The 226,053-nt window shown below is 71.2% G+C and carries 215 protein-coding genes, 1 tRNA gene and 1 pseudogene (1 of these 217 only partly in view); 123 read left to right on the top strand and 94 right to left on the bottom strand.

All coding sequences use genetic code 11. The features are described from left to right. Positions 1-829, bottom strand: partial view of a protein kinase domain-containing protein gene (locus WFK95_RS21035; protein ID WP_336671844.1) — the 5' portion only. 3,209 nt of this gene lie to the left of the window's left edge; 829 of the gene's 4,038 nt are visible here — the first part of the coding sequence; the start codon lies at positions 827-829; its stop codon lies off the left edge, out of view. A gap of 231 nt (positions 830-1,060) precedes the next feature. Here WFK95_RS21035 and WFK95_RS21030 point away from each other — a divergent pair, with 231 nt between their 5' ends. Together WFK95_RS21030 and WFK95_RS21025 are read left to right on the top strand one after the other, a co-directional pair. After that, positions 1,061-4,888 carry a GTPase gene (locus WFK95_RS21030; protein WP_336671843.1) on the top strand — a complete coding sequence of 1,276 codons (3,828 nt, stop codon included), beginning with the start codon at positions 1,061-1,063 and terminating at the stop codon, positions 4,886-4,888. Between the two features lie 4 nt (positions 4,889-4,892). After that, the gene (locus WFK95_RS21025; protein ID WP_336671842.1) at positions 4,893-6,476 is read left to right on the top strand and encodes a GTPase domain-containing protein; all 1,584 of its coding nucleotides are present in this window, start codon (positions 4,893-4,895) and stop codon (positions 6,474-6,476) included. A 7-nt stretch (positions 6,477-6,483) separates the two neighbouring features. Here WFK95_RS21025 and WFK95_RS21020 read toward each other — a convergent pair whose 3' ends face one another. After that, positions 6,484-7,404, bottom strand: a complete 921-nt coding sequence (locus WFK95_RS21020; RefSeq protein ID WP_336671841.1) for an intradiol ring-cleavage dioxygenase — start codon at positions 7,402-7,404, stop codon at positions 6,484-6,486. A 151-nt stretch (positions 7,405-7,555) separates the two neighbouring features. Between WFK95_RS21020 and WFK95_RS21015 the strand changes: the two genes are divergently transcribed. From WFK95_RS21015 to WFK95_RS20980, 8 genes are all read left to right on the top strand, one after another. Then, the gene (locus tag WFK95_RS21015; RefSeq protein ID WP_336671840.1) at positions 7,556-8,245 is read left to right on the top strand and encodes a hypothetical protein; all 690 of its coding nucleotides are present in this window, start codon (positions 7,556-7,558) and stop codon (positions 8,243-8,245) included. Between the two features lie 63 nt (positions 8,246-8,308). After that, a complete protein-coding gene (locus tag WFK95_RS21010) occupies positions 8,309-9,964 on the top strand; it encodes a long-chain fatty acid--CoA ligase (protein WP_336671839.1) in 1,656 nt (551 codons plus the stop codon). A 59-nt stretch (positions 9,965-10,023) separates the two neighbouring features. Next, positions 10,024-11,232, top strand: a complete 1,209-nt coding sequence (locus WFK95_RS21005; RefSeq protein WP_336671838.1) for a MucR family transcriptional regulator — start codon at positions 10,024-10,026, stop codon at positions 11,230-11,232. Between the two features lie 61 nt (positions 11,233-11,293). Beyond that, positions 11,294-13,297, top strand: coding sequence for an excinuclease ABC subunit UvrC (uvrC, locus tag WFK95_RS21000; RefSeq protein ID WP_336671837.1), 2,004 nt, complete (start codon positions 11,294-11,296; stop codon positions 13,295-13,297). Beyond that, positions 13,294-14,361: an SLC13 family permease gene (locus WFK95_RS20995; protein ID WP_336671836.1), complete on the top strand. Its 1,068-nt coding sequence runs from the start codon at positions 13,294-13,296 to the stop codon at positions 14,359-14,361. The genes uvrC and WFK95_RS20995 overlap by 4 nt, the downstream gene beginning before the upstream one ends. Positions 14,362-14,473: 112 nt before the next feature. Next, a complete protein-coding gene (locus WFK95_RS20990; RefSeq protein WP_336671852.1) occupies positions 14,474-15,514 on the top strand; it encodes an iron ABC transporter substrate-binding protein in 1,041 nt (346 codons plus the stop codon). After that, positions 15,511-17,040 carry an ABC transporter permease gene (locus tag WFK95_RS20985; RefSeq protein ID WP_443081582.1) on the top strand — a complete coding sequence of 510 codons (1,530 nt, stop codon included), beginning with the start codon at positions 15,511-15,513 and terminating at the stop codon, positions 17,038-17,040. Before WFK95_RS20990 ends, WFK95_RS20985 begins: the two co-directional genes overlap by 4 nt. Beyond that, positions 17,037-18,098: an ABC transporter ATP-binding protein gene (locus tag WFK95_RS20980; protein ID WP_336671834.1), complete on the top strand. Its 1,062-nt coding sequence runs from the start codon at positions 17,037-17,039 to the stop codon at positions 18,096-18,098. Before WFK95_RS20985 ends, WFK95_RS20980 begins: the two co-directional genes overlap by 4 nt. Here WFK95_RS20980 and WFK95_RS20975 read toward each other — a convergent pair. The 3 genes from WFK95_RS20975 to WFK95_RS20965 form a co-directional block, all read right to left on the bottom strand. Continuing rightward, complete coding sequence (locus WFK95_RS20975) at positions 18,089-18,667, bottom strand: DUF6928 family protein (RefSeq protein ID WP_336671833.1); 579 nt, start codon at positions 18,665-18,667, stop codon at positions 18,089-18,091. The two genes, WFK95_RS20980 and WFK95_RS20975, sit on opposite strands and share 10 nt — an antisense overlap. A 72-nt stretch (positions 18,668-18,739) precedes the next feature. Continuing rightward, complete coding sequence (gene ggt / locus WFK95_RS20970) at positions 18,740-20,713, bottom strand: gamma-glutamyltransferase (protein ID WP_336671832.1); 1,974 nt, start codon at positions 20,711-20,713, stop codon at positions 18,740-18,742. 74 nt (positions 20,714-20,787) lie between these two features. Next, positions 20,788-21,261, bottom strand: a complete 474-nt coding sequence (locus WFK95_RS20965; protein WP_224646661.1) for a M15 family metallopeptidase — start codon at positions 21,259-21,261, stop codon at positions 20,788-20,790. 184 nt (positions 21,262-21,445) lie between these two features. On the opposite strand from WFK95_RS20965, the gene rapZ reads away from it, so the two are divergent. The 9 genes from rapZ to WFK95_RS20920 all read left to right on the top strand — a co-directional run bounded on the left by rapZ (position 21,446) and on the right by WFK95_RS20920 (position 31,156). Beyond that, complete coding sequence (rapZ, locus tag WFK95_RS20960) at positions 21,446-22,303, top strand: RNase adapter RapZ (RefSeq protein WP_164711730.1); 858 nt, start codon at positions 21,446-21,448, stop codon at positions 22,301-22,303. Next, the gene (locus tag WFK95_RS20955; RefSeq protein ID WP_224646660.1) at positions 22,300-23,262 is read left to right on the top strand and encodes a gluconeogenesis factor YvcK family protein; all 963 of its coding nucleotides are present in this window, start codon (positions 22,300-22,302) and stop codon (positions 23,260-23,262) included. The genes rapZ and WFK95_RS20955 overlap by 4 nt, the downstream gene beginning before the upstream one ends. Positions 23,263-23,326: 64 nt before the next feature. After that, complete coding sequence (gene whiA, locus WFK95_RS20950; protein ID WP_224646723.1) at positions 23,327-24,304, top strand: DNA-binding protein WhiA; 978 nt, start codon at positions 23,327-23,329, stop codon at positions 24,302-24,304. 82 nt (positions 24,305-24,386) lie between these two features. Then, complete coding sequence (gene gap / locus WFK95_RS20945) at positions 24,387-25,403, top strand: type I glyceraldehyde-3-phosphate dehydrogenase (protein ID WP_336671831.1); 1,017 nt, start codon at positions 24,387-24,389, stop codon at positions 25,401-25,403. Further along, a complete protein-coding gene (locus WFK95_RS20940; protein WP_336671830.1) occupies positions 25,403-26,641 on the top strand; it encodes a phosphoglycerate kinase in 1,239 nt (412 codons plus the stop codon). Before gap ends, WFK95_RS20940 begins: the two co-directional genes overlap by 1 nt. Beyond that, positions 26,638-27,420, top strand: coding sequence for a triose-phosphate isomerase (gene tpiA, locus WFK95_RS20935; protein WP_336671829.1), 783 nt, complete (start codon positions 26,638-26,640; stop codon positions 27,418-27,420). Before WFK95_RS20940 ends, tpiA begins: the two co-directional genes overlap by 4 nt. Positions 27,421-27,509: 89 nt before the next feature. Next, positions 27,510-27,746, top strand: coding sequence for a preprotein translocase subunit SecG (secG, locus tag WFK95_RS20930; RefSeq protein WP_068520767.1), 237 nt, complete (start codon positions 27,510-27,512; stop codon positions 27,744-27,746). Positions 27,747-27,888: 142 nt separating this feature from the next. After that, a complete protein-coding gene (ppc, locus tag WFK95_RS20925) occupies positions 27,889-30,642 on the top strand; it encodes a phosphoenolpyruvate carboxylase (RefSeq protein ID WP_336671828.1) in 2,754 nt (917 codons plus the stop codon). Positions 30,643-30,712: 70 nt separating this feature from the next. After that, positions 30,713-31,156 (top strand): limonene-1,2-epoxide hydrolase family protein, encoded by a 444-nt coding sequence (locus tag WFK95_RS20920; RefSeq protein ID WP_336671827.1) that lies wholly within the window; start codon positions 30,713-30,715, stop codon positions 31,154-31,156. 1 nt (position 31,157) lies between these two features. Here the strand turns inward: WFK95_RS20920 and WFK95_RS20915 are convergent, their stop codons facing one another. Together WFK95_RS20915 and WFK95_RS20910 are read right to left on the bottom strand one after the other, a co-directional pair. Next, a complete protein-coding gene (locus WFK95_RS20915) occupies positions 31,158-32,837 on the bottom strand; it encodes a serine/threonine-protein kinase (protein ID WP_336671826.1) in 1,680 nt (559 codons plus the stop codon). Between the two features lie 142 nt (positions 32,838-32,979). Next, on the bottom strand, positions 32,980-34,128 hold the full coding sequence (locus tag WFK95_RS20910; protein WP_224646653.1) for an acyl-CoA dehydrogenase family protein: 1,149 nt from the start codon (positions 34,126-34,128) through the stop codon (positions 32,980-32,982). Between the two features lie 249 nt (positions 34,129-34,377). On the opposite strand from WFK95_RS20910, the gene WFK95_RS20905 reads away from it, so the two are divergent. From WFK95_RS20905 to WFK95_RS20885, 5 genes are all read left to right on the top strand, one after another. Next, entirely contained in the window at positions 34,378-35,268 is an 891-nt protein-coding gene (locus WFK95_RS20905; protein WP_336671825.1) for a sensor domain-containing diguanylate cyclase, read from the top strand. Positions 35,269-35,378: 110 nt separating this feature from the next. Then, positions 35,379-35,714 (top strand): YbaB/EbfC family nucleoid-associated protein, encoded by a 336-nt coding sequence (locus WFK95_RS20900; RefSeq protein WP_336671824.1) that lies wholly within the window; start codon positions 35,379-35,381, stop codon positions 35,712-35,714. Further along, a complete protein-coding gene (locus WFK95_RS20895; protein WP_336671823.1) occupies positions 35,711-36,019 on the top strand; it encodes a hypothetical protein in 309 nt (102 codons plus the stop codon). Before WFK95_RS20900 ends, WFK95_RS20895 begins: the two co-directional genes overlap by 4 nt. Beyond that, entirely contained in the window at positions 36,016-36,957 is a 942-nt protein-coding gene (locus WFK95_RS20890; RefSeq protein ID WP_224648705.1) for a WXG100-like domain-containing protein, read from the top strand. Before WFK95_RS20895 ends, WFK95_RS20890 begins: the two co-directional genes overlap by 4 nt. Positions 36,958-36,980: 23 nt before the next feature. Further along, complete coding sequence (locus WFK95_RS20885) at positions 36,981-37,673, top strand: VOC family protein (protein ID WP_224648703.1); 693 nt, start codon at positions 36,981-36,983, stop codon at positions 37,671-37,673. On the opposite strand, the gene pgl is transcribed toward WFK95_RS20885, so the two are convergent. From pgl to tkt, 5 genes are all read right to left on the bottom strand, one after another. Continuing rightward, positions 37,670-38,428: a 6-phosphogluconolactonase gene (gene pgl / locus WFK95_RS20880; protein ID WP_224648701.1), complete on the bottom strand. Its 759-nt coding sequence runs from the start codon at positions 38,426-38,428 to the stop codon at positions 37,670-37,672. The genes WFK95_RS20885 and pgl overlap by 4 nt on opposite strands. Beyond that, positions 38,428-39,342 carry a glucose-6-phosphate dehydrogenase assembly protein OpcA gene (opcA, locus tag WFK95_RS20875; RefSeq protein WP_224648698.1) on the bottom strand — a complete coding sequence of 305 codons (915 nt, stop codon included), beginning with the start codon at positions 39,340-39,342 and terminating at the stop codon, positions 38,428-38,430. The genes pgl and opcA overlap by 1 nt, the downstream gene beginning before the upstream one ends. Next, positions 39,339-40,859: a glucose-6-phosphate dehydrogenase gene (gene zwf, locus WFK95_RS20870; protein WP_224648685.1), complete on the bottom strand. Its 1,521-nt coding sequence runs from the start codon at positions 40,857-40,859 to the stop codon at positions 39,339-39,341. Before zwf ends, opcA begins: the two co-directional genes overlap by 4 nt. Positions 40,860-40,924: 65 nt before the next feature. Further along, positions 40,925-42,031, bottom strand: a complete 1,107-nt coding sequence (tal, locus tag WFK95_RS20865; protein WP_224648683.1) for a transaldolase — start codon at positions 42,029-42,031, stop codon at positions 40,925-40,927. A 7-nt stretch (positions 42,032-42,038) separates the two neighbouring features. After that, positions 42,039-44,138, bottom strand: coding sequence for a transketolase (gene tkt / locus WFK95_RS20860; protein WP_224648681.1), 2,100 nt, complete (start codon positions 44,136-44,138; stop codon positions 42,039-42,041). A 307-nt stretch (positions 44,139-44,445) separates the two neighbouring features. Between tkt and WFK95_RS20855 the strand changes: the two genes are divergently transcribed. Together WFK95_RS20855 and WFK95_RS20850 are read left to right on the top strand one after the other, a co-directional pair. Further along, positions 44,446-45,426, top strand: a complete 981-nt coding sequence (locus tag WFK95_RS20855) for a heme o synthase (RefSeq protein WP_224648679.1) — start codon at positions 44,446-44,448, stop codon at positions 45,424-45,426. Continuing rightward, positions 45,426-46,055, top strand: coding sequence for a maleylpyruvate isomerase family mycothiol-dependent enzyme (locus WFK95_RS20850; protein ID WP_224648677.1), 630 nt, complete (start codon positions 45,426-45,428; stop codon positions 46,053-46,055). Before WFK95_RS20855 ends, WFK95_RS20850 begins: the two co-directional genes overlap by 1 nt. 12 nt (positions 46,056-46,067) lie before the next feature. Here the strand turns inward: WFK95_RS20850 and WFK95_RS20845 are convergent, their stop codons facing one another. Next, entirely contained in the window at positions 46,068-46,646 is a 579-nt protein-coding gene (locus tag WFK95_RS20845) for a TetR/AcrR family transcriptional regulator (RefSeq protein ID WP_224648675.1), read from the bottom strand. A gap of 103 nt (positions 46,647-46,749) precedes the next feature. On the opposite strand from WFK95_RS20845, the gene WFK95_RS20840 reads away from it, so the two are divergent. Further along, positions 46,750-48,054, top strand: coding sequence for an NADH:flavin oxidoreductase/NADH oxidase family protein (locus WFK95_RS20840; protein WP_224648673.1), 1,305 nt, complete (start codon positions 46,750-46,752; stop codon positions 48,052-48,054). Here the strand turns inward: WFK95_RS20840 and WFK95_RS20835 are convergent. Further along, entirely contained in the window at positions 48,043-49,008 is a 966-nt protein-coding gene (locus tag WFK95_RS20835; RefSeq protein ID WP_224648671.1) for a quinone oxidoreductase family protein, read from the bottom strand. The genes WFK95_RS20840 and WFK95_RS20835 overlap by 12 nt on opposite strands. Before the next feature lie 88 nt (positions 49,009-49,096). Here WFK95_RS20835 and WFK95_RS20830 point away from each other — a divergent pair, with 88 nt between their 5' ends. After that, positions 49,097-49,666 carry a dihydrofolate reductase family protein gene (locus WFK95_RS20830; protein WP_336671822.1) on the top strand — a complete coding sequence of 190 codons (570 nt, stop codon included), beginning with the start codon at positions 49,097-49,099 and terminating at the stop codon, positions 49,664-49,666. Positions 49,667-49,693: 27 nt separating this feature from the next. On the opposite strand, the gene WFK95_RS20825 is transcribed toward WFK95_RS20830, so the two are convergent. From WFK95_RS20825 to WFK95_RS20795, 7 genes are read right to left on the bottom strand one after another with little or no spacing between them, the layout of a single operon-like run. After that, positions 49,694-49,987: a hypothetical protein gene (locus WFK95_RS20825; protein WP_336671821.1), complete on the bottom strand. Its 294-nt coding sequence runs from the start codon at positions 49,985-49,987 to the stop codon at positions 49,694-49,696. Beyond that, positions 49,984-50,964, bottom strand: a complete 981-nt coding sequence (locus tag WFK95_RS20820; RefSeq protein WP_336671820.1) for a COX15/CtaA family protein — start codon at positions 50,962-50,964, stop codon at positions 49,984-49,986. The genes WFK95_RS20825 and WFK95_RS20820 overlap by 4 nt, the downstream gene beginning before the upstream one ends. A 39-nt stretch (positions 50,965-51,003) precedes the next feature. Next, on the bottom strand, positions 51,004-51,789 hold the full coding sequence (locus tag WFK95_RS20815) for an ABC transporter permease (RefSeq protein ID WP_336671819.1): 786 nt from the start codon (positions 51,787-51,789) through the stop codon (positions 51,004-51,006). 1 nt (position 51,790) lies between these two features. Next, positions 51,791-52,723, bottom strand: a complete 933-nt coding sequence (locus tag WFK95_RS20810; protein ID WP_336671818.1) for an ABC transporter ATP-binding protein — start codon at positions 52,721-52,723, stop codon at positions 51,791-51,793. Between the two features lie 6 nt (positions 52,724-52,729). Further along, on the bottom strand, positions 52,730-54,526 hold the full coding sequence (gene mptB / locus WFK95_RS20805; RefSeq protein ID WP_374201339.1) for a polyprenol phosphomannose-dependent alpha 1,6 mannosyltransferase MptB: 1,797 nt from the start codon (positions 54,524-54,526) through the stop codon (positions 52,730-52,732). Between the two features lie 49 nt (positions 54,527-54,575). Beyond that, complete coding sequence (locus WFK95_RS20800) at positions 54,576-55,808, bottom strand: amidohydrolase (protein WP_336671817.1); 1,233 nt, start codon at positions 55,806-55,808, stop codon at positions 54,576-54,578. A gap of 28 nt (positions 55,809-55,836) precedes the next feature. Then, complete coding sequence (locus WFK95_RS20795) at positions 55,837-57,180, bottom strand: DUF3100 domain-containing protein (protein WP_336671816.1); 1,344 nt, start codon at positions 57,178-57,180, stop codon at positions 55,837-55,839. Positions 57,181-57,280: 100 nt separating this feature from the next. Here WFK95_RS20795 and WFK95_RS20790 point away from each other — a divergent pair, with 100 nt between their 5' ends. From WFK95_RS20790 to WFK95_RS20750, 9 genes are read left to right on the top strand one after another with little or no spacing between them, the layout of a single operon-like run. Next, the gene (locus tag WFK95_RS20790) at positions 57,281-58,330 is read left to right on the top strand and encodes an Lrp/AsnC family transcriptional regulator (protein ID WP_336671815.1); all 1,050 of its coding nucleotides are present in this window, start codon (positions 57,281-57,283) and stop codon (positions 58,328-58,330) included. A gap of 52 nt (positions 58,331-58,382) precedes the next feature. Continuing rightward, entirely contained in the window at positions 58,383-59,087 is a 705-nt protein-coding gene (locus WFK95_RS20785) for a helix-turn-helix transcriptional regulator (RefSeq protein ID WP_336671814.1), read from the top strand. Continuing rightward, complete coding sequence (sufB, locus tag WFK95_RS20780) at positions 59,084-60,514, top strand: Fe-S cluster assembly protein SufB (protein ID WP_336671813.1); 1,431 nt, start codon at positions 59,084-59,086, stop codon at positions 60,512-60,514. The genes WFK95_RS20785 and sufB overlap by 4 nt, the downstream gene beginning before the upstream one ends. Continuing rightward, positions 60,514-61,689, top strand: coding sequence for a Fe-S cluster assembly protein SufD (sufD, locus tag WFK95_RS20775; protein ID WP_336671812.1), 1,176 nt, complete (start codon positions 60,514-60,516; stop codon positions 61,687-61,689). Before sufB ends, sufD begins: the two co-directional genes overlap by 1 nt. 18 nt (positions 61,690-61,707) lie before the next feature. After that, the gene (gene sufC / locus WFK95_RS20770; RefSeq protein WP_336671811.1) at positions 61,708-62,478 is read left to right on the top strand and encodes a Fe-S cluster assembly ATPase SufC; all 771 of its coding nucleotides are present in this window, start codon (positions 61,708-61,710) and stop codon (positions 62,476-62,478) included. After that, on the top strand, positions 62,475-63,746 hold the full coding sequence (locus WFK95_RS20765; RefSeq protein WP_336671810.1) for a cysteine desulfurase: 1,272 nt from the start codon (positions 62,475-62,477) through the stop codon (positions 63,744-63,746). The genes sufC and WFK95_RS20765 overlap by 4 nt, the downstream gene beginning before the upstream one ends. Beyond that, positions 63,746-64,204 carry a Fe-S cluster assembly sulfur transfer protein SufU gene (gene sufU, locus WFK95_RS20760; RefSeq protein WP_224648622.1) on the top strand — a complete coding sequence of 153 codons (459 nt, stop codon included), beginning with the start codon at positions 63,746-63,748 and terminating at the stop codon, positions 64,202-64,204. Before WFK95_RS20765 ends, sufU begins: the two co-directional genes overlap by 1 nt. Further along, the gene (locus tag WFK95_RS20755) at positions 64,201-64,587 is read left to right on the top strand and encodes a metal-sulfur cluster assembly factor (RefSeq protein ID WP_224648620.1); all 387 of its coding nucleotides are present in this window, start codon (positions 64,201-64,203) and stop codon (positions 64,585-64,587) included. Before sufU ends, WFK95_RS20755 begins: the two co-directional genes overlap by 4 nt. A 12-nt stretch (positions 64,588-64,599) precedes the next feature. Continuing rightward, positions 64,600-65,190 (top strand): hypothetical protein, encoded by a 591-nt coding sequence (locus tag WFK95_RS20750; RefSeq protein ID WP_336671809.1) that lies wholly within the window; start codon positions 64,600-64,602, stop codon positions 65,188-65,190. Positions 65,191-65,197: 7 nt separating this feature from the next. Here the strand turns inward: WFK95_RS20750 and WFK95_RS20745 are convergent, their stop codons facing one another. The 7 genes from WFK95_RS20745 to WFK95_RS20715 form a co-directional block, all read right to left on the bottom strand. After that, a complete protein-coding gene (locus tag WFK95_RS20745; RefSeq protein WP_336671808.1) occupies positions 65,198-67,879 on the bottom strand; it encodes a fumarate reductase/succinate dehydrogenase flavoprotein subunit in 2,682 nt (893 codons plus the stop codon). A gap of 17 nt (positions 67,880-67,896) precedes the next feature. Next, a complete protein-coding gene (locus tag WFK95_RS20740; RefSeq protein WP_224648604.1) occupies positions 67,897-68,649 on the bottom strand; it encodes an ABC transporter ATP-binding protein in 753 nt (250 codons plus the stop codon). Next, a complete protein-coding gene (locus tag WFK95_RS20735; RefSeq protein ID WP_224648602.1) occupies positions 68,646-69,485 on the bottom strand; it encodes an ABC transporter permease in 840 nt (279 codons plus the stop codon). Before WFK95_RS20735 ends, WFK95_RS20740 begins: the two co-directional genes overlap by 4 nt. Beyond that, positions 69,482-70,822 carry an ABC transporter substrate-binding protein gene (locus tag WFK95_RS20730; protein ID WP_336671807.1) on the bottom strand — a complete coding sequence of 447 codons (1,341 nt, stop codon included), beginning with the start codon at positions 70,820-70,822 and terminating at the stop codon, positions 69,482-69,484. Before WFK95_RS20730 ends, WFK95_RS20735 begins: the two co-directional genes overlap by 4 nt. Before the next feature lie 26 nt (positions 70,823-70,848). Next, complete coding sequence (locus tag WFK95_RS20725; protein ID WP_068520690.1) at positions 70,849-71,076, bottom strand: 4Fe-4S dicluster domain-containing protein; 228 nt, start codon at positions 71,074-71,076, stop codon at positions 70,849-70,851. Positions 71,077-71,102: 26 nt separating this feature from the next. Next, on the bottom strand, positions 71,103-71,828 hold the full coding sequence (locus tag WFK95_RS20720) for a GntR family transcriptional regulator (protein WP_224648598.1): 726 nt from the start codon (positions 71,826-71,828) through the stop codon (positions 71,103-71,105). A 233-nt stretch (positions 71,829-72,061) separates the two neighbouring features. Further along, positions 72,062-72,946: a bifunctional helix-turn-helix transcriptional regulator/GNAT family N-acetyltransferase gene (locus WFK95_RS20715; protein WP_336671806.1), complete on the bottom strand. Its 885-nt coding sequence runs from the start codon at positions 72,944-72,946 to the stop codon at positions 72,062-72,064. 69 nt (positions 72,947-73,015) lie between these two features. On the opposite strand from WFK95_RS20715, the gene WFK95_RS20710 reads away from it, so the two are divergent. Then, positions 73,016-73,981: an aldo/keto reductase gene (locus tag WFK95_RS20710; protein WP_336671805.1), complete on the top strand. Its 966-nt coding sequence runs from the start codon at positions 73,016-73,018 to the stop codon at positions 73,979-73,981. A gap of 35 nt (positions 73,982-74,016) precedes the next feature. Next, the gene (locus tag WFK95_RS20705; protein WP_336671804.1) at positions 74,017-75,546 is read left to right on the top strand and encodes an AMP-binding protein; all 1,530 of its coding nucleotides are present in this window, start codon (positions 74,017-74,019) and stop codon (positions 75,544-75,546) included. A 1-nt stretch (position 75,547) separates the two neighbouring features. Here WFK95_RS20705 and WFK95_RS20700 read toward each other — a convergent pair whose 3' ends face one another. Beyond that, positions 75,548-75,997, bottom strand: a complete 450-nt coding sequence (locus WFK95_RS20700; protein WP_336671803.1) for a MarR family winged helix-turn-helix transcriptional regulator — start codon at positions 75,995-75,997, stop codon at positions 75,548-75,550. Between the two features lie 128 nt (positions 75,998-76,125). Here WFK95_RS20700 and WFK95_RS20695 point away from each other — a divergent pair, with 128 nt between their 5' ends. Then, on the top strand, positions 76,126-77,349 hold the full coding sequence (locus WFK95_RS20695; protein WP_336671851.1) for an acyl-CoA dehydrogenase family protein: 1,224 nt from the start codon (positions 76,126-76,128) through the stop codon (positions 77,347-77,349). 113 nt (positions 77,350-77,462) lie between these two features. After that, the gene (locus tag WFK95_RS20690) at positions 77,463-77,594 is read left to right on the top strand and encodes a hypothetical protein (RefSeq protein WP_255304290.1); all 132 of its coding nucleotides are present in this window, start codon (positions 77,463-77,465) and stop codon (positions 77,592-77,594) included. Between the two features lie 93 nt (positions 77,595-77,687). Here the strand turns inward: WFK95_RS20690 and WFK95_RS20685 are convergent, their stop codons facing one another. Further along, positions 77,688-78,251 (bottom strand): LysM peptidoglycan-binding domain-containing protein, encoded by a 564-nt coding sequence (locus WFK95_RS20685; protein ID WP_259144576.1) that lies wholly within the window; start codon positions 78,249-78,251, stop codon positions 77,688-77,690. 130 nt (positions 78,252-78,381) lie between these two features. Here WFK95_RS20685 and trxA point away from each other — a divergent pair, with 130 nt between their 5' ends. Continuing rightward, a complete protein-coding gene (gene trxA, locus WFK95_RS20680) occupies positions 78,382-78,750 on the top strand; it encodes a thioredoxin (RefSeq protein ID WP_224648586.1) in 369 nt (122 codons plus the stop codon). Here the strand turns inward: trxA and WFK95_RS20675 are convergent. Genes WFK95_RS20675 through WFK95_RS20665 form a run of 3 tightly spaced genes read right to left on the bottom strand, consistent with a single transcriptional unit; the run spans position 78,719 to position 81,518 of the window. Then, complete coding sequence (locus tag WFK95_RS20675; protein ID WP_336671802.1) at positions 78,719-79,798, bottom strand: lycopene cyclase family protein; 1,080 nt, start codon at positions 79,796-79,798, stop codon at positions 78,719-78,721. The two genes, trxA and WFK95_RS20675, sit on opposite strands and share 32 nt — an antisense overlap. After that, the gene (locus WFK95_RS20670; protein WP_336671801.1) at positions 79,795-80,424 is read right to left on the bottom strand and encodes a response regulator transcription factor; all 630 of its coding nucleotides are present in this window, start codon (positions 80,422-80,424) and stop codon (positions 79,795-79,797) included. Before WFK95_RS20670 ends, WFK95_RS20675 begins: the two co-directional genes overlap by 4 nt. Beyond that, entirely contained in the window at positions 80,421-81,518 is a 1,098-nt protein-coding gene (locus WFK95_RS20665) for a sensor histidine kinase (protein ID WP_224648569.1), read from the bottom strand. Before WFK95_RS20665 ends, WFK95_RS20670 begins: the two co-directional genes overlap by 4 nt. A gap of 108 nt (positions 81,519-81,626) precedes the next feature. Here WFK95_RS20665 and WFK95_RS20660 point away from each other — a divergent pair, with 108 nt between their 5' ends. Genes WFK95_RS20660 through WFK95_RS20635 form a run of 6 tightly spaced genes read left to right on the top strand, consistent with a single transcriptional unit; the run spans position 81,627 to position 87,829 of the window. Continuing rightward, positions 81,627-83,150, top strand: a complete 1,524-nt coding sequence (locus WFK95_RS20660; protein WP_336671800.1) for an ArnT family glycosyltransferase — start codon at positions 81,627-81,629, stop codon at positions 83,148-83,150. Positions 83,151-83,183: 33 nt separating this feature from the next. Continuing rightward, positions 83,184-84,209 (top strand): prolipoprotein diacylglyceryl transferase, encoded by a 1,026-nt coding sequence (gene lgt, locus WFK95_RS20655; RefSeq protein WP_224648564.1) that lies wholly within the window; start codon positions 83,184-83,186, stop codon positions 84,207-84,209. Positions 84,210-84,219: 10 nt separating this feature from the next. Continuing rightward, positions 84,220-85,641, top strand: coding sequence for a pyruvate kinase (gene pyk, locus WFK95_RS20650; protein ID WP_336671799.1), 1,422 nt, complete (start codon positions 84,220-84,222; stop codon positions 85,639-85,641). A 14-nt stretch (positions 85,642-85,655) separates the two neighbouring features. Beyond that, positions 85,656-86,546 carry an acyl-CoA thioesterase gene (locus tag WFK95_RS20645; protein WP_224650950.1) on the top strand — a complete coding sequence of 297 codons (891 nt, stop codon included), beginning with the start codon at positions 85,656-85,658 and terminating at the stop codon, positions 86,544-86,546. After that, positions 86,543-87,094: a hypothetical protein gene (locus WFK95_RS20640; RefSeq protein ID WP_336671798.1), complete on the top strand. Its 552-nt coding sequence runs from the start codon at positions 86,543-86,545 to the stop codon at positions 87,092-87,094. The genes WFK95_RS20645 and WFK95_RS20640 overlap by 4 nt, the downstream gene beginning before the upstream one ends. Positions 87,095-87,100: 6 nt before the next feature. Next, positions 87,101-87,829, top strand: a complete 729-nt coding sequence (locus WFK95_RS20635) for a rhomboid family intramembrane serine protease (protein ID WP_336671797.1) — start codon at positions 87,101-87,103, stop codon at positions 87,827-87,829. 65 nt (positions 87,830-87,894) lie between these two features. Here the strand turns inward: WFK95_RS20635 and WFK95_RS20630 are convergent, their stop codons facing one another. Further along, complete coding sequence (locus WFK95_RS20630) at positions 87,895-88,866, bottom strand: cytochrome c oxidase assembly protein (protein ID WP_336671796.1); 972 nt, start codon at positions 88,864-88,866, stop codon at positions 87,895-87,897. Between the two features lie 136 nt (positions 88,867-89,002). On the opposite strand from WFK95_RS20630, the gene WFK95_RS20625 reads away from it, so the two are divergent. Then, on the top strand, positions 89,003-89,311 hold the full coding sequence (locus tag WFK95_RS20625; RefSeq protein WP_068533852.1) for a helix-turn-helix domain-containing protein: 309 nt from the start codon (positions 89,003-89,005) through the stop codon (positions 89,309-89,311). Between the two features lie 7 nt (positions 89,312-89,318). On the opposite strand, the gene WFK95_RS20620 is transcribed toward WFK95_RS20625, so the two are convergent. After that, entirely contained in the window at positions 89,319-89,942 is a 624-nt protein-coding gene (locus tag WFK95_RS20620) for an ANTAR domain-containing response regulator (RefSeq protein ID WP_336671795.1), read from the bottom strand. 59 nt (positions 89,943-90,001) lie between these two features. Here WFK95_RS20620 and WFK95_RS20615 point away from each other — a divergent pair, with 59 nt between their 5' ends. The 3 genes from WFK95_RS20615 (at position 90,002) to WFK95_RS20605 (ending at position 92,195) form a co-directional block, all read left to right on the top strand. Beyond that, positions 90,002-91,117, top strand: coding sequence for an alpha/beta hydrolase (locus tag WFK95_RS20615; protein ID WP_336671794.1), 1,116 nt, complete (start codon positions 90,002-90,004; stop codon positions 91,115-91,117). Positions 91,118-91,154: 37 nt separating this feature from the next. Beyond that, positions 91,155-91,231 (top strand) — tRNA-Leu (locus WFK95_RS20610). A gap of 148 nt (positions 91,232-91,379) precedes the next feature. After that, complete coding sequence (locus tag WFK95_RS20605) at positions 91,380-92,195, top strand: hypothetical protein (protein ID WP_336671793.1); 816 nt, start codon at positions 91,380-91,382, stop codon at positions 92,193-92,195. A 194-nt stretch (positions 92,196-92,389) separates the two neighbouring features. On the opposite strand, the gene WFK95_RS20600 is transcribed toward WFK95_RS20605, so the two are convergent. The 11 genes and pseudogenes from WFK95_RS20600 to WFK95_RS20550 form a co-directional block, all read right to left on the bottom strand. After that, complete coding sequence (locus WFK95_RS20600) at positions 92,390-93,130, bottom strand: hypothetical protein (RefSeq protein WP_336671792.1); 741 nt, start codon at positions 93,128-93,130, stop codon at positions 92,390-92,392. 90 nt (positions 93,131-93,220) lie between these two features. Continuing rightward, the gene (locus WFK95_RS20595; protein WP_336671791.1) at positions 93,221-93,763 is read right to left on the bottom strand and encodes a hypothetical protein; all 543 of its coding nucleotides are present in this window, start codon (positions 93,761-93,763) and stop codon (positions 93,221-93,223) included. A 473-nt stretch (positions 93,764-94,236) separates the two neighbouring features. Next, complete coding sequence (locus WFK95_RS20590; protein WP_336671790.1) at positions 94,237-95,766, bottom strand: MFS transporter; 1,530 nt, start codon at positions 95,764-95,766, stop codon at positions 94,237-94,239. A 32-nt stretch (positions 95,767-95,798) separates the two neighbouring features. Then, positions 95,799-96,828: pseudogene (locus WFK95_RS20585) on the bottom strand (amidohydrolase family protein). Positions 96,829-96,874: 46 nt separating this feature from the next. Beyond that, complete coding sequence (locus WFK95_RS20580) at positions 96,875-97,843, bottom strand: hypothetical protein (protein WP_336671789.1); 969 nt, start codon at positions 97,841-97,843, stop codon at positions 96,875-96,877. A gap of 14 nt (positions 97,844-97,857) precedes the next feature. Continuing rightward, positions 97,858-98,616 carry a 1-acyl-sn-glycerol-3-phosphate acyltransferase gene (locus tag WFK95_RS20575; RefSeq protein ID WP_336671788.1) on the bottom strand — a complete coding sequence of 253 codons (759 nt, stop codon included), beginning with the start codon at positions 98,614-98,616 and terminating at the stop codon, positions 97,858-97,860. Continuing rightward, positions 98,613-99,716: an amidohydrolase family protein gene (locus WFK95_RS20570; protein ID WP_336671787.1), complete on the bottom strand. Its 1,104-nt coding sequence runs from the start codon at positions 99,714-99,716 to the stop codon at positions 98,613-98,615. Before WFK95_RS20570 ends, WFK95_RS20575 begins: the two co-directional genes overlap by 4 nt. Further along, positions 99,713-100,546: a 2-keto-4-pentenoate hydratase gene (locus WFK95_RS20565; protein WP_336671786.1), complete on the bottom strand. Its 834-nt coding sequence runs from the start codon at positions 100,544-100,546 to the stop codon at positions 99,713-99,715. The genes WFK95_RS20570 and WFK95_RS20565 overlap by 4 nt, the downstream gene beginning before the upstream one ends. Further along, positions 100,543-102,243: a bifunctional 3-(3-hydroxy-phenyl)propionate/3-hydroxycinnamic acid hydroxylase MhpA gene (mhpA, locus tag WFK95_RS20560; RefSeq protein WP_336671785.1), complete on the bottom strand. Its 1,701-nt coding sequence runs from the start codon at positions 102,241-102,243 to the stop codon at positions 100,543-100,545. Before mhpA ends, WFK95_RS20565 begins: the two co-directional genes overlap by 4 nt. After that, a complete protein-coding gene (locus tag WFK95_RS20555; protein WP_336671784.1) occupies positions 102,240-103,241 on the bottom strand; it encodes a VOC family protein in 1,002 nt (333 codons plus the stop codon). Before WFK95_RS20555 ends, mhpA begins: the two co-directional genes overlap by 4 nt. Further along, complete coding sequence (locus tag WFK95_RS20550) at positions 103,238-104,104, bottom strand: alpha/beta fold hydrolase (protein WP_336671783.1); 867 nt, start codon at positions 104,102-104,104, stop codon at positions 103,238-103,240. The genes WFK95_RS20555 and WFK95_RS20550 overlap by 4 nt, the downstream gene beginning before the upstream one ends. 114 nt (positions 104,105-104,218) lie before the next feature. Here WFK95_RS20550 and WFK95_RS20545 point away from each other — a divergent pair, with 114 nt between their 5' ends. Further along, positions 104,219-104,866, top strand: a complete 648-nt coding sequence (locus WFK95_RS20545) for a TetR/AcrR family transcriptional regulator (RefSeq protein ID WP_336671782.1) — start codon at positions 104,219-104,221, stop codon at positions 104,864-104,866. Here the strand turns inward: WFK95_RS20545 and WFK95_RS20540 are convergent, their stop codons facing one another. The 4 genes from WFK95_RS20540 to WFK95_RS20525 all read right to left on the bottom strand — a co-directional run bounded on the left by WFK95_RS20540 (position 104,867) and on the right by WFK95_RS20525 (position 110,345). Next, entirely contained in the window at positions 104,867-106,765 is a 1,899-nt protein-coding gene (locus WFK95_RS20540; RefSeq protein WP_336671781.1) for a DNA/RNA non-specific endonuclease, read from the bottom strand. A 152-nt stretch (positions 106,766-106,917) separates the two neighbouring features. Then, complete coding sequence (locus WFK95_RS20535; protein WP_336671780.1) at positions 106,918-108,225, bottom strand: KasA/KasB family beta-ketoacyl-ACP synthase; 1,308 nt, start codon at positions 108,223-108,225, stop codon at positions 106,918-106,920. A 41-nt stretch (positions 108,226-108,266) separates the two neighbouring features. Next, positions 108,267-109,418, bottom strand: a complete 1,152-nt coding sequence (locus WFK95_RS20530) for a hypothetical protein (protein ID WP_336671779.1) — start codon at positions 109,416-109,418, stop codon at positions 108,267-108,269. 3 nt (positions 109,419-109,421) lie between these two features. Then, positions 109,422-110,345, bottom strand: coding sequence for a metal-dependent hydrolase (locus tag WFK95_RS20525; protein WP_336671778.1), 924 nt, complete (start codon positions 110,343-110,345; stop codon positions 109,422-109,424). Between the two features lie 65 nt (positions 110,346-110,410). Between WFK95_RS20525 and WFK95_RS20520 the strand changes: the two genes are divergently transcribed. The 10 genes from WFK95_RS20520 to eutC all read left to right on the top strand — a co-directional run bounded on the left by WFK95_RS20520 (position 110,411) and on the right by eutC (position 121,278). After that, positions 110,411-111,025: a TetR/AcrR family transcriptional regulator gene (locus WFK95_RS20520; protein ID WP_336671777.1), complete on the top strand. Its 615-nt coding sequence runs from the start codon at positions 110,411-110,413 to the stop codon at positions 111,023-111,025. Positions 111,026-111,142: 117 nt separating this feature from the next. Continuing rightward, positions 111,143-112,366: a branched-chain amino acid ABC transporter substrate-binding protein gene (locus WFK95_RS20515; protein ID WP_336671776.1), complete on the top strand. Its 1,224-nt coding sequence runs from the start codon at positions 111,143-111,145 to the stop codon at positions 112,364-112,366. Positions 112,367-112,370: 4 nt separating this feature from the next. Beyond that, positions 112,371-113,402 (top strand): branched-chain amino acid ABC transporter permease, encoded by a 1,032-nt coding sequence (locus tag WFK95_RS20510; RefSeq protein WP_336671775.1) that lies wholly within the window; start codon positions 112,371-112,373, stop codon positions 113,400-113,402. After that, a complete protein-coding gene (locus tag WFK95_RS20505; RefSeq protein WP_336671774.1) occupies positions 113,399-114,580 on the top strand; it encodes a branched-chain amino acid ABC transporter permease in 1,182 nt (393 codons plus the stop codon). Before WFK95_RS20510 ends, WFK95_RS20505 begins: the two co-directional genes overlap by 4 nt. Beyond that, positions 114,577-115,428: an ABC transporter ATP-binding protein gene (locus WFK95_RS20500; RefSeq protein WP_336671773.1), complete on the top strand. Its 852-nt coding sequence runs from the start codon at positions 114,577-114,579 to the stop codon at positions 115,426-115,428. The genes WFK95_RS20505 and WFK95_RS20500 overlap by 4 nt, the downstream gene beginning before the upstream one ends. Continuing rightward, positions 115,415-116,164, top strand: a complete 750-nt coding sequence (locus tag WFK95_RS20495; protein ID WP_336671772.1) for an ABC transporter ATP-binding protein — start codon at positions 115,415-115,417, stop codon at positions 116,162-116,164. Before WFK95_RS20500 ends, WFK95_RS20495 begins: the two co-directional genes overlap by 14 nt. Positions 116,165-116,308: 144 nt before the next feature. After that, positions 116,309-117,754: an ethanolamine permease gene (gene eat, locus WFK95_RS20490; protein ID WP_336671771.1), complete on the top strand. Its 1,446-nt coding sequence runs from the start codon at positions 116,309-116,311 to the stop codon at positions 117,752-117,754. Then, positions 117,751-119,013, top strand: coding sequence for a haloacid dehalogenase-like hydrolase (locus WFK95_RS20485; RefSeq protein WP_336671770.1), 1,263 nt, complete (start codon positions 117,751-117,753; stop codon positions 119,011-119,013). Before eat ends, WFK95_RS20485 begins: the two co-directional genes overlap by 4 nt. A 25-nt stretch (positions 119,014-119,038) precedes the next feature. After that, positions 119,039-120,454 (top strand): ethanolamine ammonia-lyase subunit EutB, encoded by a 1,416-nt coding sequence (locus tag WFK95_RS20480; RefSeq protein ID WP_336671769.1) that lies wholly within the window; start codon positions 119,039-119,041, stop codon positions 120,452-120,454. Further along, positions 120,451-121,278, top strand: a complete 828-nt coding sequence (gene eutC, locus WFK95_RS20475; RefSeq protein WP_336671768.1) for an ethanolamine ammonia-lyase subunit EutC — start codon at positions 120,451-120,453, stop codon at positions 121,276-121,278. Before WFK95_RS20480 ends, eutC begins: the two co-directional genes overlap by 4 nt. Here the strand turns inward: eutC and WFK95_RS20470 are convergent. Next, positions 121,269-122,738 (bottom strand): aldehyde dehydrogenase, encoded by a 1,470-nt coding sequence (locus WFK95_RS20470; protein WP_336671767.1) that lies wholly within the window; start codon positions 122,736-122,738, stop codon positions 121,269-121,271. The two genes, eutC and WFK95_RS20470, sit on opposite strands and share 10 nt — an antisense overlap. A 93-nt stretch (positions 122,739-122,831) precedes the next feature. After that, a complete protein-coding gene (locus tag WFK95_RS20465) occupies positions 122,832-124,490 on the bottom strand; it encodes a sigma-54-dependent Fis family transcriptional regulator (RefSeq protein ID WP_336671766.1) in 1,659 nt (552 codons plus the stop codon). 37 nt (positions 124,491-124,527) lie between these two features. On the opposite strand from WFK95_RS20465, the gene WFK95_RS20460 reads away from it, so the two are divergent. Further along, a complete protein-coding gene (locus WFK95_RS20460) occupies positions 124,528-124,791 on the top strand; it encodes an Rv1893 family protein (protein WP_336671765.1) in 264 nt (87 codons plus the stop codon). On the opposite strand, the gene WFK95_RS20455 is transcribed toward WFK95_RS20460, so the two are convergent. Then, positions 124,792-125,556 (bottom strand): helix-turn-helix transcriptional regulator, encoded by a 765-nt coding sequence (locus WFK95_RS20455; protein ID WP_336671764.1) that lies wholly within the window; start codon positions 125,554-125,556, stop codon positions 124,792-124,794. 74 nt (positions 125,557-125,630) lie between these two features. On the opposite strand from WFK95_RS20455, the gene WFK95_RS20450 reads away from it, so the two are divergent. After that, entirely contained in the window at positions 125,631-126,128 is a 498-nt protein-coding gene (locus tag WFK95_RS20450) for a VOC family protein (RefSeq protein WP_336671763.1), read from the top strand. Between the two features lie 2 nt (positions 126,129-126,130). On the opposite strand, the gene WFK95_RS20445 is transcribed toward WFK95_RS20450, so the two are convergent. Then, positions 126,131-126,631: an LppP/LprE family lipoprotein gene (locus tag WFK95_RS20445; RefSeq protein WP_336671762.1), complete on the bottom strand. Its 501-nt coding sequence runs from the start codon at positions 126,629-126,631 to the stop codon at positions 126,131-126,133. Between the two features lie 112 nt (positions 126,632-126,743). Between WFK95_RS20445 and WFK95_RS20440 the strand changes: the two genes are divergently transcribed. Next, on the top strand, positions 126,744-127,739 hold the full coding sequence (locus WFK95_RS20440) for a glutathione S-transferase family protein (RefSeq protein WP_336671761.1): 996 nt from the start codon (positions 126,744-126,746) through the stop codon (positions 127,737-127,739). Here the strand turns inward: WFK95_RS20440 and WFK95_RS20435 are convergent. Continuing rightward, on the bottom strand, positions 127,719-128,804 hold the full coding sequence (locus WFK95_RS20435) for an alkene reductase (RefSeq protein WP_336671760.1): 1,086 nt from the start codon (positions 128,802-128,804) through the stop codon (positions 127,719-127,721). The two genes, WFK95_RS20440 and WFK95_RS20435, sit on opposite strands and share 21 nt — an antisense overlap. A 41-nt stretch (positions 128,805-128,845) precedes the next feature. On the opposite strand from WFK95_RS20435, the gene WFK95_RS20430 reads away from it, so the two are divergent. Continuing rightward, complete coding sequence (locus WFK95_RS20430; protein ID WP_336671759.1) at positions 128,846-129,235, top strand: MerR family transcriptional regulator; 390 nt, start codon at positions 128,846-128,848, stop codon at positions 129,233-129,235. Here WFK95_RS20430 and WFK95_RS20425 read toward each other — a convergent pair. Then, positions 129,201-129,998 (bottom strand): alpha/beta fold hydrolase, encoded by a 798-nt coding sequence (locus WFK95_RS20425; RefSeq protein ID WP_224650888.1) that lies wholly within the window; start codon positions 129,996-129,998, stop codon positions 129,201-129,203. The genes WFK95_RS20430 and WFK95_RS20425 overlap by 35 nt on opposite strands. Beyond that, entirely contained in the window at positions 129,995-130,819 is an 825-nt protein-coding gene (locus tag WFK95_RS20420) for an aminoglycoside phosphotransferase family protein (protein WP_336671758.1), read from the bottom strand. The genes WFK95_RS20425 and WFK95_RS20420 overlap by 4 nt, the downstream gene beginning before the upstream one ends. Before the next feature lie 34 nt (positions 130,820-130,853). On the opposite strand from WFK95_RS20420, the gene WFK95_RS20415 reads away from it, so the two are divergent. Further along, positions 130,854-131,339 carry a nitroreductase/quinone reductase family protein gene (locus tag WFK95_RS20415; RefSeq protein ID WP_336671757.1) on the top strand — a complete coding sequence of 162 codons (486 nt, stop codon included), beginning with the start codon at positions 130,854-130,856 and terminating at the stop codon, positions 131,337-131,339. Positions 131,340-131,397: 58 nt separating this feature from the next. Here the strand turns inward: WFK95_RS20415 and WFK95_RS20410 are convergent, their stop codons facing one another. Then, positions 131,398-131,997 carry a hypothetical protein gene (locus tag WFK95_RS20410; protein WP_224650885.1) on the bottom strand — a complete coding sequence of 200 codons (600 nt, stop codon included), beginning with the start codon at positions 131,995-131,997 and terminating at the stop codon, positions 131,398-131,400. Further along, positions 131,994-133,508 carry an MFS transporter gene (locus WFK95_RS20405; RefSeq protein WP_224650883.1) on the bottom strand — a complete coding sequence of 505 codons (1,515 nt, stop codon included), beginning with the start codon at positions 133,506-133,508 and terminating at the stop codon, positions 131,994-131,996. The genes WFK95_RS20410 and WFK95_RS20405 overlap by 4 nt, the downstream gene beginning before the upstream one ends. A 106-nt stretch (positions 133,509-133,614) precedes the next feature. On the opposite strand from WFK95_RS20405, the gene WFK95_RS20400 reads away from it, so the two are divergent. Then, positions 133,615-134,277 carry a TetR/AcrR family transcriptional regulator gene (locus WFK95_RS20400; RefSeq protein ID WP_224650881.1) on the top strand — a complete coding sequence of 221 codons (663 nt, stop codon included), beginning with the start codon at positions 133,615-133,617 and terminating at the stop codon, positions 134,275-134,277. 63 nt (positions 134,278-134,340) lie between these two features. Continuing rightward, complete coding sequence (locus WFK95_RS20395; protein WP_224650869.1) at positions 134,341-136,131, top strand: phosphocholine-specific phospholipase C; 1,791 nt, start codon at positions 134,341-134,343, stop codon at positions 136,129-136,131. On the opposite strand, the gene WFK95_RS20390 is transcribed toward WFK95_RS20395, so the two are convergent. The 3 genes from WFK95_RS20390 to WFK95_RS20380 form a co-directional block, all read right to left on the bottom strand. Continuing rightward, positions 136,106-137,116, bottom strand: coding sequence for a MerR family transcriptional regulator (locus tag WFK95_RS20390; protein ID WP_336671756.1), 1,011 nt, complete (start codon positions 137,114-137,116; stop codon positions 136,106-136,108). The two genes, WFK95_RS20395 and WFK95_RS20390, sit on opposite strands and share 26 nt — an antisense overlap. Next, positions 137,113-137,745 (bottom strand): HEAT repeat domain-containing protein, encoded by a 633-nt coding sequence (locus tag WFK95_RS20385; protein WP_336671755.1) that lies wholly within the window; start codon positions 137,743-137,745, stop codon positions 137,113-137,115. The genes WFK95_RS20390 and WFK95_RS20385 overlap by 4 nt, the downstream gene beginning before the upstream one ends. Before the next feature lie 81 nt (positions 137,746-137,826). After that, positions 137,827-138,012, bottom strand: a complete 186-nt coding sequence (locus WFK95_RS20380; protein WP_224650862.1) for a YegP family protein — start codon at positions 138,010-138,012, stop codon at positions 137,827-137,829. Between the two features lie 193 nt (positions 138,013-138,205). On the opposite strand from WFK95_RS20380, the gene WFK95_RS20375 reads away from it, so the two are divergent. The 4 genes from WFK95_RS20375 (at position 138,206) to polA (ending at position 143,848) form a co-directional block, all read left to right on the top strand. Further along, complete coding sequence (locus WFK95_RS20375; protein ID WP_336671754.1) at positions 138,206-139,381, top strand: SPFH domain-containing protein; 1,176 nt, start codon at positions 138,206-138,208, stop codon at positions 139,379-139,381. A 2-nt stretch (positions 139,382-139,383) separates the two neighbouring features. Further along, positions 139,384-140,643, top strand: coding sequence for a hypothetical protein (locus WFK95_RS20370; RefSeq protein WP_336671753.1), 1,260 nt, complete (start codon positions 139,384-139,386; stop codon positions 140,641-140,643). A gap of 26 nt (positions 140,644-140,669) precedes the next feature. After that, positions 140,670-141,104, top strand: coding sequence for a hypothetical protein (locus tag WFK95_RS20365; protein WP_336671752.1), 435 nt, complete (start codon positions 140,670-140,672; stop codon positions 141,102-141,104). Between the two features lie 68 nt (positions 141,105-141,172). Continuing rightward, positions 141,173-143,848, top strand: a complete 2,676-nt coding sequence (gene polA, locus WFK95_RS20360) for a DNA polymerase I (RefSeq protein ID WP_336671850.1) — start codon at positions 141,173-141,175, stop codon at positions 143,846-143,848. A 59-nt stretch (positions 143,849-143,907) separates the two neighbouring features. On the opposite strand, the gene WFK95_RS20355 is transcribed toward polA, so the two are convergent. After that, a complete protein-coding gene (locus tag WFK95_RS20355; protein WP_336671751.1) occupies positions 143,908-144,543 on the bottom strand; it encodes an isochorismatase family protein in 636 nt (211 codons plus the stop codon). 116 nt (positions 144,544-144,659) lie between these two features. On the opposite strand from WFK95_RS20355, the gene WFK95_RS20350 reads away from it, so the two are divergent. The 4 genes from WFK95_RS20350 (at position 144,660) to WFK95_RS20335 (ending at position 148,207) form a co-directional block, all read left to right on the top strand. Continuing rightward, entirely contained in the window at positions 144,660-145,625 is a 966-nt protein-coding gene (locus WFK95_RS20350; RefSeq protein WP_224651799.1) for a GlxA family transcriptional regulator, read from the top strand. A 230-nt stretch (positions 145,626-145,855) separates the two neighbouring features. Continuing rightward, positions 145,856-147,133, top strand: a complete 1,278-nt coding sequence (locus WFK95_RS20345; protein ID WP_336671750.1) for a reverse transcriptase family protein — start codon at positions 145,856-145,858, stop codon at positions 147,131-147,133. Positions 147,134-147,161: 28 nt separating this feature from the next. After that, a complete protein-coding gene (locus WFK95_RS20340) occupies positions 147,162-147,770 on the top strand; it encodes an HAD family hydrolase (RefSeq protein ID WP_336671749.1) in 609 nt (202 codons plus the stop codon). A gap of 92 nt (positions 147,771-147,862) precedes the next feature. Continuing rightward, entirely contained in the window at positions 147,863-148,207 is a 345-nt protein-coding gene (locus WFK95_RS20335; protein ID WP_336671748.1) for a helix-turn-helix domain-containing protein, read from the top strand. 11 nt (positions 148,208-148,218) lie between these two features. Here WFK95_RS20335 and WFK95_RS20330 read toward each other — a convergent pair whose 3' ends face one another. The 3 genes from WFK95_RS20330 to WFK95_RS20320 all read right to left on the bottom strand — a co-directional run bounded on the left by WFK95_RS20330 (position 148,219) and on the right by WFK95_RS20320 (position 150,031). Next, entirely contained in the window at positions 148,219-148,617 is a 399-nt protein-coding gene (locus WFK95_RS20330) for a hemophore-related protein (protein ID WP_336671747.1), read from the bottom strand. Between the two features lie 41 nt (positions 148,618-148,658). Further along, a complete protein-coding gene (locus tag WFK95_RS20325) occupies positions 148,659-149,012 on the bottom strand; it encodes a hemophore-related protein (RefSeq protein WP_224651789.1) in 354 nt (117 codons plus the stop codon). A 233-nt stretch (positions 149,013-149,245) separates the two neighbouring features. Continuing rightward, the gene (locus WFK95_RS20320; protein WP_336671849.1) at positions 149,246-150,031 is read right to left on the bottom strand and encodes a class I SAM-dependent methyltransferase; all 786 of its coding nucleotides are present in this window, start codon (positions 150,029-150,031) and stop codon (positions 149,246-149,248) included. Between the two features lie 165 nt (positions 150,032-150,196). Here WFK95_RS20320 and rpsA point away from each other — a divergent pair, with 165 nt between their 5' ends. Beyond that, entirely contained in the window at positions 150,197-151,681 is a 1,485-nt protein-coding gene (rpsA, locus tag WFK95_RS20315; protein WP_259144692.1) for a 30S ribosomal protein S1, read from the top strand. Positions 151,682-151,754: 73 nt separating this feature from the next. On the opposite strand, the gene WFK95_RS20310 is transcribed toward rpsA, so the two are convergent. From WFK95_RS20310 to WFK95_RS20290, 5 genes are read right to left on the bottom strand one after another with little or no spacing between them, the layout of a single operon-like run. Further along, on the bottom strand, positions 151,755-152,861 hold the full coding sequence (locus WFK95_RS20310) for an ABC transporter ATP-binding protein (protein WP_336671746.1): 1,107 nt from the start codon (positions 152,859-152,861) through the stop codon (positions 151,755-151,757). 41 nt (positions 152,862-152,902) lie between these two features. Beyond that, a complete protein-coding gene (locus WFK95_RS20305; RefSeq protein WP_336671745.1) occupies positions 152,903-153,742 on the bottom strand; it encodes a carbohydrate ABC transporter permease in 840 nt (279 codons plus the stop codon). Beyond that, positions 153,742-154,677: a carbohydrate ABC transporter permease gene (locus WFK95_RS20300; protein WP_336671744.1), complete on the bottom strand. Its 936-nt coding sequence runs from the start codon at positions 154,675-154,677 to the stop codon at positions 153,742-153,744. Before WFK95_RS20300 ends, WFK95_RS20305 begins: the two co-directional genes overlap by 1 nt. Then, positions 154,674-156,059, bottom strand: coding sequence for an ABC transporter substrate-binding protein (locus WFK95_RS20295; protein WP_336671743.1), 1,386 nt, complete (start codon positions 156,057-156,059; stop codon positions 154,674-154,676). Before WFK95_RS20295 ends, WFK95_RS20300 begins: the two co-directional genes overlap by 4 nt. Further along, positions 156,056-157,039: a sugar-binding transcriptional regulator gene (locus WFK95_RS20290; RefSeq protein ID WP_336671742.1), complete on the bottom strand. Its 984-nt coding sequence runs from the start codon at positions 157,037-157,039 to the stop codon at positions 156,056-156,058. Before WFK95_RS20290 ends, WFK95_RS20295 begins: the two co-directional genes overlap by 4 nt. 99 nt (positions 157,040-157,138) lie before the next feature. On the opposite strand from WFK95_RS20290, the gene WFK95_RS20285 reads away from it, so the two are divergent. Together WFK95_RS20285 and WFK95_RS20280 are read left to right on the top strand one after the other, a co-directional pair. Then, complete coding sequence (locus tag WFK95_RS20285; RefSeq protein ID WP_336671741.1) at positions 157,139-158,176, top strand: NAD(P)-dependent alcohol dehydrogenase; 1,038 nt, start codon at positions 157,139-157,141, stop codon at positions 158,174-158,176. Continuing rightward, a complete protein-coding gene (locus tag WFK95_RS20280; RefSeq protein ID WP_336671740.1) occupies positions 158,176-159,660 on the top strand; it encodes a mannitol dehydrogenase family protein in 1,485 nt (494 codons plus the stop codon). The genes WFK95_RS20285 and WFK95_RS20280 overlap by 1 nt, the downstream gene beginning before the upstream one ends. An 11-nt stretch (positions 159,661-159,671) precedes the next feature. Here the strand turns inward: WFK95_RS20280 and WFK95_RS20275 are convergent, their stop codons facing one another. Further along, positions 159,672-161,087 (bottom strand): FGGY family carbohydrate kinase, encoded by a 1,416-nt coding sequence (locus WFK95_RS20275; protein ID WP_336671739.1) that lies wholly within the window; start codon positions 161,085-161,087, stop codon positions 159,672-159,674. A gap of 93 nt (positions 161,088-161,180) precedes the next feature. Between WFK95_RS20275 and WFK95_RS20270 the strand changes: the two genes are divergently transcribed. Continuing rightward, positions 161,181-162,443 carry a hypothetical protein gene (locus WFK95_RS20270; protein ID WP_336671738.1) on the top strand — a complete coding sequence of 421 codons (1,263 nt, stop codon included), beginning with the start codon at positions 161,181-161,183 and terminating at the stop codon, positions 162,441-162,443. A 10-nt stretch (positions 162,444-162,453) separates the two neighbouring features. Beyond that, complete coding sequence (gene coaE / locus WFK95_RS20265; RefSeq protein WP_336671737.1) at positions 162,454-163,335, top strand: dephospho-CoA kinase; 882 nt, start codon at positions 162,454-162,456, stop codon at positions 163,333-163,335. Here coaE and WFK95_RS20260 read toward each other — a convergent pair. Both WFK95_RS20260 and WFK95_RS20255 read right to left on the bottom strand, forming a co-directional pair. Next, positions 163,320-163,871 (bottom strand): SWIM zinc finger family protein, encoded by a 552-nt coding sequence (locus WFK95_RS20260; protein WP_336671736.1) that lies wholly within the window; start codon positions 163,869-163,871, stop codon positions 163,320-163,322. The genes coaE and WFK95_RS20260 overlap by 16 nt on opposite strands. A 1-nt stretch (position 163,872) precedes the next feature. Next, complete coding sequence (locus tag WFK95_RS20255) at positions 163,873-165,438, bottom strand: DEAD/DEAH box helicase (RefSeq protein WP_336671735.1); 1,566 nt, start codon at positions 165,436-165,438, stop codon at positions 163,873-163,875. A gap of 215 nt (positions 165,439-165,653) precedes the next feature. Here WFK95_RS20255 and WFK95_RS20250 point away from each other — a divergent pair, with 215 nt between their 5' ends. Next, complete coding sequence (locus tag WFK95_RS20250) at positions 165,654-166,412, top strand: TetR/AcrR family transcriptional regulator (RefSeq protein WP_336671734.1); 759 nt, start codon at positions 165,654-165,656, stop codon at positions 166,410-166,412. A gap of 3 nt (positions 166,413-166,415) precedes the next feature. Here the strand turns inward: WFK95_RS20250 and WFK95_RS20245 are convergent, their stop codons facing one another. Then, positions 166,416-166,874, bottom strand: coding sequence for a DUF402 domain-containing protein (locus WFK95_RS20245; protein WP_224647509.1), 459 nt, complete (start codon positions 166,872-166,874; stop codon positions 166,416-166,418). A gap of 449 nt (positions 166,875-167,323) precedes the next feature. Between WFK95_RS20245 and WFK95_RS20240 the strand changes: the two genes are divergently transcribed. The 3 genes from WFK95_RS20240 to WFK95_RS20230 all read left to right on the top strand — a co-directional run bounded on the left by WFK95_RS20240 (position 167,324) and on the right by WFK95_RS20230 (position 171,179). Further along, complete coding sequence (locus WFK95_RS20240; RefSeq protein WP_336671733.1) at positions 167,324-168,355, top strand: TRM11 family SAM-dependent methyltransferase; 1,032 nt, start codon at positions 167,324-167,326, stop codon at positions 168,353-168,355. 54 nt (positions 168,356-168,409) lie between these two features. Beyond that, a complete protein-coding gene (gene uvrB / locus WFK95_RS20235; RefSeq protein WP_336671732.1) occupies positions 168,410-170,572 on the top strand; it encodes an excinuclease ABC subunit UvrB in 2,163 nt (720 codons plus the stop codon). A gap of 163 nt (positions 170,573-170,735) precedes the next feature. Further along, the gene (locus WFK95_RS20230) at positions 170,736-171,179 is read left to right on the top strand and encodes a universal stress protein (RefSeq protein WP_224647414.1); all 444 of its coding nucleotides are present in this window, start codon (positions 170,736-170,738) and stop codon (positions 171,177-171,179) included. A gap of 12 nt (positions 171,180-171,191) precedes the next feature. On the opposite strand, the gene WFK95_RS20225 is transcribed toward WFK95_RS20230, so the two are convergent. Together WFK95_RS20225 and WFK95_RS20220 are read right to left on the bottom strand one after the other, a co-directional pair. Continuing rightward, positions 171,192-173,432, bottom strand: coding sequence for a HelD family protein (locus WFK95_RS20225; RefSeq protein WP_336671848.1), 2,241 nt, complete (start codon positions 173,430-173,432; stop codon positions 171,192-171,194). Between the two features lie 163 nt (positions 173,433-173,595). Next, a complete protein-coding gene (locus WFK95_RS20220; RefSeq protein ID WP_336671731.1) occupies positions 173,596-174,756 on the bottom strand; it encodes an FAD-dependent monooxygenase in 1,161 nt (386 codons plus the stop codon). A gap of 198 nt (positions 174,757-174,954) precedes the next feature. On the opposite strand from WFK95_RS20220, the gene WFK95_RS20215 reads away from it, so the two are divergent. Continuing rightward, entirely contained in the window at positions 174,955-177,867 is a 2,913-nt protein-coding gene (locus tag WFK95_RS20215) for a hypothetical protein (RefSeq protein WP_336671730.1), read from the top strand. Between the two features lie 18 nt (positions 177,868-177,885). After that, positions 177,886-178,971, top strand: coding sequence for a hypothetical protein (locus WFK95_RS20210; RefSeq protein WP_336671729.1), 1,086 nt, complete (start codon positions 177,886-177,888; stop codon positions 178,969-178,971). Here the strand turns inward: WFK95_RS20210 and WFK95_RS20205 are convergent. Further along, entirely contained in the window at positions 178,938-179,528 is a 591-nt protein-coding gene (locus WFK95_RS20205; RefSeq protein ID WP_336671728.1) for a CGNR zinc finger domain-containing protein, read from the bottom strand. The two genes, WFK95_RS20210 and WFK95_RS20205, sit on opposite strands and share 34 nt — an antisense overlap. Before the next feature lie 101 nt (positions 179,529-179,629). Between WFK95_RS20205 and WFK95_RS20200 the strand changes: the two genes are divergently transcribed. Continuing rightward, positions 179,630-180,811, top strand: a complete 1,182-nt coding sequence (locus WFK95_RS20200; protein ID WP_336671727.1) for an epoxide hydrolase family protein — start codon at positions 179,630-179,632, stop codon at positions 180,809-180,811. Positions 180,812-180,862: 51 nt separating this feature from the next. Next, positions 180,863-181,906, top strand: a complete 1,044-nt coding sequence (locus tag WFK95_RS20195) for a DNA polymerase IV (RefSeq protein WP_336671726.1) — start codon at positions 180,863-180,865, stop codon at positions 181,904-181,906. Between the two features lie 4 nt (positions 181,907-181,910). On the opposite strand, the gene WFK95_RS20190 is transcribed toward WFK95_RS20195, so the two are convergent. Next, positions 181,911-182,567 carry an MBL fold metallo-hydrolase gene (locus WFK95_RS20190; protein ID WP_336671725.1) on the bottom strand — a complete coding sequence of 219 codons (657 nt, stop codon included), beginning with the start codon at positions 182,565-182,567 and terminating at the stop codon, positions 181,911-181,913. A 51-nt stretch (positions 182,568-182,618) separates the two neighbouring features. Between WFK95_RS20190 and uvrA the strand changes: the two genes are divergently transcribed. Both uvrA and nrdH read left to right on the top strand, forming a co-directional pair. After that, on the top strand, positions 182,619-185,477 hold the full coding sequence (gene uvrA, locus WFK95_RS20185) for an excinuclease ABC subunit UvrA (protein ID WP_336671724.1): 2,859 nt from the start codon (positions 182,619-182,621) through the stop codon (positions 185,475-185,477). 126 nt (positions 185,478-185,603) lie between these two features. Beyond that, the gene (nrdH, locus tag WFK95_RS20180; protein ID WP_224647435.1) at positions 185,604-185,855 is read left to right on the top strand and encodes a glutaredoxin-like protein NrdH; all 252 of its coding nucleotides are present in this window, start codon (positions 185,604-185,606) and stop codon (positions 185,853-185,855) included. A gap of 163 nt (positions 185,856-186,018) precedes the next feature. Here nrdH and WFK95_RS20175 read toward each other — a convergent pair whose 3' ends face one another. Together WFK95_RS20175 and WFK95_RS20170 are read right to left on the bottom strand one after the other, a co-directional pair. After that, positions 186,019-186,312, bottom strand: a complete 294-nt coding sequence (locus WFK95_RS20175) for a hypothetical protein (protein ID WP_336671723.1) — start codon at positions 186,310-186,312, stop codon at positions 186,019-186,021. A gap of 134 nt (positions 186,313-186,446) precedes the next feature. After that, positions 186,447-186,833 carry a recombinase RecA gene (locus WFK95_RS20170; RefSeq protein ID WP_224647440.1) on the bottom strand — a complete coding sequence of 129 codons (387 nt, stop codon included), beginning with the start codon at positions 186,831-186,833 and terminating at the stop codon, positions 186,447-186,449. A gap of 279 nt (positions 186,834-187,112) precedes the next feature. Here WFK95_RS20170 and infC point away from each other — a divergent pair, with 279 nt between their 5' ends. The 5 genes from infC to WFK95_RS20145 are packed head-to-tail and all read left to right on the top strand — an operon-like array spanning position 187,113 to position 190,617. Further along, positions 187,113-187,751, top strand: coding sequence for a translation initiation factor IF-3 (infC, locus tag WFK95_RS20165; RefSeq protein WP_146437343.1), 639 nt, complete (start codon positions 187,113-187,115; stop codon positions 187,749-187,751). Between the two features lie 45 nt (positions 187,752-187,796). Then, positions 187,797-187,991 (top strand): 50S ribosomal protein L35, encoded by a 195-nt coding sequence (gene rpmI, locus WFK95_RS20160; protein WP_224647442.1) that lies wholly within the window; start codon positions 187,797-187,799, stop codon positions 187,989-187,991. Between the two features lie 49 nt (positions 187,992-188,040). Continuing rightward, positions 188,041-188,421 (top strand): 50S ribosomal protein L20, encoded by a 381-nt coding sequence (rplT, locus tag WFK95_RS20155; RefSeq protein WP_224647444.1) that lies wholly within the window; start codon positions 188,041-188,043, stop codon positions 188,419-188,421. 1 nt (position 188,422) lies between these two features. Further along, complete coding sequence (locus tag WFK95_RS20150) at positions 188,423-189,220, top strand: TrmH family RNA methyltransferase (RefSeq protein WP_224647446.1); 798 nt, start codon at positions 188,423-188,425, stop codon at positions 189,218-189,220. Positions 189,221-189,276: 56 nt separating this feature from the next. After that, complete coding sequence (locus WFK95_RS20145; protein WP_336671722.1) at positions 189,277-190,617, top strand: acyltransferase family protein; 1,341 nt, start codon at positions 189,277-189,279, stop codon at positions 190,615-190,617. On the opposite strand, the gene WFK95_RS20140 is transcribed toward WFK95_RS20145, so the two are convergent. After that, positions 190,548-192,035 carry a nucleobase:cation symporter-2 family protein gene (locus tag WFK95_RS20140; RefSeq protein WP_224647450.1) on the bottom strand — a complete coding sequence of 496 codons (1,488 nt, stop codon included), beginning with the start codon at positions 192,033-192,035 and terminating at the stop codon, positions 190,548-190,550. The two genes, WFK95_RS20145 and WFK95_RS20140, sit on opposite strands and share 70 nt — an antisense overlap. A gap of 61 nt (positions 192,036-192,096) precedes the next feature. Continuing rightward, positions 192,097-192,699, bottom strand: coding sequence for a nucleoside deaminase (locus WFK95_RS20135; protein ID WP_224647453.1), 603 nt, complete (start codon positions 192,697-192,699; stop codon positions 192,097-192,099). Positions 192,700-192,799: 100 nt separating this feature from the next. Between WFK95_RS20135 and WFK95_RS20130 the strand changes: the two genes are divergently transcribed. Further along, positions 192,800-193,054, top strand: coding sequence for a hypothetical protein (locus tag WFK95_RS20130; RefSeq protein ID WP_224647455.1), 255 nt, complete (start codon positions 192,800-192,802; stop codon positions 193,052-193,054). A gap of 19 nt (positions 193,055-193,073) precedes the next feature. Continuing rightward, positions 193,074-193,478, top strand: coding sequence for an MmcQ/YjbR family DNA-binding protein (locus WFK95_RS20125; RefSeq protein ID WP_224647458.1), 405 nt, complete (start codon positions 193,074-193,076; stop codon positions 193,476-193,478). Here the strand turns inward: WFK95_RS20125 and WFK95_RS20120 are convergent. Further along, positions 193,447-193,851 (bottom strand): DUF5360 family protein, encoded by a 405-nt coding sequence (locus tag WFK95_RS20120; RefSeq protein WP_308011451.1) that lies wholly within the window; start codon positions 193,849-193,851, stop codon positions 193,447-193,449. The genes WFK95_RS20125 and WFK95_RS20120 overlap by 32 nt on opposite strands. A gap of 11 nt (positions 193,852-193,862) precedes the next feature. Then, positions 193,863-194,195 carry a DMT family transporter gene (locus WFK95_RS20115; protein ID WP_224647461.1) on the bottom strand — a complete coding sequence of 111 codons (333 nt, stop codon included), beginning with the start codon at positions 194,193-194,195 and terminating at the stop codon, positions 193,863-193,865. Positions 194,196-194,265: 70 nt separating this feature from the next. Between WFK95_RS20115 and WFK95_RS20110 the strand changes: the two genes are divergently transcribed. The 3 genes from WFK95_RS20110 to pheT all read left to right on the top strand — a co-directional run bounded on the left by WFK95_RS20110 (position 194,266) and on the right by pheT (position 198,541). Next, positions 194,266-194,895: a TetR/AcrR family transcriptional regulator gene (locus tag WFK95_RS20110; RefSeq protein ID WP_224647462.1), complete on the top strand. Its 630-nt coding sequence runs from the start codon at positions 194,266-194,268 to the stop codon at positions 194,893-194,895. A 75-nt stretch (positions 194,896-194,970) separates the two neighbouring features. Continuing rightward, positions 194,971-196,026, top strand: a complete 1,056-nt coding sequence (pheS, locus tag WFK95_RS20105) for a phenylalanine--tRNA ligase subunit alpha (protein WP_336671721.1) — start codon at positions 194,971-194,973, stop codon at positions 196,024-196,026. A gap of 46 nt (positions 196,027-196,072) precedes the next feature. Further along, positions 196,073-198,541 carry a phenylalanine--tRNA ligase subunit beta gene (gene pheT / locus WFK95_RS20100; RefSeq protein ID WP_336671720.1) on the top strand — a complete coding sequence of 823 codons (2,469 nt, stop codon included), beginning with the start codon at positions 196,073-196,075 and terminating at the stop codon, positions 198,539-198,541. On the opposite strand, the gene WFK95_RS20095 is transcribed toward pheT, so the two are convergent. Then, complete coding sequence (locus WFK95_RS20095) at positions 198,512-199,918, bottom strand: DHA2 family efflux MFS transporter permease subunit (RefSeq protein ID WP_336671719.1); 1,407 nt, start codon at positions 199,916-199,918, stop codon at positions 198,512-198,514. The two genes, pheT and WFK95_RS20095, sit on opposite strands and share 30 nt — an antisense overlap. Continuing rightward, on the bottom strand, positions 199,915-200,529 hold the full coding sequence (locus WFK95_RS20090; protein ID WP_336671718.1) for an NADPH-dependent FMN reductase: 615 nt from the start codon (positions 200,527-200,529) through the stop codon (positions 199,915-199,917). The genes WFK95_RS20095 and WFK95_RS20090 overlap by 4 nt, the downstream gene beginning before the upstream one ends. A 66-nt stretch (positions 200,530-200,595) precedes the next feature. On the opposite strand from WFK95_RS20090, the gene WFK95_RS20085 reads away from it, so the two are divergent. Beyond that, positions 200,596-201,201: a TetR/AcrR family transcriptional regulator gene (locus WFK95_RS20085; RefSeq protein ID WP_336671717.1), complete on the top strand. Its 606-nt coding sequence runs from the start codon at positions 200,596-200,598 to the stop codon at positions 201,199-201,201. Between the two features lie 81 nt (positions 201,202-201,282). On the opposite strand, the gene WFK95_RS20080 is transcribed toward WFK95_RS20085, so the two are convergent. Continuing rightward, on the bottom strand, positions 201,283-203,115 hold the full coding sequence (locus tag WFK95_RS20080) for a flavin-containing monooxygenase (RefSeq protein ID WP_336671716.1): 1,833 nt from the start codon (positions 203,113-203,115) through the stop codon (positions 201,283-201,285). Positions 203,116-203,254: 139 nt separating this feature from the next. Here WFK95_RS20080 and WFK95_RS20075 point away from each other — a divergent pair, with 139 nt between their 5' ends. The 4 genes from WFK95_RS20075 to WFK95_RS20060 all read left to right on the top strand — a co-directional run bounded on the left by WFK95_RS20075 (position 203,255) and on the right by WFK95_RS20060 (position 207,226). Further along, positions 203,255-204,457, top strand: a complete 1,203-nt coding sequence (locus tag WFK95_RS20075) for a helix-turn-helix domain-containing protein (protein WP_336671715.1) — start codon at positions 203,255-203,257, stop codon at positions 204,455-204,457. A gap of 94 nt (positions 204,458-204,551) precedes the next feature. Further along, on the top strand, positions 204,552-205,322 hold the full coding sequence (locus WFK95_RS20070) for an acetoin reductase (RefSeq protein WP_336671714.1): 771 nt from the start codon (positions 204,552-204,554) through the stop codon (positions 205,320-205,322). Between the two features lie 38 nt (positions 205,323-205,360). Beyond that, positions 205,361-206,539 (top strand): GAF domain-containing protein, encoded by a 1,179-nt coding sequence (locus WFK95_RS20065; protein WP_336671847.1) that lies wholly within the window; start codon positions 205,361-205,363, stop codon positions 206,537-206,539. Between the two features lie 27 nt (positions 206,540-206,566). Then, complete coding sequence (locus tag WFK95_RS20060; RefSeq protein WP_224647473.1) at positions 206,567-207,226, top strand: PIG-L deacetylase family protein; 660 nt, start codon at positions 206,567-206,569, stop codon at positions 207,224-207,226. Here the strand turns inward: WFK95_RS20060 and WFK95_RS20055 are convergent. Continuing rightward, the gene (locus tag WFK95_RS20055) at positions 207,223-207,999 is read right to left on the bottom strand and encodes an enoyl-CoA hydratase/isomerase family protein (protein WP_224647475.1); all 777 of its coding nucleotides are present in this window, start codon (positions 207,997-207,999) and stop codon (positions 207,223-207,225) included. The two genes, WFK95_RS20060 and WFK95_RS20055, sit on opposite strands and share 4 nt — an antisense overlap. A gap of 87 nt (positions 208,000-208,086) precedes the next feature. On the opposite strand from WFK95_RS20055, the gene WFK95_RS20050 reads away from it, so the two are divergent. Continuing rightward, entirely contained in the window at positions 208,087-208,875 is a 789-nt protein-coding gene (locus WFK95_RS20050) for an enoyl-CoA hydratase/isomerase family protein (RefSeq protein WP_224647476.1), read from the top strand. Between the two features lie 14 nt (positions 208,876-208,889). Here the strand turns inward: WFK95_RS20050 and WFK95_RS20045 are convergent, their stop codons facing one another. After that, the gene (locus tag WFK95_RS20045; protein ID WP_224647478.1) at positions 208,890-209,114 is read right to left on the bottom strand and encodes a hypothetical protein; all 225 of its coding nucleotides are present in this window, start codon (positions 209,112-209,114) and stop codon (positions 208,890-208,892) included. A 153-nt stretch (positions 209,115-209,267) separates the two neighbouring features. Here WFK95_RS20045 and argC point away from each other — a divergent pair, with 153 nt between their 5' ends. Genes argC through argH form a run of 8 tightly spaced genes read left to right on the top strand, consistent with a single transcriptional unit; the run spans position 209,268 to position 217,953 of the window. Then, a complete protein-coding gene (gene argC / locus WFK95_RS20040) occupies positions 209,268-210,302 on the top strand; it encodes an N-acetyl-gamma-glutamyl-phosphate reductase (RefSeq protein WP_224647480.1) in 1,035 nt (344 codons plus the stop codon). Then, a complete protein-coding gene (gene argJ / locus WFK95_RS20035) occupies positions 210,299-211,525 on the top strand; it encodes a bifunctional glutamate N-acetyltransferase/amino-acid acetyltransferase ArgJ (protein ID WP_224647482.1) in 1,227 nt (408 codons plus the stop codon). The genes argC and argJ overlap by 4 nt, the downstream gene beginning before the upstream one ends. Beyond that, a complete protein-coding gene (gene argB / locus WFK95_RS20030; protein ID WP_224647484.1) occupies positions 211,522-212,427 on the top strand; it encodes an acetylglutamate kinase in 906 nt (301 codons plus the stop codon). Before argJ ends, argB begins: the two co-directional genes overlap by 4 nt. 5 nt (positions 212,428-212,432) lie before the next feature. Then, complete coding sequence (locus WFK95_RS20025) at positions 212,433-213,614, top strand: acetylornithine transaminase (RefSeq protein ID WP_224647486.1); 1,182 nt, start codon at positions 212,433-212,435, stop codon at positions 213,612-213,614. Then, the gene (argF, locus tag WFK95_RS20020) at positions 213,611-214,549 is read left to right on the top strand and encodes an ornithine carbamoyltransferase (RefSeq protein WP_224647488.1); all 939 of its coding nucleotides are present in this window, start codon (positions 213,611-213,613) and stop codon (positions 214,547-214,549) included. Before WFK95_RS20025 ends, argF begins: the two co-directional genes overlap by 4 nt. Positions 214,550-214,562: 13 nt before the next feature. Continuing rightward, positions 214,563-215,048, top strand: a complete 486-nt coding sequence (locus WFK95_RS20015; RefSeq protein WP_068569991.1) for an arginine repressor — start codon at positions 214,563-214,565, stop codon at positions 215,046-215,048. Between the two features lie 35 nt (positions 215,049-215,083). Beyond that, on the top strand, positions 215,084-216,505 hold the full coding sequence (gene argG, locus WFK95_RS20010) for an argininosuccinate synthase (protein WP_224647490.1): 1,422 nt from the start codon (positions 215,084-215,086) through the stop codon (positions 216,503-216,505). Positions 216,506-216,513: 8 nt separating this feature from the next. Next, positions 216,514-217,953 carry an argininosuccinate lyase gene (gene argH, locus WFK95_RS20005; protein WP_224647492.1) on the top strand — a complete coding sequence of 480 codons (1,440 nt, stop codon included), beginning with the start codon at positions 216,514-216,516 and terminating at the stop codon, positions 217,951-217,953. A 58-nt stretch (positions 217,954-218,011) separates the two neighbouring features. Here the strand turns inward: argH and WFK95_RS20000 are convergent, their stop codons facing one another. From WFK95_RS20000 to WFK95_RS19985, 4 genes are all read right to left on the bottom strand, one after another. Then, a complete protein-coding gene (locus WFK95_RS20000) occupies positions 218,012-218,620 on the bottom strand; it encodes a TetR/AcrR family transcriptional regulator (protein ID WP_224647494.1) in 609 nt (202 codons plus the stop codon). Continuing rightward, positions 218,617-219,375 carry an ABC transporter permease gene (locus WFK95_RS19995; protein ID WP_224647496.1) on the bottom strand — a complete coding sequence of 253 codons (759 nt, stop codon included), beginning with the start codon at positions 219,373-219,375 and terminating at the stop codon, positions 218,617-218,619. Before WFK95_RS19995 ends, WFK95_RS20000 begins: the two co-directional genes overlap by 4 nt. Then, positions 219,372-220,103 carry an ABC transporter ATP-binding protein gene (locus WFK95_RS19990; RefSeq protein WP_224647498.1) on the bottom strand — a complete coding sequence of 244 codons (732 nt, stop codon included), beginning with the start codon at positions 220,101-220,103 and terminating at the stop codon, positions 219,372-219,374. Before WFK95_RS19990 ends, WFK95_RS19995 begins: the two co-directional genes overlap by 4 nt. An 83-nt stretch (positions 220,104-220,186) precedes the next feature. Then, a complete protein-coding gene (locus WFK95_RS19985) occupies positions 220,187-220,975 on the bottom strand; it encodes an SDR family NAD(P)-dependent oxidoreductase (protein WP_224647499.1) in 789 nt (262 codons plus the stop codon). A 244-nt stretch (positions 220,976-221,219) separates the two neighbouring features. Here WFK95_RS19985 and WFK95_RS19980 point away from each other — a divergent pair, with 244 nt between their 5' ends. Genes WFK95_RS19980 through tyrS form a run of 6 tightly spaced genes read left to right on the top strand, consistent with a single transcriptional unit; the run spans position 221,220 to position 225,352 of the window. Next, entirely contained in the window at positions 221,220-221,582 is a 363-nt protein-coding gene (locus tag WFK95_RS19980; protein ID WP_336671846.1) for a DsrE family protein, read from the top strand. Positions 221,583-221,635: 53 nt separating this feature from the next. Beyond that, positions 221,636-222,127, top strand: a complete 492-nt coding sequence (locus WFK95_RS19975) for a DUF4334 domain-containing protein (RefSeq protein WP_224647501.1) — start codon at positions 221,636-221,638, stop codon at positions 222,125-222,127. Further along, the gene (locus WFK95_RS19970; protein ID WP_224647502.1) at positions 222,124-223,197 is read left to right on the top strand and encodes an NAD(P)-dependent alcohol dehydrogenase; all 1,074 of its coding nucleotides are present in this window, start codon (positions 222,124-222,126) and stop codon (positions 223,195-223,197) included. Before WFK95_RS19975 ends, WFK95_RS19970 begins: the two co-directional genes overlap by 4 nt. Before the next feature lie 9 nt (positions 223,198-223,206). Then, the gene (locus WFK95_RS19965; protein WP_102102028.1) at positions 223,207-223,413 is read left to right on the top strand and encodes a Trm112 family protein; all 207 of its coding nucleotides are present in this window, start codon (positions 223,207-223,209) and stop codon (positions 223,411-223,413) included. A 10-nt stretch (positions 223,414-223,423) separates the two neighbouring features. Then, positions 223,424-224,005, top strand: a complete 582-nt coding sequence (locus tag WFK95_RS19960; RefSeq protein WP_224647504.1) for a DNA-3-methyladenine glycosylase — start codon at positions 223,424-223,426, stop codon at positions 224,003-224,005. Positions 224,006-224,056: 51 nt separating this feature from the next. Continuing rightward, a complete protein-coding gene (gene tyrS, locus WFK95_RS19955) occupies positions 224,057-225,352 on the top strand; it encodes a tyrosine--tRNA ligase (RefSeq protein ID WP_443081581.1) in 1,296 nt (431 codons plus the stop codon). Positions 225,353-226,053: the final 701 nt, after the last annotated feature.

Below are 226,053 nucleotides of genomic sequence, written 5' to 3'. Positions count from 1 at the left end.
GGCCCTCGAGCAGCGTGAACTCGCGGTTCATCGCGCGGAAGCGGGCGAGCCGCGCCTGCGTCGGCGTGCCGGGAGGCATGCTGATGATGCGCGCGCGGGCCTTCGAGTTCGTGGTCTGGTGCTGCGCCTCCCACTCCTGCCAGTCGTCGCCCGCGGCGAGCGGCTGGCCGGTGATGGTCCACGAGCCCGCGTGCCTCTCCGCGCGGCGGTGGCCGGTGATAGCGCGCATCGCCAAGCCGACGATCACGCTGATGTCCTCGTGGATCGGCTGGCGATCGCGTGGAGGCTCGAGGACGCGGGTGGAGATCCCGGGAAGCCCGGTCACGGATTCGAGGCCGTCGATGCCGAACAGGCTCGAGCGGGCCAGGTCGCTGAGGTCGGTCGTGAAGTCGTCGCCGTGGAGGAAGACGCACTCCTGGATCCAGGGGAGTGCGCGGTCGACCTTGTTCGGGTCGAGGCCGTGCTCGATCGCGACCTTGCGGGCCTCGTCCTTGATGCGCGAGGAGAGTCGCTGCGCCTTGCGGCGGGTGAGGATGAGCGGCGAACGCTCCGTCTTGGTGCGGCCGCTATTGAACCGTCGCGTCCACGTCTGCTCCGTGCCGGTGAGGTGGCCGGCGTAGGACTTCATCTCGATGAGGTGCAGACGTCCGCGGCCCAGGATCGCGGCGTCGATCTCGTGCCACTGGCCCTGGCCGTCCATGAACTCGAAGTTCGTCCAGGCGCGGTACGGGGAGGTGTTCGGGAAGATCTCGCGGAGCAACCGCAGGCCGGCGGTCTCGTGGGCGTAGTTCGACGGCGTGACCTCGATCCAGCGATCCTCGCCACCCACCGTTGGAACCTCCCGACACCCCACCCGCGCGGGCGCGCGGGATCTCCCCGGCGACGATATCAATCAGAGCTGCGTCTCTCTTCGGCAACGGGCATTACGCTGCAAAACGGTCGGAAACATGTCGGAGATGCGCCTTACGATGTCGCGCATGGCTGAAGAAATGTGGTCAGGTCGTGCTCAGGAGCGCTCAGTCCCGTCTGCGAAGCATTCGAAGCGGTGGGCCTTCGTAGCATGGTGAATTCACCTTTGGAAAGTGCGATCGACGATGCGGTCCAACAGGCAGAGACCGAGCGCGACGAACTGCGCGGCGTTGTCGCTGACATCCGGTCCGCGATCGAATCGGTGCGTACGCCCGGGATGGCCGAGAGCAGCGAGCTTCGCCGGATTCTCACGGAATTCGCCCTGGTATCCGCCGGACTCATCGGTGATGCCGAGCAGGGCGAAACGTTCAACATCGCGTTCTTCGGCCGCACCGGGGCAGGGAAAAGCACATTGCTATCCATCCTGGGGCACCTGGATGGCGCGCGTGTGTCAGACGGACACAGTGACTTCACCACCGAGGTCACCCCTGTCGCATGGAACAAGTGCCAGCTCTGGGACACTCCGGGGATCAATGGCTGGGGGCGGCCAGATAGCGGCGAGGGGACTGAGGTCTCGTCGAAGGACTCCGCTCAGGAGCGTCGCTCGATTCTTGAGAGCAGAGCGCGGCGGGCCGTCGAGAAGGCGGACCTGGTTCTCCTCTGCTTCGACAGCCAGAGCCAGCAGGCGTCGGAGTTCGGCAAGATCGCGGCGTGGGTCCAGGAGTTCGGCAAGCCCGTGATAGCGGTCTTGAACGTGCGGAATCCACGCTGGCGCCACTCGCGGAGGCTCGCCGCGGTGGCAGCGCGGAAGACGCTGTCGCGCGCTGTAGCCGAGCACGCCGGCAATATCCGTACCGAGCTCGACCGGATAGGGCTCACTGGCACGCCGATCGTTGCCTACCACGCTCAGCGGGCCCTTTTTGCGCGAGCGTCCGAGCCCTACTCGGGGCCGGCGGCGGATAGCCTCGCCGTGGAACGGGATCAGTTCGGCACTGACTACCTGCTCGCGAGTTCGAACTTTCCGACGCTCGAACAACTCATCGTGAGCACGATCGCTCACGGTGCTGCGGATCTGCGGAGGGCATCGATGCGAGACGGGCTGCGGGGGGCCGCAGACCGAGCCTCGGCCGACCTCGCGGCCATGGTCGGTGATGTGGAGGATCGCATCGCGCTGGCCGATGTCACGGCGATGAAGCTGATCGAGGTCCTGGGCTACCCGGACGAGGAGAACCGGTCGGATCTACTCGGTGACAGTGCGCCGATCCTCGCGGACGCTGAGGAGGCACGTGGTGGTCCGTATCTCGGAACAGCGAGCGGGTCCATCGACCGATACTTCGAGAGGCTCGTGGAGAAGCACTTAGCAGCGCCACGGCAATTGGTGTTGAACGAGGTCGAGACCCTGGTGGGCGCAAACCTCGAGAACGGGGACGACACCGCAGCCGAGGACATCCGAGACGTGTACGAACGCCACCGCGAGGACCTCACTGTGGCGGTCGCCGAGATGTGGGCTGCCGCAGGTGCGTTTCTCAACCGCAGGGTGAGCATCGTGCTCGCGCAGGGCGATCAGGATGTGGCGCTCGGTGGTGAGGCGGGTGCCCGACGCGACGGTGGGTTGAAGGGCGTTTTCGGACGTGTTCTGAGGGTCGTCGGTATCGGTGCCTCTGCGGCAGGCGGGGTGCTCGTGCTGCCCGCGGTGACCAATTTCTGGAATCCTGCTGGGTGGGTGAGCGGTACGGCGGTCATCGGGTTGAGCGCTGTGAGCGCGGCAGCGGGAGCTCTCGGGGACAAGCTCAGCGCAGATGGACAGAAGGACGGTGCCCGGCACCGATCGCGTGCACTCCAGGGCGTGCGAGATGCGGTGAACGAGTCCTTCGACACGGTGGAGGCGGATCTTCGTCGCGCGTTTCGCGAGCAGAAGTGGCGTGCTGCAGCGCCACACGTCATCGAGGCGTTGGAACACGTGGTGAACCTGAACCGGTACGCGCAGTCCGTCCCGGCGGCGAACATCGGGATAGCTCAGAGCCGTGACCGGATCCGTCGCTCGCCTGAGCCGCGGGAGGTCATCGATGGTGCGGTCGCCGAGGTCATGGCGAGCCGGAGGCGAGATTCCGCCCGTGCCCTTACCTCGGCAGATGTCTGGCTGGGTGAGGATTGGATCGATGCCACAGACGCGGCATCGGTCGAGACCCGCGCGGAGGTGCTCGATCACCTCGCTGCAGTGCGCGCCGACGAGCGGATGCGGTTGGACCGCTTCATCACCAGAGCCTGGACCCCTGTGGACCAAGAACGCCTGGACAAGTGGCTTTCACGGATCGGCGGCGTGGTGGACGACGAGACCAACGGCCGGATCGAGAGCATCTTCGCCGCGTTCGACGGCGTCCCGTCGGTCGTGGTGGTGGGTGACTACAGCGCGGGCAAGAGCAGTCTGGTCAAACGACTTCTGGCAGAGGTAGGCGCCACTGAGCCGCGAGAGCTCCGGATCTCCGGCGCTGTCGCGACGGACACCGTTCAGGTCTGCGACGCGGGGCATTTTCGCATCATCGATTGTCCCGGGTTCCAGAGTGGGCGGGCGCATCACGATTCCATCGCACTCGCGGCGACGGTCAGCGCTGCGCTCGTGATCGTCGTTGTGCACGTCAACCTGATGATCGGCGACACTGGGCTGCTCGAGTCGATCGTGACAGGGACCGACCTCACCGTGGGTAAGGGACGGAGGGTGCTGTTCCTGGTGAACCGGGCCGACGAACTGGGAGCGGACCCGACTATCGTGCCCGAGGACTTCGCGCGCCTCAAGGAGCTCAAGGCCGCCGAACTGCGGGGAGCGCTCGCGTCCTTGTCCCTCGATATCGACGACCTGCAGGTTCACCTGGTGGCAGGCGATCCGTTCGGCCAGTACGCGGATCGGGCCACCGTCGTACCGTCCGAGTTCGACGAGAATCGGTCGTGGGACGGCATCGACCCCCTCAAGAGTGCGCTGCTCGGATTCAGCCGTGGTGCAGCATGTTCCGGCGCTACGCGGGGAATCATCGACGAGGCATGCGAGATCCTGGCGCGTCGCGGGCGGGTGGTCGACGATCGATCCCGGCAGCTCGAGCACGAGTCCGGCGTGACAGAGGACCTGATGCGTGCTCTCACTGCAGCTGAGAACGAGGCGCGAACCCTGGAGGATTCGGTGCGAGAGCGGATCGCCAAAGTCGTGCGCCGCCGGGCGGATAGCACGATCGACGAGATACGGAAGATCGCGCCGGGCGACGGCAGCGGCTTGAGGGACGCCGTTGAGGGGTGGCTCGACGAGTCCTTCTCGCGCGATCTTGAGCGCCTGTTCGAAGTCATCGCTACGGAGAGCCAGCATCTGGTGGAGGAACACTCGTCGGCGATCCGGCGTGAACTGGAGTTCACGCGCGTCGAGTTCGCAGGCATGCGGCCGGGAGGAGCAGCCGACGACTTCATCGGTGCGCCGGGTGGCCAGGGCAGCGGGGCCGCGGCTGCGGGATCCAGCGCATTCAGGCTATCCGCCGGACTTGCCAAGGCGCTGGGGAACAGGGATGCCGTCTACGCCATCGGCAAGGCGGTCGGCGTGAAGTTCCGGCCGTGGGGCGCGGTGAACGCGGGCAAGGCAGTCGGCAAGTTCGCGCCGATTCTGAGCCTCGTGGCAGTGGGGCTCGACTCATACAAGCTTCACGCTGACTCCGTCGCAGCGGACAAGATGCGCGAGGCGAAGGTCGAAGCAGAGGAACGGCTGCGTGCGAGATCAGCAGAGTTGGTGGAATCGGTGATGCGTGGCGACGACGAACACCCCGGTCCTGGCGCAGTTCTCTCGGACTTCGCAACGACCGTGCGCGACCTGCGCGAGGAGATTCGCGTCACGCACGCTGAGTCTTTCGCAGAGTGGGAGGCGTTGCACGCGGAGCGCCTTCGCATCTCCGAGCTCCTATCGGACGCGGCGGACCTGACCCTCATCGAGAATGTGAAGGACTGACACGATGAATATCGAACATGCGAAACGGTGGTACGAGGAAGCGGCCGAGGACGGCTCTGCCGTTGAGGAATGGGTGGCGTTCATCGGCGATCCGCGGCCCGTCGTCACGGTCCTCGGTTCGTACGACGTGGGTAAGAGCAGCCTCATCCGCCGCCTTCTGGTCGACGCGGGCGTGGACGTGCCAGACTGGCTCACCATCAGCGCCCGGCACGAGACCTTCGATGTCAACGAGGCGGGAGTGCACGGCATCAGGCTGCGGGACACGCCTGGACTTGCCGTGGGAGCAGGTGACGCACGGGGCCTGTCGAACTCCGCGCACGCGCTGGCCTCGTCCATGGCCACTGATGTGCTGGTGGTCGTCCTGACGCCGCAGCTGGCCACAGGTGAGCTCGACGTGCTGCGGACGATTCTGGCCCGAGGGTGGGATCCGGGAACTCTCTGGTTCGTCATCTCGCGTTTCGACGAGGCCGGTGTGGATCCGGAGACGGATCCTGCCGGCTACAGCGACCTTGCGGGCAGAAAACGGGCCGAGCTGCGAGCCGCGTTCGCCCTTGCAGAGGACGTGCCCGTCTTCGTAGTCGCTGCGGACGGATTCCAGTACGCCGCCAGCGAGCACGACCCGGACCCGGCCGTTTGGGAGTCCAACCGAGCATGGGACGGCATGGGAGACCTTGCGGCCGCGCTCGACGGGATCGTGCCCGACAGCGTGAGCCTGCGGGGATCCGCCGAGGACAGGTACTGGCGCACGATCGTTCGCGACGTGTGCGACGACATCGAAACGCAACTCCCGGAAATGGAGGCGGCGTCGGCGCAAGCACACCTCGTCGAACAGGCCACCCAGGCCTGGCGCGATGAGCTCGAGCACCTCGATGCAGCGGCGATGGCCAGCCTGCGTGGCATCCTGGCAGCATCCGCGCGTGACGGATACGCTGCGAACCAGGACTCCTGGAACAATGTGAGGAAGGATCTTTCGCGTTCGCTGAACTCGTGGATTACGCAGGAAACAGGTGAGCTCGACCGCCTCGCGAACGACGTCAATCGCAGCGCGCGGACCGAACGTCAGAGCCCGAACTGGCAGAAGCTCGATGAACTCGTTTCGGCGGCAATCGATTACGAGGTCGACGATGCTGAGGCGCCCGAGGTGCACGAGAAGTTGAGGCGGTATGCGCCGTACGTCGTGCAAGCTGTCGTCGTCGGCGTTCCCTTGATCTCACACTTCCGCTCCACCGGGCTCGACGGAATCGGTGACCTGGAAAAGTTCATCGCGGCGCAAGCGGGTCGTGTCGGGAAGGTGAACGCCGGGGCGGACTTCGTCATCGATCGGGTGGCCCCACTGGTCGAGGAAGCATTGATCAACCACGCTCAGGCCCGGGCCGAGGCGGCTGCGTGGCGCGGGCACGTCGATACCTTCGTCGAGCAGGTCCACGAGATTGCTCTCCAGCAATGGGAGGCGCGCGTCTCCGAGACTGCAGAACTGATCGAAGTCGCGGGCGGTGGACAGGCCCAGCTCGCCGACGGCCTCCGTGCTGCCCTGGAAGATGCACGCGAGAGGTGCGCGGCAGGGAGGGCGCTTCTCCGCCCAGAGTGAGGGTGTCCTACGGCGGGCGATCACCAGCCGCCTGCCTGGGCATGTTCGCGACCTTCGGAGCGGTCCGGGTATCCACGCCTACCGGGAGTGAGACGCGATAGCCGGACGTCACATCGCCGGCGACGGTCGCCAACTGGTGCTCGGCACCGTCCTCGCGGAAGACGCTGTCGGAGGCCAGTGACACGCGGCTCATCGTTCGCACGGAGGATTCGTACCCGGACGTGGCGTAGACGGCGTCGCAGACCTCCTCGGGGAACGCGAGCTGCGAGGTCGCGATCGCTCTCTCCGCGTCGGTGATGTCGGCCCGGTCGCGGTAGACCTCGAAGTGGACGTGCGGCCACCGCCCCTCGTAGCAGGCGGGGAAGACGCTGGTGAAGCGCACGACCCCGGCCGCGTCGGCGATCTGGACGCCGCGCAGGTAGTTCTGGTCCGTGGCGCCCGCGGTGTACAGCGAATAGCGGCCCTCCCGGTCGCAGTGCCACACGTACACGGCGGCGCCGGCGAAGGGCGCACCGTCGCGCGCGAGGTCGCGCACCGTCAGCTCGAGGGTGGTCGGTACGCCTTCCGCGGTGCCGGACATCGCGCCGAAGCTCGGCCGGATGTCGCTGCGCACCACGCCGTCGATCTCCAGCACGTCGGGCCCGTTCGACCCGTCGCCGGGGTACGGGCCCGCCGTCTCCTCGGGGATCTCGGCGAGGTTGGACGGCGTCGCCGTGGTCCCCGTCGTGGACGAGGACGCCGCCATGGAGGTCGACGGTCCGCTCTGCGCGTCGGTCCCGCACGCCGCCAGCCCGATCCCGGCGGCACCGATCCCGAGCGCGGCGAGCATCCGCCGTCGGCTCATCAACGTGCCGAGGTCGAAACCGAGCCCCTGGTCGACGACCTCCTCGTGCGGGCGGGGTAGGGGGCGTCCCTCGTAGGTGCGCATGACGGTCCTTCCGGCGGAGTCGGCCTCCGCGACGAAATGAACGGTATCGGCCGATTCACGCTCGCGCCGTGGAGTTCGCTGTGAGGTCGCTGGGAGCACGGGAAGTGTCAGTGGCCCGCGATACCGTTCGGGCATCGTCGAAGGGGGCACGATGTCGGACCTGCAGCCACTGCTCACCGCGCAGATCGTCCCGCCCGAGCGGGCGGCGGACTTCCTGCGCGCCATGGACATCGAGATCGAGGACCTGTACGCCGCGGTGGCGGCGGGGGAGCGCGCCGCGGGCGCGCTGGACCACTTCGCCCCGCCCATGGCGCCGGGCTTCGTGCGCTGGGTCGAGCTCGTCGCGGAGCTGCGCCGGCGGCTCGCGTCGACGGGACGGTGGTTCCCGGACAACAGGCGGGGCCAGCCGGCCAGTCGCCACATCGCCAGCCGCCGCAAGCTCACGGTGATGAGCGGCGACGCGGCCACGGGCAGCGCGGGATCCGTGCACGGACCGCACGTGGTCCGGCGGAAGGGCACGGCCACCGCGGACTCCTTCCGGCCCGACGAGGTGCTGTTCCCGCTCTCGGTCCTGCGCCCGGCGACGCGGTCCGACGGTGCGCTCGCCGGCACCTGGGTGCTCCTCTACTGCGACGACGGCGCGACGGTCCGCCTGGAGGTCTCCCAGCCGTCGGGCTTCGACGAGGACTCGGGGCAGTTCACCGGCTGGACGGTGCGGGTCCTCCTCGACGACTGGCGGCCGGGCGACCGGCGGCCGGGGGAGCGGCGGAGCCCGGAACCGGGACTCGAGTCGGGCCTCGGCGCCGCGACGGACCTGCAGTTGTTCCGATCGGTCGCCTGAGGCGTCCCGGTGAGCTGGCCGAAACCGGGCCGCGCACCGTCGGACATGCGGTACGCATGCCCTATGACCGAGCGGATCCTGCCCCTGATCTCCACCATGCAAGACGAGCACCTGTCGCTGGCGACGCTGCTCCGCCACGCCACCACGTGGTACGCGGACGCCGCCGAGGTTGCCACGTGGACGCCCGAGAAGACCACCCGGATGAGCTTCGGCGAGATGGGGCGCGAGGCCGCCCGGCTCGCGAACGCGCTCAAGGCCCTCGGCGTGGTCCCGGGCGACCGCGTCGGCACCTTCCAGTGGAACAACAACGAGCACATGACGGCCTACGTCGCGATCCCCGCGATGGGCAGCGTGCTGCACACCATCAACATCCGGCTGTTCCCGGACCAGATCACCTACATCGCGAACCACGCCGCCGACCGCGTGATCATCGCGGACGGCAGCCTGATCCCGCAGCTCAACGCCGCGATCGGCGGGATGACCACGATCGAGCACGTCATCGTGGTGGACGGCGACAAGAGCCTGGTCGAGGCGCCGTCGGGCGTGCAGCTGCACGACTACCGCGACCTGCTCGACGCCCAGGCCGACGAGTACGACTGGCCCGAGATCGACGAGCGCGCCGCGGCCGCCGCCTGCTACACCTCCGGGACCACCGGCGACCCCAAGGGCGTCATGTACAGCCACCGCAGCATCTGGCTGCACTCCACCGCCGTGTGCGCGAGCTACGGCCTCGGCATGGGCCCCGACGACACCGTGCTGCCGATCGTGCCGATGTTCCACGCCATGAGCTGGGGCACGCCGTTCGGGGCGCTCATGTCGGGCGCCTCCCTGATCCTGCCGGACCGCTACCTGCAGCCCGAGCCGATGGCCCGCCTCCTCGCGGAGGAGAAGCCGACCATCTCCGCCGCGGTCCCGGCGGTGTGGATCGGCATCGTCAACCACCTGGACGCGCACCCCCAGGACATCAGCCACCTGCGGCACATCGCCTGCGGCGGCTCCGCGGTCCCGCTGAGCCTCGCCAAGGCGCTCGACCGCCACGGCGTGCAAGTGGTCCAGGCCTGGGGGATGACGGAGACCTCGCCGCTCGCGAGCATCGCGTGGCCGCCGCGCGGCGTGACCGGCGAGGAGGCCTGGGCCTACCGGAACACGCAGGGCCGGTTCTTCCCGGGCGTCCAGGGCCGCCTCGTCGACGACCTCGGCGAGGTCGTCCCGGCGGGTGGGGAGCAGGGCGAGGTACAGGTCCGCGGCCCCTGGGTCACCGGCAGCTACTACAGCCCGGAGGGCTCCGAAGCCGTCGGCGCCGACAAGTTCGAGGGCGGCTGGCTGCGCACCGGCGACATCGGCAAGCTGACCGCCGACGGCTACGTGACCCTCGTCGACCGCTCGAAGGACGTGATCAAGTCCGGTGGCGAGTGGATCAGCTCGGTCGAGCTCGAGAACGAGGTGATGGCGCACCCCGCGGTGCTCGAGGCGGTGGCGATCGGCGTGCCCGATCCCAAGTGGGACGAGCGGCCGCTGGTGGCGGTCGTCCTCCAGCCGGGCGCCGATGTCACCATCGCTGAGCTGCAGGATCACCTGGGCGGGAAGTTCGCGAAATGGCAGATCCCCGACAACTGGGCTTTCATCGCAGAGGTCCCGAAGACCTCCGTCGGCAAGTTCGACAAGAAGGTCCTGCGCGCGCAGCACGCCGTGGGAGACCTCTCCGTCGTCCACGAATAGGGAACCGGACGGGCGTGTCAGAACACCTGGGGTTGACACAATGATGCATTCTGAAAGGCATGCCCGAGCAGTCTCACGATCCGCGCTGGGTCGCCGCTGCTAATTGGGCGGCGGCCGGCGGCTTCGGCGTGGGCGCGATCGCCCAGCGTGAAGGGGTCACCCGGATCGACGCTCTGCTGGCCATCGCCGACGAGTGGACGAGGTTCCCCCACCTGTTCACCCGCCCGCCCGCCGCGGTGCCGCCGGTCGGCGTCGCGCAGTGTCCCGAATGCGGGATCTGGTTCTCGGACGTCGAGGCGCACCGGGTGGTGCACCGGCGGGGCCGGCAGCGCCCCAAGACGCCGCGGCCCCGGCGCGCCAACCGGCAGCGGACCGTCGAACCGGCACGGCAGAGCGGTCGACCCGTGCGCCCACGTGCCTCTCCGAGCGCCCTGGAAGGCTCTCTGGAGGCCCCGTCGCCCGGCCGGGGTGTCCCGTTGACCGAACTGCCTCCGGACGCGCCCTGGGGCAGCTGGGCCGAGGCCGCCAACTGGGCCGCCGCGAACGGGCTCGGGCCGAGTCGGCTCGCGGACCGCGTGGGCACCGACGCCGCGTCGGTGACGGTCGCGATCATCGACGCGTGGAGCCACGACCCCACGGCGTTCACCGTGCCGGCGGCCGTCAACGCCCCCGGCGGCGCGCTGAAACAGTGCCCGGCGTGCGGACTGTGGTTCGCGAGCGTCGACAACCACGTCGCGGCGCACGGCCGGATCAGCGGGCGGCGGCGCGGCTCGACCCGCACGCCGGCGCGGTGGGGCGCCCGGACCGAGCACGACGGGCACGCCGCCCCGCGCACCGCCTTCGAGCACGCGATGGAGCGCGAGGGACTGCTCGACCACTACCTCGAGCTGCGCCGATGCGTTCTCGAGCACCTGAGCCCGCCGCAGTTCCGCACGCGTATCGACGCCACGGACCAGCGGGTCGCCGAGCTGCTGGAACGGATGGCCGCGCACGACGACTACGTCGACGCCCTCGGCGACCTGCTGCGTTCCCGCGAGAGCCTGCTGGAGGACGACGGCGACCGGGTGCAGTGCCACCTGTGCGGATTGTGGGTGGCGATGCTCGTGCCGCATCTCGGGGTGCACGGCATCGACGCGGAGGCCTATCGCCGTCGGTTCGGCCTGGCCGCCGACGACGTGCTCGCCTCGCGCAGCATGGTCCCGCAGCGTCCCCGCGCGCCCCGTCGTGCCGCGGGGAGCGTCACCGCGGCGCCCGCGGCGACCGCCTGATACCGGGTCTCCCGCCCCGCCCGCACCGGGACTTGTCGGCCGTCCGTCCTAATCTGGACGGGTGGCCGACCCGCAGAGTTACCGTCCCGCACCGGGCACCATCCCCACGCAGCCCGGCGTGTACAAGTTCCGGGACAAGCACGGCCGCGTCATCTACGTCGGCAAGGCGAAGTCCCTGCGCAGCCGCCTCAACTCCTACTTCGCCGACGTCTTCGGCCTGCACCCGCGGACCTACCAGATGGTCACCACCGCCGCGTCCGTCGAGTGGACCGTGGTGGGCACCGAGGTCGAGGCGCTGCAGCTCGAATACAACTGGATCAAGGAGTTCGACCCGCAGTTCAACGTCCGCTACCGGGACGACAAGACGTACCCGATGCTGGCGGTCACGCTCAACGAGGAGTACCCGCGGCTGTACGTCTACCGCGGCCCGCGACGCAAGGGCGTGCGCTACTTCGGCCCCTACAGCCACGCCTGGGCCATCCGCGAGACGCTCGACCTGCTGCTGCGGGTCTTTCCCGCTCGGACCTGCTCGGCGGGGGTCTTCAAGCGGCACAACCAGATGGGCCGCCCGTGCCTGCTGGGCTACATCGACAAGTGCTCCGCGCCGTGCGTCGGGCGGGTCACCGCCGCGGAGCACCGGCAGATCGTCGAGGACTTCTGCGACTTCCTCGCCGGCAAGACCGACAACCTCGTCAAGCAGCTCGAGAACGACATGCTGGCCGCCAGCGAGGACCTGGACTTCGAGCGCGCCGCGCGGCTGCGCGACGACGTGGCGGCCCTGCGCAAGGCCGTCGAGAAGCAGGCCGTGGTGCTCGGCGACGGCACCGACGCCGATGTCATCGCCTTCTCCGCCGACGAGCTCGAGGCCGCCGTCCAGATCTTCCACGTCCGCGGCGGCCGCGTCCGCGGCCAGCGCGGCTGGGTCGTCGAGAAGCCGGGCGACGCGGAGCAGAACGAGCACGCCGAGCTGCTGGAGCAGTTCGTCACCCAGTTCTACGGCGAGGAGGTCGAGCGCGCCGAGCAGTCGGGCGACGGCGCGGTCAATCCCGTGCCGCGCGAGGTCCTCGTGCCGGTGCTGCCGGACGATGCGGACGAGCTGCAGGACTGGCTGTCGGGGCTCCGCGGCGCTCGGGTGTCCTTGCGCATCCCTCAGCGCGGCGACAAGCGCACCCTCATGGAGACGGTGGAGCGCAACGCCGTCGAGGCGCTGCACCAGCACAAGCTCAAGCGCTCGGGCGACCTCACGGCCCGCTCGGCGGCGCTGCAGGGCCTGCAGGACGCGCTGGACCTCGACGAGGCGCCGCTGCGCATCGAGTGCGTCGACATCAGCCACATCCAGGGCTCCGACGTGGTGGCCTCGCTGGTGGTCTTCGAGGACGGCCTGGCGAAGAAGTCCGACTACCGGCACTACGGGATCAAGGAGGCCGCGGGCGGCGGCCACAGCGACGACGTCGCGTCCATCGCCGAGGTCACCCGTCGCCGCTTCCTGCGCCACCGCGCGGACGCCCGGCAGACCGAGGACGCCGGCGGCGCGGAGGCAGGGCGGCAGGGCGACGACAACGGCGGAGACCTCGCCCCGGAGGCCGCGCTCGACCCGCAGACGGGGCGCCCGCGCCGGTTCGCGTACCCGCCCAACCTCTTCGTGGTCGACGGTGGCGCGCCGCAGGCAGCCGCCGCGCAGGAGGTGCTGGACGAGCTGGGCGTGACCGACGTGGCGGTGGTGGGCCTCGCGAAGCGGCTCGAGGAGGTGTGGGTCCCCGGCGACGAGGACCCGGTGATCCTTCCCCGCAGCTCGGATGCGCTGTTCCTGCTGCAGCGGGTGCGCGACGAGGCGCACCGGTTCGCCATCTCCTTCCACCGCAGCAAGCGGTCCAAGCGGATGACCGCGAGCGCGCTCGACGCGATCCCCGGCCTCGGCGACACCCGCAAGACCGCGCTGCTGCAGCACTTCGGTTCGGTGACCAAGCTCCGCGAGGCCAGCCTCGAGGAGATCGTGGAGGTGCCCGGAATCGGGATGACCACCGCCCGCACCGTGCTCGACGGCCTGCGCACCGACGGCGCGTGAACGCGGCCGAAGTGGCGGCGCAGGTCGCGCCGGTTCTCGTCTTCCTTCTCGCGATCACCGTGGTCGCCGAGATCGCGCAGCTGGCAGGGGTGTTCGACGCCCTCGGCGTGCTCGCGGCGCGCCTCGGCCGGGGCCGGGTGCCGCTCATGTGGCTGTGCACGGTTGCGGCCGCCTGCGCGGCGACGATCGTGCTGAGCCTCGACACCACCGCGGTGCTGCTGACACCCGTCGTGCTGGCCGCGGCGTCGCGACTCGGGCTGGCGCCCCTGCCCTTCGCGATGACCACGGTCTGGCTCGCGAACACGGCGTCGTTGCTGCTGCCGGTCTCGAACCTCACCAACCTGCTCGCCGTCTACCACCTCGAGGGCGGCGTGCGGGCGTACGTCGCGCTGTCCTGGCGGCCCGCGCTGGCGGCGATCGCGGTCACCGTCGTCGTGCTGTGGCTGCTGCACCGCCGGGACCTGCGCGGCCGGTACGAGATCCCCGACTTCGAGGCGCCCGCCGATCGGGTCCTGTTCGGCGTCGCCGCGGCCGTCTGCCTCGCCCTGGGGCCGGCCTTCGCGCTCGGTGTCCCGCCCGCCGCGGCGTCGACGGTGGCCGCGCTCGTCCTGGCCGGGGCGGTGGCCGTTCGCGCGCCGGAGCGGCTCCGCGAGATCGTGGTGCCGTGGCGGATGGTGCTGATCCTGGCGGCCGTCTTCGCCGGGGTGCAGGTGCTCCTCGCGGTGGGCCTCGAGGGTGTTCTGCGCGACGTCGCGGGGGCGGGCACGGCACCGTCGGACCTGCTGCGGGTGGCGGGCGTCGGGGCCCTGGCCGCGAACGGAGTGAACAACCTGCCCGCGTACCTGGCCCTCGAGCCCGTCGCCGACGGCGATCCCGTACGCCTCATGGCGCTGCTCATCGGCGTGGGGGTGGCGCCGATCGTGACGCTGTGGGCCTCGCTGGCGACGCTGCTCTGGCGGGAGAGGTGCGCCCGCGCGGGAGTGCGGATCTCAGCCCGCCGGTTCGCGTTCCACGGCCTGCTGCTCGCCGTGCCCGCGACGGTCGTCGCGGTCCTGGTTCTCTGACGCGTCAGGTATGTCCGGTTGCTCCCCATGTCGACGGGCTTAGTGTAGCGTCGCCTTACTCTCGCCCGTCGTGAGTGATTTCGTTGCTCAAGAAAAGGATTCGACGATGTCGTTGCGCAAGCGCTCCACTCTGGCCGCCGCCCTGGTGGCGGTGGCCTCCCTCACGATCACGGCCTGCGGGTCGAGCGGCGACGGTGCGGCACCGTCGAGCTCGGGCCCGGCGGGCGGCGAGCTGACGCTCTACAACGCCCAGCACGACACCCTCGCCAAGGAGTGGGTGGAGAAGTTCACCGCGGAGACCGGCATCAAGGTCACGATCCGCCAGGGCAAGGATTCCGAACTGGCGCAACAGATCATCGCCGAGGGCGAGCGCTCGCCCGCCGACGTCTTCCTCACCGAGAACTCGCCCGCGATGACCCAGGTCGAGAACAAGGGCCTGTTCGCCGACGTCGACCCGGCGACGCTCGCGCAGGTGAACAACGGCCTCAAGCCGTCCACGGGGAAGTGGACGGGGATCGCGGCCCGCTCGACGGTGCTCGTCTACGACAAGCGCAAGGTGACGCCCGAGCAGCTCCCGAAGTCGATGGCCGACCTCGCGACGCCGGAGTGGAAGGGCCGCTGGAGCGCGTCGCCGTCCGGCGCGGACTTCCAGGCGATCGTCTCGGCCTACCTGCAGCTCAAGGGCGAGCAGGCCGCGAAGGACTGGCTGAAGGCGATGAAGGAGAACGCCAAGGAGTACAAGGGCAACGGCGCCGCGATGAAGGCCGTCAACGCCGGCGAGGTCGACACCGCCCTCATCTACCACTACTACTTCTACGGCGACCAGGCGAAGACCGGCGAGAACTCCGGCAACGTGGGTACCCACTACTTCAAGAACCAGGACCCGGGTGCCTTCGTCTCGATCTCCGGCGGCGGCGTGCTGAAGTCGTCGAAGAAGCAGGCGCAGGCCCAGCAGCTGCTCAAGTTCATCACCTCCAAGGCGGGCCAGGAGGTGCTCGAGAAGGGCACGTCCTTCGAGTACCCGGTGGCCTCCGGCGTCCCGGCCAACGCGAAGCTCGTCCCGATGGCGGACCTGCAGGCGCCGACCGTCGACCCGGCCACCCTCAACGGCCCGCAGGTCGTGACCCTGATGACCGAGGCGGGCCTGCTCTGAGGCTGCTCACCCTCGCGGCCGCCGCCATCGCGGCGGTCGCGGCGGTGCCGCTGGGCTTCGTCGTCTACACGACGATCGACACCGGTTGGGCGGAATCCGTCCGGCTCGTCTTCCGGCCCCGCGTCGCTGAGCTCCTCATCAACACCGTCCTGCTCACGGTGATCGCGGTGCCGCTCAGCGTGATCCTCGGCGTCGGCGGCGCCTGGCTGGTCGAGCGGACCACGCTCTGGGGCCGCCGGGCGTGGTCGCTGCTGCTCGCCGCGCCGCTCGCGATCCCCGCGTTCGTCGGCAGCTACGGCTGGGTCTCGGCGATCCCGTCGCTCGGCGGATTGTGGTCGGGCGTGCTGATCGCGGTGCTGTTCTACTACCCGCTCGTCTACATCCCGGTCGCGGCGGCGCTGAGCCGGCTCGACCCTGCGCTCGAGGAGTCCGCCGCCGCGCTCGGCCTCGGGCGGTGGGCGGTGTTCGTCCGGGTCGTCCTCCCGCAGTTGCGGCTCGCGACCCTGGGCGGCGCGGTGCTCGTGGCGCTGCACCTGCTCGCCGAGTACGGCGCCTTCGCCATGATCCGGTTCGACACCTTCACCACCGCGATCATGGTCCAGTACCAGTCGACCTTCAACGGGGCCGCGGGGTCGATGCTCGCCGGGGTGCTGGCGCTGCTGTGCCTGCTCCTGCTCGTCGCCGAGGTCGCCGCCCGCGGCCGCGCCAGGTACGCCCGGGTGGGGTCGGGCGCGGTCGCGACGCCGGAGCGGATCCCGTTGGGCGGCTACCAGGCCGGCGCACAGGTCGCGCTCCTGGCGCTCGTCGGGGCCGCCCTCGGGCTCCCGCTGTGGTTCGTCGTCCGCTGGACCGTGCGCGGGGCCGCGCAGACGGTGCCGGCCGACCTCCTCGAGGCGCTCGGCACGTCGCTCGGCTACGGCGCGGCGACCGCCGTCCTCACCGTCGCCGCCGCCTTCCCACTCGCGTACCTCGCCGTGCGCCGGCCGAACCGCATCACCCGGACGCTCGAGGCCTCGACCTACGTCAGCAGCGCGATGCCCGGCATCGTCATCGGCCTGGCGCTGGTCACCGTCTCGATCCGGGCGGTACCGGACCTGTACCAGAGCGCGACGGTGCTGATCCTCGCCTACGTGCTGCTCTTCCTGCCGCGCGCCGCCGTGGGCCTGCGGGCGGGCCTGGCCCAGGCGCCGGTCTCGCTGGAGGAGGCGGCCCGCGCCCTCGGCGCGCCGCCCCCGATCGCCTTCGCGCGCATCACCCTCCGCCTCACCGCGCCCGCGTCGGCGGCGGGCGCGGCCCTCGTCTTCCTCGCCGTCACCAACGAGCTGACGGCGACGCTGATCCTGGCGCCCAACGGAACCCGCACCCTTGCGACCGAGTTCTGGGCGCGCAGCAGCGAGATCGACTATCCCGGCGCCGCGCCCTACGCCATGGCGATGGTGCTCCTGTCACTGCCCACCACCTACCTGCTGTTCCGCCAGTCCCGACGGGCCGCCGGACGCACCACCCGGACGAGAGGAGCCGCATGAGCGCCGAACTCGCCCTGCGCGGTCTCACCAAGCGCTACGGCGCCGACACCGTGCTGCGGGACGTCGATCTGACGGTGGCCGCGGGCTCGATCACCGCCGTCGTCGGGCCCTCCGGTTCCGGGAAGACGACGCTGCTCCGGCTCGTCGCGGGCTTCGCTCGGCCCGACGCCGGCAGCGTCCGGCTCGGCGACCGCGAGCTCGCCTCGGACGCCGCGTGGGTCGCCGCGCACCGGCGGGGCGTCGGCTACGTCGCGCAGGACGGCGCGCTGTTCCCGCACCTCTCCGTCGCGCGCAACATCGCCTTCGGGATGGGGGCCTCGCTGCCCGTACGCCGCCGCGCCGCGGCCGGACGGGTCGCGGAGTTGCTGGAGACGGTCTCGCTGGATCCCGCACTGGCCCGGCGCTATCCGCACGAGCTGTCCGGCGGTCAGCAGCAGCGCGTGGCGCTGGCGCGGGCACTGGCCGGGGCGCCGCGGATCATGCTCCTGGACGAATCCTTCTCCGCCCTCGACGCGGGACTCCGGGTCGCGACCCGCGCCGCCGTCGCCGACGTACTCGGCGCGGCCGGCATCACGACGGTGCTGGTCACCCACGACCAGTCCGAGGCGCTGTCCTTCGCCGACCAGGTCGCGGTGCTCCGCGGCGGTGCCCTGGAACAGGTCGGTCCGCCGGCGCGGGTCTACGCGCGACCCGCCTCCGAGTCCGTCGCGCGGTTCCTCGGCGACGTCGTCGTGCTCGACGGCGCGCTCGACGGTGCCGCCGCCGAGACGGTGCTAGGACGGATCCCCGTCGCCGGGACCGACGGTGCCGCCCCGCGCGGGTCGGTGCCACTGCTGTTGCGCCCCGAGCAGATCCGGATCGCGGGGGAGGGCGTGCCCGCCACCGTCATCCGGGTCGAGTTCTTCGGTCCGGACGCCACCGTGGGCCTGCAGCTCGCCGACGGGACCGGCATCGAGATCCGGCACCCCAGCACAGAGCTGCCCGCGCCCGGCGCGGACGTGCGGCTGCAGGTGGTGGGGGAGGCCGTGATCTTCGAATCGCCCGCGGCTCAGCGGTAGACGAGGAGGGCGACCGACCTCGGATCGAAGGAGTCGGACCATCGCGGCCCCTCGTAGGAGAAGCCGAGACGATCGAAGAGGGCACGCTCGGTGATCGACCCGTAGGTGTCCTCCTCGGCATCGAACCCGTGCTCGAAGGGCAGCGGCGTCCCCTCGTCGATGAAGAGCTCGCGGTCGGCGCCGCCGAACACGCGGACCGTCTCGTCGTTGCGCCAGAACGCGAAGACGCCCATGGATACGACCGAGTGCAGCACGAACGCATCCACGTCGTGGTCCTTCAGGATCGGGTAGCCCCAGTCGGGGACCGCCTCCATGGTCCATTCGACGGAAACGTCGTCGTACGCGGCGATGATCAGGTCGCCGTACACGCCGACCGCGATCTCACCGTCCCGCGAGTAGACGTCGTTGACGAGGTCGCCCGTGCGGTGCGACCGCCGCCGTCGTCCCCACGAGCGCTTTCCGAGGATCGCCGTCGCCAGCGCGTCCGATGCCGCGACGTCGAGCGGCGGCAGATCCCGCAGGCGCGCTGCGGCATCGCCGCGCGACGCCACGATGAAATTGCACTTCATGCCCATGGCGTAGACGTTACGAACGCGACCTTGCCCGCGGCTTGGCGCGGACCAGGACGGGTGCGCCGTGGATCAGCTGCCGCCGAGCACGACCCCCTCGCGGCGCGGATCGACGCCGCCCGCGTAGACGTCGCCCTGCTTGACGATCGCGGAGAGCCCCGACACCTGTGGCGCGAGGTTGAGCTGGTGGCCGAGCGCCTGGAGCTGCTCGACGACCTTGCGCCCCTCGTCGGTGTTGAGCGTCGGGTGCGCGCTATCCACGTTCGTCTTCGCCGTGTTCGCCGCGCCGAAGTTCGCGACGCCGACGGCCTGCTGCGGGTTCAACTTCCAGTCGGTGAGGCCGATGATCGTCTTGATCACGTACTGGATGATGACCGCGCCGCCGGGGGAGCCCAGCGCGCCGATCGCGTCGCCGCGCGCACCGTCCGCGCCGCGGCCGAACAGGATCGTCGGCGACATCGAGCTGCGCGGGCGCTTGTTCGGCTGCACCCGGTTCGCCACCGGCAGGCCCGCGGAATCGGCGGGCTCCGCGGAGAAGTCGGTGAGTTGGTTGTTCAGCAGGAAGCCGTCGACCATGTGGTACGAGCCGAAAGCCGACTCGATCGTGGTGGTCATCGACGCGACGTTGCCGGCCTTGTCGAGCACCGTGATGTGGCTGGTGCCGTGCTCGGGCGTCGTCGTGACGCCGGGTGTGGCGGTGGCGAACTCGCCGGGCTTCGCGGTGCCCATGGACTTGTTCCGGTCGATGAGCTTGGCGCGGCCCTCGAGATAGGCGGGATCCACCAGAGCGGCGGGGGAGCCGCCGGGCAGCGGGATGAAGTCGGGATCGGCGATGTACTTGTCGCGGTCCGCGTAGGCGAGGCGCTCGGCCTCGGAGATCAGGTGGATGGCCTCCGCGGTGGGGATGCCGCCGTCGGGTCCGGGGTCGCCGCCGTGCACCGCGTCGGGCCCGAGCTTCGACAGGTCGAAGGAGTTGAGGATGCCGAGCGCCTGCGCCACGGTGATCCCGCCCGACGAGGGTGCGGGCATGCCGCACAGCTCGCGGTCGCGATAGGGCGTGCACACCGCCTCGCGGGTCTTCACGGCGTACTGCTCGAGGTCCTGCACCGTCATCGTCCCGGCCGTGCGGCCGCCGGTGGTGTCGCGCACGGAGGCGACGATCGCCTCGGCGATCGGCCCGGTGTAGAAGGCCTTGGCGCCCTCGGAGGCGATGGCGCCCAGGGTCTTCGCGTACGCCGGGTTGGTGAGCTTGACGCCGGCCTTCTTCGGCGCACCGTCGAGCTCGAGGAAGTACGCCCGGAGGTCCGCGTCGTTGGCGAAGTTCTTCGCCTCGTCGGCGATCGCGCCGGCGAGGCGCGGGCTGATCTCGAAGCCGTCGTCGGCGATCCTCACCGCCGGGTCGAAGAGCTCGCGCCACGTCTTGCTGCCGTGCTCGCCGTGGACGGCCTCCAGCAGCCGCAGCGCGCCGGGGACGCCGACGGCGCGGCCGGACGAGCGGGCGTCGGGCTGGGGCGCCGTCCGGTCCTCGGGGGAGACCCACCGGAGGTAGTTCTCGTCGGCGCTCGCGGGCGCCGTCTCGCGACCGTCGTACGCCTGCACCTTCTTCGACTTCGCGTCGTAGTACAGCAGGAAGGCGCCGCCGGCGATGCCGGAGGACTGCGGCTCGACGAGGCCGAGCACCGTCTGCGCCGCCACGAGCGCGTCGGCCGCGCTGCCGCCCTGTTCGAGCACCTCGCACGCCGCCTTCGTGGCGATCGGGTTCGCGGTGGCCACGCCGTAGTCCTTGGTGTGCGTGACGGGCAGACCGGAGCGGTACCCGGACGCGCCCTCCGGATTGGTGCTGATGTCGCGCGGCCCGGTCGGCGACGCCGTGGCCGAGGGCCGGTACATCGTGCCCGTCGGGCTGGTGGCGTCGCATCCGCCCGCCGCGATCGTCACGGACGACGGTGCGCCGGAGGGGCCACCGTCCGATCCGGACGTCCCGCACGCGGTGAGCGTGAGGGGAATGACGAATGCGGCCGCAGCCGCCGACCTGAGACGGAGCATGACGTCCTCCACGAGAATCGGGTCATCGAAACCTAACACCGGCCCGTGAGCCGCGCGAAGGGTTCGGCGAGACGTCAGCGGTAGGAGGCGTCGGGCACCGTCGGCGGGCAGGCTCCGCCCGGGGAGGCGACGAGTTCGAAGTGCCACCACTCGTTGTCGAAGGTGCGGCACAGGCCCCACCGGTTCCCGTTCGCCTGCAGCCACGCGGCGCCCTGCCACGGGCCGACGTCGACCGCCTCGCCGCCGACGTGCGTGGACTCGGCGGGCGGGAGCACCCAGCGGCGCGCGGCCGCGGGCGAGCCGTAGCGGGCGAGGCCGTCCTCCCACAGCCACTGCTGCTGGTCCCACGAGCGCTTGCCCGACGTGATGCTGAGCACCACTCCGTTCGCGGCGGCGGCGCGGTACGCCGCCGAGTAGGCCTCCGCGAGGGCCGGATCGAGGCCCGCGGTGCCGGGCACCGTGTCCGCCGACGCCGCGGGAGCCACCAGCACGGACGCCGCGACGGCGAGGGCCGCGGCGGTCACGGAGGCGGTACGGGAGACGGACACGACGATGACTCTAGGCGGTCGGCGATCCCGGCGAACGGGCCGCCGAGACCACCGCGGGAAACGGCCGCGATGGCTAGGCTGACGGAGTACCGACGACCGAGGAGGAGGGTCCGTGCGCCCGACCGGGAATCCGGACGACCGAGCCGAGGAGCGGACCGTCGGCGAACACCGCAGCGACGGCCCCATGGACGTGCTCCTGGTGACCGGCCTGTCCGGCGCCGGCCGCGGCACCGCGGCCAAGGTGCTGGAGGACCTGGGCTGGTACGTCGCCGACAACCTCCCGCCCGCGCTGATCAGCAACATGGTGGACATCTCTCTGGCCGACGAGTCGCGGATCCATCGGCTGTGCATCGTGACCGACGTGCGCAGCCGCACCTTCACGGGGGACTTCGCGAACATCCGGCGGGAGTTGGCGGAGAAGGACATCGAGCCCCGCGTGCTGTTCCTGGACGCCTCCGACGAGACCCTCATCCGCCGGTTCGAGCAGGTGCGCCGCAAGCACCCGCTGCAGGGCAGCGGCACGCTCGCCGAGGGCATCGCCGCGGAGCGCCGCATCCTGCAGCCCATCCGGTCGACCGCGGACCTCGTGCTCGACACCTCAACCCTCTCCGTGGCCCGGCTGCGCGAGACGATCGAGAACTCCTTCCGCACGCTGCGCTCCGGCACCATCACCGTCACCGTCGAGTCCTTCGGCTTCAAGAACGGCATCCTGCTGGACGCCGACATGGTGCTCGACGTGCGCTTCCTCCCGAATCCGTTCTGGGTGCCGGAGCTGCGCCCGCTCAACGGGCTCACCGAGGAGGTCTCGGGGTACGTGCTGGGGCAGCCCGGCGCGTCCGACTTCCTCGACACGTACGCGCAGCTGCTCGACCCGCTGCTCGCCGGGTACCGGCGCGAGGGCAAGACCTACCTCACGGTGGGCATCGGCTGCACCGGCGGCAAGCACCGCAGCGTCGCGATGACCGAGGAGCTGGTGCGCCGGCTCGCGGGCCGGCCGGGCATCGAAGTCCGTGCCGCGCACCGGGATCTGGGGCTCGAATGACGGCGCTCAAACTGGCCTCCCTCGGCGGCGGCCACGGACTGTTCGCGACGCTGCGCGCGGGCCGCGCCCTGGGCGCGGAGATCACCGCCATCGTGACCGTCGCCGACGACGGGGGATCCTCGGGCCGGCTGCGGAGCGAGCTCGGCATCATCCCGCCCGGCGACCTGCGCATGGCGCTGGCGGCGCTCATGCCCGACGACGACCGCGGTGAGTTCTGGGCCGGGATCCTGCAGCACCGCTTCGGCGGGGGCGGCGCGATGGCCGGGCACCCCGTCGGGAACCTGCTGCTGGCCGGGCTCTGCGAGGTCCTGGGCGACCCCGTCGACGCCCTCGATGCGATCGCTGACCGGTTCGGCGTTCAGGGTCGGGTGCTGCCGATGGTGCCGGGGCCCTTGCGGATCGAGGCCGACGTGACCGGGCTCGAGGACGACCCGCGCCTGTCGCGCGTGATCCGCGGGCAGGTCGCCGTGGCCGTGACGCCGGGGCAGGTGCGCCGCGTCCGGTTGCTGCCCCCGCACCCCGAGGCGTGCGCCGACGCGGTCGAGGCCATCCTCGCCGCCGACGTCGTGACGCTCGGCCCCGGCTCGTGGTTCAGCTCCGTCATCCCGCACGTCCTCGTGCCCGAGCAGGTGGACGCGCTGCGGCGCACGTCGGCCCGTCGGGTGCTGATCCTGAACCTGGCTCCCGAGCCCGAGGAGACCGGGGGCTACTCGCCCGAGCGACACCTGCACGTGCTCGCGGCCCACGCCGACGGGTTGCGGTTCGACGACGTCCTCGTCGACGCCCGGACGGTACCCCCGGGCACCGAGCGCGAGCACCTCATCCGCGCCACCGCGCTGCTGGGTGCGACGCCCCACTTCGTGGACGTCGGCGTCCCCGGGACGCACCAGCACGACCCCGAGGCACTGGCAGCCGCGATCGCGAAAGTGGCCTACAGTGAACTCTCGGACCGCGAATAGTCAACCTTTCCCGTTTCCCCATCCGATGTAGTCGACGTTTCCCTAGGAGGGTCCAGCTGTGGCGCTGACATCCCAGGTCAAGGACGAGCTGAGCAGGCTGTCCATCACCCAGGTGAGTGCGCGCCGCGCCGAGGTCGCCTCGTTGCTGCGGTTCGCGGGCGGCCTCCACATCCAGGGCGGCCGCGTGATCGTCGAGGCGGAGGTCGACACGGGGATCACGGCCCGGCGGCTCCGCAAGGAGATCCTCGACCTGTACGGCTACAACTCGGACGTGCACGTGCTCAGCGCGGGCGGTCTGCGCAAGGCGGCGCGCTACATCGTCCGGGTGGTCAAGGACGGGGAGGCGCTCGCGCGGCAGACGGGGCTGCTCGACATGCGCGGCCGGCCCGTCGTCGGGCTGCCCTCGCAGATCGTCGGCGGCTCGGTGCACGACGCCGAGGCCGCGTGGCGCGGCGCCTTCCTGGCGCACGGCTCGCTGACCGAGCCCGGCCGCTCCAGCGCGCTCGAGGTCTCCTGCCCGGGCCCCGAGGTGGCGCTCGCGCTCGTCGGCTGTGCGCGCCGGCTCGGCGTGACCGCCAAGGCCCGCGAGGTGCGCGGCGCCGACCGCGTCGTCGTCCGCGACGGCGAGGCCATCGGCGCGCTGCTCACCCGCATGGGTGCCAACGACACCCGCCTCGTCTGGGAGGAGCGCCGCATGCGGCGCGAGGTCCGGGCGACGGCGAACCGGCTCGCCAACTTCGACGACGCCAACCTCCGCCGCTCCGCCCGGGCCGCCGTCGCGGCCGCCGCGCGCGTCGAGCGGGCGCTCGAGATCCTGGGCGCCGACGTGCCCGACCACCTGGCGCAGGCGGGCTCGCTGCGCGTGCAGCACCGTCAGGCCTCCCTCGAGGAACTGGGGCAGCTCGCCGACCCGCCCATGACCAAGGACGCCGTGGCGGGACGGATCCGCCGCCTGCTGTCCATGGCGGACAAGCGCGCCGCCACCGACGGGGTGCCGGACACCGAGTCCGCCGTCACCGCGGACATGCTCGACGAGGGCTGAGCGTCTCGGTAACGCCGAGCGCGCGGGGTGTTCCGGGGCTACCGTTGACGGGCAGGTATTCCTGACCCGAAGGAGCACTACAGTGACGGTTCGCGTAGGTGTCAACGGATTCGGTCGGATCGGCCGCAACTTCTTCCGGGCGGTCGCCGCCCAGAAGGCCCTGGGGACGACGGACGTGGAGATCGTGGCGGTCAACGACCTGACCGACAACGCGATGCTGGCGCATCTCCTCAAGTTCGACTCGATCCTCGGCCGCCTCGACGCGGACGTGGTCGCCGACGGCGACACGATCCGCGTGGGCGATCAGGTGATCAAGGCGCTCGAGGTCCGCGAGGGACCGTCGGCGCTGCCCTGGGGCGACCTCGGCGTGGACGTCGTCATCGAGTCGACGGGCATCTTCACCGCCCGTGACAAGGCGCAGGGCCACCTCGATTCCGGCGCCAAGAAGGTGATCGTCTCGGCCCCCGCCGCCGGCGCCGACCTCACCGTCGTGATGGGCGTCAACGACGACAAGTACGACGGCAGTCAGCACGTCATCTCCAACGCGTCGTGCACCACGAACTGCCTCGGTCCGCTGGCGAAGGTGGTCAACGACGAGTTCGGCATCGTCAAGGGCCTGATGACCACGGTCCACGCCTACACGCAGGACCAGAACCTGCAGGACGGCCCGCACAAGGACCCGCGCCGCGCCCGTGCCGCGGCGATCAACGTGGTGCCCACGTCGACCGGCGCGGCCAAGGCCATCGGGCTCGTGCTGCCCGAGCTGGAGGGCAAGCTCGACGGCTATGCGCTGCGGGTGCCGATCCCCACGGGCTCGGTCACCGACCTCACCGTGCAGCTCGCGAAGAAGGCGACCGTGGAGGAGATCAACGCCGCGATGAAGGCGGCGGCCGAAGGGAAGCTCAAGGGCATTCTCAAGTACTACGACGCCCCGATCGTCTCCTCCGACATCGTCACCGACCCGCACAGCTCGCTCTTCGACGCGGGTCTCACCAAGGTGATCGACGATCAGGCTAAGGTCGTGTCCTGGTATGACAACGAATGGGGCTACAGCAACCGCCTCGTCGACGTGACTGATCTGGTAGGTAAATCGCTCTGATGACCGTTTCCACTCTTTCCGACCTGCTGTCCGAGGGCGTCGAGGGACGCACCGTGCTGGTCCGCAGCGACCTCAACGTGCCGCTCGACGATGCCGGCGCCATCACCGATGCGGGCCGCATCATCGCCTCGGTGCCCACGCTGAAGGCGCTCGCCGCTGCCGGCGCCAAGGTGATCGTGACCGCGCACCTCGGCCGCCCGAAGGGCGCACCCGACCCGAAGTTCTCCCTCGCGCCCGTCGCGGCGGAGCTGGCGGAGCGCCTGGGCCGCAACGTCCAGCTCGCGGGCGACGTCGTGGGCCAGGACGCGCTCGCGCGCGCCGAGGGCCTCACCGACGGTGACGTCCTCCTGCTGGAGAACGTGCGCTTCGATCCGCGCGAGACCAGCAAGGACGACGCCGAGCGCGAGGCGCTCGCCCGCGACCTCGCCGAGCTCGTCGACGTCTCCTCGCACGCCGGTGAGGGCGCCTTCGTCTCCGACGGCTTCGGCGTCGTGCACCGCAAGCAGGCCTCCGTCTTCGACGTCGCGAAGCTGCTCCCGGCCTACGCCGGCGGCCTCGTCGACGCCGAGGTCAAGGTGCTGGCGCAGCTGACCGAGAACCCGTCGCGGCCCTACGCCGTGGTGCTCGGCGGCTCCAAGGTCTCCGACAAGCTGGGTGTGATCCGCGCGCTGGCCCCCAAGGTCGACACCCTGGTGATCGGCGGCGGCATGGCCTTCACCTTCCTCGCCGCGCAGGGCTACTCCGTGGGCACCTCGCTGCTGCAGGAGGACCAGATCGACACCTGCAAGCAGCTGCTCGAGGAGTTCGGCGACGTGCTGCACTTGCCGATCGACGTCGTGGTCGCCGACGCCTTCGCCGCCGACGCCGCGTCGAAGACCGTCGCCGCCGACGCCATCGAGGACGGCTGGATGGGCCTCGACATCGGCCCCGAGTCCGCGCAGCGCTTCGGCGCCGTGCTCACCCAGGCCAAGACGGTGTTCTGGAACGGCCCCATGGGCGTCTTCGAGTTCCCGGCCTTCGCGGCCGGCACGAAGGCCGTCGCCGAGTCGGTCATCAAGGCCACCGGCAACGGCGCCTTCACCGTGGTGGGCGGCGGCGACTCCGCCGCGGCCGTGCGCACGCTGGGCCTCGACGAGGACGGCTTCAGCCACATCTCCACCGGTGGCGGCGCCTCGCTGGAGTACCTCGAGGGCAAGGAGCTCCCGGGGCTGAAGGTGCTCGAAAGGGGTGACGCATGAGCCGTAAGCCGCTCATCGCCGGCAACTGGAAGATGAACCTCAACCACCTCGAGGCGATCGCGGTGGTGCAGAAGCTGGCCTTCGCGCTGCCCGACAAGTACTTCGCGCACGTCGACGTGACGGTCATCCCGCCGTTCACCGACCTGCGCTCGGTGCAGACGGCCGTCGACGGTGACGACCTGAAGATCACCTACGGCGCGCAGGACCTCTCGCCGCACGACTCCGGCGCCTACACCGGCGACATCTCCGGCGCCTTCCTCGCCAAGCTCGGCTGCACCTACGTGGTGGTCGGGCACAGCGAGCGCCGCACCATCCACGGCGAGACGAACGAGATCGTGCTCGCCAAGACCAAGGCGGCGCTCCGGCACGGCCTCACCCCGATCGTCTGCATCGGGGAGGGGCTCGACATCCGTGAGCAGGGCACCCAGGTCGCGTACAACGTCGAGCAGCTCAAGGGCTCGCTCGCCGGGCTGACCGCCGAGGAGCTGTCCAAGACGGTCATCGCGTACGAGCCCGTCTGGGCGATCGGCACCGGCAAGGTGGCGACCCCGCAGGACGCGCAGGAGGTGTGCGCCGCGGTGCGGGCCACCATCGCCGAGCTCGGCGGCGCCGAGGTGGCCGCGGGGATCCGCGTGCTCTACGGCGGCTCGGTGTCCAGCAAGAACGTCGGGGAGCTCGTCGCGCAGCCCGACGTGGACGGCGGCCTCGTGGGCGGCGCCTCGCTCAAGCCCGACGAGTTCGCCGCGCTCAGCGCCATCGCCGCGGGCGGGCCGCTCTGATCCGGAGCCGGCCGCTGTAGGCCGACGCGCCCGCCACGCCCTGAACGACCGACGTCGACCGGAAGGTACACTGGATCCTCGTGGAAACATTGCAGCTGGTGCTGAAGATCGCCATCCTCGTGCTGAGCCTGCTGCTGGTGGTGCTCGTCCTGCTCCACCGCGGTAAGGGCGGCGGCCTGTCGTCGCTGTTCGGCGGCGGTGTGCAGTCGTCGCTCTCGGGCTCGTCGGTGGTGGAGAAGAACCTCGACCGGGTGACGATCTTCGTCGGCATCATCTGGACGGTGTGCATCGTCGGCGTGACGCTGAGCATCAAGCTGACGTCCTAGACGTCGCCCCGAAGACTTCGGCGAGGCGCCTCGAACCCGCAGGGTTCGGGGCGCCTTCGTCGTCGACGGGGTGCCGAAGGGCAGGGCGCCCATATGAGCGCTGACCTCGAAATCTGAGCAGGCGGTAGGAATACTGCCCAGCATGACCAGTGAGCCAGCGCGCGCCGCCACCGAACCCCTCCGTGACGACATCCGGCTGCTGGGCGGGATTCTCGGCGACACCGTCCGCGAGCAGGCCGGGCCACAGATCTTCGACCTCGTCGAACGCGCCCGGCAGGAGTCCTTCGCCGTGCGCCGCTCCGAGCTGGACCGCGGGCAGCTCGCCGCGCTGTTCGCCGACGTCCCCACCGGCGAGGCGATCCCGGTCATCCGCGCCTTCTCGCACTTCGCGCTGCTCGCCAACCTCGCCGAGGACCTCCACCGCGAGCGCCGGCGCGCGATCCACGTCCGGGCGGGCGAGCCGCCGCAGGCCTCGTCGCTGGCCCACACATACGGCTTGCTCGAGGCGGCGGAGCTCGACGGTGCGGACGTCGCCGCGGCGCTCCGGCACGCGCTCGTCGTGCCCGTGATCACCGCCCACCCGACCGAGACCCGGCGGCGCACCGTCTTCGACACCCAGCACCGGATCACCGAGCTCATGCGCTACCGCGACCGGACCCAGCTGGATGCACGTGAGGAGGAGCAGACCCAGGTCGCGCTCCGGCGCCAGATCCTCACCCTGTGGGACACCGCGCTGGTGCGGCTCGAGCGGCTGCGCATCCAGGACGAGATCGAGAACGGCCTGCGCTACTTCGATTCCGCCTTCCTGCAGGTGATGCCCGCGATCAACCGCGAGGCCCGGATCCGGCTGCGCGAGCTGTACCCCGGGACCGCCCTGCTGTCCGAGCCCATCGTGCGCCCCGGATCGTGGATCGGCGGCGACCGCGACGGCAACCCGTACGTCACCGACGAGGTGGTCACGATGGCCTCGCGGCGGGCCGCGGCCACCGCCATCGGGCACTACCTGCGCGAGCTGCTGCAGCTGGAGCAGGAGCTCGCGCTCAGCTCCCGGCTGACCACCGTCGCCGACGCGCTGCTGGACCTCGCCGCCTGGGACGACTCTCCCCGCCGCGCCGATGAGCCCTATCGCCGCGCGCTGCACGGCATCCGCGGCCGCCTCACCGCCACCGCGGACCACCTGCTCGACGAGCAGCTGGACGCGCGCACCGACATCGGGGCCGAGCCCTACGGCGGACCGTCGGAGCTGCTCGCGGACCTGGGCGTCGTGGACGCCTCCCTGCGGGCCGGCGGCGACGGCCTCATCGCGGACGACCGCCTGCAGTCGCTGCGGGAGGCCGTGAACACCTTCGGCTTCCACCTCTCCGGCCTCGACATGCGGCAGAACTCCGACGTGCACGAGGAGACCGTCGCGGAGCTCTTCGCGTGGGCCGGCGTGCACCCCGACTATGCCGCGCTCGACGAGGAGGAGCGGGTGCGCCTGCTCACCGCCGAGCTCCGCCTGCGTCGGCCGCTCGTGGGACCGGGGGCGGAGTTCTCCGACCAGACGGCGAAGGAGCTCGGGGTGCTCCGCGCCGCAGCGCGCGCCGTGGAATCGCTGGGCGCCAAGGCGATCCCGAACTACATCATCTCGATGTGCACGTCGGTCTCCGACCTGCTCGAGGCCGCGGTGCTGCTCAAGGAGGTGGGGCTGCTGCGGCCCGACACCGACGGCGGCGCCGAGTGCCCGGTCAACATCGTCCCGCTCTTCGAGACGATCGAGGACCTCCAGCAGGGCGCCGCGACGATGCGCGCCGCGTTCGCCGTGCCGGCCTACCGCTCGCTGGTCGACGGCAAGGGCGGGCTGCAGGAGATCATGCTGGGCTACAGCGATTCCAACAAGGACGGCGGCTACCTCGCGGCCAACTGGGCGCTCTACCGCGCCGAGCTGGACCTCGTCGCGATGGCGCGCGAGGCCGGGATCACGCTGCGGCTCTTCCACGGGCGCGGCGGCACCGTCGGCCGCGGCGGCGGTCCGAGTTACGACGCGATCCTCGCGCAGCCGCCAGGCGCGGTCCGCGGCTCGCTGCGGCTGACCGAGCAGGGCGAGATCATCGCCGCGAAGTACGCCGAACCCGCACTGGCCGTGCGGAACCTGGAGTCGCTCGTCGCGGCGACGCTGGAGTCGTCGCTGCTCGACGTGGAGGGCCTCGGCGACGACGCCGACGAGGCCTACGCGGTGCTCGACGAGCTCGCCGCCCTCGCGCGCGACGCCTACGGCGACCTCGTGCACCGGACCGAGGGCTTCGTCGAGTACTTCACCACCGCCACGCCGGTGGAGGAGATCGGCTCGCTGAACATCGGTTCGCGGCCCAGCTCGCGCAAGCAGACGTCGAAGATCTCCGACCTGCGCGCCATCCCGTGGGTCATGGCGTGGTCGCTGTCGCGGGTCATGCTGCCCGGCTTCTACGGCACGGGAACGGCGTTCGAGACGTGGATCGGGGGAGACCCGGACCGCCTCGAGCGGCTGCGCGCGCTGTACCGGCGCTGGCCCTTCTTCCGGTCGGTGCTCTCCAACATGGCGCAGGTCCTCGCCAAGTCCGACCTCGGCCTCGCCGCCCGCTACGCCGACCTCGTGCCCGACGCCGACCTGCGTGAGCGCGTCTTCGGCAAGATCGCCGACGAGCACCGCCGCACCATCGAGACGTACTTCGCGATCACCGAGACCGACGACCTGCTCGCCGACAACCACGCCCTCAAGCGTTCGGTGTTCAACCGCTTCCCGTACCTCGAGCCGCTCAACCACCTGCAGGTGGAGCTGTTGCGCCGGTACCGCTCCGGCGACGAGGACCCGCTGGTGCAGCGCGGCATCCTGCTGACCATGAACGGCCTCGCCACGGCGCTGCGCAACTCCGGCTAGCTCCTCCGCCCCCGGATTCTCCGCCCCAGGGCGGAGGACGGGACGACCCGGCGCCGGTACTGTCGGCCGCATGACTGACGTAGTGGTGCAGGACGAACAGGCGACGGTGCTGACCTTCCTCGCCGATATGCAGGACGGCCGGGCGGAGGAGGCGGTCGCCGCCTTCGACGAGGACGTGGTCTACACGAACGTGGGCCTCGCGACCCTGCGCGGTCGCAACCGTGCCGGCCGGGTGATCCGGCTCCTCGCGCAGCCCGCCCTCGGCTTCGGCGTCGAGGTCACGTCCATCGCGTCCGACGGTGCCGTCGTCCTCACCGAGCGCATCGACGAGCTGCGGGTGGGCCCGCTGCGCGTGCGGTTCTGGGTGTGCGGTCGGTTCGACGTGCACGACGGCCGGATCGTGCTGTGGCGGGACTACTTCGACAACCTGGACATCGCCAAGGGCGTCGTGCGCGGCGTGCTCGCTCTGGCGGTCCCCGCCGTGCAGCGGAAGATGACGCCCCTGCAGCGCTGACCTACTTGTTGTACCGGGTGCTGATCTCGGGCCGGATCATGTCGGAGACGAACTTCGCGGCGCAGTGTTTCCCGTCGTAGCTCTGCTGCAGGCACCACGCCAACGCGGGCTCGTAGGTGTCCCAGCTGGCTCCGGCGTACACCGGCACCCAGGAGTCGTCGCGGTCGAAGACCGGCCAGCCGCCGCTCTGCAGGAGACGGACGCTCCCGTGGCGCTGGTCGAAGTACGCGACCTCGCCGAGGATGTCCGCCTCGAACCAGGTCTTGCCGTCGTCGAACGCGCCGGGGTACTTCGAGGCGAGTTGCGCCACCCAGCGGTTGTTGAGCGTCGCCAGCACCACGGGCCGGTCCGCCGCGGCGCGGGTCTGCAGGGCGGCCAGTGGGTTCGGTGCGGCGGTGGTCGTCGTGGTGGGCGGCGCGTCGGTGGTGGTCGGCGCGGCCGCCGTCGCGGTGACGGTCGCCGTGGCGGTGGCTCCGCCGGTCTGTGCGACCGGTGAGCTCTGGCGGTCCGACAGTGCGACGTAGCCCAGTACGGCGGTGGCGCCCACCAGCACGGCGGCGACCACCGCGAGGACCGGCACCGCGCGGCTCTTCGCGGGCGGCGGTGCTTGCTGGTAGGCCGGTGCCATCGGGTACGACGGCGCGACCGGGTACGAGGGAGCGGCCGGATACGACGGAGCCTGCGGATAGGACACCGCGCGTGGGTACGACGCGGGCGGCGACGGCTGGGAGACTACGGTGAGGTCGGAATCCGCGGGTGGATACGGCTGCGAGATCACGGTGGGGTCGGACGGCTCCGCGAGCGGCCGGATCAGCGTGCGGTCGTAGGCGGGGGAGGGCAACGGCACGTCCACGCTGTGGCCGGCGAGGGCCTCGCGCGCGGCGGTCGCCAGCTCGCCGCAGCCGGCGAACCGGTCGGCGGGGTCCTTCGCCATGCCCCGCGCGATCACGGTGTCCATCGCCGCCGGGACCGGAGCCTCCTCGCTCACCCGGGGAATCGGGGCGGTGACGTGCTGCTTGAGCATGGATCCCAGGCTCGCGCCGCGGTAGGGAGCGTGCCCCGTGAGCGCCTCGAACAGGACGCACGCCAGCGAGTACACGTCGCTCGCGACGGTGGCCGAGTCACCGTCGAACCGCTCGGGTGCCGCGTAGGCCTGCGAGCCGACGAACAGCCCCGCCGAGGTCATCCGGGACTGCGTATCGGCCACCGCGAGTCCGAAGTCGAGCAGGTACGGGAAGCCCGACTCGGTGAGCTCGATGTTGGCGGGCTTGACGTCCCGGTGCACGAGGCCCTTGGCGTGCGCCGCATCGAGCGCGCCGGCCACCTGCTCGACGAGGGCGACGGCGCGCTCCGGGGGCAGCGGACCGTCGCGCAGGGCCTCCGCGAGGTTGCGCCCCTCGACCAGGCGCATGTCGATGAACAGCACCCCGTCGATCTCGCCGAAGTCGTGGATCGGGATGACGTGTGGGTCCGCGAGTCGCGCCACCGTCTGCGATTCGCGGGAGAACCGCTCGCGGAACTGTGGGTCCTCGGCCGCCGACGCGTGCAGCAGCTTCAGCGCGACGTCCCGGTCGCGCTGCGCGTCGTGCGCGAGGTACACCTCGCCCATCCCGCCCCGGCCGAGCAGGCGCCCGATCTCGTACGGCCCCAGCGTGCTCCCGCTGCGCGTGCCCTCGCTCATGGACGTCCCCTCCCGCTGGGTGCTGCGCTGATCGTAGCGGGATCGACCGACAGGAACGGCCGTGATGAGTCAGACTCCGGAGACGGGAACGCCCGGGTGCCATCCGAACGGATGACACCCGGGCGCCGGGGATCTCGTGCGCTCAGAGCGTGCGCGCGATGATCTCCTTCATGATCTCGTTGGTGCCGGCGTAGATCATCTGGACGCGGTTGTCGACCCAGAAGCGCGCCGCGGGGTACTCGGCCATGTAGCCGTAGCCGCCGAACAGCTGCAGGCACTCGGACGCGACCTCCTGGGCGCGGTCCGAGGTCCACCACTTCGCCATGGCGACGGTGGGGATGTCGAGCTCGCCCTTGACGTGCTTCTCGATGCAGTCGTCCACGAAGACCCGCGCGATGGTGGTCTCGGTGAGCGCCTCGGCGAGCTTGAACTTGGTGTTCTGGAAACCGAAGATGGGGCGGCCGAAGGCCTCCCGCTCCTTGGTGTAGCGGAGGGTCTCCTCGAAGATGACCTCCATGCCCGCGACGCAGGCCTGGCCGATGATGAGGCGCTCCTGCGGCAGCTGCTGCATGAGCTGGTAGAAGCCCTGCCCCTCCTGGGTGCCGAGGAGGTTCTCGACGGGCACGTGCACGTCGTCGAAGAAGAGCTCGGAGGTGTCCTGGCCCTTCTGGCCGATCTTGTTGAGGATGTTGCCCTTGCGGAAACCCTCGCGGTCGGCCTCGACCAGGATGAGGGAGATGCCGGCGGCGCCCTCGTCCGGGTTGGTCTTGCAGACCAGGACCACGATGTCGGCCTGCTGGCCGTTCGTGATGAAGGTCTTGCTGCCGTTGATCACGTACTCGCCGCCGGTCTTGATGGCGCGGGTCTTCACGTTCTGCAGGTCCGAGCCGGTGCCCGGCTCGGTCATCGCGATGGCGCCGACGGCCTCGCCGGAGGCCATCTTCGGCAGCCAGGCCTGCTTCTGCTCCTCGGTGCCGTACGCGAGGATGTAGTGCGCGACGATGCCGTTGTGCAGCGAGACGCCCCAGCTGGTGTCGAAGGCCTGCGCCTGCGCGGCGATGAGCACCGACTCGTGGCGGAAGTCGCCGCCACCGCCGCCGTACTCCTCGGGGATCGACAGGCACAGCAGGCCCAGCTCGCCGGCCTTGTTCCACAGGTCGCGGTCGACGTGGTGCTGCTCGGCGAACTTCTCGATGTTGGGGGTGAGTTCCTTCGCCAGGAACTTGTCCGCGAGGTCGCGGAGGGCGTCGAGCTCTTCGTTCATCCAGCTCGAGCGGCGGCGTGCGGCCATGGGGTGACCACCTTTCTGCGGAGGGTTGCCGCACCACTTAATCAGAACCGGATCGACGAAAACAAGCACGGGTGCAGGATTCGGGGAATAGGTGCAGGTCGGACCGGGGGATTCGCCCGGACGCGGCGTGTTCGGATGTGCCGATGTCGCCTCCCCGCGGTCGTAACGTTCGTCAGCGCGAGCGCGATGATGCAGCGAGCGGATTCCGGTCGTGCGGGTTCGTGCCGAACGACCGAAGGAGTACGTGTCGTGCGCCCTGATCCCCTACTGACCGATGCCCTGTATCAGCAGGTCTTCCTCCGGGCCGGCCTCCCGATGGCGCTGCACAGCTCGGACCGTCGCTTCCTGCACGCGAACGACGCGATGGTCGACCTGCTCGGCTACTCGCTCGAAGAGCTCCAGGTGATGACGGTGATGGACGTCGTCCATCCCGAGGAGCGCGACACCAGCGCGCGGTTCGCGGCGCAGTGGCTCGCCGGGATCGGCAGGGAATCCCGGCTGTTCGGACGGATCGTCCGCAAGGACGGCGGGGTCGTCAGCGCCCGGATCCGCAAGTACGTCCTCGACCCGGGCGGCCCCGACGGTGCCCTGGTCGCGCTCGCAGTGATCGACCGGATCGACGAGGAGCACACGTCGGAGTACGCCTCGCGCCACGACGACCTGACGGGCCTGCTGAACAGGCGCGGCTTCCGGGAGGCCCTGGCCGTCTCCTACCCGGAGAACCTCCCGTCCGTGCTGGCGATGCTCGACGTGGACCACCTCAAGTCCGTCAACGACCGCTTCGGTCACGCCGCGGGTGACGAGGTGATCGTCGCGGTCGCGAGGACCCTGGCGCTCGCGCTGCCGGACGACGGCGTGCTGTGCCGCTGGTCCGGCGACGAGTTCGTCGCCTTCGTACCGCGGCCCACCGCGGACGACTTCGCTCCCGCGCGCCTCCGCGCGCTCGCCTACCGGGCCCGCGTGCCCGTGTCGGGCGGATTCGTCGTGCCGGAGGTGTCCGTGGGGATCACGCGGTTCGACCCCGGAACCGACCGGCTCGATGACGCCCTGCGGCGCGCGGACGCCGAGATGTACCGCGCCAAGCAGGGCGCGAGGGCGGCCGGCGATGCGTGCGCGGAAGGTCTGCCCACGGCGCCGTGAGTAGCGGGAGATATCGCCTGTGAACTGCGGAAACAGAAAGTTGGAACCGTTCGTCGCGTTGGTGCGTCTAATTGATGCGGAGGAAAAACCAACGAGATCGGGGGAACGAGTTGGACACGACACCGCAGGTCTGGTCGGACGTCGCTCACGCGGAGAAGACGGTCGAGCAGGCGCACGAGGTCCGTGAGCGATTGGCCCGAGTTTCGGGCATGGGGACGGCCGCACGGGGGGATGTGCGGGTCACCGTCGGGATGGGGGGACGACTCACGGGGGTGGTGATCGCGGGACGCGCGATGGGGTACTCGGGGGAGGCTCTGAGCGCGGAGATCATGACGGCGGCCTCCCTGGCCGAGAAGGCAGCGGCCAGGGAGGTCCACTCGATCGCCACCGAGTTCTATCCGGGGCTCGACTTCTGGGATCAGTACATGGGGGAGGTGGACCGGTGACGGACTGTGTGGTCACGCCGGCCACCGCTGTCGCTCATGAGCAGGCGCTCACGACGATCGCGACGACCGTGAGTACGGCCGGGACGACGTCGTCGTCGAACCGTGTGGGCGACGGTGACTACGGCGCCCTCTTCGGGTGGCTGGCCACCCGGGTGAACTCCGCTCTCGACGACCTCACGGAATCGGTCTCCACGCATAGCGGCGAACTCGAGACGCACCGTACCGAGTTCCGGCGGAACATCACGGTGAACCAGGAGACGGATCAGGGCGGCGCCACCGCGTTGACGGAAACCGGGCGAAGATGAGCGGCGACGGCGTGATCGGCACCGTCGGCGACGCCGTCGCCGGTGTACCGCTCGCCGAAGCCGTGGTCGACGCCGCGGAGGCCGTGGTCGAGGATCAGAGCGCGATGGGGCTGCTCGCCGCGGTCGTGAGCATCGGCTCCGAAGTGAGCAGCGCGGTGCAGGATCCGATCGGCACCTTCTTCGCCTCCGGCGTGGGCTGGGTCATCGAGGCGATCCCGGCGCTGAAGTCCTCTCTGGACGCCGTGTCCGGAAATCCGGACAAGATCGAGGACCTGAGCGAAATCTGGACCGAGAAGGTCGCCACTCCTCTCGCGGCTGTGGCCGACGCCGTGCGGACGGCCTCGTCCGCCACGTCGTCCGGGTGGTCGGGCGTCGATGCTGATGCGTATCGCACGGCCACGACCGCTCTCGCCGAGCACAGCGAAGCCCTCGGCACCGCGGCGAGATCCACCGCGACCGGCTTGAGCATCGCGGGAGCCCTCGTCGTCGAGGTTCGCAACTTCATCCGCGACGAGCTCGCATCCCTCGCCGTGTGGGCCGCGGCGAGCTACGCGGCCGCCACGGCGACATCGATTCCCACGGGCGGTGCCTCCGTGGTCGCGGCAACGAACACGATCCTGCTGCGCGGAGCAGCGTTGGCCCAGCGCTTCGCCGGAGTGCTTCGGAAGCTCACCACCAAGCTCGAGGGGCTCGCGGACAAGTTCGCCGCCCTCGGCACGGCCGCGCGGGCGCTGCGCCGCACGAGCACCGGCATCGACAACGTTGCCGCGGCGACGACGCGCGCCGTCGACGACGGTGTAGTCGTCCAGACAGCGTTCCTTCTCGCGGGAAACAGCCCGATCTCCTCGGTCGGTGAGGTCGCCGTGTCGGCGGGCACCAGCGGGATCAAGGCCATGGGTGACGGGTGGACCACCTGGACCGGCACGCAGCCCGCGTGAATCCCATGCGGCAGGATGACGGGGTGACTTCCGCAGCTGCACGTGACCTGGTCATCCTCGACGTCCCGGCCGAGGCGCGGGCAGCCCACGCGCGGCTCCTCGGCGCCGATCCGGCCGAGATCCACACCGCGGGCGCCATCGACGTCGCTGTCGGCGCACCGTCGTGGGCGGGCGCCTCGGGGCTCCTCGTCGCGGCGGACGACGCCGCCATGGCCGCGAAGCTCGCCGAACGACGAGGACTGCCCCTGACGGATGTCGGCACCGGATTCGCCGGACCCGCAGACGGACTCGCCCTCGGTTACGCCGGCCCGACGGTGCCCGGCGCCGCGCCCGGCGCGGAGATCACCGGCGTCGACCACGTCGTGCTCACCTCGCCGAACCGCGACCGCATCATCGCCACCCTGTGCGGCCGGCTCGACTTCGACCTGCGCCTGGACCGGGTGCAGTCGTGGGGCGTGCACCAGCTGTTCCTCCGCCGCGGCGACCTGCTCGTCGAGGTGGTCCTGCAGGAGGGAGAGGGCGTCGACCCCGCCGGCCCGGACGCGCTGTGGGGACTCGCCTGGCGCACCGTCGACGCTGATGCGACGCACGCCCGCCTGACCGAGCAGGGGGTCACCGTGAGCGACGTGCGGCGCGGCGCGAAGCCGGGTACACGAGTCGCGACGGTCAAGGACCCCGCACTGGGCGTGCCGACGATCGTGCTGGAGCAGTCCTAGCCGAGCCGGGACGCGGCGGCACCGTCGAGGTACCAGACGGTCTCCTCGGAGCCGTGTGCGCCGGCGCAGGGCCAGTCCTCGGGCGACGCCCCGCCGACCCCGGCGGCCACGGCCTCGGCTTTCTCGGCGCCCGAGACGAGCAGCCACACGCGGCGCGCGGCGGCGACCGCCGGCAGCGTCAGCGTGAGGCGCCGCGGCGGCGGCTTGGGGGAGTCGCGCACCGACACCACGACGGCGTCCGTCTCGCGGACCGCGTCGGTGTCGGGGAAGAGCGAGTTGATGTGGCCCTCGCCGCCCATGCCGAGCAGGTGCACGTCGAAGCGGGGCACGGTGCCCTCACCCGCCGTGACGGCGTTGCCGCGGGCGGCGGCGTTGTCGGCCAGGCGCTTCGCGTAGACGCGGGCGGCGAGCTCGCCGTCGCCGCTGAACTCGTCCGATGCAGGGAAGCGGTAGACGTTCGCGTCGGGGATCGGCACGTGCGCGAGGAGCGTGTCCTCGGCCTGCAGCACGTTGCGGTCGGGGTCGTCGCCCGCGACGAAGCGCTCGTCGCCGAAGAAGACGTCGATCCGCGACCAGTCGATCACCCGCTCCCGCAGCGCCGCCGACAGCGCGTTGCCGTTGGTGCCGCCGGTCAGCACGATCGAGGCGAAGCCCCGCTCGGCCTGCGCCTGCTCGATCACCGCAACCAGGTCGTCGGCGGCGGCCGCGACGAGAGCGTCGGCATCGTCGAACGTGCGGACGGTGGGCTCGGTCATCAGGGCATCTCCGATCGATCCACGTCGGACACGCCGCCCAACGCCGTGTAGTAGATGTCGTCGTCGTCGAGGCGGCGCAGTTCCTCCGCGAGGCAGTCCGCCACGTCGCGTCGGCGGATCGCGACGCGTCCGTCGGGCTGGCCCGGCCGTACGAGGACGGCGGTGGAGTTCTGGTCGAACTCCAGGCGCAGCGGCCCGCTCGCGCGGTCGAGCTGCACTTCGAAGCTGCCGGCCCGGCGCCGCACGGGCACGCCGAGCTGCGCCCGCAGCCAGCCCGCGAGCAGGTCGATGCCGGGGCTGTTCGACGGTCCCGTCACCACCGCGGACGTGATCGGCTCGAACGGCGGCTGGTCCAACGCCGATGCCAGGAGCGCACGCCACGGGGTGATCCGCGACCACGCGAGGTCCGAATCGCCCGGCGCGAAGCCGTCGCGGCGCCGCGCGAGCACGGCGACGGAATCGTCGGACGCGGTGGCATCGGTGATGCGGCGGGTCGCGAGCGCGCCCACCTTGTCGGCGGAGGGCACCGCGGGCGCGGCGCCGGGCCACCAGGCGACGACGGGCGTGTCCGGGAGTAGGAAGGGCACGATGACCGAGGCGCCGTGGTCGGCCAGCTCGCCGAACAGGCGCAGCACCACGACCTCCGACGCGCCGGCGTCGCCGCCGACGCGGATCTGCGCGTCGAGCCGGGTCCGCTCCGCGCGCGGACCGCGGGCCACGACGATCACGCGGCACGGATGCTCGCGCGATGCGGCGTTGGTGGCCTCGATGGCGCTCTCGGTGGGCTCGCCCTCCTCGGCGGAGATGATGAGCGTGAGCACGCGGCCCAGGGTGACCGCGCCGCCCGATTCGCGCAGGCGCACGAGCTTCTTCGAGACGTCCTGGGTGGAGGTGTCCGGCAGATCGAGAATCATGGGCGCCGCCACGTCCTTCCGGTCCGGTCGAGCATCGCGTCGGCCGACGCCGGGCCCCACGTCCCGGACTCGTACTCCTCGGGCCGGCCGCCCTCGGCCCACAGCGCGAGCACCGGGTCGAGGATCTTCCACGACAGCTCGACCTCGGCGTTCACCGGGAACAGCGAGGGCTCGCCGAGCAGCACGTCGAGGATCAGCCGCTCGTAGGCCTCGGGGGAGCTCACCGTGAAGGCCTCGCCGTAGCTGAAGTCCATGTTGACGTCGCGGACCTCCATGGAACTGCCCGGCACCTTGGAACCGAACCGGAGGGTCACGCCCTCGTCGGGCTGCACGCGGATGACGAGCGCGTTCTGGCCCAGCTCCTCGGTCATGGTGTCGTCGAAGGGCAGGTGCGGCGCGCGCTTGAACATCAGCGCGATCTCCGTGACGCGGCGCCCCAGTCGCTTGCCGGTGCGCAGGTAGAAGGGCACGCCCGCCCACCGCCGGGAGGCGATCTCGACGGTGATCGCGGCGTAGGTCTCCGTGGTGGAGGTCTCGCTGAAGCCCTCCTCCTGGAGCAGGCCCACGACCTTCTCGCTGCCCTGCCAGCCCGGGCCGTACTGGCCGCGCGCGGAGGTCTCCGCGAGCGGCTCCACGGGGGAGGTGGCCGAGAGCACCTTGATCTTCTCGGCCTGCAGCTCCGCCGGGTGGAAGCTGGTGGGCTCCTCCATCGCGATGAGCGCCATCAGCTGCAGGAGGTGGTTCTGGATCACGTCGCGGGCGGCGCCGATGCCGTCGTAGTAGCCGGCGCGGCCGCCGAGGCCGATGTCCTCGGCCATGGTGATCTGGACGCTGTCCACGTAGTGGCTGTTCCATGTCGGCTCGAACAGCTGGTTCGCGAAGCGCAGAGCCAGGATGTTCTGCACCGTCTCCTTTCCGAGGTAGTGATCGATCCGGAAGACCGACTGTTCGGCGAAGACGTCGTTGACCACGGCGTTGAGCTTCTGCGCGGACTCGAGGTCGTGCCCGAAGGGCTTCTCGATCACCACGCGCCGCCAGCCCTCGGACTGGTCCGCCAGGCCCGAGCGCTTGAGCTGCTCGCACACCGTGGGGAAGGCGTCCGGGGGGATGGAGAGGTAGAAGGCGGTGTTGCCGCCCGTGCCCCGTTCGGCGTCCAGGTCGGCCAGCGCCGCCGAGAGTCGGTCGAACGAGTCGTCGTCGTCGAAGGCGCCCTGGACGAACCGGATGCCCTCGGCCAGGCGCTCCCAGACGTCGTCGCGGAACTCGGTGCGCGAGTGGGCCTTCGCTGCCTCCCGGACCGTCGCCGCGAAGTCCTCGTCGGTCCACGGGCGGCGGCCGAAGCCCACCAGCGAGAAGCCGGGCGGGAGCAGCCCGCGGTTCGCGAGGTCGTATACGGCGGGCATCAGCTTGCGCCGCGACAGGTCGCCGGTGACGCCGAAGATCACCAGGGACGAGGGCCCCGCGATCCTCGGCAGGCGACGGTCCTTCGGGTCCCTCAGGGGATTGCCGGGCATCATCGGGCCCCACCCGTCCGGTTTCGATCCGAGGTCGCGGCAGCGCGCTTGGTCCAGGTCACCGGGTGTTAGGCCCCGGTCTTGAGCTGCTCGGCGGTCGCGTCGAGCAGCTGCTGCCAGGCCTGCTCGAACTTCTCCACGCCCTCGGTCTCGAGGAGCTCGAAGACGGCCGACAGGTCGACGCCCGCGCCCTGCAGGTCGGAGAAGACCTGCGCCGACTCCTCCGCGCGGCCGATGATCGTGCCGTCGGTGACCGTGCCGTGGTCGGCGAAGGCCGCCATCGTGGCGCCGGGCATGGTGTTGACGGTGTTCGGGGCGATCAGCTCCGCGACGTACAGGGTGTCCTTGTACGCCGGGTTCTTCACGCCCGTCGACGCCCACAGCGGGCGCTGCACGTTCGCGCCCTCGATCGCGGCGAACCGGGCCGCGCCGAAGATCTCCTCGTACGCGGCGTAGGCCAGGCGCGCGTTGGCGAGGCCGGCCTTGCCGCGCAGCGCGAGCGCCGCGTCGGTGCCGATCGCGTCGAGCCGCTTGTCGATCTCGGTGTCCACGCGGGAGACGAAGAACGAGGCGACCGAGTAGATGTCGGCCACGTTCCGGCCGGCCGCGGCCGCCGCCTCGATGCCGTCGAGGTAGGCGTCCATGACCTGGCGGTGGCGCTCCACCGAGAAGATCAGCGTCACGTTCACCGAGATGCCCTCGGCGATCACGCGGGCGATCGCGGGCAGGCCGGCGAGCGTCGCGGGGATCTTGATGAGCACGTTCGGCCGGTCGACGATCTTGTGCAGCTCGATCGCCTGGGCGACGGTGCCCTCGGTGTCGTGCGCGAGGCGCGGGTCGACCTCGATCGAGACCCGGCCGTCGACGCCGCCGGTCTTCTCGAAGACGGGGGCGAGCACGTCGCACGCCGCGCGCACGTCGTCGGTGGTGACGGTGCGGATCGTCTCGTCCACCCCGGCGCCGCGGGCGGCGAGCTCGGCGACCTGCGCCGCGTACTCGGTGCCCTTGGACAGCGCCGCCTGGAAGATCGCCGGGTTCGTGGTGACGCCGGTGACGGAGTCCGTCTCCGGGAGCTCCGCGAGCTTGCCGGACTGGATCAGGCCGCGCGAGAGGTCGTCGAGCCAGACGGAGACGCCGGCCTCGTACAGGGCGGCGAGATTCGGGTTCTGAGCCATGGTGTGGTTATCCCTTCAGGTTGGCGAGGGACTGCTCGGCCTTCTGGGCCACGTTCTCGCCGGTGAATCCGTACTTAGCGAACAGGACCTTGTCGGAGGCGGACTCGCCGAAGTGCTCGAGCGAGACGACCTCGCCGAAGCCGCCGACGATGCGCCACCAGGACTGGGCGATGCCGGCCTCGACGGCGACGCGCGCCTTGACCGACGGCGGCAGGACGCTGTCCTGGTACGCCTGGTCCTGGGCGTGGAACCACTCGACCGACGGCATGGAGACGACGCGCGCCTTGATGCCCTTCGCCGCGAGCAGGTCGGCGGCCTGCAGGGCCAGCTGCACCTCGGACCCGGTCCCGATGATGATCACGTCGGGGGCGGCACCGTCGGCCTCCTTGAGGACGTAACCGCCCCGCGCGACGCCCTCGGCGGACGTGCCGGGCAGGATCGGCACGCCCTGGCGGGTGAGGATCAGGCCCGTGGGGCCGTTGCCGCCGGTGCGCTCGAGGGTGGCCTTCCACGCCGCGACGGTCTCGTTCGCGTCGGCGGGGCGGACCACGTTCAGGCCCGGGATGGCGCGCAGCGCGGCGAGGTGCTCGACCGGCTGGTGCGTGGGGCCGTCCTCGCCGAGGCCGACCGAGTCGTGCGTCCACACGTAGATCGGATCGATGTCCATGAGGGCCGCGAGGCGGACGGCGGGGCGCATGTAGTCCGCGAACTGCAGGAAGGTGCCGGCGTAGGGACGGGTCTTCCCGTGCAGCACGATGCCGTTGAGGATCGAGCCCATCGCGTGCTCGCGGATGCCGAAGTGCAGCGTGCGGCCGTAGGGCTGCGCGTTCCAGTCCTCGGTCGAGATCGACGGGGGACCGAAGGAGTCGGCGCCCTTGATCGTGGTGTTGTTCGAGCCCGCGAGGTCGGCGGAGCCGCCCCACAGCTCGGGCAGGGTCTGGCCGGCGGCCGCGAGGAAGGCGCCGGACGCGGCGCGGGTCGCGATGGCCTTGTCGTCGACCGACCAGGTCGGCAGCTCGGCGTCCCAGCCCGCGGGCAGGGTTCCGGCCTCGAGCCGGTCGAGCAGCGCCTTGCGCTCCGGGTTGGCGGCGGCCCAGGCGTCGAAGCGCACGTTCCACGCCTCGTGCTCGGCCTGGCCGCGCTTGATCAGCTCGCGCGAGTGCGCGATGACCTCGGGGGCCACGTCGAAGCTCTTCGCCGGGTCGAAGCCCAGGATCTCCTTGACCGCGGCCACCTCGTCGCCGCCGAGCGCCGAGCCGTGCACGCCGCCCGTGTTCATCTTGTTCGGGGCGGGGAAGCCGATGACGGTGCGCACGATGATGATCGACGGCTTGTCGGTGACGGCCTTGGCGGCCGCGGTGGCCTCCTCGATCGCCGTGACGTTCTCGCCGCCCTCGACGTACTGCACGTGCCAGCCGTAGGCCTCGTACCGCTTCGCCACGTCCTCGGAGAGCGCGATGTCGGTGTTGTGCTCGATGGAGATCTTGTTGTCGTCGTAGAAGAGGACGAGGTTGCCCAGTTGCTGGGTGCCGGCGAGCGAGGACGCCTCGGAGGTGACGCCCTCCTCGATGTCGCCGTCGGAGGCGATGACGTAGATGAAGTGGTCGAACGGGCTCTGCCCCGGCGCGGCCTCCGGGTCGAACAGCCCGCGCTCGTAGCGCGAGGCCATCGCCATGCCCACCGCGGACGCGAGGCCCTGGCCCAGCGGGCCGGTGGTGATCTCGACGCCCTTGGTGTGCCGGTACTCGGGGTGGCCGGGGGTCAGCGAGCCCTCGGTGCGCAGCGCCTCGAGGTCGCCCAGCTCCAGGCCGAAGCCGCCCAGGTACAGCTGGGTGTAGAGCGTGAGGCTCGAGTGGCCGCAGGACAGCACGAACCGGTCGCGGCCGATCCAGTGGGTGTCCGACGGGTCGTGGACCATGAGCTTCTGGAACAACGTGTAGGCCAGGGGAGCGAGGCTCATCGCGGTGCCGGGGTGGCCGTTGCCGACCTTCTGCACCGCGTCGGCCGCCAGCACCCGGGCGGTATCCACCGCGCGCGTGTCGAGATCGGTCCAGTCGGCGGGGTGATGCGGAGTGGTGAGGGTGTGGATCTCGGCGGTGCTGGTCACGGCTGGCGGACTCTCCTGGTCGTGGGGGCGTGCGTGCTCAAGTGTGAACCCTACTCGGCGGCGACGCACGGTCTGCGGAAACTACCGGGTAGGGCGACGGGTGGCCACCGCCACGGTTCGCGGCGGCGATCCCGATTCGGCGCCGGGGAGTCGGAGGACTACCATGGCTCGTAGTAGATGGGGTCGGCGCCGGTCGCGGGCCCGCGGCGGGGCAGCTGCCCCACCGCCCGCGGTCGGTCAGCCCCGGCCGCGGAAGAAACGTCACGTCCGGTCGCGTCCGGACACGGCAGAAGAGAGTGCGGCACAGATGGTTTTCAAGGGCGGGCACGGGACGAACACCCCAGACGCTCGCTCGGCGGCCGCGCCGGTCCCCGCGTCCTTCGCCGGCCGCGTCGGGCAGACGGTGCTCGCGTACATCGCGCTGACCAAGCCGAAGGTGATCGAGCTGCTGCTCGTCGCCACCATCCCCGTGATGCTGCTGGCCGACCGCGGCCACGTGAACCTTCCGCTCATCCTGTCGACGCTGTTCGGCGGCTGGCTCGGCGCCGCGTCGGCGAACACGCTCAACATGGTCGCGGACGCCGACATCGATCAGAAGATGAAGCGCACCGAGCGGCGCCCGCTCGCGCGGCACGCGGTGCCCGTCCGGCACGCGCTGATCTTCGGCCTCGTCCTGGCCGCGGCCTCGTTCGTGTGGCTGTGGCAGATGGCGAACCTGCTGTCCGCGGTGCTGGTGCTGGTCACGATCGCGTTCTACCTGTTCGTGTACACGATGCTGCTCAAGCGGCGCACCTCCCAGAACGTGGTCTGGGGCGGGGCCGCGGGCTGCATGCCCACGCTCGTCGGCTGGGCTGCCGCGACCGGCACCATCGAGTGGCCGGCGATCGTTCTGTTCCTGGTGATCTTCTTCTGGACGCCGCCCCACACCTGGGCGCTCGCGATGCGCTACAAGGAGGACTACAAGGCCGCCGGCGTCCCGATGCTGCCCGTCGTCGCGCCGGAGACCGTCGTCGCGCGGCAGATGGTCTGGTACACGTGGGCCACCGTCATCACGACGCTGGTGCTGATCCCCGCCGCCGGCCTGGTCTACGCGATCGCCGCGGCGCTGTGCGGGGCCTGGTTCCTCTACGCGGTCCACAAGCTGTACTCGCAGACCAAGGCGGGCCAGGAGATCAAGCCGCTCAAGGTCTTCCTGCAGTCCAACAACTACCTCGCGGTGCTGTTCTGCGCGCTCTCGGTGGACTCGATCCTCAACTACAGCACCGTCTGGCAGCTGCTCGGTCACTGATGGCCGCCTCCGACCGCGACCTCTGGACGCTGATCTTCGCCGAACGCGCCGCGCTGGCCGAGGATCTCGGCGCCCTGACGGACGAGCGGTGGGGCACCCCGTCGCTCTGCGCGGGTCTGACGGTCCGCGAGGTCCTGGCCCACCTCACCGCCGGGGCGTCCGACAATCCCGTCGTCTGGTTCGCGGGCGTCCTGCGCAACCGCTTCGACTTCGACGCCAACGTCGCGCAGCGGCTCGCCAAACGGCTGGGCGACGCCCCCGCGGACACGCTGCGGCAGTTCCGCGGCGTGTGCACCAGCCGGACGAAGGCGCCGATCCCCGTCGCCGCGATGCTCGGGGAGATCGTGGTGCACGGCGAGGACATCCGTCGCCCGCTCGGCATCGTGCGCGAATACCCGGCGGGCGTGCTCGAGCGCGTCGCGGCGTTCTACGCCGGCTCGGACCTGATGCTGCCGTCGGCGACCCGGGCCCGCGGCCTGCGGCTGCGCGCGACCGACGGCGCCTTCGCCGTCGGTGACGGCCCGGAGGTCGCCGGGCCCACCGTCGCGCTGGTCATGGCGCTCACCGGGCGCGACGACTACCTCGCCGAGCTGAGCGGCCCGGGCCTGGCGGAGTTCGCCTCCCGCTGAGCCGCCCGGCGATCAGGCCTGCGCGATCCCGAGGGCGGCGGTCACCGTCGCGCGGACGCGCCGGTGCACCTCCTCCGGCGACGAGGCGTCGAGTTTGCCGTCCAGGTGCAGGAACGCCAGCCCGTGTACGAGGGCCCAGACCGCCGTCGCGGTGTCCTCGGAATCCGACGCGGCGCCCTGCAGGGTCTGCCCGATCAGCCCCGTCAGGTACGCCTTGATCAGGTCCACCGCCTCGACGCGGTCCGGGTCCGTGCCGCAGGGCTCGGCGAACATCGCGCGGAAGAGGCCGGTGCGCTGCAGCGCGAAGTCGACGTAGGCGATCGCGATGTCGGCCAGGTCGTCCGGGCCCGACGGTGCCGGCGACGCGGCGGTCAGGGCGGCCGCGAGCTCGCGGTATCCGACGGCCGCGACGGCCGAGATCAGGGCGCCGCGGTCGGGGAAGTGGCGGTAGGGCGCGGCGGTCGAGACCCCCGCCCGGCGGGCGACGGCGCGCAGCGACAGGTCGGTGGCGCCGCCCTCCTCGTCGAGGATCTCGACGGCGGCGCCGACGAGCGCGCCGGGCAGGTCGCCGTGGTGGTAGGTGGTGCTCATGCTGATCAATCTACCCCAGTGTTGACACCGCTTACATGTGGATCTAGTGTAAGCACCGCTCACACGATGTGAGCGATGCTTACACCGTCGCGAAAGGCGCCCGATGTCCGACCTGTTCTCCCCGCTCACGCTCCGCTCCGGCGCCGTCCTGCCCAACCGCATCGCGAAGGCCGCGATGGAGGAGGGCCTCGCGGGCGCGGAGCAGGCGCCCGACGGGCGCACCGTCGAGCTGTACCGCCGCTGGGGCGCCGGCGGCACCGGCCTGCTCATCACCGGCAACGTCATGGTCCACGCCGAGGCGCTCACCGGGCCCGGCGCGATCGTCCTCGACGCGCGCTCGCCGCTCGCGCCGTTCCGGGCCTGGGCCGCGGCCGCCACGGAGAACGGGGCGAGCATCTGGATGCAGATCAGCCACCCGGGCCGGCAGATCCAGAAGGACATGCCCGGCGTCGTCTGGGGGCCGTCCGCGAAGTCCGTCGACCTCGGCAGCGCCCTCTCGAGCCGGTTCGCCACGCCGACCGCGATGACCGAGGCGCAGATCCGCGCCACCGTCGCCCGCTTCGCCACGACCGCCCGTCGCGCGGAAGAGGCCGGATTCGACGGGGTCGAGGTGCACGCCGCGCACGGCTACCTGCTCTCCCAGTTCCTCTCGCCGCTGGTCAACACCCGCACCGATGAGTGGGGTGGCTCGCTCGAGAACCGCGCCCGCCTCCTGCTCGACGTCGTCCGGGCGATCCGGGCCGAGGTCTCGCCGGGCTTCGCCGTCGCCGTGAAGCTCAACTCCGCCGACTTCCAGCGCGGCGGCTTCGACGCCACCGACGCGCAGGCTGTGATCGCCATGCTCGCGCCGCTCGGCGTCGACCTCGTGGAGATCTCGGGCGGCAGCTACGAGAGCCCCGCCATGACCGGCCGCGCGACCGGCCCCGCGGCCGACGGCCGCCCCGGCGACGCCCGCAGCGTCGCGCGCGAGGCCTACTTCCTCGAGCTCGCCGCCGACCTCGCGGTCACCAGCGAGATCCCGCTCATGCTCACCGGGGGCATCACGCGTCGCGAGACCGCCGAGGCCGTCCTCGCGGAGAACGTCGCCGTCGTGGGCATCGGGACCGCGCTGTCCGTGACCCCGGACCTGCCCGCCCGGTGGCGCGCGGGCGACGGCACCGTCGGCGCCCTGCGGCCCGTGACGTGGAAGAACAAGCCCCTCGCGTCCATGGCCTCGATGGCGCAGGTCCGCCACCAGCTGCGGCGCATGGCCGCCGGGAAGGACCCGCGCCCCGGCGTCCTGCCCGCGCTCGCGCTGGTCCGCGACCTCGCCGTCGTGCGACGGGCCCTCGGGCGGTACCGCCGCTGGCTCGCCGCGCGTCCGGCCGACGGTGCCGCGCTCACCGCTGCCGCGCTGTCAGGGGAGTAGCGCCACCGAGCCCGTGGTCCGGCGCGCCTGCAGGTCCGTGTGGGCGCGTCCGGCCTCCGCCAGCGGGTACGTCGCGCCGACGGTGAACCGCAGCGAGCCGTCGCGCAGGCCGTCGAGCACCGCGCCGCTGCGCCGGGCGAAGTCCTCCGGCGTCGCGACGTGGTGCGCCAGGGTGGGGCGCTGCACGAACAGCGAACCCAGCGGGTTGAGGCGCTGCAGGTCGAAGGGCGGCACGGGGCCCGACGCGGCGCCGAACAGCACGACGATGCCTTTGTGTCGCGTGGCGAGAAGCGAGGCCTCGAAGGTGTCCTTGCCCACGCCGTCGTACACCGCGGCGACGCCCGCGCCGTCCGTCAGCTCGCGCACCCGGGCGGCGACGTCCTCGTCGTAGCGCAGCACCTGCCAGGCGCCCGCCTCGCGCGAGAGGCGCTCCTTCTCGTCGGTCGACACCGTCGTGATCACGCGGGCGCCCAGCGCCGTCGCCATCTGGGTCACGAGCAGGCCGGTGCCGCCCGCGCCGGCGTGCACCAGCACGGTGTCGCCCGCCTGCACGGGGTGCGAGTCGTGGGCCAGGTAGTGGGCCGTCATGCCCTGCAGCAGGACCGACGCCGCGACCTCGGGCGCCACCCCGTCGGGCACCGCGACGGTGCGCTCCGCCGGCACCGTCACGAGCTCCGCGTAGGAGCCGGGCCCGTCGCACCACGCGACCACGTCGCCCACCGCGCGGTTCGTGACGCCCTCGCCGAGTGCGACGACGGTGCCGGAGCCCTCGCTGCCCGGGACGTACGGCAGCGCGGTGGGGTACATGCCCTCGCGGAAGTAGGTGTCGATGAAGTTGACGCCGATGGCGCTCGTGCGGACCAGCACCTGGCCCGGTCCGGGCACCGGGTCCGGAACCTCGCCGTAGGTCAGGACTTCCGGGCCGCCGTGTTCTGTCACCGTGATCGCGCGCATGACTCATCTCTACCGCACGCTGTGTGGCAGGGTCGACGGGGCTGCAGAATCCGGCCCGCGCTCATCCCGTCGATCGAGGAGTCCTCGCTTGCGTTCACTCGTGTACTACGTCGCCGTCTCGCTCGACGGCAGGATCGCCGGCCCCGAGGGCCAGTACGACTTCTACCCCGTCGACGAGGAGTACTCGCGGCAGATGAACGAGGAGTGGGGCGACGGGCTGCCGACGGGGCTGCACGAGGCGCTGGGCATCACGCCGCCGCTCACCAAGTGGGACACCGTGGTGATGGGGCGCGCGACGTACGCGCTGGGCACCGACATGGGCGTGAACGACCCGTACTCGCACCTGCGCACGATCGTCTACTCGCGGTCGCTGGCCGCCGCGGACTTCCCGGAGGTCGAGGTGGTCGCCGAGGACCCCGTCGCGCACATGCGGGCGCTCAAGCAGGAGGACGGCGGCGACATCTGGCTGTGCGGCGGCGGAAAGCTGGCCGCGACGCTCGCGTCCGAGGTCGACAGGCTGGCGCTGAAGATCTACCCGGTGACCGCGGGCGACGGCATCCCGTTGTTCGCGGGCGGCTTCGCGCCGCAGCAGTGGAAGCTCGTCTCGCACCGCGCGTTCGACATCGGCGTGATCCTGGCGCAGTACGAGCGCGCCTGAGCCCGGCCTGCGCCGAGCGGGCGGGTATTAGCGGGACGAAGCCCGGTAGCCGGCCATCCGCTCGTGGTGGCCGGGCTCCGTGGTGGCCTTGGAGACCAGCTCGCGGTCCCACTCGGAGGTGTCGAGGCCGGCCTTCTCGGCCGCGTCCTTCGCCTGCGCCGGGTTCGCGACGATTTGGTCGCCCATGATCCCGTCGCCGCCGACGAGCGTGATGCGCACGCCCTCCTCGCCCATGTTCTGCAGCACGGCGGTCGCCCCGTCGTGCTGGGCGGCGAAGCGCTTCAGGCGGGAGACGACGTTGCCGGGGGCCTGCTCAGTCATGCTGCCAGCTTATCGGGCGTGCCGTCGGAGGCGCGCAGCACCCGCGCCCGCATCAGCCGGTAGAGGATCGCGGTCTCGGTGATCACCGACATCGCGCCCGCCACGTGCAGCACCACCAGCAGCGCGGGGACGCCGGTGAAGTACTGGACCACGCCGATGAGCGACTGCGCCGCGACCACCGCGAAGACGATCTTCAGGCGTCGCCGGACGGCCTCGCTCGACGGCCCGCGCACGACGAGCACGGCCGCCCAGATCAGGATCGCGATGTACGCCGCCACCAGCAGGCCGTGCGTCAGCGACAGTGCGGGGATCGACACGTCGAGCCGGTCGATGGCCTTCGGATTGGTGCGGTCGCCCGCGTGCGGGCCGGCTGCCGTGACCACGACGCCCGCCGCGAGCACGAAGGACATGACCACCGCGGAGACGGCGACCAGCCGCCGGGCGCCGGCGGGCGCCGCCTCGATCTCGACGCCGTCATCGGGTTCGCCGACCTTGGCGTACAGGGTCGCGGCGATCCACACCATCGCGCAGGAGACCAGCATGTGCGCGCCCACGACCCACCAGCGCAGCCCGGTGAGCACGGTGACGCCGCCGAGGATGCCCTGGGCGAAGGTCGAGAAGGGCAGGATCCACGCGTAGACCAGGATCTCGCGGCGGCGCCGGGCGCGCGTCACGGCCAGGACGATCGCGATCGACGTGGTGACCACGATCCACACCGCGATCTGCCGGTTGCCGAACTCGATGGCCTGGTGCCACCACGGGACCTCGTCCTGCGGAATCGGCAGCAGGGAATCGTCGAAGCACTTGGGCCAGGTGGGGCAGCCCAGCCCGGAGCCGGTCACGCGCACCACCGATCCGGTGACGGCGATCAGCGCCTGGGCGAGCAGAGCGGCGAGCGCGATCCGCTGCTGTGCCTTCACGCTGGGGAGCGGCAGGCGGTCGACGAGGCGCAGGAAGAGCTGGTACACGCCGATCATCGTACGTGGGTGCCGCGCGGCTACTACGACCTGTAGTGGTTAACCGGTGAAGCGGAACAGGCGGACGGCCAGAGCGGAGCCGACGACGCCCCACGCGGAGAGCACCGCCAGGCCGAACCAGTCGACGGCGCCGAGCGTCGCCGCCCGGGTCAGCGCCTCGGTCAGCGCGCCCGACGGGGACAGTCGGGCGAGGAGCAGTACGGCGTCCGGGACGTGCTCGCGCACGACGACGAGCGAGGCGATCGCGCCCATGACGAACCAGAGCAGGTTCGCCAGCGCGAGCACGACCTCGGCCTTGAGCGTGCCGCCCAGCAGCAGGCCCAGCGAGGCGAAGGCGAAGACGCCCAGCGCGAGGATCGGCACCCACAGCAGCAGCCCGACGGGCTCCGGGCGCCAGCCCAGCGCGAGGCCGATCCCGCCGAGGATCACGGCCTGCAGGATCACCACGATCACCACGGCGAGCGTCTTGCCGCCGATGACGCCCCACCGCGGCAGCGGCGTCGCGCCGAGCCGCTTGAGCGCGCCGTAGCGCCGGTCGAAGCCCACGGCGATGGCCTGGCCGGTGAACGCGGTCGACATCACCGCCACGGCCATCACGGCCGGGACGAGGGAGTCGATGCGGGTGGCGTCACCGCCGATGGGCAGCACGGCGAAGCCGACGAGCAGCGCGATCGGGATGAACATGGTGAGCAGCAGCTGCTCGCCGTTGCGCAGCAGGAGCGTGAGCTCCATGCGCGTCTGCGCGGCGAGCATCGCCGTGGGGCGCGCCGCCTCGGGGTTCGGCAGGAAGGTGCCGGGGGCGAATCGGGGCTCGGTTCGGGTCACGTCATCCCCTCAGGTCGCGGCCGGTGAGATCGAGGAAGACGTCCTGCAGGGTCCGCGTGCCCACCCGCAGGTCCGTCAGCAGGGCGCCCTGCGCCGCGAAGTGCGCCGCCGCGTCGGCGATCACCGCGGGGGTCACCTCGGCGCCGCGCACGACGTAGACGGAGCCGTGCGCGTCGGTGCTGTCCACCGTCGCGGTGAAGCCCGTGCCCAGCCGGGCGGCCAGGGCCGCGGGGTCCAGGCCCGACGGTGCCGTCACCCGCAGCTCGTGCTCGGCACCGTGGCGCGTGAGCTCCTCGGGCGTACCGTCGGCCACCGCGCGGCCGCGGTCCATGATGACGACCCGGTCGGCGAGGGCCTCCGCCTCGTCGAGCAGGTGCGTCGTGAGCAGGACGGTGACGCCGTCGCGGCGCAGCGCGGAGACGAGGTCCCACACGAGCAGCCGCGCCTGCGCGTCGAGGCCGGCGGTGGGCTCGTCGAGGAAGACCAGCTCGGGGCGTCCGACGAGCGCGCACGCGAGGGACAGCCGCTGCTGCTGGCCGCCGGAGAGCCGGCGGTAGCTGACGTTCACCACGTCGGTCAGGCCGAGCGTGGAGAGCAGCCAGTCGGGATCGAGGGGATTGGAGGCATAGGCGGCCACGAGCCGCAGCATCTCGCCGGTCTTCGCGCCGGGGTAGGCGCCGCCGCCCTGCAGCATGACGCCGATCCGGGGCTTGAGGCGCGCGGCGTCGGCCACCGGGTCGAGGCCGAGGACCTCGATGCTGCCGGAATCGGGGGAGCCGAAGCCCTCGCACATCTCGACGGTGGTGGTCTTGCCGGCGCCGTTGGGCCCGAGCAGGGCGAGGACGCTGCCGCGCTCCACGGTGAGGTCGAGTCCGTCGACGGCGACGACGTCGCCGAATCGCTTGGTGACGGAGGTCGCGGACAGTGCGGGCACGGGAAGTCAGACTACCCGGCTGCGCCGGCGGCGCCGTTCGCGGTGGCGGGGCAGCTCGAACGCCAGGTAGACGGCCAGCGCGACGATGACGACCGTCGACATGCCCGCCTTGGCGATCACGTAAGGCTCGATCTCGCCGCCGTTCGGCATGAGCATCACCGAGATCACGCTGGAGACGATCACGGCGGCCAGGCGGAAGCCGGGCGCGGTGGCCCACGCCGCGAGCGGCACGATCGCCCACAGCAGGTACCAGGGCTGCACGACGGGGAACAGCAGCACCAGCGCCGCCATCGAGATGCCGAGCGAGCCGACGGGGTGGATCCGGCCCGATAGCGTCGCGATGAGCATGCGCAGCACGATCACGGCGGCAAGCGCGGCGGCGATCGGCCGGGTGATGGCGAGGATGGCCGTGGTGTGGTCGCCGAGGCCCAGGAGCACCCCGACCTGCCCGGTCCCGAGGCCGAGCACCGTCGGGATGGAGAGCCAGGAGCGGACCTTGTTGGCCGTGCCGAGGGTGCCGGCGTCGAGCCAGCCGTAGCCGAGGCCCGTCGCCTGGCAGACCACGACCACCACGACGACCAGCACGACCACCAGGAAGCCCGCGGACGTCGCGAGCGCGACCAGGGTGCGGCCGGCGTTCGGTCTCCACTCCGCGAGGGCGGTGCGCCAGTCGCGCAGGCGGCCGCCGATGTTGGGGAAGCTGCCGCCGAGGCGTCGCGCGAGGGCCATGCCGATGAAGCCGAGCGCGAGCACGGACGTGATCTTGATCAGCCCGGACAGGGCGATCATCGCCGCGCCCGCCGTGAGCAGGCCGCCCGCTCGGGTGGGGCTGAAGCCGTTCAGGAACGGGAGTCCGGAGTCGATCGCGCGCAGCGCCCACTCCATGCCGACGAGCATCATGCCGAGCATGAGCGCCTCGTTGTGGATGCCCGCGATGAGATGGAAGATGACCAGCGGATTCGCGGCGCCGAGCCACAGCGCGGCCACCTCGTTCACGCCGCAGCGGCGCGCCAGCCGGGGGAGCGCCCACACGATCATCGCCACGCCGGCCAGGGCCAGCACGCGGTGCAGCACCACCCCGGCGACCACGTTCTCGCCGGTCAGCCACGTGATGCCGCGACCGAGGTAGAGGAACAGCGGCCCGTACGGGGCCGGGGTGTCGCGCCAGATGTTCGGCACCGAGCGGGTGAAGACGTGGTCGATGCCCAGCGCCGCGGCGGGGCCGATCTTGTACGGGTCCAGCCCGCGCGCGGTGATCTCCGACTGCGCCAGATAGGAGTAGACGTCCTTGCTGAACATCGGGGGCGCGAACAGGAACGGCAGTACCCACAGCGCGAGGATCCGGTCGAAGCCGCGGCGGGTGAGCCGGCGCGGCGGCGCGGGCTCGGCGTGCGCGTTCGGGTTGAGGTAGCCGATCGTGTACCTGCGCAGCAGCACCCACGCGATCATCAGCATCGCGGTGCCGACCATCGTCACCGTCAGCGCCGTCGACTGCATGCGGAACATGAGACCGATGAGCCGACGCCCGGCGATGGGGTTCTGCACCACCGGGAACGCGCCCACGCCCAGCGCGCCGAAGGCGATGAGCACGGCGCCGACGCCGCCGAAGGTCGCGATCGTGCGGACCGTCCGCTTCTCCTGGGCGTTGAGGTCCGGGTACTGCTGCTCGTCGGTGTGCAGGCGGTTCACCGTGCCGCCGGGGCCGCTCGCCGCGATGCCCGACGGTGCCCCACCGGGCTTGGTCAGGCCGAGGTAGTCCGCGAACGTGCGCACGGGAGCCGGGAGAGAGGGGGTAGCGCGCACGTCCGCAAGAGTAGACGGTGCCCGGGCCCGCGCGGCCCGGTGCGCCGCGTCAGTCGATGTTCTGGTCGATCGTCGTCGCGCCGGCGGGCCGCGCGGAGAAGCGCCGGAGCAGGTCGGCGCGCACCTCCGGGTCGCGCGCGACGTCGACGAGGGTGCTGGCCAGGATCGTGGCCCCGTCGAGCACCGCGGCGTCGGCCTGCGGGGTGCGCGCCGCCGCGGCGAACTCGATGGTGTGCGGCGGCCCGCCCGCGTCGACGATGGAGATCACGGGGTGGATGCTGGGCACGACGCGGCTGACGTTGCCCATGTCGGTCGAGCCCCCGCCCCCGCCCGCGGGATGTCGCGCGACGTCCCGCCCGGAGCGCGTCAGGTTCGCGTCCCAGGCGGCGGCCAGCGCCGCGTCGGGGGTGATCGACAGGTACCGCGGCTCGGCGCGGTGCTGCTCCCAGGTGCACCCGGTGGCGATCGCGGCGCCCTCGAAACAGGCCAGCATCCGCTGCTTGATCGCGAGCATTTGCGCCAGGTCCGCGGACCGGACCTCGGCGGAGAGCCGCGCCTCGGCGGGCACGATGTTGGTGACCCGGCCGGCGGCGTTGCCCACCACGGACAGCCGCATGCCGTCGGGGACGTGCTGGCGGAGCAGGCCGATCGCCACCTGGGCCAGCGCGGCCGCCGACTCGGCGTTGATCGCCTGGTCGGGAGCCGCCGCGGCGTGCGCGGACCGGCCGTGGAAGACGGCGTCGAAGCGGTCGACGCACTGCATGGTGACGTCGGCGGCGGAGACCTCCGCGGCGGCGTCGCCGTTGATGGGGTGCACCATCGCGGAGAGCACGGCCGATTCGAAGGCGCCGGCCCGGAGCAGCTCGACCTTGCCGCCGCCGTGCTCCTCGGCGGGTGTGCCGAGCACCGTGAGGGTGAGGCCGAGCTCGTCGACGAGCGGCGCGAGGGCGAGCGCGGCGCCCGTGGTGATCGCGGCGATCACGTTGTGACCGCAGGCGTGACCGAGGCCGGGGAGGGCGTCGTACTCGGCGCAGAGGACGGCGTGCAGCTCCCCGGTACCGACGGTCGCGGTGAAGGACGTGTCCAGGCCGTACGCGCCCCGCTCGACGGCGAAGCCGCGGGAGGCGAAGAGATCGGCGAGGACCTCGGCGGCGTGCTCCTCGTCGAAGGCGAGCTCGGGGTGCTCGTGCAGGTCGTGCGACAGGTCGACGAGGGTGGCGGCGTCGACGGCGACGGCGGCCGCGACGGCGGCGTGCGGGTCGGTTCCGGCGGTGACGGTCATGGGTTCTCCTTCGGGATGCGGTCGGAGGTCAGTGCCACAGGCCGAGGGCGAACTCGGCGATGACGGTGGCGAGGAGGAACGAGGCGATGATGGCGACGATGCCGACGGGGACGATCCGCCAGCCGATGCGGCGCAGGGCGGGCAGGTTCTGCGCCATGGCCAGGCCGCCGAAGGTGAGGACGACGCAGCACAGGGAGAGGAAGTTGATCGACGCCCCGGCTTTGACGACCGACGCCTGCACAGGGGACCAGGGGCTCGACAGCGCGGTCCCGATGACGCTGGCCCAGATGATCATCGGTACCCGGTCCCGCGCGGCCCGGCCGAGGCCGATCGCCACCAGGGTCACCACGGCGACCAGGGCGTAGCCGAGGAGGATCTGCGGGTCGAACCGCTTCGCGGCGATCGTGGCGGTGACGACGCCGAGCGCCAGGACGATCGGCATCGCGACCTTGAGCGGGACGTTCACGGCGACGTCGGTGCTCTCGGCCTGGATGGGAGCGCCGGCCTCGCGGGCCGCGACGACCTCGGCGGTCACCTTCGCGGCGTGCTCGGGGCGCTTGCGGGTCAGCAGGCGGTACACCTTGTCGGCGAGCGGCAGCGCGATCCACACGCCGACGTACGTGCCCAGGATCATGGTGATCATGTTCGACGTGGTGGCGAGCGCCTTGACCTGATCGGCCATCTCCGGATGCGCGGAGGTGATCGCGGCGAGCCCGGCCGCCATCATCGAGGTCGAGCCCACGCCGACGCCCATGGCGAGGGCCTGCGGATCGAAGATGTTCAGCGAGGTCACCGTGGACGCCGCGAGCGCGACGACGATGGCGCCGAACATGGTGCCGAAGACGTACATCGACATCACGCCCCGGTACTCCTCGGAGTCCGTGCCGTACTTGCCGCCGACGATCGCGAAGCTCGCCTCGCGGTCGATCGCGAAGGTGGCGCCGACCGTCGCCCGGCCCATGCGCAGCAGGACCGCGATCGGCAGTGCCAGGGCGATCGTGCCGAAGAGGTGGCCGACCTCCTGCAGCAGCAGGGCCGGCCCCGCCTTGGCGAGCGTCGGCAGGTTCGGCCCGATGGTGAAGCCCAGCAGGGTGACCAGCATGGCGACCGCGGTGGCCATCAGCCGGTCGGCCACCTTCCACATCCGCGGGGTGAACGGGACGAGCCGCTGCGCGGAGACGATCGCGCCCGCGATCAGGCCCCACACCATCGGGTAGACGGTCATCTTCGCGAATCCGAGGCTGATGGTCCACGGTCCGATGAACTGGAAGACCGCGGTGATGATCAGGGCCGCGAGTGCGGGGAGCCACAGGTCGCGCGCGGTGAACCCGGTGCGATGGTCGGAGCGGGCCGTGGTGATCGGCTGTGCCATGGGTGAGGTCTTTCCGGGCGATGGGCTGGGGTGCGAAGAATGATCCGGCTTTCGGATGGTTTTCCCCGCACCCGTGCAGGAAAACGGTGAGAATCCAGCCATGAATGCAGTTTTCTCCGCGCGAGGTCCGATTCCGGGCGCCGGAGTGATCCAGGACACGGTCCCGGAACGCGACGCGCTGAGCTCGGACGACCTCCGGCTGATCCACGCGCTGCAGGTCGTCCCGCGCGCTCCCTGGTCGCGGATCGGCGCGGTCCTGGGCTGCGATCCGGTGACCGTGGCGCGCCGGTGGGCGCGCCTGCGGGACGGCGGATACGCGTGGGTCACGGCCTATCGGTTCTCGCGGCGCACCGTCCTCGCGCTGGTCGAGCTCTCGTGCGAACCCGGCCGCACCCTCGAGGTGGCCGCCGAGCTGGCGGCGGACGCCGAGGCGATCACGATCGACGTCACCGCCGGGGGCCGCGACCTGGTGATCACCGTCGCGGTCGAGGGCGACGACCGCCTCGGCGAGTACCTGCTCGACCGGCTCGGCGCCGTGCGCGGGGTGGTGAGCTCGCGGACCCACGTGTGCACGACGATCGCCTCCGACGCCAGGTCGTGGCGGCTGCGCACCCTCGCCGAGGGGGAGCTCGCCGCTCTCGAGGCGATACCGCGGTCGCCGGGCCGGCAGCGGGCCGGGCTGTCGGGGGAGGAGTTCGACGGTGTGCTGTCGGCCCTCGCCGCCGACGGGAGGATCCGCGCCGCGGATCTCGCCGAGCGCGCGGGCATCGGCGTGGACCGGGCGCGGGCCGCCCTGAACACGGTCCTGGCGGCCGACGGCGTCGTGGTCCGCACCGAGGTGGCGCGCCGGTACTCGGAGCGGCCGGTCTACGCCTGGTTCTTCCTGCGCGCTCCGGCGCGGTCGACCGACCGCGTGCTCCGCCGCCTCGCGACGCTGCGCGACGTGCGGTTGCTCGCCACGTCGATCGGGACGTGCAACATCGTGCTCGCCATGTGGCTGCCGGGGCTCGACGACGTGGCGCGGGTCGAGGCGGTGATCGAACAGTCGGACGCCGAGGTCGCGATCGTCGACCGATCGCTGGTGCTGCGGACCACCAAGCACCTCGGGAGGCGGCTCGCGAGCGACGGCCGGTCGGTCGGCGGGGGCTGAGCTTAGCCTGACCTTGCTGGAAGTGCTGGGCGAATTAGGAAACAATCGTGTTGTGAAATACGAGCAGCACGAGGCGCACGCCTCGTTGGCCCAGCGTGACGGGGACACCCGTGACGCCGTGGTCGGGCTGCTCATGAACCGGGGCCAGGCCACCGCGCTCGATATCGGCGAGGCCCTGGGGATCACGACCACCGCCGTGCGCCGCCATCTCGACAATCTGCTCGAGGCCGGCGACGTGACGGTCGCGCCACCGTCGGGCCTGGGCGGCCGGGGGCGGGGACGTCCCGCGAAGGAGTTCCTGCTCACGCCCTCCGGGCGACGGCGCCTCGGCCAGGGTTACGACGCCCTGGCGGTCGACGCCCTCCGCGCTCTGCGCGAGGTCGGCGGCGAGGAGGCGGTGCGCGCCTTCGCCCGGCGCCGGGCGGAGCAGGCCATCGGCACCATCAGCCCGGCCGAGTCCACGGACCCGGTCGACGGTGCCCGTAGGATCGCGGCGTCCCTCTCGGACGCCGGATTCTCCGCCGATGCCCGAGAAGTGGGCAACGGCGTCCAGATCTGCCAACACCACTGCCCGGTGTCGGAGGTCGCATCCGAGTTCCCCGAACTGTGCGAGGCCGAAATTTCGGCGATCGAACAGGCGTTGGGAACTCATGTACAGCGTTTGGCCACCATCGCCAATGGTGACCGCGCCTGCACCACCCACGTGCCCCTCGAGCGCGTGGTACCGCGAGCAACACCCGCTAAGGAGCTTCGATGACGACGGTCGAGAACGGCCCGCTGTCCCAGGAGGAGACGATCGCCTCCCTGGGCACGTACGGCTACGGATGGCACGACTCCGACGCCGCCGGCGCGTCGGCCCAGCGCGGACTCTCCGAGGCCGTGGTCACGGACATCTCCGCGAAGAAGAACGAATCCGAGTGGATGCTGCAGCAGCGCCTCAAGGCCCTCAGCATCTTCGACAAGAAGCCGATGCCCACGTGGGGCAGTGATCTCGACGGCATCGACTTCGACAACATCAAGTACTTCGTGCGCTCCTCCGAGAAGCAGGCCGAGAGCTGGGAGGACCTGCCGGAGGACATCAAGAACACGTACGACCGGCTCGGCATCCCCGAGGCCGAGAAGCAGCGCCTCGTGGCCGGCGTCGCCGCGCAGTACGAGTCCGAGGTCGTCTACCACTCGATCCGTGCCGACCTGGAGGAGAAGGGTGTCATCTTCATGGACACCGACACCGGTCTGCGCGAGCACCCGGAGCTCTTCGAGGAGTACTTCGGCTCGGTGATCCCCGCGGGCGACAACAAGTTCTCCGCGCTGAACACCGCCGTGTGGTCGGGCGGCTCGTTCATCTACGTGCCCAAGGGCGTCCACGTGGACATCCCGCTGCAGGCCTACTTCCGGATCAACACCGAGAACATGGGCCAGTTCGAGCGCACCCTGATCATCGTCGACGAGGACGCCTACGTGCACTACGTCGAGGGCTGCACCGCGCCGATCTACAAGTCGGACTCGCTGCACTCCGCGGTCGTCGAGATCATCGTCAAGAAGGGCGGCCGCTGCCGCTACACGACCATCCAGAACTGGTCGAACAACGTCTACAACCTGGTCACCAAGCGCGCCAAGGCCGAGGCCGGCGCCACCATGGAGTGGATCGACGGCAACATCGGTTCCAAGGTCACCATGAAGTACCCGGCCGTCTGGATGATGGGCGAGTACGCCAAGGGCGAGGTGCTCTCCGTGGCCTTCGCCGGCGAGGGCCAGCACCAGGACACCGGCTCGAAGATGGTGCACTTCGCGCCGAACACGTCGAGCAACATCGTGAGCAAGTCGGTCGCCCGCGGCGGCGGCCGGGCCAGCTACCGCGGCCTGATCCAGATCAACAAGGGCGCCCACGGCAGCCGATCCACGGTCAAGTGCGACGCGCTGCTCGTCGACTCGATCTCGCGGTCCGACACGTACCCCTACGTGGACATCCGCGAGGACGACGTCACGATGGGGCACGAGGCCACCGTCTCGAAGGTCTCCGACGACCAGCTGTTCTACCTGATGAGCCGCGGTCTCACTGAGGACGAGGCCATGGCCATGGTGGTGCGCGGCTTCGTCGAGCCCATCGCCAAGGAGCTGCCGATGGAGTACGCCCTCGAGCTGAACCGCCTGATCGAACTGCAGATGGAAGGGTCCGTGGGCTAGTGAGCAACATTCTCAACGAGGCCGTCGAGGCCCGCCCCGTCACCAACAAGGGTGCGCTGTTCACGTCCTTCGACGTCGCCGCCTTCGAGATCCCCAGCCATCGGGACGAGGCGTGGCGGTTCACGCCGCTGCGTCGCCTGAAGGGCCTCCACGACGGCTCCGCGCAGGCCGACGGTGCCGTCGCGGTCACCGTGGACGCGACGCCCGAGGGCGTCTCCTTCGAGACCGTGGCGAAGACCGACGAGCGGATCGGTCAGGGCGGCGTGCCGTTCGACCGCGTCGCGGCGCAGGCGTTCACCTCGATCACCGAGGCGCACGTGCTGACCGTCGCCAAGGAGGCCGAGGTCGCCGAGCCGATCTTCGTCCGCATCGTGGGCCCCGGCGAGGGCGGGACCGCCTTCGCCCACGTCCAGGTGCGCCTGGAGCGGCAGTCCCGCGCCGTGGTCGTGCTCGACCACACCGGTTCGGGCACGGTCGCCGAGAACGTCGAGGTCATCCTCGGCGACGGTGCGTCCCTCCAGATCATCGACGCGCAGGACTTCGCGGACGACGCGGTGTGGGTCACGCAGCACCACGTCTGCGTCGGCCGCGACGCGCACGTGCGCCATTTCGCCGTCCAGCTGGGCGGCGACCTGGTCCGCATGACCCCGCGGGTCCAGTTCGACGCCCCCGGCGGCAACGCCGAGCTGTTCGGCCTGTACTTCGCCGACGACGGCCAGCATCTCGAGCAGCGGCTGCTGGTCGACCACTCGGTGCCGAACTGCAAGTCGAACGTGGTCTACAAGGGCGCGCTGCAGGGCGACCCGTCCTCGAAGCTGCCCGACGCGCACACGGTGTGGGTGGGCGACGTCCTGATCCGCGCCGAGGCCGAGGGCACCGACACCTTCGAGCTCAACCGCAACCTGATCCTGACCGACGGTGCGCGCGCCGATTCGGTGCCGAACCTCGAGATCGAGACCGGCGAGATCGAGGGCGCGGGCCACGCCAGCGCCACCGGCCGCTTCGACGACGAGCAGCTGTTCTACCTGCGCTCGCGCGGCATCCCCGAGGACGAGGCGCGCCGCCTGGTGGTGCGCGGCTTCTTCCAGGAGCTGATCGACCGGATCTCCGTCCCCGAGCTGCGCGAGCGGCTCTCCGCAGCCATCGAGAACGAACTCGCCACCGCCGGCGTCTAAGACTGATAGGGAATCATTTTGTCCACTCTGGAAATCCGTGACCTGCACGTCAACGTCGTGCAGGCGGACGAGAACGCCGAGCCGATCCAGATCCTCAAGGGCGTCGATCTGACGATCAACTCCGGTGAGACCCACGCGATCATGGGCCCGAACGGCTCCGGCAAGTCCACGCTGAGCTACGCCATCGCCGGCCACCCCAAGTACGAGGTGACCCAGGGCTCGATCACCCTCGACGGCGAGGACGTGCTGTCCATGACCGTCGACGAGCGCGCCCGCGCCGGCCTGTTCCTGGCGATGCAGTACCCCGTCGAGGTGCCCGGCGTCTCCATGTCGAACTTCCTCCGCTCGGCCGCCACCGCGGTCCGCGGCGAGGCCCCCAAGCTGCGGCACTGGGTCAAGGAGGTCAAGGAGGCGATGGGCGAGCTGTCCATCGACGCGCAGTTCGGCGAGCGCTCGGTCAACGAGGGCTTCTCGGGCGGCGAGAAGAAGCGCCACGAGATCCTGCAGCTGGGCCTGCTCAAGCCGAAGTTCGCCATCCTCGACGAGACCGACTCCGGTCTCGACGTCGACGCCCTGCGCGTCGTCTCCGAGGGCGTGAACCGCTACGCCGAGCGCGAGCACGGCGGCGTCCTGCTCATCACGCACTACACCCGCATCCTGCGGTACATCCACCCCGAGTTCGTGCACGTCTTCGTGAACGGCCGGATCGTGGAGTCGGGCGGCTCCGAGCTGGCCGACGAGCTGGAGGAGAACGGCTACGTGAAGTTCACCGAGGCCGTCGGAGCATGACCGCCTCGGTGAAGTCCGCCCTGGACATCGACGCGATCCGCGCCGACTTCCCGATCCTGTCCCGCACGGTCCGTGACGACAAGCCGCTGGTCTACCTGGATTCCGGCGCGACCTCGCAGCGCCCGCGCCCGGTGCTCGACGCCGAGTGGGAGTTCCTCACCACGCACAACGCCGCCGTGCACCGCGGCGCGCACCAGCTGGCGGAGGAGGCCACCGACGCCTACGAGGACGCGCGCGCCGCGATCGCGGAGTTCGTGCGGGTCTCGCCGGACGAGCTGGTGTTCACCAAGAACGCGACCGAGTCGCTGAACCTGGTGGCGTACACGCTCGGCGACGACCGCTCGGCCGCCGTCCTCGGCGGGCACCGCCTGCGCGAGGGCGACACCGTCGTCGTCACCGAGCTGGAGCACCACGCGAACCTCGTGCCCTGGCAGGAGCTGTGCCGCCGCACCGGCGCCACGCTCAAGTGGTACGGCGTCACCGCCGAGGGCCGCATCGACCTGGACTCGCTGGAGCTCGACGACTCGGTGAAGATCGTCGCGTTCACGCACGCCTCCAACGTGACCGGCGCGATCGCGCCGGTGCCGGAACTGGTGGCGCGCGCCCGCGCCGTCGGCGCCCTCGTGGTGCTCGACGCGTGCCAGTCGGTGCCGCACAGCCCCGTCGACTTCGCGGACCTCGACGTGGACTTCGCGGCCTTCTCGGGCCACAAGATGTACGGCCCGTCCGGCGTCGGCGTGCTCTACGGCAAGCGCGAGCTGCTCGCGCAGCTGCCGCCCTTCATCACCGGCGGCTCGATGATCGAGACCGTCACCATGGAGGGCTCGACCTACGCCGCGCCGCCGCAGCGCTTCGAGGCGGGCGTGCCGATGACCTCGCAGGTCGTGGGCCTCGGTGCCGCCGTGAAGTACCTCGGAGGCCTCGGCATGGCCGACGTCGCCGCGCACGAGCACGCGCTCGTGGGCGCCGCGCTCGACCGACTCGACGCCATCGAGGGGCTGCGGATCGTCGGCCCGACCGAGAACCGGGACCGGGGGAGCGCCGTCTCCTTCGTGGTCGACGGCATCCACGCGCACGATCTCGGGCAGGTGCTCGACGACGAGGGCGTCGCCATCCGCGTCGGCCACCACTGCGCGTGGCCGCTGCACCGCCGGTTCGGCGAGGCCGCCACGGCCCGCGCCTCCTTCGGCGTCTACAACACGCCCGCCGAGGTGGACGTGCTCGCGGACGCGATCGTCAAGGCTCAGAAGTTCTTCGGGGTGATCTGATGCGCATGGAGCAGATGTACCAGGACGTGATCCTGGACCACTACAAGCACCCGCACGGCCGCGGGCTGCGCGAGCCCTTCGAGGCCGAGGTCCACCACGTCAACCCCACCTGCGGCGACGAGGTGACCCTGCGGGTGCACCTGTCCGACGACCACGAGACCGTCGTCGACGTCTCCTACGACGGCCAGGGCTGCTCGATCTCGCAGGCCTCCACCTCGGTCCTCACCGACCAGGTGATCGGCGAGCCCGTCGGCGACGCTCTGAAGATGCTGCAGTCCTACACGGAGATGCTGCAGTCCCGGGGCCAGGTCGAGGGCGACGAGGACCTCATCGGTGACGGCATCGCCTTCGCCGGCGTCGCGAAGTACCCCGCGCGCGTCAAGTGCGCACTGCTCGGCTGGATGGCGTTCAAGGACGCGCTGTCCCAGATCATCGACTCGGAGGAGAAGACGGCATGAGCGAGAACACTGCTGAGGCCGCCGGCACCGCGGCCGACCCGGCGCAGGCCGGCGACAACCCGCTGAACCTGCCCACCCTGTTCGACGTCGAGGAGGCCATGCGTGACGTGGTCGACCCCGAGCTGGGCATCAACGTGGTCGACCTGGGCCTCGTCTACGACCTGCGGGTCGACGACGACGCCGCGGTCACCATCGACATGACCCTGACCTCGGCGGCGTGCCCGCTGACCGACGTCATCGAGGACCAGACCCGCGCCGCGCTGGTCTCGTCCGGCCTCGCCACCGACGCCAAGATCAACTGGGTCTGGATGCCGCCGTGGGGCCCGGACAAGATCACCGACGACGGCCGCGAGCAGCTGCGCGCCCTGGGCTTCACCGTCTAGAGACCGCCGGCGATGCCGCTGCGCAACAGGATCGACCCGTGGGGCCGGATCGTCGCCGATCCGGCCCGCGGTGCTTTCCTGGGCAACCGCGGGATCCTGCACGACGAGACCGGCACCGTCGTCCGTGAGCACGCGAACGCCATGTGGATCGCGTGCCGGCTCGACTTCAACGGCCGCTACCGCTCGCCGCGGGAACCCGAGCCCCGCAAGTACACACAGCTCTTCCTCTTCGACGAGGCCACCGCCTACGCCGCCGGCCACCGCCCGTGCGGCGAGTGCCGCAACGCCGACTACCGCGAGTTCAAGCGGCTCTGGGCCCTCGCGAACCCCGACGTCGAGAACACGCCGAAGGCGATGGACCGGGCGCTGCGCGCCGAGCGCCGGGCCGGGAACGAGCCCGTCAGCGCGACGCCGCCCGACGGTGCCGTGGTCACCGACGGCACGCACGCATACCTCCGGTGGCACGACGCCTGGCTGCGCTGGAGCTTCGAGGGCTACACCCCGGCCGCACCGCCGGGGGAGTTGCGCCTGCTCACCCCGCCGTCGATCGTTCGCATGCTGGAGATCGGCCTGCCGGTGACCGCGCACCCCTCTGCGGGCTGAGCGCGCGTCACACTGCCGCGAGTGCCAGCCGCGCGTGCGCGCGGACGTCGGCGTCGGAGTCCTCCAGCGCGGCGGTGAGTGCGGCGGCGACCGCCGGCACCTCCGGCCACGTTCGGAGCGTCACGACGGCCGCCTTGCGCACGTCCAGGTGCGGGTCGCCGAGGGCGGACTCGAGTGCGGCGACGGCACCGTCGGGCCCCAGCGCGACGGCGCCCCGCGCCGCCCCCTGCCGCACCTGCCACGCCCGATCGGCGAGGCCGGCACCGAGCAGGTCGAGGTCAGTGGCATCGCCGAGCACGCCCAGGGCCTCGAAAGCCGCGGCTCGGACCAGCGGGTCGTGGTCACCGGCGAGGCCGCGCACCGCATCGACACCGCCGCGGCCCACGGTCGCCAGGCCCGCGGCCACGGCGATCCGCACCTCCCGGTTGGCGTCGTCGGTCGCGGGCGCCAGCGCGGCCCAATCGTCGTGGGAGACCAGCCCGCTCACGCCCACCACGCGTACGCGATGGTCGCCGTCGCCGAGCAGGGCGGCGAACTGCTCCACCGTCCCGGCCTTGAGCGAGCGCAGGAGGTTGCCGACGGCCGCCCGCACCACGGCGTCCGCCGAGCCGAGGAACTCGGCGAGCCCGTCCGCGGACGGCAGCACCTCCACCAGCTCGATCAGACCCGCGGCGGCCGCGCGCCGGACCGCGGCGTCCGCGTCGCCGAGCGCAGCGACGAGGGGAGCGAGGAAGCCGTCGGGCGCGCCCTCGACGATGAAGGACACCGCGCTGCGCCGCACCGTCGTGTCCGGATCGGACAGGAACGGAGAGAGTTCCGCGACGGAGGGGCCGTCCAGCACGAGCAGCTCGCGCAGCCGTGGCGATACCGCGGGCACCGATGCCGGCCGTTCGGCCGCAGCGGGGATCGCGCCGATCGGCGCCACCGCCAGCGGCCCCAGCACCTCGACGGTGGCCGACGACCCCGGGATGTGGTCGAACTCGTCGACGGCCACCAGGTACGGCGCCACGGGCCGGGTCAGGAACTCCATCTCGCCGTCGGCGCCCAACCTCAGGTTCAGGTGCCGGCCCCACCGCTCGTCGTCGCGCTCCGGCAGATCCGGGCGGTCGTGGTAGAGCCCCCACCGGGATTCGGTGCGCGCCAGCGACGCCTTCGCCGCCATCTCCGCGCAGTCGCGGATGAACGAGACCTCCACGCAGCGCATCAGCTCGTGCGGCGTCCGCGCCCCGAGGCCGTCCACCTCGCCGCGCATCCGCTCGAAGGTCTCGATCGCGATGGTCAGCTTCGGTGCGGTCTTCGGCGGCGCGATGTAGTCGTTGACGAAGCGGCGCAGCTTGTACTCGACCTGGGGCTGCGGCGGACCGTCGGGCCTGCGCGCCGGGCCGTAGATCAGCTCGTGCGCGGCGGCGACCTGCGACTCCAGGCCGTCCGCCACGGGTGTCGTCGTGCGCGCGTGCCGCACCGCGTCAGCCCCGGCAAGCTCGCCGAAGACGAAGGCGCCGATCATGTAGTTGTGCGGCACGCACGCCAGGTCGCCCGCCGCGTACAGGCCGGGCACGGTGGTGCGGGCGTTCTCGTCGACCCACACCCCGGATGCGGAATGCCCACCGCACAGCCCGATCTCGGAGACGTGCATCTCGATGTCGTGCGTGCGGTAGTCGTGGCCGCGGTTCGCGTGGAAGGTGCCACGCGTCGGTCGCTCGGTGGTGTGCAGGATCGACTCCAGCTCGCCGAGCGTCTCCTCCGGCAGATGCGAGACCTTGAGGTAGATCGGCCCACGGGCGGAATCGATCTCGGTCTTCACCTCGGCGATCATCTGGCCGGACCAGTAATCCGAATCCACGAAGCGCTCGCCCCGGGCGTTCACCTGGTAGCCGCCGAACGGGTTCGCCACGTAGGCGCACGCGGGCCCGTTGTAGTCCTTGATCAGCGGATTGATCTGGAAGCACTCGATGCCGCTGAGCTCGGCGCCCGCGTGATAGGCCATCGCGTAACCGTCGCCGGCGTTCGCCGGGTTCTCGTAGGTGCCGTAGAGATACCCCGACGCGGGCAGGCCCAGCCGGCCGCACGGCCCCGTCGCCAGCACGACCGCGCCGGCACGGATCTCGACGAATTCGCCCGTCCGCGTGTTGAAGGCGACCGCGCCCACGGCCCGCCGATCGGACCCGCTGCCGGTGGTCAGCACCCGCACCGGCATCACGCGGTTCTCGATCCGGATGCGCTCGCGCATCTTCTTCTGCCGCAGCACCCGGTACAGCGCCTTCTTCACGTCCTTGCCCTCGGGCATCGGCAGCACGTACGAGCCGGACCGGTGCACGCGACGCACGGCGTACTCGCCGTACTCGTCCTTCTCGAACTTCACGCCGTACCGCTCGAGGCGCTGGATCATCGCGAAACCACGGGTCGCCGTCTGGTAGACGGTGCTCTGGTTGACGATGCCGTCGTTGGCGCGGGTGATCTCGGCGACGTAGTCCTCGGGCGCGGCCTTGCCGGGGATGACGGCGTTGTTCACGCCGTCCATGCCCATCGCCAGCGCGCCGGAGTGCCGCACGTGCGACTTGTCGAGCAGCAGCACGTCGGCGCCGGCCTCGGCCGCGGTGAGCGCCGCCATCGTGCCGGCGGTCCCGCCGCCGATCACGAGCACGTCGCAGTCCAGGCGGGTGCGGTCGGCGATCTCGGGGATGTCCATGGAACTCCTGATGCTGGTCAGCGGTCGGTGAGGGCGTCGACGACGCCCGCGCGCAGGGCGGAGGCCGACGGTGCGCGGCGCACGTCGAAGGACGCGCGGACGGGTTCGCCGCGGCGGCCGAGGACGACGATGCGGTCGCCGAGCAGGATCGCCTCGTCCACGTCGTGGGTGACGAAGACTACGGTGGCGGGGTGGGCGTCGAGCGTGCGCAGCAGCAGCCGCTGCATGTCGCCGCGGGTCTGCGCGTCGAGCGCGCCGAAGGGCTCGTCCATGAGTACGGCGCGGGGCGCACCCGCGAGGCCGCGGGCGAGCTGGACCCGCTGCCGCATGCCGCCGGACAGCTCGCGGGGCAGGTGCTTCGCGTAGGCGGTCAGCCCGACCTCGGCGAGCCACCGCCGGGCCTCGTCGGCGCGACGGTGCCGGGCCACGCCCCGCAGCGCGAGCGCGAGCCGCACGTTGTTCTCGACAGTGCGCCAGGGCAGGAGGGCGTCCTCCTGGAAGACCATGGCGCGGTCGCGATCCGGGCCGGTCACGGGGGCACCGTCGGCGAGGACGACACCGGCGTCGGTGCGGAGCAGCCCGGCGAGCGCGCGCAGCACGGTCGACTTGCCGCAGCCCGACGGGCCCGTCAGAACCAGGCGTTCGCCGGGCTCGACGGTGAGGTCGAGCGCGCGCACGGCGGTCGCGCCGCGGTAGCCGAGGTCGACGGTGTCGAGTTTGAGTCGCAGCCCGTCGCGCTGCGCGGGCGGGCTGACCGCCGGGGCGCTCATCGGTCGCCCCGCGGCAGCCAGCGGGTGACCCGGCGGCCGGCCAGCTCGATGACGGCGGAGGTGAGGAAGCCGAGCACGCCGATCGTCAGCATGCCGACGAAGACCGCGGGGTAGTCGACGAGCGTGTACGACTGCCACGTGCGGTAGCCGACTCCGAGGCGCCCGGAGATCATCTCGGCGGAGACGAGGCAGATCCACGCGACGCCGACGCCCACCGACAGCCCGGAGAAGACGCCGGGCAGCGATCCGGGGAGCACGACGCGCCACAGCACGGCGAGGTCGCCGCCGCCCTGGGTGCGCACGGAGTCCTCCCACACGGTCGGGAGGGCGCGGACGGCGTGCCGCACGCTCACCGCGATGGGGAAGAACGCGGCCGTCGCGGTGATCGCGACCATGCCCGCCTCGGACGACGGGAGCAGCAGGATCATCACCGGGACCAGCGCGATCGCGGGGATGGGCCGGACGAGCTCGATGAGAGTGCCGAAGGTCAGCTCGGCGGCGCGGGAACGGCCGAGCGCGACGCCCGCGGCGATCCCGAGCGCCGCGGCGACCGCGAAGCCGGTGCCGATCCGGATCAGGGACTGCGCGAGGTCCAGCCAGTACTCGCCGGTGCGGACCGACTGCGCGAACCGCTCGGCGACGGCGCTCGCCGACGGGAGCGTGTCGAACCGGATCCAGCCGAGCGCGACGTGCTGCGTGGTGAGCAGCTGCCAGACGCCGATCGCCGCGGCGACGACGGCCACCCGCACCGGCCACGCCGGGAGCACGGCGCGGCGGGCGGGAGCGGCGGCCGGTCGCCGGAGCGCCGCGGCGGGGAGCGAGTCGAGGGCGGTCACCGTCGGGCCTCCTCGAGGAGGGCGCGGTACTCGACGGGGACTGCGCCGGGGTGCTCCGCGCGGTAGCGGTCACGGGCGTCGGGGCCGGCGAAGGGCACGAGCGTCGCGCCGTCGCGCAGCCACAGTGATTGGTCGGCGTACCAGCGGGTTCCGGTCAGCGCGTCGGAGACGTACGCGGCGCGGACCTTCCGGTCGGTCGTGGCGAGCGAGCGGATCAGCGCCGTCGCGTCGGGGACCGTCTCGGTGGCGTCGGCGCCGTCGAACCAGATCTCCGCGGTGGGCTTCGGCGCGGGAGTGCCCGCGTCGTACTGGAATCCGCCGCGCGCCACCTGCGCGTCGGCCAGGGGCTTCGGGTCGACGAACCGGTCGACGTCGAGCGGTGTGCCGAACTGGCCGATCGACTGCAGGTACCCGATGTCGCCCTTGAGCGCTCCGATGAGTGGGGCGGCGAGCGTCGGGTTGGGGTCGGTGCCGCCCGGGCCGTTGTACTGGTAGACGACCTCGGCCGGGAGGCCGCTGGCCTGCGCGACGTCCTGCGCGGCCTGCAGGGGGTGCTCCCGCTGGAAGTCGGTGGCATCGAGCTGCGCCTCGAGGAAGGCGCGCACCACGTCCGGGTGCGACGCCGCGTACTTCTTGTTGGCGACGACCCCGTGCAGCGTGGGCGTGTTCAGCTCGCCGCCGTCGTAGAGGAGGCGGGCCCTACCCTGGCGAACGAGGAGTCCGGGCCAGGCGACGAACTGCGCCAGCGCCTGGACCTGGCCGGATTCGAGCGCGCTCGCCCCGACCTGCGGCTGCTGGTTCACGACGGTGACGTCGCCGGCGGCGATGCCCGCGCGGCTCAGTGCGGCGACGAGGGTGCCGTGCCCGGCGGAGCCGACCGACGCGGAGACCTGCTTGCCCCGCAGGTCCGCGAGCGAGCGCAGCGGCGAGCCGGGGGAGACCACCACCGAGTTGAGGGCGCCCCGCGCGCTCGACCCGGTCACCGAGAGCATCGCGGTCTCGGTGTCGGGGCTCGACTGCGCGCGGGATCCGTTGATCAGCAGCGGGTAGTCGCCCATGGAGCCGATCTGGATCTTGCCGGCGAGCATGCCGCTCGTGATCGGGGCGCCGGTGTCGAAGTCCTGCCAGTCGACGCGGAACTTCCCGATCCCGGCGAGGCGCTTCTCGAGGAAGCCCTTGGCGCGCAGCAGGGTCCCCGCGGTCACGGTGTTGATGGTCTTGGACTGATAGCCCACCACGAGGGTCTGGGTGGACTCGTCGGCCGCGGGCTCGAGGGAGCAGGACGCGAGGGCGGCGGTGGCGGCGACGACGGCGATCGCGCGCAGGGTGGATGTCATGGCTGGGTTCTCCGGGCTGGGACGGGCTATCGCAGGAGGTAGGGCATGTTGACGGTGACGGCGCCGGTCGGGCAGCGCGCGGCGCAGGGCCCGCAGTACCAGCACTCGTCGACGTACATGTGGGCGCGGTTGGTGCTCGGGTCGAGGGCGAGCGAGTCGAGGGGGCAGGCCTCGATGCAGATGTTGCAGCCCTCGATGCAGAGGGAGGCGTCGATGGTGACGGGGACGTCGACGCGCTGTTCGACCTGTGCCATGGGTGTGTTCCTCCGTGTCGGTGCGGTCAGTCGCGGTGCAGGGTGCCGCGCAGGGTGATCCGGTCGGATCGGATGCGGATGTACTCGAGGTCGACGGGGCGTCCGCCCTCGAGGTGGGTGAGGCGCTCGTAGAGCAGGAGCGGCGAGCCGGTGGCGATCTCGAGGTTCGCGGCGGTGTGCGGATCGGCCGCCGCGGCGGTCAGGCAGTAGTCGCTGGTGCCCAGGCGACGGCCCGTGACCGCTTCGATCAGGGGGAAGACGTCCTCGTTCTCCAGGTCCTGTTCCAGCAGCAGGTCGCCGATGTCGGCGACGAGGTACGTCAGGTCGAGGCTCACGGGCTCGTCGTTGAGGAACCGCAGCCGCTCGAGGTACACCGCCTCGTCGCCCGCGGGGATCCCCAGCTTCTCCGCCACGATCGGCGGCGGGACCAGCCGCGTCGCCGCGCGCACCCGGTTGCGGATCTCGCCGTGCAGCGAAAGGGTCTCGCGGAGCCCCCGCAGGCTGTCGAGCCCGTGGTCGACGGTGCGGGCGATCACCTCGGTGCCCACCCGGGGGCCCCGCCGGATCCAGCCCTCGGAGCGCAGGATCGCCAGGGCCTCGCGCACGGTGCCCCGGGAGACGGAGAACTGGTCGCCGAGGTCGTCCTCGCCGGGCAGGGTCCCGCGGTAGGTGCCGTCGTGGATCGCCTGGCGCAGGACGTCGGCGACGATGCGCGCGGAATCGGCGCGGATCGGTCGTTCGGTCGCTGGCATGCGGCAACGATAGGAACAGGTCGGACCGTGCCGGCCGTCCTCAGGTGTGTGCCCCGGCGAAGGACCGGCGCGGGCGCCGCATTCCGCCGGTCGGGTCCCGCGCGCGGACCTCCTCACCTGCTGTTTCGTCCTCGCGGGTGGCTAATGCGCGACCCGCGCGGGAGCCTCGCGGATTTGAATCTCGCTGATCGACTGGTTTCGTGCCCGGCCCGTCGCGGGTCCGCGAGCGCGGGTCACAGGTCCTTGGCGAACCAGTGGTGCGCGTACGGGTTGTCGTTGTACCGCTCGACCTCGCGGTACCCGAGCTTTCGGTACAGCGCGATCGCCTCGGTGAGGTTGCCGTTGGTGTCCAGCCGCACGGTCCGCACGCCGGCCTCGCGGGCCCGGTCCTCCAGGTCGTCCATGATCCGCCGGCCGAGTCCGAGGCCGCGCACCGACGGCGCCGCCCACACGCGCTTGACCTCGGCGAAGCCGCCGTCCTGGAAGGCGAGGGCCCCGCAGCCGACGGTCTCCTCGCGCAGCGTCGCCACCAGCAGCAGACCCGCGGGCGGCGTGATCGCCGCGTCCCGGACCGCGCCGCCCAGGCCGGGGTCGAAGCCGTCCTGCAGCCGCTCGCCGAGTTCCGTGTAGTACGCACGCGCCGCGAAGCGCGCCGCCGCCGACATCGCGTCCGCCTCGTCGACCCGCACGAGCGAGGCGACCAGCAGCCGCTCCACCTCGGCCATTGCCGCGCCGAGCCGCCCCCGCTGGCCGGCCGAGAGCGGATCGAGTAGCGCGTGCGCTGCGTCCTCGGATCGGGACTCGAGCTCGGCGTACTCCGCCGCGCCCGCGGGGGTGACCCGCGCGGTCCGGACGCGGCCGTCACCGTCGTCCTGCCCGACGGTGACCAGCCCGTCCGCCTCGAGCGCGCGCAGGAGGCGGCTGAGGTACCCCGAGTCGAGGTCGAGGCGGGTGCGCAGGTCACGGATGTCGACGCCGCCGTCGGAACGGCCGATCTCCCAGAGCAGCCGTGCTTGCCCCAGCGGGCGGTCCCGCGCGAGGTACTGGTCCTGCAGCACGCCGAGCCGCTGCGTGACCGCCCGGTTGAACCGCCGTACCTGTGCCACGTCCTCCGTCATATCTCTGACTTTAGTCAGAGATATGACGGAGGGGCAACGGTCCGGTCGGAACTGCGTACCGTGGTCGGCGTGCGCTATCGACCCCTCGGAACCAGCGGCCTCATCGTCTCGACGCTCGGCGTGGGCTGCAACGCCTTCGGCCGCCGCATCGACCAGCGCGCCACCGACGAGGTGGTGAGCGCGGCCATCGACGCCGGCATCACCCTGTTCGACACCGCCGACAGCTACGGCTCCGGCGCCAGCGAGGAACTGCTCGGGCGGGCCCTCGGATCGCGCCGCGACCAGGTGGTGGTCGCGACCAAGTTCGGCATGGACACCCAGGGCCTCTACGGCGAGGACCACGGGGTCCGCGCGAGCCGCAACTACATCCACAAGGCGGTCGAGGGCAGCCTGAGGCGCCTCGGCACCGACTACATCGACCTCTACCAGCTGCACACGCCCGACCGGGTCACGCCGCTCGAGGAGACCCTCGAGACGCTCTCCGGCCTGGTGGCGTCCGGCAAGGTCCGCTACATCGGCTGCTCGAACTTCACGGCCTGGGAGGTCGTGGGCGCCGACTGGCTGGCCGAGACCCTGGGTACGCCCCACTTCATCACCGCCCAGAACGAGTACTCGCTCTACAACCGCAGCGCCGAGACCGAGCTCGTGCCCGCGCTCGACAGCCTGGGCATGAGCCTGCTGCCCTACTTCCCCCTGGCCTACGGCCTGCTCACCGGCAAGTACAAGCGCGACCAGGCCGCTCCCACGGGGACGCGCCTCGCCGCGGAGACGCACCGGCTCGAGGGCGCCGACTTCGACATCATCGAGGGCCTCCAGGCGTTCGCGGACGACCGCGGCGTCTCGCTGCTCGACGTCGCGATCGGCGGCCTCGCGGCGCAGCCCGCCGTCGGATCCGTGATCTCCGGAGTCAGCCGCGCCGAGCAGATCGCCGCGAACGTCGCGGCATCCGAGTGGGAACCGACGATCGAGGATCTCGCCGCGATCGACGAGATCGTCGCCGCCCGCCCCACCGGCTACACCACCTTCGCGTTCTGACCCCTCGCCGTCGGGCCCGCACGTAGCCTGACGGCATGTTCGTCAATCTGGGTGTACGCGACTTCCTGAACCGGGCCGAGATCGTCTATCCCGACCGCGTCGGCATGGTCGACGAGCCGGACCAGCCGGCTCCGTCGTGGGGCGAGAAGACCTACGCCGAGATGGCGGCCCTGGCCCGCGGGCAGGCCGCGCGCCTCGACGAGCTGGGTATCCCCGTGGGCGGCCGCGTCGCGATCGTCTCCCAGAACGCCGCGCGGCTGCTGACCTCGTTCTTCGGCGTCTCCGGGTGGGGCCGGATCCTCGTCCCGGTGAACTTCCGGCTCGCGCCCGCGGAGGTCGAGTACATCGTGGAGGACTCGGGCGCCGACGTGCTGCTGCTCGACCCCGAGGTCGAGCACCTCGCCGAGACCGTGACCGCGAAGCACGTCTTCGTCCTCGGCCGGGACGACGAGCGGATCTTCGGCCCGGCGGGCGCATCGTCGGAGCCGAAGCCGTGGGCGGGCGACGAGACCGCCACCGCCACCATCAATTACACCTCCGGCACCACCGCCCGGCCCAAGGGCGTGCAGCTCACGCACCGCAACCTGTGGCTCAACGCCACGGTCTTCGGGCTGCACGTCGCCCTCACGGACAACGACGTGCTGCTGCACACCCTGCCGATGTTCCACGCCAACGGCTGGGGCATGCCCTTCGCCGCCACGGGGGTCGGGATCAAGCACGTCGTCCTCCGCAAGGTCGACGGTGCCGAGATCCTCCGCCGGGTCCGCGACCAGGGCGTGACGATCATGTGCGCCGCGCCCGCCGTGGTGACCGCGGCGCTGGACGCCGCCGCCGAGTGGGACGGCCCCATCCCGGGCGCTGGCACCGTCCGCGTGATCTGCGCGGGCGCGCCGCCGCCCACGCGCGTGATCCACCGGGTGCGCTTCGAGCTGGGCTGGGAGTTCATCCAGATCTACGGCCTCACGGAGACGTCGCCGCTGATCACGGTGAACCGCGAGCGCGCCGAGTGGGCGGGCGACGACCCGATGGAGGTCGCCCGCCGGCTCGGTCGCGCCGGCGCACCCGCCCTCGGCGTGGAGCTGCGGATCGACGAGGACGGCGAGATCCTCACCCGGACCAATCACGCGCTCACGGCGTACTGGAACAAGCCTGTCGAGACCGCTGCGGCGCTCGAGGGCGACTGGTTCCACACCGGCGATCGGGGGACCTTCGAGGGCGGCTACCTCACCATCGCCGACCGGAAGAAGGACGTGATCATCTCCGGTGGCGAGAACGTCACGTCGATCGAGGTCGAGGACGCGCTGGCCCTGCACCCCGCGGTGCGCGAGGTCGCGGTGATCGGCATCCCCGACGAGAAGTGGGGCGAACTGGTCACGGCGATCGTCGTGGCCGACGGGGTGACCGCGGAGGAACTCATCGCGCACACCCGCGAGCACCTCGCCGGCTACAAGTGTCCCAAGCGGATCGACTTCGTCGAGTCCCTCCCGCGGACCGCCACCGGCAAGATCCAGAAGTTCGTGCTCCGCGCCCCGTTCTGGGACGCGTTGGAGCGCAAGGTGAACTGACTCAGGCGTGCCAGGCGGTCGCGCCGACGTTGTCGATCATCCGCTGCAGGGTGCGGATCGTGGTGATGAACTCCTCGTCGGTGACGCCCGCGCGGATCGCGGCGAGGGTGGCGTGGACATCGGGCCAGGTCTCCGCGCGCCGCCGCTCGCCGGCCGGGCTGACGGTGAGCGCGCCGTCCGCCTCGTCGAGCAGCCCCGTCGCGACCAGGCACGCCACGTCGGGGCGCAGCGCGTCGCCGGTGTCGACGAAGCCGCGGTGGAACTCGACCACCTCGTCGAGGGGCACCCCGTCGGGGCGGACCGCGATGTAGTTGAGGGCCCACCACTGCGGCTGCGTCAGCCCGTGGCCCTCCAACGTCGCGCGGATACGGGTCACCACCGCGCGGCTCGCCGTGCCGGCCCAGTACCCGATCGGCTGCGTGAGGATGCGGGCGTCCGTGTAGCTCTCCATGCCCCGACGGTATTTCCTCGACGATGGTTGAGGTCAAGGCCTTCCCGGGGGTTCGCGCACCGTCGGGCGGCGCGAGGTGCGAGGATGGACCCCAACATGTAGAACACGTTCTATTGATGGAGGTTGCGGTGTTCGAGTGGTCCGACGAAGACCTGATGGTGCGGGACGCCCTGCGGGCGTTCATCGACAAGGAGGTGCGCCCGCACGTCGACGAGCTGGAGACCGGCGCGCTGCCGCCGTACGACATCACCCGCAAAATGCTCCAGACCTTCGGCATCGACCAGGTCAACCGCGAGAACCTCGAGGCCGAGCTGGCCGCCGAGGAGGCGGGGGAGAAGTCCAAGGCCGGCGGCTCCAGCACGCTCAGCTCGTCGATGTTCCTCATCCTCAACGTCGAGATGGCGGGCGTCAGCCTCGGCCTCATCGGCTCGATGGGCGTCTCCATGGGGCTGACGGTGTCCACCATCAAGTCCCGCGGCACGCTCGCGCAGAAGAAGCGCTGGCTGCCCGAGTTGGTCACCATGGAGAAGGTCGGCGCGTGGGCGATCACCGAGCCCGACAGCGGCTCCGATGCCCTCGGCGGCATGAAGACGACGGTGCGCCGCGACGGCTCCGGCGGGTACATCCTCAAGGGGCAGAAGACCTTCATCACCAACGGCCCGCACGCCGACACCATCGTCGTCTTCGCCAAGCTCGACGAGGGCGACGGCACGCCGATCCGCGACCGCAAGGTGCTCACGTTCGTGCTGGACACGGGCATGGAGGGGCTCACGCAGGGCAAGGCGTTCAAGAAGATGGGCATGATGAGCTCGCCCACCGGCGAGCTGTTCTTCGACGACGTGCGCCTCGGCCCCGACCGGCTGCTCGGCGAGACGGAGGAGACGCCGGGCGGCGGCGGGGCGTCCGCGAAGGCGGGCTTCACCGCCGAGCGCATCGGCATCGCGGCGCTGAGCCTGGGTATCATCAACGAGGCGCAGCGCCTGTCGATCGACTACGCGCGCTCGCGCACCCTGTGGGGCCAGGAGATCGGGAAGTTCCAGCTCATCCAGCTCAAGCTGGCGGAGATGGAGATCGCGCGGATCAACGTGCAGAACATGCTGTTCACCGCCATCGAGGCCTCGCGCGCCGGCAAGCCGCCGACGCTGGCGCAGGCCTCGGCCATGAAGCTGTACAGCTCGCGCGCCGCGACCGAGGTGGCGATGGAGGCCGTGCAGCTCTTCGGCGGCAACGGCTACATGGCGGAGTACCGGGTGGAGCAGCTCGCGCGCGACGCGAAGTCGCTGATGATCTACGCCGGCAGCAACGAGATCCAGGTGACGCACGTGGCGAAGGGGCTGTTGCGCGGCGAATGACGGTTAGCGTGACCGATACGCGGTCTTAACGCGACAAGCGTTGCCCCGCTCGGTGGTTCGGTTCGATACTCGATGGATCCCGCTTCACCGATCCGCCGAGAAGGAACCGCACCATGTACGCATTCGCCCGTCGTCTGCACGCCCGCTGGACGATGACGCCGCAGGAGCGCCACAACCTCCGGCTGGCGAGCACGCCGCTCGCCGTCGTCTCGGCGTCCCTCGGCTGCCATCCCCGGCACCGCTGACCTCGCCGTCGCCGACCCTGTACGACGAAACCGGCCTGCCCTCGCCGAGCGAGTGCAGGCCGGTTTCGTGATGCAGAGCGTGATCTTCGGCGATCAGGGGATGGTGATGACCTGGCCCACGTTGATCAGGTCCGGGTTCGCGATGCCGTTGAGCTGCGCGATCTCGGTGTAGCGGTTGCCGTCGCCCAGGTACTGCTCGGCGATGGCCCACAGGGTGTCGCCGGAGGCGACGGTGTGGGTGCGCGGCGCGGGAGCGGCCGGCGCCTCGGCGGCGACGGGCTCGGGCTCCGGGGCGGCCTGACGAGCCGGGGCGGGCTGGTCGGTGGCGGTGTTGGAGGCCCACTTGTCGGCGTCGCCGGCGTAGACCACGAGGTTGCGGTCGTCCTGCAGGACGATGCGGTCGGCGCCGGTGCCCTCGGTGTTGGTCGACCAGACGCCCTCGCCGGCGCCGTTGTACAGCACGAAGTTGCCGTCGGTCTGGAAGTTGGCCCGCTCGACGCCCTTGCCGTCGGTCGCGCTGGCCCACACCACGGTGCCGGCGCCCTCGGTGAGCACGAGGTTGCCATCGCTCTGCAGGGTCAGCGTGTAGCCGCCGTTGAGGGAGTCCAGGGTCTCCCCGAGGCCGAGCTGGTTTCCTGCGCGAAGCACGTCGGTCATGTGTATCCCCTTAGTAGATGTACTCGGTGTACATGCGGCGCGCGGGTGCGCGCCCGAGTAGACAATAGCGATCCCATCCGACATTTTGGCGAATGGGAATCATGGAGTCGGCAAAATCGTTGGAGGGGGTATGGCGACAGTTGAATTGACCGCAGACAAGTTCGATCAGACCGTGACCGGCAACGATATCGTGCTGGTCGACTTCTGGGCCTCCTGGTGCGGGCCCTGCCGCGCGTTCGCGCCGACCTTTGAGAAGGCATCGGAGACCCATCCCGATGTGGTTTTCGCGAAGGTGGACACCGAGGCCGAGCAGAGCCTGGCGGCTGCCGCGAACATCCGGTCGATCCCCACCCTCATGGTCTTCAAGAAGGGCAACCTCGTCTACAACGAGGCCGGCGCCCTGCCGCCCGCCGCGCTCGAGGACCTCATCGGCCAGGCCAAGGCGCTCGACATCGAGCAGGCCGAGGTCAACGCCGCAGGCGAGAAGCCCGCGGAGTAACCACAGGAGCAACCCCCCGCGCCAAGCGCCGGCGCAGCCCCCACGGCGCCGCCGCGAACGCCGCAGCCATCGCTGCGGCGTTCGTCGTCGCCGGGGAGCGCGGCGAGAGGAACGCCCGCACCCGCCGGTCCGGGAGCCCGAAGAAGACCTCGAAGAAGTCGCGCTGCTCCGCCGGGGACATCCCCAGCAGCGCGCGCAGCGCGGCCGCCCGCAGGCGGTGCGCGGCCACCGCGTCCGTGGTCACCGGATTCCGGCCGGTGCTCAGCGCCGAGACGGCGTCATCGGCGAACGCCAGCGACCCCGCCACCGAGTACCCCGTTGCGGGGTGCAGCGTCGTCCCGCGCACGCCCGCCCCGCACCAGCCGCGCCCGCGCCGCGGCCCGGCGTGCAGCAGCGGGAAGTCCACCCGCTCGTGCAGCTCGCCCGCGGTGACGCCGCGCTCCGCCAGCCGCGCCCGCAGCCGTTCCTCCAACTCGTCGACGGTGACCGCCGGCGCGCCCGCGAGGCAGGTCTCCTCCAGCAGCACCGCATCGGTCGACACCCGGACCGCGTAGAGGAACGACGCAGGTGCGTCGTTGGGCACGCCGGGCGCCGGACGCCAGTCCATCCACAGCTCCTCGTGCGCGCCCGCCGGGACCAATACTCCCGCCGCGGTCTGCCGGGGCACGTCCGCGGAGGTCGACGGTGCCGGCCCCCGCGCGTCGATCACGAACGCCGCGCCGTGCCCGTCGCGGCCCGCGCGCTCGGCGAGGACGTCCACCCCGTCCAGCGGCAGCGCGCCCTGCAGCGCGTCCACGTCGAGCATCGCGTACTCGCGCCGCAGGTCGTGCCGGGTCCGCGCGATCACCTGCGGCGACGACACCGCCGCGACCACGTCGGCGGGGAGCCACGCCGGCAGCTCGTCGGCCCACAGCCCGAAGGTGCGCCGCCAGCGCGCGTCCGGCGCGGGATCGAAGGCTCGCACTCGGAGGCCCGCCGCCGCGGCGCGGTGCGCGACCGCGCGCCCCGCCGGCCCGAGGCCCAGCACCACCAGGTCGGGCGCGCTCACAGCGCCGCCCCGAGCAGCGCGAGCTGCGTGCGGTTCGCGCAGTCCAGGCGCGTCATCAGCGCGGAGACGTAGCCCTTCACCGTGGACTCGGCGAGGAACAGGCGCGCCGCGATCTCCGCGTTCGACGCGCCCGTCGCCAGCTCGCGCAGCACGTCGCGGTCCCGCTCGCCGAGCGCGTCGATGCGCGGGTCGCGGCGCGGCCGGTCGCCGGCGAGGCCCACGAGGCGCGCCAGGGCGTCGGGGGAGAGCAGCGAGCCGCCCGCCGCCGCGGTGCGCACCGCCGACGCCAGCAGCGCTGGCTCGGCGGTCTTCACCACGAAGCCCGCCGCGCCCGCGGCCAGACCGTCGACCAGCACCGCGTCGGTGTCGAGGGTGGTGATGAGCACGACCGCGACCGGCGGATCGAGGTCCCGCAGCGCCCGGGTCGCGATGATCCCGTCGACGCCGGGCATCCGCACGTCGAGCAGCGCGACCTGCGGCGCGTGGGCGATGCCCGCCTCGACCGCGGCGGCCCCGTCGGCCGCGGTCGCGACCACGTCGAGGTCCGGCTCCGCCGACAGCGTCGAGCGCAGGTACTCCCGTACGAGCGGGTCGTCGTCGGCCACCAGGACGCGCACCGTCGTCATCGGGCGGCCGCCGGGAAATCGGCCTGCAGGGTCCAGCCGCCGTCGGGCGAGGGGCCGTGCCGGAGTGTGCCGCCGACGAGCGCGGTGCGGGCCGCGAGGCCCCGCAGTCCCGTTCCGCTCCCGGTCGCGGCGAGCGCGGGATCGGGGGCGGCCGACGGATTGTGCACGCGGACACCGCGGTCCGTGACCTCGACGTCGACCGGGGCGCCGGCCGCGTGCTTGCGCGCGTTCGCCAGGCCCTCCTCGAGGACGCGGGCCAGGCAGTCGGCGCTCGCGCGGGGGAGCGGCGCGGCGACGTTCCCGCTCAGGTCGACGCGCTGGCCCGTGTCCCGGGCCCGGTCCACCGCGTCCGTGATGGTGCCGTCGAGATCGGCCGGGGCGACGAGCCCGCCGACCGCCAGCGGGGCGGGCGGGGCGTCGGCGGTCTGCAGCCCGACCACCACCCGGCGCAGGTCGGCGAGCGCGGCCTGCGCGTCCTCCTCGATCCCCGGCTGCCCCGTCGCGCGCGCCGCGAGCACGATCCGGGTCAGCCGCGCCGTCGCGAGGTCGTGCAGCTGGGCCGCCAGCGCGAGCCGCTCGTCGGCGCGGGCCTGCCGCGCGGCGAGGGCCCGCCGCTCCCGCTGGGCGTCGCGCAGCCGCAGCCCCAGCCCGAAGGTCGTGCCGCCGAACACCGGGGCCAGCGAGCCGAGCGCGCCCCACACGGAGTGCGAGGACGCCGCCACCGCGGCCGCGAAGACCACGAACGGGGCGAAGGCGATCACCGCCTCGCGGCGGCTCCGGGCCGTCTGCGCCGCCGCCGAGGAGACGAGCGAGGCCGCCACCGCGACCCAGATCGCTGCGCCGGACGCCGTCGCCTCGGCCCAGGGCCCGAGCACCAGGTAGCAGCAGGCGGCTGCGACGACGGGCGCCGCGAGCACGGGGCGCAGTAGCCCGACCGCCGCGGACGCCGCGAGCATCGCCGCCGCGCCCAGCCACAGGCCGGCGCCCCGCAGCGCGGGGAACAGCGCCATCACCAGCGCGACGGTGCCCGCCGCCGACACCACGAGCAGCGCCGCGTGGGCGGTTCGCGTGCGGACGTCGGGTGCGAGGGGCATGCAGCCATCGTAGGGAGGGGCCCGACGGGGCCGGTACCTCCTTTCGTCGGTCGACGGGCCGCCGAACGGCGCTACCGGCGTCGCGCCCGATCGGCGACGGTCGAAGGCATGACATCGCAGGTCATCACCACCGACACCGCTCCGACCGCCGGATCGCGCGGCGCGCTCCCGCCGATCGCGCGGCTGCCGCTCGCCCTCGTGGGCGCCGTCGTGCTCGCCGTCATGCTGCTCGGCAGCCGCAACTACGGCTACTTCTTCGACGAGGCCTACTTCGTCGTCGCCGGGCGCGACCATCCCGCCGCCGGGTACTTCGACCAGCCGCCGCTCGTGCCCCTCCTCGCCGCCGGCCTCGATCACCTCGCGCACGGGAACCTCGTCGTGCTGCGCCTGCCCGCGACGCTCGCGGTCGTGGCGATCACCCTGCTCGCCGGGCTCCTCGCCCGCGAGCTCGGCGGCCGCGCGGGCGCGCAGGCCTTCGCCGCGGCGGCGGTCGCGATGTCGCTGGTCAGCTCCGTCGGACACTGGCTCGCGACCTACTCGCTCGACCCGCTGTGGTGGACGCTCCTCCTGTACCTGCTGGTCCGCTGGGTGCGCACCCGCGACGACCGCCTCCTGCTCCTCGCGGGCGCCGTCACGGCGCTCTCCCTGCTCACCAAGTTCCTCGTGCCCGCGCTGTGGATCGCGGTGGCGCTCGCCGCCCTCGCCTGCGGGCCCCGTCGGCTGCTCACCCGGCCCGCGCTCTGGGCGGGCGGCGCCCTCGCGGTGGTCGCGATCGCCCCGACGCTGTGGTGGCAGGCCGGGCACGATTGGGCGTACACCCGGATGGGGGCCGTCGTGCGGGCGGAGTGGCCGGGCGGCGCCGGGTTCGCGCTCGTCGGTTTGTTCGGCGCGGGCCTGCTCATCGGGCTGCCGCTGCTGCTCGCCGGCGTCGTCGCGCTGCTGCGCTCGCGCGACCTGCGCCCGTACCGCTTCCTCGGCGTCGCCCTGGTGTTGGTCGTGGTCGCGATCGTGCTGACGCACGGCCGTTCGTACTACCTGGCCTCGGTGTACGCGCTGCCGATGGCCGCGGGCGCCGTCGTCGCCGAGCGATGGCTGGCACGGCGTGGGCGCCGGGCCGGCGGCGTGCTCCGCGCCATCGCGGTCCTCGCGCTCCTCGGCTCCACCGCCAGCTGGATCGCGGCGTCGCCGGTGTGGTCGCCGGCAGTCGCGGAGCGGATCGGCACGCCCCCGCTGCGAGCGCCCGCGACGATGCTCGTCGAGGGGGACACGATGCTCCGCGGCCTGTCCGACACCGTCGTCGCCGCGTACCGGACGCTGCCGCCCGCGGAGCGCGACGGCACCGTCATCGTGGCCGAGAGCTACCCCTTCGCCGCGGCCGTCGACTTCTTCGGCCGCGACGAGGGTCTTCCCCGCGCGTACAGCGGGCACCGGGCGTATTACTACTTCGGCAGCCCGCCCGAGGACGCCCGCGCGGTGCTCTGGATCGGCGACCCGTCGCCCGTGCTCGACGGGGCCTTCGCGCACCGTCGGGCCGTGCCGGCCCCCGGCGAGACGGGGGATCCGGTGGTGCAGCTCTACACCGGACGGACCGTCGCCTGGCCCGAGCTGTGGGAGCGGCTGCGCTCGCAGTGACGGCCCGCGCGGGCGGTCAGTAGGGTGACGGGCGTGATCCTCGCGAGCATCCCGAGTCCTCCGCAGGGCGTCTGGCACCTCGGGCCCGTCCCGATCCGCGCCTACGCGCTGTGCATCATCATCGGCATCGTCGTCGCCTGCTGGTGGGGCGACCGCCGCTGGGTGGCCCGCGGCGGCAAGCCCGGCCAGGTCCTCGACGTGGCGGTCTGGGCCGTCCCGTTCGGCCTCATCGGCGGCCGGCTCTACCACGTGCTGACCGACTTCAGCACCTACTTCGGCCCGAACGGCCGCGGCCTCGGCGCCGTCTTCCGCATCTGGGACGGCGGCCTCGGCATCTGGGGCGCGGTCGCCCTCGGCGGCGTCGGCGCCGCCATCGGCTGCCGGCAGATGGGCATCAAGCTCGGCCCGTTCGCAGACGCGATCGCACCCGCGATCATCGTGGCCCAGGCCATCGGCCGGCTCGGCAACTGGTTCAACCAGGAGCTCTACGGCGGCCCCACCACGCTGCCCTGGGGCCTGGAGATCTACGAGCGCGCCAACGACGTGGGCCAGCGCGGCCCCGACGTGCTCGACGGGCACAGCACCGGCGTCGTCCTCGCGGTCGTGCAGCCCACGTTCCTCTACGAGCTCATCTGGAACCTGCTGGTCGCGGCCTTCCTCGTGATCGTCGACCGCCGCTTCCGCATCGGCCACGGCCGCCTCTTCGCGCTGTACGTCGCGGGCTACTGCCTCGGCCGGTTCTTCATCGAGCTGATGCGCGACGACCACGCCACCCTGATCTTCGGCGTCCGGATCAATGTCTTCACCGCGGCGCTCGTCTTCGCCGGCGCCATCGCCTACTTCCTCCTCGCCCCGAAGGGGCGCGAGGAGTCGGTGTTCGTCGACGACCCGGCGACGGCACCGTCGGAAACCGGCCCCGAGCAGGACGGACCGGCGAAGGACGACGCGCCCGTCGCCCTCGGAAAGGCCGACGAGGAGGCCGAGGCGGAGGCTGATGTTCGCCAGATGGATACCGGCGGGTTAGCGGGAGACTCCACAGAGCGGAATAAGGAGGACTAACGTGGACGCCGTGACTCGTCGAACCAAGATCGTCTGCACCCTGGGCCCCGCTGTCGGAACCGATGAGAAGGTTCTTGCTCTCGTCGAGGAGGGCATGGACGTTGCGCGCCTGAATTTCAGCCATGGTGAGCACGCCGATCACGGCGTGAACTACAACCGAGTTCGTGCGGCTTCGGATAAGACCGGTCGTGCGGTCGGGATCCTCGCGGATCTGCAGGGCCCGAAGATCCGGCTGGGCCGGTTCGCCGGTGACGGCCGGACCGTGTGGGAGACGGGTGAGACGGTGCGGATCACCGTCGAGGATGTGGTCGGCACGCATGATCGGGTCTCCACCACCTACAAGGAGCTGGCGCAGGACGCCCGCCCGGGCGATCGGCTGTTGGTCGATGACGGCAAGGTCGGCCTGAAGGTCACCTCGGTCGACGGCAACGATGTGGTGTGTGAGGTCACCGAGGGCGGCCCGGTGTCGAACAACAAGGGTGTCTCGCTGCCGGGCATGAATGTCTCGGTTCCTGCGCTCAGTGAGAAGGACATTGAGGATCTGGAGTTCGCGCTCGAGCTGGGGGTGGATTTCATCGCCTTGTCGTTCGTGCGGGCTCCCGCGGACATCGAGCGGGTGCACGCGGTGATGGACCGCGTCGGCCGCCGGATTCCGGTGATCGCGAAGCTGGAGAAGCCGGAGGCCATCGAGAACCTCGAGGCCGTGATCCTGGCGTTCGATGCGGTGATGGTCGCCCGCGGCGATCTGGGTGTGGAGTTGCCGCTGGAGGAGGTGCCGCTGGTGCAGAAGCGGGCCATCCAGATCGCCCGGGAGAACGCCAAGCCGGTCATCGTCGCCACCCAGATGCTGGAGTCGATGATCGAGAACAGCCGTCCGACCCGCGCGGAGGCCTCCGACGTCGCGAACGCCGTCCTCGACGGTGCGGATGCCGTGATGCTCTCCGGCGAGGTGTCGGTGGGCAAGTACCCGATCGAGACCGTCCGGACCATGGCCAAGATCGTGCAGGCCGTGGAGGACGGCGGACCGTCCGTGCCGCCGCTGAACCACGTGCCCCGCACCAAGCGCGGCATCATCTCCTACGCCGCGCGCGACATCGGGGAGCGGCTCAACGCCAAGGCCCTCGTCGCGTTCACCCAGTCGGGTGACACCGTGCGCCGCCTGGCCCGCCTGCACACCCGCCTGCCGCTGCTGGCGTTCACGCCGCTGCCGGAGGTCCGCAGCCAGCTCGCCCTGTCCTGGGGCACGGAGACCTTCCTGGTCGACGGCGCCGACAGCACCGACGCCATGATCAAGCAGGTCGACCACTCCCTCGAGGGAATCGGCCGCTACTCCAAGGGCGATCAGGTCGTCATCGTCGCCGGCGCGCCTCCCGGGACCATCGGCTCGACCAACCTGATCCAGGTGCACCGGATCGGCGAGGACGACCACTGACATACGCTCGTCGTATGACGGAGACACTCACCGATTTCGACGAGTTCCTCGGCACCCTGGATCTCGCGGAGGCGGGGGAGGACCGGTATCTCGGTCGTCACCCCGCCAAGACCGCGTCCCGCACGTTCGGCGGGCAGATCCTCTCGCAGGCGATCGTGGCCTCGGGCAACACCGTTCCGGGGGCTCGGGATTCGCTGTTCCTGCACGCCGCGCACACGCACTTCATCAACGGCGGTGAGACGAACGCCGACCTGGAGTTCGTGGTGCGGCGCCTGCGGGACACCCGCAACGTCGCGAACCGGCTGGTCTCGGTGGAGCAGGGCGGCACCGTCCTCGCGCTGATGCAGCTCGCCTACCAGACCGACGGCCGGAACCCGCTGGTGCACGGCGATCCCGCGCCCGCGGTGCCGGGCCCCGACGGCCTGCCGAACATCCAGGACACGCTCCAGGGCTACGAGGACGTCGTCACGATGTTCGTCGACGCCCCGCAGCCGATGGACATGCGCTTCACCAACGATCCGGCCTGGATCGCCAAGGGCAAGGGCCTGATCCAGGAGGACAACAACGTCTGGATCCGGACCGCCGGCCCGCTGCCCGACGATCAGGTCATCCACGACGCGGCGCTGGCCTACGCCTCGGACACCACGATCCTCGACTCGATCATCACCCGGCACGGGCTGTCGTGGGGATTCGACCGGATCATGGCGGTCACGCTCAACCAGTCGCTGTGGTTCCACCGTCGCGTCCGGTTCGACCAGTACAACCTGTACTCGTCGCATTCGACGGTGGCCGACGGCGGCCGCGGTATGTCCAACGGGCAATTCTTCGATTCGAAGGGCATTCTGGTAGCAAGCACGACCCAGGAGGGTGTGCTCAAGTACTTCCCGTCGAAGGGGGCGAAGTGACCAGCCAGGACACGCAGCAGCGTCCGATCCCGAACGTGCCGCAGGGCACGCCCGGCCGTGATTGGCGTGCGGAGCTGCCCCAGGCGCTCCCACAGGGCCCGCAGCAGCCGTGGCGCCGCCACGGCCCCGGTTCGCGCACCTGGGTCGGCGTCCTCACCGCGATCGTGCTCGTGGTCATGGCGGGGGCCGGTATCTTCGCCGTCTCCTTCGGCTTCGCGACCACCGCCTTCGAGCGGCAGGGCGTCGTGGTGCTGACGCCGTCCGAATACATGGCGACGACCACCACGTGCTCCGGCGCCCGCGACGCGGAGGGGGTGAAGGAGGGGGCTCGGATCGTCTTCAAGAGCGGGTCCGACAGCTTCGACACCGATCTCGGCGAGGGTGTGCTGCGCTCCGGCCGGTGCGTCTTCCCGTTCACGCTCTCGTCGGTGCACGCGGACCCGGACGTGAATTACGCGGTGACCGTCGGCGGCGCCCAGGCCACTCCGGTCGCTGGTAGCGAGCTCGCCTCCACGTCGGGCACCCTCATGGTCTCGCTCGCGGGCTAGCCGCCGGTGACCGCACTCGGAACGACGGTCCGCCGCGACTGGCAGCCCGTCGTGACCTACTCGCTGATCGCGGTCAACGTGATCGTCTTCGCATTCAGCGCGAAGCAGACCGGCAGCATCGAGAACAACATGGCCTCGTACGAGGTCGCGCGGTTCGCCCTGTCCGAGCCAGCCACCGCGAACGGCTGGTGGTGGACGGCCGTGACCTCGGGGTTCCTGCACTTCGGGCCGATCCACCTGTTGGTCAACATGTTCACGCTGTACGTCTTCGGGCGGGGCGTCGAGCAGCAACTCGGGCGGGCGCGGTTCGGCGCGATCTACGGGATCGCGCTGCTCGGCGGCAGCGCGGCGGTGCTGTGGTTCGGGCTGGAGAACACGATCACCGTGGGCGCCTCCGGCGCGATCTTCGGCCTCATCGGGGCGGAACTGGTGCTCTTCCTCCGGCTGAAGCTGAACCCGACCTCGCTGCTGATGATCATCGGCGTGAACGTCGTCGCGTCGTTCACGATCTCGGGCATCTCCTGGCTCGGCCACCTCGGCGGCTTCGTCATCGGGGCTCTCGTGGCCGCGGGCTTCGTCTACGCGCCCGAGCTGCTTCCCCGGGACAAGCGCACCCGGCAGCAGGTCGAGGGCCTCGGCTGGGCGTGCGCCGGCGTCATCGCCGCGGTCGTCGTCGCGGCGATCGCTGTCCGCTTCGGCACCTTCCCGGGTGCGGACGTGTACACGCTGCGCTGAGGCCGAGCCGATCCGACGGGGCCGCGGTCCTGCTGGCGGGGCGGTGCGCCCTTGCGGGCGGGGCGTCAGCGGCCCCGGTTCATCTCCCGCAGGCGCGCGTTGTAGGCGGCCAGGGCGGCCTCGTCGTCGTCGACGTCCACGTCCTCGCCGCCCTCGCCCATGAGCTGCCCGCGACGCGCGGAATCGAGCCAGGAGCCCATGCCGCCGCCGCGCTTGCCGGTGGCCTCCGCGGTGATCCACTGGAAGGCCACCACGAGCAGCAGGATCATCATGAGGCCGTCGCCGCCGAACCACATGATGGCGCCGGCCGCCGACTGGTCCTCGAGGCCCGTGGGGCCCCAGCCCAGGCGCGACGCCGAGTAGCCGGGCGCCAGCTCGGTGGTGGTCATCATGAGCGTGACGCCGACCAGGGTGTCGGGGCCCATGGCCAGCAGGAAGGACGCGAAGCGCAGCGGGTGCGAGAGTTTGGTGGGCCCGCACAGCTCGTTGCCGATGAGCGGCAGCATGAAGATCCAGCCGATCACGAAGTAGCCGGCGTACTCGAGCTGCTTGAGCCACGGATTGTCGAGCGCGAGGTCCTGGAAGCCCGTGAGGTGCGTGCTGATCAGCGCGAACGCGTACAGCGGCAGGCCGACGATCGGGCTGGTGACCAGCCGGACCACCCGGTTGCCGAGGAACGCGCGCACCCGACGGTCGCCGGCCTCGCCCGTCGCCGTCGCGAGCAGGCGGATCGGCTCCGCGAGCACGAGGAACATCGGCACGACCGTGATCAGCACGAGGTGCACCACCATGTGCGCCCAGAACAGGTGCTTGGCCAGCTCGGCCATCACGCTGTTGACCGCGAGCACCAGGAGCGCCATCGCGACGAACCACGACAGGATGCGGGAGATCGGCCAGGCGACTCCGGCGCGCCGCGCCCGGACGGTGCCGTACACGTAGAGAATGGAAGCGACGACCATGAGGCTCGTCACCACGGGGGTGAAGACCCACGTGTGGAGCACGTCCGGCGACTGCGTCGCCACTGCTGAGGGATACATCGATGCCCGTTGTACCACCCCTGGCAAACTAATCCAACCGGCGTGTAACAAAGCGCGGCGGAGGATCGATGAAGGGACGAACGTCCCTGTCAGATTGCCTGGGTACCCGCCCCGGGCTCGAACGCACGGAGTAGAGATGCCGAAGGTCCCCGAGCCCACGCCTCAAGAGGTCCGCGACTTCCTCAGCCCCATTTCGCACTGGTCCCACCTCAAGGCCAACGCGGAGGAGCAGTACCGCAAGACGATCCTCGCCGCCTACGCCGCGCGGATCCCGATCGTGCACATCGCCCGCTACACGGGCACGTCGCCGCAGGCCGTCAAGAAGGTCATCGACCGCCAGAACGACAAGGCCACGGGCGACGCGCCCGCGTTCCAGAACATGCCGCGCACCGGGTACTACCGGGGCCAGCAGCTGCCGCCGTCGCGGTCCGTCCGCGCGGTCTAGCCGACTGTCAGGGCGCTCCCGCCGCGTCGGTAGGGGTGGTGGGGGTGCCCAGCGTGTCGATCACCAGGTGCGCGACGGTGCGCATGTCGGTGCGGCGGTCCATCGCGGTCCGCTGAATCCAGCGGAACGCCTCCGGCTCCGAGACGCCGTGCGCCTGCATCAGGATGCTCTTCGCCCGGTCCACCAGCTTGCGGGTCTCGAGCTGGCCGGAGAGCGTCGTCACTTCCTTCTCGAGCGCCTTGAGCTCGGCGAACCGGCTGATGGCGATCTCGATCGCGGGCACCAGGTCGGCCTTCGTGAAGGGCTTGACCAGGTACGCCATCGCGCCCGCCTCGCGGGCCTTCTCGACGAACTCGCGCTGGCCGAAGGCGGTCAGCATCACGACGGGGGCGATCCGCTCGCGGGCGATGTCCTGCGCGGCCTCCAGGCCGTTGAGGACCGGCATCTTGACGTCCATGATCACCAGGTCGGGCTGGAGCTCGCGGGCCATCTCCAAGGCGACCTGGCCGTTCTCTGCCTCGCCGACCACGTCGTAGCCCTCTTCCCGAAGCATCTCGGAGAGGTCCATGCGAATGATCGCCTCGTCCTCGGCGACGAGCACGCGGTGCGGGGTGGGCTCGGTGTCCTTCATCAGGGGGTACGTTACCGGGCGGCGGAAATCGGGCCCGCCGCGCGCGGTACCGTGGGCCCATGAACGTATTGAGCCTGACTCAATTGCGCGAGCGCGCCGGCAACCTCTGGGCGTTGACTCTGGGGGAGGGCATCCGCCCCGTCGAGCGCACCCCGCACGTCGTCGTCGCCGACGGTGACCACCGCACCCTCCGCCGGTTCGCCTCGGATTCCGAGCGTGACCTGGCCGCCGTGCCCGGCGCCGCACCGGTGCTGCTGGTGCCGCCGATCGCTGCGCCCGCGACCTGCTACGACCTCTCGCCCGAGACCTCCGTCGTCGCGCACCTCGCGTCGACGGGGCGCGTTCCCTATGTCATCGACTTCGGCGAGATGGGCTACGGCGACCGCGGTCTCGGCTTCGAGGACTTCGCCCTCGACATCATCCCGCAGGCCATCGCGCGCGCCCTGGAGGACTTCTGGGGCGGGGACGTGCCCGACGGTGCCGGCGTCGACCTGTACGGCTGGAGCCTGGGCGGCACGCTGTCCTTCCTCGCCGCCGGCGCGTCGACGGAGTCCATCCGCTCGATCGTCTCGATCGCGACGCCGCTGAAGTACGCCGCGCAGCCGCCGTACCCGCTGGTGACCTCGCTGATGAAGCCGGTCGACGGTTTCGGCCCCGGTGCGCTGATCGCGCTCATGGGCGGCATCCCCGCGCCGATCGTGCAGGTGGCCTACCGCGCCACGTCGTGGGACCGGGAGCTGAAGAAGCCGAAGTTCGTGCTGGAGAACCTCGGCGAGCCCGAGAAGCTCGCGCGCATGGAGGTCATCGACCGTTTCCAGCGCACCTTCCCCGGCTACCCCGGCAAGCTCGCGACGCAGCTGTGGGAGCGGCTGATCTTCCGCGGCGAGCTGGCCGCCGGTGAGGTCCAGCTGGGGGAGCGGACGATCGATCTGCACTCCATCGACGTGCCGATCCAGCTCGTCGGCTCGCACCGGGACGCCCTGTGCGCGTGGGAGACCGCGCGCCACGGCGTGGACCTGTTCACCGGCTCGCCGCGCGTCGAGTTCGAGACCGTCGAGTCCAGCCACCTCGGCCTCGTCGCCGGCCCCGATGCCGTCCGCGAGACCTGGCCCGTGATCGACGCCTTCCTCGCGTCCGTGGACGCCGAGTCCGAGGCCGCCGACCCCGCCCGGTAAGCTAGCTCGGCTGGCCGTCTCCGACGGTCCGCCGGACGCCCCCGTAGCCCAATTGGCAGAGGCAACGGATTCAAAACCCGTCCAGTGTGAGTTCGAGTCTCACCGGGGGCACCACATCACCGCATGTAGGCGGCTTTCCAGGTACGTTTTGTAGCCCGTCGGTCAGGCGCGTGCTACCCCCGTGCTACCCAACCGGCGCGGCGTGGGGTTGTACCTCCCAGAACGTCCGAAAACGATCGGGTGCTCGTGAGACGATTCGAGGATGAGTCAAGCTCCTGGCAGTCCGTCCGAAGAAGTGCTCCTCGCAGCGATTGAAAGGGAGCTAGCTAAGTCTCAGCAAATAGATCAGCGAATCCGCGCGGGAGATTTTGGTGTGGAGGCCGGGAGTGACCTGGAGGGCGACGCTTCCAAACTTGCAGGACTCTACGATCCGAGCGAGACGGTCCGTCGGTCGATTGCAACGGCGGTGTCGCACTGCAAGGCGATCTATGAAGCACTTCTGATTGACGGTCATGGTTGGCTGAATAGCTACTACCCGCTCGTAAGAGCAGTCCTGGAGAACGCGGCGCTCGCGCATTGGCTGGTAGTGCCTGATTCGCAAGAAGAGCGTTGTTATCGTCAGATTCTTGTCGGATGGACCGACCTCGAAGAGGATCGAAAGTCCTGGACACCTGGTTGCGATCCCCAGTCGCAAACATACATTGCAGCGATGAAGGAGCGGGACGACAAGAAGGCGAACGCTGAATCGCTCGCCGTGGCTATCGGTAAGCCACTACCTCCAAATCCGCAGTTGCACTATGTGGATCCGGTAAAGTCATTGCCGATCAGCGCGAACTTTAATCCGCCAGAGACGATTTGGAGAGTTTGCTCGGGAATGGCGCATGGGAAGACTTGGGCATTCCAGCTGTTGTCTGGGACGCAGGGCAGATTCGACCGGCCGGATGGAGGATACCGGGCCACGTTCAATCTCGACTTACACGCGCTACTGGTGTGCGTTGGCGTTGCGGTCTATGCGCTCGAGCAAGCTGTCAAGTTGTTTGATCACCGTCGGTCTGCGCCCGAGTCAACGGCCGAATAGCTGGATGAATGGTGCGAGTTCCTGGGTGTCTTCGGCGCTCCGCGCGATGGTCGCGATGGGAGCTGGGGCGGGGAGACTGTTGAGCGCGGCGCTGTCCTGGCTGGGAATCTAGTCGCAGCAGGTGTCAAGGGTGAGTGTGTATTGGGAGTGACTCATCCATTGCGAGACCAACGTATCGAGCGGAATCCTGAAAACTACGTGGGCGCACTGTGTTCACTGCCCGGAGTGATTTTCCCTGAATCAGGAACTGGGTACCGGGCTGGCCATGGAATGATCGGAAGATCGTCTACCGGCCACCCGAAGTAGCTCGCAGACGACAGAACCTCGTGCGCGATCTGACGCATGAGCGCCAGGTGCACATTCCGGGCGTACTGCGGGACACCGTTCTCAAACGGCGCTGCACCCAATCGCTCGAACTCGCCAACGATCGACAGGCCTTCACCGTGCCGAATGAGCGACTGGTAAAAGGAAGCGAGCACAGCATCGACGTGGGCGCCGCCGTCTTGGTCAGTCATCGCGCGCACGACAGCGCGGCGTGTGTAAGCGGAGTTCTCGTACGAGAACAGGGGCTCTTTCTCCCACCAGTCTGCGATCGCCCGCCCTGTGTAGCGGTTGGTCTGGCAAAGTGCACTCACTCGGACAGGGTCCGGCCCATTGAGATCTAGGTGGACAACGAAGAAATCCATCCACCAATCAGAGCCATGTCGCGTGTGCTCGGTGCCGAGCATTAGGTCGGTCGGATTCTTCATGTCGAGATGGGTGAGCAGTGACGTCGCGTGCTGGCTGTCGTGGAATATTACCCGCAGGGACGTCGCGATCCGGAGCGCTTCATCTTCATGTCCTTGGTCGAAGAGCCAGCAGGATCGTTTCAGAAATTCAAGATGGCTGGTCAACAGGCGCCGGAAACGATCTTGGGGGGCTTCGGTCGTGGTCATCTTGCTCCAAATTGTTTGAGCTGCTTTCTGGCGACCAGCTTCGAATTCGTCTGGTGGACACACCGCTATGAGGGTGATGATCCACGTTCACTACGAGATGGCGCGCTCGACGATCTCCGTCGCTACCGAAGCCAAGAGGAGGCCAACGAAGGCGAACTCCAGCCGGAGCGCTCTGTCCGCCTGAAGGGCACGCTTTTCGTTCGCGGCGCGTAGCGCGACAATCGATTCCTTCTTTCGCCGGGCAACCGTCAGCAAGGGGTCGTGATCAGTCGTCCATTTCTCCCCGATCATCTGGTCGAGCGTCGCGAGACCCGTGAGCGAGTACTTGCTGCTCTGTGCCTGCACAACGATGCTGAACCTCAGCGATGCGACCATGGCGATCCCTGCAACCGCGATGACACACCAGGTACCGAACCAGAGGTTGTTCGGGGTTCCTCTCGTCGCCCATGTCGCAATCGCAACGAGCGCGGTCGTCAGCGCCAGATTGGTCTTGACGATTGAGTCGCCACGCTGCCGGAGCGACTGAAGTCGATCAAGTTCAAGTGTGAGCAGTTCGGCGATGTGGTCGGCAAACACCTGACCGCGGTGTGGGTCGATAGCCGAAGGGGGCTGCTGGCTAGCGTCGTTGCTCATGTCGGGTGAACGTCACGATATCGATGTTCATGTCGTTGTGAACCACGTCGTTACTACCCCAGTCGACCATATGTACTTGGTCGCTCTGAGCGGTCATCTCCGTGGTGACAGGGGTGTCCTGGGTATCACCGTTGCTGTTCATCGGCCGCCGCCGAACTTGCCGCGCTGTCCGCGGGTCGCGCTGCGTGGTGCGCCACTCCCGTGGAGAACGTCGTTCGTTCCCCAGTCGGCACGGAGCGTGACTTCCGCTCGGTCGTCGTCCGATGTGTGCGAGTCGTCGCCCGCCTGATGTTCGTCGGGGTTCCCCATCGTGCACCTCCACCAGCATCATAGCGCGAAATGACATCGATGGGATTCGCCCGTTCAGGTGGTGGGATTGAACCGATAGCGCGCAGGCGCACCACATTGCCGCAGATCATTCGCGTGCGGATCCTGGTACTACCCCCTAGAGAGCCCTGGGCGGGCCGAGGCTGTCAGTGTGTGTCCTGAGCGCTGGACTTGCGGGGTGCGCGCAGGAGTGCGCCGATCGCGGTGAGGACGATGGGGATCACCACGGCGATGAGGGCGGCGCTGAGGCCGTCCATGAACGCGGTGCGCACAGTGTGCGTCAGCTCCGCACCGGACGGCCCCATCCGCGTAGCGACCTCGAGGCCCGCGGCAGCGGAGTCGCGAACGGCCTTGGCCGCTTCGGCCGGGAGCTGGGACAGGTCCGGCAGTGACGCCGTGTAGCGGCTGGTGAAAACGGCGCCCATCAGCGCGATCCCGATAGCGGAGCCGACCTCCCGCGTCGTGTCGTTGACGGCCGAGGCGACGCCCTGTTGGTCGGCGGAGAGGGACCCGACGATGGCGGAGGTGCCGGTCGAGCTGGTGATGCCGATGCCGATTCCCGCGACGATGAGCCCGAGAAGGAAGGGCGGGTAGCCGGAGTCGGCGTTCAGTGCGGCCACCCAGCCCAAGCCTGCCGCTAGGAGGAGCAGGCCCAGGCACATCGTGACGTTCAGGCCGAGCCGGCGGACGATCGCCGGTGTGGAAACGGAGACGGGGAGCACCGCGAGGGCGACGGGAACGAGGGCGATGGCGCTGTGCAGGGGGCTGTATCCGAGGATGAGCTGGAGGTACTGCAGGCCGACGAAGAAGAACCCGAACACCGCCATGAATTGGACGATGACGCTGATCGACCCGGCGCGGAATCCGGGCAGACCGAACAGTCGCGGGTCGAGGAGAGGTTCGTCGGTACGCATCCCGTAGGCGGCGTACGCGGCCAGGGATACAGCGCAGACGACGAAGCTCGCGATGACCACGGGTTCGGTCCAGCCTCGGTCGCTTCCCTCGATGATCGCGAACACCAGTGTCCCGATCCCCACGACGGTCAGCGCGGTGCCGAGGACGTCGACGCGGGGTGGGTGCTGGTCGCGGGTGTTCGGGCTCCACAGCGCTGCCGCTGCCAGCGCGAGGCAGGCGACGATGGCACTGGTGTAGAAGATGGACCGCCAACTCCAGACCTCGAGGAGCGCGCCGGCGGCGATCAGGCCGATGATGGCGCCGGCGGCGGCGAATCCGGACCAGATGGCGACCCCTCGCGCGCGGCGGTCGACCGGGAAGGTCGCTGTGATGGTCGACAGTGTCCCCGGCATGATCATCGCGGCGCCGAGCCCCATGACCACGCGGGAGGCGATCAGGCTCGTCGTGCTGTCGGAAAGTGCGGCCGCGACCGACCCGGCGGCGAAAACCGCCGTGCCGGTGATGAGGACGGTCCGCCGCCCGATGCGGTCTCCGAGCGCGCCCAACGGCAGCACGAAGGCGGCGAGCGCGACGGTGTAACCGTCTGCGATCCAGGTGAGGGCGCTGTTGGACGCACCGAGCGCCACCGCCAGGTCGGGAAGCGCGAGGTTGACCGCCGACACGGAGGCCACGACGAGCACGAGGGCCAGGCACATCGCGGACAGGACGCGGCGTTGTGCGCCCGGTGTGCTCGGGTCTGTGGGTTCGGGTTGGTCGGTCATGGTGTGCTCCTGTCGGTTCGGGCGGGCCGGGGTCAGGTGGTGGCGATCAGGCGGGTGACGGCCCGCATCGCGGACCGTGTGACGGCGCCGCGAACGCGGTCGGGCAGGGCCGGAGGCGCGATCGGGGCCGGGGTGCCGAGCCGGGGGAACAGGGCGAGGGCGTTCTCGCGCTCGATCCGGCGCGCGAGGTCGGCGTCGTTCGCGGTGTAGTTGTCGAGCCCGGCGGCGAAGTACTGCACTGCCGCTTCCGGGGCGAACGGCCAATCGCTGCCGAACAGGACGTGCCCTGGGTCGGCGAAGGCGAGCAGGCTGGGCAGCGCGGCGGGGCTGGCGGAGAGGGCGGTGTCGAAGTAGAAGCTCGAGAAGTCGTCGAGGACGTCGAGGGGACTGCGGCCGGACTCCGGCGATGGCGACGGCCATGCGGTGGGAGGCGTACGGGACGAATCCGCCTGCATGGCTGAGGATGAAGCGGATGTTCGGGTAGCGGCGTCGAATGCCGTTGCTGACGAGCAGGTACGCGGCGCGGGTGGTGTCGAGGAGGAAGTCGGCTGCGAACGGCGGGATGCCGGTGACGGCGGGGGCGGGCAGGTCGGCGGGGTGGATGAACACCGTCGCGGATCGCTCGTCGAGGGCGCTGAACAGCTGCTCCTGGCCCGCTTCGCCCAGGTACGTGCCGCGTGCGTTGGCGAGGAGGACGACACCGTCGGCGTGGAGGTCGTCGAGGGCGCGGCGGGCCTCGGCGGTCGCTGCTCCGATGTCGGGCGTCGGCAGCGTCGCGAAGAAGCCGAACCGGTCCGGATGCGCGGCGACGATGGATGCGGTCTCGTCGTTGAGATCTCGGGCGAGGCTCGATGCCTCGGCGGGGTCGTCGAGGAAGGTGGTGCCCGGGGTCGAGACGGACAGGATCGCGGTGGCGACGCCGGCGCGGTCCATCACCCCGAGCGAGCCTTCCGGGGACCAGGCGGGAAGTTCGCGTCCGCCCGCTTCCCCGATGCCGTGGGCGGCGAGGCGGTCGCGGTAGGAGGTGGGGATCAGGTGGTGATGAACATCGATGCGGTGCATGGCGTCTCCGTAGGTGGGCGAGGTGTGGGGGTGCAGAGCCGGGCCGTCAGGTGTGGAACGGTTCGGTACCGAGCACCAGGCGCAGCCCCGGGATGCCGGAGTGCTGCTGGGCGTAGCGCAGCTCTCGGCTGAGGTCGCTGAGGGTGTTCCGTGGTGGCACCGACAGGCTGAGCGTGGACAGGGTGCCCAGCGCACGGCCCTGCGAGTCGACGTAGCCGGAGCCGCTGTCACCGGGGACGCCGGGCCGTACCGCGGTGACGGTGTGGGCCCAGCCGTCGCTGTCCGGGTCGGCGACCGCATCCGCCGTGCCGATGTGCGGCGACAGTGCGTTCCTGCCGCCCCGCAGCGAGGAATCGCCGAAACCGTAGGCGCGATCACCGGCGTTGAGCTGGTCGACGCTGAGGTCCACGGGACCGCCCCAATGCGGGAGCGACGGGTTGACGGATCCCGCCAGGCTCTTGGGGATCCGGATCAGTGCGAAATCGTTGTGGGCGCACGTACGGGGGTCCTTCTCGCCCGCGGCCTGCATGGCCGCCCAGCTGTCGTAGGCGAGAGTTCCGGTTGCCACAGTGGTGCCTTCGGTGCGGCGCGAGCCACCGGTCCGTAGGTCGACGGGGGTGCCGAGCGGGACGTTCTTCGCGGTGCAGCCGTTCGGGAGCTTCTCGGTACCGACGTAACCGCAGTGCGCGGCTTGCCCGAGGTACACCTCGCCCCGGGCGTCGGTGAAGACGAAGTTGGTCGTGCATTGGCCGTCGTCGGTGTACGCCTGCAGGCCGGGGTGGAGCTGCGCCTGGTCGGCGGAGGCCCACGGCACGCCGGCGTCGGTGGCCGCGACCGTGTGCGGTGCTGCTGTGCGGGGGAGCGTCGCAGCCGAGGACGCGAGACCGTCGGTCGCGCCCGTGCCGCATCCGCCCGTAGCAGCGAGTGCGGCAGCCGCCGCGAGGGCGGTCAGGGCCTGGACTGCGGGGATCCGGCGGGGCGGTCGGCTCGAGCTGTGGAGTTCGGTGCGCTGCATGGGGTCTGCTCCTCTCACCCGATGATCGGGCGCCGGTGGCGGGTCTGGCGGTCGAGCTCGGTCTGCATCGCGGTGCGAACCCGGTCGGCGTAGTCCTCGTCGGGTTCTGCAGGGAAGGGGTGCATGGCGGGCAGGAAGGTGGTGCGGAGTTTGGTGGGCAGTGGTACGTACGGGAGCAGGCCGACGGTGCCGATGTTGATCCCCCAGGGGATGGAGACGGTGACCGGCAGGCGGTGTAGGCGGAATCGCTCGCGCGCACCGGTCGCCTCGGCGAGGGCGGCACCGTCGTCGAGGACGATGACGGATTCCCCGCCACCGCTGGTGACCACGGGCACGATCGGGACGCCGACCTCCCGTGCGAGGCGGGCGAAGCCCGCCCGGCCCGCGAACATCACCGTGTTGCGGTCCTTCCAGGACTTGAAGGCGTCGATGTCGCCGCCGGGGAAGACGAGGACGTGCTTGCCGTCGGCCAGGGCCTCGTCGGCGGTTGCGCGGCCGGCGGGCCGGGCGCCGAAGGGTTCGAGGAGCTTTCCGACGCCGAGTTGCCAGGCCACCTGGTGCGTCAGCGCGATCACCGGGCGGTCGTCGCCGCTGGCGCGGTGGGCGATGCCGAACGCGACGACGTTGAGGTCGAAGACCCCGCCGAAGCCGTGATTGGCCACGAACAGCACCGCCTCGTCGGGGATCGGTGCCGCGACGGTGGTCTCGTGCCGGTTGTACAACGCGACGGCCGTCTCGAGGGCACGCGCGATCCGGTCGCTCCAGTCCGTCATCTCCCGATCGCGTTCTTCAGTCGTGGAAGTTGCTTGAGGGGATTGTGCCGCTCGATCTCCAGACGTTGCTCGGTGGTGAAGGTCTCGCTGAGCCCCGGCGCGGGGTCGCGGTCGCCGTGCTGGTCGAGGACGAGTGCCGAGAAGGGCCAGTCGCTGCCGAAAACGACGTGGTCGCGACTGGTTGCGGCGAGGACGCTGTTCATCGCGGTGGGGGCCGCGCTCAGCGCGGTGTCGTAGTACATGCCGGCGACCTGGGACTGGACGTCGAGCAGAGAGATCTTCGGTAGTGGTAGCCGACCGAGGCCGGTCTGCGAGGCGACGCCGATGCGGTGGGTCAGGAACGGGAGGGTGCCGCCGGCGTGGGAGAGCTGGAACCGGATGTTCGGGTAGCGCTTGGTGACACCGGTCGTCATCATCATCATTGCGGCACGCGTGGTGTCGAAGGTGAACTCGGCGAGGAAATCCGGCAGCGGCAGGTGCGGTTTCGCGTCGTCGGGGATCGCGGCGGGGTGGACGAAGACGTAGGCCGAGCGTCGGTTGAGTTCCATCATCAGCGGTTCGAAACGCGGGTCACCGAGGTAGACGCCGTCGTATGCGCTGAGCAGGGTGACACCGTCGAGGTGCAGCACGTCGAGCGCATAGGCGAGCTCCGCGATCGACGCGATAATGTTGGGCATCGGTAGGACGGCGAAGCTGCCGAACCGCTTGGGGTGGCGCTTGATCAGGTCCGCGGCGTAGGTGTTGCAGTACCGCGCCAGGTCTGCGGCCTCCTTGCCCGGGAGGAACGAGACGCCCGGATCCGAGACGGCCAGTACGCGGGCGGAGATCCCGTAGTAGTCCTGGAAGGCGATGTCGGCCTCGGGTGACCACGTCGGCGTGGGATAGCCGCCGATGGTGAAGTGGCCGTGCGAGAGCAGCGCCGACCGGTACTCCGGGGGAAGGAAGTGCGCGTGCAGGTCGATCCGGTACTGCCCCTTGGGCGCGGTGAAATTCTTCGCGGGTTCGGCGTTGGCCGAGGAAGCGCCGAGGGCGGCGGCACCGAGAGTCGCTGCGCCGGCGGCGGTCGCAGCGCCGGCGAGGAGGTTGCGGCGGTTGATCATCGGATCGGTCCGTTCGTCAGCGGGGAGGTGGAAGGCAGTGGCGGTTCGGGTGCGAAGTCGACGACCGCGGCACCGATCGTCTCGTCGCCGAGGACGATCCGCGCCTCGACGTGGTCGCCCGGGCCGACGGTGACCATGGGGCCGAGTGCTCCGGAGAGGATGACGTGGCCGGCGCGCAGCGGCTCACCCAGATCGCGAGCCGTCTCCGCGAGCCACAGCACCGCGTTGAGCGGGCCGCCGAGGCAGTCCGTCCCGTAGCCGGTGGACGCAGTCTCGGCATTGACGGTCATCGTCATCCGCACCGACGAGGGATCGACGCCGGCGGGGAGGCGGTCGCCGAGGACGTAGACGCCGGCACTGGCGTTGTCGGCGACGGTGTCGGCGTAGCTGATGTCCCACTGCGCGACCCGGCTGTCGACGACTTCGATCGCGGCGTGGCTGCGAGCGACGGCCCGTCGGACCGTCTCGACCGTGAGCTCGCCGACCAGGTCCTCGCCCAGGACGAACGCGATCTCCGCCTCGACCTTCGGCTGCAGTAGCGCCGTCCGTGGGACCGGCCTGTCGGAGTAGTCCATGTCGGCGAAGAGCACCCCGAAGTCGGGTCGGTCGACGCCGAGCTGCTGCTGGACGATGCGGTTGGTCAGGCCGATCTTGTGCCCGACGACGACGCCGCCGCGCTCGATCCGGTCCTGGGTCAGCAGCTGCTGCACGGCGTACGCGGCCGTGACATCGGTGGAACCGATGAGGTCGCGCACCGGCGCGCAGGGGTTGCGACGGTCGGTCGCGGTCAGCAGTCGCCGCGCGGCGGTGGTGATGGTGTCGGTGCTCATGCGGGCCTTCCGGTGGCAATGCGGGTGGGGGAGTCGGCGGGTGCGAGCCGGAGGCGACGCTGCACCTCGCGGGTCAGGTGCGCACCGTCGCGGCTCGCGCCGAAGACGTACTTGTCGGGCCGCAGGACCACGACGGTGCCCGGACGGTGCCCGGCGCGGCGGAGCCACGACGTCAGCACGTCGTCGGTGTCCTCCAAGTCGACGAGGCCCGCCTGCCGCCGGCCGTCGCCGATCCGACCCTGCGGTCGCGCGCCAGAGCGGTAGATCGTCGCGAAGCTCGCGCCGAGGCGCTCCCACACGGCGGCGTCGGCGGCGAGAAGCTCGCGCGGGTCGGCCTCGAATCCGATGACGGCCCAACCGATGCCGAGCGCGTCGTCGAGCCGGACCCGATGTCCGTCGTAGCGCCGCACCATGGGCTGCGGCGGCAGTGTGCCCTCGATGCCGCGTACCGGTCGGCGCTCGAGGCCCAGGTACTCGCCACGACGGAAGCGCGGCTTGGGCTTCATCCCCGCCCGTCGGACCCACGCGCCGAGCGCCGGCACGTGGATCGCCGTGCGCAGCGCGAGGTCGCGGGACCGCGCGAGGGCCGGGCTCTGCACGGAGACGAGCGACTTGTTGAAGACGGAGAGGTCGATCATCGCCTTCGCGTGGTGCCGGCGCTCGGACTCGTAGGTGTCGAGGATCGCGGGATCCGCCCCGTGCTGCAGGATGGCCTGGAGCTTCCAGGAGAGGTTGTCCGCATCGCGGACACCGGCGTTCATGCCCTGTCCGATGAACTGCGGGGTCATGTGCGCGGCGTCGCCGGCGAGCAGGATCCGGCCCTCGCGCCAGCGGTCGGCGATGACCGCGTTGAAGGTGTAGACCAGGCGTCGCGCAACGGTGACCTCGTCGACGTCGACGTACCGTCCGATGAGGCGGCGCACCGTCGCATCGGACTCGAACTCGTCCTTCTCGTCGTCCTCGGAGAGGTTGAACTCGAACCGGTGATGCCCGCCGGGCTGCGGGCAGCTCACCGTCGGCATGTCGGGGTCGCAGACGAAGTCGAAGTAGGGCAGGTGGCGGAACGGGTCGGCGCCGTCCTTGGCCGCGAGGTCGACGACGAGCCACCGCTCGGGGAAGCTCTTGCCGCTCATGTCGATCTCGAGGCGAGTGCGGATGACGCTGCGGCCACCGTCGGCCCCGACGAGGTAGGACGCGCGCACCGTCTCGCGGGTGGCATCGTCGATCACGTTGTCCTGCTTGCCGTACCCGCTGCCGGTGGACGTCGCATGGACGACGGTCACCCCGGCGCCGTCCTGGTGGAAGTCGATCACCTCGCGGCCCCGCCGGACCTCGACGTTCGGGTGGCGGACGAGCGCGTCCCCCAGCTTCGTCTCCAGGTACGGCTGATAGAAGAAGTTCGTCACCGGCCACCACAGCGGGCGCTGGGGCTGGCGGAACTGCACGAGGACCTCACCGTCCGAGGTCACCCACTGGACCGCGGAGTCGACGTTCATGTCCGCGTGGATCTCGTCGGCGACGCCGGCCGTCTGGAAGACGCGCAGGGCCTCGTCGTCGGTGTAGACGGCGCGGGCGTTGCCGTAGAAGTGCGGTTCCCGTTCCAGGACGAGGACGGATAGCCCCCGTCGGCCGAGGAGGTGGGCGAGGGTCAGGCCGGTGGGGCCGAGGCCCACGACGGCGACGTCGTAGTCGTTCACTTCGTGGTTCCGATCGGTGTGCTGAGGGCGGGGACGCCTCGTTCGGGGCGGCGGAGGTTGCGGATCGCTTCGCGGACCTGCGCGAGGTTGTCGGTCATGTGGACCGTGTCGTGGCCCCAGATGCTGATGCCCTGATACGTCGTGGGCTGCCACGCGGCCTCGAGCTCGGGGGTGACGACGACGGGGTTCCACCCGACCTCGAGTTCGAAGCCCGACGGCGTGACGCAGTAGAACGACAGCTCGCGGTCGTTGGTGTGTTGCCCGACGGTCCACGCGATCCGGAAACCGAGGTCCCGGACCCGCTGGTAGGCGGCGAGCATGTCGTCCAGGTCGGCGACCTGGATGTTGACGTGCTGTGCGCGGGTGCGGATGGGGTCGACGGGCAGATGGTTCAGGCCCGCGACGGCGATCGAGTGGTGCCGTTCGTTGACCCGCAGGAACCGGATCTTGAGTGTGAGGCCGTTGATGTTCTCGTCGATGTAGTCGGAGAGCCGCGAATCGAAGACGGTGCCGTAGTAGCGGTGGATGCTCGCCGGGTTCCGGGAGGTGATCGCGACGTGCCCCATGCCGGAAGCGCCGGTCACGTAGCCGGAGGTGAGCATGCGCAGCGGCTTCGTCGTGGTCCTGGCGGCCGTGAAGATCTCCTGCGCAAGACCTTTCGGGCCGGGGAACCGCCAGAGTCGCTCGACGCCGCGCAGCGCGGCCTCGTCGGCGGTGCCCTCGACGATGGGGACGCCGCGATCGCTCACGCGCCGCAGGATCTCGTCGAAGGTTTCGTGATCGTCGACCTGCCAGCCGATCGCCATCAGGTCCTCGGCCTGGCCGCGGCGGATGAGGAAGCGGCACTCGTTCTCGTCGAGCCGGAACCGGAGGGTGTCGGCATCGAGCTCGTCGACGTGCAGGCCGACGGCATCCGCGCCGAAACGGTGCCACTGCTGCATCTTCCGGGACTCCACCGCGAGGTAGCCGAGATGGACGGCGCCGAAGACCGCCGTCATGCGTCGCCGCCGAGGAAGGCGCTCGCGAGGTCGTTGAACAGGTCCGCGCGCTCCCACTGCACCCAGTGCCCCGTGTGCGCCGCGACGTACAGGTCGCAGTTCGGCATCGTCTTGGCCAACGCGGGCCCGCCGGCCGGGCGGTTGACCTTATCGTCGGCGCCCCAGATCACCAGGGTCGGGGCCTGCACGTCCGCCAGACGCCGGTCGCGCGTGAGATCCATGCGCAGGAGCGTGCGCAGTGCGGTGGGGCCGGAGGGGCGACGCAGCGGCGGGTTCGCCACCACGTCCGGCACGATGCTCGCCTGATAGCGGAGATCGATGAGGTCGTCCCCGATGGCGGAGGAGTCGTAGACCAGGTACTCGCGGATGAACTCGCTGAGCTTCTCCTTGCTCGGGCCGTCGCCGCCGTAGTAGCCCAGGAGCGCGTTGAGTCCCTTCGTCGGCAGCGCGCGGGTGGTGCCGATGCCGCCGGGGCCCATGAGGATCAGCTTGCCGACGCGGTCGGGCCGATCCATCGCGAGCCGCAGGGCCGCCGCCCCACCGTACGAATTGCCGACGAGGTGCGCCCGCTCGATGTCGAGCTCGTCGAGCAGGCCGCGCACGAACATCGCGAGATCGCCGAACGGATCACTCTGGTCGATGTCCTTGCTCGACCGCCCGTAGCCGGGCATGTCGGGCACGGTCACGCGGAACTTCTCGGCGAGTGCGTCGATGTTGCGCGAGTAGTTCGAGGCGCCCGTCGCGCCGGGGCCGCCTCCGTGCAGCAGGACGACGGGAGTGCCCTCGCCCGCCTCGGTCACGAAGATCCGGCGGCGCCCGACCTCGACGGTGCGCTCGGTTCGCGTGGCGGTGGTGGAAGTCATCCTGGGCCTCTCGCTCGATGAAGTTTCTGACAACATCATCAGAAAGTCGGCCAGCGATGTCAAGAGGTTTCTGATAGATTCATCCAAGAACTTCGCTGGAGGGAGTCGGCAGACATGACCACCGAGACCGCTGATGCGTCCGCGCGGCGGCCCGACCCGCGCCGGGCCCGCACGCGAAACGCCCTGATCGGCGCCGCCCGGAGGCTCCTCGCCGACGGGCGGCCGGCCGTGAGTGTGCAGGAGATCACCGACGAGGCCGGCGTGGGCTTCGGCAGCTTCTACAACCACTTCGACACCAAGGAAGAGCTGTTCGCTGAGGCCGTGGCCAGCGTGCTCGACGACTGGGGCGACCTGCGGGACCAGGTCGTTCGCGGCATCGACGATCCCGCAGAGGTCTTCGCGGTGAGCTTCCGCATGGTCGGCCGACTGCAGCGGCACCTGCCGGAGCTCGTCCGGGTGATCCTGCATCAGGGCATGTCGGTACTGCTCACCGACCGCGGACTACGCCCCCGCGCGCTCGCGGACCTTCGCCGCGGCATCGACGCCGGACGGTTCACGGTGCCGGACGTCGAGATGGCGCTGATGATGTCGGGCGGAGCCCTGCTCGGGCTGATCCAGCTCCTCGACGCCGACCCGGATCGCGACGACGCCCGGGCCTCCGACGACTACGCCCGGCACGTCCTGCTCCAGCTCGGTGTCGAGCGGGAGGACGCCGACCGCATCGTGGCCCTACCGCTCCCGACGATCACGCTGCCGGTCTGACTACCAGGCGATGTCTCCGAGGTTGGCCAGCGGTTCGTGGTCGGCGAGGCTCTCCGGCGCCGCGTAGGTGTCACCGCTGTGCAGCTCGTTCGGGAAGCGCAGCTTGGTCCGTTCCTCGATCGTCGGCAGGCTCACCTGGTAGGCGCGGAACTCGTCGAGGTCGAGTGCCTCGAGCCGGTCGAGGTTCTGGGTGAGCAGGAATCCTCGGGCGACGAGCTTCCCGTCGCCGACGAACGCGACGACCTTGAAGAACTCGCGGGGGAGCGCGACGCCCCGGTAGGTGCGGTCGTCCTCGCCGAAGACGGGGCCGCCGAAGACGCTCACCTTGAGGTCCTCCGCCTCGGCGTCGGTGAGGACGGCGTTCTCGATCAGCCCCCAGATGCCCTGGCGGGCACTCTGATTGAAGTCCTCGACCTGCGGGGAGATGTTGGTGTAGTAGAACGAGTCGGTGTTGGCCTGCTCGGCCTCGGACGGGCTGCCCCAGGTGAGGTCGGCCCGGCGGGCGACGTGCCCGCGGTCGATCCGATTGCCGGTGTACAGCTCGTTCCCGACCTGGGTGTCCTCGGGTAGGCGCGGATCCTTGACGAACTTCGAACCGCTACGGTCGATGCTTGTCAGGGTGGTGCCGTCGATGTTCCAGGCGACCCAGCGGGTGAGGCGCCGCGATCGGCTCTGCGTCAGCGAGAAGTGCGTGTAATCGATGACCGGGCTGCCGCCGACCTCGACGGCGTCGTCGGCCAGGCTCGCATCCACCGCGGGTGCCGGTACCGCCGTGCTGAGGAAATCGGGGTCGTAACCGGCGCCGATCCGAGCGGCCGGGGCGGCCTGCGCGGTGGGGGCGCCGGCGGGCGGTGTGAGGGTGATGCCGAGCTTGGTGAACACGGACTTGCCGAGGCAGGCGAGCGCGTGTTCGTCCGGGCTGCCCGTGGCCTCACCGCCGAAGTGCAGGCCTGCGAAGACTCCCGTGGGACGGCCGTTGGCGGCCTTGAACAGCCAGACAGCTCCGGAGTCGCCGCCCATGCTGATCTCGTTGTCGGGGGCGGGGTTTCTGGGGTCCGGCCCGATCTCGAAGCCGCCGATCTGTTGCTCCCCGACGCTGCCGCCGTAGTCGATCTTGACGACGACGTCGATGCGCCGCACGAGGCCGTGGGTGACGCCGGTGGTGCGGCCGCTCTTGATCACCTTGTCGCCGAGTTCGGGTTCGCCGAGCTCGGTCGGCGCGACGGTCAGCCCGAGCGGTTCCGGGGTGTAGCCGCGGTCCTCGACGGTGGCGACGGCGCAGTCTCCGGCGACCCCGAGGTGGGAGCGGTACAGCACCCCGAGGCGGTTGTCGTCCACCCGGTCGTCGTCGTAAGCGCCGGGCTGGACGACGGTGTCGCCGATCGTCCCGTCGGGGCCGCCCAGGACGTGCCAGTTCGACAGGATCAGTGGGGTGCCGTCGGTGCGGTCGTAGACGATCGCGCCGATGGTGCCGGCGGAGACTTTGACGTTGCCGACGCTGATGCCCGGGCGGATCGGGTCCAGCCGGGCCTTGGCCTCGGCCGGTGCCGCCTCGGGTTCGGCGACGATCCGGTACGAGAGTTCGTAGCTGCGCTCGAGCACATCCGTAGGCACGGTGACGCCGTCGACCTCGACCGACTCCGGTAGCAACGCGGTGCCCAGGCTCTCGAGGGCCTCGGGCGCGACCTTCCGGCGCACGGTGAACTGCACCGCGACGGTATCGGTGGGCTTGCCGTCGACGACCTTGTGACCGATCCCCACCGACGTCACGTTCGGGTCGGCGAGGAAGTCGGAGGCGCGGGCGCGCACGAACCTGCGCAGCGCCTCCGTGGAGGCGGAAGGCGCGTCCTTGGCCTGCTCGGTCGACGGTGCGGCGGGCTTCCGTTTGTTTCCGGCCATAACTTCAACGGTAGGCGAGAAGGTGGAATGCGGCTCGGTGAGAACACGCCCAACGAGCTATGCGCGTGCAGCCCGCTCCCACCGCGCACCGTCGGAAACGACAGAACCGGCGGCCGGGATGCAATCCCGACCGCCGGGCCTGGTGAAGAAGATCAGTACTTGCCGAAGGCGAGTGCCACGTCGTGGCCGCCGAAGCCGAACGAGTTGTTCAGCGCGTACTTGTAGTCGCCCTTGCGCGCCTCGCCGTGAACCACGTCGAGCTCGATCTCGGGGTCCTGGTTGTCCAGGTTGAGGGTCGGCGGGATGATGCCGTCGCGGAGCGACAGCACCGTCAGCGCAGCCTCGAGGGCGCCGACGGCGCCGATCGAGTGGCCGAGCGCGCCCTTCGGGGCGTAGATCGCCGCGTCGGTGCCGACGACCGCGTTGATGGCCTTGGCCTCGGCGGTGTCGCCGATCGGGGTCGCGGTGGCGTGTGCGTTGATGTAGTCGATGTCCTCGCGCTTGAGGCCGGCGGTCTCCATGGCGCGCTTCATGGCGCGAGCGGCGCCGCCGCCCTCCACGTCGGGGGAGACCATGTGGTAGCCGTCGGAGGTGATGCCGGCGCCGAGCAGGCGCGCGATGGGCTTCGCGCCGCGGGCGAGGGCGTGCTCCTCGGTCTCGATGATCATCAGCGTCTGGGCCTCGCCGAAGACGAAGCCGTCGCGGTCCTTGTCGAACGGACGCGAGGCGTGCAGCGGATCGTCGTTGCGGGTCGAGAGGGCGCGCATCATGGCGAACGGGGCGATGACGGGGCTGTCGATCTTGCCCTCGATGCCGCCGCAGACCGCGATGTCGGCGTCGCCCATGACGATCTGGCGCCAGGCGTGGGCGATGGCCTCGTTGCCGGTCGAGCAGGCCGAGACGGGGGCGATGGCACCGGCGCGGGCGCCGATCTCCAGCGCCGAGACGGCGCAAGCGCCGTTCGGCATGGCCATCTGCACGGTGAACGGCGAGACCTTGCGGACGCCGTGATCGCGCAGCGCGTCGACGGCCTCGACCATCGACTCGCCGCCGCCGAGACCGGTGCCGACGACCGCCGCGAGGCGGTTGTGGTCGACGTCGGGGCGGCCCGCGTTGTCCCAGAGGCGCTTGGTGATGACGTGCGCGGCCTGCTCCACATAGGACATGCGGCGCTTGCTGACGTGCTGCTTGCTGATGTCGCCCGCGTACTTGCGGTCGGGACGCTCGGGGACCTCGGAGGTGGGGTCCTCGAGGAGCTGGCCGCCGAAGCGGACCGGGAGGTCGGCGATGTCGACGCCGATGAAATCGCCCTTGAGCTCGCGAATGCCGCTCTTGCCGGCCAGGAGGCCCGCCCACGTGGACTCGGTGTCGGTGCCGATCGAGGTGGTCATCTCGATCGCGGTGACCACGACGTTGGGGAACTGTCCGCCGAGCGTGCTGAAACTCCGGATGTCTGCCATGACTTCCATGAAACAGGATCGAAACCCACATTCGGCTGTTCTCAGGTGAGAACTTCGCCCCCGTGTCTTGTGGGATCGTCACGAACCGTTCGGTTCACCCCTGCTCCGGGGCGTGTGACGGCAGTCACGACCCCGATCGCGATCGCGAAACAGAGCAGCGTGAAGGGCAGGTTCCCGACGGGGTCGCCGGCCTCCGTCAGGCCGTCCTTCGCGCCGAAGAAGGCCGGCAGGGCCGTCGCCCATAGCACGCCGAAGACCACCAGGTACGCCACTGCGTAGGCCTGGACGAGCCGGTTCCGGTGAGCCGGGATCGACGGTGCGCCGGGCCCGGGGGCCAGGCACCGTCGGATCGCGTACAGGGCCGCCCCGGCCATGAGTGCCAGTTCCAGGGCGTAGACGGTGCCGCGCACGGTGTCGCCCGCCAGGCCCAGGATCGTGGCGGGCAGGGGCAGGACGAACGTGCCCACCGAGGCCGCGAGGCCGATCACGACGGTGCGCCACACCAGCTGTGGGCCGGTGAACCGCGCGCCCGCGTCCACGTGCCGCCCGACCATGAACTGCACGCACAGCGCCAGCGACATCGGCCACAGCGCCGCGAAGACCACCACCGATCCCATCGGGACGGACGCGAAGAAGGGCAGGTTGATCGGATTCTCCGGGGCCCACTCCCACCAGCGCAGCTGCGGGCCGAGGTGGTCGAAGATCTCGTAGAAGGCGCCGTGCACCAGCCCGACGGTGCACGCCCCGAGGACGATCCCGCACCGCCGGAAGACGCCGAGCATGCGGACGATCTCGAAGGACATCGTCGCCATCATCGGGTAGATCGCCACGATGTAGAGCGGCAGCCGGCCCCACAGGAACTCGACCGTGAACAGATTGTGCGCGAACATCGTGTCCACGTAGCCGTCGATGCCGAAGGCGCCGGGGAAGTAGAGCGGCGGCTCGATGACAAACAGGTAGGCGGTCGCGCCGAACCACACCGCCAGGTTCGTCGCGTCGCCGTCGCGTCGCCACCGTCGGATCGCGTACGCCAGCATGAGCACCGAACCGGTGATGATGAGCAGCTCGAGGACCGGCATCGTCCAGTTCTCCAGCTGGAACGGGCTGCGGACGGAGACGAGCCCGCCCGTGTCGTCGCAGGTGAAGCCCATCCGGCGCGCGAGGGCGTCGAAGGTCGGTGTGCACAGGTCCATCGGTCAGGCCCCGATCGCCGCGTCCGAGGCGTACCAGCGCGTGCAGTCGATGCCGCTGTCGTAGCGGCGCAGCCACTCGCCGGCGAGCACCGGCAGATTCTCGTGCGCCGGGTCGTGCAGCGGCATCTGGCTGCGGATGATGCCCTTCATCGCGACGGCCTGCTCAGCCTTCGGGAGCACGTCGAAAGCGCGAGGCATGGCGCCCTTCGTCAGGTGCGGCGCCACCGCGACCAGCATCTTCTGCTTGAGCCGGTATCGGCCGAACATCGACAGGGCGTCGACCTGCCGATCCCTGAGCGGCACATGATGGTTGAATCCCGCGCACGCGATGCGGATCACCTTGAGCACGTGCGCGAAGATCGACGGCGCCATCCGCATCCGGTACACCTCGCTGCCCACGATGGCGTTGTAGATGATGAGCGCGGAACTGCGGTGCTCCACCTCCTCCACGAAATGCCACAGGAACATCGACGCCACGCGGTCGTCGCCGGGGCGGAAGAGCGCCTTCTCGTTGTCGAGCATGAGCTTGAAGACGGGGGTGAACGTCGCCTCCAAGTCGGCGGTGTACGCCAGCCGGTAATCGGTCGAGGTCGCCTCGGTGAGCAGGTCGAACTCGCCGATCACGGCGTCGAGGGTGTTCTCCAGGCCGGGGTACTGGGCGATCAGGGCCTGGACGTGGCGACGGTGCGCGGTCGAGTGGTGCCCCTCCTGCTGCATGAACGCCGTCGCCTCCGCGGCGACCTCGGGGTCGGCGAACTCCTTGCGCAACTGCAGGATCAGCTTGACGATCATCTTCTCGAAGCCCACAGCGAGGAAGCTGACCGCGTTCATCATCGACGAGAAGGCGGGGTTGTCCGGGTTCCACAGGAAGGGCACGGGCGCCTCGTCGAAGTGGAAGTCCATCTTGCGGGGGTGCAGGTCCGTCATGAGGTGAACATACACATAGAACACGTTCTGTATGTTGAGAACGCGCGAAGCTGTAGTCTGGGGCGATGGCACGCAGGGGATGGGGCGGATCGCCGCCGGCGGGCGACGACGAGGCCGCGGCGCGGATCGTGGCCGCCGCGGTCGAGCTCATCGGCGAGCGCGGCACCACGTCGATCGCGGAGGTCGCCGACGCGCTGGGGGTGATCCGGCAGACCGTCTACCGGTACTTCCCGACGGTCGACGCCCTGCTCCAGGCCGCGGCAGTGCAGGCCGTCGGCGCCTTCCTCGACCGGCTCGCCGCGCACCTGTGCGGCATCGGCGACCCGGCCGACGCCGTCGTCGAGGGCATCGTCTTCACGCTCGACGAGGTGCCGCGCGCCCCGCACCTGAAGCTCATGCTCGCGGGGGAGCACGCCCACACGGAGGCCATCGCCTCCGGACAGGCCATGGCCTTCGGGATGACCATGATCCAGCGCTTCGACGTCGACTGGCCGGCCCACGGCTACGACGAGGCGCGGCTGCGCGACCTCGTCGAGTTCCAGCTGCGCATCATGCAGTCCTTCTTCATCTCTCCGGGGGACCCACGCCGGACACCCGATCAGCTCCGCGCATTCCTGCACGATTGGGTCGCGCCGGCGGTGCGGAAACCGGCCTTGAATTTAGGTGGAGTCACGAATTGATCGGCGCCGCTGTTAATTCTGCGGAACATCGGCGATCGATATCCGCCATTGGGGCCGCGCATCGGCGATAGCGGGTCTAGGTTCCTCCTATATCCGTGCCATCGATGGAGGCTCCAGATGAATCGTCGTCTAGTCATGAGCGGCGTGGCGGTATGCACCGCAACGGTTCTCGTCCTTTCCGGATGTGGGGACAAATCCACGTCGGGCGGCGGGGCGAATTCCTCCGGAGGTGGAGCCGGAGCGTTGAGCATCGTCCCGGTGGCTCAGATCGACACCAATGGCAATGAGGTCAAGCCCGACGAATCGAGCAAACCCGTTCTGCCGTCCGAATTGGGTACCGCGGCGTGCCCGGACACCACGATCGCCACCGCCGGCGCCCTGCAGGGCGACAATGCGGCGCTGGGCATCAACATCCGCAACGGCGCGCAGCTCGCCGTCGATCAGCACAACAAGGCCAATCCCAACTGCAAGATCATCCTCAAGGCCTTCGACACCGAGGGCGACCCGCAGAAGGCCACCCAGGTGATCCCGTCGGTGATCAACGACGCCGCGATCATCGGCCTGATCGGCCCCGCGTTCTCCGGCGAGACGAAGGCCACCGGCCCGGTCCTCGCCCAGGCGGGCCTGGTCTCCACCACGGCCTCGGCCACCAACCCGGACCTCTCGACCCAGGGGTGGCGCACCTTCTTCCGCGGCCTCGCGAACGACGCCGTGCAGGGGCCCGCGGTGGCCAAGTACCTCGCGGGCAAGCTCGGCTACAAGAAGGTCTGCGTCATCAAGGACGATTCGACCTACGGCGTCGGCCTCGCGAAGACGATCACCGAGGGGCTCGGCGCGGCGCACGACCCCTCCTGCGACGCCGACGTCAAGGCCAAGGAGCGGGACTTCGCCGCCGTGGTGAACAAGGTCGCGCAGGCCAAGCCCGACGCCGTCTTCTACTCCGGCTACTACGCGGAGGCCGCGCCGCTGATCCAGCAGCTGAAAAACCAGGGCGTGAGCTCCGTCTTCGTCTCGGCGGACGGCGTGAACGATCCGAAGTTCGTGGAGCAGGCCGGATCCGCGGCGAACGGCGCCTTCCTCTCGTGCCCCTGCGGCCCGTCGAAGGACCCGTTCAAGTCCGACTACCGGACCGCGTTCAACCAGGACCCCGGCGTCTACTCCGTCGAGGCCTACGACCTGGCGACCATCCTCATGAAGGGCATTTCCGAGGGCAAGCGGACCCGCGCCGAGCTGCTCGACTACGTCAAGACCTACAACGGAACCGGCCTGGCCCGCCAGTACCAGTGGACACCCCAAGGCGAGCTGACGTCCGCCCTGATCTGGATGTACAAGGTCCAGTAGCGACGTGGGAATCGGCGACACCGCGGTCCTCGCATCGTCGATCGACTTCAACCCCGGCGGGCTGATCGACGGGTTCTGGACCCTCACGGTGGAGGGCCTGACGTACGGGGCCATCTACGCGCTCGTCGCGGTGGGCTACACCCTGGTCTACGGCGTACTGAAACTGATCAACTTCGCGCATTCGGAAGTGTTCATGTTCGGCATGTTCGGCCAGTACGTCGTGCTGGTGATGCTGGGGTTCACGCCCAGCGGCAACACCTACGACCAGGGCGTGGCACTCACCCTCGTCTATCTGCTGGTGGCGGGGGTGGGGGCCATGGCGGTCTCCGGCGGAGTCGCGCTCGGCCTGGAGCGGGTGGCCTACCGGCCCCTGCGCCGGCGCGGCGCCCGGCCGCTGGTCTTCCTCATCACCGCGATCGGGATGTCCTTCGTGCTGCAGCAGATCGTGCAGTACGTGCTGCCGCAGGTGCCGGTCGAGCCCCGGCTGGGCGGATCGAGCGCGCAGCCGATCATCTCGCTGGTGCGGCCGTCGACGCAGTTCACGATCTTCGGCGCACAGATCACCAACGTCACGCTGGTGATCATCGGCGCGGCGCTGGCGCTGGCGGTGGCGGTCGACCTGATGATCAACCGCACCGGCTTCGGTCGCGCGATCCGGGCCGTCGCGCAGGACCCGGACGCGGCCACCCTGATGGGCGTCTCGAAGGAGCGGGTCATCATGCTCACGTTCCTGATCGGCGGACTCCTCGCGGGCGCCGCCGCACTGCTCTACACCCTGCGGTTGCCGAGCGGCATCGTCTACAACGGCGGATTCCTGTTGGGTATCAAGGCCTTCTGCGCCGCGGTGCTCGGCGGTATCGGCAACATCCGGGGCGCGCTTCTCGGCGGCCTGATCCTGGGCGTCGCGGAGAACTACGGGTCGATCCTGTTCGGCAACCAGTGGAAGGACGTCGTGGCCTTCGTCCTGCTGATCGTGGTGCTGATGTTCCGTCCGAGCGGGATCCTCGGCGAGAAGTTGGGACGGGCCCGCGCATGACCACGGAAACGCCCGCGGCACCGTCGAAGCCGCACAAGGGAGTCATCGACCCGCTGCGCGAGTGGTGGGACGGGCTGGCGCGACCGATGCAGTGGCTCGTCGGGGTGCCCGTGCTCGTCCTGGTCGCCCTCCTGCCGGTCCTGCCGATTCCGCTGATCCCGACGACCGCCGTCGACTTCGGCGCGGTCATGGCCCAGGTCGCGATGCTCGCCCTCATCGCGATCGGCCTCAACGTGGTGGTCGGACAGACGGGCCTCCTCGACCTCGGCTACGTGGGCTTCTACGCCGTGGGCGCCTATACCGTCGCCATCCTCACGAGCCCGTCCAGTCCGCTGTTCGCGGGCCGCAGCCACGGGATCTTCGAGCACACGGGGACGTGGGCCTGGCTGGCCTGCGTCCCGCTCGCGATCGTCATCACGGGCGTCTCCGGCCTCATCCTGGGGACGCCCACGCTGCGGCTGCGGGGCGACTACCTCGCGATCGTGACCCTCGGCTTCGGCGAGATCGTGCGCCTCTCCGCCCAGAACTTCACCGACATCACGAACGGCGCGTCGGGCCTGTCCGAGATCGCCTTCCCGCCGGTCGGGAAGGCACCGTCGAACAACAACGAGGGCGTCTTCTCCTCGGGCAACGGTGCGGACCCGCTCAATTCGGGCGTGTGGTGGTACTGGCTCGGGATCGTGCTCGTGCTGATCGTGCTCGTGATCGTGGGCAATCTGGAACGGTCGCGGGTCGGCCGGGCCTGGGTGGCGATCCGCGACGACGAGGACGCCGCCGAGATCATGGGCGTGCCCACGTTCCGGTTCAAGCTGTGGGCCTTCGTCATCGGCGCGGGTATCGGCGGCATGTCCGGGGCCCTGTACGCCGGTCAGGTCCAGTACGTGGATCCGCAGAACTTCAACGTGATCAACTCGATGCTCTTCCTGTGCGCGGTGGTCCTGGGCGGGCAGGGCAACAAACTCGGGGTCATCGTGGGCGCGTTCCTCATCGTCTATCTGCCCGCGCGGGTGCAGGGGATCCAGGTGGGCGGCCAGAGCCTCGGCGACTTCAAGTACCTGTTCTTCGGCATCGCCCTGGTGGTGCTGATGATCTTCCGCCCGCAGGGCCTGTTCCCGGCCCGGCAGAAGCTGATCGCGTTCGGGCGCAGGATCTACCGCCGGGAAGGGGGTGTCGCATGAGCGATCCGGATCCGCTGCGCGCCGAGATCGTCGCTGAGGTGGTGGCGCCGAAACGCGACGTCGAGGCCGACGTCGGCGACACCCTCATGGAGGTCGACGGGCTGTCCGTCGCCTTCGGCGGGCTCAAGGCCCTCGACGACGTCACCTTCTCCATCCGACGGGGCGAGATCCTCGGCCTGATCGGGCCGAACGGCGCCGGCAAGACCACGTGCTTCAACGCGATCACGGGCGTCTACAAGCCGAGCGCGGGCACCGTCACGTTCGACGGTGCGCCGTTGGCCCGCGTCAAGCGCAATCGGATCACCCGCGCGGGAATCGCCCGCACCTTCCAGAACATCCGGCTGTTCAACGAGATGACCGCGCTCGAGAACGTCGTCGTGGGCACCGACGCGCGGCACCGCACCTCGGTCTTCGGGGCCGTGCTGCGCCTGCCCCGGCACTGGGCCGAAGAGGCCGACGCGGTCGCACGCGGCATGGCCCTCCTCGAGTTCGTCGGCATCGGGAACCGGGCCGCCGTCAAGGCCAAGAACCTGCCCTACGGCGACCAGCGGCGGCTCGAGATCGCCCGCGCCCTGGCCACCGAGCCGAAGCTGCTGTGCCTGGACGAGCCCGCCGCGGGCTTCAACCCCAGCGAGAAGTCCGCGCTCATGGACCTCATCCGCAAGATCCGCGACGACGGCTACACCGTGCTGCTGATCGAGCACGACATGCGCCTGGTGATGGGCGTCTGCGACCGGATCGTGGTGCTCGAGTTCGGCCGCAGGATCGCCGACGGCCGGCCCACGGAGATCCGCGACGACCCCAAGGTGATCGCCGCCTACCTGGGAGTGCCCGATGACGAACTCTGACGAGCCGGGCGGCGCCGCGCCCGTCCTCCGGATCACCGATCTGGCCGTCCGGTACGGCCGGATCCAGGCCCTGCACGGGGTGAACCTCGAAGTGCGACAGGGGGAGCTGGTGACGCTGCTCGGCGCCAACGGCGCCGGCAAGTCCACCACCATGCGCGCCCTGTCGGGGCTGGTCCCCGTCGCGCGCGGGACGCTGGAGTTCGAGGGGCGGGACATCACGACGATGCCGGCGCACCTCCGGGTGAAGGCGGGCATCGTCCAGGTCCCGGAGGGCCGGCGCGTGTTCCCGGGGATGACGGTGCAGGAGAACCTCGACATGGGGTGCCACGGCCGGAAGTTCCCGTCGAAGGCCGATTATGCGCAGACCCTGGACCACGTCTTCGAGCTGTTCCCGCGGCTCGCGGAGCGACGGAAGCAAGCCGGCGGCACCATGTCCGGCGGCGAGCAGCAGATGCTCGCGATCGGGCGCGCGCTGATGTCGCGCCCGCGGCTCCTGCTCCTCGACGAGCCGTCCATGGGCCTCGCGCCGCGCGTGATCGCCCAGATCTTCGGGATCATCGCCGAGATCAACCGCGCCGGCACCACGATCCTGCTCGTCGAGCAGAACGCCCAGCAGGCCCTGACCAGGTCGGACCGCGCGTACGTGCTGGAGACGGGGGAGGTCACCGTCGAGGGCGGAGGACGCGAGCTGCTCGCCGACCCACGGATCCGCGCGGCCTACCTCGGCGTCGCCTGACACCGGCCACCTGCGCTGCAACCCCGCTGCAACTCTTGACTCGTAGTGTTCTGGATCACACCGACAAGACCCGTCGGTGAAACACGCCGATCCGATTCCGGAAACACGCCGGGAACAGGATCGACCGTGATCAGGAAGGCCCACATGAGTACAGAGCGCCAGGCGCCGCAACAGCTCCACCACGACGGGGTGGACGCCACCATCGAGTCCGACGACTATCTCGCCAAACGCACCCTCCGGTCGGGTTCCGCCGGCTGGGTGCTGCTGGCGGGCCTGGGCGTGAGCTACGTGATCTCCGGCGACTACGCCGGCTGGAACAACGGGCTCGCGCAGGGCGGCTGGGGCGGCCTCGCCATCGCCGCGGTCGTCATCGCCGGGATGTACCTCGCGATGGTGCTCGGCATGGCAGAGATGTCCTCGGCACTGCCCGCGGCCGGTGGCGGCTACACCTTCGCCCGCCGCGCGATGGGGCCCTGGGGCGGTTACGCCACCGGCATCGCGATCCTCATCGAGTACTCCATCGCGCCCGCCGCGATCGCCACGTTCATCGGCGCTTATGTGCAATCCCTGAACCTGTTCGGGATCACCGACGGCTGGTGGGTGTACCTGTTCGTCTACGCGCTCTTCATCGGCATCCACCTCACCGGCGCGGGCGAGGCGCTCAAGGCGATGTTCGTCATCACCGCGATCGCCCTGGTCGGCCTCGTGATCTTCGCGGTCTTCGCCATCGGGAAGTTCGACGCCCACAACCTCACCGACATCGCGGTCACCGACGCCGCGGGCGCCTCGAGCTGGCTTCCGCACGGCTACCTCGGCATCTGGGCAGCCGTGCCCTTCGCGATCTGGTTCTTCCTCGCCATCGAGGGCGTCCCGCTCGCCGCGGAGGAGGCGCGCGAGCCCGAGAAGAACGTGCCGCGCGGCATCATCGTCGCGATGCTCATCCTGGTGGTCACCGGCGCGACGGTCTTCCTGCTCGCACCCGGCGCCGTCGGCGCCAACGCCATGGCCGCGTCGGGCAACCCGCTCGTGGAAGCACTGGGTGACGGTACCGCCGCGAAGGTGGTCAACTACATCGGCCTCGCCGGCCTGGTCGCGAGCTTCTTCTCCATCATGTACGCCTACTCGCGCCAGACCTTCGCGCTCTCGCGCGCCGGCTACCTGCCGAAGAGCCTCTCGGTCACCAACGCCCGCAAGGCGCCGGTGCTCGCGCTGATCGTCCCCGGCGTCATCGGCTTCGCCCTGTCGCTCACGGGCGAGGGCGCGATGCTCCTCAACATGGCCGTCTTCGGCGCCGCCGTCAGCTACGTGCTCATGATGATCAGCCACATCGTGCTGCGCCGCCGCGAGCCCGACATGCCGCGCCCGTACCGCACGCCCGGCGGCATCGTGACCACCTCGTTCGCGCTCGTCATCGCGTGCATCGCCGTCGTCGCGACGTTCCTCGTCGACCCGACGGCGGCCGGCCTGACCCTCGCGGCGTTCGCTGCCTTCCTCGTCTACTTCGGCGTGTACAGCCGCCATCACCTGGTGGCCAACTCGCCCGACGAGGAGTTCGCCGCCCTCGCCGACGCCGAACGGGACCTGAAGTGAGGCGGATCCGCGCGGCCGTCACCGCCGTCGCCCTCCTGGCGCTCGCCCCGATCGCGGCCTGCACGACGAACGACGCGCAGGACAAGGCCGCCGAGTGCCGCACCCTGGCCCCGGACGCGGGCTGGTACGGCGACAACCACGACCGCCTCCAGAAGCTGATCGCCGAGCGCGGCCACTGCGGCACCGGCCACGACGGCGCCGCCCCGGTCGCCCTGTTCGACTGGGACAACACAGTGGTGCGCAACGACATCGGCTCCGCGACCGCTTACTGGATGATCCGCACCGGCAAGATTCGGCAGCCGGCGAACGGCGACTGGCGCACGACCAGCCGCTACCTGGTCCCCGAGGCGGCGCAGGCGCTCGCGGAGGCGTGCCCGACCGCGCTCGCGGCCCCGGGCGCCCCGCTGCCCACCGACCGCGACACCCGCTGTGCCGACGCTCTCGTCGCGGTGGTCGACGATGCCGAGATCGGCGGGAAGCCCGCCTTCGCCGGCTTCGACCATCGCCGCATGGAGCCCGCGTACGCATGGGTGGTCCAGCTCATGGCCGGCTACACCGAGGCCGAGATCGAGGACTTCGCGAAGACCGCCCGCACCGAGGCGCTGGCCGCTCCCGAGGGCGCGAAGCAGCGGGTCGGCACCACCGAGGTCGCCGCTTGGGTCCGCTACTACAGCCAGATCAAAGACCTCATCGGGACGCTCGCCGCCAACGGCTTCGACGTCCGGATCATCTCCGCGTCGGCGCAGCCGGTGGTCCGGGCCTGGGCGCCCGAGGTGGGCCTCGCCCCGGACAAGCTGATCGGCATCCGCCCCGTCGTCGCGGACGGGAAGATCGCCCCGCATCTGCGCGGCTGCGGAGACGTCCCCGACGGCGACGACTCGATGATCAACTACATCGACGGCAAGCGCTGCCTGGTCAACCAGGAGGTCCTGGGCATCACCGGGGCGGCGGCCTGGCAGCAGGCGCCCGCGGACCGTCGGCAGGTGCTCTCCGCCGGCGACTCGGTCACCGACATCACTTTCCTCGGCGACGCGACCGGCCTGCGCCTGGTGATCAACCGCAACGTCCCCGAGCTCATGTGCACGGCGTACGCCGACGCGGACGGCAAGTGGCTGGTGAACCCCATGTTCATCGAGCCCAAGCCGCAGGCGAAGCCCTACGCGTGCGCGACCGCGGGCACCGACGCCGCCGGGGCGAAGGTGCCGGTCCGCGGCCCCGACGGCGCCCCGCTGGGCTCCGTCGCGGATACCGTCTACTAGAAGCCACCTCTCGAACGGAGCAATCATGATCCGCAGCCAATCCGTGCGCGGGGAGACCTTCACCTTCACCTCGATGGCCGACCTGCTGGCCAAGGCCACGCCGCTGCGCTCCGGCGACCAGCTCGCCGGCTGCGCGGCGGCCTCCGACGCCGAGCGGGCCGCCGCGAAGTGGTCCCTCGCCGACGTCCCGCTCACGGCACTCCTCGAGGAGCTCGTCGTGCCGTACGAGTCCGACGAGGTCACGCGCCTCATCATCGACAGCCACGACCGGGCGGCCTTCGCGCCGATCGCGCACCTCACCGTCGGAGACCTCCGGGACCTCCTCCTGCGGATCTCCGTGGCCGACGATGCCGGTGCCCGGCTCGCCGCGCTCGGCCCGGCCCTCACCCCGGAGATGGTGGCGGCGGTGAGCAAGCTGATGCGCAACCAGGACCTCATCGCCGTGGCACGGGCGGTCCGCGTGACCGCCGGCTTCCGCACCACCGTCGGGCTGCCGGGCACGCTCGCGACCCGCCTGCAGCCGAACCACCCGACCGACGATCCGCGGGGGATCGCCGCCGCCACCCTCGACGGCCTGCTGCTCGGCTGCGGCGACGCGGTGATCGGCATCAACCCCGCCACCGACTCGCCGCACGCGACGTCCGACCTGCTGCACCTGCTCGACGAGGTGCGCACCCGCTTCGACATCCCGACCCAGTCGTGCGTGCTCAGCCACGTCACCACCACGCTCGGGCTCATCGAGCAGGGCGCGCCCGTGGACCTGGTGTTCCAGTCGATCGCCGGCACGGAGGGCGCGAACTCCGCGTTCGGCGTGACGATCTCGCTGTTGGACGAGGCGAACGCCGCGGCGCGCGAGCTGGGTCGCGGCACCGTCGGGAACAACGTCATGTACCTGGAGACCGGGCAGGGTTCGGCGCTCTCGTCCGGCACGCACCTCGGCACCGACGGCGCGCCCGTCGACCAGCAGACCCTCGAGACCCGGGCCTACGCCGTGGCTCGGCACTTGGACCCGCTGCTGGTCAACACCGTGGTCGGCTTCATCGGTCCCGAGTACCTCTACGACGGCAAGCAGATCACCCGCGCCGGCCTCGAGGACCACTTCTGCGGCAAGCTCCTGGGCCTGCCGATGGGCGTCGACGTGTGTTACACCAACCACGCCGAGGCCGACCAGGACGACATGGACGACCTGCTCACGCTGCTCGCCGTCGCGGGGGTGTCGTTCGTCATCACGGTGCCCGGCGCCGACGACGTGATGCTCGGCTACCAGTCGCTCGCCTTCCACGACGCGCTCTACGTGCGCCGGGCGCTCGGGCTGCGGCCCGCGCCGGAGTTCGACGCCTGGCTGGCACGGCAGGGCATGACCGACGAGGCCGGCGGCCTGCGCGACGTGGCCGTCGAGGCGTCGCCGCTGCGCGAGCTCGCGGCGGGGGTCTCACGGTGAGCGCGCCCGAGCGGTCCGACGAGCCGTTCTGGGACGCCCTGCGCTCGACGACCCAGTCGCGGATCGGGCTGGGGCGCACCGGCGATGCGCTGCCCACCCGGCGCGTCCTCGAGTTCGCCGCCGCCCACGCCGCGGCGCGCGACGCCGTCCACCAGCCCCTCGACGCCGACAACCTCGTCGCCCGCGCCCGCGACCTGGGGCTCGGCGTACCCGTCGTCGTGACGAGCCGCGCCGCCGACCGCGGCGAGTACCTGCGTCGGCCCGACTTGGGCCGGGAGCCCGCCGACCTGTCCGGCCTCCCGACGGTGTCCGACGGTGCCGCAGACGTCGCGCTCGTCCTCGCCGACGGCCTGTCGCCGCGGGCGCTCACCGACCACGGCGTGGCGCTCGCCGCAGCGATCCTCGCCGCCCTGCCGCCCGACGTCACCGTCGCGCCGCCGGTCATCGCCACCCAGGCCCGCGTCGCACTGGGGGATCACGTCGCGCGGGCGCTCGGGGTGCGCACGCTGCTCGTGCTCATCGGCGAGCGACCGGGCCTGTCCGTCGCCGACAGCCTCGGCATCTACCTGACGCACCGCGCCGACCCCGAGGACTTCGGGGCCGGCGTCACCGACGCGCACCGCAACTGCATCTCCAACATCCACCCGCCCGAGGGCCTCGGCTACGCGGACGCCGCCCGCATCGCGGCCGGTCTGGTCGTGGGGGCCCGGCGTCTCGGCCGGTCCGGCGTCGACCTCAAGGACACCTCACGCGCCGAGCTGGAGGGCGGCGACGCCCGTCGCGCTCACGAGATCGGTGGGGATCGTCCTGCCGGTCACCGATAGATCGACTTGAGGTTCTGGTACGCGGCCAGGCCCTCGGGCCCGAGCTCCCGGCCCATGCCGCTCTGCTTGACGCCGCCGAAGGGCGCGATCGGATCGGGGATGTAGCGGCTCAGGCCGATCGTGCCCGTCTGCACCCGGGAGGCGACTGACCGGGCCCGCTCGGGGTCCGCGCTCCACACCGTGCCGCCGAGCCCGTACTCGCTGTCGTTGGCGATGGCGACCGCGTCGGCGTCGGTGTCGTATCCGATCACCGAGAGCACGGGCCCGAAGATCTCCTCACGGGAGATCGTCGCGGTGTTGTCCACGTCGGCGAAGACGGTCGGCTGCACGTACCAGCCGGCGTCCATTCCGGCCGGCCGGCCCCCGCCGGTGGTGATGCGCCCGCCCTCGGCGCGGCCCTGGGCGATGTAGCCCTCGACCCGGTCCCGGTGGTGCGCGGTGGCCATCGGGCCGATCTGGGTGTTCGGGTCCAGCGAGTCGCCGACGGTCATCGACCCCGCGAAGGTGGTCAGCACGTCCACCACCTCGTCGTAGCGGCTGCGGGGCGCGAGCACGCGGGTGCCCAGGAAGCAGGTCTGGCCGTTGTTGGCGAGGGTCGCCACGAACAGCTCGTTGCCGATCGATGCGAGGTCGAGCTCGGCGTCGTCGAGCACGATCGTCGCGGACTTGCCGCCGAGCTCCAGGGTCACGGGGCGCAGCAGACGGCCGCACGTCTCGGCGATCCGGCGGCCCGCGGCGGTGGACCCGGTGAACGCCACCTTGTCGATGCCGGGGTGCTCGACGAGGTGGGCCCCGGCCTCCCGGCCGCCGGGGACGATGTTGATCACGCCCGCCGGAATGCCCGCCGCCTCAGCGGCCTCCGCGAGCACGAAGGAGTCGAGGACGGTCTCGGGCGAGGGCTTCAGGACCAGGGTGCAGCCGGCGGCCAGTGCGGGCGCGTACTTGAACGACGCCAGGGTCTGCGGGAAGTTCCACGGCGCGATCGCGCCGACGACGCCCAACGGGGACCGCTGCACCTCGACGGTGCCGCCGAACATCCCGTCGCGCACGTCGGGCCCCTGCGCCTCGGCGAGGTCCGCGTAGTAGCGCAGCAGGGTCGGCGGGTATACGGCCTCGAGCTGCCCTGCGACGGAGATCGGCATCCCGTTCTGCGCCGAGACGAGCGCCGCGAGCCGGTCCTTGCGGGCATCGATCTCGTCGGCGAAGCGACGCAGGGCGGCGGCGCGCTCGGACGCCGGAAGGCCGGACCACACGGACGGATCGTCGAACGCGGCGCGAGCGGCGGCGACCGCGGCGTCGATGTCCGCCGGCGTGCCGTCGGGTACCTCACCGATCGGGAGGCCCGTGTTGGGGGAGATCACCTCGATGGTGCCGGCTCCGCGCGGGGCCACCCATTCTGCGCCGATGTACAGGGATCGGTGGGCGAGGTACTCGCCGGTGGGTGCGCTGCTGATGGTCATGGCTGGGAATCCTCCGATTCGATGGTGACCGACGTCACTGTGCATCGATCTTCGCCCGGCGGGACGCCCCGTAACTGTCCGAGTCCCGGACACTCACCCGTCGACGCCGAGCGCGCGCAGACGCACGTACAGCGTGCTGCGGCTGATCCCGAGTTCCTTCGCCGCGTGCGCCTTGTTGCCGCGGCAGCGCGCCAGCGAGTCGATGATCTGCTGCCGTTCAGTGCGTTCGAGCAGGGTCAGCCCCGCCGCGCGGGCGGTGCCACGGTACCGCTGCGGCAGGTCTTCGACGGTGACCTGCCGGGAACCCCGCGTCGCCGCGGTCGCGACCGCCGCCGCCAGGACCCGGTCGAGCTCGCTCAGGTTGGCCGGCCAGTCGTGCCCGGAGAGCGCGTCGATCACGCCGGCACCGAGCGTGCCGCCGCTGCCGCGGCGGTCCAGCAAGGCCGAGGCGAACGCCGCGAGCTGCCCCGGTCGATGCCGGAGTGCGGGGAGCACGATCTGCTCGTCGCACAACGCCACCGCGGCACTCGCGCCCGGCCGCAGGTCCGACGGTGGCGGGCCGACCAGGATCGTGCACGGGTCCCGTCGGACGACCATCCCGCGGAGCACCGTCAGCTCGTGATCCGGCAGCAGGTCGACGCCGTCGACGACGAGGACCGCGCCGGACCGGCGCGCGGCAGCCGCCGCCTCCGCGAGGTCCGGCGCGCGGCCCTGCCCGATCCGTTCGACGGCGTCCACCAGTTCGATCGGTGCGGACCCGGCCGCGAGACGCGCCGCGGTGGTGCGGCCCGTGCCGGGCTCGCCGAGGACGGCGACGGTCCGCGTCGGCCCGTCCAGCGTCGGCAGGTCCGCGGCGAGCGGGTCGGTCGTGCCGGACACCGCGCCGCGCGGGATCGGCGCGCTCCGGCGGTCCGGCTGCAGCAGTTCGTAGACGGTAGCCGCACCGGGGCCGGCGATCCGGGTCGCGAGCACCTCGACCGGGACACCGGACGAGAGCACCAGTGACGTCGGAACCGCGCCGCCACGGTCGGCGGCGAGGGCCCGGAGCGCGCCGATGTCCGCCGCGTCGAGCAGGTCGGAGGCGAGGTTGTCGAGGAGCAGGAGGTCGTCGCCCACCGCCACGACGGCGACGCCCCGTCGCCCGGACCGCGTGTGGAACGCGTCCAGGGCAAGCCGATGCCCGGCCTGGCTGCCGTGCAGCAGCCGCGACTCGATGTCGGCGGCGAACCGGTCGACCATCGGCCGGAACAGCGAGTGGACGTGGTCGCCGACCGATGTCATGCAGAGGATCCCGTCCAGCCTGCGGGTCGTCGGGTGGACGATCGGGCGGCCGAAGCAGCTCAGGTGCTTGTAGGCCTCGAGGTAGTGCTCGGCGCCGTTCACCGTCAGCGGCGAGCGGGTCTCCAGCGGGGTGCCGAGCGCGGTGGTGCCCACGACGTCCTCGCCCATCCGCGCACCCCGGACCGCGCCGATCCGGTCGAGGTCCCGCGCGACCCGGGCGCCGCCGAAGGTGCTCGCCACGATCCGGGAGTCGCTGTCCACGAGGAACAGTGCGGTGCCCGTGTCCGCGAGCTGGACCGCGGCGGCGTCGAGGATGGGCCGGGCCGCTCGGAGCAGTGCGGCGCGGCCGCCGAAGTCCTCGTCGATCCGGACCTGCGGCGCGCGCTCGGGGGTGATTCCCGACAGGGCCGACCGTCGCCAGGAGAGTCCGATCTCGGGGCGCACGACGGGGTCGGGTGTGGTATCGATCACGCCAGGTTACTCTCGAAGAACGAGCGGAGGAGCGGCGATGATCGGCAAGCGGATCCAGGACAACATCGAGGCGGTCACCAAGATCGCGGCGGACTCGGTCCGCAAGTCCGGTGAGATCGTCGAGGGCGCGGGCGAGGTGCTGAAGGGTGACCTGAAGGGCGGCATCAGCCGGATCGCCAGCAGTGCGGCGGACATCGCCACCGAGGCGACCGCCGAAGGCGTCAAGCTGGCCGGCGAGAACCTCGACACGGCGCGAGAGGCGTCGGACGGCGTCGCCGACAGGGTGACCCGCAAGGACTGATCACTGCGCGGTGCGGCGGTAGCCGCCGGGCGTGAACCCGAGGACCTTCCGGAAGTCCCGGACGAGGTGCGACTGGTCGGCGTAGCCCAGTTCCGCGGCGATGTCGGCCACCGCGGTGCCCGGCTCCGTGCTCAGCAGGTGCGCCGCATGCTGCAGCCGGCGGCGGTGGATCAGCGCGAGGGGAGTGAGCCCGACGAATCGCCGGGTGAGGCGCTGCGCTGTCCGCGGCGAGACCCCGATCGTGGCCGCCGCGTCCTCGACGGTGAGGATCTCCTCGTCCTCCTCGATGGCGACGACCAGCCGATTGGCGAGCTCGGCGTCATCGGACACCGTCGGAACCCGTGCGGTGAGCCAGGATTCGACCGCGAGGCAGGCGCCTGCGAGGTCCCCGCGGTGCATCGCCGCGGCGACGGTCTCGTGCAACTCCGGAGCATCGACGGCGGGGTAGGCATCCAGAATCGCGCGCGCGTCGTCGGTGACCGCCGGCGTCGCCGCGGGCCGCAGCAGCGCGCCGACCGCCCACCCGGTGCCGACGAGGTCGCGGTGCGAGCGCTCCGTGGTCGCGCCCGCGAGCCCGACGAGTTCCGGCTCGACCACCAGGTTGAGGGCGGGGAAGGCGAGCACGTCCTGCCGTGAGGTTCGGCCGGGTGCGATCTCCCACTGCGAGATCCAGAACCAGCGGACCAGCGGGTCCGCGGCGGGGGAGGCCGCCCGCCGCTCGAAGGTGGGCAGCTGCGCCGGGTAGAGGATGCCGCGGGGGTTCACGGATCGATCGTAGGCCCGAGGTCTGTCGCGAATGTTCAATCGCCGGGGCGGCCGCCGCTCGTAGCGTTAGCGGCATGACAGAGAACATCACCGCCGCGAGCGGCGCACACACGACCGACGGCGTCCCGCACTCCTTCTCCTCGCTGACGCCCTTCCTCGCGATCCCGAACGCGAAGGCCGCCATCGACTTCTACACGTCGGTGTTCGGGGCCCGCTCGCTCGGCGTCACCGAGATGGGCGGCGTCGTCGTCCACGCCGAACTCGACTTCGGGAATGGGCGACTTCAGCTCGGCGAGCCCAACCCGCAATTCGGCCTCGTCCCCATGCCCGACGGTGACGCCGACTGCTACTCGCTGGGGCTGTACTGCAGCAGCGTCGACGACGTGGTCGCGCGCGCCGAGGCCGCGGGCGCGACGGTCCGGGAGCCGGTGGCGAACTTCGTCTCCGGCGACCGGTTCGCCAGCATCCGCGACCCGTTCGGAGTGCGCTGGTCGATCATGACCCGCGTCGAGGACCTCAGCGACGAGGAGAGCGCCGCCCGTGTCGAGGAGTGGGCCGCGGCGCAGGCCTGACGTCAGTCCGCGACCTGCGCGGGAATCGGGTCGAGGGGCCGGGGCGGCGACTGCGGCATCGTCTGGAATCGGACGTCGGCCGAGCCCGACGGGGCGGCGTTCGCGTCGTTCGGACCCAGCCACTTGAACCGGATGGTGATCTGGCCGGGCCCATTGCTGCCGACGACCGAGGTGAAGGCGTCGCCCTTCGGCGTCGGGGTGCCGGCGAACTTCTTGTGGTCGAAGAGCAGGATCTGCACGGGCGAGCTGCCGGTGCCGCGGTCCGTGTCGAGGCGCACCCAGTTCAGGGTGCAGTCGACGGAGCCGCCCATGCCGGTCACGCGCCAGGGGACGCCGGGCATCGGCGGTGCGATCGAGCGGATCGCGCCGTCGATGCGGTCCTGCGGGAGCTCGGGGCAGGCGATCGGCGTGGCACCGGCGGCGCCCGTCCCGGCGACAACCGATCCGGCGACGGAGGCGGCGGCCGCTGCGGAGAGGGCGAGGGCGATCAGAGGCTTGCGCATGGCTTCGGTCCTTCCATGACGGGAGGTCGACGCGGGCTCCATCGACGGGCACTGCTTGTATCGGGTAACGATCACTCGACGTTACCCCGCGGGCGTCACTAACCTTGATGCCATGAGCGAGGAACAGGGCAGCTACGTCACCGAGAACAAGCCGTACGAGCGCGACACCCGGTACATCGAGACCCGCATCACCCGCGGCGGGAGGGACGGCTATCCCGTCGAGGCGGGCCGATACCGCCTGGTCGCCTCGTACGCCTGCCCGTGGGCCACCCGCACCATCATCGTGCGGCGGCTGCTGGGCCTCGAGGACGCGATCTCCCTCGGCATCGCCGGCCCCACGCACGACAAGCGGTCGTGGACCTTCGACCTCGACCCCGGCGGCCTCGATCCGGTGCTGCAGATCCCGCGTCTGCAGGATGCCTATTTCGCGCGCGTCCCCGACTACCCGAAGGGCATCACGGTGCCTGCGATCGTCGACGTGCCGACAGGTGCCGTCGTCACGAACGACTTCCCGCAGATCACGATCGACTTCTCGCTCGAGTGGACGGATTTTCATCGCCCCGGAGCGCCGCAGCTCTACCCGGAGGACCTGCGCGGCGAGATCGACGAGGTGAACACGCTGGTCTACCGCGACGTCAACAACGGCGTCTACCGATGCGGCTTCGCCGGCTCGCAGGAGTCCTACGACGCCGCGTACGACCAGCTCTTCTCCCGGCTCGACTGGCTTTCCGAGCGCCTCGCCACGCAGCGGTACCTGGTGGGCGACACCATCACCGAAGCCGACGTGCGCCTGTTCACCACGCTGGCCCGGTTCGACCCGGTGTACCACGGCCACTTCAAGTGCAATCGGGAGAAGCTCAGCGAGATGCCCGTGCTGTGGGCCTACGCGCGCGATCTGTTCCAGACACCGGGGTTCGGCGACTCGACGCACTTCGACCACATCAAGCGGCACTACTACGAGGTGCACCGCGACATCAACCCGTCGGGCATCGTGCCGAAGGGGCCGGACCTGCAGAACTGGTTCACCCCGCACGGCCGGGAGGCGCTCGGCGGCAGCCCCTTCGGCGCCGGAACCGCGCCCGCGCCGCTACCGATCCCCGCCGGCTGAGACCGCGGCGCACGGGTAGTCGGAGTAGCCCTCCGCGGTACGGCCGTAGAGCACGTCCTCGCGGATCGCCGACAACGGCAGGGCTCGCCGGATCCGTTCCACCAGGTCGGGGTTGGCGATGAACGCGCGGCCGAAGGAGACCAGGTCGGCACCGTCGGCCAGTGTCCGCTCGGCAGCGGGCGCCGACGTGGGAACACGGTTCTCGCCCACGTTCGCGATGACGGTGCCGTCGAAACGCGGTCGCAGGTCCACCAGCGCGGGGTAGTCGTCGTTGTCGGTCAGGTGCAGGTACATCAGGCCGCGGCGGTTCAGCTCGTCGACGAGGCCGCGGTACAGCTCGGCGGGATCGCGCTCGATCATGGAGAACTGCGGGTTCCCGGGCGAGAGCCGGATGGCCGTGCGCTCGGCGCCGATGGCGTCGGTCACGGCGTCGACCACTTCGAGCGGGAAGCGCATCCGGTTCGCGACCGATCCGCCGTAGCGGTCGTCGCGCAGGTTCGTGTTGTCCGCGAGGAACTGGTGGACCAGGTAGCTGTTGGCGCCGTGCAGCTCGACGCCGTCGAAGCCCGCCGCCACGGCCCGCCGCGCGGAGGCCGCGTACTGCTCGACCGCGGCCTCGATCTCGGCGATCGACATCGCTGCGGGGCGCGGCCACGTCGCCTTGGAGCCGTCGAGCAGGTGCAGCACGTCGCCGTCGGGCACCGCCGACGGTCCGGCGGGCACCGAACCGTCGATCCGGGCGGCGGGGTGACCCTTGCGCCCGCCGTGCATGAGCTGCGCGACGATGCGGCCGCCCTCGGCGTGCACGGCGTCGACGACTCGGGCCCACGCGCGCTCGTGACGGTCCGTCGCGAGCCCGGGCACCCGGGCTTCGCTCTGCCCGGAGGAGTGGGGCCACATGCCCTCGCTGACGATCAGGCCCGCGCCGGCCCGCTGGCGGTAGTAGTCGGCGACGTCCGCGGTCGGGGAGCCGTCGGGCTCGGACCGCAGGCGCGTCATCGGCGCCATGACGATGCGATTCGGGAGGTCGAGGGTTCGGCTGCGGTACGGCGTGAGGAGTGACATGTCCGTACGCTAGAACCTGACACCGATGTGAGGGGCAAGCGATGCGGATCGGCGAACTCGCGGAGCGCACCGGGGTGAGCGTGCGCTCGCTGCGGTACTACGAGGAGAAGGGCCTGCTCGCGTCGACGCGGACGGCGGCCGGGCAGCGCGTCTATCCCGAGCGAGCCGTCGACCGGGTGGTGCGCATCCAGGAGCTGTTCGCCGCCGGGCTCGCGAGCGGCGTGATCGCCCAGCTGCTGCCGTGCATCCGCGACGAGGACGGATCGCCGAACGCGACCGCGACGCCCTGGCTCGCCGCCACCCTGCGCGCGGAGCGCGACCGGATCGACGAGGGCATCCGCGACCTGCAGCGGGCGCGGGAGGTGCTCGACGAGGTGATCGACACCGCCGGTTCCGTCACCGATCCCCGTGCCGCCGCAGGAAATCGATGACGACCGTCGCGGTCCGCTCGGGCTCCTGCTCCGCCGGGTAATGGCCGGAGTCGTCCAGCACCACGCCGCGGACGTCGGCCGCCACCGGCCGTAGGCCCTCCGCGACCGCGGCGCCCATCGCGTACCGTCCGCCGACGGCCAGTACCGGCGTCCGGATCGGGTCGGCGCGCAGTGCCGCGATGTCGGCGAGATCGTCCGCCCGGGTGCGGTAGTGCGCGAGCCCCGCGACGTGGACGTCGGTGGGGCGGTACGCATCGACGTACGCGCCCAGGACCGCAGGATCGAGTCCGGCGGGTCCGGCGCTCTGCTGCAGGAAGGCGCCGTAGAAGTCGTCCTCCCGCCCGGGGACGAGGCTCTCGGCCAGGCCCGGCGCGCGGTTGAACGCGCCGTGCCAGTCCGGATAGTGCTCGCGCCCCGGCGATGGGACCGCCACGTCGATCCCGGGCAGGATCTCCTCCTCGACGACGAGCGCGGCGACGATTTCGGGCGCCGCGGCCGCCAGGTTCACCGCGACGGTGCCGCCCCAGTCGTGGCCGATCACCGCGCACCGCGCGATCCCGTCCGCGGCGAGCCGATCCCGCACCCGCGCCGCCAGCGCGCTCTTCCGGAAGTCGCCCGTTCCGTCGTCGCCGGACCCGAGGCCGGGCAGCGTGATCGGGAGCGGTTCGAACCCGGCGTCTCTCAGCCGCGGGGTCAGGTGTCGCCAGTGCAGGTCGGTGACGGGCCAGCCGTGGAGCAGGACGACCGGCAGGCCGCCGGTCACGGCGTCGCCCCCGCGAGGTGCGCGGCGGCGAGATCCGCGACCGCGAAGTCCCGCTCCCGCTCCTCGGCCTCGTCGTCCTCGTCGAACCACGCGGCCGACAGCCCCGCGAAGGCGAGCACCCACCGCAGCAGGCGTTCCCGAGGCAATCGCGCCTCGGTGACGATCACGTCGAGCTGCTCGGCGAAGCGGACCGGATCCGCTGCGGTCGGCAGGTCCGGGTTGGTCAGCAGGTTGGCGTAGTCGTAGCCGCGCTCGCCGACGACGCACTTCGGGTCGATCGCGAGCCAGCCGCGATCGCCGAAGTCGAGCACGTTGTCGTGGTGCACGTCGCCGTGCAGGACCACCTCGTCGCGGGGGTCCGCGAGGAGTGCCTGAGTCGCGTCCCAGGACCGGGCGTACCGCGGGTCGTCGCCACGGACCGCCGCGAGCGAGGAGAACCAGTCCCGCAGGGGGACCAGCTCGGTCGCGGGGGCTCCGGGGCGCGGCCGGTGCAGGTGCTCGACGGTGCCGCACAGGATCCGGGTGGCCTCGTCGTCCCGGCCCTCCAGCGCCATCGCCATGAGATCGCCGGTGCCCGTCGCCCGCTCCATGAGGACGGTGTCGCCCTCGTGCGCGAAGACTTCCGCGGCCCCGTCGCCGCCCCACCAGCGGAGCACCGCGGCGCCGGCGCGCTCCTCAGGGGTGTTGGCGCGCTTGAGCATCGCGGCGCGGCCCCGCCACCGCACCGGCAGCAGATCGCTGCCGGGTGTGGCGAAGGGCGCACCGTCGGGGGAGAGGTCCCAGCGTTCGAGGGGCCTGCGCCACGCATCGAGGGGTTGCACAGCATCCGACCCTACTGGGGCGCATGATGGTCCGATGAGCGACGGCACGGATCAGCCCTCGGTGGCGATGGCGCGGGTGCGGGCGCATGATGAAGCCGTGAGCGACTTCAATCAGGGCATCATCGACGAGTTCCGCGCCAACAACGGCACCGTGACCGCCATGGGCTTCGGCCGGGCGCTCGCGCTCGTCCACAGTACGGGCGCCAAATCCGGCGAGCCGCGGGTGAATCCGCTGGCCGCGATCCACGACGACGAGGGCTGGCTGCTGCCGGCGTCCGCGGGCGGCTCGCCGAAGAACCCCGCCTGGTACCACAACCTCAAGGCCCACCCGGACATCGAGATCGAGTACCCGAACGACGAGGGCGGGATCTCCACGGCGCAGGTCACCGCCACGGAACTGACCGGAGCCGCGCGCGACGAGGCGTGGGCCCGGTTCGTCGCGCGGTCGAGCGGCTTCGCCGAGTACGAGCAGGCGGCGCAGGGGCGCGTGATCCCGGTCTTCCGGCTGTCCCCGCGCTGACCCGCAGGGGCAGGTGACGAGCACGTCCCGGGGCGGATCAGCGGCGTGTAGGTCTCGGTCACCTCCGGTAGAGGGCCGCGGTCGCCGCCCCCAGGGCCACGTCGACGTGGTCGCCCGGCAACAGCTTCCGCAGGTGCGCCTCATCCAGGTACTCGCCGGCGTCGACGGCGGCCTGCGCGTCGGCCTCCTCGGCCGAGTACTCGTCGTCATCGTCGTCGGCTTCCGCGTCGTAGCTCTCCTGCGCGTAGTCCAGGACCCACGACGCGCTGTCGATGTAGTGTTCGTCGATCGTCAGGCCGTCGACGTGACCGACGACGGTCCAGACATCCCCGTCGTAGCCGTAGGCGAAGTTCGCGTGGCCGATATCGGGGTCCGGCGCGACGAACCACCACTCCAGCGCTCCGGCGGCGATCAGATCGTCGCGGCCCTGGAGATCGATGGCGCCCACATCGCGGTCGAAGCCGACGATCGACGCGCGACCGTCGGGAAGCAGGGCCAGATCGAACCAGGATCCGCCGCCGTCCTCTCGGTGCGCGATCCCGGCCGCGACGGGGCCGAGGCCCGTTTCTCGGAAGACTGCGGCCTGCAGGGCCGCCCATACCGCGGTGGTCGACCAGAGCGCAGCCGGCGGACCGAGATCGATGGGGGAGCGGGTCATTCCACGACGATAGCGTCTGCGGATCCCGTCGCCGTACGCCCCGCCGGCTGCGGCTCCGAGGTCCGGTCGCGCATCACGATGAAGGCGGCGATCGCGGTCGCGACCAGGATCACGCTCGAGACGCCGACAGTCGTGGTGACCGCGTCGACCCAGGCCGAGCGGGCGGCGTCGGCGAGCGCGGCACCGTCCGGCCCCGCGATCCCGTCCGCGCGCGACAGGGTGTCGCCGAGCGTGCGCGACATGCCGTCGTGCCGGGTGAAGACCGCTGTCGCCACGGAGCCGAGCACGGCGAGGCCGAGCGCGGTCCCGAGCTCGAAGCTCATCTCCGACATCGACGAGGCCTGCCCGGCGCGCTCCGGCGGCGCCGCGGCGAGCGCCACCGAGGAGACGAAGGTGAACAGGGTGCCGTAGCCGACGCCCGCGACCACCGTCCCGAGCACGTACAGCCAGGCGGGACCGTCGGTGCCGAGCCGCACCAGCAGGAGCTGACCCGCGGCGGAGAACAGGAGCGCGGCGACGAACGTGCTGCGCCGGCCGAGGTACTGCTCGATCCAGGGCGCTCGCATGGAGAAGTACGCGACCACGGCGGCCGCGGGCAGGCCGAGCAGGGCCGCCGCGAGCACGTCGAAGCCCACGACCGACTGCAGGTAGATGCCCGTGAGGTACGACATCGAGCTCAGCGTCGAGACCGCCAGGATCGTGCCGGCGATGGCCATCGCGAAGTACCGGTTGCGGAACAGGTCGAACGGGATCAGCGGGTGGTCCGTGCGGCGCTGCTGCACGACGAACGCGATCAGCATGATCGCGCCGGCGCCGCCGACCGCCAGCGTGGTTCCGTCCACGCCGTGCCCGGCGGCCGCCTTCACCGCGTAGACCAGCGGGAAGATCGCGGCCATCGACAGCGCGACGCCCACCAGGTCGAAGCGCGCCGCGGAGTCGCTGCGGAACTCGGGGATCAGCAGCGGGCCGGCCACCAGGAAGGCGAGGAAGACCGGCGCGTTGATGAGGAAGACCGAGCCCCACCAGAAGTGGTGCAGCAGCACGCCGCCGATGACCGGGCCGACCGCCATGCCGAAGGAGAACGCCGCGGTCCACACGCCGATCGCGATGCCGCGGGCCTTCGGGTCGCGGAAGATGTTGGCGATCAGCGCGAGGCTGGCCGGCAGCAGGGTCGCGCCGCCGACGCCCATGAGGGCGCGGGCGGCGATGAGCAGAGCCGGGGACGGCGCGAAGGCGGCGATCACGGAGGCGACGCCGAACAGCCCGGCACCCCAGGTCATGAGGCGGCGACGGCCCCAGCGGTCACCGAGGTTGCCCATCGTGATGAGCAATCCCGCCAGCATGAACGGGTAGATGTCCAGGATCCACAGCTGCTCGGCCGACGTCGGATGGAGCGCGGCGCTGAGGTGCGGCATCGCGAGGTACAGCACCGACGCGTCCATCGAAACCAGGAACACCGGCAGGAGCAGCGCGGCGAGACCGGCCCAGGCGCGGCGCGGGGTGGTGGACACGAAGAACTCCTCAGAATGTTCACGGCAGGCGCGTACGGCGTACGCAGGATGACTGGGTACACTGTACGCAGCATCGTCGATCCCGGTCAACGGAGAAAGGGCGCTGGTGTCCGAGACCACTCTGACCCGCGAGGCCATCGTGGCCGAGGCCGTCCGCCTCGCCGACGAGGGCGGCCTCGAGAAGGTGTCCATGCGCCGCATCGCGGACGCGCTCGGCGCAGGCGCCATGTCCCTCTACCGCCACGTTCCGGACAAGGACACGCTGGTCCGCGATATGGCCGCGGCCGTGGGCGCGGAGTACCTGTACCCGCCGGAGCTGATCGGCGACCCGGACTGGCGCATGCGGACGCACGTCGCCGCCGAGGCCGACATGCGGCTCTACCTGCATCACCCGTGGGTGCTGCTGGCGCACTCGATGCCGCGCGCAGCCATGGCGCCGTCGGCCGTCTCGTGCTTCCACTGGCTCGTCGAGGCGTTCACCCACCTCACCGGTACGGTCGCCGACTCCGCCGAGCTCACACTGCACGTGTGGAATCAGGTGCAGGGCGCGGGCATCGGCGCGGTCGGCCGGCTCCTGCTCGCCCCGGGATCGTCGCTCGAGGGAGCGGGCTTCGTCGCAGACCTCGCGGACAACCCCCTCATCGAGGAACTGCCGCTGCTCAAGGAGCTGGTGGAAGTGGACCGTCCCGACCTGTGCGCGGCGATGCCGCTGCTGCACTCCGGGGTCGACGCGCTGTGCACGGGCTTCGCGGAGCGCTACCGGCGCTGAACCGTCGACGTCCGTTCAGGGCGTCTCCACCGCCGATTCAACCGGATCCGTCAGCGTGGAATCGTGAGCACTGCGAATCGGCGCACGTTCCTCAGGGGAGCCCTCACGGGCGGTATCGTCGCAGGCATGGGCCTGCTCCCGTCGTCGCTGACCGAGGTGCTGGCGCAGCCGGCCCCGTCGGGCGGGCTCGACGGCCTGGAGCACGTGATCTTCCTGATGCAGGAGAACCGCTCCTTCGACCACTACTACGGCGCGCTCCGCGGCGTGCGCGGCTTCGCCGACCCCGCCGCGATCCGCCTGCGCTCCGGTCACGACGTCTTCCTGCAGCCCACTCGATCGGGGCTGACGGTGCCGCCCTTCCCCGTCCGGGGCGCGGCGGACCGCCAGCGCATGGACGCCGAGAACATCGACGCCCTCGATCACACGTGGAAGGGCGGGCACGCCGCGCTCGCGGACGGCTGGCACGACGGATGGATCGCAGCGAAGACCGACTCGACGATGGCCTACTACGACCGCGCGGACATCCCGTTCCACTACGCGCTCGCGGACGCCTTCACGATCTGCGACCACTACTACTGCAGCTCGCCGACCTCGACCTCGCCCAACCGCAACTTCTTCTTCTCCGGCACCACCGGGTACGAGCCCGGCACCGGCGAGCGCGCCGTCGAGAACACCGCGTACGACCGCGGTCATTCCGGCTACGACTGGCCGTGCATCGGCGAGATCCTGCAGCGGGCGGGGATCTCCTGGCAGGTGTATCAGGAGTGGGACAACTTCACGGACAACAACATCGAGTTCTTCCGCCGGTTCAAGGCGGTGTCGAAGGCGGTTTTCTCGGACTTCGGCACGGAGATCGACGACTTCTACCAGGGGCTGCGGCGCCTGCCAGCGGACGAGGCGCACCGTCGGTCGGAGGAGGTGGACGCCCGGGCCCGGACCCTGGGGGCCGAGGAGCGCGACCTGTTCTTCCGCGGCCTGCGCCGCACCGCCACCGGCACGCTCACCGACCGGATCGCGGCCGACATCGCCGCGGGCACTCTGCCCACGGTCAGCTACGTCGTGGCCTCCGAACGGGAATCGGAGCACCCCAGCGGCTCCTCGCCGCGGGCGTCGGCGAATCTGGTGCACCGCATCCTCGACGCGCTCGGGCGCAACCCCGAGGTGTGGCGGAAGACGGCGCTGTTCCTGCTCTACGACGAGAACGACGGCTACTTCGACCACGTCCCGCCGCCGCGACCGCCCCGCGACCGGGCGGACGAGTGGGTCGGCGACCTGCCGCTCGGTCTCGGCGACCGCGTACCCATGACCGTGGTCTCGCCGTGGACCGTCGGCGGGCACGTGGCCTCGGAGACCTTCGACCACACCTCCACGCTGCGCTTCCTCGAGCGCTGGCTGGGAATCTCCGTCCCGGCGATCTCCGGCTGGCGGCGTACCGTCTGCGGCGACCTCACCAGCGCCTTCGACTTCCGTACACCGCAGGCGCTTCCGGCGCGGTCGCGTCCGCAGTCGGTGGGGTCGCTCAGCCCGCGCTGGAAGCCGCACGCGCCGGCGGTCGGTCGTCGGCCCGGCCAGGAGCCGGGCGAGCGCCCGGCCCGGCCCGTGCCCTACGTCCCCGGGGCCACCGCGAGTCCCGGTCCCGACGGTGTCCGCGTCCGCCTGTCCAACTCGGGGACGAGGTCCGCGCACTTCACGCTCTTCCCCTACCACGCACCGGATTCCGTGCCGCTGCACGCCGACGTGCTCGGCGAGCACGAGTTGGTGGTGCCCGCACCGGGCGGGCACTACGACCTGCTGGTCCTCGGCCCCTCGGGCGAGCACTGGGAGTTCGTCAGCGAGCCGTCCGCCGCAGGATGAACGCGGCGGTGCCCGCGATCCGCGCGTCGGCGTCGCCGGCGAGTTCGCGCAGCGCCTCCTCGGCACCGGCCGTGGGGATCTCGGCGAGGGCCTGCACCGCTCGCTGGCGCACCGGGTAGTCGCCCGAATCCCGGGCGAGCGCCCCGAGCTCGGCGCTGATCGTCTCCCCGGCGGGATCCGCGGCCGCGATCACCCCGAGGGACTCCGCCGCGTCGACGTCCTTCTCGCCGTCCCGCACCATGCGCAGCAACTGCGGTGCGGCCGCGGCGTCGCCGCGGCCCCCCAGGGCGACGGCGGCGACGATGCGCACCGCACCGTCGTCGTGGTCGAGCGCGGCCCGCAGTGGCCCGTCCTGCCCGGGCGCCTCGGCGAGGGCCAGGGCGGCGCGGTGCCGCACGGCCGGATCGGCGGAGTCGAGCGCCTCGACGAGGGGAGCGAGGTCCTCGCTGTCGGCCTGCGCGAGCGCCCAGCGCAGGGCGCCCGCCACGTTGGTGCTCTCCTCCTTCAGCAGGGCCTCGGCCAGCGCGTCGGCGGGAGCCCGCCCCGCGCCGGTGAGCGCGGCGCGCTGCCGCGCGGCGGGCGCGGCGCTGTCGAGCCGGGAGAGCAGGCCCACGACGCCGAGGACCTGCTCCCAGTCGGTCGGGCCGGCGGCGGCGACCTGGCGCAGCCGCTCCAGCAGCTCCGTCTCCAGTCGGATCCGCTCCCGGCTCCGCGCGATCATGTCGGCGACCAGCCGTTCCGGCGCGAACGACGGGTCGTCGAGCGCGCGCCCGATCTCCTTGAGCGACAACCCGAGCGAACGGAGGCTCTCGACGTGGAAGATCCGGCGGATGTCGTCGTCGGAGTACTCGCGGTACCCCGACGACGACCGCTGGGACGGCCGGACCAGGCCCAGCGCGTCGTAGTGCCGCAGCATCCGCGCGCTGACGCCCGAGCGCCGCGCCACCTCGCCGATCTGCATCGCCCCGTCCGTCCCGTCGGTCATTCCGGGCGGCCGAGGGCCGCCACGCGCTGCGCCTCGTGCACCGAGCCCGCGAACCCGGAGTCCGGGTCCTCGAGCAGCTGCAGGGTCTGCGCCACGTGCTCCCGCGCGGCGTCCGTCGTCGTGGGTGCGCCTCCCAGCTCGGCGACGCCCTCGTCGCCGAGCGCGAGGATCGCCCGGCTCAGGCTGCGGCGGGTCTCCGCGCCGCCGCGCCCCAGCTGCCCGAGCAGGGCGCGGGCGGCGGACCGTCGGGCTTCGGCGTCCGGGGCCAGCGACCCGGCCGTGCGCCATGCCGCCTTCGCGACCTCGTCGTCGGCGTCGCCCGCGAGGGCCAGGACCTCACCGAACGCGGCCGCGGACTCGGCGCCGCCGATCTTCGACAGCGAGTGCAGCGCCTGGCTCCGGGCCTGCGCGACCGGGGAGGCGAGCTCCGCGCGGAGCAGCGGCACCGTCGACGCGGCGGGCAGCCGGGTCAGGGCCCAGGTGAGCATGTCGCGGACGAAGAAGTCGGGCTCGACCGCGCAGCGCGCGACGAGCGCCGCGGCGTCGACGCTCCCGGGGGAGGTCCCGGCGTCGAGGGCCGCGCGCAGGCGGATCGAGGCGTTCTGATGATCGAGCAGGGTCCGGGCCATGGTGGCCACCTCCTTGAATCGTCGGTGGCTCGATTCCAGACCCTGTCACGATGTCAAGGTCAAGCGCCGCAGGTCAGCGGCTCACTCCTTGTCGACGTCGACCACCTTCGCGCCCTCGGCGGCACGCGCGACCGCGGCGGCACCGTCGTGGGCGCCCTTGCGCGAGGCGTAGGCCTGGCCCGAGGCCACGACCTCTCCGTTGCCGGCCTTCAGCCGGAACCGGAACTTGCCGGCGTTGTCCTCGTACACCTCGAACTTGCCTGCCATCTGGAGCGCCTTTCTCGTGGTGATCCCCGTCGTCGGGGCCGGATGCAGCGTATGACGTCGCCCACGGGAATGTGAGGCGAAGCGACCGACACGCCGGATCAGGATCGCCCCGATCCGAACCGGCATCAGCGAGCGCTCAGCCGATGCCAAGGAGCGTGGCTATCGTGGAATCCGAACGGCAACGACGACAGGGGTGGCAGCGCAGATGGGGATCATGGACCGGGTCCGGGGCGAACTCGTCGACATCATCGAGTGGCTGGAGGACAACCGCTCGACGATGGCGTGGCGGTTCCCGCGCTACAACAACGAGATCAAGAACGGCGCGCAGCTCATCGTGCGCGAGGGCCAGGAGGCGCTGTTCGTCTACCGGGGGCAGCTCGCCGACCGGTACGGCCCCGGCAACTACCAGTTGGTCTCCGAGAACATGCCGGTCATGTCCACGTTGCAGGGCTGGCCGCACGGCTTCAAGAGCCCGTTCCGCAGCGAGGTCTACTTCGTCAACACCCGGCCCATCACCGACCTGCGGTGGGGCACCGCGAACCCGATCACCATCCGGGACCAGGACTTCGGCATGGTCCAGGTGCGCGCCAACGGGCTCTGCGTCGTGCGGGTGGTCGACTCGCCGACCTTCCTGCGCCAGGTGATCGGCACCGACTCGAACGTCGACTCCGACGAGATCGCCGAGCTGCTGCGCCGCACCATCACCACGGCGTTCTCCGAGATGCTCATCGAGACCGGGGTGGGCGCGATCGACCTGCAGGCCCGGCAGCGGGAGCTGGCCGCGAAGCTGCAGGAGTACGTGCAGTCGAAGATCAACCAGCAGTACGGGCTCGCCTGCGAGGCCATCGAGCTGAACATCTCCCTGCCCGACGAGATCACGCAGGCCATGACCCGCGGCGTCGCCCGCGGCGTGGAGGAGAAGGGCTACTACGGCAACGTCGGCGACATGAACCGCTTCCAGCAGGGCCGCGCCGCCGACGCGATGCTCGGCGCCGCCACCAACGAGGGCGGGGGCGGGGCGGGCGACTTCCTCGGCGCCGGCATGGGGATGGCGATGGGGCAGCAGTTCGCCCAGAACTTCCAGAACCAGCAGGCACCCGCGCAGGGCGCGCAGCAGGGTGCGGCGCAGCCGGCGCCGGGCGCCGCACAGCCCGGCCCGCCGCCCCTGCCGAACGCGCAGGTCTTCCACGTGGAGCAGAACGGGCAGTCCGCCGGCCCGTTCCCGGTGGAGCAGCTCCGCGCCATGAACCTCACCCCGCAGACGCTCGTGTGGTCGCCCGCGCTCACCGGCTGGACTCCGGCCGGCCAGGTGCCGGCCCTGGCGTCGCTGTTCGGGCAGACGCCGCCGCCCCTGCCGCCCCGGTCGTAGTCATGACGACGCCGCCCCCGCTGCCCGGCCACCCCGGGCGGCCACCGGAGCAGCCGCGCCCGCCGGGCCCGCCACAGCCGCCACGTCCGGCGCGACCCGCCGCGCCGGCGGACGCGCGGCCCCAGCAGCTCGTGCCCGGCGTCCCGTCGGCCAACGACCGCGAGATGCTGCAGGTCACCGAGCAGACCCGCACCTATCCGTGCGGGAACTGCGGCGACGCACTCGTCTACGACCCGGCGATCGGGAAGCTGCGCTCGCCGAGCTGCGGCAGCACCTATCCGGTGATGCTCGACACGAGCAAGGCCCTGATCCCGCATCCGTTGGGGCCCACCATGAACGCGCTCTACGCGCGTGCCGCGTCGGCGGAGCAGGTGCGCGTCGTCGACCACGAGGTGGTCTGCCAGAACTGCGGCGGCCACACCCTGTTCAGCGGCACCCTCACCGCCGTGCGGTGCCCGTACTGCAACACCCCGATCCAGCGGACCGACGTGCAGGTCGCGCCCGCGCGGCTGCCCGTCGACGGCATCCTCCCGCTGCGGGTCGGCGAGGACCAGGCCCGGCAGAACATCGAGGCCTGGGTCGACAGCCGGTGGTTCGCGCCGCGCGAGTTCAAGAAGTACCGCGTGCTCGGCTCGTTCACCAGCGTCTACCTCTCGTACTACAGCTACGACGCCGAGGTGACCACTGACTACTCGGGGGCGCGAGGCGAGCGCCGGACCCGGCGCGACCGGGACGGGAACATCGAGACCTACACCGACTGGTACCCGGCGAGCGGGCGGGTGCACGACAGCATCCGGCAGCTCGCCGAGTCCGCCAACACGGGTCTGGACTCCGACCGGGTCCGCGAGCTCCAGCCCTGGCCCACCGAGCAATCCGTCACCTACACGCCGGAGTTCGTGGCGGGCCACCTGGCGCGCACCTACGACGGTGACGCGGCGCAGGTCTTCGAGGCGCAGGCGCGGCCGCGGATCGAGGGCATCGTCGAGAACACGGTGCGCCGCGACATCGGCGGCGATGAGCAGCGGATCACCCGGATGAACCCGATGTACCAGTCGATCGACTTCCTCTACCTGCTCATGCCGGTGTGGCTGCTCACCGTCACCTTCGGAGGCAAGCCCTTCCAGGTCTTCGTCAACGGCGTGACCGGCGAAGTGCAAGGTCAGCGACCGTGGAGCGCGATCAAGATCGCCTTCGCCGTCACCCTCGGGTTGCTGCTGGTCGGGCTGGCGGTGTACCTGTACATGCAGGCCCGCGGCGGGTAGCCGCCGCGGCGGCGAGGAGGAACGTCATGTCGTGGATCATCGTTGCGGTGCTCGCGGTCGTCGTGCTGGCCGTGCTCGCGGCCACCGGCTTCGCGATCGCGCTGGTGCGCAACAGTCGCCGGCAGCAGCAGGCTGAGGCCGCCATGCCCTTCCCGTCGCGCGCCCCGTTGTCCTGGTCCGGCTCGCACGTCCCCGAGGCGCGCCTGCACCGCCGCATCCGGAAGGCGCTGCGCGCCTTCGATCAGCCCGCGGGCGTGCTGTCCGCGGCGCAGCTGGACGCGCAGGTGACGCTCACCGTCGCCGCCCAGGAGCTCGACGACCGGCTCGTGACGATCGCCGCGCTGCCCGAGGCGGAGAAGGCCCCGGCGGTCGAGGCGGCCACCGCGGACGTCGCCGACCTGGAGCGACGCATCGCGGACACGGTCGTCGTGCGGCCCCAACTGCCGCCCACGACGACCTGACGAAAGCTGTCGGGGGCGATCACTAGACTGCCGGTGTGACTTCAGCGAACTCCTCGACCAAGCCCACGATGCTGCTGATCGACGGGCACTCGATGGCGTTCCGCGCCTTCTTCGCGCTCCCGCTCGACGGTGGCCGCTTCCGCACGAAGTCGGGGCAGCCGACCAACGCGGTGTACGGCTTCACTTCGATGCTGATCAAGCTGCTCAAGGAGGAGGCGCCCGGCTACGTCGCCGCGGCCTTCGACGTCTCCCGGCAGACCTTCCGCGCCGAGATGTTCCCCGAGTACAAGGCGCAGCGCAGCTCCGCGCCGGACGACTTCCGCGGCCAGGTGGACGTGGTGAAGGACGTTCTCGGCGCCATGGGCATCCCCACCATGGCGCAGGAGGGCTTCGAGGCGGACGACATCATCGCCACGATGACCACCCGGGCCCAGGAGCAGGGCTTCAAGGTCCTCATCGTCACGGGTGACCGCGACGCGCTGCAGCTCGTGAACGACGACGTCACAGTCCTCTATCCGCGCAAGGGCGTCTCGGACCTCACCAGGTTCACCCCCGAGGAGGTGGAGGCCAAGTACGGCCTCACCCCGGCGCAGTACCCGGATTACGCCGCGCTGCGGGGAGACCCGTCGGACAACCTGCCCGGCATCCCGGGCGTCGGCGAGAAGACCGCCGCAAAATGGATCCGCGAGTACGGGAACCTCGAGGGCCTGGTCACGAACGTCGACAAGGTGAAGGGCAAGGTCGGCGACTCGCTGCGCGAGAACCTCGCGACGGTGCAGCTCAACCGGCAGATCACCGAGATGGTGCGGGACATGACGCTGCCCTACACCCCGCAGGAGCTGGAGCTGCAGCCGTGGAACCGCGAGGCCATCCACCAGCTCTTCGACGACCTCGAGTTCCGAGTGCTGCGCGAGCGGATCTTCACCGAGCTCGCCAGCACGGAGCCGGAGGCCGACGAGGGCTTCGAGATCTCCGGCGGCATCGTCGCGGCCGGCACCGTCGCCGAGTGGCTCGCGGAGCACGGCGCCTCGGGCGCGCGGTCCGGGCTCGGCGTCATCGGCCCGGAGGTCGTGGTCGACGGTGACGCGGAGGCCGTCGTGATCGCGGCCCCCGACGGCGAGGGCGGGTACATCGAGCTCTCCTCGCTGACCCCGGACGACGAGGCCGCGCTCGGCGCCTGGCTGGCCGACGAGGCGCAGCCCAAGGCCGCGCACGAGGCCAAGTGGGCCATGCACGCGCTGTCCAGCCGCGGCTGGACGCTCGGCGGCCTCACGTCGGACACCGCGATCGCCGCGTACCTGGTGCGCCCCGGCCAGCGCACCTTCAACCTCGACGACCTCTCGGTGCGGTACCTGCACCGCGAGCTGCGGGTCGAGACCGCGGGCGACGACTCGCAGCTCTCGCTCCTCGACGATCCGGACGATTCGGCGGGCGAGAAGGCGCAGCAGGCAATCCTGCGGGCCCGCGCCGTCGCCGACCTGGCGGACGCGCTCGACGGCGAGCTCGACAACATCGAGTCGCGACCGCTGCTCGCGGAGATGGAGCTGCCGCTGCTCCGCGTGCTCGCCGTCATGGAATCCACCGGCATCGCGGTCGACACCGCGCACCTCGAGTCGCTGCACAGCGAGTTCAGCGAGCGGATCCGTGCCGCCGAGGCCTCAGCGTTCGAGGAGATCGGGGAGCAGATCAACCTCGGCTCGCCCAAGCAGCTGCAGGTGATCCTGTTCGAGAAGCTGGGCCTGCCGAAGACGAAGAAGACCAAGACCGGGTACACCACCGACGCGGCGGCGCTCGAGGCGCTGTACGAGAAGGAGCCGCACCCGTTCCTGCAGTACCTGCTGGAGCACCGCGACGCGACGCGGCTCAAGGTCACCGTCGAGGGCCTGCTCAAGACGGTCGCCTCGGACGGCCGGATCCACTCCACGTTCAACCAGACGGTGGCGGCCACCGGCCGGCTCTCGTCGACCGATCCGAACCTGCAGAACATCCCCGTGCGCACGGAGGCCGGCCGGCAGATCCGGCACGCCTTCGTCGCGGGCGAGGGCTTCGAAACGCTGATGACGGCCGACTACAGCCAGATCGAGATGCGGATCATGGCGCACCTCTCCGGCGACGAGGGGCTCATCGAGGCCTTCAACACCGGCGAGGACCTGCACAACTTCGTCGGCTCGAAGGCCTTCGGCGTCCCGATCGACGAGGTCACGCCCGACATGCGGCGCCGGGTCAAGGCCATGTCCTACGGCCTGGCCTACGGGCTCTCGGCGTTCGGCCTCGCCGCGCAGCTGAAGATCTCGCGCGACGAGGCGAAGGAACAGATGGAGGCGTACTTCTCCCGGTTCGGCGGGGTGCGGGACTACCTCCAGGACGTGGTCACGGAGGCCACGCGCAACGAGTACACGGAGACCATCTACGGCCGCCGCCGGTACCTGCCGGATCTCACGTCGACCAACCGGATGCGCCGCGAGGCCGCCGAGCGGATGGCTCTCAACGCTCCGATCCAGGGCAGCGCCGCCGACATCATCAAGGTCGCGATGATCCGGCTGCAGGAGAGGATCGCCGCCGCCGGCCTGCGCTCGCGGATGCTGCTGCAGGTGCACGACGAGCTCGTGCTCGAGGTGGCCGCGGGCGAGCGGGAGCAGCTCGAAGCGCTGGTCCGCGACACGATGGGCGGCGCCGCGGAGCTCTCGGTGCCGCTGGAGGTCTCGGTCGGCTACGGCCGCAGCTGGGACGACGCCGCGCACTAGGCGCGGCGAGGTACCGCGCCTCGCGGGCGGTAGGCGCCGCCCGCGAGGGGTCTCGGGGATCAGTGCTCGGCGCGGCCCTGCACGGCGGAGGAGCCGAGGTCGCTCTTCTCCAACGGGCGTCCCGCCGCGACCGCGTCGATCCACGCGTCGGTGTCGGCGACCGCCGCCCAGTTCGAGTGGAGCAGCACCATGAGCGTCTCGTGGACCTGCTGCGCCGAGGCGCTGCCGGCGGCGTTCGCGAGGTGGATCGCGCCGGTGGCGTCCGAGAGCACCTCGACGGCGAGGCCCTCGGGTTCCGCCCCGGCGGCGCTGGCCAGGACGCAGTTGTTCGTCATGTAGCCGACGAGGGTCAGCGTGTCGATGGCGTTCTTGCGCAGCCACTCCGGCAGGCCCTCGGAGGTGAGCACGCTCGAGCGCTGCTTCACGACGTGCGCGGCCACCGCGTCGCTGCGGGCGGCGACGTCCGGGTGCAGGCGGGTCTCCTCGGCGCCCTCCGCGAAGACGGGTGAACCCGCGGGCCAGACGTGCGCGACGGTCACCACGGGAACGCCCGCGTCGCGCGCGGCGTCCATCGCGGTGAGGACCCGCTTGAGCGATTCGTCGCGAGGCGGGTACGCCACGGCGAGCGGGCGGTCCGCGTCGAAGTACTCGTTCTGCACGTCGATGACGATGAGGGCGCGGCGGGGTGCGGTCATGGGATCTGCTCCTGTCCATGGGAATCGGATGCGTGGGCGGGTGGTGCTGTTCCGCTCGGATTCCATACTCGCGCCCTGCCGCGGGGTAGTGTGAGTGGCAGAATTACTCATCTTCGATGGATTCAGGACAACCGCCGGTGCAGATCGCAGTCCACGCCTTCGACGGCATCTCGATGTTCCACCTGTCCACGCCCCTCATCGCCTTCGGCGAGGTGGGGCGCCTGGGACTCGCCTCCGACTGGGACGCCGGCATCTGGAGCACGGGCGGAGGCCCCGTCCGCGGGCTCGACGGCGTCACCATCGCCACCGCGGACCGGGCGGCGGCCCACGCGGCCGACCTCCTCGTCTTCCCCTCCTGGCCGACCGATCTGCCGGAGCCCTCCACGGACCTGCTCGAGGAGATCCGCACAGCGCACGCCCGCGGCGCGATGATCGCCGGCCTCTGCCTCGGCGCCTTCCCGGTCGTCGCCTCGGGCATCCTCGACGGCCGCACCGCGACCACCCACTGGGCCTCGGAGACCGAGCTCGCGCAGCGGTATCCGGCGGTCACGGTGCGGGCGGAGGGCCTCTACGTGGACCACGGCGACGTCCTCACCTCGGCCGGTACCGCCTCGGCGCTGGACGCGTGCCTGCACGTGGTGCGGACGAGGCTCGGATCGACGGCGGCGACGGCGCTGGCCCGGTACCTGGTGATCGCGCCGCACCGGGACGGCGACCAGGCGCAGTACATCGACCGCCCCGTGCCCGCCGCGGGTGAGGGACCCATCGGGATCGCGACGACCTGGGCGCTGGCGAACCTCGACGCCCCGCTCACGGTCGACGATCTCGCGGCGCGGGTGAACATGAGCCCGCGGAACTTCGCGCGCAGGTTCCAGGAGAGTGTGGGTGTGAGCCCCGCGAAGTGGGTACTCAGCCGTCGCCTCGACGAGTCGCGGCGCCTGCTCGAGAACACCGCCTGGAGCATCGACCGGATCGCCCGGGCCAGCGGCTTCGCCAGCACGGTGACCTTCCGGCAGAACTTCGTCCGGCGTTACTCGACCACGCCGACGTCCTACCGCCACCGGTTCACCGAGTCGCACTGAGCGGGCCTGCCGACGTCCGGAACCGTGCATCACCACGGCCGGGTGTGGCACTCTGGATTCATGCGACGCCGCTCGGGCGAGGAGGGATCCTCGCGATCCGTCCCAGCGGTAACCGCTGGGGGCACCGCACAGTCACACCCTGCGTCCCACGCCGGCGCGTGCGCTGCGCGCACCACACGGCGCTCCGGGACCTTGTTCCAGGTCACCCGAGCGGCGTTCGCATCCCGGGCATGACGGGCGTCGAGCTCTCGCGGCGTCTGCCGCGCGCGTGGCGGTACGCGATCGCCGACCGCGTCGAGTTCTTCACTGCGGCGCAGTGGACCGAGGAGTTCGTCGCCGCGGCCGTCGCGGACCTCGTGCCCGTCGATCACGCGGTGCCCGTCGCGCGGACGCTCCTGGCAGAGCATCCGGCGCCGCCGCTCAGCATCGTCGACGACCTCCCCGTCGCGGCGGACCGCAACGCACTCCTCTCGGCGCTCGAGGCGCACCGCACCGTCCAGCTGCTCGAATCGAAGGGGTCCGGAACTCCTCCAGGGATCGCTCTGCCCGACGTCGCGTCGATCGCCCGCATGCTGGACCTGACCATCCCGGAGCTCGAGTGGTTCGCCGATCATGGGCAATGGCTCCGGCACGCGGGTCGGCCGCTGCGGCACTATCGGGTTCGGCGGATCGCCAAGCCCGCCGGGGGAGTCCGTGTGATCGAGGCGCCCAAGCCGCGACTCGCCGAGGCCCAGCGCCGGATCCTCCGCCGCGTCCTCGACGACGCCGGCGCCCATCCCGCGGCCCGCGGCTTCCGGCCCGGCGGATCGGTCCTCGCCTACGCCGCCCCGCACGTCGGCACGCGGTCCGTCGTCCGGCTCGACCTCCGCGACTGCTTCCCGACGGTGACCGCTCCCCGCGTCCGGGCCGCCTTCCGCCGCCTCGGTCACCCGGCGCCGGTGGCAGCGGTCCTCGCGGACCTGTGCACCGTCGCCACGCCCGGCGACGAGCTCCGCGGCCTCGACCCGTGGCAGGCGGCGGCGCTGCGCGGCCGGCATCTGCCGCAGGGCGCGCCCACCTCGCCCGCGCTGGTGAACCTCGTGCTCCGGCGACTGGACGCCCGACTGACCGGACTCGCGCGGTCGCAGGGCGCGCGGTACACCCGATACGGCGACGACCTCGCCTTCTCCGGCGCACTGGATTCGTCGCTGATCGCCGGGGTGGTGCCGAAGATCGTGGCGTCGGAGGGGCTCTCGGTGAACCCGCGGAAGACCCGGATCATGCGCGCCGGCGCCCGGCAGGAGCTCGCCGGCGTGGTTGTCAACGCGCGTGCCCAGATCCCGCGGGGCGAGTACGACGATCTCCGCGCCCTGCTGCACAACGCGGCAAGGTTCGGCGCCGCGAGCCAGAACCGCGACGGCCATGCCGACTTCCGCGCCCACGTCTACGGCCGGATCGCCTGGGTCGCACAGGGGAACGAGCACAGGCGCGAGCGCCTCCTGAACCTGGCCGCGCGCGTGCACTGGTGACATCGACCGGGGCGTAGCGTGGATGACCGTGTTCACCATCGGCTTCGACCTCGACCTCACGCTGATCGACTCACGGCAGCGCATCCTCACCGCGGCGCAGCGCGCCTTCGCGGACCTCGGTCATGCGGTGGACGACGAGGTGCTCCTGCCGCACATGGGCGTCCCCATCGACGACGTCGCGCGCGAGGTGGTTCCGGGGATCGATGCGGACCGGTTCCTGCGGCGCTACCGGCAGCACTACGACACGGATTCGACGACGCCGGTCCCCGTTCTGCCGGGCGCGGAGGAACTCCTCGCGGCGATCCGGGCGGCGGGCGGTGCGTCGGTCGTCGTGTCCGCGAAGCAGCAGGCCGCCGCGGAGCGCGCCGTCGCAGACGCGGGCCTCGACGTCAGCGCCGTCGTGGGCGGGCACTTCGGGGAGCAGAAGGGGGAGGCGCTGCGCCGATTCGGGAACGTCCGCGCCTACCTCGGTGATCACGTGGAGGACGCGGCGGCGGCGCGGTCGGCCGGGTGCCCGTTCATCGGCGTCACCACCGGCGAGTTCGACGACGACGCGCTTCTGCGGGCCGGGGCGGCGCGCACCGTCGGCCATCTGGCCGAGGTCGTCGCGCTGCTGCCCGACTACGCGGCCACCTGAAAACGTCCGAGAACTGGACATTCGCCCCAGGGTTTGATATTGCATAACCTATGGGGCAGACAATCGGGGGAGCATCGGACACCGTATATCCGATGAAGGCGCGGAAGATCGAGTGGAACACCTACGGGGACTCGCTGGCTCGCCGTTTGGTGACGCTGCGCAAGTCGCGCGGGCTGTCGCAGGAGAAGCTCGCCGAGTCGGCGGGGCTGCATCGGAATCAGATCTCGAACATCGAGCGCAACGTGAGCTCGAACGACGGGGTCTCGGACCCGCACATGTCCACGGTCTACCGGCTGGCGGCGGCGCTGGACGTGCCGCCGGCTCTCCTGATGCCGGATCTCGACCGTCGGGTCGCGAGCCGTTCGCCGGAACAGGCGTCGGGCAAGGCGATCGCGGCGGTCGAGGCGACGCTGCGGTCAGCCCTCGACGAGGGCTGACCGTCGAGGGGCTACTTGGCCTTCGCGGAGCCGCAAGTGCGGTAGGCGTCGGCGACGGCGCGCTGCACGTTCGCCTGCTCGCCGGCCAGGCTCATGGCCGAGCCGGTGCCGCGGAAGGCGAGGGCGGCAACGCGGAGCTGGCGGGTCAGCCCGTCCGAGGCGGCGATGTCCGCGAACTCCTGCGGGCCGCCGGCGGCCTCCTCGAGGCGCTTGGCCAGGCCGGGGGACGAACGGTCGATCGCGGCCCGCAGCTGGCCGACCGTGCACGAGGTGCCGGGCACTGCGCGCGCCGACGCGGCGTTCGGCTTGGGCGCGGGCTTCGGCGTCGGAGCGGCGGCGGCGAGCGGCGCGCCGGCCAGGGCGATCGCGCCGAGGACGGCGGCAGTGGCGGCGGTGCGGCGGAAGGTCATGCGGGTGGTGCCTTTCGGTGGCGGCGTTCGGAGGTGAAGGGTCAGTACTTGTCGCAGGTCGCGATGACCTTGGCGATCTTCGCGTCGATGTCGGTGCGGTTGGCCTTGTAGTAGGCGGCCGCGGCCGGGTTGTCCTTGGTCAGCCGGTCGATGATCGCCTGGCGATCCTCGGGCTTGGCGGTGAGGAGTTCGGTCGCCTGGTCGCGGCCGCCCGGGGTGGCGTCCATGACCGCGATCGCCTCGGGAGCGATGACCTGGGTGGCGCGTTCGACCTGCGCGACGGTGCACTTGGTGCCGGGGACCTTGTCGGTCGGAGCGGCGGATGCGACGGCGGGGACCACGGCGAGGGCTCCGGCGAGGGCTGCGACCGCGGCGGCGATGCGGATCCGGTTCATGACTGTCTCCTGTTCGGGGCGGTGACGACTGCCCCGCGAGACTACCGGTTCGCCGGGGGCCGCGAAAGCACGGCGAGGGGCAAAACCAACCCGGTGGGGTCCGACCGAAACCCGGGTAGGTGCTGTGATTGGCGGCCGCATCGACGGCGTGGATGACGGTGCTGACCTGGTTTTTCACCGGTCTGGTCCGGCGTCGGCAGGTGGCCTTCGGCCCGTGCGGTAATCGCAACGAATCAGTGGGGCTTCACGCACACGAAGATCGCCGTACCGGGGAACATCTCGCCGCGCAGGGGACTCCACTGGCCCCACTCCCGGGTGAAGCCCTCGGGCCACTCCGGCTCGATCACGTCCACCACCTGCAGGCCCGCGCCGACGATCTCCCGGATCCGGTCGCCCATCGTCCGGTGGTGTTCGACGTACGTGGGGAGGCCGGCGTCGTCCGTCTCGACGTACGGCGACCGGTCGAAGTAGGACAGGGTCGCGACGAGGCCGTCCGGCCCCGGATCGTCGAGGAACATCCAGCGCATCGGGTGGTTCACGGAGAAGACGAAGCGGCCGCCGGGGCGCAGCACGCGGTGCGCCTCCGTCATCACCCGTGCGGAGTCGGCGACGAAGGGGATCGCGCCGAAGGCCGAGCAGACGACGTCGGCGGCACCGTCGGCGACGGGGAGATTCTCGGCCCCGGCTTGGACCAGGAGGGGATTGCCGCCGCGCACGTGCGGCATCCCGCGCCGGAGCATGCCGGCCGAGATGTCGATCCCGACCACCGTCGCGCCCTGCGCGGCGAGCCATCGGGCGCACGGGGCGCTGCCGCAGCCGATCTCCACCGCCACGGTCCCGGGCCCGACGGTGCCGAGCAGCCCGGCGTCGGACTCGCGCACGCCCTCGGGGCACCAGACGAACTCGCCGTCGGCGGCGTCCACGCCCAGGAAGGCGGCGTGCTCAGCGTGGTAGGCCTCGGCGTCCGAGTCCCACCAGGAACGGTTCGTGGCCTCGGAACCGGCACTGTCGCGGCGCATGTCCGGTTTGGGGCGGTGAGACACGGGAGTGAACCTCTCGGCGGCGGGTGCGGCGAGGGCGGTTTGCCCAGGTTGCGCGCGGTGGAGTAGCCTAGTCCACGCGTGTGCCCATGCGTGCGCGATCTCGACCAAACTACTAGCACCCTGTCCGGAGCAACTTACCCAATGCCCACCACCACCGTTACGTCCCCGCAGGTCGCCGTCAACGACATCGGCACCGCGGAGGATTTCCTCGCCGCGATCGACGCCACGATCAAGTACTTCAACGATGGCGACATCGTCGAGGGCACCATCGTCAAGGTCGACCGTGACGAGGTCCTGCTCGACATCGGTTACAAGACCGAGGGCGTCATCCCCTCCCGCGAGCTGAGCATCAAGCACGACGTCGACCCGTCCGAGGTCGTCAACGTCGGCGATGCCGTCGAGGCTCTCGTCCTCACCAAGGAGGACAAGGAAGGCCGCCTGATCCTGTCCAAGAAGCGTGCGCAGTACGAGCGCGCCTGGGGCACGATCGAGGAGCTCAAGGAGAAGGACGAGGCCGTCAAGGGCACCGTCATCGAGGTGGTCAAGGGTGGTCTCATCCTGGACATCGGCCTCCGCGGCTTCCTCCCGGCCTCGCTGGTCGAGATGCGTCGTGTGCGCGACCTCCAGCCGTACATCGGCAAGGAGATCGAGGCGAAGATCATCGAGCTCGACAAGAACCGCAACAACGTGGTCCTGTCGCGTCGTGCGTGGCTCGAGCAGACCCAGTCCGAGGTCCGCAGCGAGTTCCTGCACCAGCTCCAGAAGGGCCAGGTCCGCAAGGGCGTCGTGTCCTCCATCGTCAACTTCGGTGCCTTCGTGGACCTGGGCGGCGTCGACGGCCTCGTCCACGTCTCCGAGCTCTCCTGGAAGCACATCGATCACCCGTCCGAGGTGGTCACCGTGGGCGACGAGGTCACCGTCGAGGTCCTCGACGTCGACCTGGACCGCGAGCGCGTCTCGCTGTCGCTCAAGGCGACCCAGGAGGATCCGTGGCGTCAGTTCGCCCGGACCCACGCCATCGGCCAGATCGTGCCCGGCAAGGTCACCAAGCTCGTCCCGTTCGGCGCCTTCGTCCGCGTCGAGGAGGGCATCGAGGGCCTCGTCCACATCTCGGAGCTGGCCGAGCGCCACGTCGAGGTCCCGGACCAGGTCGTCTCGGTCGGCGACGACGCCATGGTGCGCGTCATCGACATCGACCTCGAGCGTCGTCGTATCTCGCTGAGCCTCAAGCAGGCCAACGAGGACTACGCGGAGGAGTTCGACCCGTCGAAGTACGGCATGGCCGACAGCTACGACGAGAACGGCGAGTACATCTTCCCCGAGGGCTTCGACCCCGAGACCAACGAGTGGCTCGAGGGCTTCGACAAGCAGCGCGAGGAGTGGGAGGGTCGCTACGCCGAGGCGGAGCGTCGCCACAAGATGCACACCGCGCAGATGGAGAAGTTCGCGGCCGACGAGGCCGCCGAGGCCGCTGCCGGTGGTCCGGCCGCGGGTGGCGCGAACTACTCGAGCGAGTCGTCCTCGAACGACCGTGGTGGCAACGAGGCCCCGCAGAGCACCGGCGGTTCGCTGGCCAGCGATGCGCAGCTCGCTGCTCTCCGCGAGAAGCTGTCGGGCAACGCCTGATCCGCTTCACCGCATCGACGCTGAACGCCCCGCATCCTTCGCAGGATGCGGGGCGTTCCCCGTTTCCGGGCTCCTAATTGAGGCGGTCGCCGGTGTCCGGATGGAACAGGTGCACCGCGGGCTCGATCTGGGCGAGCCGCACGCCGTCGCCGATCCGGGCCGCCGTGCGCCGCGGGCACCGCGCCACCAGCGTGACGGGCGCGCCGTCGACGCCGGCCACGCCGGGATCCTCCACACTCGCGTAGACGAAGGTGTCGCTCCCGAGGTCCTCCATGATCGCGACGGTTCCGGCCACGCCCGCGTCCGGTCCCGCGAGACCGAGGCTCTCGGGGCGGATGCCGACGGTCACGCGGTCCAGGCCGGAGGTGCGGAGCGCGGCCCGCGCCTCCGCATCCAGGTCGACGGTGCCGCCCGCAACGGTGATCGCCCCGTCCCGCACGGGCGCCGTGAAGAGGTTCATCGCCGGCGAGCCGATGAAGCCGGCCACGAAGGCGTTCTTGGGGCGGTCGTAGAGCTCGGCGGGCGTCGCGAACTGCTGGAGCACCCCGAACTTGAGCACGGCGACGCGGTCGCCCATCGTCATCGCCTCGACCTGGTCGTGCGTGACGTAGACGGTGGTCGTGCCCAGGCGGCGCTGGAGCGCGGCGATCTGCGTGCGGGTCTGCACCCGGAGCTTGGCGTCGAGGTTCGACAGCGGCTCGTCCATGCAGAAGACCTGCGGCTCACGGACGATCGCGCGGCCCATCGCGACGCGCTGGCGCTGGCCGCCGGAGAGGCGAGCCGGCTTGCGGTCGAGGTAGTCGGTCAGGTCGAGCAGCTTCGCGGCCTCGGCGACCTTCTGCTTGCGCTCGTCGAGCGGGACGCCGCGCATCTTCAGCGCGAAACCCATGTTCTCGCCGACAGTCTTGTTCGGGTACAGCGCGTAGTTCTGGAAGACCATCGCGATGTCGCGGTCCTTGGGCGCGACGCCCACCATGCTGCGGCCGCCGATGGAGATCGCGCCGGAGTCGATCTCCTCCAGGCCGGCGAGCATGCGCAGCGCGGTCGACTTGCCGGAGCCGGACGGCCCGACCAGGACGACGAACTCGCCGTCGGCGATGTCGAGGTCGAGGGAGTCGACGGCGAGGGTCTCGGCGCCGGGGTAGACGCAGCAGGCCTTGTCGTAGGTGATGGAAGCCATGGTTCCTCCTGGGGATCCGAGGGGGCGAGAGGTGGGGGCGGCTACTTGATGGCGCCGAAGGACAGGCCGCGGACCAGTTTGTTCTGGGCGATCCACCCGCAGATGACCACGGGGAGGGCGGCCAGCACGGAGGCGGCGGACAGCTTGGCCCAGAACAGGCCCTGCCCGGACATGAATCCGGTGAGGGCCACTGGCATGGTCTGGGCGTTGACCGCGGTGAGGTTCACCGCGAAGAAGAATTCGTTCCACGAGAAGATCACGCAGATCAGGGCGGTGGCCGCGATGCCGGGCGAGATGATCGGGAGGATCACCTCGCGCACCGAGGTCCAGAGGCCCGCGCCGTCCATCCCGGCGGCCTCGAGCAGTTCGCTCGGGACCTCGAGGAAGAAGGACCGCATCATCCACACGGCGATCGGCAGGTTCATCGCGGTGTAGAGGATGACCAGCGTCCAGATGTTGTCGAGCATCCCGATCCGGCCGACGATGACGTACAGCGGGATGATCGCAGCCACGATCGGCAGCATCTTCGTGCTGATGAAGAAGAACAGCGCGTCCTGCGTCTTGCGGACGGGCCGCAGCGAGAGGGCGAACGCTGCGGGCACGCCGAGCACCAGCACGAGGGTCGTCGAGATGACCGTCGCGAAGACGGAGTTGAGCAGTGGGACGCCGATGCCGGAGTCGAACACCGCCCTGAACTGGTCCAGGGTCGGCACGAAGAACAGGGTCGGCGGCCGCGTGGCCGCGTCGCTCTCCTGCTTGAACGCGGTGAGCACCATCCACAGCACGGGGAAGAAGAAGCCGATGGCGATGATCCAGGTGATCGCGGTGAGCGCGCCGCCCTTGGGATCGCGCCGCCGGCGGGGAACGATGGTCGTGGACATCAGGCTGCTTCCTCTCCGGCGCCGAAGCTCTTGAAGATCAGTCGGATCGCGAGCGTCGAGACGACGATCGTGCCGATCACGGTGACGACGCCCATGGCCGCGGCCTGGCCGATGTCGAAGCCGAGGAAGGCACGCTGATAGATGTAGAAGGGCAGGTTGGAGCTGGCGACGCCCGGGCCGCCCGAGGTCATCATGTAGACCGCGTCGAAGGTGTTCACCAGGTAGATGGCGCCCAGCACCGCGCCCAGCTCGATGAACCGCCGCAGGTGCGGCAGCGTCAGCTCGCGGAACAGCCGCACGCTGGTGGCGCCGTCGACCCGCGCGGCCTCCTGCACGTCCCGGGGCATGGACTGCAGGCCCGCGAGGATGAGCAGCATCATGAACGGCGTCCACTGCCAGACGAGTTCGGCGACGACGGAGGCGAGCGGGTACTCGCTGAGCCAGTCGACGTGGATGCCGAGCGGACCGAGCGCCCAGGCGAGTAGGCCGTTGGTGGGGGAGAGCAGGCTCGTCTTCCACAGCAGCGCCGCGGCGACCGGCGTGACCAGGAACGGCGTGATGAGCAGGGTGCGGACGACGCCGCGCCCCAGGAACTTCCGGTCCAGCAGCAGGGCCAGGATCAGGCCGAGGATCACCGACAGCACGACGGTGCCGACGATGAGCAGCACGGTGTTGAGCGTGACCGTCCAGAACTGGGTGTCTCGGAACACCTCGACGTAGTTGCCCAGCCAGTTGAACTTCCGCGACCCGGGCCGCACCAGGTTCCACGACTGGGTGGAGTAGTACAGCGTCACCAGGAACGGGATCTGCGTGACGATCACCATGAAGATCAGCGCGGGCAGCAGCGGCCCGCGGCGGCGCCACGCCTCGGCGCGGGTGATCCGGTCGCGCTTGGACCGCAACGGCGCCGCGGGACGTACCTCGGTCGTGGTCATCGTGCTGCTCCCGTCCGGTCCTGGCTGTCGCGGTAGCTCTTCCCGACGACCTCGGCGTACTTCTGCGACTGGGCCAGCGCGTCGTCGACGGAGATCTGGCCGGCGATGGCGGCGCTGATCTGCTGGCTCACGCGGGTGCCCAGGTCCTGGAACTCAGGGATCGCGAGGAACTGGATCCCGGTGTAGGGCACCGGCTCCAGGGTCGGGCGGGACTGGTCGGCGGCGAGCATGGAGTCGAGGGTCTGCTTCGCGAAGGTCGACGAGAGCTCCTTGTAGGCGGGCAGCTCGTAGGTCGACAGCCGGCTGCCCGGCGGGACGCGGCTCGGCCCGAGCTTGTCGGCGACCCCGGCGATGTACTGCTTGCTCGTCATCCAGGAGACGAACTTCCACGCGTCGCCGGCGCGCGTGCTCTTCGCCGGAATGCCGAGCGACCAGGTGTAGAGCCAGCCGTTGCCGGACTTGGCCATCTTCGGCGCGGGGAGGTACCCGACCTGCCCGGCGATCTTCGAGGTCTCGGGGCTCTCCAGCGAGGAGACGGCGGCCGTGGAGTCGTACCACATGGCGGCCTGCCCCTGCGCCAACAGGTTTCCGCATTCCTGGAAGCCGGTGGACGCGGCGCCGGCCTCGCCGTAGTTCCGCACGGTGTCGACGTAGAACCGCACCGCGTCGCGCATCTGCTGCGAGTCGAACTGCGGGTTCCACTGCTCGTCGAACCAGCGGCCGCCGAAGGCGTTGATCACGGTGTTCAGCGGCGCGAGCACCTCGCCCCAGCCGGGCTTGCCGCGCAGGCAGATCCCGGCCACGTCGCGCGAGTGCAGCTTGCGGGCCGCGTCGGCGACCTCGGGCCAGGTCGGCTCGGCGGGCAAGGTGATGCCCGCCTTCGCGAACATCTGCTTGTTGTACATGAGGAACGAGGACTCGCCGTAGAACGGCACTGAGTACATCCGGCCCTGGTACGAGAGCGCGTCGCGCAGCGTCGGGATGAAGTCGCCCGGGTCGTACGACGGGTCGCGGTCCATCAGCGAGGAGAGGTCCGTGAGCCAGCCGTTCTGGGCCCACATCCGGGTCTCGTAGTTGCTGATCATCACCACGTCGAACTCGCCCCCGCCGGTCGAGACGGAGGCGGTGATCTTGGCCCGCGCCTCGTTCTCCGAGAGCGTGACGAACTTGAGCTTCACGCCGGGGTTGGCGCGTTCGAACTCGGGGGCCAGGCCCACCGCGTCCGTCATCTGCGAGTTCGACACCATGGCCACGGTGACGGCGGAGCCGCCCCCGTCGGTGAAGACACCCGCGCCGGAGCAGCCGGCGAGCAGTGCCGTCGCGGCGGCGAGGCCACCGGCGGCCGCGGCGCGGCGTCGTGCGGATCTGCGGATCACGGTCATCCCTTCTGTTCTGCGAGCAGCCACTGCGCGGTGGGACGGTCCGTGACCAGGGTGGTCGCGAAGCCGCCGCGCAGGGCGCCCAGGATCGATTCCCGGCGGTGCTCGCCGCCGGAGGTGAGAATCGCTGTGGGGCAGCGCCGGATGTCCTCCAGCGGTACCGAGACGGTGCGGTCGACGAGCGAGGACGCGACGGGCGCACCGTCGAGCCCGTAGAAGCGGCCGCCGATCTCGCCGACGGCACCGAGCGCGTGCAGCTCGCCGAGGACCTCGGTGTCGATGTACGCGCCTTCGAAGAGGGTGGTCGAGGTGGAGACGGAACCGACGCCGAAGAGCATCACCTCGGCGGAGCGGGCGGCCGCGAGCGCCTGGGAGACGATGGAATCGCGCTCGAGCGCGCGCACCGTGTCGGGGTCGGCGAACAGCGGTGCAACGAGCCGGACCGGCCGCGCGCTGAGGCGTTCGGAGAAGCGGGCGAGGGCGTGGTCGACGCCGGTGTGGTACTCGACGGAGGTCATCGAGCCGTCCATCTGCACCACGCGGGCGCAGGCCGCCGCGCCGCCGAGCGCGTCCGCCACCGCCACCTGCTCGGGGCCCCAGGTGAAGCCGAAGGTGTCCGTGGGCTGCAGGCGGCGGGCGAGCAGGGAGGCGCCCGCCCGACCCAGCGCGGCGTCGCCCGACGGTGTCCCGTCGGCGTCCTCCGCGATGATCAGCGCCTCGGTGAGCCCGAAGGCGGCCTCCAGGTCGCGCTCGAGGTCGGGGTGGATGGAATCCGCGAGGTGCGCGGGGGCCGCGACGGTGACGGTGACCAATCCCTGTGCCCGGGCCCGGGCGACCAGGCGGCCGGCCGTGGGGCGGGAGACCCCCAGCCGCTCCGCGATCTGCGCCTGGGTGAGGCCCTCGAGGTGGTACATGGTGGCCGCGCGCACCAGCAGGCGCAGATCGTGGCCGGGTTCCCCGGGAGTGCGCTGCGGTGTTGTCACGCGATGCTCCGTCGATAGCGTGAGCAAATGCTCACTAGCGGTGATTCTGCTCACTACGCTAACATCGGTGATGTGACCCAGGCAACAGTTTCGAAGGAAATGCGCGCCAGCGTGCTGCACCCCGGGGGTCGGATGACCCTCGAGTCGAGGCCCGTCCCGACGCCCGACCCCGGCGGCGTGCTGGTCGAGGTCGCGGCCGTCGGCGTGTGCGGCTCCGACACCCACTACCTGCGCCACGGCCGCATCGGCGAGTTCGTGGTGACCGCCCCGATCGTGCTCGGGCACGAGGCGTCCGGGCGGATCGTGGCGGTCGGCGCGGGTGTGCCCGTGGAAAGGGTCGGCGAGCGCGTCTCCATCGAGCCGCAGCGGCCCGACCCGCTCAGTCCGGAGTCCCTCCGCGGCGAGTACAACCTCTGCCCGGCCATGCGGTTCTACGCCACGCCGCCGGTCGACGGCGCCCTCGCCGAGTACGTGACCATCGGATCGGCGTTCGCGCACGCCGTACCGGATTCGGTGTCCGACGAGGCGGCGGCGCTGTTCGAGCCGCTCTCCGTGGGGATCGCCGCGCTGCGCAAGGCGGCGGTCGGCCTCGGAGGATCTGTCCTCATCGCCGGCGCGGGTCCGATCGGCCTCCTCTGCGCGCAGGTCGCGCGCGCGTCCGGTCTCACCCGGATCGTGGTGACCGACCCCGATCCGGTGCGGCGCGCGGCCGCGGAGCGCTTCGGCGCCACGCGCGTCGTCGACCCCGGCGTGGACGGGGCCGCGGTGGGCGACGGCTTCGATGCCTTCGTCGACGCGTCCGGCGCGCCGCCCGCGATCCGCGCGGGCATCCCCGCCGTCCGCCCCGGCGGCCGGATCGTGCTGGTGGGCATGGGGGCCGACGATCTCGAGCTGCCCGTCTCGCTGATCCAGTCCAGGGAGCTCGTGCTCACCGGCGTCTTCCGCTACGCGAACACGTGGCCCACGGCCATCGCGCTGGCGGCCGAGGGGCGCGTCGACCTCGACGGCATGGTCACTGGGCGCTTCCCGCTCGAGCGCGCCGAGGACGCCCTCAACGCCGACCGGGAGCCGGGCAGCATCAAGGCCGTCGTCCATCCCGGCCGCGCCGGGACCGAACCGCACACCGAGGAGCTGTGATGACCGCACCGATCGACCTGAACCCGGCCGCCCTGCCCGCGATCACGGGCGCCTCCGTGCCGGCCTACGACCGCCCCGCGGTGCGGACCGGCATCGTCCACTTCGGCGTCGGCGGCTTCCATCGCGCCCACCAGGCCGTCTACGTCGACCGGCTGCTCGCGGCCGGCCCCGCCGCGGCGGACTGGGGCATCTGCGGCGTCGGGCTCCGGCCCGCCGACGCCGCGATGCGCGACGCCCTCGTGCCGCAGGGTGGGCTCTACACGCTCACCCTCAAACATCCCGACGGTGCCGTCGAGACCTCGGTCGTCGGGTCGATCGTCGACTACCTGTACGCCCCAGACGATCCCGAGTCGGTGATCGAGCGGCTCGCAGCGCCGGAGACGCGCATCGTCTCCCTCACCATCACCGAGGGCGGCTACAACTTCTCCGCGACCACCGGCGAATTCGACGCCGGGAACCCGGACGTCCGGCACGACCTGGAGCCCGGCGCGGCGCCCCGCACCGTCTTCGGATACGTCGTTGAGGCACTGCGGCGTCGGCGCGACCGCGGCGTCCCGGCCTTCACGGTCATGTCCTGCGACAACATCGAGGGCAACGGGCACGTCGCGCAGCGCACCTTCACCGCCTTCGCCCGCCTGGCCGATCCGGACCTCGCGGACTGGATCGCCGAGCACGTGCGCTTCCCCAATTCGATGGTGGACCGGATCACGCCCGCGACCCCCGACGGGCTGCGCGCCGAGGTCGCGGAGCGGGCGGGCGTCGACGACCGGTGGCCCGTGGTCGCCGAGCCCTACACCCAGTGGGTGCTCGAGGACGCCTTCGGCGCGGGCCGCCCGCGGTTCGAGGACGTCGGCGTGCAGGTGGTCGACGACGTCGCGCCCTACGAGCTCATGAAGCTGCGCCTGCTCAACGCGGGGCACCAGGCCCTCGGGCACTTCGCCCGCCTGCTGGGCTACGCGTACGTCCACGACGCCGCGGCCGACCCGGACGTGCGGGAGCTGCTCCGGCGGTACATGCAGGGCGAGGGGCGGCCCACGCTGCGTCCCGTGCCCGGCATCGACCTCGACGACTACATCGAGACCCTGCTCGAGCGGTTCTCCAACCCCGCGATCGCCGACACCGTCGCGCGGCTGTGCCAGGACGCCTCCGATCGCATCCCGAAATGGCTCGTGCCCGTGATCGTCTCGCGCCTCGACGCCGGCGGCGCGGCGCCCCTCGCTGCCGCCGTCGTCGCCGCGTGGACTCGCGGCTGCGAGGGTGTCGACGACGCCGGGGCGCCGATCGTGCAGGGCGACCGCGAGGCGGACGCCCTCACGGAGCGGGCCCTCCGGTCCAGGACCGAGCCGCTCGCCTTCGTGACCGCGCCGGACCTCTTCGGCGATCTCGCCGACCGCCCCGGATTCATGGAGCCCTACCTGGCGGCACTCACCGTATTGCGCGACGGGGGAGCGCGGGCCCTGCTGCGGGAGCTGCTCGCGCGCTAAGCGCCACGGACTTAGCGGCGGTCGAGCACCAGCGCGGCCGCCTCGCGGTAGCGCGCGTAGACCTCCGGCGTGGCTGCGGCCGTGCGCGATTCGGCGACCGGACGCTGCCACGTGGGCGCCGAACCGTCGCCCCGGAGCGCCCACGCCGCTTGCCGGGCGGCCCCGCGGGCGACGTACTCGCCGTCGGCGGGGAAGTCGACGGCGCGACCGAAGATCGCGGGCGCGATGTCGCGCACCGCGCCCGATCGGCCGCCGCCGCCGACCACCAGAATCCGCTCGACCGCCGTGCCCTGCTCGGCGATCGCGTCGAGGCAGAACTGGAGCGAGCAGAGCAGGCCCTCGACGGCGGCGCGCGCGATGTTCTCGCGGGTGAGGTTGGCGCCGGTCACCCCATGCAGCGATCCGGTGGCGTTCGGCAGGTTGGGGGAGCGCTCACCCGCGAAGAACGGGACCAGGACCAGGCCCTCCGCGCCGGGAGGCGCTGTCAGCGCGAGTCGCGCGAACTCCTCGAGGTCCGCTCCGAGCATCCGCGCGGTCGCCGCCAGAACGGGGGCGCCGTTGAGGGTGCAGACCAGCGGCAGCTGGTGCCCGGTGGCGTCGGCGAACCCGGCGACGATGCCCGACGGGTCGCGCGGCGCTGTCGCCGTCACGGCGCTGACCACGCCCGACGTCCCGAGGGAGACGATGCAGTCCCCGGGCCGGGCGTCGAGGCCGAGGGCGGCGCCGGCGTTGTCGCCCGCGCCCGCGCCGAGCGGGGTGCCCCGGCGGAGCGGGCCGTCGTCGGCGACGACGGGTGTCGACTCCGCGGGGCCGAGTACGCGGGGGAGTGCGGGCCGCCGCCCGCGCAGCGCGAGTTCGAGGAGGTCCGAGCGGTACTCGCCCGTCGCCGCGCTGAAGTAGCCGGTGCCGGAGGCGTCCGAGCGGTCCGTCGCGAGGGTGTCGAGCCCGCCCCCGCCGAGCCTCCACGTGAGCCAGTCGTGCGGGAGGCAGACCGCGGCCGTCGCGTCCGCGTGCGCCGGTTCCGCGTCGGCGAGCCAGCGGAGCTTCGCGGCGGTGACGGCGGCGACGGGGACCACGCCCACCGCGTCGGCCCACCGGTCCGGGCCGTCGAGGTCCGCGACGAGCTGCTCCGCCGCGGCGGCCGATCGGGTGTCGTTCCACAGCAGGGCGTCCCGCACCACGGCGCCGTCCCGGTCCAGGCACACCATGCCGTGCTGCTGCGCCCCGACCGAGGCGGCGGCGACGTCGTCGAGCCCGCCCGCCGCGCGGGCCGCGGCGGAGAACGCATCGAGCCACGCGGCGGGCGCGACTTCGGTGCCCGGCGGGTGCGGAGCGGAACCGGATCGGACGACCTCGCCCGAATCCGCATCGCACACGACGACCTTGCAGGACTGGGTGGACGAATCGATTCCGGCGACGAGGGGCACGGTGGCGATCCTCCCAGACCGCCCCGTCGTCCATGCACGTATCGCCATGGTGATCTTTGACAATGATTTTCATCAACGATTACACCTGTCCTCATGCCCAAGCACCTGCACCTCGCCGCGCCCCTCCTCGCCGCCGCCCTCCTGGCCGCCGGATGCGGCTCCGCCCAGCCGGATCCGGCACCGTCGTCGGCGAAGGCCTCCGGATCGGATGCCGACGCGCCCGGCGGCGCGACCGAACAGCGCCGCGCGGCGCCGCGGCTCGCCATCACCTACGAGGGCGGGGTGCAGGTCCTCGACGCCGCCACGTTCGAGCGTGTCGCGGACTTCCCCGGCGCGGGCTACCTCCGGGTGAACCCCGCCGGCGACGGCCGCCACGCCGTGCTCTCCGAGGGCGACGGCTTCCGCCTGCTGGACCTCGGCGCCTGGTCCGTTCCGCACGGCGACCACCAGCACTTCTACACCGCCGCGCCGCGGCGCACCGACATCACGATCCAGGCACCCGAGCCCGGCCACGTGGTCCGCCACGACGGCCGCACCGTGTTCTTCTCCGACGGCACCGGCGCCGTCACGTCGATCGCCTCGGACAAGGTGGGCGACCCCGACGCGCCCCGCGCGACCTACACCGCCCCGAAGCCGCACCACGGCGTCGCGGTCGAGCGGGCGGACGGCTCGATGCTCATCACGCTCGGCGACGAGAAGACCCGCACCGGCGTCGCGATCCTCGACAAGGACCGGAAGGAGATCGCGCGCAACGAGCAGTGCCCGGGCGTGCACGGCGAGGGCGCCGCCGAGGGCGGCGTCGTGCTCTTCGGCTGCGAGGACGGCGTGCTGGTGGTGCGCGGCAACGAGATCGTGAAGACCGCCGCCCCCACGCCCGGCTACGCGCGCACCGGCAACGTCGCCGCGACCGAGGCGCACGCCGTCGTCCTGGGCGACTACAAGGTGGACAAGGCCGCCAAGCCCGAGCGGCCCACTCGGGTCAGCCTCATCGACACCCGTACCGGCGCGGTGAAGCTCGTCGACCTGCCCGCCTCCTACAGCTTCCGCTCACTGGCGCGGGGCCAGTTCGGCGAGGCGCTCGTGCTCGGCACCGACGGCGTGCTCCGCGTCCTCGACCCGAACACCGGCGCCACCGTCCGCGAGGTCAAGGCCGCGGCGCCGTGGACCGAGGACCCGAACTGGCAGGAGCCGCGCCCGGCCGTCTTCACGATGGGATCCACCGCCTACGTCACCGACCCGTCGGCCAAGTCGATCGTCGCGATCGACGTCCCCACCGGCAAGGAGCTGCGCCGCGGCACCCTCGAGCACACGCCCGACGAGGTGTCGGGCGTCACCGGGGTCGGCACCACTCACTAGTCTGAGGGGCATGTTGCGGATCGGACTGACGGGCGGCATCGGCGCGGGCAAGTCGACGGTGGCGAAGGAACTCGCCGCCCTCGGTGCGGTGATCGTGGACGGCGACAAGATCGCCCGCGAGGTCGTCGAGCCCGGGACACCCGGGCTCGCCGCGCTCGTCGAGGCGTTCGGCGAGGGCATCCTCGCCGACGACGGCAGCCTCGACCGGCCCGCCCTCGCCGCGATCGCCTTCTCCGACGACGAGTCCCGCGCGAAGCTCAACGCGATCACCCACCCGTTGGTGGGCGCGCGGTCCGCGGAGCTGATCGAGGCGGCCGGCCCCGACGCCGTGATCGTGCAGGACATCCCGCTCCTCGTGGAGAACAAGGTGGCGCCGATGTTCCACCTCGTGATCATCGTCTGGGTCGACGCCGAGGAGCGGGTCCGCCGGCTCGTGGGCTCGCGCGGCATGGCCGAGGACGACGCCCGCGCCCGCATCGCCGCCCAGGCCACCGACGAGCAGCGTCGCGCCGTCGCCGACGTCTGGCTGGAGAACACCGGCACCGAGGACGCGACGCGCGCCGCCGTCCGGGCGCTGTGGGCGGACCGCATCGCCCCGTTCGCCGCGAACGTCGCCGCGCACCGTCCGGCCACCGGCGCCCCGCGGGTGGACGACCCCGCCTATGACGAGCGGCTCGTCGGGCGGCTCTGGGTCACCCTCGGTGCCGACGCCTCCGCCGTCACGGCCGACGGTGCCGAGGCGCTCGTCGTGCTCGCCGACGGCGTGACCGTCGACGCGGTCGCGGAGAAGCTCGCGACGGCGGGCTTCGCGCCCACCGGGCCGGGGGAGTTCGAGGGTTCCGACCCGGGCCGCGCGGTGACGGTGCGGGTCACGACTCAGGGCACCGCGTAGTAGTCCCGCACGTGCAGCGCGGCGAGCGGCGTCCAGCGCGGCGCCGGCCGGTCGTCGTCGGCGTCCGCCGCGGGCGCGGACAAACCGTAAGCCTGGATCGTCAGCGCGGTCACGGGCTCGTGGTCGACGAGCGTCGCGAGCGCGTACACCGCGGCGAGCACGTGCACGCACATCGTGCTGCGCGCCTTGCAGGAGCAGTCGGCGGCGTCGAGGACCGGCCCGGGCCGCAGCCCCCGGGCGATCAGCGCCGCGTGGATCGCGTCGTCGGGCTCGGTGCGGGAGCCCAGCTCCTCCCGCAGGGCCGTCGCGGTCGCCGGCGCCATCGCGGCGAACTCGAGGTGCGCCGCGGATGCGCTCGCGCCGCTGTGCACGAGCGCGGCGACCCGCCCACCGTCGAACTGCAGTGTGACGCCGCCGTTGCGGGCGAGCATCCGGGCCCGCGGGGCGTGCGTGTTCGGGGTGCTCGCGGTGGTCGGCTCGGCGATGCGGACGAGGTCGGCGCCCCAGGTGGTGAATCCGAAGGGGTTGGTGGCCATGTCAGTTCTCCCGGTTCCGGCGCAGGACGTCCATCAGGCGCTCGTCGTCGAGCGAAGCGAGTTCGGTCACGATCGATCCGTCGTCGGCGTGCACGCCGAGAAGTGCCTTGCGGCGGTGCATCTCGTCGATGTGCTCCTCGATCGTGGTCGCCGTCGTCAGGGTGGTCACCGTGACCGGGCGGCTCTGCCCGATGCGGTGGGCGCGGTCGGTGGCCTGCGCCTCGACCGCGGGGTTCCACCAGCGGTCGTAGTGCAGCACCTCACTCGCGCGGGTGAGGGTGAGGCCGGTGCCGCCCGCCCTGAGGCTCATGACCAGGACCTCCGGGCCGGTGCCCGCTTGGAAGGCGTCGGCGATCGCGGACCGCTCGGCGACCGGCATCCCGCCGTGGAAGAACGGGACCGCGCGGCCGAGGAGCGACGAGGCCGCCGCGGCGAGCAACTCGCCCGTGTCCCGGTACTGGGTGAACACGAGGGTCGGCCGGTGCGCGGCGACGTTCGCCTCGAGGATCTCCATCGCCACGTCGAGCTTGCCGGACCTGCCCGGCTCCCAGGAGGGCGCGGCACCGTCGGCCAGGCCCGGGTGGTTGCAGATCTGCTTGAGTGCGGTGAGCACCGCGAGCAGCCGGCCGTGCCGCTCCAGCCCGCTGCCGAAGCCGTCGTCCGCGGCCCGGGCAAGGCAGGCGTCGTAGCGGCGGGCCTGCTCGTCGGTGAGGTCGCACAGCACCGGGTTGTCGATCTTCGGCGGCAGCGCCCCGGCCGCCCGGTCCTTGGTGCGGGCCAGCATCACCGGCGCGACGGCCGCGCGCAGGCGGCGCAGCGCACCGTCGTCCCCGGACTCGACGGCCCTGGTGAACCGGCGGCGGAAGACCGCCTTCACCGGGAACATCCGCGGCGCGACCACGCGCAGGATCGCCCAGAGGTCGTCGAGCGAGTTCTCGATCGGCGTGCCGGTGAGAGCGATGCGGAAGTCCGCGTCGAGCTCGCGCGCGGCGCGGGAGACCTGGGTCCGCGGGTTCTTCAGCGCGTGCGCCTCGTCGAAGACGACGGCGGTCCACCGGGTCCGGCCGAGCTCCGCCGCCGAGAGGCGGAGCCGGGCGTAGGAGACGACGGTGACCTCGTCCTGGAGGGCCGGCGCGAACCGGGCGATCTCGCGCCGCCAGTTGGTGGCGAGGCTGGTGGGGCACACGACCAGGTGCGGGCCCGGGCCCAGTCGAGTGAGGGCGCCGATCGCCTGCAGCGTCTTGCCGAGACCCATCTCGTCGGCGAGCAGCGCCCCGCCGTGATCGTGCAGGGTGCGGAGCAGCCAGGCCACGCCGGCCGCCTGGTAGGGCCGCGGCTTCGCGTCGAGGACGCCGTCGAGGGACGCGGCCGTCGCGACGGTGTCGGCGAAGGCGGTGGTCGCGTAGGCGGCGGAGGTGACGGCGGTCCCCGTCGGGTCCGGCTCGGCATGGGCCGCGATCGGCAGCGGCGCCTCCTCGCCCCGGGTCCGATCGGACCAGGCGGTGAGCGAGGCGGACGGCCGCGCGGCGCCGGGCAGGGCCGTGACGGCGACGACGTCGCAGCGCACGTCCGCGACGGCGAGCGCACCGTCGACCGGAACGACGAGCGGGAGAACCGTGGCGCGGGCGGGGTCGTCGAGGTCGTGCGAGGACCAGAGGGCGAACTGGTGGAGGTCGGGGAGGTACGTGGCTTCGAGGCTCAGGGCGCGTCCTTCGCGGGATTCGAATAGAGTACGTTGTACGGAGTACTCGAACAGTGTACACAGTACGGAGAAAGATGTCGATGAATCCCGAGGACGAGGGCCGCGCGCTGGTCCGGCTGCTGTGGCGGGCGGAGGCCGGGGAGCCGGCGCCGGGTCGCAAGGGGCCCAAGCAGCGGCTCACCGTCGACGAGGTGGTCGCGTCCGCGATCGAACTCGCCGATGCGGAGGGCCTCGCGGCGGTGACCATGCGGGCGCTCGCCGCGCGCCTCGGCGTCGGGCCGATGAGCGTGTACACCTACGTGCCGACCCGCGACGTGCTGGTCGCGCTCATGGTCGACGCGGTCGCGCTCGCGCAGCCGCCGGCCGAGCGGCTCGCCACGCTGCGCGCCTCCCTGGTCGCGGCCGTCCGCGCGCGCCGCGACGAGTACCTCGCGCACACGTGGCTGCTCGACGCGCCCTCGTGGCGGGACGTGCTCGGGCCGGGGAAGATCGGGCAGTACGAGGCGCAGCTCGCGCTCCTCGAGGACCTCCCGATCGGCGACCTCGAGCGGGACTGGCTGATCGTGCTGTTGGAGAGCTTCGCCGCGGGCGCCGCCCGCAGTTCCGGGGCGCGCGGCGCCGCGTCGCGGCCGATGACCGACGCGCAGTGGTGGGAGGTCGTCGGGCCGGAGCTCGCCGCGCTCATGCCGCCCGGGAAGTACCCGATCGCGGGCCGCGTCGGCACCGTCGTCGGCGAGTACTACAGCGCGCCCGGCGATCCCGGCGCCGGCTTCGAGCTGGGCCTGCAGGTGCTGCTCGACGGCCTGGAATCGCGGATCCCCGGTCTGCGGGACGGGTAGCGGTCAGCGCCAGGTGATCGGCGCGCCCTCCGCGGCCAGCCAGGCGTCCACGCTGTGTCCGTGCGTCGCCGTGCCGGTGACGGCGCGGACGGCCGCGTGCAGTGCCCGCTCGGCGTCCGCAGCGCTGAGCAGGTCCGCCGCGGAGGCGGCGAGCAGCTCGTCGACGTCGATCAGCTCGATCGGCCTGCCCGGGTGCTCGACGAGGTCGAGGTACCAGTCCTCGGTGTGCCAGACGTTCCCGTCCCGGTGGATCCGGGCGACGTCGAGGTACACGCGCTGATCGCGCTCGTGGCCCGGCGTGAAGTGGAAGATCGTCGCGCGCAGGTCGAACGCGGGGAGCAGCCACGACTCGACCGCGTCGAACTTCGGGTGGTCCGCGCCCCGGAAGACGTACAGCCCGAAGGGCGTCTCCCGGAACTCCTCGACCTCGCGGACGAAGCCCTTGGGATCGGTGTTGGTCATCGCCGGCGGATCGAAGACCTCGCGCTTGGGCGGGTGCACGGCGCCGTCGTCGACCGCGGCATCGGCGGCGAGGCGCAGCACCAGCGTGACCTCGGTGTGCCCCCCGGGGCGGCCGGCAACCGCGCCGGAGGGGCGGAAGCCGTGGCGCCGCAGCAGCGCGCCGAGCGCGTCGTCGTGGGTGCGGACGAGGATCCCGTCGAGCCCTGACGCCCGCTCGCGGGCCGCTCCGAGCAGGGCGGGCACGGCGTCCTCCGCCGCGTCGAGCACCGTCAGGTCCAGCCAGCCGCCGCCCACCGCGCCGATCGCCGCCGCCCCGTCGACGGTGAGCTCGAAAGTCACGTCCGCGTCCATTCGTCCACGATACGACGCTTCGTCAGGATTCCCGGGTGGCAGCGTCACCTGGACCACGTGGGGCGTTCGGTCCGGACACCCCACGTACGATCTCTGCCGTGCCCCAGTACCTGCTCCTCCCCGCCCCCGCCGCCAACCGCGTCTACGCGGAGGCCGCCGCGTCGATGGTGCGCGCCGAGCTGACGGTGCTCAGCCGCGCCGCCCTCGCGGGGCGGGTCGGCCCCGTCGAGACCGCGACGGTCGCGGGCGTCGAGTACCTCGCCTTCGAGGCCGATCCGCTGACCGAGCGCGACCTGGCCTTCCTCGGCCTCACCTCCGCGTTCTACGCGCTCTTCGAGGCCGACGGCGACCTGCTGCGGCCCGTGACGGTGCCCTCGCCCGACCGCTACCCGTCCGACCTGCTGACGATCCTCAAGTACCAGGGCAAGACGAACGAGCAGTTCACGCGGCTCGTGCTCAACATCACCGCGGCGTCGACCGCGCGCCCCGACGGTGTGCTCGACCGGACGCTGCGCGTGCTCGACCCGGTGTGCGGGCGCGGCACCACGCTGAGCCAGGCCGTCATGTACGGCCTCGACGCGGTGGGCATCGACGTGGACACCAAGGACTTCGAGCTCTACAGCTCCTTCTTCACCACCTGGCTCAAGGACCACCGGTTCAAGCACGCCGCCGCGACCACCCCGGTGCGCCGCGAGAAGTCGGTGATCGCCAAGAAGTACGAGGCCGCCTTCGCCGCCGAGAAGGCCGACTACCTGGCAGGGGAGAAGCAGACCCTCACCTGCTACGCCGCCGACACCCTGCTCACCTCCCAGCTGATCAAGCCCGGCACCGTCGACGTGGTGGTCGGCGACCTGCCCTACGGGGTGCAGCACGGCAGCCGCGGCCCGCGGGGCCTGGTGCGCGACCCCCTCGACCTGCTGAACGCCGCCCTCCCCGGCTGGGCCACGCGGCTCCGCACAGGCGGCGCGATGGGGCTCGCGTGGAACACCCGGGTCGCGCCCCGGGCGCGGGTCGCGGAGGTCCTGGAGTCCGCCGGCCTGACGGTGCTCGACGGGCCGGGGTACGACGACCTGCGGCACCGGGTGGACCGGGCGATCACGCGGGACGTGATCGTGGCGCGCAGGGACTGAGCCCTCGCCGCTGCTCGCGGAAAACTTGTCGGTGGGTCGGCCTAGGCTGGTCCCATGGCATTCGCGGCAGAACAACCGGTGGTGGCGCACTCCGAGCACCGGCCCATCGGGGAGATCGAGCGGGCCCCGGCGGAGTTCACGGTGGTCAGCGAGTACGAGCCGGCGGGCGATCAGCCCACCGCCATCGCCGACCTCGAGCGCAGGCTGCGCTCCGGCGAGCGGGACGTGGTGCTCCTCGGCGCCACCGGTACCGGCAAGTCGGCCACCACGGCCTGGCTGATCGAGAAGGTGCAGCGGCCCACGCTCATCATGGCCCCGAACAAGACGCTGGCCGCGCAGCTCGCCAACGAGCTGCGGGCGATGCTGCCGCACAACGCGGTCGAGTACTTCGTCTCGTACTACGACTACTACCAGCCCGAGGCGTACATCGCGCAGTCCGATACGTACATCGAGAAGGACTCGTCGATCAACGACGACGTGGAGCGGCTGCGGCATTCGGCGACCTCGTCGCTGCTGTCGCGGCGGGACGTCGTGGTGGTCGCGTCCGTCTCGTGCATCTACGGCCTCGGCACCCCGCAGAGCTACCTCGACCGTTCGGTGCAGCTCGAGGTGGGTATGGAGGTCGACCGGGACGCCCTGCTGCGGCTGCTCGTCGACGTGCAGTACACCCGCAACGACATGGCCTTCACCCGCGGCTCGTTCCGGGTCCGCGGCGACACCGTCGAGATCATCCCGTCCTACGAGGAGCTCGCCATCCGGATCGAGTTCTTCGGCGACGAGATCGAGGCCCTGTACTACCTGCACCCGCTCACCGGCGACATCGTGCGCCAGGTCGAGGATCTGCGGATCTTCCCCGCCACGCACTACGTCGCGGGGCCCGAGCGGATGGCCCGCGCCATCGAGGGGATCGAGGCCGAGCTGGAGGAGCGGCTGGCGGAGTTCGAGCGGCAGGGGAAGCTGCTCGAGGCCCAGCGGCTGCGGATGCGCACGCAGTACGACCTGGAGATGATGCGGCAGGTCGGCTTCTGCTCCGGCATCGAGAACTACAGCCGCCACATCGACGGGCGCGCCGCGGGCTCGGCGCCCGCCACCCTCATCGACTACTTCCCGGAGGACTTCCTCCTGGTGATCGACGAGTCGCACGTGACCGTCCCGCAGATCGGCGCGATGTTCGAGGGCGACGCTTCGCGCAAGCGCAACCTCGTGGACTTCGGCTTCCGGCTCCCGTCGGCGGTCGACAACCGCCCGCTCACCTGGGAGGAGTTCGCGGGGCGCATCGGGCAGACGGTGTACCTCTCGGCCACCCCCGGCCAGTACGAGCTGGGGCAGACCGGCGGCGAGTTCGTCGAGCAGGTGATCCGCCCCACCGGGCTGGTGGACCCGCAGGTCGTGATCAAGCCGACCAAGGGGCAGATCGACGACCTGATCCACGAGATCCGCGACCGCACGGAGCGCGACGAGCGCGTCCTCGTCACCACCCTCACCAAGAAGATGGCGGAGGACCTCACCGACTACCTGCTCGAGGCGGGCATCCGGGTCCGGTACCTGCACAGCGACATCGACACCCTGCGCCGCGTGGAGCTGCTCCGGCAGCTGCGGCTCGGCGAGTACGACGTGCTGGTCGGCATCAACCTGCTCCGCGAGGGTCTCGACCTGCCGGAGGTCTCACTCGTGGCCATCCTGGACGCCGACAAGGAGGGCTTCCTCCGGTCGACCACCTCCCTCATCCAGACGATCGGCCGCGCGGCCCGCAACGTCTCCGGCGAGGTGCACATGTACGCCGACAAGGTGACCGAGTCGATGCGCGTGGCGATCGAGGAGACGGACCGTCGCCGCGAGAAGCAGATCGCCTACAACACGAAGATGGGCGTCGATCCGAAGCCCTTGCGCAAGAAGATCGCCGACATCCTCGACCAGGTGTACACGGAGGCGGACGACACGGAGCAGGCCATCGGCGGCTCCGGCCGCAACGCCTCCCGGGGCCGCCGGGCCCAGGGGGAGCTGCGGTCGGCGTCGGCGGTGAGCGCCGGGATGTACGAGGGCGAGGACGTGAAATCGATGCCGCGCGCCGAGCTCGCGGACCTGATCTCCGAACTCACGGACCAGATGATGAATGCGGCACGGGAGCTGCAATTCGAGCTCGCGGGCCGGATTCGGGACGAGATCGCCGACCTGAAGAAGGAGCTTCGCGGCATGGACGCCGCCGGTTTGCAATGACCTGCGAAGGCCTGCGAATCGGGTGACATCGGTTGATCCGGTGTGTTCCCCGCCGCAAACGGCCTGTTCCCGGGGACGATGAGGCTATTGTGTCGGAGAAGTAATGCTAGGGCGTTCCCATGGCAGACCTCCGCTGGAGAAACGTAGAGAAAGAGGAGACTCGATGAGTGGCTACAGCACGATCGTCGTCGGCACCGACGGCTCGGAGTCGTCGCTGCGCGCCGTGGAGCGCGCCGCTGCGCTGACCGGCGACGGCAAGCTGGTGATCGCCTGCGCCTTCCTGCCGAGCGAGGGCGCCGATCCGGCCGCCTCCGACATCCTGGGCGCCGACGCGTACCAGCTGCAGGGTGCGAACCCCGTCAACGACATGCTCCGCACCGCCGAGGGCCGCGCGGTCGCCGCCGGCGCGAAGAACGTCGAGAAGCGGGCCATCAAGGGCCAGCCGGTCGACGCGCTGCTGGACCTGGTCAAGTCGCTGCCCGAGCCGGCCCTGCTGGTCGTGGGCAACAAGGGCATGAACTCCCTCACCGGCCGGCTGCTGGGCTCGGTGCCCTCCGACGCGGCCCGCAAGACCTCCGTGGACATCCTGATCGTCCACACCACGTAGTACCGGAGGCCGTCAGGCCTCCAGAGCGCGCAGCGCGCGCGGCAGCGACCCGGACGTGACCACGGTCAACGTCTGGGTCGCTCGCGTCAGGGCCACGTACAGATCCCGAAGCCCCCGGTCGAACTCGACCTCGGCGGGCTCGCCCACGATCAGGCCCGGCTCCACCACGATCACGTGGTCGAACTCCAGCCCCTTCGCATCGCGGACGCTCATCACGCGCACGTTCGGGGCCGTCAGGCGCCGCAGCGGGGCCACCAGGCCCGACGGTGCCAGCACCGCCGTCAGGCGGTCCTCGTCGCGCGGCAGCTCCGCGCGCACGGCCTCGACGAGCGGCCGGCCGCCGTCGACCCGCACCAGCCGAGGCGGCTCCGCGCCCGCTCGCACCGACGCGGGCGGCGACAGCGCGGGATCGATCTCGGCCAGGACGTCGGCCGCGAGATCCATGATCTCCTCGGGCGTGCGGTAGTTCACCGTCAGCTCGGCCACCGTGAACCGTCCGGGAACGTACGGGTCCAGGGCCTCGCCCCAGCTGGTCATCCCGGCGGCGTCGCCGGTCTGCGCGGTATCGCCCACGAGCGTCATCCACCGGTTCGGGCTGCGCCGCATCAGCATTCGCCAGGCCATCGCCGAGAGCTCCTGCGCCTCATCGACGATGATGTGACCGAACGTCCACGTGCGGTCGTCGCGGGCGCGGTCGGCGGTGGAGTTGAACTCGCGCACCGTCTGCCGCTGCGCGAGCTGCTCCGCGTCGATCAGGTCGTACGCCATGAGGATCTCGGCGTCGAACTCGTCGTCCAGATCCTGTGGCGCGGAACCGGTCAGGATGTCGAGCGCCTCCTGCGCCTCCTCGAGTCGCTGCCGCCACTGGCGCTCCGCCTCGTCGGCGTCCGGGTCGTCGTCGCCCAGAAGCTCGGCGATCTCGTCGAGCAGCGGCGCGTCGGCGGGGGAGAAGGCGGGCTTGCCGTCGGCGCCGGTGACCGCGTCGCGGCGCAGCTCGGCGCGATCCGCGTCCGTGAGGTCGGGTGCGGCCTCGGCCAGCCGGTCCTCGTCGCGCAGGAGCTCGGTCAGCACCCGCTGCGGCGTCAGCGCCGGCCACAGCTGATCGAGCGCGCCGAGTACCTCCCGGTCCTGCGCCAGCTCATCGCGGATGTCGGAGATGTCGGTGCGGGAGAGCAGCATCGTGTTGTCCACCACCGACGAGCCGATCGTCGCCGCGTGCTGCGCGGCCAGGGCGTCGAGCGCGGACTGCCGGAAGATCGCGCGGGCCGTGTTGTGCGCTCGCCGCGAGGAGCGGGCGCGGCCCCGGGCGCGGGTGGCGAGCTTCTTGTCGATCGTCAGGGGGTAGCCGTCGAACTTCAGCACGATCGGCTCGTCCGGCACCGTCTGCCAGCCCCGGACCGCCTGCTTGACGACCTCGACCATGGCGGTCGAGCCCTTGAGCCGCGCGGCCGCCGCGGTGTCCTCCAGCGTGGCGATGACGCCGGGGAACAGGTCGCCGATCGTGCTCAGGAGGACGCCGGTCTCGCCGAGGCTGGGGAGCACCTGGCTGATGTAGTTGAGGAAGGTCTCGTTGGGGCCCACGATGAGCACGCCCGTGCGGGAGAGGTTCTGCCGGTACGTGTACAGGAGGTACGCGGCGCGGTGCAGGGCCACGGCGGTCTTGCCGGTGCCGGGGCCGCCCTGCACCACGAGGACGCCGCGGTGCTCCGACCGGATGATCGCGTCCTGCTCGCGCTGGATCGTCTCCACGATGTCGGCCATGTGCCCGGTGCGGGCCCGGTTCAGGGCATCCACCAGCGCGGACTCCCCGGCGACGTTGGAGCCCAGGCCCTGCCCGGCCTCGGCACCGTCGAACCCCTCACCGGTGAGGGTGAGGCGCTCGGCGACCACGCCCGTGAGGTCGCGGCCGCGGGTGCGGACGTGCCGGCGCACCGCGACGCCCTCCGGCTGCGCGGGCGTGGCGAGGTAGAACGGGCGGGCGAGCGGCGCGCGCCAGTCCAGCAGGAGGGTGCTCAGGTCCTCGTCGTCGTCGAGGACGCCGATCCGGCCGATGCGGCGCACCGCGTCGGGCGAGCCCGCGTCTCCGTCGGTCATGTCGAGGCGGCCGAAGTAGAGGTTCTGCTCGGCGGCGTCGTACTTCGCGATGTCGTCGGTGTAGAGCTGGTGGTACGAGTCCCGCTCGGAGATCTCCTGCGGGTTCTCTCCCACCTCCTGCAGGTTGTCGGCCCGGCGCCGGTTCGCGGTGGTGCGCATGGCGTCGATCCGGGCGTACACGCGATCGAGGTGGGCCTGCTCCTCGGCGAGCAGGGGATCGACGGCGTCGGTGGTCACGGGACTCCTCGTGTGCGGCGGCGATGAATCAGACCGTCCATTGTCCACGATCCGCGGGCTCGGCGCCGCCGCCACCCGGCCACGGTCAGTAGTCGGGCAGGTCGATGCCGTTGATCGCGCGCTCGATGACGGCCATGTCCCAGTCCTCGGGCGAGGTGGCGGGTGGCTCGCCGGGGGCGGGGACGGTGCGGCTGGCAGCGTTCCACTGTCCGACCTGTTGGTTGGCCTCGACCATCGGCCGCAGCAGGCGCTCGTACGAGGCGAACGCCGGCTCCGGCCGCCAGTCCGCGGCGGCGAGCTCGCCGGCGAGCACGTAGGCGCCCACCAGTGCGAGGCTGGTGCCCTGCCCGGACATCGGTGACGAGCAGAACGCCGCATCGCCCAGGAGCGCCACGCGCCCCGTCGACCAGGCGTCCATCACGACCTGCGCGACGGCGTCGAGGTAGAAGTCGTCGGCGGCGTCGGCATGGGCGAGGATCCGCGGGGTAAGCCACCTGAGGCCGGCCATCTTGTCGCGGAGCAACGCCTTCTGGGCGTCGGCGTCGCGGACCGCGAGCTCGGCCTCGGTGGCGGCGAACGAGAACAGGGCCATCCCGAGCGCGGCGTCGCGGATCGGGCGCAGGCCCGCCGACCGCCCCGGGACCACGCAGTCGAGCAGCCAGCGGTCCAGCCCGAACTCGTTGGGCACGGTGTAGAAGGCCATCGCGTGCCCGAGGTGGCGCAGGTAGCGCTCGTGCGGCCCGAAGGCGAGCGCGCGGAGCGAGGAGTGCAGGCCGTCGGCACCGATGACCAGGTCGAATCGGCGCTCGGAGCCGCCCGCGAAGGTGACGTCGACCCCGTCCGGATCCTGGGTGAGCGTCGCGATCCGGTCGCCGAACAGGTACTCCACCCGGTCGCGGGTGGCGTCGTGCAGTACCTCGGACAGGTCGCCGCGGAGGATCTCGATGTCGGCGATGAAGCCGTCGCCGCCGTCGTCCTCCGCGCCGAAGGTCTGGAGGACGGTGCCGTCCTCGTCCACGAGGTGCGCCCCAGCGGTTTCCGTGCGCGCCGCGCGGACGGCCCCGTCGAGCCCCATCCGGCGGATCACCTCCCGCGCCACCCCGCGCGCGTCGACCGCCTGCCCGCCCGGCCGGAGACCCGGAGCCCGTTCGACGACGGTGACCTCCGCGCCGTAGTGCGCGAGCCAGTGCGCGAGAGCGGGTCCGGCGATGCTCGCGCCGGCGATCAACACCCTGGGTGCGGCCATAGGGGCTCCTCGGTCGTTCGCGGAAACAACGGTGTTGATCGTAGTGGCGCGCGGCCGGAGTCGACGCGGAACCGCGATCGGCGGACACCGAACCGAGTACGCCGGTGGGGGATTCGGGTACTCCGCTACTCGTGTGGTTCGTCGGCGCCGATCGTAGCGTGACTCGGACCATCCCATCCTCTGAGAAAGGGGCCGATCGTGGACGATCTGTTCCGCTTCGTACTGCTGCGTCCCGCCGACGCTCCGGATGCCACGGAGGTCAAGATCCTGGCCCCGCCGTCCCTCGACACCGCGCGCGGCGCCGGCGTCGCGCGCCGCCGGGCCGTCCAACTCCTGCGTCGGGACGATGCGCTGCGTCGCACCGACGACCTCGCCCACGCGGGCGCCGCCCTCGCCGTCGCCGCCGAGCTGGCCCGCGGCCCGCGGCCGGCGGAAGCCGTCCGCGCCGTCGTCGAGGCGATCACCGGAACCCCGGTGTCCGAGATCGTCGCCGACGACGCCTTCGCCCGCGACGAGGGCCGTCTCGCCGACGTCCTGGTCGCGACGAAACTGGTCTCGGACTCCTCGGGGACCGATGCGCGGGCCCTTGCCACCGCCGCCCGCGGCTACGACGCCCTCCGCGCGCTGGCCGACGGCGCGGACCCGGTGGCGCTGCGGCCCTTGGCGATGCCGGCCTGGGGCGAACGGAATCACGCTGACGCCGGCGAGCGCGAACCGACGGCCCCGGTCGATCGACCGCACGCCGCGACGGCGGGGCCCACCGCACCCGCCGCCTCCGCTGCGCCCACCGCACCTGCTGCGCCCACCGCGCCGTCGGTGACCGAACCCGACCCGGCGACCGTGGCGGAGGTCCAGCGCCTGGACGCGGCGCTGGCCGAGTTGGGCCGCCTGCGCGCGGGCGACTTCCTCGTCGAGCGCGAGGTGCCCCGCGATGCCCCCGCGACGGGTGACGTCCGCGAGGCGCGTGCCGCGCGGCCCGAGACCCGCGAGGGCAGGGAACCCACACGGGAGCAGGTCAATCGGCCGTCTCCGCGGTCCGCGGAGCTGCGGTCCCCGTGGCAGCTGTCGGAGACCACCGTCGGACGGATCTCGTCCGCCGCCCGCGCGACGATCGCGAGCCTGGACCTGGACCTCGCCACGGATGCGCTGCCGTCGGTGATGAGCAGGCTGCACGACGCCCGCACCGAGCTGCTGACCGCCGCGGACGGCCGAATGACCACGGCGTCGAAGACGATCGTCGCGATCGGATCGTCGCTCCTCGGGACCGCGGCGTCCTCCGACTACGTCGGGGCGCCCGCCACCGCGATGCCCACCGGGCACGGCTCCATCCGGCCCGTCGGCATCGGCGACCTGCTCCTAGTCCGCCAGCACGTCCTGCGGTACGAGGGCGGCGAGGTCGGCCACATCGAGAACGTCCTCAAGACGGAGCGCCTCAACCGTGAGACCCGCCGCCTGGACCGCACCGAGACGACGATCCTCACCGAATCGGAGACCACCCGGGAGGACGAGCGCGACGTGCAGTCGACGGACCGGTTCTCCCTCAAACGCGAGACCAGCCAGACGCTCAAGCAGGACACCGAGTTCAAGGCCGGCGTCTCCGTCGACGCGAAGTACGGCCCGTTCGTCGAGGTCAAGGCCAACGCCGACTACAGCACCAAGAGCTCCAGCGAGGAGTCCGCCAAGCAGGCGTCCGAGTTCAGCAAGGACGTCGTCGCCCGGTCGGTGAGCAAGGTGATCGAGCGGGTCCTCGAGCGCCGCTCCACCACGACGATCAACGAGTTCGAGGAGAAGTACAGTCACGGCTTCGACAACACGACCGGCGGGGGCAACGTCAGCGGCGTCTACCAGTGGGTCGACAAGGTGATGCAGGCCCAGGTCTACAACTACGGCAAGCGCTTGTTGTTCGACGTGACGGTGCCGGAGCCGGGGACCGCTTTCATCACCGCGCAGAACGCGAACCCCGCGGAGGGGGAGCAGCTCAGCAAGCCCGTCCCGTTCACCCTCACCGCGGACCAGATCACCGAGGCCAACTACACGACATGGGCGCACCGGTACGACGTGACCGGCCTGGAGGCGCCGCCCCCGCCGATCCGCACCGTGGCCAAGGCCTTCGACGCCGTGGTCAACCAGTCGCCGTACGAGAGCTCCAAGTCCCAGGACCTGGCCATCGACGACGGCTACGTCGCCAAGTACGCGCTGTTCCAGTGCGGCTTCTGGTACTACCCGAACTCGGCGGCGTGGCACGTCATGATCGGCAGCAACTGGGTCGACGCGATCAACGGCGTCGGCTACGTCGACATGGCGGGCGAGGTCGGCTCGGTCTCGGTCGCCTACTTCGGCCACGGCATGCGGAACCTGGCCGCCACCGTCGAGATCTTCTGCGAGCGGACGCCGCGCGCCTACAAGGCGTGGCAGCTCAAGGCCCACGCGGCCATCACCCAGGGCTATCTCGCGAAGGTGCAGGCGTACGAGTCCGCGCTCGCGGAGGCGGCGGCCAAGGCCGGCGTGGTCATCTCCGGCCGCAACCCGGGGTGGAACCAGCGCATCACGACCACGGAACTGCGCAAGCAGTGCCTGACCATGATCACCGCGCAGCACTTCGACGCGTTCGGCGCGCTGAGCCTCTCCGCCGAGGGCTATCCCCAGCCGCACCTCGCGCGGGCCGCCGCGCAGATGCCGTACGTGCGGTTCTTCGAGCAGGCCTTCGAGTGGGAGCACCTCGTGTACTTCTTCTACCCGTACTTCTGGGGCTGGAAGCCCGGCTGGTCGCACCGCATGCTGCTCGACGACGTCGATCCGCTCTTCGCGGACTTCCTGCGGGCCGGCGCCGCGCGCGTGGTCTTCCCCGTCCGCCCCGGTTTCGAGGCGGCGGTGCTCCACTACCTGGAGACCGGCGAGATCTGGAGCGGCGGACCGGCGCCCGACGTCACCGATCCGCTGTACGTCCCGATCATCAAGGAGATCCAGGAGGCCACCGGCGCGCCCGGCAACGAGGTGCCCCAGGGCGAGCCGTGGCTCGTGCACCTCCCGACGACCCTCGCCGAGCTCCGTCCGAACGACGACCTGCCGTCGTGGACGAAGGTCGGCGAGGACTGGCAGCCGGTCGACTGAGCGGGCGGGAGCGCCGAGATGAAACAGGGCGTGTTGGTCGCGGGGGTCGACTACGAGTTCAAGGGCGTCGACTTCCGCCAGCTGGCGGACAACCGTCGCCGCCTCCTCGAGCGCCGCAACACCGCGCGGGCCGACCTGCGCTTCGTGACGATGGACGTCCGCGCGGGGGAGGTCGAGGTCCGCGACATCACCTTCCCCGGCGGCAAGCGCACGGAGGCCGTCACCAGCTCGAAGCCCTTCAGTCCGGTGGGCCGCGCGAGCTACACGACGGTCGGCGGGCACACGCGGTTCAAGCCCGGGCAGTGGACCGTGATGGGCATGCCCGAGGTGTACCGACGGGTGCAGGACATCGGCGCCGCCGCTCCCGGCACGTTGACCGAGCTGAGCGTCTTCAGCCACGGCTGGATGGGCGGCCCGATCCTGGTCAACAGCGACGACGACCGCACCATCGAGCTGACCATCCCCAACCTGTTCGGCGCACCGTCGACGATGACGGTGCCGCTGACGGGCACGATGCGGGACCCGGACGACAGGGACGCCCGGCCCCGGCTGGACTTCCAGCCCCCGACGATGGAGGCGACGCAGCTCGACCTGTTCCGCAAGGCCTTCGCCGCGGACGGGGTGTCGTGGCTGTGGGGCTGTGCTTTCCCGAAGGTGGTGCACCACACGCTGTGGGCGGTCGAGCAGGCGAAGGGGTACACCGGATCCGGGCTCGGCGGTGACGTGGTGCTCAAACTCGACGCGGTGGTGGACGAGGACGTGGACCTGCTCAACCAACTCCTGACCGGGGTCGCCGGGTTCACCCCGTTCCGGCCCCGCAGCTCGACGGTGTCGGTCGCCTTCAAGTTCCTCAGGCACGCCTTCTGCCGCGCCAACCAGGCGTCCTACGCCGCGGCGCTCGCGGACGCGTCCCGGGCGGCGGTGCACGCCGCGCCGCTGGGGACGTACTCGGAGTACGACGTCGGCGGGGACAAGCTGATGAACGTCCACAGCGGTTTCACCGCGCACTTCACCTTCTACAAGAACTACCTCGGCTTCGCCCTCGATCCCGAGGGTCGGCGGTACGCCGTCTACCGGCCGGGGCTCGCGTGTCCGGCCCCCTGAGCGGGCGATTCGTGCGCGGCGCTGAAGCGCGCCTTCTTCTCCTTGTTGCCGCAGGTGTTCATCTCGCACCAGCGGCGGCTACGACTGCGGCTGGTGTCGAAGAACGCCGCCCGGCAGGTCGGCGAGGCGCACAGCGCCCAGCGACCGGGCCGCTCGCCGGCGAGGAGCGTGATCGCGTCGCGGGCGATCACCCCGAGGGCGTCCGTGGTCTCGTCGCCCGCGGTGAGGTCCCATCGTCCCTGCCGCTGCGGGGTCAGGACCAGCGCCGCCCGGCCCCGCGCGCTGCAGTCGTTGAGGACTCGGACCGCGCGCGGCGGGAGGGGCTCGTCGCGGGCGGCGGCGGTCGCGGCGCGGTGGATCGCCTCGCGCAGCTCGACGGCGCGGACGAGGTCGTCGTCCGTGCACGCGAAGACGGCGAGCCCGACGGCGGCGAACCAGTCAGCGAGGCGCTGCGGCGTGGGGATCCGCTCGACCGGATCGCCGCAGCGTTCCGTGAGCGTCGCGGTGAAGCCGGTGGCGAGCTCGCTGCCGAGGCGGAAGTCGGGGAACGGTCCCATGGAACCAGCATAGCCGGTTGTCACTCGGGGACCGGTCGTGTTAGAACCGTCATAGCCGGTTCAAAAGGAAGCCGGGTCGGGCAACGGTCAGGAGGTCTGTCATGCCCCGCTCCGACGGAATCGAATCCTTCGACACGCGCGCCGACGAGGCCGAGCTCGGCGACCTCCGCGCACGGCTCGCCGCGGCGCGGCTCCCCGAGCCGGAGACCGTCTGCGGCGCACCGCCGGGGCGCGGTCGGTGGGCCCAGGGCGTCCCGCTCGCCGACCTCGTGGACCTCGTCGACTACTGGCGCACCGAGTACGACTGGCGGCTGTTCGAGGACCGCCTGCGCCGCATCGGTCAATTCCGCACGATCGTCGACGGCCTCGGGATCCACTTCCTGCACCGGCGTTCCGCTCGGCCGGACGCGACACCGCTGATCCTGACCCACGGTTGGCCGGGCAGCGTCGCGGAGTTCGTCGACGTCGTGGCCGCACTGACCGACCCCGTCGACGACGGGGCGCCCGCGTTCCACGTCGTGATCCCGTCGCTCCCGGGGTTCGGCTTCAGCGACAAGCCCTCGGCGCCCGGGTGGGGGACCGAGCGGATCGCGGCCGCATGGGTCGAGCTCATGGGCAGGCTCGGGTACCCGCGCTTCCTGGCGCACGGCGGGGACTGGGGCGGGAACATCACGACGGTGCTCGCGGGCCGCTTCCCGGACCACGTCCTCGGCATCCACACCACCTTCGCGGAGGGGCCGCCCGGCCTGACCACCGAGGGCCTCACGCCGGTGGAGCGCGCATGGGCCGCGGAGACCGCGGACTTCTGGGCGAACCGCGCCGGCTACGCGAAGCAGCAGGCAACGCGCCCGCAGACCATCGGGTACTCGCTCGTCGACTCCCCGGTGGGGCTCCTCGCGTGGATCCTCGACAAGTTCGCCGAATGGTCGGACACCGAGGACAGCCCGTTCGAGACGATCTCGCGCGACCGGGTGCTGGACGACGTCACGCTGTACTGGCTGACGCGATCCGGCGCCTCCGCCGCGCGCATCTACGCCGAGAGCCACGCGGCGCTCGATCCGGCGCTCCGCGTCGACGTACCGGCGGCGATCACCATCTACCCGCGCGACATCGAGAAATACCCGCGCCCGTGGTCGGAGCAGCGCTACCGGCGCATCGTTCGGTGGTGGTCACCGGAACACGGAGGGCACTTCCCTTCCCTCGAGGTGCCCGATCTGTACGTTCAGGACCTGCGGGAGGGGCTCGCCGCAGTGCTCGCGGCGCATGGTGATCGCGTGGCGTGACGTCGGCGGATCTCGGGGCGGATCAAACCCTCCGCGCTGCACACTGGACGCATGACTCGGTGGGTGCTGCACGTCGACATGGACCAGTTCCTGGCCGCGATCGAGATGCAGCGCCGCCCCGAGCTCATGGGTCTCCCCGTGGTCGTCGGCGGACGCGGCGACCCGACCGAGCGGGCCGTCGTGTCCACGGCGTCGTACGAGGCCCGCGCGTTCGGCATCCGGTCCGGCATGCCGCTGCGCACCGCGGCCAAGCGATGTCCCGACGCCGTCTTCCTCCCCGTGGATTTCCCGGTCTACGAACAGGTGTCCGCCGAGGTGATGCGCACGCTACGGGCCCTCCCCGACGCGTCCGTGCAGGTCCTGGGGTGGGACGAGGCCTTCGTCGGGCTGGACACGGAGGACCCGGCCGCGGCGGCCGCCGCCATCCAGCGCGCGGTGCTCGGCGCGACCGGTCTGCACTGCTCGATCGGGATCGGCGCCACCACCGTGCGTGCGAAGAACGCCACCGACCTCGGCAAGCCGCGCGGCGTCTTCCGGCTCACCAAGGAGAACTGGCTCACGGTCATGGGTGAGCGGCCCACGCGCGAGCTGTGGGGGATCGGATCGCGGTTGTCCCAGCGGCTGGCGGGCTTGGGCATCGGCACGGTCGCGGACCTGGCCGCCGCCGACGAGGCCGCCCTGGCCGCGGAGTTCGGACCGCGCACCGGCCCCTACCTGCGGGGGTTGGGGCGCGGTGCGGGGCCCGACCGGGTGGACGAGACGCCGTGGGTCGCCCGCGCCCACGGGCACGAGCGGACCTTTCAGGAGGATCTCGTGACACCCGAGCAGGTCCGCGGCGCGCTGGACGAGCTGGCGGGCGCAGTCGTGGCGGACCTGCGGGCGGAGGCCCGCCCGTGCATGCGGGTGCACGTGAAGGTGAGGTTCGCGCCCTTCTTCACCGTCAATCGCGTGCGCAAGCTGCCCGAGCCGACCTTCGATCCGGCGACCATCGCCGACACCGCCGAGGCGCTGTACCGAGCCCTCGACGACGATCGCCCGGTGCGGCTGCTGGGCGTGCGCGGCGAAATGGTGCCGCCGGAGGGCGGCTACCCCTGATCGGCTACCAGCCGCGCTCGCGCCATTCCGCGAGATGCGGACGCTCGGCGCCGATCGTCGTGCCCTTACCGTGGCCGGGGTGCACGACGGTGTCGTCGTCGAAGCGGTCGAAGAGCTTGGTGGTCACGTCGGCGTAGAGGCGGTCGAAGTCCTCGGGCGAGCCGGTCTTGCCGACGCCGCCCGGGAACAGGCTGTCGCCGGTGAACAGGTGGACGGGCGCGCCGTCGAACTCCGGACGCAGGGCGAGCGCGATCGAGCCGGGCGTGTGGCCGACGAGCTCGATGACGTCGAACGTGAGATCGCCCACGGTGAGCACCTCGCCGTCCGACAGAGTGCGGTCGGTGGGAGCGTCGATGCCCACGGCGTCGTTGACGCCGGCCGCCGCGGGCACGCCGAGACCCTCGCGGACCTCGGTCAGCGCGTACCAATGGTCCAGGTGGCGGTGGGTGGTGACGATCAGCTCGACGCCGCCGGTCTCCCGCGCGACCTCGAGGATCTTCTCGGCCTCATTGGCGGCGTCGATGAGGAGCGTGCGCCCGGAGGAATCACTCACCAGGTAGACGGTGTTGTCCATACCGCCGACGGAAATCTGCTTGATCGTGGTGGTCACGGCCTCGACGCTACCGCGCGGCGAAAACTTGTCGGTGCGGTTGCCTAGCATTGACGAGGGCCCGCGCTGTGGGCCTGCAATGAGTCAGATGAGGGGATCACGGTGGTCGATCGTTTGATCGTGCGCGGCGCGCGCGAGCACAACCTGCGGGGTATCGATGTGGATCTCCCGCGCGACAGCCTGATCGTGTTCACGGGGCTCTCGGGCTCCGGCAAGTCCAGCCTCGCGTTCGACACGATCTTCGCCGAGGGGCAGCGGCGCTACGTCGAGTCGCTCTCGGCGTACGCGCGCCAGTTCCTCGGGCAGATGGACAAGCCCGACGTCGACTTCATCGAGGGCCTCTCGCCCGCGGTGTCGATCGACCAGAAGTCGACCAACCGCAACCCGCGGTCGACCGTCGGCACCATCACCGAGGTCTACGACTACCTGCGCCTGCTCTACGCGCGGGCCGGCACGCCGCACTGTCCCGAGTGCGGCTCGGTGATCGCGCGGCAGACCCCGCAACAGATCGTCGACCAGGTGCTCGACATGGAGCAGGGCACCCGCTTCCAGGTGCTCGCGCCCGTCGTCCGCACCCGCAAGGGCGAGTTCGTCGACCTGTTCAACCAGCTGCAGACGCAGGGCTACTCCCGCGCCCGGATCGATGGCGTGGTCTACCAGCTCGCGGAGCCGCCGAAGCTGAAGAAGCAGGAGAAGCACGACATCGAGGTGGTGATCGACCGCCTGGCGGTGAAGGCGACCGCCAAGCAGCGCCTCACCGATTCCATCGAGACGGCCCTGCGGCTGGCCGACGGCATCGTCGTGCTCGATTTCGTGGACCGGGAGGAGAACGACCCCGAGCGGGAGCGGCGCTTCTCCGAGAAGATGGCGTGCCCGAACGGCCACCCCATCGCGGTCGACGATCTGGAGCCGCGCTCCTTCTCCTTCAACTCGCCCTACGGTGCGTGCCCGGAGTGCGACGGCCTCGGCGTTCGCAAGGAGGTCGACCCGGAGCTCGTGATCCAGGACCCCACGATGACGCTCAACGAGGGCGCGATCGCACCGTGGTCGGTGGGGCAGAGCGCCGAGTACTTCCTCCGCCTGCTGTCCGGACTGGGCGATGCGATGGGCTTCGACCTGGACACCCCGTGGAAGGACCTGCAGGCGAAGGCCCGTAAGGCGGTGATGGAGGGCTCCGAGCACCAGGTGCACGTGAAGTACCGCAACCGGTACGGCCGCACCCGCTCGTACTACGCCGAGTTCGAGGGCGTCATGCCCTTCCTGCACCGCCGCCTCGAGTCGACCGAGTCGGAGCAGATGAAGGAGCGGTACGAGGGCTACATGCGCGACGTGCCGTGCCCGGCGTGCTCCGGGGCGCGGCTGCGGCCCGAGATCCTCGCCGTGACGCTCGACCATCCGCGGTTCGGCGAGAAGTCGATCGCGGACGTCGCGGCGATGTCCGTGGGGGAGTGCTCCGACTACCTCTCCGACCTCAAGCTCGGCGCGCGCGAGGCCGCGATCGCCGGCCGCGTGCTCAAGGAGGTGCAGGCCCGCATCGCGTTCCTGCTGGACGTGGGCCTGGAGTACCTCTCCTTGTCGCGCGCCGCGGGCTCGCTGTCGGGCGGCGAGGCGCAGCGCATCCGGCTCGCCACGCAGATCGGCTCCGGCCTCGCCGGCGTGCTGTACGTGCTCGACGAGCCGTCGATCGGCCTGCACCAGCGCGACAACCGCCGGCTGATCGACACCCTCGTGCGGCTGCGCGACCTGGGCAACACGCTCATCGTCGTCGAGCACGACGAGGACACGATCCGCACCGCCGACTGGGTCGTCGACATCGGCCCGTACGCGGGCGAGCACGGCGGCAAGGTCGTGCACAGCGGCACCTACAAGGCGCTGCTCAAGAACAAGGACTCGCTGACCGGCGCCTACCTCTCGGGCCGGCGCGCGCTGCCCGTGCCGGCGGTGCGCCGTCCGATCGACAAGAAGCGCCAGCTCAAGGTCGTCGGGGCGCGCGAACACAACCTCAAGAACATCGACGTCGCCTTCCCTCTGGGCGTGCTGACGGCGGTCACCGGCGTCTCGGGTTCGGGCAAGTCGACCCTCGTCAACGACATCCTCGCGACGGTGCTCGCGAACAAGCTCAACGGCGCGCGCCAGGTGCCGGGGCGCCACAGCCGCGTCACCGGGCTCGACGACCTCGACAAGCTGGTGCAGGTCGACCAGTCGCCGATCGGCCGCACGCCGCGGTCCAACCCCGCCACGTACACGGGCGTCTTCGACAAGATCCGCACGCTGTTCGCCGCCACCACCGAGGCGAAGGTGCGTGGCTACCAGCCCGGACGCTTCTCGTTCAACGTCAAGGGCGGCCGGTGCGAGGCGTGCTCGGGCGACGGCACCATCAAGATCGAGATGAACTTCCTGCCGGACGTCTACGTCCCGTGCGAGGTGTGCCACGGCGCGCGCTACAACCGCGAGACCCTGGAAGTGCACTACAAGGGCAAGAACATCGCCGAGGTGCTGGACATGCCGATCGAGGAGGCCGCGGAGTTCTTCGAGGCGGTCACGTCGATCCACCGCTACCTCAAGACGCTCGTCGAGGTCGGCCTCGGTTACGTCCGGTTGGGCCAGCCGGCCACCACGCTGTCGGGCGGCGAGGCGCAGCGCGTGAAGCTCGCGGCCGAGCTGCAGAAGCGGTCCAACGGCCGCACCGTCTACATCCTCGACGAGCCGACCACCGGCCTGCACTTCGAGGACATCGCGAAGCTGCTGCAGGTGATCGATGGGTTGGTCGACAAGGGCAACTCGGTGCTCGTGATCGAGCACAACCTGGACGTCATCAAGACCGCCGACTGGGTCATCGACATGGGGCCGGAGGGCGGTCACGGGGGCGGCACCGTCGTCGCCCAGGGCACCCCCGAGGACGTGGCCGCGGTGCCGGATTCCTACACAGGAACCTTCCTCAAGGAGGTTCTGGCCACGTAGGAGGGCCGCCGCCCTGGGGATGCGGCTGTGGACGGACGGTGGATCGCCTGGGGACGGCTGTGGAGCGCAATCCACAGTATCTTGTGTAAATTGCACGCTTGTGACACTAGATGTAGTATTGAGAGCATGAGCAGCAACGTGATCGTCTACACCAAGCCCGCGTGCGTGCAGTGCACGGCGACCTACCGTGCGCTCGACAAGGCGGGCGTCGAGTACACCTCGGTCGACATCAGCCTCGACGAGGAGGCGCGGGAGTACGTCCTGGCGCTCGGCTACCTCCAGGCGCCTGTCGTCGTGGTCGACGGCGCCGACCACTGGTCCGGCTTCCGTCCCGACCGGATCAAGTCGCTGGCGTCGGCGGCCGTCGCCAGCGCGTAGCGCGAAGCACGGACACGGCCGAACGGGCCCTCAGTCGCGGGGATGCGACTGAGGGCCCGTCCGCGTCTTCGGGTGACGTGGTGAAAGCCGAACGGACCCCCAGCCGCGGGGAAGCGGCTGCGGGCCCGTTCGTTCGGCCGTGGAGGGTTGTTCGATTATCGACTCAGCGGTGCGGGTAGCAGCGGCCGGGCTCCCACCGGCCGGGAACCCACCGGCCCTGCTCGTACCAGCCGTTGTGCCAGCGCGGCTGGACCCAGTAGCCCGGGTGCCAGCCCCACCGATCCACCCAGCCCGGCCGCCAGTAGCCGCGCTCCCACCAGCCCGGGTGCCAGCGGCCCTGGGTCCAGTAGCCGCCCACCCAGCGGCCCGGTTCGCACCATCCGTGCCCGGGGTGCGATACCGCGGGGGTCGGAGCGGCGGCCGCCGTCGTGGCGGCCACCGTTCCCAGGGGTGCCATTACTCCTGCAGCGACCAGTACGCCGGCCGCAAGCGCTCTCATCCTTGTCATGCCGTGACGGTACGCCTCGTGTGACCTGGAACACTAGACCTATTTACACAGGTCAGGGTGTTTTTGGGGGATAACCCTGAGGGTTAGCTGTACACCGGTCCCGTGTACTTCTCGCCCGGACCGTGGCCCGGTTCGTCAGGGTAACTACTGTATTCGCGGAAGGCGAGCTGCAGCGACTTCAGTCCGTCGCGGTAGGGGCCCGCGTGCGGACCGAGATATTCGACGGACGCCGTGGTCAGGCCGGCGAGCGCGGTGATCAGTCGCCGGGCCTCGTCGAGGTCGAAGTGCGGGCTCTCGCGCGGGTCGAAGGCCGTCGTCGCGTCGCCGTCCGCGCCCGTCAGGCCCAGCTTCTCGGCCGCGGCGCTCATCAGCAGCATCCAGGCGCTGGAGATGACCTCGATCGACGGCGAGTCCGCGACCAGGCGTTCCAGTGTGTCGGGCTCGGGGGACGAATTCGGATTCTCACTCACGACTGCTACACTGTCATGTGCGACCGCTCCGGCTATGTCCGGGGCAGCAAGTGGAGTCCACTCCCACCACGCCGACTCATGGTCGGCTGGTCCGGTCGCCGCCGCGGATTCCGTGAGGAATTTCCGCTGCGGTCTCCTCGTTGGAGGAGGGGTCGATCGTCGGCGTACGCCGTCGGGGCCCGAATCGGTCGGTGTGGGCCCCGTCAGGCGAAAAGCCTGGTCGGGGCCTTTTCGCTGTGGGAACTGGGTGGGCCTCGTCGGCTGCGCGGCGGTCAACGAGTGAAGACCGCTCGCAACGAGACACGAGCACCTATTCAAGGAGGCCCCATCAGCACTGAGACACGCACCAACGGTCAGATCCGCGTTCCCGAGGTCCGACTCGTCGGCCCCGGCGGCGAGCAGGTCGGGATCGTGCGAGTTGAGGATGCGCTCAAGCTGGCGTACGAGGCGGATCTCGACCTGGTCGAGGTCGCGCCGAACGCCCGCCCGCCCGTGTGCAAGATCATGGACTACGGCAAGTTCAAGTACGAGGCCGCACAGAAGCTGCGCGAGTCCCGGAAGAACCAGCAACTGACCGTGATCAAGGAGCAGAAGCTCCGCCCGAAGATCGACGACCACGACTACGAGACCAAGAAGGGTCACGTCGTCCGGTTCCTGGAGCAGGGCTCCAAGGTCAAGGTCACGATCATGTTCCGCGGTCGCGAGCAGTCGCGTCCGGAGCTGGGTTTCCGTCTTCTGCAGCGCCTGGGCGCCGACGTCGCCGAGTACGGCTTCGTCGAGACGTCCGCGAAGCAGGACGGCCGCAACATGACCATGGTCCTCGCCCCGCACAAGGGCGCGAAGACCCGCGCCAAGGCGCAGCAGGACAAGGAAGCCCCGGTCGCGCGCCCCGCCGCGCCCGAGGCTCCGGCCGAGTAGCGAGTTCCTCGCGCCCGGCCTGAACACAACGATAGAGAGACGAACATGCCGAAGAACAAGACCCACAGCGGTACCTCGAAGCGCTTCAAGATCTCGGGCAGCGGCAAGGTGCTGCGCCAGAAGGCCGGCCGTCGCCACCTCCTGGAGCACAAGAGCTCGCGCGTGACCCGTCGCCTCGACGGTGTGGCCGAGGTCGCGCCCGCCGACGTGCGTCGCATCAAGAAGCTGCTCGGCAAGTAAGCCGCTCCCGGTACCCGCTAGAACTTTTCACACGTAAGGACGAAGACTTATGGCACGCGTCAAGCGCGCAGTAAACGCTCAGAAGAAGCGTCGTTCCATCCTCGAGGCGTCGAAGGGCTACCGCGGCCAGCGGTCGCGCCTGTACCGCAAGGCCAAGGAGCAGCAGCTTCACTCGCTCACCTACGCGTACCGCGACCGCCGTGCGCGCAAGGGCGACTTCCGCAAGCTGTGGATCACCCGCATCAACGCTGCGGCGCGGGCCAACGACCTCACCTACAACCGCCTGATCCAGGGCCTGAGCCTGGCCGGCGTCGAGGTGGACCGCAAGAACCTCGCCGAGATCGCCGTCTCCGATCCGGCCGCCTTCACCGCGCTCGTCGAGGTCGCCCGCAAGGCGCTCCCCGCCGACGTGAACGCGCCCGTCGCGTAATTTGACGCAGCACTCGCAACGACCCGCGGACCAGCTCTTCACGGAGCGGACCCCGCGGGTCGTTGCTGCTTCCAAGCTCCTCCGCGCCGCCGGTCGCCGGAAGGCGGGCCTGTTCCTCGCGGAGGGGTCGAACGCCGTCACCTCCGCGCTCGAGGCCGGGCTCGTCGACGAACTCTTCGTCACCGAGGAGGGCGCCGCGCGCTACCCCGAGCTGCTCACGGGCCGCGAGGCGTACGTGACGGAGCGGGCCATGCGGGGCCTCTCGGACACCGTCACCCCGCCCGGCATCGTCGCCGTCTGCCGGGCCCTGCCCGAGGCGTCCGTGCCCGACGGTGCGCGGCTGGTCGCCGTGCCCGTCGACGTCGCGGAGCCCGGCAACGCCGGCACCGTCATCCGCGTTGCCGATGCGGTCGGCGCCGACGCCGTGCTCCTCGCCGGCGACGCCGTCGACCCGATGAACGGTAAGGTCGTGCGCGCCTCCGCCGGATCCGTCTTCCACCTGCCCGTCGTGCAGGAGCGCGACGCCGCCGCGGCGATCGCGCGGCTCAAGGACTCCGGGCTCACGGTGCTGGCCACCGCCGCCCACGGCGAGGTCTCGCTCGACGACGCCGACGAGCTGCTCGCCGGGCCCACCGCCTGGCTGTTCGGCAACGAGGCCCACGGCCTGCCGCGCGCCCTGCAGGATCTCGCGGACCATCGCGTGGCCATCCCGATCCGCGGCCGCGCCGAGTCGCTCAACCTCGCCACCGCCGCGTCGATCTGCCTGTACGCGAGCTCGCGCGTGCAGAATCGGGGATAGGTCCTCACCGGTTCCGGGTAGGACTACTCATCCCTGACGGTGCCCGCGCCGGAAGCATGGTGACCATGAGACTCCTGCCCGCCCGCTCCGCCGTCCTCGACGGCACCCCGGACACCCGCGACCGCGCGATCGACGTCGCCCGCCTGGCGAGCCTGCTGGTCGTCATGGTCGGGCACTGCGTGCTCCTCCTCGCCACCGTCACCCCGTCGGGCGTGTGGGTCGGCAACACCCTCGGCGCGCAGCCGTCCCTGCAGCCGATCACCTGGGTGCTGCAGGTGATGCCGCTCTTCTTCCTCGCTGGCGCGGCCTCGTCCGCCTACGGGCTGAAGCCGGGGACCGCGTGGGGCGCGTGGCTCGTCGGTCGGGCGCAGCGGCTCGCCCGCCCCGTGTTCTGGTACCTGGCGTTCTGGTCGCTCGCCCTGGGCGCGACGCGAGTGATCCTCGGGGAGGCGAGCGCCGAGCGGCTCGGCGGCGAGTCCGTGGCGTTGCTCTGGTTCATCGGCGTGTATCTGCTGGTGCTGGCGTTCGTGCCCGCGCTGATGCGGTGCGGCGGCGCCGCGCTCGCCGGGATCGTCGTGGCGCTGCTGCTCGCGTCCGCACTGTTCGACGGTGCGCGCCTCGCCACGGGATCGATCGGGTGGGGCTTCCCGAACTTCCTGGTGGTGTGGCTGATCCCCGTGGTCATCGGCGTCGCGTACGCCCGCCGGATGATTCCGGTCCGGTTCGCGCTGGTCGTCGCCGCGGCGGCGTTCGTCGCGGCCGTCGCCGCGGTCGTCCTCGGCCCGTACGACGTGCCGCTCGTCGTGACCGGCGCCGAGACCTTCTCCAACACCACGCCGCCCACGTTCCTGCTGGGCCTGCACTGCGTGTGGGTGAGCCTGCTGTTCGTCGTGGCGGCGCCCGCGATCGGGCGCTGGGCCCGGAACCCGCGGGTCTGGTACCCGGTGGCGGTGGGCAACGGCGGAGCGATGACGCTCTACCTCTGGCACATCCCTGCGATCGCCGTCGCGGCCTTCGCGCTGCACGCGGTGGGCGTCGACGCCGTCGATCCGGCGCAGGCGGGCTTCTGGGGGCTCATGGCGCTGCGGGCCGCGGTCTTCGCGGTCGTGATGTTCACGCTGTTCGTCCTCCTCTCGCCGCTCGAGCACCGGCGACTGCCCTGGTGGGACGCCCGCGTGACGACCCGCGGGGCGCGCGGCGCTCTCGCCGGCTGCCTCGTGTGCGTCGCCGGGGTGGCAGTGCTGCTCATGGCCAAGGAGGGGCTCGGCTCGTCGACGGGGTGGCAGGCCCTCGCAGTCTTCCTGGTCGCGCTCCTCGCGGCGCGGGCTCAGGCGGACGTGCGCGTGCCCCGCGCCTCCGTGGCCGACGGTGCCGCGACGGCACCGTCGGACGCCTGACCGCTGCGCTCGACCTCGTCGGGGACCCCGATCGCGGGCCCGGCTGCCACGATCGACGGTTGCGCGGGCGCACCCGGGAAGAGGACGTTGAACAGCAGGTTGAGGAGCACCGCGACGATCGCCGCCGCGCTGATGCCCGAATGGAAGATCACCACGAACCAGGCGGGGAACGCGTGCCAGAAGTCGGTGGAGACCACGGGGATGAGCCCGAAGGCGATCGCCGCCGCGACGATGAGCAGGTTGTTGTTGCCCTGGTAGTCGACCTTGGCGAGGGTGCGGATCCCACTGGCCGCGACGGTGCCGAACAGGACGATCCCGGCGCCCCCGAGAACCGGCCCGGGGATCACGCTGAACACGGCCGCCGCCATCGGCGACAGCCCCAACACCAGGAGGATCGCGCCGCCCGCCGCCACGGCGAACCGGCTCTTGATCCCGGTGAGCGCGACCAGCCCGACGTTCTGCGCGAATGCCGTGGCGGGGAACGAATTGAACACGGGAGCCAGCAGAGAGGACGCCATATCGGCCCGCAGTCCGTCTGCGACCCGCCGCGAGTCGACCTTCGTGCCGACGACCTCACCGACCGCCAGGATGTCCGCGGTGGTCTCGACCATCGTCACCAGGATGACCACGGTGAGCGAGACGATCGCGCCGATCTCGAACATCGGCCCGCCGAAGGCGAAGGGGTGGGGGACGGAGAACACCGGGGCGGACCCCACGGCGCCGACGTCGGCGCGGCCGAAGATCAGCGCGACGACGGTGCCGACCACCAGCCCCAGCAGCACGGACAGCCGGGAGAGCATACGGACCTTGCTGAGCAGGACGACCGCGAGGAACGTGAACATCGCGAGCCCGATACCGGGGAGCGCGGCGAAGTCCGGATTGGCGACCTTCTGCCCGTCGACCGTGATCGTCGGCTGCCCGGTGATCCACCCCGCCGCGACCGGCATGAGCGAGAGCCCGATCACCGTGATGATCGAGCCGGTCACGACGGGCGGGAAGAAGCGGATCACGCGGGCGAAGAACGGGGTGATCGCCAGACCGATCGCCGCGGCGACGAGAAGCGAACCGAACACGACTCGGAGCCCGTTTTCGGGGTCGCCGGCGAGGATCGTGAGGATGGTCGAGACGGTCGCGAAGCTGGTGCCCTGCACCAACGGCAACCGGCTGCCGAAAAACGGCACGGCGAGCGTCTGGAGCATGGTCGCCAGGCCGCTGACGAACAGGCCGCTCGCGACGAGCAGTGCCTTCTGCGCCGTGTCCAGCCCGGCCGCGCCGCCCACGATCAGCGGGACGGCGATGACACCGCCGAACATCGCGAGGATGTGCTGGATTCCGTAGCCGAGGGTCTTTCCGACGCCCAGGTACTCGTCCTCCGGTCGTTGGTGCGGCGTGCCGCCGTCCGTCGTCGTGATCGCCATGGCCCGACGGTAGGCAGCCCGATCCGCTGATCGATTGCCTCGATGTGACGGCGGTGTTGCATCACGCCAGGGCGATGTTGCCCGATGCGGTGCCGTCCGCGTTCTTGCTCGCCTGGTAGGTCCGGGACAGCTCGTCGTAGGCAGCGATCAGGCGTTCCAGGAGACCGGGGCACTCCTCCTGCGCGAGCGGCATGAGGTCGGTCGCGCGGAAGAACGCGTTGCTCCGGTTGTACAGATCACGCCCGGGCGCCGGCGCCGCACGGTCCGGGTCGGGGACCGCGTAGACCTCGGTCAGGATCCGGATGTCGTGCGGAATCGCGAAGGACTTCTCGGAGTCGCTGTGGCTGAACAGGTACGAGAAGTTGTCGAAACCCGACCACGCGATGCCCGACAGGCACAGGGAGCACGGTTCGTGCGTGGCGAGGAAGACGCAGTCGGCGGGCGCAGGGCGGTCGTCGAGCTCGTAGAACTTCTTGATCGCGTGGATCTCTCCGTGCCAGAGCGGGTTCGACGTTTCGTCGTTGGTCGCCGCGATCACGGTGCTCAGGTCGCTCCTGCGGAGGATCGCCGCACCGAACAGCTTGTTCCCGGCCGCGACGCCGGAGCGGGTCAGCGGCACAATCTCGTCGGCGATCACGGCCAGCATGCGGGTCACGTCAGTCATGCGTTCATCACACCGCATGCGTGCTGCGGATGCGCGGCGACGAACAGCGACGTGTGATGTGATAAATACAAGGTGTCGAATAATGTGGAGGGAGATCGAGATGAAGCGAATCGTCATCGCGGGAATCGTCGGACTGGGCGTGGTCGCGGCACCCGCCGCGGCGGTACAGGCCGCGCCCGGCGCGCCCGTCACCGTCACCTGTGACGTCTACGCGCAGCAGTTCGGCAACCAGTTCTCGTCGTTCGCGGGCACGGTGCACGGCACCGGACCGAATCGTGCGGCGGCGCGTGCCAATGCCGAGACGAAGATCTGGGGTCCGTACGGCTCGATGCCGTACGTCGCGAACTGTCGCTGAGCGGGCGTACCGTCGATCCGTGACGAGGGCGGCGCGGATCGAGGACGTGGCCGCGATCGCGCTCGCCCTGCCCCGCGTCGTGGAGGTTGCGGCGTGGGGTGGCCGCCCGGCCTGGCAGGTCAGCAAGAAGGTGTTCTGCGGGAACCGGTCTCCGCGGCCCGACGCGGTCGATGCGGACGGCGTCCGGCTCGATGACGTGATCCTGATCCGCACGCCCGACGAATCCGACAAGCTCGCGCTGGTCCAGGCCGACGGGCCGTTCTTCACCACGCCCCACTTCGACGGCTACAACGCCGTCCTGATCCGGGCGTCGCGCCTCGGGGAGATCACCCGGGCCGAGCTGGCCGAGGTCATCGAGGACGCCTGGTGCGCCTGCGCCCCGAAGACCGTGGTCAAGGCGTGGCTCGCGGGGCGCGCCCACTGACGTCGGAAGGCGCCCGGACGAGGTCAGCGGTGACGATCATGGCGACGACCATCAGGCCGATGTTCGGTCCCCACCACGCGAAGTCGACGTCACCTGCGAACGCCCAGAACGAGATCGCCATGAGGCCCGCGCAGAAGGTCAGAGTGCAACCGATGGTGAGCACGATCCGGCCGGTCGCGGGTCGGGTGCGGACGAGCCGCAGGCCCGCTGCGCCGAATCCGACGGCGAGCACGTCGAGCGGAAGGAACGACCAGTTCCATGCCTGGACCACGGGGTTCGTGTAGTCGCGGAATCGCCATTGCTCAGGGATCGCGCCGGCGATGATCGCCGCCCAGTAAGCGGTAAGGGCGACGTCGACGAGGAGCAGGAGCACTTTCGCGCCTCTCATTCGGCCGCCGTCGACAAGTTGATGATCGCGACGCCGACCACCGTCACGGCCATTCCGACGATCGTGGTCGCGGAGACCCGATCGCCGAACAGGAGTGCAGCGGCTGCGGTGACGAGAACGGTGCCCGCCGCGGACCAGACCGCGTACGCGACGCCGACCGAGATCTCGCGTAGCGACAGTCCGAGGAAGGCGAAAGCGCCGAGGTAGCCGGGAACCACGATGGCGAGCGGCCAGAGATTCTTGTAGCCGTCCGTCGCACGGAGCGCGAGGGTGCTGGCCACCTCGCAGGCGATGGCCGCCGCGAGAAGGAGAACCGCGGTGCGGGACATTCCACCTCCAAAAATTCAAACCGGTTGGTATGTTTCACGGAGTGAGTGCGCACTGTCAAGAGGGGGAGTCATGCAGGAACGGGCCGCACGGACGCGGGAGGCGCTCCTCGACGCGGTGGCGGACATCGTGGACGCCCGCGGATACGACGGCGCCTCGCTCGCCGACGTGCTCGCTCGCGCCGGCGTCACCAAGGGGGCGATGTACCACCACTTCCCATCCAAGGCGGCGCTCGTGGGCGCCCTGGTCGAGGAACAGTTCGCGCCGACCCTCGTGTCGCCGACGATCCCGGGGATGCCTGTCCTGCACGCGGCCGAGATCACGCTGCAGGCGCTGACGGCCACCGTCGACGACGTGCGGTTCCGAGCCGCCTTCGGCGTCGTCGTCGACCGCCCCCATCCCGAACTGGCGCCGTGGTCGCGACCCGTCAACGAGTGGAGCGAGGTCTTCGCGGCGCTGTTCGCCGCCGCGCGGGACGCGGGCGACCTCGGCGACGGCGTCGACGTCGCAGCCGAGGGCGAGGCCATCGTCGCGACGACGATCGGGTGCTTCTGTGTGGCGCGCGCCGCCGGCGACCCGGGCCGCGCCGTCGCGGCGGTCGCGACGGCCTGGGGGATGGTCGTCGACCGCGCCGTCGCCGCGGGCCGCCGCGCCGCGCACCGTCGAGCACTGGCCGACCTGGTGGGCGCGTACCAGCGGTAATGCGATTCCGTCCGCGGAATCCCGTCGACTAGTCTGGTCGGGTACCGTCCCACCCTCACCGAGGAGCCCAGAGCAGTGTCGGAAGACCAGATCGCCCCCGTCGACGACCTCAGCGAAGCCGCGCTCGACGCGTTCGCCGCGGAGGCCGCGCAGGCGTTCGACGCCGCGGCCGACCTGGAGGCTCTGAACACCGCCCGCCTGGCGCACCTGGGGGAGAAGTCGCCGCTCGCGCTGAGCAAGCGCGCCCTCGGGTCCATCCCGAAGGAGGACCGCAAGGACGCCGGCAAGCGGGTCAACGTCGCGCAGGGCCGGGCGCGCGCCGCCTACGAGCAGCGCAAGGCCGTCCTCGACGCCGAGCGCGACGCCGCGGTGCTCGTCTCCGAGTCGATCGACGTGACGCTGCCGTCGGCGCGTGCGCCGCAGGGCGCCCGCCACCCCGTCAGCATCATCGCCGACGAGGTCGCGGACTTCTTCGTGGGCATCGGCTGGGAGATCGCCGAGGGCCCCGAGGTGGAGACCGAGCACTTCAACTTCGACGCGCTCAATTTCCTCCCGGACCACCCGGCCCGCTCCATGCAGGACACTTTCTACGTCGCGCCCGAGGGCTCGCGGCAGGTGCTGCGCACCCACACCTCCCCGGTGCAGGTGCGCTCGATGCTCACGCGCGACGTGCCGATCTACGTGGCCTGCCCCGGCCGCACCTTCCGCACCGACGAGCTGGACGCCACCCACACCCCGGTGTTCAGCCAGGTCGAGGGCCTCGCGGTCGACAAGGGCCTGACGATGGCGCACCTGCGCGGCACCCTCGAGGCCTTCGCCAAGGCGATGTTCGGCCCCGAGACCACCACCCGCATGCGGCCGAACTACTTCCCCTTCACGGAGCCGTCGGCCGAGGTCGACGTGTGGTTCCCGAACAAGAAGGGCGGCGCCGGCTGGATCGAGTGGGGCGGCTGCGGCATGGTCAACCCGAACGTGCTGCGCGCCTGCGGCATCGACCCGGAGGAGTACTCGGGCTTCGCCTTCGGCATGGGCCTCGAGCGCACCCTCCAGTTCCGCACCGGCCTCTCGGACATGCGGGACATCGTCGAGGGCGACGTCCGCTTCACCCTGCCCTTCGGCGTCCGCGGCTAGCGCCGCCCACCGCTTCCACAGCCACACCAGGAGAAGGACTTCCACCGTGCGCGTTGCACAGTCATGGCTCACCGAGATCCTCCGGCGCGACACCCCGGACTGGGGCGTCACCGCCGACGAGCTGGACGCGGGGTTCGTCCGCGTCGGCTTCGAGGTCGAGGAGCTCGACTCGCTCGACACCGTGACCGGCCCGCTGAAGATCGGCCGCGTCGTGGCGATCGAGGAGCTCACGAACTTCCGCAAGCCGATCCGGTTCTGCCAGGTCGACGTCGGCGAGGCCGAGCCGCGCGACATCGTCTGCGGCGCCCGCAACTTCGCCGAGGGTGATCTCATCGTCGCGGCGCTGCCCGGCGCCGTGCTGCCCGGCGGCTTCGCGATCGCCACGCGCCAGACGTACGACCACACCTCCGACGGCATGATCTGCTCGGTCTCCGAGCTCGGTCTCGGCACCGACCACTCGGGCATCCTCGTGCTGCCCGCGGGGACCGCGGAGCCCGGCGACGACGCCAAGCAGGTGCTCGGCATGGACGACACCGTCATCGAGCTCAACGTGACGCCCGACCGCGGCTACGCCTTCTCGGTGCGCGGCCTGGCCCGCGAGCTGGCCTGCGGCTACGACCTGCCCTTCACCGACATCACCACCCCGTCGGAGAGGGCCGGGCGCGGCGCCGGCGGCGTGGACGTCACCGTCGAGCCCGAGTCGGGCTGCACCCGCTTCACCGCGCTGCGCGTCGAGGGCATCGACCCGAAGGCCGTCAGCCCGTGGTGGCTGCAGCGCCGCCTGCTGACCTCCGGCGTGCGCCCGATCAGCGCCGCGGTGGACGTGACCAACTACCTCATGCTGCTCAGCGGCCAGCCGCTGCACGCCTTCGACGCCGACAAGGTGCGCGGCGGCCTCGTCGTGCGCGCGTCGCGCCCCGGCGAGACCCTGGAGACCCTCGACCACGTCGAGCGGAAGCTCGATCCCGAGGACGCGGTCATCGTCGACGACTCCGGTCCCGTCTCGCTCGCGGGCGTCATGGGCGGCGCCACCACCGAGGTGGGCGACGACACCGTCAACGTGATCCTCGAAGGCGCCATCTGGAATCCCGTCAAGGTGTTCCGCACCGGCAAGCGGCACAAGCTCAGCTCGGACGCCGCCAAGCGCTACGAGCGCACCGTCGACCCCGCGATCTCCGTGTGGACGGTCCGCGAGGCGGCCCGCCTGCTCACCGAGATCGCCGGCGGCACCGTCGTGGGCGAGCTCACCGACCTCGGCGGCTACGCCGAGCGCCCGCAGGTGACCATCGCCGCGGACCGTCCGGACCGTGTGGCGGGCATCACCTACGCCCCGGGCACGACGGTGCGCCGCCTCACCCAGATCGGCTGCGAGGTCGAGGGCGAGAGCAGCCTGACGGTGACCCCGCCGACGTGGCGGCCGGACCTGAACATGGTCGCCGACCTGGTCGAGGAGGTGCTGCGGCTCGAGGGGCTGGAGCAGATCCCGCCCGTGCTGCCCGCCGCGCCCGGTGGCCGGGGGCTCAGCGCCCGGCAGCGTCGCCGCCGCACCGTGAGCCGCTCGCTCGCACACACCGGCCACGTCGAGGTCCTCACCAGCCCGTTCTTGCCCGCCGGGGTCTTCGACACCTGGGGGCTGGAGGCGGACGACCCGCGCCGGAACACCACGAAGGTTCTCAACCCGCTCGAGTCGGACCGGCCGTCGCTCGCCACCACGCTGCTGCCGGGTCTGCTGGAGATCCTGGCGCGCAACGTCTCCCGCGGGCAGCGCGACCTCGCGCTGTACACGATCGCCCAGGTGGTGCTGCCGTCGGAGAAGACGGTCGCCGTCGATCCGATCCCCGTCGACCGCCGTCCCACCGCCGAGCAGGTCGCCGAGCTCGACGCCTCGCTGCCGAGCCAACCCGAGCACATCGCGCTCGTCTTCACCGGCCAGCGGGTCCTCGCCGGGCCGTCCGGGCCGGGCCGGGCCGCCGACGCCGCGGACGCCTTCGAGGCGGTCCGCGAGATCGGCCGCGCGAGCAACGTGGAGCTGACCCTGCGGTCCGCGCAGTTCGCGCCGTTCCATCCCGGGCGCTGCGCCGAGGTTCTGGTCGGCGAGACGGTCGTCGGGCACGCGGGCGAGCTGCATCCCGCGGTGCTGGAGCGCGCGGGCCTGCCGGAGCGGACTACCGCCGTCGAGCTCGACCTCGACGCGATCCCGCTCGTGGAGAACCTGCCCGCGCCGGTGATCTCGCCGTTCCCGGCGGTGTTGCAGGACGTCGCCGTGGTCGTCGACGCCGCCGTCCCCGCGGAGACCGTGCGGGCCGCGCTGGCCGACGGTGCCGGGGAGCTCCTGGAGGCCATCTCGCTGTTCGACGTCTTCGCCGGAGCGCAGGTGGGCGAGGGGCGCAAGTCGATGGCCTTCTCCCTGCGTTTCCGCGCGGGCGACCGCACGCTCACCGAGGACGAGGCCTCCGCGGCGCGCGACGCCGCGGTGGCGAGGGCGTCAGAGGTCGTGGGCGCCGTCCTGCGCTGACCCGCGCCGGCGGTACAGGAGCAGCCCGGCGACGCCGCACCCGATCGCGCTGACCACCAGCGGGATCGCGGCGAGGTGGAATCCGGACGACGGGCCGCCAGGCGCGGAGGCGATAAGGACGGCGCACAGGGCGCCGCCCAGCGAGCCGCCGATGCGCTGCAGGATGTTGACCTGCGTGATCGCGCCGGGGAGCTGCTCCGCGGTCACCGCGCGGTAGGCGGCCACCGTCACGGGCGTCGCGACGAGGCTGATCGAGGCGCCGAACGCGACGAGTAGCGCCTGGACCAGCCAGGTCGGCGCGTCCGCCGGCAGTGTCGAGAACGGTGCGACGGCGGCCGTCGCGAGGACCGAGCCCACGAGGACCACCGGCGCGGGGCCGAACCGGTCGACCCACCGCCCCGTGAACGGCGAGATCACGCACGTCGCCCCGGCGAGACCGAGCAGGCTCGTGCCCGCGTCGAGCGGGCTCTGCCCGCGCCCGAGCTGGAAGTAGAGCGCGAACAGGATTCCGCTGCCGAAGATCAGCGTGCCGGCGAAGAAGGCCCCGACGGCGCTCGCGCGGAAGCCCGGGTCCGTGAACAGGCGCAGGTCGAGCAGGGGATGGTCCGTGCGCAGGCTGGCGGCGCCGAACCACCCCAGCGCGAGGATCGCGGCGGCGCCGATCGCCAGCACGTCGGCCGTAAGGCGGCCCGTCTCGCCCCAGCGGGTCGCGGCGAAGACCAGCGTCGGCAGCCCGATCGTGATCAGCACGAGCCCGGTCCGGTGCAGCGGCACCGGCGGCTTCGTGGGGAACCGGGGGATCAGCCGGTGGCCGAGGAGACCGGCGGCCACGCCGATCGGCACGTTGATGAGGAAGAGCCATGGCCACGGCGCGGCGGCGAGGACGTGGCCGCCGATCAGACCGCCGGCCGCGGGCGCCGCCGCGACGGCGAGTCCCAGGGTGCCCATGACCCGGCCCAGCCGCTCCGGCCCCACGGCAAGGCCGAGGATCGTCTGGCCCGTCGGGATGAGGACACCGCCGGCGAGGCCCTGGACTACGCGCGCCGCGATGAGCGTCTCCACGGTCGGCGCCGCCGCGCACAGGACGGAGGCGAGGGTGAACCCGGCTAGGGCGGCCAGCCATAGGCGCCGCACGCCATAGCGGTTCCCGAGCCGCGCCGCCAGCGGCAGCGACACGGCGAGGGCGAGCAGGTAGGCGCTGGCGACCCATTGGGTGAGCGACAGTGGCGCGCCCAGTGCGTCGCCGATGGAGGCGAGGCCCACGTTGACGATGGTCGCGTCGAGCCCGCTGGCGAAGGCGCCCGCGGCGATCACGCTGCACAGCCGCCAGGTGCGGCCGTCGATCCGGTCGCCGGTGCGCGCGGCGGTCACGGTCATGACGCCCGCCCCGCGCGGACGGACCGCAGCGCCGCGGACCACTCGACGACCTCGTCGAACATCCGGAGGAGGGCCGGCTGGTGATGCTCCGCCGGGGCGAACGCGCCCCGCTCCCGGACGTCGGGCAGGTCGAAGTCGGTGAACAGGTTGAGGGCCACCGTGGTCCGCACGCAGGCGGTCTTCGTCTCCGCGAGGACGAGGCGGAGGTGCTCCGCGGCGCGCACCCCGCCGTGGATCCCGAAGGTGACGAAGCCTGCCGCACGGTCGTTCCACTCGGCGTAGAGGTAGTCGATCGCGTTCTTCACGGCCGCCGGCATCGAGTGGTTGTACTCGGGGACCACGAAGACGAAACCGTCGAACGATTCGATGACCTCAGCCCAGCGGCGGGTGTGCGGGTGCCGGTACTCGCCGAACGCGGCGGGGAGGGGCTCGTCGAGCAGCGGCAGGTCCTGGTCGGCCAGGTCGACGGTGGCGACGACGGCCCGGCCCCGCAGGTGCTCGGTCGCGGCGCGGTGCACCCACGCGGCGACCTGATCAGTGCGGCGCCCGGGGCGGGTGGACCCGATGATGACGGCGATGCGGGGAAGCTCGGTGTGCGCTGTGGTGTCCATGGCCCCAATGTACAACGAGCATTGCACTAGATACAATGATGATTGTACCTATGGAAGGGTGGGGTCATGCGTGAGGACAAGCGACAGGATCTGCTGCGCGGCGCGGTGCGCGTCTTCGCCGCCGACGGCTTCAGCCGCGCGAGCATCCAGAGCCTCGCGGCCGAGGGCGGCGTCTCGACGCGGACCATCTACAACCAGTACGGCAACAAGGAGGACCTGTTCCGCGCCGTTGTGCTCGACAGCGCGACCCGCGTCGCCGAGCGGCAGATCGCCGTCGCCGAGAAGTACCTCGGCCGGATCGTGGACCTGCGCGCGGACCTCATCGCCTTCGGCCGCGCCTGGTCGGTGCGCGACCCCGACAGTCGCGACCACTTCCGGATGGTCGCCCAGATCAACGCCGACGTCGACCACATCGCGCCCGACGTCCTCGCCGGGTGGCGCGCCGCCGGCCCGGACCGGGTCCGCGCCGCGATCGGCGAGATGCTCGTCGCGCTCGACCGGGACGGACATCTGCGCATCGACGACGGCGAGCTCGCGGCGGTGCACCTCATCAATCTCACGGCCGGCGCGGTCGGCGGCGTGAGCGGCACGGGGCGCATCGTCGAGCCCGCCGAGGAGGAGCGCATCGTCGCCGCCGGCGTCGACGTCTTCCTCGCGGCCTACGCGCGCTGACCGCACCGTCGACTCCGGGCATGGAGCCGGCCCCGGCGGCGCATCGCGTGCTGCCGCCGGGGCCGGAGTCGGTGGGCGCGTCTAGCTGGTGTGATGCACCTCGGCCAGCTGGTAGACGGGGGTGTCGATGCCCTCGTAGCGGGCCTTGAGCTGCAGCGCCAGGTACAGCGAGTAGTGCCGCGACTGGTGCAGGTTGCCGCCCATCATCCAGAGGCCGGGCACCTGCGTCGGCTTCCACATGTTGCGCTGCTCGCCCTCCCAGGGGCCGGGGTCCTTGGTGGTCGCGGAGCCGAGGCCCCAGCACTTGCCCAGCGTGTCGGCGGTCTCCTGGCCCATCAGGTCGGCGGCCCAGCCGTTCATCGAGCCGTAGCCCGTGGCGTACACCACCAGGTCGGCGGGCAGCACCGTGCCGTCCTCGAGCACGACGGCGTCCTCCGTCAGGTGGTCCACGCCGCCCTTGGCCAGCTTGATCGAACCGTCGATGATGAGCCCCGCGGCGCCGACGTCGATGTAGTAGCCCGAGCCGCGGCGCAGGTACTTCATGAACAGGCCCGAGTCGTCGTCCCCGAAGTCGAGCTCGTAGCCCGCGTCCTCGAGGCCCCGGTAGAAGTCGGCGTCGATCTCGCGGACCTTGTCGTAGATCGGCTTCTGGAACTCGTTCATGATCCTGTAGGGCAGCGAGGCGAAGATCATGTCGGCCTTGTCGGTGGTCACGCCGTTGGCCAGGGCGCGCTCGCTGTACAGGTCGCCGAGGCCGTGCTCCATGAGCGACTCGGACTTGATGATGTGGGTGGAGCTGCGCTGCACCATGGTCACCTCGGCGCCGGCCTCGATGAGGGCCTTGCTGATGTCGAGCGCCGAGTTGTTGGCGCCGATCACCACGACCTTCTTGCCCGCGTAGGCGTCCGGGCCCGGGTGCTTCGACGAGTGGTGCTGCTCGCCCTGGAAGACGTCCATCCCCTCGAAGGCCGGGATGTTCGGCTTGCCGGACATGCCCGTCGCGAGCACCAGCTGCTTCGGGTGCAGGGTCAGGCGCTCGCCGTCCTTGTTCACCTCGACGGTCCACTCGCCCTTCGCCTCGTCGTACGACGCGGACAGCGCCTCGGTGCGCGACCAGTACGGCACCTCCATGACGCGGGTGTACATCTCCAGCCAGTCGCCGATCTTGTCCTTCGGCGCGAACACCGGCCAGTTGGCGGGGAAGGGCAGGTAGGGCAGGTGGTCGTACCAGACGGGGTCGTGCAGGCACAGCGACTTGTACCGGCCGCGCCACTGATCGCCGGGGCGGTCGTACTTGTCGACGACGAGCGCCGGCACGCCGAGCTGCCGCAGGCGGGCGCCGAGGGCGATGCCGCCCTGGCCGCCGCCGATGACGAGGGTGTCGGGCTGGACCGAGCGGCCCAGCTCGGCCTCCTCCTGCTCGCGCCGCTCGGCCCAGGTCGGGGCCTCGACGTGAGCGCCGTGCACCGCGCCCATCGGGCGGCGGGTGCCGAAGGACTCCTCGTGGCCCTTCAGTTCGCGCAGCGTGGTGAGCAGCGTCCAGGCGCGGTCGACGCCGTCCTCGTCCTGCCGGATGCGGACGTGGCCCTTGCCGCGGCCGACGCCGGTCTCGAAGCCGATGAACGCCTCGGCCACGTCGTCGCCCGACGCGGGGTCGGTGGTCGCGAAGGCGCTGGGCGCCGTCCCGTCCAGGCGTTCGGTGAGCATCGCCGCGATCTGGTCGCGGCCCTCGCTGGTGTTCAGGTTCCAGGTGAACGACACCAGGTCGCGCCAGAAGCCGCCGGGCTCGAACAGGTCCGCCGCCGCGGCGACGTCACGGGCGGCGAGCGCCGCCTCGAACTTCGCGAGCCAGGCGTCGACCCGCTCCTGGGGGCCGGTGGCGACGTCCGGTGCCGATTCCGCGATCGCGGTCATGTGGTGCTCCTTCACGTTCGGTGTGGTGCTGTGGTGTGAATCACACTCCTGGTGTGACAGGGGTTACAAGGGTTGCGTCCCGTTGCACCGTTCTGGGCGATCGCCCCTGCCGCGACGGGCGGCGATGCAGAATCGAGGGGTGGCACACGCAGTGGAGCCGGCGGTGGCGCACGGAGAGGACCCCCGGACCTACGCGCGCCTGCTGGCCGAGGTGTACGACGCGACGATGGCCGGGGAGCGGCCGCCCGCGCGTCCGCGCGAGGTGATCGGCGACTCCTGGGAACGCGTCATCGCCGCAGGCCTGCGCCCCGATTCCGGCGCGGGCCCCGCGATCCACTCCGCCGACCTCTCCCGGCTCCGCCGTGAGTCCGGGCTCGCGGGCCTCATTGACGACTTCACCACCGGCCTCGCCCCGATCACCGACGCCGGGTCGAGCATCATGGTCGTCTCCGACGCCGACGGCCGGCTGCTCTGGCGCAGCGGCTCGACGCGCGTGCTCCGCGAGGCCGACCGGCTCGGTTTCGTCGAGGGCGCCGCGTGGTCGGAGAGCGACGTGGGCACCAACGCCATCGGCACCGCGCTGGCCTCGCGGGCCGCAGTGCAGACCTTCTCCGCGGAGCACTTCGCGCGCAACCAGCACCCCTGGACCTGCTCGGCCGCACCGATCCGCGACCGCCGCACGGGTCGCGTGCTCGGCGTCGTCGACGTCAGCGGGCCGGCCTCGACGGTGCATCCCACGACGCTGGCGCTGGTCGCGGCCGTCGCCGGCCTCGCCGAGGCGACGCTGCGCGAGTCCCATCTGGCCGGACTCGACCAACTGCGCACCGTCGCCGCCCCACTGCTCGCGGGCCTCGCCGGCCCCGGCCTGGTCGTCGACTCCCACGGCTGGGTCGCCGCCGTCGGGCAGCTCGCGCCCTGCACCCGGGTCACCCTGCCGAACGCCGTGGACTCGGCGCACCTGTGGCTGCCGGAGCTGGGGCAGTGCACCGTCGAGCCGCTGCCCGGCGGGTGGCTGCTGCGGCCCGTCGCCGACGAGCCGCGCGACGGCGCCACGCGGGTGACGCTGGACCTGCGGGCCGGGAAGGCCCCGTCGGTCACGGTCGCCGGGGCGACGGGGGAGTGGCGGCACCAGCTGACGCCGCGGCACGCCCAGATCCTCGAGCTGCTCGCCGACGGTCGCGGGCACACCGCCGCGCAGGTCGCCGCGTCGCTGTTCGGTGACCCCGCCCGCGTGGTCACCGTGCGCGCCGAGATCTCGCGGCTGCGCCGGGTGCTGTCCGGGCTGATCGCCGCCCAGCCCTACCGCTTCGCCGACGCGGTGCTGGTCGAGACGCTGCGCTGAGCCGGCCGCAAGGCCGCAACCCCGCGCAACCTTTGCCGCGTGTGTCCCGGGTCACATAGACCGGAGTCCGACCACGTCGACGAAGGGACACACGATGGCGCGCATCGCACTGGTGACGGGAGCGGGACGAGGGATCGGCGCGGTCATCGCGCGACGCCTCGCCGCGGACGGCTTCGACCTGGCCCTGGTCGACCTCACCGCCGACGGCGTCGAGGCGGTCGCGGAGGAGATCCGGGCGACGGGCCGCCGCGCCGTCGCGCTCACCGCGGACGTCTCCGACCGCGATGCGGTCTTCGGCGTCGTCGCCGCGGCCGTCGAGGAGCTGGGCGGGCTCGACGTGATGGTGAACAACGCCGGTGTGGCGCTCGTCGGGCCGGTCGCGGACGTCACCCCCGAGGAGCTGCGGCGGCTGTTCTCGGTGAACGTCGACGGCGTGCTCTGGGGCATCCAGGCAGCCGCGGCGTCGTTCATCGAGCGCGGCGTGCGCGGCAAGATCGTCAACGCCGCGTCGATCGCCGGCCACGAGGGCTTCGCCATGCTGGGCGCCTACAGCGCCACCAAGTTCGCGGTCCGCGGCTTCACGCAGGCCGCCGCGAAGGAGTACGCGACGCACGGCATCACGGTCAACGCCTACTGCCCCGGGGTGGTGGGCACCGACATGTGGGTCGAGATCGACCGCCGCTTCGCCGACCTGACCGGCGCCGCGGTGGGCGCGACGTACGACCAGTTCGTCGGCGGCATCGCGCTGGGCCGGGCGCAGACGCCGGAGGACGTCGCCGCGTTCGTCTCCCACCTGGCCTCGCCCGATTCCGACTACATGACGGGGCAGGCCGTGCTCATCGACGGCGGCCTGGTCTACCGCTGATCCGGGTGCGGAAGGGGACGGGCGTGAGCGAACCGGCGATGTCGGCGGGCGAGGACCCGCGGCGCTACGCGCGCCTGCTGTCCGAGGTCTACGACGCGACCATGAGCGGCTCGCGCCCACCGGCCCGGCCGCGCGGCGTGATCGGCGACTCCTGGGAGCGGGTGCGCGCCGCGGGGCTCGCGCCCGACGCCGACGCGGGGCCGGCGCTCGGCTGGATGGACGTCGAGCTGAGCCGTCAGGAGTCCGGGCTCGGCCCCGTCCTCGAGGAGCTCACCGCGGGCCTCGCGCCGCTCACCGCCGACGGCGACAACATCCTCGTGGTCGCCGACCGGTTCGGCCGCGTGCTGTGGCGCTCCGGATCGACGCGGGTCCTCTCGCACGCGGATCGGCTCGGCTTCGTCGAGGGCGCGGGTTGGGCCGAGGATCAGGTGGGGACCAACGCCATCGGCACGGCGATCGCCTCCCGCACGCCGGTGCAGATCTTCTCCGCCGAGCACTTCGCCCGCAGTCACCACTCCTGGACCTGCGCCGGCGCGCCGATCCGCGACGTCCACACCGGCCACATCCTGGGCGTGGTCGACGTCTCCGGTCCGGCCGCGACGGTGCACCCGACGACCCTGGCGCTGGTCTCCACCGTCGCCAAGCTCGCCGAGGCCCGGCTGCGCGAGGTGCACTTGGCCGGGCTCGAGCGGCTGCGGTCCGTGGCCGCACCGATGCTCGCAGGCCTCGGCCGTCCGGGCCTCGCGGTCGACGTCAACGGCTGGGTGGCCGCCGTCGGCGACCTGCCGCCGCGCTCGCGCATCGCGCTGCCCGCCGACCTGACCGGCCCGTCGGTCCGGCTCCCCGAGCTCGGGGTGTGCACCGTCGATCCTTTGCCCGGCGGCTGGCTGCTGCAGCCCGACCCGGGCGACGGTCCGGACGTCGTCACCCGCGTGACCCTGGACCTGCGGCCCGGCCGCGCGCCGGAGGTCGCGGTCGCGGGCGGCGGGGGATCGTGGCGCTACCAGCCCTCTCCCCGCCACGCGCAGATCCTCGCGCTCCTCGCCGACGGCGCCGGGCGTTCCGCCGCGCAGCTGGCCGAGGCGCTGTTCGGCGATCCCGGCCGGGTGGTCACCGTGCGGGCGGAGATCTCGCGCCTGCGCCGGGTGCTGTCGGGGGTGATCGCAGCGCAGCCCTACCGGTTCGCCGACGGCGTGTCGGTCGAGTTGCTGCGCTGACCCGTCCCGGCCTCTAGCGTGGACTCCGTGAGCGAGCCGCAGATCTTCCCCGAGGACTGGACCACGGCGCTCGTCCTGGTGGCGCACCCGGACGACCCCGAGTACGGGATGGCGGCGGCCGTCGCCCGCTGGACCTCCCAGGGCAGGACGGTGGCCTACGGTCTCGCGACGTCCGGTGAGGCCGGGATCGAGGGCATGTCGCCCGGCACCGCGGGGCCCGTGCGCGAGGAGGAGCAACGGCGGTCCGCCGCCGTCGTCGGTGTCGACGAGGTCAGGTTCTGGGGCTACCCGGACTCGCAGGTCACCAACACGCCCGAACTGCGGGAGTCGATCCGCAAGTCCATCGCCCGGTACGAGCCCGACATCGTGCTCACGCTGTGGGGCGGGCCCGAGTGGGCGCCCGGCGCACCGAACCAGAGCGATCACATGGAGTTCACCCGCGCGGTCGCCGAGGCGGCCGCGGCCGCGGGCGTCACCGCCTACCAGACCGCCCCGGAGCCGCAGTACATCGTCGACGTCACCGGCTACACCGAGCGGGCCGTCGAATCGCTCGCCGAGCACCGCCAGTACCTCTCGGTGCTCGACCCGGTCACGCCCGTCATCGAACAGGCCCGCGTGCAGGTCGGCTCCGCGTGCCTACCGCGGGGCGAGTTCCGGCACACCGTGGGCTTCCGCGACCTGGCTTAACCCAGCCGCTGCACCGCGCGCCGCAGGAGCGGGACCTGTGCGGTCCGCTCCGCCAGCCGCTGCTCGCGCGCGTTCCGCCCGGGCGCCGCCCGCAGCAGCTCCCGAGTCTCCCGGACGGCGACGGCGTCGTGCGCCGTGAGCGCTCCGACGAGCGCGGCGAGGGCGTCGTCGACCTCCGCCGCGGGCACGCACTGCTGGACGAGGCCGAGGGCCAGGGCCTCGTCGGCCTCGACGGTGCGCGCGGTCGCGCAGATCTCCAGGGCCCGCGCGTACCCCACGGCCTCGACCAGCGGCTTCGTCCCGGCCAGGTCGGGCACCAGGCCGAGCGCGGGCTCCTTCATGCAGAACCGCGCGGTGTCGGCGGCGAGGCGCAGGTCGCAGGCGAGTGCCAGCTGGAAGCCCGCGCCGATCGCGTGGCCCTCCACGACGGCGACCGTGAGGAAAGGGCCGTCGGCGAGGAGCGCGAAGGGCTCCTGGAAGACGCCGATCGCGTGCCGGGCGCCCTCGTCGGACAGGGCGACGACGTCCACCAGGTTGCCGGGCTCGCCGGTGCGCGCCGGGTCGAGCAGGCGCAGGTTCAGGCCGGCGGAGAAGGTCCCGCCCGCGCCGCGCACGACGACCACGCGGACGTCGTCGCCGAAGGAACGGATCGCCTCCGCCATCGCCGCCCACAGGACGGGGTCCTGCGCGTTTCGGATCTCGGGCCGGTCGAGGGTGAGAGTGGCGACGGCGCCGTCGACGGTGACGCGGACACCGGAGTCTTCGTGGGTCATGCACGAACTCTCGCACGCGAGCGGCCGGCCCCATCGGCGCTGTGAGAATCTGGGCGCGAACGGTTCTCACGGCGGAAGAAGGATCCAGTGGCGGATGACATCGGCAGCGGCGCGGCGGCGGACGACGCGGGACTGGGCTTCGGCGTCGACGAGCGGGGCGTCGCCACGATCACTCTGCAGCGGCCGAACGCCGCGAACGCGCTGCACCAGCCCCTGGCCGACGCGCTCGTCGGGATCGTGGAGTCCATCGCCGCGAGCGACGACGTGCGTGTCGTCGTGCTGCGCGCCGAGGGGCGGTTCTTCTGCGCTGGCGGCGACGTCAAGGCGATGGTCGTGGCCGACGATCGCGGCGCGATGCTCGACCGACTCGCGGGCACGATCCATCACGCGCTCGATGGCCTGAACGGTCTCGCGGTGCCGGTGGTCGCGGCGATCCAGGGCCCCGTCGCCGGCGGCGGCCTCGGCCTCGTGCTCGCGGCCGACGTCGCGATCGCGACCGAGTCCGCGCACTTCTCCACCGCATACGCGGGCGTCGGCCTGAGCCCGGACTGCGGCGTCTCGGCACTCCTGCCGAAGGCCGTCGGGATGCGGCGCGCGCTGCGGATGCTCCTGCACGGCGAGCGGATCGATGCGCCGACCGCCGCCGCGTGGGACCTGATCGATCGGGCCGTCCCCGGCGAGGAGCTGGAGGCCGAGGTCGCCGACGCCGTCGAACGACTGCTCGCGGGCCCGCACCCCGCGCTCGGCGAGGCGCGGCGGCTCGTGCGCGCGTCGTACGCCCGCACCTACGGCGAGCAGCTCGACGACGAGCGGCGGACCATCGCGCGCATGGGCGGGACCGACGCCGCCGCGGCGCGGCTCGCGCGCTTCGCCTGACCTGGTGGGGCGTGTCAGCCCAGGTGGAAGGCCTGCGTGATGTGGTTGCCGCGCCGGTGATCGCCCACCAGGCTGGGGCGGCCGCGGCCCATCTTCACCAGCATGGCGCGGTTCTCCACCCGCGGCGCGAAGCCGTCGAGGACGCGGTTGACGGTGCCCCGCACGCCGCGGTCGCGGCGAGGCAGCGACAGCGGCTGCGTCAGGGCGTCGGGGTTCGAGGTCGGAAGTTCGTTGCGCATATGAGGTCTTTCGGGTGCCGGGATCGGTTCGTTACTGCTACCCAGGGTGCCCACGGCTCCTGATGAGCGGCTGGGCGGAACCTGTGGGTGTTCGTGGCGCGGATTTCCCGGGCACCGTGTGAATAGGCTTGCATGATGGTGCATAATCATCGCATGACTGTTTCCGTGGCGATCGCGGGCGCCAGTGGCTACGCCGGGGGCGAGATCCTCCGGCTGCTGCTCGGCCACCCGCAGTACCTCTCCGGCGAGCTGACGATCGGCGCGCTCACCGCCGGCGGCAACGCCGGCAGCACGCTCTTCGAGCACCACCCCCACCTGCTGCCGCTGGCGGACCGGGTCCTGCAGGAGACCACCCCGGACACGCTGCGCGGCCACGATGTCGTCTTCCTCGGCCTGCCGCACGGCAAGTCCGCCGAGATCGCCGAAGCGCTGCCCCCGTCGACCCTCATCATCGACTGCGGCGCCGACTACCGGCTCAAGGACGCCGCCGAGTGGGAGCACTACTACGGCAGCGCCCACGCCGGCACCTGGCCCTACGGCCTGCCGGAGCTCCCGGGCAACCGCGACGTGCTCGCCGGCGCGTCCCGGATCGCCGTCCCGGGCTGCTACCCGACGGTGTCGACCCTCGCCTTCCTGCCCGCCGTCGCGGCCGGCATCGTCGCGCCCGAGGTCACCGTCGTCGCCGTGAGCGGTACGTCCGGCGCCGGGAAGTCCCTTCGGACCGACCTGCTCGCCTCCGAGGCCATCGGCTCCGCGCGGGCCTACGGCGTGACCACCCACCGGCACACCCCGGAGATCACCCAGAACCTCTCGGCGGCCGCGAATTCGCCGGTGACGGTGTCGTTCACGCCGATCCTCGTGCCCATGGCCCGGGGCATCCTCGCCACCGTCTCCGCCCCGACGACGGTGACCGCTGCGCAGGCCCGGGAGGTCTATGCGCAGGCGTACGCCGACGAGCCCTTCGTGCACCTGCTCCCCGAAGGCCTGCAGCCGCAGACCAAGTCGGTGGTCGGCAGCAACGCCGTGCAGGTGCAGGTGGCCGTCGACGAGCGCGCCGGGCGCCTCATCGCCACCGCGGCGATCGACAACCTGACCAAGGGGACCGGCGGCGCCGCCGTCCAGTCCATGAACCTCGCGCTCGGCTTCCCCGAGACCGCCGGCCTGTCCACCGTAGGAGTCGCACCGTGAGCGAAGCGAACACGTCCAACACAGCGAGCTTCAAACTCGTTCGGAACCAGGGCGTCACGGCGCCGCTGGGCTTCAAGGCCGCGGGTATCGCGGCGGGGATCAAGGCCTCCGGCAAGCCGGATCTGGCCCTGGTCTTCAACGAGGGACCGCACTACGCGGCGGCGGCCGTGTTCACCCGCAACAAGGTTAGGGCCGCGCCGGTGCTCTGGAGCGAGCAGGTGATCAAGGACGGACACCTGCGCGCGGTGATCCTCAACTCGGGCGGCGCCAACGCCTGCACCGGCCCCGGCGGCTTCCGGGACACCCACGCCACGGCCGAGAAGGTCGCGGAGACGCTGAGCCACTGGGGGACCGAGACCGGTGCCGGTGAGGTCGCCGTGTGCTCGACCGGCCTCATCGGCGACCGCCTGCCGATGGACAAGCTGCTCGCCGGCGTCACCGAGATCGTGCACGAGATGGGCGGCGGCCTCACCGGCGGCACCGACGCCGCGCACGCCATCATGACCACCGACACCGTGCCCAAGGAGACCGCCCTGCACCACTCCGGCGGCTGGAACGTGGGCGGCATGGCCAAGGGCGCCGGCATGATGGCACCCTCGCTCGCGACGATGCTCGTCGTGCTCACCACGGACGTGCACGCCACCCCGGAGCAGCTCGACGAGGCCCTGCGGTACGCCACGAGCTACACCTTCGACCGGCTCGACGTCGACGGCTCCACCTCGACCAACGACACCGTGCTCCTGCTCAGCAGCGGCGCGAGCGAGAAGACCTGCACGCAGGAGGAACTCAACGCCGCCGTGCGCGAGGTCTGCGACGACCTCGCCGCCCAGCTGCAGGGCGACGCCGAGGGCGTCACCAAGCGGATCCTCATCACCGTGACCGGCGCCGCCTCGGAGGAGGAGGCGCTCATCGGCGCCCGCGCCATCGCCCGCGACAGCCTGGTCAAGACCGCGCTGTTCGGCAGCGACCCCAACTGGGGCCGCGTCATGGCCGCGATCGGCATCGCGCCCATCGAGCTGGTGCACGACAAACTGACGGTCTCGTTCAACGGGCAGCCCATCGCCGAGAACGGCTGCGGCGTACCGGGTGCGCGCGACGTGGACCTCTCCGGGCCGGAGATCGACGTCACCGTCGACCTGGGCCTCGGGCGGGGCACCGCGACGATCCGCACCACGGACCTCTCGCACGCCTACGTCGAAGAGAACTCGGCGTACTCCTCATGAGCGCACCCGATCTCACGCCGCTCGACAAGGCGGGCGTGCTCGCCGAGGCGCTGCCCTGGCTGCTGGACTTCCACGGCAAGACCGTGGTGGTGAAGTACGGCGGCAACGCCATGATCGACGACGAGCTCAAGCGCTCCTTCGCGCAGGACATGGTCTTCCTGCGGACGTGTGGCCTGCACCCCGTCGTGGTGCACGGCGGCGGCCCGCAGATCAACGCCATGCTCAAGCGGCTCGGCATGGAGGGCGAGTTCCGCGGCGGCTTCCGGGTGACCACGCCCGAGGTGATGGACGTCGTGCGGATGGTGCTCTTCGGTCAGGTCGGGCGCGAGTTGGTCGGCCTGATCAACTCGTACGGGCCCTTCGCCGTCGGCATGTCCGGCGAGGACGCGCACCTGTTCACCGCGACGCGGCGGCAGGTCGTGGTCGACGGTGCGCCGACCGACATCGGGCTCGTCGGCGACGTGACCGCGGTGAACCCGGAGGCGGTCAACGATCTCATCGCCGCCGGCCGCATTCCCGTGATCTCGACGATCGCGCCGGACGCGGACGGGGTGGTGCACAACATCAACGCCGACACCGCGGCCGCGGCGCTGGCCGAGGCCCTCGGCGCCGAGAAGCTGGTGGTGCTCACGGATGTCGAGGGCCTGTACACGAATTGGCCCGACCGCTCGTCCCTGACCTCGGAGATCGACACCGACGCGCTGACCGCGCTATTGCCCAGCCTCGACTCCGGCATGGTCCCCAAGATGGAGGCGTGCCTGCGAGCCGTGCACGGGGGCGTCCCCACCGCGCACGTCATCGACGGGCGGGTGCCGCACTCCGTGCTTCTCGAGCTGTTCACGAGCAAGGGCATCGGAACGATGGTGACCCCGCCGAAACCTCCTTCAGAGACCTGGATTTGACACACATGAGCAACGAAGCAATGCAGTCGCGGTGGAACGCCGCGGTGATGGACACCTACGGAACCCCGCCCATCGCGCTGGTGTCCGGCCGCGGCGCGACCGTGACCGACGCCGACGGCAAGGAGTACGTCGACCTGCTCGGCGGCATCGCCGTCAACGCCCTCGGCCACGCCCACCCGAAGATCGTCGAGGCCGTGACGCAGCAGGTCTCGACGCTGGGGCACGTCTCCAACCTGTACATCAGCGAGCCCGTCGTGCGCCTCGCCGAGCGGCTCACCGAGGCCGTCGGCGTGCCCGGCACCCGGGTCTTCTTCAGCAACTCGGGCGCCGAGGCCAACGAGGCCGCCATCAAGATCGGCCGGCGCACCGGCCGCACCGCGATGGTCGCCGCCGAGGGCGCCTTCCACGGCCGCACCATGGGCTCGCTGGCGCTGACCGGCCAGCCCGCCAAGCGGGAGCCCTTCGCGCCGCTCATCGAGTCGGTCACCCACGTGCCGTACGGCGACGCGGCCTCCCTGCGCGCCGCCGCCGAGGGTGCGGCAGCGATCTTCCTCGAGCCGATCATGGGGGAGGGCGGCGTCGTCGTCGCGCCCGCGGGCTACCTCGCGGAGGCCCGCGCCGCCGCGACCGAGGCCGGCGCTCTCCTCGTCTTCGACGAGGTGCAGACCGGGATCGCCCGCACCGGAACGCTCTTCGCCTACCAGCGGGCCGGCGTGACCCCGGACGTCTTCACCCTCGCCAAGGGGCTCGGCGGCGGCCTGCCCATCGGCGCGACGGTGGCCGTCGGCGCCGCCGGAGAGCTGCTGACCCCGGGCCAGCACGGCACCACCTTCGGCGGCAACCCCGTCGCCGCGGCCGCCGCGAACGCCGTCCTCGACGTGATCGAGGCCGAGGGCCTCGCCGAGCGCGCCGACGCGCTCGGCAAGCACATCGCGGCCACCGTCGAGGGGTACGGCCACCCGCTCGTCACCGGCGTCCGCGGCTCCGGCCTGCTCCTCGGGATCACTCTCGCGCAGCCGGTCGCCAAGGCGATCGAGACCGGCGCCCGCGACGCCGGATTCCTGCTCAACGCCGCCCAGCCCGACGTGGTCCGCCTGGCCCCGCCCCTCGTCCTCACCGACGAGCAGGCCGACCGCTTCCTCACCGCGCTTCCCGCCCTGCTCGATTCAGCCCAGGAGACCCCATGACCCGCCACTTCCTCCGCGACGACGACCTCAGCCCGGCCGAGCAGCGCGAAGTCCTCGCGCTCGCCGCGGAGCTGAAGGCGGCGCCGTTCTCGCGGCGCCCGCTCGAGGGGCCGAAGGGCGTGGCGGTGCTGTTCGACAAGAACTCCACGCGCACCCGGTTCAGCTTCGACGTCGGCATCGCGCAGCTCGGCGGGCACGCCGTCGTCGTGGACACCAAGTCGACCCAGATGGGCCGCGACGAGTCGCTCGCCGACACGGCCCGTGTGCTGTCGCGGTTCGTGGACGCCATCGTCTGGCGGACGTATTCGCAGGAGGGCCTCGAGGAGCTGGCGCGCTACTCGACGGTGCCCGTCGTCAACGCCCTCTCCGACGACTTCCACCCCTGCCAGATCCTCGCGGACCTGCAGACCATCGCCGAGCGCAAGGGCGCCGAGGGCACCGGCTCCGTCGCCGGCCTCAAGCTCACCTACCTCGGCGACGGCGCGAACAACATGGCGCACAGCTACATGCTCGGCTGCGTGACCGCCGGGATCGATGTGACCATCAGCGCACCGTCGGGCTTCCAGCCGGACGAGAAGTTCGTGGAGGCGGCCCGGGCCCGGGGCAAGGAGACCGGCGCCGAGGTCAGCGTCATCTCCGATCCCGTCCTCGCGGTGGCGGGCGTCGACGTGGTGGTCACCGACACCTGGGTGTCGATGGGCCAGGAGGACGACGGCGTGGACCGCAACGCGCCGTTCCGCCCGTACCAGATCAACGCGGAGCTGCTCGCCCACGCCGACCCCGACGCGATCGTGCTGCACTGCCTGCCAGCGCACCGCGGCGACGAGATCACCGACGAGGTGATCGACGGGCCGCAGTCCGCCGTGTTCGACGAGGCCGAGAACCGCCTGCACGCCCAGAAGGCGCTGCTCACCTGGCTGCTGGAGCGCTCGTGACCGGGGGCACGCGATGACCGACCAGCCGCTCGCCACCCGCGCCGGGCGGCAGGCGGCCATCGTCGAGATCCTGGCGAACCATCAGGTGCGCAGCCAGGCCGAGCTGCAGGCGCTGCTCGTGCGCGGCGGCTACGAGGCCACGCAGGCCACCATCTCGCGCGACCTCGACGAGCTGGGGGCGGTGAAGCTGCGCGGCGCCGACGGCGGCACCGGCGTGTACGTGGTGCCGGAGGACGGCTCGCCCGTGCGCGGCGTCTCCGGCGGCACCGAGCGGCTCTCCCGCCTGCTGGGCGAGTTGCTCGTCTCCACCGACCACAGCGGCAACATCTGCGTCCTGCGCACCCCGCCGGGCGCGGCGAACTTCCTCGCCAGCGCCCTCGACCGCTCGTCGCTGCCCGAGGTGGTCGGCACCGTCGCCGGTGACGACACCGTCCTCGTCGTCGCGCGCGAGCCCCTGACCGGCAAGGACCTCGCCGAGCGCCTCGTGGCGCTCGCCTGAATCCGCACACTCACCACCAGATAGGCTTATCGACCATGTCCAAGGTCCTCTCCACCCTGCCCATCGGCGAGCGCGTCGGCATCGCCTTCTCCGGCGGCCTCGACACCTCCGTGGCCGTCGCCTGGATGCGCGACAAGGGCGCCGTGCCCTGCACCTACACCGCCAACATCGGCCAGCCCGATGAGCCCGACATCGACGCGGTGCCGGACCGCGCCAAGGAGTACGGCGCCGAGATCGCGCGCCTCGTCGACGTGCAGCCGCTGCTGGTGCAGGAGGGCATCGCCGCCCTGCAGACCGGCGCCTTCCACATCCGCTCGGGCGGCAAGACCTACTTCAACACCACCCCGATCGGCCGCGTCGTGACCGGCACCATGCTGGTGCGGGCCATGAAGGAGGACGGCGTCGACATCTGGGGCGACGGCTCCACCTACAAGGGCAACGACATCGAGCGGTTCTACCGCTACGGCCTCATGGCCAACCCGGCGCTGCGCATCTACAAGCCGTGGCTGGACTCGCAGTTCGTCACCGAGCTCGGCGGCCGCAAGGAGATGAGCGAGTGGCTCGTCGCGCACGGCTTCCCGTACCGCGACTCCACCGAGAAGGCCTACTCCACCGACGCCAACATCTGGGGCGCCACGCACGAGGCCAAGGACCTGGAGTACCTCAACACCGGCGTCGTCATCGTCGACCCGATCATGGGCGTCGCCCCGTGGGACGAGTCCGTCGAGATCACGACCGAGGACGTCACCGTCACCTTCGAGGCCGGCGTCCCGGTCGCGATCAACGGCGTCGAGTACTCCGACCCGGTCGAGCTGGTCCGCGAGGCCAACCGCATCGGCGGCCGCCACGGCCTGGGCATCTCCGACCAGATCGAGAACCGCATCATCGAGGCCAAGTCGCGCGGCATCTACGAGGCGCCCGGCATGGCGCTGCTGCACGCCACCTACGAGCGCCTGGTGAACGCGATCCACAACGAGGACACCATCGCCACGTACCACAACGAGGGTCGCCGCCTGGGCCGCCTGATGTACGAGGGCCGCTGGCTGGACCCGCAGTCGCTCATGCAGCGCGAGGCCATCATCCGCTGGGTCGCGTCCGCCGTCACCGGCTCCGTCACGCTGCGCCTGCGCCGCGGCGACGACTACTCGATCATCGACACCACCGGCCCCAACCTCTCGTACCACCCCGAGAAGCTCTCGATGGAGCGCGTCGGCGACGCCGCCTTCGGGCCCGACGAGCGCATCGGCCAGCTCACCATGCGCAACCTCGACATCGCGGACTCGCGGTCGCGGCTCGAGCAGTACGCGGTCCAGGGCATCGTCGCGGGCGAGACCGCCGCGCTGGTCGGCGAGCTCGAGCAGGGCGGCGCCGACGCCATCGTCGCGGGCGGCGAGAAGACCCCGTCCGCCCTCGACGAGGTCGGCAACCACGCCGCGTTCGACCTCGGCACCGACTAGGAGATCCGTTGAGCGAGAACGCCGAGAAGCACGGCACCAACGAGGGCAGCCTCTGGGGCGGTCGGTTCGCGTCCGGCCCGGCCGAGGCGATGGCCGCGCTGAGCAAGTCCACGCACTTCGACTGGGCGCTGGCCCCGTACGACGTGCGCGCGTCGAAGGCGCACGCCCGCGTTCTCAACCGCGCCGGCCTGCTGTCCGACGCGGACCTCGAGGCGATGCTCGCGGCGCTCACCCGCCTCGGCGACGACGTGGCCTCGGGCGCCTTCCAGCCGGCCGAGTCCGACGAGGACGTGCACGGCGCGCTGGAACGCGGGCTCATCGAGCGGGCGGGCCCCGAGGTCGGCGGCCGCCTGCGGGCGGGCCGGTCGCGGAACGACCAGGTGGCCACGCTGTTCCGGATGTGGCTGCGCGACGCGGTGCGCCTCGTCGCTGTCGGCGTGCTCGACGTGGTGGACGCCTTCGTCGCGCAGGCGCAGGCGAACCCCGACGTGATCCTGCCGGGAAAGACGCATCTGCAGGCGGCGCAGCCGATCCTGCTCTCGCACCACCTGCTGGCGTACACGCACCCGCTGCTGCGGGACGTGCAGCGGCTGCAGGACCTGGACAAGCGGATCGCGATCTCGCCGTACGGTTCCGGCGCGCTGGCGGGATCGTCGCTGGGGCTCGACCCCGACGCGATCGCGGCCGATCTCGGTTTCGACTCCGCGGCGGACAACAGCCTCGACGCCACGGCGTCGCGCGACTTCGCGGCCGAGGCCGCGTACGTCTTCGCGCAGATCGCCGTCGACCTCTCGCGCTGGTCGGAGGACGTGATCCTGTGGAGCACGGCCGAGTTCGGCTACGTGACCCTCGCCGACGCGTGGTCCACGGGCAGCTCGATCATGCCGCAGAAGAAGAACCCCGACGTCGCGGAGCTCTCCCGCGGCAAGGCCGGCCGGCTCATCGGCAACCTGTCGGGCCTGCTGGCGACGCTCAAGGCGCAGCCGCTCGCGTACAACCGCGACCTGCAGGAGGACAAGGAGCCGGTCTTCGACTCGGTCGAGCAGCTGCGGCTGCTGCTGCCGGCCGTTGCCGGGCTCACCGCCACCCTGACCTTCCACCCGGAGCGCATGGGCGCGCTGGCCCCGGCCGGCTTCACTCTCGCGACCGACGTGGCCGAGTGGATGGTGCGGCAGGGCGTGCCCTTCCGCGTCGCGCACGAGGCGGCCGGCGAGTGCGTCCGCGCCGCGGAGACCCGCGGCGTCGGCCTCGACGGCCTCACCGATGAGGAGTTCGCCGCGATCCACCCGGCGCTCACCCCGCAGGTCCGCGAGGTGCTGACGGTGCGTGGCTCCGTCTCCTCCCGCGACGCCCGCGGCGGCACGGCCCCGTCGGCCGTGGCGAGGCAACTCGAGGCAGTGACCGCACCCCTGCCCGCCCTCCGCACCTGGGCCACCACCACAGCCTGACCCGATTGAACGACGTTCTGGAGAGTCTGAACTGCGGTCTTACTCTCCAGAACGTCGTTCAATTGCGGGGTAGGGGGCCCGTGATGACCTGCTGGAGCGGGGGAGCGGCGAGGACGACGAGCTCGTCGACGGTGAGCGAGGCCAGGGGCTCGAAGCCGACGACGTAGCGCGCGACGAGCAGCCCGAAGACCTGGCCCACCATGAGATTCGCGCGGAGCACCCCGTCGCCCGGGCCCGCGTCCATGCGGTCGATCAGCTCGCCCAGCGCGATCTCCAGCAGGAAGCCGCGGACGATCGCGGGGTCGCCGTCGTTGCCGAGGTTGGTGCGGATCACCGCGACGCCCACATCGCGCAGCGGCCCGTCCCACATCGTCAGGAGCGCGCGGAGCAGGGCGCGCGCGGCGTCGTCGAGAGGGGCGTCCCGGAGCGGCGCCCGCACGAACTCCGGGTCGACGGGGATCGCCAGCGCGGCGAGGTAGAGCTGCTGCTTGGTGCCGAAGTAGTGGTGCACCAGCGCCGAATCGACGCCCGCTGCCTCCGCGATCGAGCGCACCGTCGTGCCGGCCAGGCCGCCGCGGGCGAACGCGGCCCGCGCCGCGCCGAGGATTTCGGCCCGGGTATCGGGGCTGCCGCTGCGCCGGCCCGACCTGCGGCCCGGACCGCTCACGCGACCTTCCGCGGAAGGGTGGCGGCCGCGAGCGCGAGCGCCGCGATCGCGAAGCCCGCGACCACCGCGAGCGAGGTCCACATCGTCGTCGTCGCGGAACCGTGGGCCCCCACCTCCTGCAGCGCCTTCACCGCGTAGGTCATCGGCAGCACGTCGGCGATGCCCTGCAGCCAGCCCGGCATCGCGTCGTGCGGAACGAGTAGGCCGCACAGGAAGATCTGCGGCACCACGACGACCGGCATGAACTGCACCGCCTGGAACTCCGTGCGGGCGAAGGCGCTGAACAGCAGGCCCAGCGCCACACCCAGCCAGGCGTCGACGACGGCGATGAGCACCACGAGCCAGACGCTGCCGGCTGTCTCCATACCGAGCAGGTACGCCGCCACCGTGGTCGCGACCGCCGCCTGGGCCGTGGCCGCGACGGAGAACGCCACTGCGTAGCCGAGCAGCAGGTCGGCCTTGGCCAGCGGCGTGGTGAGCAGTCGCTCGAGCGTGCCCGAGACCCGTTCGCGCTGCATCGCGATCGAGGTCACGATGAACATCAGCGCGAACGGCAGCACGCCCAGCAGGACGAGCGCGATCCGGCTGAAGAGTGTGGTGCCGCCGGGGGAGTCGCGGTAGAGGAAGTACATCAGCGTCAGCAGCGCCGTCGGCACCACCACGATCATGGCGATGGTCCGCGGGTCGGCGCGGAGCTGACGCAGCACGCGGAGCGTGGTCGCGCGGGTGATGCTCGGGTTCAGGACGGTGCTCATGCCGTCGCCTCCTGTTCGCGGACGAGCGCGAGGAAGGCGTCGTCCAGGCCGGCCGCTCCGGTGCGGGTCAGCAGTTCCGATGGTGCGAGGGCGGCGACGAGGCGGCCCTCGCGCAGCAGCAGGAGGCGGGCGCAGTGCGCCGCCTCGTCCATGACGTGGCTCGAGACGAGCAGCGTGGTCCCGGCGGCCGCCATCGCGGCGAACCGGTCCCACAGTTCGGCGCGCAGTAGCGGGTCGAGGCCGACCGTGGGCTCGTCGAGGATGAGCAGCTCGGGGTGGGCCACGAGCGCGCACGCGATACTGACGCGCGAGCGCTGGCCGCCGGAGAGCGCGTCGGCGCGGCGGTCGGCGAAGGCGCCCAGTCCGACGGCGTCGATCGCCTCCGCGACGTCGGCCTTCGCGGTCGAGCGGCGCGCCGGGTACAGCGCGCCGAAGTACTCGACGTTCTGCGCCACGGTGAGGTCGCCGTACACGGCGGGGGACTGCGTGGTGTACCCGACCCGGGCCCGCAGGTCGGGGCTGCCCGCGGGGCGGCCCAACACCGTCGCGCTGCCATCGGTGATCCGCTGCGCGCCGACGATCACCCGCATCAGGGTCGTCTTGCCGGAGCCCGACGGGCCGAGCAGTCCGGTGATGGCGCCCGCGGGGATCGCGGCGTCGAGGTGATCGAGCACGGTGGTGTTCGAGCGGACGACGGTGAGCTCGGATAGGACGATCGCGCTGGTCATGGCGCCTCCAAAGAATTCACTCGACGATGAATTCATCGTCGAGTGAATTGTGCACCCGGCGGAACCGGGTCGTCAAGAGGCGGTCAGTCGCGCTGCCGCCGGTCACCGAGGCGCCGCATCGCGCTCAGCACGGGCAGCCCTATGGACGGCGCCAGATCGGAGGACCGCGCGAGGGCGCCGCGCCACCGCGGCACGACGCGGAAGATCTGGCGCGACTGCAGGAGCCGCAGCCCGGCGGCCGCGACGTCGTCCGCGTCGAGGGGTTTCGGTCCGGCGAAGAGCAGGGCGGCGCCGGCGTCCTTCTCGCGGTCGGTGACCATCGTCGTGCGGACCACGTCCGGGCACAGGGCGCGGGCGCGGATCGGGAGGCCGGCGTGGTCGAGGTCGCCCTGGAGCGAAGTCGTGTAGGAAAGGACGGCGGCCTTGGTCGCGGCGTAGAGCGCGAGCCCGGGGACGGGGGAGAGTGCGGAGATCGAGGCGACGTTGAGGATCGCGCCGCCGCGGGCGCCCATGGCGTTGACGGCCGCCGCGGAGCCGCCGATCGGGCCGCGCAGATTCACGTCGAGGATCGCCCGCACCTGATCGTCGTCGTGGTCCCAGCTGTCGCCCGCGATGAGGATGCCTGCGTTGTTCACCCACACGGCGAGTCGGCCGAGCTCCTGCGCACGCTCAGCGACGTCGCGGTGGGAGGCGAGGTCCCGCACGTCCTGGGCGAGACCGACGGCGTCCCGCCCGACCTCCGCGGCGGCACGCGCCGCGGCCGGGCCGTCGACGTCCGTGAGGATCACGCGATGGCCCCGATCCGCGAGCCGGTGGGCGAACCGGAGGCCGATACCGCGGCCGGCTCCGGTGACTACTGCGATGGATGTCATGTCGACGAACCTATGCCCTGGGGTGGGACGGGGCGTCGTCCTCGGGCGACGGGATCTCTCGGCGATCCTGCGCTCCGCGGCCATCCGCCCGCTCGCCCGGTGCTGGGTGCGCACACGCACCCGTTCCCGGGTGGGGCTGTGCGGCTACGCGCGGGCACCCAACTTCGCGCTGACGTCTTCCGGGTTCGCTTGCGCCGGAGCAGCATCGAAGGTGCATCTGCACGACGACGCGAAGGAGGTCGACATGAGCGGCAAGGCGGTGGTCTCGCTGACCACGGGACTCGAGGACACGGAGAAGGTGACGGTGGCGCTTCTCGTCGCCGTCGGCGCGGCGGAGTCGGGCCGGCCCACGCTGATGTTCCTCACCAAGGAGGCGGTGCGCCTCGCGACGGCCGGCGTCGCCACCGGCGTCGCGTGCACGGGGTGCCCGCCGATCCCCGACCTGATCGCGCGGTACACGGCGGCCGGAGGAACGTTCCTCGTGTGCCCGATCTGCGTCGACGCGAAGGGGCTGCGGGAGCAACCGCTCATCGGCGGCGCCTCCCTGGGCGGGACCGTGCCCATGTGGGAGTGGATCGGCGACGGGGCGACGGCGTTCAGTTACTGAAACGTGTTCCCGTTTCCGGTCGACCTGCGGAGAACATCGGATAACATCACGGCATGACCGCAGAGCGCACCGTCCGCGGGCTCATCGATGAGCCGCGCCACTCCGAACCCGCCGAACTCGCGGGGCTGTTCGCGCAGCTCGAGCCCGTCTCGATCGAGTTCCTGCTCGGGGACTGGCACGGCGGCGAGCTGCCGTCGGGCCACCCGATGGACGGCGCTCTCGGCAAGGCGCGCTGGTACGGCAAGACCTTCGTCTCGGCGAACGACGTGCAGCCGTTGGTCTGCCTGGACGAGCAGGGCGAGAAGTTCTCCAACGTCGCCCTCGGCAAGGGGGAGGCGACGCTGCGCCTCGTCGACTTCGACGGGACCGTGACCGCGTCGATGGTCTACGACGGGCAGCCGGTGATCGATCACTTCGCCAAGGTCGACGACGACACCGTCATGGGCGTCATGACCGGGAAGAAGCTGGTCGCCCCGTACTTCTATTTCTACCTCGAGCGCGACTCACGCCCTGCGGCGTCCGGCGGCTGCCTGGCGGACCGGTGACGGGCACCGTCGCGCGGGTCGTCGCCGCGCCGGGCGAGGCACCGTCGCCCCTCGAGATCCAGATCCCCGCGCCCACCGGCAACCAGGTCCTGGTGCGGATCCACGCGGTCGGGGTGTGCCACACCGACCTGACCCTGGCCGCACAGTGGCCGGAACAGGGCCTGCCGGTGATCCTGGGCCACGAGGGCGCGGGCGTCGTGGAGGCGCTCGGCCCCGATGCGCGCGGCCTGGCCGTGGGGGACCGGGTCTCGCTCACCTTCGACAGCTGCGGCACCTGCGAGTTCTGCGCGGCGGGCACGCCCGGCTACTGCGAGCAGGCGATCACGCGCAACTATCTGGGACTCCCGGGGATCCGCTCGGGGGAGACGGCCGTGACCGGCGGCTTCTTCGGTCAGTCGAGCTTCGCCGGCTTCGCGCTCGCGACCGATCGGAACACGGTCCCCATCGGCGATCTGCCCTTCGAGCTCGCGGCGCCGCTCGGCTGCAGCGTCCAGACCGGCGTCGGCACCGTGACCCGCGCGCTGAAGGTGGAACCGGGGCAGTCCGTGGTGGTCTTCGGGACCGGCGCGGTGGGTCTCGCCGCGATCATGGGGGCGAAGCTCGCCGGCGCCACCACGATCGTCGCGGTCGACCCGCGCGAGGACCGCCGCGCGCTCGCCCTCGACCTGGGCGCGACGCACGCCGTCGAGGCCGGGGCGCAGGCCGCGCAGCAGGTCATCGAGGCGACGGGCGGCGGCGCGCACGCCGCCGTCGACACCACGGCCCGCGCGGACGTCCTGAGCCAGGCGATCCTGGCGCTCCGACCGCGCGGCACCCTCGCGGTGGTCGGGCTCGGCGCCCCGTCGGCAGACCTGCCCGTCATGCTCATCATGGCCCGCGGCCTGCGCATGATCGGCGTGATCGAGGGCGATTCGGAGCCGTCCGAATTCCTGCCCGAGCTCGCCGTGGCCGCGGCCGAGGGGCGACTGCCCGTGGAGCGGCTGGTGACCACGTTCGCCGACTTCGACGAGGCCTGGGCCGCGGCCCGCGAGGGCACCGCGGTCAAGCCGGTGTGGCTCCCCGCTGGGTAGCATGGCGGCATGGCCATCGACGCGACGCTGCTGAAGATCCTCGCCTGCCCGCAGGACAAGGGGCCGCTGCTGTACGTGCCGGACGAGCTGTTCTACAACCCGCGCCTGCGCCGCGCCTACCCGATCGAGGACGGGCTGCCCGTGCTGCTGATCGGCGAGGCCCGCGACGTCGACGACGCCGAGCACGAGTCGATCCTGGCCCGCGCCGCCCAGTGACCCGGTTCGGGTGACCGGGTCCCTGCGGGACCGGCTCGCGGTCCATCCGCTCTCGGCGGCCCGTGTCGTCCTCGGCTCCGTCCTCGTCGTCGACGGGGTCCGGGCCCGGATCGTCGAGGTGGAGGCCTACGGCTCACCCGAGAACGGCCCCTGGCCCGACCCCGCCGCGCACACTTATCCCGGTCCGACGCCGCGCAACGACGTGATGTTCGGGCCGGCGGGCCACCTGTACGTCTACCTGTCGTACGGCATCCATCAGTGCGTGAACATCACCGCCGGCCCGGACGGTGTCGGCTCCGGGGTGCTGCTCCGCGCGGCCGCCATCGAGAGTGGTCTGGACCGAGTGCGCGAGCGCCGCGCCGTGCGCGACCCCGACACGCGGCTCGCCGCCGGCCCGGGACGTCTCGGCCAGGCGCTGGGGATCACCGTGGCCGACAAGGGGATCGACGTGCTCGATCCGTCATCGGCGGTCCGGCTCGAGATCGCCGCCCGACGGGGCCCGGTCGCCGCCGGTCCGCGGATCGGGATCAGCAAGGCGGTCGAGAAGCGCTGGCGCCTGTGGCTGGAGGGGCATCCGTCGGTGAGCCGCTGAGCCGGCCGGCACGACCAGCATCCGTCCCACCCCAGGGCGGGGACCTCGGCGATGGGGCCGTTCGTTCACAATGGACGGGTGAGCACTGACATCCTCGAGGAACTGTCCTGGCGCGGCCTGATCGCGCAGTCCACCGATCTCGACGCGCTGCGCGAGCGCCTCGCCGCGGGGCAGATCACCCTCTACGCCGGGTTCGACCCCACCGCCTCGTCGCTGCACGCGGGTCACCTCGTCCAGCTGCTCACCCTGCGTCGCTTCCAGGAGGCGGGGCACCGCCCGATCGTCCTGGGCGGCGGCGCGACGGGCCAGGTCGGCGACCCCCGGGACGTCGGCGAGCGCGTCATGAACTCCGTCGACACCGTCGCCGAGTGGGCCGCGAAGATCGACACCCAGCTCCAGCGCTTCGTCGCCTTCGACGGCGAGAACGCGGCGATCCTGGTCAACAACCTGGACTGGCACGGGCAGATGAACGTGCCCACCTTCCTGCGCGACGTGGGCAAGCACTTCTCCATCAACGTGATGCTCGCACGCGAGACGGTCAAGCGCCGGCTCGAGTCGGACGGGATCAGCTACACCGAGTTCAGCTACATGCTGCTCCAGGCGTACGACTACGTGGAACTCGCGCGCCGCTACGACGCCGCGCTGCAGATCGGCGGGTCCGATCAGTGGGGCAACATCGTGGCCGGCGTGGACCTGAACCGGAAGATCGACGGGCGGCACGTGCACGCCCTGACCACGCAGCTGGTGACGTCGTCGGACGGCAAGAAGTTCGGCAAGTCCACGGGCGGCGGCTCCCTGTGGCTCGACCCGGAGCAGACCAGCCCCTACGCCTGGTACCAGTACTTCGTGAACACGGCCGACGCCGACGTGGTCCGCTACCTGCGCTGGTTCACCTTCCTCACACAGGAGGAGATCGCCGAGCTGGAGCGCGAGACGGCCGAGGCCCCGCAGAAGCGCACCGCCCAGAAGAGGCTGGCCGCCGAGATGACCACGCTGGTCCACGGCGAGGAGCACACCCGCGCCGCGGAGCTGGCCGCGCAGGCGCTGTTCGGTCGCGGCGAGCTGGCGGATCTTCCCGAGGGCACCCTCGCGGCGGCGCTCGAGGAGGCGTCCGTCGTCGAGGTGGCGGCGGGGGAGCCGCGGACGATCGTCGACCTGCTCACCGCGTCGGGTCTGTGCGAGTCGAAGGGCGCCGCACGTCGGGCGGTGAAGGAGGGCGGTGCCTACGCCAACAACGTGAAGGTCGAGACCGAGGAGTGGGAGCCGGCCGCCGGCGACCTGCTCCATGGGCGGTGGCTGGTCCTCCGCCGCGGCAAGAAGACCTTCGCGGGCGCTCGTTTCGCCTGAAACTGCTGGTCATGACCACTGAGGCCGTCCCGCCATCGAGCGCGGGGCGGCCTTTGTGCTGCAGGTCACAAACGTGTGATTCGACGGTCCGCCGCGAGCCGCAAGTCTCTGACCAGGTCAGATGAACAACGCGTTACGCGTTGACCTGGGGATTTGTGCTTCCGTTCCACGGTGCGTAACTTATTCGAAGTCAGAGCGACACCGACAAGGACGGGGCCGAAAAGCCCAGGTCAAGCGGTAGAAACGCTGACACCTTGAAAACATGGAGCCGAGCCCGGTTTGACACCGAGATCGACTCCGACATAAGCTGGAACGGTTGCTCCGAGCAGCCAACCACAACGGAGAGACTGACTCTCGAACGTGTTACACGGTCGAGGGCGTCGAAACGTGCGGTTGAGCGGTTCGAAGCAGTTCCGAGAGTGACTCGCGAGAGCGAGTTGCACACGGAAATCCGCTCTGCTAAGCTTGAACGGTTGCTTCGAGCGGGTCGCCTTGACAGGCGGGACGCAAGAACGTAACCTGGAACGGTTGCCTGCGAAGGTTTCCACTCCACCGTTAAGACCTCGTTGTGCGGGGTTGTGGTGAAGTGAGCCGCGTTTGGCGTGTTCTTTGAGAACTCAACAGTGTGTCGATGAAATTGTCAGTGCCAAAATTTTTTGGCACGCATGGACAATCAAATTATTTGGTTGTTTGTGTTGTGG

The organism is Tsukamurella sp. USMM236 (assembly GCF_037148755.1).
Lineage (GTDB): Bacteria > Actinomycetota > Actinomycetes > Mycobacteriales > Mycobacteriaceae > Tsukamurella.
Note: the sequence above shows the minus strand (reverse complement) of the source record. Positions and strands in the feature narration are given on the sequence as shown.

Coding starts and splice junctions, on each gene's coding strand:
- WFK95_RS20220 (WP_336671731.1), bottom strand. CDS start 174,756: ATGGCCGCACCCAGGGTGTTGATCGCCGGCGCGAGCATCGCCGGACCC.
- WFK95_RS20305 (WP_336671745.1), bottom strand. CDS start 153,742: ATGTCCACGACCATCGTTCCCCGCCGGCGGCGCGATCCCAAGGGCGGC.
- WFK95_RS20605 (WP_336671793.1), top strand. CDS start 91,380: ATGAGTCAAGCTCCTGGCAGTCCGTCCGAAGAAGTGCTCCTCGCAGCG.
- WFK95_RS20410 (WP_224650885.1), bottom strand. CDS start 131,997: ATGACCCGCTCCCCCATCGATCTCGGTCCGCCGGCTGCGCTCTGGTCG.
- WFK95_RS21015 (WP_336671840.1), top strand. CDS start 7,556: ATGTCGGACCTGCAGCCACTGCTCACCGCGCAGATCGTCCCGCCCGAG.
- WFK95_RS20130 (WP_224647455.1), top strand. CDS start 192,800: ATGAAGCGAATCGTCATCGCGGGAATCGTCGGACTGGGCGTGGTCGCG.
- WFK95_RS20500 (WP_336671773.1), top strand. CDS start 114,577: ATGAGCGATCCGGATCCGCTGCGCGCCGAGATCGTCGCTGAGGTGGTG.
- WFK95_RS21010 (WP_336671839.1), top strand. CDS start 8,309: ATGACCGAGCGGATCCTGCCCCTGATCTCCACCATGCAAGACGAGCAC.
- WFK95_RS20325 (WP_224651789.1), bottom strand. CDS start 149,012: ATGAACCGGATCCGCATCGCCGCCGCGGTCGCAGCCCTCGCCGGAGCC.
- WFK95_RS20250 (WP_336671734.1), top strand. CDS start 165,654: ATGAATCCCGAGGACGAGGGCCGCGCGCTGGTCCGGCTGCTGTGGCGG.
- WFK95_RS20730 (WP_336671807.1), bottom strand. CDS start 70,822: ATGACATCCACCCTGCGCGCGATCGCCGTCGTCGCCGCCACCGCCGCC.
- WFK95_RS21020 (WP_336671841.1), bottom strand. CDS start 7,404: ATGCGCACCTACGAGGGACGCCCCCTACCCCGCCCGCACGAGGAGGTC.
- WFK95_RS20920 (WP_336671827.1), top strand. CDS start 30,713: ATGACTGACGTAGTGGTGCAGGACGAACAGGCGACGGTGCTGACCTTC.
- WFK95_RS20200 (WP_336671727.1), top strand. CDS start 179,630: ATGCCCCGCTCCGACGGAATCGAATCCTTCGACACGCGCGCCGACGAG.
- WFK95_RS20350 (WP_224651799.1), top strand. CDS start 144,660: ATGGATTCAGGACAACCGCCGGTGCAGATCGCAGTCCACGCCTTCGAC.
- eat (WP_336671771.1), top strand. CDS start 116,309: ATGAGTACAGAGCGCCAGGCGCCGCAACAGCTCCACCACGACGGGGTG.
- WFK95_RS20300 (WP_336671744.1), bottom strand. CDS start 154,677: ATGACCACGACCGAGGTACGTCCCGCGGCGCCGTTGCGGTCCAAGCGC.
- WFK95_RS20080 (WP_336671716.1), bottom strand. CDS start 203,115: ATGACCGCGATCGCGGAATCGGCACCGGACGTCGCCACCGGCCCCCAG.
- WFK95_RS20940 (WP_336671830.1), top strand. CDS start 25,403: ATGACCGTTTCCACTCTTTCCGACCTGCTGTCCGAGGGCGTCGAGGGA.
- WFK95_RS20615 (WP_336671794.1), top strand. CDS start 90,002: ATGAACGTATTGAGCCTGACTCAATTGCGCGAGCGCGCCGGCAACCTC.
- WFK95_RS20855 (WP_224648679.1), top strand. CDS start 44,446: ATGGTTTTCAAGGGCGGGCACGGGACGAACACCCCAGACGCTCGCTCG.
- WFK95_RS20320 (WP_336671849.1), bottom strand. CDS start 150,031: ATGCGCCGCGACAGTGCCGGTTCCGAGGCCACGAACCGTTCCTGGTGG.
- sufU (WP_224648622.1), top strand. CDS start 63,746: ATGCGCATGGAGCAGATGTACCAGGACGTGATCCTGGACCACTACAAG.
- WFK95_RS20210 (WP_336671729.1), top strand. CDS start 177,886: ATGAAACAGGGCGTGTTGGTCGCGGGGGTCGACTACGAGTTCAAGGGC.
- WFK95_RS20530 (WP_336671779.1), bottom strand. CDS start 109,418: ATGGACCTGTGCACACCGACCTTCGACGCCCTCGCGCGCCGGATGGGC.
- WFK95_RS20980 (WP_336671834.1), top strand. CDS start 17,037: ATGAGCGCCGAACTCGCCCTGCGCGGTCTCACCAAGCGCTACGGCGCC.
- WFK95_RS20205 (WP_336671728.1), bottom strand. CDS start 179,528: ATGGGACCGTTCCCCGACTTCCGCCTCGGCAGCGAGCTCGCCACCGGC.
- rapZ (WP_164711730.1), top strand. CDS start 21,446: ATGGACGTGCTCCTGGTGACCGGCCTGTCCGGCGCCGGCCGCGGCACC.
- WFK95_RS20140 (WP_224647450.1), bottom strand. CDS start 192,035: ATGGCGATCACGACGACGGACGGCGGCACGCCGCACCAACGACCGGAG.
- WFK95_RS20520 (WP_336671777.1), top strand. CDS start 110,411: ATGGCACGCAGGGGATGGGGCGGATCGCCGCCGGCGGGCGACGACGAG.
- rplT (WP_224647444.1), top strand. CDS start 188,041: ATGGCACGCGTCAAGCGCGCAGTAAACGCTCAGAAGAAGCGTCGTTCC.
- argG (WP_224647490.1), top strand. CDS start 215,084: ATGTCCAAGGTCCTCTCCACCCTGCCCATCGGCGAGCGCGTCGGCATC.
- WFK95_RS20670 (WP_336671801.1), bottom strand. CDS start 80,424: ATGACGACGGTGCGCGTCCTGGTGGCCGACGACGACCCGCTCGTACGG.
- WFK95_RS20850 (WP_224648677.1), top strand. CDS start 45,426: ATGGCCGCCTCCGACCGCGACCTCTGGACGCTGATCTTCGCCGAACGC.
- ggt (WP_336671832.1), bottom strand. CDS start 20,713: ATGCTCCGTCTCAGGTCGGCGGCTGCGGCCGCATTCGTCATTCCCCTC.
- WFK95_RS19975 (WP_224647501.1), top strand. CDS start 221,636: ATGACCGCAGAGCGCACCGTCCGCGGGCTCATCGATGAGCCGCGCCAC.
- WFK95_RS20435 (WP_336671760.1), bottom strand. CDS start 128,804: ATGTCACTCCTCACGCCGTACCGCAGCCGAACCCTCGACCTCCCGAAT.
- WFK95_RS20625 (WP_068533852.1), top strand. CDS start 89,003: ATGCCGAAGGTCCCCGAGCCCACGCCTCAAGAGGTCCGCGACTTCCTC.
- WFK95_RS20095 (WP_336671719.1), bottom strand. CDS start 199,918: ATGACCGTGACCGCCGCGCGCACCGGCGACCGGATCGACGGCCGCACC.
- WFK95_RS20665 (WP_224648569.1), bottom strand. CDS start 81,518: ATGCCCCTCGCACCCGACGTCCGCACGCGAACCGCCCACGCGGCGCTG.
- WFK95_RS20600 (WP_336671792.1), bottom strand. CDS start 93,130: ATGACCACGACCGAAGCCCCCCAAGATCGTTTCCGGCGCCTGTTGACC.
- WFK95_RS20750 (WP_336671809.1), top strand. CDS start 64,600: ATGCCGCTGCGCAACAGGATCGACCCGTGGGGCCGGATCGTCGCCGAT.
- WFK95_RS20450 (WP_336671763.1), top strand. CDS start 125,631: ATGACAGAGAACATCACCGCCGCGAGCGGCGCACACACGACCGACGGC.
- WFK95_RS20565 (WP_336671786.1), bottom strand. CDS start 100,546: ATGAGCACCGACACCATCACCACCGCCGCGCGGCGACTGCTGACCGCG.
- WFK95_RS20310 (WP_336671746.1), bottom strand. CDS start 152,861: ATGGCTTCCATCACCTACGACAAGGCCTGCTGCGTCTACCCCGGCGCC.
- WFK95_RS20085 (WP_336671717.1), top strand. CDS start 200,596: ATGCGTGAGGACAAGCGACAGGATCTGCTGCGCGGCGCGGTGCGCGTC.
- WFK95_RS20285 (WP_336671741.1), top strand. CDS start 157,139: ATGCGCGCCAGCGTGCTGCACCCCGGGGGTCGGATGACCCTCGAGTCG.
- WFK95_RS20890 (WP_224648705.1), top strand. CDS start 36,016: ATGAGCGGCGACGGCGTGATCGGCACCGTCGGCGACGCCGTCGCCGGT.
- WFK95_RS20765 (WP_336671810.1), top strand. CDS start 62,475: ATGACCGCCTCGGTGAAGTCCGCCCTGGACATCGACGCGATCCGCGCC.
- WFK95_RS20460 (WP_336671765.1), top strand. CDS start 124,528: ATGATCGGCAAGCGGATCCAGGACAACATCGAGGCGGTCACCAAGATC.
- WFK95_RS20715 (WP_336671806.1), bottom strand. CDS start 72,946: ATGACGGAGGACGTGGCACAGGTACGGCGGTTCAACCGGGCGGTCACG.
- WFK95_RS20505 (WP_336671774.1), top strand. CDS start 113,399: ATGACCACGGAAACGCCCGCGGCACCGTCGAAGCCGCACAAGGGAGTC.
- WFK95_RS20705 (WP_336671804.1), top strand. CDS start 74,017: ATGTTCGTCAATCTGGGTGTACGCGACTTCCTGAACCGGGCCGAGATC.
- WFK95_RS20790 (WP_336671815.1), top strand. CDS start 57,281: ATGAATGCAGTTTTCTCCGCGCGAGGTCCGATTCCGGGCGCCGGAGTG.
- WFK95_RS20195 (WP_336671726.1), top strand. CDS start 180,863: ATGACTCGGTGGGTGCTGCACGTCGACATGGACCAGTTCCTGGCCGCG.
- WFK95_RS20660 (WP_336671800.1), top strand. CDS start 81,627: ATGACATCGCAGGTCATCACCACCGACACCGCTCCGACCGCCGGATCG.
- WFK95_RS20345 (WP_336671750.1), top strand. CDS start 145,856: ATGACGGGCGTCGAGCTCTCGCGGCGTCTGCCGCGCGCGTGGCGGTAC.
- rpmI (WP_224647442.1), top strand. CDS start 187,797: ATGCCGAAGAACAAGACCCACAGCGGTACCTCGAAGCGCTTCAAGATC.
- WFK95_RS20145 (WP_336671722.1), top strand. CDS start 189,277: ATGGTGACCATGAGACTCCTGCCCGCCCGCTCCGCCGTCCTCGACGGC.
- WFK95_RS20470 (WP_336671767.1), bottom strand. CDS start 122,738: ATGACCATCAGCAGCGCACCCACCGGCGAGTACCTCGCCCACCGATCC.
- zwf (WP_224648685.1), bottom strand. CDS start 40,859: ATGATGCCCGGCAATCCCCTGAGGGACCCGAAGGACCGTCGCCTGCCG.
- WFK95_RS20725 (WP_068520690.1), bottom strand. CDS start 71,076: ATGGCACAGGTCGAACAGCGCGTCGACGTCCCCGTCACCATCGACGCC.
- rpsA (WP_259144692.1), top strand. CDS start 150,197: ATGCCCACCACCACCGTTACGTCCCCGCAGGTCGCCGTCAACGACATC.
- WFK95_RS20835 (WP_224648671.1), bottom strand. CDS start 49,008: ATGCGCGCGATCACGGTGACAGAACACGGCGGCCCGGAAGTCCTGACC.
- WFK95_RS20090 (WP_336671718.1), bottom strand. CDS start 200,529: ATGGACACCACAGCGCACACCGAGCTTCCCCGCATCGCCGTCATCATC.
- WFK95_RS19980 (WP_336671846.1), top strand. CDS start 221,220: ATGAGCGGCAAGGCGGTGGTCTCGCTGACCACGGGACTCGAGGACACG.
- WFK95_RS20495 (WP_336671772.1), top strand. CDS start 115,415: ATGACGAACTCTGACGAGCCGGGCGGCGCCGCGCCCGTCCTCCGGATC.
- uvrB (WP_336671732.1), top strand. CDS start 168,410: ATGGCATTCGCGGCAGAACAACCGGTGGTGGCGCACTCCGAGCACCGG.
- WFK95_RS20440 (WP_336671761.1), top strand. CDS start 126,744: ATGAGCGAGGAACAGGGCAGCTACGTCACCGAGAACAAGCCGTACGAG.
- WFK95_RS20630 (WP_336671796.1), bottom strand. CDS start 88,866: ATGTATCCCTCAGCAGTGGCGACGCAGTCGCCGGACGTGCTCCACACG.
- WFK95_RS20545 (WP_336671782.1), top strand. CDS start 104,219: ATGACCACCGAGACCGCTGATGCGTCCGCGCGGCGGCCCGACCCGCGC.
- WFK95_RS20845 (WP_224648675.1), bottom strand. CDS start 46,646: ATGAGCACCACCTACCACCACGGCGACCTGCCCGGCGCGCTCGTCGGC.
- WFK95_RS20055 (WP_224647475.1), bottom strand. CDS start 207,999: ATGACCCACGAAGACTCCGGTGTCCGCGTCACCGTCGACGGCGCCGTC.
- WFK95_RS20590 (WP_336671790.1), bottom strand. CDS start 95,766: ATGACCGACCAACCCGAACCCACAGACCCGAGCACACCGGGCGCACAA.
- WFK95_RS20330 (WP_336671747.1), bottom strand. CDS start 148,617: ATGACCTTCCGCCGCACCGCCGCCACTGCCGCCGTCCTCGGCGCGATC.
- argB (WP_224647484.1), top strand. CDS start 211,522: ATGAGCGCACCCGATCTCACGCCGCTCGACAAGGCGGGCGTGCTCGCC.
- WFK95_RS20685 (WP_259144576.1), bottom strand. CDS start 78,251: ATGACCGACGTGCTTCGCGCAGGAAACCAGCTCGGCCTCGGGGAGACC.
- WFK95_RS20740 (WP_224648604.1), bottom strand. CDS start 68,649: ATGAGCGCCCCGGCGGTCAGCCCGCCCGCGCAGCGCGACGGGCTGCGA.
- WFK95_RS21030 (WP_336671843.1), top strand. CDS start 1,061: ATGGTGAATTCACCTTTGGAAAGTGCGATCGACGATGCGGTCCAACAG.
- ppc (WP_336671828.1), top strand. CDS start 27,889: ATGACCAGTGAGCCAGCGCGCGCCGCCACCGAACCCCTCCGTGACGAC.
- WFK95_RS20515 (WP_336671776.1), top strand. CDS start 111,143: ATGAATCGTCGTCTAGTCATGAGCGGCGTGGCGGTATGCACCGCAACG.
- WFK95_RS20745 (WP_336671808.1), bottom strand. CDS start 67,879: ATGGACATCCCCGAGATCGCCGACCGCACCCGCCTGGACTGCGACGTG.
- argC (WP_224647480.1), top strand. CDS start 209,268: ATGACTGTTTCCGTGGCGATCGCGGGCGCCAGTGGCTACGCCGGGGGC.
- WFK95_RS19965 (WP_102102028.1), top strand. CDS start 223,207: ATGGCCATCGACGCGACGCTGCTGAAGATCCTCGCCTGCCCGCAGGAC.
- opcA (WP_224648698.1), bottom strand. CDS start 39,342: ATGATTCTCGATCTGCCGGACACCTCCACCCAGGACGTCTCGAAGAAG.
- WFK95_RS20580 (WP_336671789.1), bottom strand. CDS start 97,843: ATGCAGCGCACCGAACTCCACAGCTCGAGCCGACCGCCCCGCCGGATC.
- WFK95_RS20795 (WP_336671816.1), bottom strand. CDS start 57,180: ATGGCACAGCCGATCACCACGGCCCGCTCCGACCATCGCACCGGGTTC.
- WFK95_RS20065 (WP_336671847.1), top strand. CDS start 205,361: ATGTCGGCGGGCGAGGACCCGCGGCGCTACGCGCGCCTGCTGTCCGAG.
- WFK95_RS20915 (WP_336671826.1), bottom strand. CDS start 32,837: ATGAGCGAGGGCACGCGCAGCGGGAGCACGCTGGGGCCGTACGAGATC.
- WFK95_RS20575 (WP_336671788.1), bottom strand. CDS start 98,616: ATGACGGACTGGAGCGACCGGATCGCGCGTGCCCTCGAGACGGCCGTC.
- WFK95_RS20070 (WP_336671714.1), top strand. CDS start 204,552: ATGGCGCGCATCGCACTGGTGACGGGAGCGGGACGAGGGATCGGCGCG.
- WFK95_RS20480 (WP_336671769.1), top strand. CDS start 119,039: ATGATCCGCAGCCAATCCGTGCGCGGGGAGACCTTCACCTTCACCTCG.
- WFK95_RS20385 (WP_336671755.1), bottom strand. CDS start 137,745: ATGGCCCGGACCCTGCTCGATCATCAGAACGCCTCGATCCGCCTGCGC.
- WFK95_RS20365 (WP_336671752.1), top strand. CDS start 140,670: ATGTCGTGGATCATCGTTGCGGTGCTCGCGGTCGTCGTGCTGGCCGTG.
- WFK95_RS20135 (WP_224647453.1), bottom strand. CDS start 192,699: ATGACTGACGTGACCCGCATGCTGGCCGTGATCGCCGACGAGATTGTG.
- trxA (WP_224648586.1), top strand. CDS start 78,382: ATGGCGACAGTTGAATTGACCGCAGACAAGTTCGATCAGACCGTGACC.
- WFK95_RS20115 (WP_224647461.1), bottom strand. CDS start 194,195: ATGTCCCGCACCGCGGTTCTCCTTCTCGCGGCGGCCATCGCCTGCGAG.
- coaE (WP_336671737.1), top strand. CDS start 162,454: ATGTTGCGGATCGGACTGACGGGCGGCATCGGCGCGGGCAAGTCGACG.
- WFK95_RS20645 (WP_224650950.1), top strand. CDS start 85,656: ATGACGGAGACACTCACCGATTTCGACGAGTTCCTCGGCACCCTGGAT.
- WFK95_RS20295 (WP_336671743.1), bottom strand. CDS start 156,059: ATGACCGTGATCCGCAGATCCGCACGACGCCGCGCCGCGGCCGCCGGT.
- tpiA (WP_336671829.1), top strand. CDS start 26,638: ATGAGCCGTAAGCCGCTCATCGCCGGCAACTGGAAGATGAACCTCAAC.
- WFK95_RS20800 (WP_336671817.1), bottom strand. CDS start 55,808: ATGACCGTCACCGCCGGAACCGACCCGCACGCCGCCGTCGCGGCCGCC.
- WFK95_RS20430 (WP_336671759.1), top strand. CDS start 128,846: ATGCGGATCGGCGAACTCGCGGAGCGCACCGGGGTGAGCGTGCGCTCG.
- WFK95_RS20110 (WP_224647462.1), top strand. CDS start 194,266: ATGCAGGAACGGGCCGCACGGACGCGGGAGGCGCTCCTCGACGCGGTG.
- WFK95_RS20595 (WP_336671791.1), bottom strand. CDS start 93,763: ATGAGCAACGACGCTAGCCAGCAGCCCCCTTCGGCTATCGACCCACAC.
- WFK95_RS20190 (WP_336671725.1), bottom strand. CDS start 182,567: ATGCTAGGCAACCGCACCGACAAGTTTTCGCCGCGCGGTAGCGTCGAG.
- polA (WP_336671850.1), top strand. CDS start 141,173: ATGCTGCTGATCGACGGGCACTCGATGGCGTTCCGCGCCTTCTTCGCG.
- WFK95_RS20720 (WP_224648598.1), bottom strand. CDS start 71,828: ATGCCAGCGACCGAACGACCGATCCGCGCCGATTCCGCGCGCATCGTC.
- WFK95_RS20355 (WP_336671751.1), bottom strand. CDS start 144,543: ATGACCGCACCCCGCCGCGCCCTCATCGTCATCGACGTGCAGAACGAG.
- argF (WP_224647488.1), top strand. CDS start 213,611: ATGACCCGCCACTTCCTCCGCGACGACGACCTCAGCCCGGCCGAGCAG.
- WFK95_RS20380 (WP_224650862.1), bottom strand. CDS start 138,012: ATGGCAGGCAAGTTCGAGGTGTACGAGGACAACGCCGGCAAGTTCCGG.
- WFK95_RS20245 (WP_224647509.1), bottom strand. CDS start 166,874: ATGACCAACACCGATCCCAAGGGCTTCGTCCGCGAGGTCGAGGAGTTC.
- WFK95_RS20175 (WP_336671723.1), bottom strand. CDS start 186,312: ATGGCACCCCTGGGAACGGTGGCCGCCACGACGGCGGCCGCCGCTCCG.
- WFK95_RS21005 (WP_336671838.1), top strand. CDS start 10,024: ATGCCCGAGCAGTCTCACGATCCGCGCTGGGTCGCCGCTGCTAATTGG.
- WFK95_RS20270 (WP_336671738.1), top strand. CDS start 161,181: ATGCCCAAGCACCTGCACCTCGCCGCGCCCCTCCTCGCCGCCGCCCTC.
- WFK95_RS20555 (WP_336671784.1), bottom strand. CDS start 103,241: ATGACGGCGGTCTTCGGCGCCGTCCATCTCGGCTACCTCGCGGTGGAG.
- WFK95_RS20570 (WP_336671787.1), bottom strand. CDS start 99,716: ATGATCAACCGCCGCAACCTCCTCGCCGGCGCTGCGACCGCCGCCGGC.
- WFK95_RS20415 (WP_336671757.1), top strand. CDS start 130,854: ATGAGCGACGGCACGGATCAGCCCTCGGTGGCGATGGCGCGGGTGCGG.
- WFK95_RS20390 (WP_336671756.1), bottom strand. CDS start 137,116: ATGACCGACGGGACGGACGGGGCGATGCAGATCGGCGAGGTGGCGCGG.
- WFK95_RS20540 (WP_336671781.1), bottom strand. CDS start 106,765: ATGGCCGGAAACAAACGGAAGCCCGCCGCACCGTCGACCGAGCAGGCC.
- WFK95_RS20910 (WP_224646653.1), bottom strand. CDS start 34,128: ATGGCCGCACGCCGCCGCTCGAGCTGGATGAACGAAGAGCTCGACGCC.
- WFK95_RS20620 (WP_336671795.1), bottom strand. CDS start 89,942: ATGAAGGACACCGAGCCCACCCCGCACCGCGTGCTCGTCGCCGAGGAC.
- WFK95_RS20025 (WP_224647486.1), top strand. CDS start 212,433: ATGAGCAACGAAGCAATGCAGTCGCGGTGGAACGCCGCGGTGATGGAC.
- WFK95_RS19985 (WP_224647499.1), bottom strand. CDS start 220,975: ATGACATCCATCGCAGTAGTCACCGGAGCCGGCCGCGGTATCGGCCTC.
- WFK95_RS20535 (WP_336671780.1), bottom strand. CDS start 108,225: ATGGCAGACATCCGGAGTTTCAGCACGCTCGGCGGACAGTTCCCCAAC.
- WFK95_RS20445 (WP_336671762.1), bottom strand. CDS start 126,631: ATGCGCAAGCCTCTGATCGCCCTCGCCCTCTCCGCAGCGGCCGCCGCC.
- WFK95_RS20230 (WP_224647414.1), top strand. CDS start 170,736: ATGAGTGGCTACAGCACGATCGTCGTCGGCACCGACGGCTCGGAGTCG.
- WFK95_RS20820 (WP_336671820.1), bottom strand. CDS start 50,964: ATGATCGGCGTGTACCAGCTCTTCCTGCGCCTCGTCGACCGCCTGCCG.
- WFK95_RS20335 (WP_336671748.1), top strand. CDS start 147,863: ATGAAGGCGCGGAAGATCGAGTGGAACACCTACGGGGACTCGCTGGCT.
- sufB (WP_336671813.1), top strand. CDS start 59,084: ATGACGACGGTCGAGAACGGCCCGCTGTCCCAGGAGGAGACGATCGCC.
- WFK95_RS20755 (WP_224648620.1), top strand. CDS start 64,201: ATGAGCGAGAACACTGCTGAGGCCGCCGGCACCGCGGCCGACCCGGCG.
- WFK95_RS20690 (WP_255304290.1), top strand. CDS start 77,463: ATGTACGCATTCGCCCGTCGTCTGCACGCCCGCTGGACGATGACGCCG.
- WFK95_RS20045 (WP_224647478.1), bottom strand. CDS start 209,114: ATGCGCAACGAACTTCCGACCTCGAACCCCGACGCCCTGACGCAGCCG.
- WFK95_RS20975 (WP_336671833.1), bottom strand. CDS start 18,667: ATGAAGTGCAATTTCATCGTGGCGTCGCGCGGCGATGCCGCAGCGCGC.
- tyrS (WP_443081581.1), top strand. CDS start 224,057: ATGGGGCCGTTCGTTCACAATGGACGGGTGAGCACTGACATCCTCGAG.
- nrdH (WP_224647435.1), top strand. CDS start 185,604: ATGAGCAGCAACGTGATCGTCTACACCAAGCCCGCGTGCGTGCAGTGC.
- WFK95_RS20225 (WP_336671848.1), bottom strand. CDS start 173,432: ATGCGCACCACCGCGAACCGGCGCCGGGCCGACAACCTGCAGGAGGTG.
- WFK95_RS21025 (WP_336671842.1), top strand. CDS start 4,893: ATGAATATCGAACATGCGAAACGGTGGTACGAGGAAGCGGCCGAGGAC.
- WFK95_RS20825 (WP_336671821.1), bottom strand. CDS start 49,987: ATGACTGAGCAGGCCCCCGGCAACGTCGTCTCCCGCCTGAAGCGCTTC.
- WFK95_RS20015 (WP_068569991.1), top strand. CDS start 214,563: ATGACCGACCAGCCGCTCGCCACCCGCGCCGGGCGGCAGGCGGCCATC.
- tal (WP_224648683.1), bottom strand. CDS start 42,031: ATGGCTCAGAACCCGAATCTCGCCGCCCTGTACGAGGCCGGCGTCTCC.
- WFK95_RS19995 (WP_224647496.1), bottom strand. CDS start 219,375: ATGAGCACCGTCCTGAACCCGAGCATCACCCGCGCGACCACGCTCCGC.
- WFK95_RS20700 (WP_336671803.1), bottom strand. CDS start 75,997: ATGGAGAGCTACACGGACGCCCGCATCCTCACGCAGCCGATCGGGTAC.
- pgl (WP_224648701.1), bottom strand. CDS start 38,428: ATGACCGAGCCCACCGTCCGCACGTTCGACGATGCCGACGCTCTCGTC.
- WFK95_RS20260 (WP_336671736.1), bottom strand. CDS start 163,871: ATGGCCACCAACCCCTTCGGATTCACCACCTGGGGCGCCGACCTCGTC.
- WFK95_RS20370 (WP_336671753.1), top strand. CDS start 139,384: ATGACGACGCCGCCCCCGCTGCCCGGCCACCCCGGGCGGCCACCGGAG.
- WFK95_RS20840 (WP_224648673.1), top strand. CDS start 46,750: ATGTCCGACCTGTTCTCCCCGCTCACGCTCCGCTCCGGCGCCGTCCTG.
- WFK95_RS20550 (WP_336671783.1), bottom strand. CDS start 104,104: ATGACTTCCACCACCGCCACGCGAACCGAGCGCACCGTCGAGGTCGGG.
- WFK95_RS20525 (WP_336671778.1), bottom strand. CDS start 110,345: ATGACGGACCTGCACCCCCGCAAGATGGACTTCCACTTCGACGAGGCG.
- WFK95_RS19990 (WP_224647498.1), bottom strand. CDS start 220,103: ATGACCAGCGCGATCGTCCTATCCGAGCTCACCGTCGTCCGCTCGAAC.
- WFK95_RS20955 (WP_224646660.1), top strand. CDS start 22,300: ATGACGGCGCTCAAACTGGCCTCCCTCGGCGGCGGCCACGGACTGTTC.
- WFK95_RS20280 (WP_336671740.1), top strand. CDS start 158,176: ATGACCGCACCGATCGACCTGAACCCGGCCGCCCTGCCCGCGATCACG.